Here is a 180962-nt window from a genome sequence, read left to right on the forward strand (position 1 = left end):
AAGGCCCGGTTGCCCAGATGCCATTCAGTGAACGCCCCTTGTATGCCTGTAGGGACGAGTAGGGGTTCATCGTGGTATCCGGGATGTAATTTCCATGCTTGTTTGAATCCTTGATCTCATTGCCAAACAAAGCTTGGATAATATTGTGCAACCACTCAGACCAGCGGCGTATAAAGCCCTTGTCAGCATCTGGTGTGGTCACTACGCCCATCGTTGCCTTTGTCAGCAGGGCAGCGATGGGGGCTTTTTTATCCAGCAAGACATCACCCACACCCGCACCCACATATTGATTGCGCAAGATGCCTGAATAACCTTCATATTTGATACTGTTGTCGGCCATGGTGGGATCGGTGCCCACTTCTTCTAGCTTGGACATATGTGCCACCACGCGCCGTTGTGGCGAACTGCGGTCTATCTCTGCATGGCAACTGACGCAATAATTGGCAAACAGTTTTTCACCACGCTTGATGCGGGTCTGGTCCAGCTTGCCCAAAATCTCTTGCGGCCATTTAGGTGACTGCAATTCAGTCAACTGGTTTTCTATGCGGCGCAAGTTCTGGGTATTGATGGAGCTGTCATATTCAACCACCTTCTTGGTCCAGCCCTGGCCAGAAATCAATGAAGTAATAGAGAAGCGCTTGCCTTCATGCCAGTCCAGAGAGCCAAACACACCTATCACTTCGCCCGTATTGCGCCCCAGCGGCCCCAGTCCACCATTGCCACCCAGACCATTCCACTGCACATAGTCATGCTGCGCGATATCCCACAAGAATGGGTAACTGACAGGTGCATCTGCCTTGATGAATAATTCCTGCCTGAGTTTGACGATGTTCTTGGCCGAAGTCGCCACTCTTTCTACGATCTTGTCGCGGTCGGCAGAACTGATTTCTGGCCCTATACCCGCCAGCGCCGTCCGCACTTCTTCTTCAGTCAGCACCTTGCCCAGCACTTCTTCTATCTGCTGGCGATTCAGCAAATGTTCCAGCGTGCGGTTATATATACGGCCAAAGGCATCCAGCCTGGCATAGCCATAATCGACAGGGCTGTGATTGATGATGTTATAGCTGGTCAGGCGCAGGGTGTAAGTCTTAATATCGGCAATCACATCCGCTTCACTGCTATATGCACCCAACCTCAAAACAGCCTGGACAAAACGTTTTTGTACATCCGGCTTGTCCCGGACAGCCACCATCGCCTGGGTCAGGCCTTTCAGGAAGCCCGCCATGTCCGCACTGGCCGGCCCACCATCAATACGCATGCCCGTACCCTTGAAATTGACTTGCGCAGTATGGCAAGCAGCACAGGTAAAACCCATGTAATCCTTGCTCAGATAATTGTCTTTGACAAAGCCCACGGGTAAGGCATCTGGGTTGCTGGAGGTTTTTTTCTGCGGCAGATAGCGATAGCGGTTGATGTTCTCATCACTGCGGAACAACTCTGGCTTGTCGTCCTGTTCCAGCACCAGGAAGAAATCATAAGGCAGCAAGTTGGAACCCTGCGTCGTGGTGTAGAACCACAAGCTTTGCTCGGGTTTCCAGTTCTGGTCCAGATAAACAATCTTGCCTGCATTGTCACCAAACACATCCTGCTTGACAGTCATCGCACCGCGATCAGGATCACTGTCAGACACTTCCCATCTCTGCGACAAGGTAATGATCAAAGGTGGAATGATGAACAGCAAAGCCAGCAACAAGAAGCCATGCCATATTTTGAGCTTTATTTTTGGAATTTTCATGACTGCTCCCTGAGTGGAAAGACCTGAGAAATCGGGTGAAATGGAGGAGGTTTATGATTGTATTTTTATCATGCCTATATTCTAAGTCTTTTTTGTGAGGCGCAGTTGTCGTTGAGGCGGATGTGCGTATTTAGCAACAATTTTTTCAAGCAGCCCAGTTTGTTTCTGCTGACCGGCATATGCCAAGAATTGCCAGCAAGTAGTCAGGCGCATTGTTGCCATCATTGCTTTGCTTGAATACTGCTTGACTCTGTAGTAACTACGGGGTTTTAAATGGATGCTGTATTCATCCTTAACGCTGAAAGGCAGGCAATCATGACTGATATGACAATAGAAGGTACGATTAAAGGCGCACAAGCTGGCGGTTTGGAGAGCGCCAATGTGTTGTTGCATCCCAGTGCTTTGCTGGACTACCAGCACCCATCCATACAAGCATTGATTGCCGGGCGTGGGTGGCGTAATCTGGATGAATTTGAACGCATAGGTGCGGCTTATAATTATGTGCGCGATGAAGTAGCCTTTGGCTATAACACGTCAGATGATCTGCCTGCCTCTCAAGTGCTGGCGGACGGTATAGGGCAGTGCAATACCAAGGGTACTTTATTGATGGCATTGTTGCGTGCGCTGGACGTACCTTGCCGTTTCCACGGTTTCACCATAGACAAGGCTTTGCAAAAGGGTGCTATCACTGGCCTCGCTTATGTCCTCGCACCTCGCAGCATTATCCATAGCTGGGTTGAGGTCTGGTTTGGCGGGCGCTGGCTTAATCTGGAAGGTTTTATCCTCGATAAAAAATACCTGTGCCAATTACAGCAAAGATTTTCAAGTCAGCAGGGAGCGTTTTGTGGCTATGGTGCAGCAACGCCAGATTTACACAACCCGCAAATTGACTGGAAGGGAAGTGACACCTATATACAAAAAGATGGCATCAACGCTGACTTTGGCGTATTCGAGACGCCTGATGCTTTCTATATGAAGCATGGCGCAAACTTGTCCGGGATCAAACGATGGATGTTTTTACGTTTTATCAGGCAATGGATGAATCAAAATGTGACGAATATCCGCGGATAGGAGAAAGCAGATCACTATACATGCTGTCCAGATCAACTCAAGTGCGAGCTTGTTGGAATTGATAATGATACTCATTTGTGTTAAATTTTGGTCTTCTTATCGCTATTAGGTGCCACAAGTGAAAAATCTGAAATCGGTGATTGCTGCATCCCTTGCTTTGTTGTCCTGCTCCACAGCTGCCTGGTCTGAAGAAGTGGTTGTCTACTCGGCCCGCAACGAACAATTGATCAAACCCCTGTTTGACGCTTACACCAAGCAAACAGGTGTCAATGTCAAGTTCGTCACCGACAAGGAAGGGCCGCTGATGGAGCGGCTCAAAGCTGAAGGTGCAAATACTTCTGCCGACGTATTCATTACTGTTGATGCAGGTAATTTGTGGCAGGCAGCCAATCAGGGTTTGTTGCAAGCAGTTAATTCCCCGATACTCAATGCCAACATCCCGGCGCACTTGCGTGATCCTAAAAATATGTGGGTAGGTTTGTCGGTGCGTGCCCGTACGATTTTCTACAACACACAAAAAGTCAAACCAGAAGACCTCTCAAGCTATGAAGATCTGGCCGATGCAAAATGGAAGGGGCGCCTGTGCCTGCGCACTTCCAAGAAGGTGTACAACCAGTCCCTGACCGCAATGATGATAGAAGAACATGGTGAGCCCAAGACAGAACAAATTATCAAGGGATGGGTAGGCAATCTGGCAACAGATGTTTTCCCGGACGATACCAAGATGCTCGAAGCCGTGGGCGCAGGTCAATGTGATGTTGGTATTGCCAACACGTACTATTATGGCCGTTTGATGGACAAAAATCCCAAATTGCCGATTGCTGTGTATTGGGCTAACCAAAAGACCAAGGGCGTTCACGTCAATGTGTCGGGTGCGGGCATCACCCGTCACGCAAAAAATCCGGCAGGCGCACAGAAATTGATAGAATGGCTGTCTTCGGATAAAGCACAAAATCTATTTACCGATCTGGACATGGAGTACCCTGCCAATCCAGCGATCAAGCCGCATGCAAAACTGCTGGCCTGGGGAACATTCAAGCAAAACTTGATCAATGTCACCAAGGCGGGCGAATTGCAAGCAAATGCAGTCAAGCTGATGGACCGGGCGGGTTATAAGTAAAGCTGTTCATTGATAGTCGATGCTTGCTCTTGAAAGAGGGCAGGCTTACAAAAAAGCGAGCAATCCAGTGCTCGCTTTTTCCATTTTTTGAATTGTCGTTTTTAAGTATATTTTGATACCTATATACCAATACTGCTTGGCTGCAAAAAGGTGGTTGACAGGGTGGCGTTTGGCCGCCGGTCTGGTTTCTATGCTTACCTTGATACCCCTGGTCGTGGTGTTGGCTTCGTTTTTGACGCCGCAGCCAGAAATTTGGAAGCATCTGGCTCAGTATGTTTTGCCAGATTTGTTCTTGAACACACTCTGGCTGCTACTGGGCGTAGCGGCGGGTACAGGTTTGCTGGGCGTCAGCTTGGCATGGCTGACGGCCGTGTGCGAGTTTCCAGGGCGACGGTTCTTCTCCTGGGCACTGGTATTGCCACTGGCCATCCCGGCCTATGTGACAGCCTTCGTCAGCATAGGTTTGCTGGACTTTACCGGGCCGTTGCAGACCTTGTTGCGCGACTGGTTTGGCAGCAGTGCCTGGTTCCCACGCATACGATCTACTGGTGGCGTCATACTGGTGATGTCCATGGCACTGTTCCCCTATGTCTATTTACTGGCGCGTAATGCTTTTTTGACGCAGGGCAAACGTTCGCTCGAAGTCGGCCAGTCGCTGGGCCTGTCGCGTTGGCAAGGCTTCTACAAAATCGCTTTACCCATGGCGCGCCCCTGGATAGCGGGTGGCATCTTGTTGGCCCTGATGGAAGCAATGGCAGATTTTGGCACAGTGTCAGTCTTCAATTATGATGCCTTCACCACCGCAATCTACAAAGCCTGGTTTGGTTTGTTTTCCCTGTCGGCAGCTTCTCAGCTAGCTTCGATTCTGGTGCTACTGGTATTGATGCTGGCGCTGGGCGAGCATTTTTTGCGCGGTGATAAGCGCTATAACGTTATTGGCAAATCCAATCAATCCAAAATTCATCTGGGCCGACGTTCGCGCTGGCTGGCTTGTTGTTATGCCAGTGCCGTGCTGGCAGTCGCATTTGTGATACCAGTGGCGCAGTTATTGGTGTGGAGTGTGCAGGTATTTGCAACTGATTTCGATGCCCGTTACCCTGCATTTGTCTGGCATTCGATTTTATTGTCCGGCATGGCGGCTGTTTTGGTCGTGGCTGCAGCACTGGTACTGGCTTATGCATTGCGTCTGTACAAAGACTGGCCGACTTTGTTCTTTGCGCGCCTGTCTACCCTGGGTTATGCCATCCCCGGCACCGTGCTGGCGGTCGGCATTTTTATTCCGGTGGCCTGGCTGGATAATCAGATGCTGGCATTCCTCAAGCCCTGGCTGGATATCAAGGACAGCAGCATCCTGCGTGGGACGCTGGTCGTGATGTTGCTGGCGTATGCCGCACGCTTTCTGGCACCTGGCTTTAACGCCATAGACAGCGCAATGCAGCGCATTACCCGCAACCAGGAAGACGCAGCGCGCAGCATGGGTGTCACCGGCCCAGCACTATTCCGGCAAGTGTATTTCCCCTTGCTGCGTGGAGGTATCGTCAGTGCAGGCTTGCTGGTATTTGTCGATGTCATGAAAGAGATGCCGATTACCTTGATGACCAGGCCATTTGGCTGGGATACCTTATCTGTACGCATCTTTGAAATGACCTCAGAAGGACAATGGGATCGCGCCGCCTTGCCCGCCATGGCTCTGGTGCTGGCTGGTTTGATACCGGTGATCCTGTTGACTCGCCAATCAGAACACTAAAGCAAAAATATGAGTGCATCAGCTACACCAGAAAAGCGCGCCAATCCGGTACTGACATTGAGTGGAATTGCCCATGCCTATCAAGACAGGAACACCTTCTCAGGACTGGGATTCTCTCTGGAGAAAGGGCAGATAGCATGCTTGCTGGGGCCATCAGGATGTGGCAAGACAACAGTCTTGCGATGTATCGCAGGTTTTGAAACCATAGGCCAGGGCAGCATACATGTGAATGGCCAGCTGGTCAGTACCGCACAATTTTCCTTGCCTGCGCATCAGCGCCATATTGGCATGGTGTTCCAGGATTATGCCTTGTTCCCGCATCTTGATGTGCAGAGCAATATCGCATTTGGCCTGCATGCCATGGGCAAGGCAGAGCGTGGCTTGCGCGTGGCAGAGTTGCTTGACATCGTAGGTCTGAATGAAGTCCGCCATGCTTATCCGCATGCGCTGTCTGGCGGCCAGCAGCAACGTGTTGCCCTGGCCCGTGCACTGGCGCCCAAGCCAGACTTGCTATTGCTGGATGAGCCATTTTCCAATCTTGATACAGAATTGCGTGAACGCCTGGGCCTGGAAGTCAGAGCCATACTGAAACAGCAAAACACCACAGCGATACTGGTTACGCATGACCAGAATGAAGCATTTGCCATTGCGGATGAAATCGGCGTCTTGCATCAGGGCCAGATGCAGCAATGGGATACGCCTTACAATTTATATCATCAACCGGACAATCGTTTCGTCGCCGACTTCATTGGTGAAGGGGTCTTCATCTCCGGCACCGTACTTGCACCAGATAAAATAGAAATCGAATTGGGTATCGTACCCGCCAGAATGCCAGAAGACTGCTGCCTGGGTTGCATGGTAGATGTGCTCGTCAGGCCCGACGACATCATTCACGATGACCTCAGCCCCGTACATGCAACCGTTGTGTCCAAGGCATTCCGGGGAGCAGAATTTTTGTACACACTGGAATTAAGCAGTGGCAGCCGCGTACTGTCCCTGGTGCCCAGTCACCATAACCATGCGCTGGGTGAGCAGATAGGGATACGGCTGGAAATCGACCATGTGATCGCGTTTCATACCCGCGGCGATGGCAGCTGAGCAGGAGCGCAAGGGGATGCCGTAGCGTCAATCAATTCAGCCAGCTTGTGGATGACCAGAGTATAGGAAATGCGCTCCTGCTCCATTCTTAAATTAGGGCTGATGCGTTGGTGGTACCGTGCGGGTTATATTGATTCAATCATGATCAATGCTTGAATTTCTTTGACTTCGTAAAGTCTTTTTGCATTAGGAATGAGTATGAAATTTAACTTCATCTTGGTCGGTTTGACGATTGGATTTTCAGCGGTTACCCATGCTCAGATGCAAAGCGCCGCCAACAAAAATCAAGCGGCGGCGGTTGCTGCAAACACTCCTGTCAAAACAAGCTCAATGACCATATCACTGACTGCAAAAGGAGCTTATACAATAGGCTCAGATCGGGATAAGAGCCCAAAAAAAACAGGTGTATTGGTTGGCGCTACGCATGTGGCTGCATTGAATAAAGAATTGCTGGAAGTGAAAAATGGTGCAAGTGATGTTGCGATCACCATCAAAGCGGAGCGCGCTACCAAATTCCAATACCTTGTTAGTGTCATGTCCACAGTGGCTTTGCAAACTACCAGGAAATTTATACTGGCGACAGAAACGAGTCAATGTACTGTGCATGTGCCGTTAGATGGCTTACCCAAGAATGTTGCATATCTCACTGTCCAGATTTCTGCGGGTGGCGACTATGCCCTGCAACTGAATGACAAAGATGGAAAATCCAAGGGATCGATTGTAGCCTACAAGCACGACAAGATCGCGAACCTGAATGATGCCTTAGTCCAAGCCAAAAATACGCATGCAGCTAGTTACGCTCTCATCAACGCCGACAAAGACGCCCCCATTCAAGCTTACGTTGATTTAATCAATATGCTGAACTCAGCGTCTATTGATAGACACATGATTGTTGCCCAGAGTGGCAGCGGACCGACACAAAATGCGCCTGAAAAAAATCAACCCAAAACACAGCAACTTCGCATAGACGAGCTGGGCGAGCAGCAGAAGCAATTGCTGGAGGAGTTGAAGAAGATGAAATAGTCAATTACCTTATGGTTTTATTCACGGCCGACTTTCAAGCAATTCTAAACCGACCAATTTACTTGTACTGATGTCGCTTAATCCCGAGCTAGGACGGTATCGTCCTCTATCTTGATATGATTTTATCAAAGTCTTTAAATCTTCAAGTTCTTGAATCCGCCATCCCAATTAGTGGCTTCACTTTAGCAAAATATGTTTTGGATGTTGATCTCACGAATATTTCAAATGCACCGTAGGCACGACTTGAAAATATTAATGTTTCTGGAAACCAGCTACAAGTTGATTTTGTTGTTTGCATTTCAGATCGAAGAAATGCGACGAAGTCTGCTTGCATCAAATAGCGAAATTCTAGCCCAGAACTTTTTGAACGTTCTAGTAGTAGATCTGCCCGAATGCTTAATCTTTTAAGATCCAGTCGCTTTTTTCTATGTTCCATAGTACCTAATGGCCACCAGAATATTTCATGATTTACTAGTGAAAATTGCCCAACATTTTCGTCTGCTTGAGCATAATACTTTGGCCCTAGAAGGGCTTCGGCATATTCAAATTTTTCAAATTTCAAGAAAACTGCAAGCGCATATAAAAATAGCTCATGAACTATGAATTTAAAATTGTCGGCCTCCCAGGTCCAGTAGGTGTTTCTGTCTCTTGGGGCGTTTGTATAGGTGAGGAGTCTTTCAAGAAAGCGTTGAACTTTTTGAGCAAAATCGGAAGTTGAGGTGTAACTAGCTATCGCTGTAAATAATTCTATAGCCTCGTTGCGAAATGGAAGTAAATCATGAATGCTATCGACAATTTTTTCATCATAATCATTAGCTCCATTGCCTTCTATGCGAAATCGTTCCAAATTCTCAAAAAATAAAGTGAAATATTCATCAACTGCACCCGAGGCAGTTGGTTTATTGTTCTTGATCGCGTCGATACATCGTTTCAACGTTGCTGTGGTTCCAAGTGTCAATGTTGGAGCATCGCTCAAAAAAGCGGGCCGCTGCCCAAGAGGTGGCGCTACGTGTAGCGGTTTGTCATAAATCCATCGCAGGAGTTGTTCAAAACTTTCTTCAAAACGTTCTGAATCGCACATGTCTATGTACACCCGCGATTTATAGTAGGTCGGTAGACATACTTTTCCGTCCGCATCCTTTTCAACAATTACCGCCACAAATTTTTCTTGTTTTTCATTTTCATAGACATTTTTTGAAATAATCTGAGTTTCTGTTCCAACACCTCCAGAACGATCATCAGCTTTGGCTGAATAAACGGCGTCCGAAATTATCGCAACTTTCAAAATGGTCTTATCAGTGACCATTTGCTCCATAAATGTAAACATGTCCTGGCCTACTTTCAGGTGCCATTTGTCCAAGATCACATCAACACCTGACTCTCTTAAGCGTGTGGCGAGTTCCAATACCCACTGCTCATGATCAACACTAGACCAACTATATGAAATAAAAAGTTTTGGGGCGTCCATGCTTATTGCTCACAGTCTTATATGGGAGGTGGAAAACTATTATTGAAAATATATCTTACCAGGACTGTATCGCCAAGAACTTCTATTGTCCACCCCTGGCGCGCAGACATCCCCCCACCACGCCTGCCCGCAAGAGCTGACGCAATTTGACGCAAATTTCTCGGCAAATTCAACGAAGTGGGGGAGGGCGGGGAAATGTTGATTTTAGGTTTGAGCTAGGGGAAACCCTAACATCACTAACCCTATTGAAAAACGAGTGTTTTTCCCTGCTAAGTCTTTGATTTTTAAGAAATTGCAATATTAGGGTTAAAACCTAACCTCAACTAACCCAAAACCTAACACTCTTCTAAGTGCTTGATATTAAAGGAAGTCTCTTTTTAGAGAAGTTAGAATTTAAAAGCTAACCTGATTAGGGTAAGGTTAGTAAATCAGTTAGGGTTTTCCCGAGGGGTACCTTTTTTAGAACGGGCGCACTTTTCTGCCTTTTTTGCCAAAATTTGAGCAACAAAAAAACCATTCTATGATTCATGGCCAGATATCTACATCTATGCAAATCAAGGCCGTATATGACGTCTGATTTAGGCAACAAAAAAGGCAACCGAAGTCGCCTTTTGATGCTGTCATTATGTTGTCATTCCGGTGCTAAAACAGCCCCAAAACACTCAATTTTAATGACATTGAAAATATCTAATTCTTTGATTTTAAACAAAATATTGGTGGAGTCGGCGGGAATCGAACCCGCGTCCAGAAGCACTCTACAGACAGTTCTACATACTTAGTGCTGCCATTTGATTTAATCCTGACGACGCGGACGCACACGCTGCGGCAGGACGAGTTACCTATTATTTAATCGAGAGTCAAGTAACCCGGCTCAAGACGATTCCATATGAATGTCCTTACTGCTGTTGCCAGCCCACCCTATGGACGAAGTGGTGTAAGGTTAGCCGGTATTAAGCGGCTAATGCGTACGAGTTATCGTTTGCAGTTATATAGTTCAGATTGTATTTACGAGGTAGTCTGGCCTCGGTATGCCCTGCGCTGCTTTGCAACCCCTGTCGAAACCTGGTCGACCCCTAAGCATTGCTAGTATATCCCATATATAGGCTGGTACGGAAGATTCAAGAGCCCACGGACTGTAAATGTTTGGCGCGTACCAGTTCCAGTAGTTCCAGCGGGCTGTCGATGATGGCGTCGGCTTTCCAGTGCTTGGGTTCGGTGGCTCCGCAGTAACCCCAGGCGGCGGCGACGCTGGTCATGCCTGCGGCTTCTGCCGCTTGTATGTCGCGCAGGTCGTCACCGACGTACCAGCAGTTTTCTGAACGTATGCCGAGCTGCCTCGCTGCTTCCAGTAAGGGGGCAGGGTGGGGTTTGGCATGAGGAGTGGTGTCACCGGAGATGACGCAGCGTGCTTCCTGCAAATCCAGCAATGGCATCAGCGGGCGCGTGAAGCGCATGGCTTTGTTGGTGACTATACCCCAGGCTACGCCCATGACATCGAGGCCGCGCAGCAGGTCAGGCACTTGCTTGAACAGTTTGCTATGGACGGCGATGGCGGATTCATATTGATTTAAAAATTCAATGCGCATGGCTTCGTAGTCGGGGTGTTCTGGCGTGATGCCAAAGCCAGCGCCCAGTAAACCGCGGGCACCGGCCGATGCATGGGGACGCAAGCTCTGGTAATGGACGGGTGCCAGTTGGCGGTTTTCCCGCATGACATTGACGGCTGCGGCCAGGTCGGGGGCTGTGTCGGCCAGTGTACCGTCCAGGTCAAACAGGATTGCTTGTGGAGTTTGCATAATAAAAAATTAAAAGCACGCCTTCATGATTGATGAAGGCGATTTGTTAAGTTCACAGCGGGCGCGTACAGGCAACCATGTAGTTGACGCTGGTATCAGCATTCAGTGAATAGATTTGGGTGAGGGGGTTGTAACTCAAGCCCTTCATCGCATGTAATTCGAGACCGGCATTGCGGATGTCTTGTGACAATTCTGCGGGAGTGATGAACTTGGCATAGTCATGCGTACCTTTGGGCAGCATTTGCAGCAGGTATTCTGCACCGATGACTGCGAACAAATAGGCCTTGGCATTGCGGTTCAGGGTCGAAAAGAATAAATGGCCACCGGGTTTGACCATTTTGGCGCAGGCTTTGATGATGGATGCGGGGTCAGGCACGTGTTCCAGCATTTCCATGCAGGTGACGATGTCGAATTGGCCAGCCTCAGCTTCTGCCATGTCTTCAGCGGCGATTTTTTTATAGCGCACACTCACACCAGATTCCAGGCCATGCAGGTCTGCCACTTTGAGCGCCTTGTCAGAAAGGTCTATGCCGGTGACTATGGCGCCTTTTTTTGCCATGGATTCTGCCAGGATGCCGCCACCGCAACCAACGTCGATGACTTGCTTGCCCGCTAGCGGTGCGCGCTGGTTGATCCATTCCAGTCGCAGGGGGTTGATTTCATGCAGTGGTTTGAATTCGGAAGTGGGGTCCCACCAACGATGGGCAAGTTCACTAAATTTCTGGATTTCTGCGGGATCAGCGTTCAAGGTCGACATGATGTGGTCTGAAGTGCCGGGTCAGGGCATGAGCTGCGAAACCGCTATTGTAGGCGATTCAGACAGGTACTGCATTGGTGAAAAACAAACATCGGATGGAAATGATCCGTATCTGTTTTTGTGCAAACTACAAAGTAAAAAACCCGCCGAAGCGGGTTTTTTACAGAAGCCAGGCTTCGATTACTTAACGTTGCGTGTACCAACAACTTCGATTTCAACGCGACGGTTTTTAGCGCGACCATCAGCTGTTTTATTGTCAGCTACTGGTTGTTTTTCGCCTTTGCCTTCGGTGTAAACACGGTTAGCTTCGATACCTTTGCTTACCAAGTAAGCTTTGACTGCTTCAGCGCGACGGATAGACAATTTTTGGTTGTATTCGTCAGAGCCTACAGAGTCAGTGTGACCAACAGCAATCACAACTTCCAGATTGATGGATTTCAATTTGGATGCCATGTCGTCGAGTTTGACTTTAGCTTCTGGTTTCAGAACAGCTTTGTCAAAATCAAAGAATGCATCAGCTGCGAACGTTACTTTTTCAGAAGTAGGTGCAGGTGGAGCAACTGGTTTTGGAGGCACAACTGGTGTTACTGCCGGTGCTGGTGTTACTGCGGCTGGTGCAGCTGGTTTTACCAGTGGTGCATCGCAACCTGGAACTGCGTCAGCAGGTGTCCAGTAGCCTGTGCGCCAGCACAGACCAAATGGGTCACGTGCAATTACACCGCGACCATCTTGTACATAGGCGCTGTGTGGCTTGTTAGCCATGATGTCTTGTTGTGCGGAAGCAGAAAAGGATGCTACTGCGGACGCTGCGATAACGAGCTTGACTAAATTTTTCATATTTCTCCTCTCGGGTGAGATTATTACCGCAGATGAACTGCGCGAAATTACTGCATAAAACCACATATTAACACGGCGATGATGACATTACTATTTCGTCAAACATCATCAAGCCATTTATCAACATTCGTTCTATTTTGCCATATTCAGCAAGTTTAAGACGAAAATTGTTAAATCGGCAAAGTTACACTTAGTCAAATATGTCGCATATTTACAACTTAATATGCACTTTGGCAAGTTAATACCAGTTTCAAAAGGGGAAATTGTTTATTTAAGGCCAAGCTTTGGTGACTTTTCCCCGTTGAGTTTACTTGGCCAGGCCACGCCCCTCTATGACAATGCGGCGGTTTGGTGCCATGCATTCCATCAATTTGGCTTTGGGCTGTTTGTCGTCGCAAGCCTTGATTTGTTGGGTTTTGCCCATGCCCATGGTCTCCATGGAAGTATTCAGACCCTTGCTGCCGAGGTAGGCAACCACGGCATCGGCATTTTTTTCCGATGATTTTTGGGTTTGCGCATGGCTACCGTTCAAGTCAGTATGGCCACTGACGACGATCAGGTCGACTTTGGCGCAGTTGGCTAGTTTGGCCATGACTTCATTGTCGATGCGTTCCTTGCCTTTGCTGTTAAGTGTAGATTTATTGCGCTCGAAAATTTCATCACTAGGCAGGGTGAGGGCAAAGTCGCAGCGTTTGGGTGGGGCAGGTGGTGCTGGCGGGGCGACTGGTGCTGGAGGTGTAGCTGGTGCGGCGGCCGAGGCGGGGGCTTCTGGGCTTTGTGCTGCTGACGCAGGTGCTGCTGGATTGGATTGGGCAAATACAGTTGCTATAGGGAGGGTGAATGCGGCAAGCGCGCAAAGTGCTGTCAAATTCTTTAACATGGTTGTCTCCGTGGGGGGTGTTGATTATTTTGAGGGGTGTTTTTTATTATGCTTTTGATTAAATCATATAAATTTGCGCTCAGGCTGTCATTTGAACGACAGTGTTGCAAACCCTTGCTTGGCAATTTTGCTGGCTACAGGCAGAGTTTGGCTGACTTAATTGCTATAAATGGAATTCAGGGTGGGAGGCATGTTAGAATCAAGAGTTAAACGTCAGTCTTTAATAGTCTTAATAAGATGTCATTGAGGACGTAGTCGAAGACGTTATTAATTAACCAAGCTCTAATTCGCCGGCCGCCAATGGATCAATTCGCAAAAGAAACACTCCCGATTTCCCTTGAAGAAGAAATGCGCAAAAGCTATCTCGATTACGCGATGAGCGTTATCGTAGGTCGCGCTTTGCCGGATGTGCGTGATGGCTTAAAGCCTGTGCATCGTCGCGTATTGTTCGCGATGCACGAAATGAACAATGTCTATAACCGCCCATTCGTCAAATGTGCGCGTGTGGTGGGTGAAGTCATGGGTAAGTACCATCCCCACGGCGATGCCTCCATTTACGACACGCTGGTGCGTATGGCGCAGGATTTTTCCCTGCGGTATACCCTGGTCGATGGTCAGGGTAACTTCGGCTCCATCGATGGCGATAATGCTGCGGCGATGCGTTATACCGAGTGCCGTCTGGACAAGATCGCCAATGAAATCCTGGCTGATATCGAAAAAGAAACAGTCGACTTCGTCCCCAACTATGACGGTAAGGAAAGAGAGCCGTCAGTTCTGCCTACCCGCATCCCGAATCTGCTGATCAACGGTGCATCCGGTATTGCGGTGGGTATGGCGACGAATATCCCGCCACATAATATTACCGAGATCATCAACGGTGCCCTGCATGTCTTGCGCAATAGCGATTGCACGATCGATGAACTGATCGAGATCATCCCTGCGCCAGATTTTCCTACTGGTGGCATTATTTATGGTGTGTCTGGTGTGCGCGACGGTTACCGCACTGGTCGTGGCCGTGTGGTCATGCGCGCCAAGACCCACTTTGAAGAATTTGGCAAAGAAAATCGCACGGCACTGATCGTTGATGAGCTGCCTTACCAGGTCAATAAAAAATCCCTGCTGGAACGTATCGCTGAACTGGTACGTGACAAAAAGCTCGATGGTATTTCTGACATCCGCGATGAATCCGATAAATCGGGCATGCGCGTGGTTATCGAACTCAAGCGTGGCGAAGTACCTGATGTGGTACTGAACAATTTGTACAAGCAAACGCAGTTGCAAGACACCTTCGGCATGAACATGGTGGCGCTGGTGAATGGCCAGCCCAAGCTGCTGAACTTGAAGGAAATGCTGTCCTGCTTCTTGTCACATCGCCGTGAAGTTGTGACACGCCGCACTCTGTTTGAGCTGCGCAAGGCGCGTGAACGTGGTCATGTGCTGGAAGGCCTTGCAGTTGCGCTGGCGAATATCGATGACTTTATCGCCATCATCCGCGCAGCACCGACGCCACCGATCGCGAAACAGGAATTGATGACCCGTGCCTGGGATAGTTCCATGGTGCGCGAGATGCTGACACGTACTGCGGCTGACAATTTAGCTGGCATTGATGCTTTCCGCCCTGAGAATTTGCCCAAGCATTACGGCATACAGCCTGATGGCCTGTATAAATTGTCTGATGACCAGGCGCAAGAAATCCTGCAAATGCGTTTGCAACGCCTGACTGGTCTGGAACAAGACAAGATCGTCAATGAATACAAAGACGTCATGGCAGAAATCGCCGATTTGCTGGACATCTTGTCCAAGCCAGAACGCGTCACCGTCATCATCACTGATGAGCTGACCCTGGCTCGCAATGAATACGGCGAAGGCAACAAAGACGTACGCCGTTCAGAAATCACCCATAACGCTACTGACCTGGGCACAGAAGACCTGATCACGCCGCAAGACATGGTCGTGACCTTGTCGCACACTGGTTATATGAAGTCGCAACCTTTGTCTGAATACCGTGCGCAAAAACGCGGTGGTCGTGGCAAGCAGGCGACTGCAACCAAGGATGATGACTGGATTGAGCAACTCTTCGTGGCCAATACCCATGATTACATCCTGTGCTTCAGTAACCGTGGCCGCATGTACTGGTTGAAGGTATGGGAAGTGCCACAAGGCTCGCGTACTTCGCGCGGCAAGCCGATTGTGAACATGTTCCCATTGCAGGAAGGTGAAAAAATCACCGTCATCCTGCCTTTGTCTGGCGTTAACCGCACTTTCCCTGAAGACCATTATGTCTTCATGTCCACCAGCCTGGGCACGGTCAAGAAAACACCTCTGACTGACTTTAGTAATCCACGTAAAGCCGGCATTATTGCGGTTGATCTGGATGAAGGCGATTTCCTCATCGGCGCGGCACTGACCGATGGCAAGCATGATGTCATGTTGTTCTCTGATTCTGGCAAGGCTGTACGCTTTGATGAAAACGACGTACGTCCTATGGGCCGTACCGCCCGTGGTGTACGTGGTATGAATCTGGATGAAGGTCAGCAAGTCATTGCATTGCTGGTAGCTGAAAATGAACAGCAATCTGTGTTGACAGCGACTGAAAACGGCTTCGGTAAGCGTACACCTATCACTGAATACACGCGACACGGCCGTGGTACCAAGGGCATGATCGCGATTCAGACTTCCGAGCGTAACGGCAAGGTTGTGGCAGCTACTCTGGTTGAAACAACGGATGAAATCATGTTGATCACTACTGGTGGCATCCTGATACGTACCCGTGTTTCCGAGATCCGCGAAATGGGTCGCGCAACTCAGGGTGTGACCTTGATTGCTGTGGAAGATGGCACCAAGCTGTCTGGCCTGCAACGTATTGTTGAAACAGATGCGGATGTAGATACAGGCGATAACGGTGCTGGCGAAGCGGAAGGCAGCGCACCAGAAGCTGACACAGCGGAGTAAAACATCATGACGACGATCTACAATTTCTCTGCAGGCCCGGCAGTATTGCCGAAAGAGGTATTGCAGCAAGCCGCTGCCGAAATGCTGGACTGGCATGGCAGTGGCATGTCCGTCATGGAAATGAGCCACCGTGGGCCAGAGTTCATGTCCATCATCGCTGCTGCGCAAAGTGATTTGCGCGAGCTGCTGGCGGTGCCGGACAATTATAAAATCCTGTTCCTGCAAGGTGGTGGCCTGGGTGAAAACGCCATCGTCCCCATGAATTTGATGGGGCGCAAGCCACAGCCCGCAACGGCAGATTTTGTGCATACCGGATCCTGGACAGGCAAGTCCATCAAGGAAGCAAAAAAATACGGCAATGTGAATATTGCAGCTTCCGGCGAGGCTAGCGGATTCACTACTGTGCCGCCGCGCGATAGTTGGAAATTGACGCCAGGTGCAGCTTACGTGCATCTGTGCACCAACGAAACCATCGATGGTGTCGAGTATCAGTTCGCGCCAGATGTAGCGCTTGAAACAGGTGATGCCCCCATCGTGGCGGACATGTCTTCGCACATCTTGTCGCGTGTGATTGATGTCTCCAAATACGGCGTTATCTTTGGCGGGGCGCAAAAAAATATCGGCCCGGCTGGTTTGACCATCGTCATCGTGCGGGAAGATTTGCTTGGCCATGCCTTGCCTATTTGCCCTTCTGCCTTTGACTGGAAAATCGTTGCCGACAATGATTCCATGTACAACACCCCGCCAACCTATGCGATTTATATCGCAGGCCTGGTGTTCCAGTGGCTCAAGCAACAGGGTGGCGTGGCGGCGATGGAGCAAAAGAATATCGCCAAGTCCGGCTTACTGTATGACTACCTTGATTCCACAGATTTTTATGAAAACCGGGTAGAGAAAGGTAGCCGTTCGCGTATGAATGTACCTTTCTACCTGAAAGATGAAAGCCTGAATGCGGCATTTCTGGCAGAAGCCAAGACAAATGGCTTGTTGCAATTGAAAGGCCATAAATCCGTAGGTGGCATGCGTGCCTCTATTTATAACGCCATGCCTATAGACGGCGTGCAGGCTTTGGTCAGCTTTATGCAAGAATTTGCCCGCAAACATTCCTGAGCAAGTTTGCATTAAAATCACTTATTCAATATATATACTCCAGTCAGCCCTTTCTGAGCATGGCACAACACCATCACCTGGAAACCGTGGCGCTGACAAGCCGGATCAAAAGCCTGGCGAGTAGCAAAGTATGATCTGGCATGGCGCAGTTAAACACTGCTGACCATGCCCACACCTTATCAAACACGGTTTTTAGGTACAGTATGAGCGACAATAAATTACTCCCCCTGCGCATCAAGATTGATGCCATCGATGCACAAATCCTGGATTTGCTGAACCAGCGCGCCCGCGTGGCCGAAGAAGTAGGTCATGTCAAGGCAGAAACCAATGCCCCGGTGTTTCGCCCGGAACGCGAAGCACAAGTCTTGCGCGGCGTGGCGGAGCGCAATCCGGGTCCGTTGCTCAGTGACGATATACAACTGATCTTCCGCGAAATCATGTCGGCTTGCCGTGCACTGGAGCGCCGCGTGGTGGTGGCTTTCCTTGGCCCTGTCGGCACCTTCAGTGAGCAGGCCGTCTACAAGCAATTTGGTCATGCTATCCAGCCTTTGCCTTGCGTATCCATTGATGAAGTTTTTCGTGCTACAGAAGCTGGTACGGCAGATTTTGGTGTCGTGCCTATCGAGAATTCATCAGAAGGCGCGATCAACCGCACGCTCGACCTGCTCTTGCAAACCAGCCTCGCCATCAGTGGTGAGCTGGCGATAGCTGTGCAGCATAGCCTGATGAGCAGGTCTGGCAATATGGAGGGCATCAGCCGCATCTGCGCCCACTCACAAGCTCTGGCGCAATGCCAGGCCTGGCTGAATCAGCATTATCCACATGTGGAAAGACATGCAGTGGCATCGAATGCAGAGGCAGCACGCATGGCCAGTGGTGACTATACGGTGGCGGCGATTGCCAGTGAAATTGCCGGTCATCAGTACAACCTGGGCATAGTCTCTGCACATATCCAGGACGACCCGCATAACCGTACCCGTTTTGCGGTCATTGGCCGTCTGCGTACCACGCCTAGCGGCAAAGACCAGACTTCCATCGTGCTGGCGACGCCCAACAAGGCGGGCGCTGTCTACAACCTGCTGGCCCCACTGGAAAAGCATGGCGTATCGATGACGCGTTTTGAGTCACGCCCAGCACGCACCGGCAATTGGGAATATTATTTCTATGTCGATGTGGAAGGCCATGTGATGGACGCCAAGGTAGAAGCTGCCATGTCCGAGTTGAATGACAAGGCAGCCTTCTTCAAGGTGCTGGGCTCTTACCCTTGTACAGTGTGAGTGCCTGATGCAAAAAGCTTTTCAACGTATAGCGATTTTTGGCGTAGGTTTGATTGGTGGCTCGTTTGCCCTGGCTTTAAAAAAGGCTGGTGCAGTTGAGCAGATAGTCGGAGTAGGGCGCAGTCAAGCTTCGCTGGAAAAAGCGCAGCAACTGGGTATCATCGATGAAATAGCCTTGAATGCCGAGCAGGCATTACGCAACTGTGATCTGGTGCTGATTGCCGCGCCCGTCGCACAAACCGGCGCGATATTGAAGGCGATTTATCCGCATCTGCAAGCTGGTACGATAGTCACGGATGCGGGCAGTACCAAGGCCGATGTGGTGGCAGCAGCACGCGCCAGCCTCGGTGAAAAGATTGCGCAATTTTTACCGGCGCATCCGATAGCCGGACGTGAGCTAAATGGGCCTGAGGCAGCACTGGTGGATTTGTATGTTGGCAAAAAAGCGGTCATCACCCGCCTGCCAGAAAATACTGATGCTGATGTGGCCAGGGTGGCCTGGGCCTGGCAGCAATGCGGTGCCATCATTCATCATCTGGAGCCTGCGGCACATGACGGCGTATTTGCCGCAGTCAGCCATTTGCCGCATTTGCTGGCTTATGCCCTGGTCGATGATATTGCCCGCAAGCCGCATGCGGATACCTTGTTCCAATATGCAGCAAGTGGCTTCCGCGACTTTACCCGCATTGCCGGTTCATCACCAGAAATGTGGCGCGACATCAGCCTGGCGAACCGTATCGCGATGTTGCAGGAGCTGGATTCTTACACCGCCCGCCTGTCCATTTTGCGCCAGCATTTGGTGGATGCCAACAGTGACGGCATAGAAGGTATTTACGCAAATGCCCAGCGCGCGCGCCATAACTGGATTAGCGCCATTGAGGCAGCCGAGAAACAGCAGCGTGAAGGTGGGGATTGATAACGCTTATGCGTTTCTCTCGTCTTCAAACTCAGATCAGAATTGAATAAGACCATGACACAAGCAAGCAAACATTATCCGCATTACCTCGATCTGCAACCTGTCATGCAGGTGCAGGGCACTGTCAAATTACCGGGTTCAAAAAGCATTTCCAATCGTACACTTTTGCTGGGAGCGCTGGCGGAAGGTAAGACCCAGATCATGGATTTGCTGGCATCCGATGACACCCTGGTCATGCTGAACGCTTTGACGCAATTAGGCGTGCACTGGGAGCAGGATGGTGATAGCCAGAATTACACGGTAGATGGCGTCAAAGGCCATTTCCCCAAACACCAGGCTGATCTGTTCATGGGTAACGCCGGTACTGCGATACGCCCATTGGTTGGTGCATTGGCCGTGTTGGGTGGGGACTACACCATCCACGGCGTGCACCGCATGCATGAACGTCCTATCGGTGACCTGGTTGATGCACTCAACGAAGCAGGTGCGCAAATTGAATATACCGGCAACCCTGGCTACCCTCCTTTGCATATACGCCGTGGCCATATCCATGCCCAGCGTTTGCAAGTCAAAGGCAATGTTTCCAGCCAGTTTCTGACGGCCTTGCTGATGGCCGCGCCATTGATGGCACGTGAGCATGATGTAACAATAGAAGTGATAGGCGAGCTGATATCCAAGCCCTATATAGAAATCACCCTGAACCTCATGCAAAAATTTGGCGTGACGGTAGCGCGTGATGGCTGGCAGGCATTTACAGTCACAAAAGGCCAGCATTATGTGTCGCCTGGTGTTATCCATGTCGAAGGCGATGCTTCTTCTGCTTCTTATTTCCTGGCGGCAGGTGCCATTGCTGGCGGGCCTATCCGGGTTGAAGGTGTAGGCAAGGCTAGCATCCAAGGCGATGTACGCTTTGCAGAAGCGCTGGAAAAGATGGGGGCAACGATTACCCGTGGCGATAACTGGATAGAAGCCAGCTCGAACGGTGTCTTGCAAGCCATAGACATGGACTTCAACCATATTCCCGATGCTGCCATGACGATTGCGGTAGCTGCCCTGTATGCCAATGGCACCACTACGCTGCGCAATATTGCCAGCTGGCGCGTCAAGGAAACCGATCGCTTGTCTGCCATGGCGACAGAATTGCGCAAACTGGGTGCGATAGTGGAAGAGGGTGCCGACTATATGACGGTGACGCCGCCTGAGCATATATTGCCAGCTACCATCGATACCTATGATGATCACCGGATGGCTATGTGTTTCTCTTTGGCCAGTCTCGATGGACGTGCCCGCAGAGGTGCTACTATGCGCATCAACGATCCAAAATGCGTGGCCAAGACTTTTCCTGATTATTTTGAAGTCTTTGCCAAGATTAATCACAAAGATTTGTTTTAAAGGTTTTTATTGTTATCTATGACCGCACGTAGTCCTGTTATCACCATAGACGGCCCTACCGCATCCGGCAAGGGCACGGTGGCACACAGGGTAGCCAAGCATCTGGGTTTTCATTACCTGGATTCTGGAGCCTTGTACCGCCTCACTGCCCTAATGGCTACCCGCCATGGCATCGCACTGGAAGATGAAGCTGCCATTGCTACGATGGCAAGAACCCTGCCTTGTCGTTTTGTTCACGGACATGTTTTTCTTGAAGAAGCTGATGTTACCGACGCTGTGCGGGCAGAAGAAGTTGGCGTGGCTGCCTCGCGCATTGCTGTTTTGCCAGCAGTGCGTCAGGCGCTGGTCGATTTGCAGGTAGCTTTTCGCTATACGCCCGGTCTGGTGGCTGACGGGCGTGATATGGGAACTGTCATCTTCCCAGATGCCAGCTTAAAAGTTTTCTTGACAGCAAGTGCTGAGGCGCGCGCAAGCCGTCGATATAAGCAATTGATTGAAAAGGGAATTTCTGCTAATATGGAAAACTTGGTAAAAGATTTGATGGAACGTGATGCGAGAGATAGTGCTCGCACCACAGCGCCGCTCAAGCCTGCGCCAGACGCGATCATCCTGGATACCTCTGAATTAACTGCTGAAGAAGCGGTCAGTAAAGTCCTGGTCTGGTATGCGCAAACACAGACAAACAACGCCGTATAGGTAGCTTAGGTAATAAGTAGCTGGTGAAGTCTGCATGTGTCGTTTCAAGTGCCTTTATTGACGCAAGGTTAATAAGGGGATGTTCAACCTAACCCGGTAAACAGTGCCTTTGTGCTATTCCGGCTAACTTGTAAATACTATGTCTACTGTTTTTATGTCCCAAGATTTCGCAACCGGTGCAGATAGCTTCGCAGCTTTGTTCGAAGAATCCCTGTCACGTCAGGATATGCGTTCCGGTGAAGTGATTTCTGCTGAAGTCGTCCGTATCGACCACAACTTCGTGATCGTTAACGCTGGCTTGAAGTCTGAAGCCTTTATCCCTGTTGAAGAATTCAAAAACGACCAGGGCGACCTGGAAGTTAATATCGGCGATTTCGTTTCCGTAGCGATTGATTCGCTGGAAAACGGTTTCGGCGACACAATTTTGTCCCGTGACAAAGCTAAACGTCTGGCCTCCTGGCTCGCGCTGGAAAAAGCGCTGGAGTCTGGCGAGATTGTTACTGGTACAGTAAATGGCAAAGTCAAAGGTGGTCTGACTGTTCTGACGAACGGCATCCGCGCTTTCTTGCCAGGTTCTTTGGTTGATACACGCCCAGTTAAGGATACAACTCCTTACGAAGGCAAAACCATGGAATTCAAAGTTATCAAGCTCGACCGCAAACGTAACAACGTTGTGCTGTCCCGCCGCGCTGTTGTTGAAGCGTCCATGGGCGAAGAGCGTCAAAAACTGATGGAAACCCTGAAAGAAGGCACAGTGGTTACTGGTATTGTTAAAAATATCACTGACTACGGCGCGTTCGTTGATCTGGGCGGCATCGATGGCTTGTTGCACATCACTGATCTGGCATGGCGTCGTGTACGTCACCCTTCCGAGGTGTTGACAGTTGGTCAGGAAATCACTGCAAAAGTATTGAAATTCGACCAAGAGAAAAACCGTGTTTCCCTGGGCGTAAAACAATTGGGCGACGACCCATGGACAGGTTTGTCCCGTCGTTACCCAGCGAACACACGTCTGTTCGGTAAAGTAACGAATCTGACCGACTACGGCGCGTTTGTTGAAGTCGAGCAAGGTATCGAAGGTCTGGTTCACGTTTCCGAAATGGACTGGACTAACAAAAACGTTGCACCAAACAAAGTTGTTCAATTGGGCGACGAAGTTGAAGTCATGGTTCTGGAAATCGACGAAGAGCGTCGTCGTATCAGCCTGGGCATGAAACAGTGCAAAGCCAATCCTTGGGATGATTTCGCGATCAACCACAAGAAAGGTGACAAAGTTCGCGGCGCGATCAAGTCCATCACTGACTTCGGCGTATTTATCGGTTTGTCTGGCAACATCGACGGTCTGGTACATTTGTCTGATCTGTCCTGGAACGAAACAGGCGAAGAAGCAGTACGTCGCTTCAAGAAAGGTGACGAACTGGAAGCGATCGTTCTGGCTATCGATGTTGAGCGTGAGCGTGTTTCCCTGGGCGTTAAACAGCTGGAAGGCGACCCATTCAACAACTACTGCGCAATGAATGACAAAGGTGCAGTTGTCGTTGGTACAGTTAAATCTGTTGAAGCCAAAGGCGCAGTTATCCAGTTGGCAGACGACGTTGAAGGCTACCTGCGTGCATCCGAAATCTCCCGCGACCGCGTGGAAGATGCTGGTACACACCTGAAAGTCGGCGACAGCGTTGAAGCCCTGGTATTGAACATCGATCGCAAAGCTCGTGGCATCCAATTGTCTATCAAAGCTAAAGATAGCGTTGAAACACAAGAAGCAATGCAAAAAATGTCCGTTACTGATTCCAACGCAGCATCCGGCACAACCAGCCTGGGCGCTTTGTTGAAAGCCAAGCTCGACAATAAAAACTAAGCTTACGTCATAAGATTTATTACTATGACTAAGTCGGAGCTGATAGCTCGTCTGGCAGAGCGATATCCGCAACTGGTAGCTAAAGATGTGGATATTGCTGTTAAAACTATACTGGATGCAATGTCGGATGCCCTGGCAACAGGGCAACGCATAGAAATCCGTGGGTTTGGCAGCTTCGCACTGAACAGTCGTCCACCACGGATAGGTCGTAATCCTAAGTCCGGTGACAAGGTGATGGTCCCTGAAAAACGGGTGCCGCACTTCAAGCCAGGTAAGGAATTGCGCGAACGTGTTGATGCCATGGTGGGGCAACCGATACACGATGACTAAGTCAGGCTGACTGGTTGTTGAGCTCGGAATTTTGAGCTAATTAGATGACGCAAAGATAAAAACGGCATATCGGTTTTCCGATATGCCGTTTTTTTTCAGTACAATGCTCTTTTCGGGATTAATTGCTTAATTGACGATTTTTCCGCTTATCCTCAAGGAAGCATACATGAAATATATTTCAAGATTGTTCGCCATTGTCCTGTTTATCCTGTTCTTTGGCTTTGCCTTGAAAAACGACCAGATAGTGACGCTGCAATATTTCTTTGGCTATCAACAGTCTGCGCCGCTGGTCATCATGCTGCTGGCTTTTTTTGCTGGCGGTGCTACGCTGGGCGCGCTGGCCATGGTGCCTATGGTGTTTCGCCACAGACGCGACCTGCACAAGCATAAAAAGACCCTGGCAGAAATTGAAAAAGAACGTGAAGCAGTGCAAAGGGCAAGCACACAAGCCCCGCAGCCTGATAGCATTCGCAATACCTGAAAACACAATAAGAAAAAACGCACATGGAATTTGAAATCTGGTGGTTACTTGGTATCCCCTTATTCTTCACCCTTGGCTGGACTGCTGCCCGTATCGATATACGTCAGTTGATCTCGGAATCCCGCAGCCTGCCGCGTGGCTATTTCAAGGGTTTGAATTTCCTGCTGAATGACGAGCCGGACAAGGCCATTGATGCCTTCATCGACATCGTCAGGCTCGATCCTGAGGCAGTAGACTTGCATTTTGCCCTCGGTAACCTGTTCCGCCGCCGTGGCGAGACTGAACGCGCTATCCGCGTCCATCAAAACCTGCTGGCCAGGCCAGACTTGCCTACTGAGCAAAAAACCCAGGCCATGTATGAGCTGGGCCAGGATTACCTGAAAGCCGGTTTGCTCGACCGTGCCGAAGAAACCTATAACCTGCTCGTCAATAGCCCGTTTGAAGCTCAGGCTCGACGCGCCTTGCTGGAAATCTACCAGCGTGAGAAAGAATGGGCGCGCGCCATAGAAGCAGCGAATGCCTTGCAGGAATGCGGTGCTGGTGGCCGCCAAAAGGAAATTGCCCAGTTCTACTGTGAAATTGCCCAGGATGAACTGGTGCATACCAATACCGATGCTGCACTGGCCAATCTGGAAAAAGCACTGGCAGCAGACCGTAATAATGTACGCGCCATCATTCTCATGGGGGATGTGTATATGGCCAATGGTGACGCTGAAATAGCCTTGTCCACCTGGCGCAGGGTAGAGCAGCAAAGCGTGCCGCATGTGGCGCTGGTGGCTCAGCGCCTTATGGACGCTTACCGCAAGCTCGATAAGGCGCAAGAAGGCTTGAATTTGCTGAAGAATTATCTGGCTGACGCGCCATCGATCGACTTGCTGGAAGTGGCTTTCAAGGCCACGCTGGAGCTGGAAGGTATAGAAGCCGTCAACAGCCTGGTCAGTGAAGAATTACGCAGGACGCCGACGCTGCTGGGCCTGGATAAATTGCTGGATGGCCGCATCATGGTTGTGCCACCTGAAGTCAGGCCAGAATTGGCCATCATCAAGAATCTGGTCCACGGTTACGCACAAAAGCTGGCTCGCTATCAGTGCTCGCATTGCGGGTTCAAGGCTAGGCAATTTTACTGGCATTGCCCGGGTTGTAGTAAATGGGAAACTTACCCACCGCGCCGTACTGAAGAACTCAATGTAATGAATTAATAGGCTCGGTCCAGATAAGGAAAGAGCATTCCCTGAATACTCATTGAGCTTTAAAGAATCTTGAATAAGGTCCGTGATCCGAAACTCTATGTTGATGACTAGATGTCTGGATGCACGGAATGACTTATTTTTATATGGTGATCAAAAAATGAAAATCACAATTATTGGTACAGGTTATGTTGGTCTGGTCACAGGCGCCTGCCTGGCTGAATTGGGAAATGATGTGTTTTGCCTGGATGTTGACCAGCGCAAAATTGATATTCTCAATAACGGCGGCATCCCTATCCATGAGCCTGGCCTGGAAGAAATCGTCGCGCGCAACCGAGCTGCGGGCCGCATACAGTTTTCTACCGATATCGAAGCCAGCGTCAAGCACGGTGATGTGCAGTTCATCGCTGTCGGCACACCGCCAGATGAAGATGGTTCTGCTGACTTGCAATATGTCGTTGCTGCGGCAAAAAACATCGGCAAGTACATGACCAATTTCAAGGTCGTCGTTGATAAATCTACCGTGCCTGTCGGCACGGCTGACCGCGTCAGTGCCGCCATTTCTGCGGAGCTAGGGGCACGTTCTGTGACGGCAGAATTTTCGGTGGTATCCAATCCAGAATTTTTGAAAGAAGGCGCGGCAGTAGAAGACTTCATGCGTCCTGACCGCATCGTCATCGGTTGCGACCAGACACCGCAGGGAGAGAAAGCCCGTAGCCAGATGAAGAAACTGTATGCGCCTTTCAATCGCAATCATGAACGCACTTACTGGATGGATGTGCGCTCGGCAGAGTTCACCAAATATGCCGCGAACGCCATGCTGGCGACCCGCATCTCGTTCATGAACGAACTGGCGAATCTGGCTGACCATGTCGGTGCCGATATTGAAGCAGTACGTCACGGCATCGGCTCTGATCCTCGCATAGGCCACAGTTTTTTGTATGCCGGTTGCGGCTATGGCGGCTCTTGCTTCCCCAAAGACGTGCAGGCGCTGGAACGCACAGCACAGGACTATGGTCTGAATCTTCTGATACTGCAGGCGGTGGAAGCAGTCAATGCACGTCAAAAGCAGGTACTTGGCGACAAGATGCAGCAGCGCTTTGGTGAAAACCTCAGTGGCCGCCATTTCGCCATCTGGGGCCTGGCATTCAAACCGAATACCGATGATATGCGTGCGGCGTCTTCGCGTGTTTTGCTCGGTGAATTGTTGCGCGCAGGTGCGACGGTGGCAGTTTATGACCCGGTCTCCATGCAGGAAGCCAAGCGCGTGCTGGAACTGGATTTCTATGATGCGCCAGAATTGCTGGCTTCCATACGATATGCCGCCAACCCCATGGATGCGCTGGTGGACGCTGACGCCTTGGCCATTGTTACTGAATGGAAGGCCTTTCGCAGCCCGGACTTTGACGAAGTCAAGGCACGACTGAAACAGCCTGTGGTGTTTGATGGCCGCAATCTGTTCGAGCCTACAGTCATGACCGAGCTGGGCATTGAATACCACGGCATAGGCCGCTCTGTACTGACGAACAAATAATGCAAAATATGGATGCAAAGATGAAGCGTATTCTGGTCGCTGGCGATGTCATGCTGGACAGATACTGGTTTGGCGAAGTTAACCGCATATCACCCGAAGCCCCGGTGCCTATCGTGCGCGTGGAAAAAAGTGAAGAACGCCTCGGTGGTGCAGCCAATGTGGCACGCAATGCCGTCGCCCTGGGTGTGCAGGCTGCCTTGATGGGAGTCATTGGTGACGATGATGCTGGCAATAGCATGGAGCGCCTGCTGAAGACTTCAGGCATAGAAGCTTATCTCAGCCGTGATCAGCAAATTTCTACCATCATCAAGCTGCGCGTCATCGGCAGGCAACAGCAATTGTTGCGTATCGATTTTGAAGAACGTCCGACTGAGCATGTCCTGCGTGACAAACTCAATCGCTTCAATTCCTTGTTGACTGGCTATGATGTCGTGGTTTTATCCGACTATGCCAAGGGCAGCCTGGTGAATGTCAGCGCGATGATTGCTGCAGCAAAGGCCGCAGGCAAGATCGTGCTGGTCGACCCCAAAGGCAGTGACTTCAAACGCTATGCCGGTGCCAGCTTGCTGACTCCGAACAAGTCGGAGCTGAAGCAAATCATTGGAGACTGGCCAAATGAAGAAGAACTGACAGCCAGGGCGCAGCAACTGCGCGCAGAGCTGCACATCGACGCCTTGCTGCTGACCCGTTCTGAAGAAGGCATGACCTTATTCACAGCTGATGGTGTGACCCATGTGCCAGCAATGGCGCGTGAAGTATTTGATGTTTCTGGTGCCGGTGATACCGTCATCGCTACCATGGCTGTCATGCTGGCGCAAGGAAAGTCCATGCAAGAGGCGGTAGTGATTGCCAACCGTGCGGGCGGTATAGTCGTTGGCAAGCTGGGTACGGCGACTGTGACGCGAGAAGAACTCTTTCCTGAGTCTGCACATTAAATTGATAACTGTACTGGCTTGAAGTATTCAAGCCAGCATTCTCAATACAGGTTTATCAGGCAATCGTCCCAAAGCGGAAGCTCGATGCCACCACACCGCCAAAGATGTTTTCTTCATGATAAACACAACTGGCAACTTCATCCTCTGCCGCACCCACGGCCACCATCAGTGGCAGTAAATGCTCTTCCCTTGGATGGGCTACCCTTGCTGCCGGCGCATCTTCCCAATGGATCAGGCGGGCGACTCTTTCTGTGGTGCTGCTGGCGATCAGGCTATCCTGCAACCAGTCATCAAAACTCGATGATGGTTCTTTTGCCAGCGGACCAAAGCGGCGCAGGTTATGGTAGCTGAGCCCGCTGCCTATGATCAGCACTCCCTCGGCCCGCAAGGGGGCCAGGGCACGTCCCAAAGCCAGATGCTCGGCCGGGTCCAGACCTGTGCGCAGTGATAATTGCACGACAGGCATATCCGCTTCAGGGTACATGACGGCCAGTGGTGCAAATGCGCCATGATCAAAGCCACGTTGTCCATCAGCTTGCGTGGGCAGTCCTGCTGCCCTGATCAGGCCAATTACACGGTCAGCCAGCTCTGGCGAGCCTGGGGCAGGGTAGCGCACATGATAGGTATGCTCGGGAAAGCCACCATAGTCATACACCATGCCCGGCCTGGGATTACTCATGAGCGTAAAAGAACTCTCTTCCCAGTGCGCCGAGATCATCAGTATGGCCTTGGGCTTGTGTGGCAATTGTTGTGGTATATCGACCAACGACGTTTCCAGCACATGCATGGCTTTGCGCATATCTTCGATGTATGGCCAGGGGCCGCCGCCATGCGAGATAAAGTAGGTAGGCAGGTTCATATGAATATCCTTGAGTAGTCATTCAGCACGGAGGCTCATTTTCTTGATGATGGAGCGCGATGTAATCCATCATAATGTTTCTCATTGTGGAAATCGATGGTGGTAAAGTAATTGTAATGTTTCCATAAATGGAAACATTGAACTAGTGAAGGCAGGTCATGGACGAACTTGATATCAATGGCATCAGGGTGTTTCGCGAAATCGTCGAGTCAGGCAGCTTTACTGCTGCGGCAGATCGCCTGGGCATGGCTGCATCCATGGTCAGTAAACATATCTCCAGATTGGAGCGCAAGCTCGGGGCGCGGCTATTGAACCGTAGCAGCCGCAGCATGAGTCTGACTGAGGCGGGTAAGGATTTTTTTGCGCAGGGCAGGCAGGCGCTGGATATTCTTGATGCTGCAGTCGCCTCGGTCGCGCAAACCAGCGGGCCACCACGTGGTGAATTGAAAATAAGTGCGCCGGTATGGTGTGCCAACCCTGGCTTTGCCAGGTTGCTGGCAGATTTCCGGCAAGACTATCCTGAAGTCCGGCTGGATCTGCATCTGGATAATCATATGGTGGATCTGGTGGCGGATGGCTTTGACCTGGCCTTGCGGGCCACCGATGAGCCTTCTTCTGCCCTGATCGCGAGGCGCTTGTGCAAGGTGGAATTCCATCTGGTAGCGACGCCAGCCTATTTGCTTGAGAGAGCTGAGAAAGCAGCCGAGGAGGCTGCCATGGCTGTCATCTTGCCCAATTATGTCCAGTTGGAACGGTTTCGTTTGCCAATACAAACAGAAATGCCACCATTGAAGCTAGATGCCATCATGAAATGTAGCGACACCACACTCAGCTATCATTGCGTACTGTCAGACATGGGCGCTGCATTTTTGCCCGCCTGGTTAGTGGATGATGATCTTGCCTCCGGCCGTTTGCAACTGGTCGGCGGTAATGAGCCGGGTTTTGCCGCCAATCTGTATGCCATCTATGCAAGTCGCCGCCAGATGCCACCCAAGCTGCGTTGTTTTATTGATTTTTTGATAGACAGGCTGGGCGATTGAATAAAGTTGACATATGTATACAGTGATTTTGTGGAATACTTGTCAACGGAATGTAGTTGATTCCGTTGATATCCATATAGACAGTGATAAAAACTGAACTATACCGCTTAAATAAATGTTCAATTATTGAGGGAGTATTCGCATGTTGAAGAAATTAGTGTTTGGCTTGATGGCTTTGTTGGCAGCTACCGGATTTGCATTTGCTGATGTTGATGTCAATAAAGGTGACCAGGCTGCATTGGATGGTATCAAGGGTATAGGTCCGACCAAATCCAAGGCCATCATAGAAGAGCGTACCAAGAATGGTGCCTTCAAGGACTGGGCAGATTTTGAAAGCCGCGTCAAAGGCATAGGCGAAAAGAGTTCGGCTAAGTTGTCTGCTGCCGGTTTGACGGTCAATGGCCAGGCAAAACCTGGTGCTGCAGCAAAACCTGTGGCCAGTGCAGCGTCTGCCAAGGCTGATAAGGCAGAAAAAGCGGCAGATAAAGCTGCAGATAAGGCTGCAGCTCCAGCGGCGGCATCAGCACCTGCTGCTACTGCTAAACCCGCATCTGCCCCGGCAGCTGCCAAGGCTCCCGTTGCCGCTTCTGCAGCCGCGGCAGCTTCCAAGGCCAGCGCTAAATAAAGCCAAATCCAGCATATTGCTGTTTGCTGTATGTGCAAAATAAAAAACCTCAGGGGTGACCCTGAGGTTTTTTATTAGCTTATTTAAAATCTGTATAAGCATATCTGATACCTCAAATGACAAGGTGAAACTCTTGATCTGTATGGGGAGTAATGCATTTCTGCTTGAAGAAGACAGGTTTCACCAGCCAACCAACTAGCTTATGCTGCAAGCGTCTAATGGGAACTGCGATTAGAATGAGGCTTTGTAATTTTAAGCATGCTGACCATGACCTATCTGACCATTGAAGATACCATAGGCAATACCCCACTCGTAAGATTGCAACGTATACCAGGTGCTGACAATCAGCGACGTAATAATGTCATTCTGGGCAAGCTGGAAGGAAACAATCCTGCTGGCTCAGTCAAGGACAGACCGGCCTTGTCCATGATCAAAAGGGCAGAAGAGCGCGGTCAGATCAAGCCCGGCGATACCCTGATTGAAGCTACCAGTGGCAACACCGGCATTGCTCTGGCCATGGCTGCGGCCATGCGTGGTTACAAGATGATTTTGCTGATGCCAGAAAACCTGAGCATAGAGCGGCGCCAAAGCATGGCCGCTTATGGCGCACAAATCATGTTGACGCCCAAGACGGGGGGGATGGAGTATGCCCGTGATCTGGCAACACAAATGCAGGCAGAAGGGCGGGGGGTGATACTCGATCAGTTCGCCAACCCTGATAATCCTTTGGCTCACTATGAAGCTACGGGACCAGAAATCTGGCGTGATACCAAGGGGCAGGTCACTCACTTCGTCAGTGCCATGGGCACGACTGGCACCATCATGGGTGTATCCGCTTACTTGAAGGAACAAAATCCGCAGATCCACATCATTGGCGCGCAACCAGAAGAAGGTTCACAGATACCTGGCATACGCAAATGGCCGGAAGCATATTTACCCAAAATCTATGACAAGGCCAGGGTGGATCAGGTGGAGTCTGTGACGCAGGCCGATGCCGAACACATGGCGCGCAGGATGGCAGTGGAGGAGGGGATATTCTGTGGTATTTCTGCCGCAGGAGCATGCGAAATTGCTTTACGTGTAGCACAGACTGTAGAAAATGCCACCATCGTCTTCATCGTTTGCGACCGTGGTGACCGCTATTTGTCTACTGGCGTATTTCCTGCCTGATAGACTTAGCCTGGTGGGTGCTGGCATTGCGCTCACCCTGTATTTACTCTGCAAGCCCGACTCTGTCAGCTCTTTACATCACGCTGTCACAAATCCTCAGCATAATTAAAAAAGCCAAAAAAATACCGAAATCACGCTTTTGGCGCATTTTCGGTATTTTTCAATAAAGCAGTTTTCCTGGAAATCCGAAGACTTATCAGGCAGCAACCACCGATCAAATAAAAGACTTATGCTGCGTCTTTTGGTTTGAATTGTTTGTCGCTGATACGGAACTTCGCACGACGGTCGCCCATCAATTCGCGCAGTTCTTTGATGCTGACATCGCTGATTTCATGCATGCGTATCAGTAATGATGCGCCTACAGGCAGGCGACGATGCCTGATTTTACTAATTACTGGTGGTGCCACTTCCAATGCTCTGGAGAGTGCTGCATCATTTTTCAAATGCAATTGCTTGATCAGAGTATCCAACAGATTGTTTGGATCATAGTCGATTTCATCGGATTCAAGCTGGGTCAGGTTTGCCATAATTACCTCGCTGTTTAGTTTATTGATGCTAAATTTAGTTGCTTCAATAAAAAATTAATCAAACGGTAATATTGTATCTTTAAAATATAATTTGCTTGTCAGAAAAATAGCAAACCATTGTTAAATCTCTTGACACATTGCTTAGTTCATACATAAATGTGTCAACTAGATAACAACACTTTAGTTTAGAAAATACTGAATGGCAATGTTTATTCCAGTAATTAGTTACTAGAATAACATAAATTAACAATTTTATTCGGGCAGGAAAAATCTGTTAAATTGTTATTATCCCCTTCCAATGTACCTCAACCTGCTTCTATGCTCATTATTTATGTCTGGCAGCTGCGATCATACGGCCCAAGTCAAACACTGACATGGCATAAAAATAACTCCGATTGTATAGCGTAATGGCAAAAAAATTGTCTGTTGCAAACCAGTACTCTGTTGCGTCATTGCCATTTTGCAGATCAACGAGTCCATAGGAAATATTTGTTGGCGCTTCGCTACTTGCTGTTGTCGCCATGGCTTTTAAATCCTGCAACTGATAGCTGGCCAGTAAACCTTTCCCCAGAGCAGTATTGAGTTGCTCGCTCTTTTCAGGGACGACCAGGGTCGCTGGAAAAGCAATCGGTAAGTTGCGTTTCCAGCCATGAACCGCCAGATAGTGGGCGACGCTGCCGATGGCATCGACTGGTGAGTCAGTCAAATTGATCTTGCCATCACCATCAAAGTCAACGGCATATTTCCTGATACTGCCAGGCATGAATTGTGGCCAGCCTATAGCTCCTGCATAAGAACCCTTGAAAACAAATGGGTCGAGCGAAGATTCTTTGGCCATCAGCAACATGTTTTCCAGTTCACCACGGAAAAACTGCATGCGCGCATCGCGGGTCGGCGTGTCTGGGTAATCAAATGCCAATGTAGTCAACACATCCATGACGCGAAAGCCACCAGTCTGTTTGCCGAAGATGGTTTCCACGCCTATCAAGCCAACGATAATCTCAGGCGGGACACCATATTCTTGCTCAGCTTTTGTCAGTGCATCAGCATATTTGTCCCAGAAGGCAGCGCCGGCTTCAATGCGATAAGGTTCGACAAATCGCGCGCGGTAGGCTTTCCAGTTCTTGGGCTTTCCCGGTGGGGCAGGGCGCATCAATTGCCTGGCGGATTCGATGTGTTTGACCTGCTTGAAAGTGGCTTTCAATTCAGTTTCAGTAAAGCCATGCTTGCTGATCATGCTGGCGATAAATCCTGAGACTTCTTTCCATTGCTCAAAATGGCTTTCACTTGCAGTAGCAGCGGCAGCCGCTTTTTTTACTTGCTTTTTCGTTGCAGCATTTGCTTCACCCGTCATGATAAGTGCCGTCGCAATGATGAGGGAATAGATGCAGTTTTGCAAAGTGCCAGGCTTGCTTGTTACCGGTGTTATGGGAGAAATCAAAATGCGTCAATAAAAAATTAGCGGCATGCTGCCAGCAAGGTTTTTAAACGCCGGATCAATACGTTGTCCGGGCCTGGGTTTTTGCCGTAGCGGGCGCTGGCATACAGTTTCAGAAAACGCTCGGCATTTTCAAAATCGGCTGCGGGCAGGCTGGTGCGCAATTTTTCCAGATAGGCGGAAGGGCCTTCATGCAAGGCACGCGCTGCGGTCTTTTTTTCCATCTTGCGACAGAAAGAAAAGTATACCTTATCAAGAGCACTTAGACGTGGTCGGTTGCGTATCAAAGGCAAGGCCATCAAACCCAGTACCAGGCTGGTGAGAATGAAAAACAGCAAGGTAATCTGAGCCCAGTCGATTTTTTTGAAGCCCAGTGAGTTTAGCAGGCTGATTTGTTTGCTCTGATTGTAGTTCAGGACCCACTGGTTCCAGGAGTTATTGACAGCACTCCATTGCATGCGCATCTGATTGAAAAAAGAGATTCCGTCAGGGCTGAGGTTCATGAGCCCGGCCAAACCCTGGCGTGGCACGGCGTAATTGAGAGAACGTTCTACCCTCTCAGGAGCAACCGCGGCAGTGGGGTCTACCCTGATCCAGCCCTTGCCCTCCAGCCAGACTTCTGCCCAGGCATGGGCATTGGATTGTCGTATTTCCAGAAAGCCGTCGATGGAGTTCAGTTCGCCACCCTGATAACCTGCAACTACGCGCGCCGGTATATTCGCCGCACGCATCAGCAAGACAAAGGCACTGGCATAGTGTTCACAAAATCCAGCCTTGGTATCGAACAAAAATTCATCGGCACTATTTGTGCCCAGCAGTGGTGGATCGAGCGTGTACGAATAGGCTTCGCGGCGGAAATAATCGAGTACCGCCCGAACCAGTTGTAAGTCATCCTGATATTGCTGCCGCAGGCTGGCTGCAAAGGCGGTAGTCCGCGGGTTATAACCCGCCGGTAGATGCAGAGAGTGTGCTTGCATTTCACGGCTGCTATTGGCTTCCAGGCTATAGCCAGGATAAGACGCTATCTGGTACTTGATTCTTTCCTGGGTGCTCTGTTCGCGCCGGGTTTCCATTTGCTGGTTAATGACGATGCTGCTTGCCGAGCTGCCTTCAATTTCGGGCTTGCTGGCGGGCATGTCGAGGGCGAACAACCAGTTTTGACCATTGGCTTCCAGCGTGATTTCCTGGTGTACTGGTTGACCGGTATAGCTGATCCAATCTCTTTCTTCTGCATTTCTGTAAAGAGATCTCCTGTCTTCATGCGACCAACTGCGGCCATCAAATTTATCCATGACGATACCGCGCCAGTACAGCAAGGGCTTGGCAGGGATTTCTTGTGTAAACTTGACACGAAAGGCAATCTCTTCGGATTGCGCCAAGTCACTGATATTGCCAGGCGACATGGAGCTGGACAAACCGCTGCGTGCCGAATGGGCGTCACCCGGCAAACCCCAGAGTGGCCCCTGTATGCGTGGAAACAACACAAAGGCGATAATCGTAAGCGGGATTGCCAAACCCAATATAGTGGCGCCGAACTTGAGTCTTTGCCTTAGTGGCGGTACCACGCCAGTATAGTGAAACGATAATTGTGCAGTCAGTAGCAGGCACAAACCTGTCAGGGTTAGCACGGCGGCGAGAATGGTTTGCTGATAAAAGAAGCTGGTCAGCAAGATAAAGAAACCAAGAAAGATAACGACGAATAAATCGCGTTTGGCATGCATCTCCAGCAGTTTGCAAGTCAATAGCAAGACCAGCATGGTGACGCCAGCTTCCCGGCCAAAAAAAGTTCTGTGCGTCAGGAAAACGCATGCCATCATCAGGATGGCGACTGGTAGCAGCAACATGGCATGCGGCAGGCGGCGGCCACTCAAGGTCAGCCAGCCACGCCATGTCAATAACAAGGCGCAGGATGCATTCACCCACCACATCACATGATCGGCATGTGGCAAGAGTACAAAGGCACAGGCAAAGATCAAGAGCAGGGTGTCGGCTTTGTCACGTGACAGGATGGTGCGGAATAAGGGCGTTTTCATGATGCTCACATATCGTAAAGCGCCAGCGCACGCAAGCAGGCATCTCGATGCTCTGGTCCGCTTGCTGCTGCATATTTTATTTGCCCCAGGCGGAAGCCATACGTCAGCCCACGCTGGTCTGCCTCCAAAATCCAACTGGACATGCGTGATAACTTGAGTTCGACGTCCATGTTGCCGGGCAGGGCAGAAAAATCGAGCATGACATCACTACCAGAACCGCCGGCAAACTGCTTGGTCACCAATTGACCACCGAGTGCGGTATCGACTTTGGCAATCTGTTTCCAGGCCAGATGCTTCATGGGGTCCCCTGGCTGATAGGCGCGTACTCCGGCAAAGTCTTCATCACCGGCGTGACCCGGCACCTCGGTTTTTTTACCTTGGCCGGACATGGGTAAAGGCGGGGCATTGACTTCAGGCTGCGGGTAGACCAGGGCATGGGCATCAGCCAGCCAGGTGCTCCAGGCGCGCAACAAGCCTAGCGGATAATAGGTTTGCAAGCGTATTCTGGGGATAGCCTGCAAGCCCCTGCTGATGGTGGGATAGCTGAGTTGTACTGCAATCCGGCTGTCTGCAGCAATATCGACAAACTTCTCCGGGTGGCCCTTGTCGGCAAATCCCACGCTGATGGCGTAACGTGCATGGGCACGGCGGTTGATCAGGTAAACTGTAAATTCAGTTTCTTCTCCGGCAAAAACAGACCTGGCTGAACCTGGCAACAAATGCAGATAGGCCAGATTACGGAAGGCATAAAAGACATTGATCAGGGCGACACCACCCAAGACATATGTCAGGCCAAAGCCAAGATTAAGGCTGTAGTTGGTCGCCGCTAAAAACATCAGCAGCAGCAAGACAACAAATACCAGTCCGGGTTTGCTGGGCACGGTAAATACTCGTCGTTGGCTCAGGAAGACTTCACCGCTTTCTGGCTTGCTCTCCAGGAAAACGATTTTGCGCAGCTTTTTTTTAATCGATGTGAACATGCAGTTGGCTATTTTTTGCTGGCAAGATCAGACGCTGACACGTTTCATCAATTGCGCCAGCAATTCGCTGCTGGCGCTGACTTTGCCTGTCATTGACTTTAGTGGGCGCAGTCTGTGCGCAATCACAGGGATCAGGATAGCTTGCACATCCTCTGGCAAGACGTGGTCGCGACCTTCCATGGCAGCCCAGGCGCGTGCGGCTTGCAACAGCGCGATAGAGGCGCGTGGACTCATGCCCTCGGCAAACAAATCGCCTTGACGCGTGGCATGGGCCAGTGATTGTACATAGTCGATCAGCGGCGCAGATGTATGGATTTTTTTCAGCTGCTGCTGGGCTTCCATCAATTCTTCGGCCTGCATGACGGCTGGTAGTTGGGCCAGCAGGCTGCGTCTGTCTTCACCCAACAACAGTGCACGTTCTGCTGCAGCATCAGGATAACCCAGCGACAGACACATCAAAAAACGGTCCAGCTGCGATTCAGGTAAGGCAAAAGTGCCGACCTGGTGCGCCGGGTTTTGGGTGGCGATGACAAAGAAAGGTTTCGGCAGGTTGCGGGTTTGTCCCTCGACCGAAACTTGTCTTTCTTCCATGGCCTCAAGCAAAGACGACTGGGTCTTGGGCGTGGCACGGTTGATTTCATCGGCAAGCAGGACCTGGGCAAAGATGGGGCCTGGGTGGAAAACAAATTGTGACTTTTCCCTGTCAAAAATCGATATCCCCACCACATCAGCTGGCAGCAGATCACTGGTGAATTGCAGGCGGTTGAATTTCAGACCCAGGGAAATCGCCAGGGCATGCGCCAGCGTCGTCTTGCCCACGCCCGGCAGATCTTCTATCAATAGATGGCCACCTGCCAGCAAACAAACCAGAGCCTGTCTGATTTGCTGCTCCTTGCCTATGATGACGTTATTAACCTGTTTGGCAACTTTATGTACTTTGGAAAACATGTTTTTCCTTATTTTTCAGTGTTAATGCTGGGCTGACATTCTTCAGGTTCATTGCCGAACCAAATCGACATCACTCAAGAATTGTCAAATTTCTGTGATGACAGTGTAAACCGAAATGTCAAAGACTGTTGCTCCCGGTGAAAAGATTCAGACAAACGGATTTGCAAAATCAGACAAATAAGGTGAAACTGATGTTAAGACAGATAAGATAAGCAGAACAAATATCACATTTTTATGCGCTGGCAGTTTGTGCCAGGCAGGATTTGTGGCAGTTCTGGCACAGAGACATGACAACTGCGTATTACACCCATGCTGACTGCAAGCGCCATGAAATGGGCTCCTGGCACCCGGAATCGCCGGATCGCTTGCAAGCCATCGACGATCAATTGATCGCCAGCCGTATCAGCACTTTGCTAGATCACCGCGATGCACCGCAAGCCTCAGAGGCAGACTTGGCGCGTGTGCACACTGCCGACGCTATTTACCGGATACGGGAAAACTGTCCTTCCGAAAAATCAGAATATAGCCATTTTCCGCTTGATGCTGATACCTCATTGAATGCTTATACCTGGCGAGCCTCGTTGCGAGCAGCAGGTGCGGCAGTTGCTGCGACCGACGCCGTGCTCGATGGCGAAGTGGAAAATGCCTTTTGTGCCATACGTCCGCCCGGTCACCATGCCACGCCCAGCGAAGCCATGGGGTTTTGCATGTTCAATAATGTCGCCGTGGCTGCCAAGCATGCGCTGGAAGTGCGCGGTTTGCAGCGCATCGCTATCGTCGACTTTGATGTCCATCATGGCAATGGCACAGAAGAAGCATTCCGCAATGATAAGCGGGTGCTCATGGTGAGTTTTTTCCAGCACCCCTATTATCCCTACACCGGTACGGAGCATCCCGCCAGCAATATGGTGAACATTCCCGTACCGGCGCATAGCTATGGTGACGCCGTGCGCCTGTTGATTACCGAGCAGTGGTTGCCAGCCCTGCGCAAGTTTGCGCCAGAAATGATCTTCATCTCTGCCGGTTTTGATGCTCACCGTGAAGATGATATGGGGCAAATGGGCCTGGTCGAAGCTGACTATGCCTGGATCACCAAAGAAATCATGAAGATTGCTCAGGAGTTTTCCAACAAACGTATCGTCAGTTGCCTGGAAGGTGGCTATAACCTGTCAGCACTGGGGCGCAGTGTGGTGGCTCATCTCAAAGTCCTGGCTGATCTGGATTGAGTCATGATTAATTTCAGTAGCCTGAGCCCGCTGAAGACGGAGCGCCTGTTATTGCGCAAGCTGGAGCGCAGTGACATAGACAGTGCGGCCATCATCCATGGTGACCCTGCCACCAATATCCATAACCCTACCGGCCCAAGATCACGCGAAACCACCAGGGTTTTGCTGGATGACTGGGTAAGCGCGTGGGAACGCCAGCATTTTGGTTACTGGACGGTCTGCTCTATAGACGTACCAGAGCGGGTACTGGGTTTTGGTGGCGTCATGCGCAAGCAGATAGGTGACTTCAGTGGTCTGAATATCTATTTTCGTTTTGCTGCTGATACCTGGGGCAAGGGCTATGCCACGGAAATGGCAAAGGCTGCCTTGCATGCTGCCTTTGTGGTGCTGGCAGAGGATGCCGTGTATGGCCTGGTCAGGCCCGCTAATACGCCCTCGCGCCGCACCCTGGAAAAAATCGGCATGCAGCTATACGCAGAAGTAGAGGATGTGCCAGGCGAAGCCGCCAGTCTGATTTACCGTATAACGCGCACAGATTATTTGGCCGCGCAGTCCTGATCCTCCCCCTCTTTAAATGTTGATGCTAAAGTCATGAAGCGCGAATCCTTGCGTCAACCAGTTGACGGTCGACAGAAAGTTTGCAAGTTTCGTCAAACAAGACTTATCAATTGCTTCGCGAATTCGATACCTATCGCCTTCTTGGACCGATGCAGGTGTCTTTACTTCAGCCGCAAACCTTGACATCAAATTTACGAAACGAAAGAATTTATTTTCCAAACAAGTGCAGAATTTGTTCATTACTCAGCATGAAAAAATAAGTTATTATTTGTTCGAAACTCGCTCACTTCAGTGGTGTGGATTCCACAATCCATGTCATCAGCGAGCGCGAATATGAAGTAGGCGATTTTGAATACAGCGCAAGCGAGCAGATCCTGTTCTGTGCTGAAATGCGAGTGCCACACTATGTGCTGCTTGCGCCACCCTAATCGTCAGAACCCTAATTTCTGCGCTTCAAGCTTACTCGTGTCTCTATGCCCTACCTGGAAGAGTCATACGGTTCTTGTTGGCGACATGTAGCCAGGAAAAATCCCAGGTGCAGAAGAGTTGAATGCGATGAACGCATTTTTTTGAGGAAATATATATGAATCTTGATTCTCCAGAAGTATCAATGAATACATCAGGCGGTTTTGCAGGTGGTACGCTAATTCATACCAAAGATGGTCTGCGGCGTATAGATACGATCAAGGTCGGCGATTTGATTCTGGTTCCCAATGGACCGAACGGGGAAAGCACTTATAAGCCAGTTGCCAGGATCAGCAAATCTGATCATGCAGTGATGGTAGCTGCTGATATTGGGTTTTGTGAGCATGAGTATCCAGGCTTTAAGCTGGTATTTTCAGGTCTTCCTGCATTCCTGGTTTTTGGGATCGTGCCAGACTATCCAGAAGACGAAGCGGAAGAGTATCGGTCTTCGTTCGGCTGGATGAGCGTGGATTCGATTCATGTCTTATATTTGCTTGCCAGTTCACCAGGCAAGCACGCCACATTTGGCAGTAAAGCACCGCTATGGAAGACGAATGATGCAAACGTTGCTTTTGAGCTGTTTGGTTACGATTCGGAAATTGGTTACCAGCTAACATTTAAAAACGGTGAAATCGTCGATAAAAAGACTGCAGATTGCGATCTATTTCACGATGATGACTTTAGCTCTAAGGATGACTCACCAGAGGATGCAGAACAATGCGCTTATAAAGACACTGCGTTTAGCATAGAAACTGCAGATGTAGACCCGTTTTTTGTTGGCGAAGGGGGATTACTCGTGTATGCCGGAAGGGGGAGTGCGGAATATAAAGTATGGGCATATGGCAGAATTTGGGAATAATCCCCTACCGGCCCATTCATCTTTTGGATACGTGGTTTTTGCTACAAGAGAATTTCAGCAAATCCACGATAAGCTGCAGATTAAATTTATCCTGGCGCGCAGAGATGAATTGCGCGCATCTCTGGATTGCTAATGAGATAGATTTATAAGTGCTTGCTGGAGTTTTGGGGAGAAACTGGATTCACCCCAGGTTGTCATTTCCATGATGCTATGCGTTTCGGCTATTTTGCTGACAGCACGGAGGCCAAGGCAATAACCACGTCGTTTGATATTCTGGCTGCTGATGACTCTGAACCAGTCGGCATACTGCTTGCCTTGCGGTTTCAACATCATGATAGTGGAGTAATCTTTTGCCCACGTCTTGATATTGTTTTCAATGCAGGCTTCCGCCAAGTCTTCCTGCATTAATTGCTGTGACAACGTGGACTCAGGATTCAGCATTTTGCTGACATATGTTGCCAGCCCCTCATGCCACAAAGGTGAGGCCATGGAAGAACCGGACTTCAGATGAGAAGTTTTTTGGGACAGATACAAATGAAAGAATTCATGTGAAAATAATACGTCGAGAGACTCCCCGGTTTCGGCGATACGATCAACACCAATAATAAGCACCCATGCATCCTTGGACTTCAGGTATCTTTGTGCGCCATTGATCCCCAGTGTAGGCAAGAAAATAATCTGCATGCCATCCTGCATATCAGGAAATTGACGTTTGAACCGCTCACCTTGTGATGCTGTGAGTTTTTCTGCATTAGCGTAGAGCTGGAATATAGTTTTTTCGGTTGCTGGCAAGGTTCGAAGCAGGTGTTGTATCTTCTTTTTGTATAGTGTGTGGCCGTCTGGAGTTGTTAAATCTGGCAGCAATTGTTCGTAGACATCTGCGTACTTGCGTTCAAACTGTAACCATAATTCTTCTTGCTCTGCCAGATCCTTGCCGTTTGCTTGCGCCCAAAATTGCTGAAAATCTGCTCCTGTTGATGTGATGGCCAGTTTTTGTGCGTGAGCAGGAAATGCAAAGCAAAAAAAAGCAAGCAAACTATTTAGCAAGTACTTCATTCGCCCCATTCTCCATTGAATATTGACATAAAGCTGTTTATTTTAACATTTCGGATACAGGGCGACGTCAATGGCTTTCATGAGGTTTTTCAAAGGAGATATCATGCTGATAAAAATTTTAAAAGTCATTACTTTGAGCTCTGCAATGAGCTTCATTATGCTTCCAGCAAATGCATTTGCGACTGAAGACATGACCGTACTTGCAGAGAAAGTGACCCATTTTATCGATGAATGGCATGACGATGCCGCGCACGCACGTCTGCAGTATTTTGACAAGATTGCAAAAGACGGTATCTACATAGGCACGGACAAGACCGAACGCTGGACACGGGATGAATTCAAGGTATGGGCCAAGCTTTTTTTCGAGCGCCCGTCCGCCTGGGCTTTCAAATCCTTTAACCGCCATATCAGTATGTCGGAAGACCGCAAGATTATCTGGTTTGATGAGCAACTGCAAACCCAGATGGGCATCTGCCAGGCGACGGGCGTGATAGCGCAAACAGCAAAAGGATTCGAGATCAGGCACTACCAGTTGTCGCGGACCGTGCCGAATGAATTGACTGATTACCTGGCAGCAGGTGTCAAAAAGCTGGATGAAAAAAACGCGGGGCAAGTGCAAAAGAAATAAGCTTGGATTCCTGCCTTTAATCAAGTACGGTTCAAGTACGGTTCAGGGTGATTCCAGTGCCAGTTCAACGTTGACGTAAAACCAGTCTATTTTTGCCCAATCTTTCCGGTGACTGATCAAATTTTCATTGGTTCCCATGCTGACCCTGTAATTGAATTCAGTATGACTGCCTAGTTGGCCACTACCGCTGCCATGCTCTGGGCTATTGCGGTTTTCCCAGATGCAGCAGACACGGTGCAGCGGCAGCATTCTGGTGTGCCGTATCAGATAGCGCTCTATTTGTGCTGCCTCACTCCCCTTGGTTTTGTAACTTGCCAGCAGGGTGTGTATTTGTGCATCCATGGCGGGCTTGCATCCCAAAAAAATCAGTGCAGCAGGTTTTTTGCCCAGTTTTTGCAAAAAGTCGGCACATTGCGGCGTACTGCTGTTGACACGGGGTGCAACGTCGCTAGCCCAGACTTCGCTTGCAAACAGCACAGTCAAGATACTCAGCAAGAATCGTTTGTACAAAATTTTCGTCCTATGTAACGTCAGCAAGCCTGCATACATAGTAACCCGGAGAATGCCATTCAATTATCTCTGATGATTAAAATCCTGACTGCCTTGCTGCATCTAGGATGTCAATTTGACAAAATTGATGCCTAAATGGGGTGGTTTTCCGATGTAGGAAGCAAAATCCGGCGCAAGCAGGGCAGAGTTCCGTACAATATCGCTTTGTTTTTGCTAAAAAGAAGAATAAGCATGTCCATACAATGGTTCCCCGGCCACATGAACGCCGCCCGCAAGAAGGCGGCGGAAACCATGGAAAACACCGACCTGGTGATAGAAGTGCAGGATGCCCGCATTCCTCAAGCCTCTTGCAACCCCATGGTTGAGTCGCTGCGCAACTTTCGCCAGCGCCCTTGCCTGAAGATTTTGAACAAGTCTGACCTGGCTGACCCGAATGCCACCAAGGCATGGCTGGATTTCTACAATGCCCAAAAAGGTGTGTTCGCCGTTGCCCTGAGCTGCAAAAAGCCGTCTGATGTTGCCAAAGTGCCAGGTCTGGCACTGAAGCTGGCACCGCATCGCGGCGTACCTACCAAGCCGCTGCGCATGATGATCATGGGCATACCCAACGTTGGTAAATCGACCTTGATGAATGCCCTGCTCAAAAAGCGTGTTGCCAATGTCGGTGATGAACCTGCCGTGACCAAGACCCAGCAGCGCCTTTACCTGGGCAAGAACATGATCTTGACAGACACTCCCGGTATGCTTTGGCCCAAGATAGAACATCCTACGGATGGGCTGATGCTGGCTGCCAGTCATGCAGTCGGTGTTAATGCCCTTATAGAAGAAGAAATTGCGACCTTTTTGGCTGAGCAATTGCTGATTCATTATCCACAATTCATCACTGCTCGCTATGGCTTTCCGGTTGACGGCATAGATGCGGTCTCTGTCATAGAAGGCGTGGCCAAAAAACGTGGCTATAAGCTCAAAGGTGGTGATTGGGATTATGAGAAGGCTTCCCACACACTGTTGCTTGATTACCGCAGTGGTGCGTTAGGGCGTGTGAGCCTGGAAACCCCGGCCAGCCGCGAGCATTTGCTGGCGACTTATGTTCCTCCGATTTTGCTGGGACAGGGCAAGAGTGTGCAAACTGGCATGGAGCCAGAACAGGAAGACGCAGAATGAGTCTACAGGCAGACACGCCTTTTGTATTGCGTAGCGACGCAGGTGGAGTCACTACGCTGACATTGAACCGTAGCGAACGCTTCAACCCTCTGTCGGAAGAAATGCTGGCTGCCCTGCAGACTGAATTTAAGGCCATTGCTACCGACGAAAGCGTGCGGGTAGTTGTGCTGGCTGCTGCTGGCAAGGCATTTTGCGCAGGCCATGACCTGAAGCAAATGCAGGCTAATTCCTCGGAAGCGTATTACAAGAGTCTGTTCCAGCAATGCAGCAAGCTTATGCTGGCTATCCAGAAATTACCCCAACCAGTCATCGCCCGTGTGCATGGCTTGGCGACAGCAGCAGGTTGTCAGTTGGTCGGCATGTGTGACCTGGCTGTTGCCAGCGACAATGCCAGCTTTGCCGTGTCTGGCGTCAATGTTGGCCTGTTTTGCTCTACACCGGCAGTTGCCTTGTCGCGCAATGTCTCTCGCAAGCAAGCCATGGAAATGTTGCTGACTGGTGACTTCATTGATGCCCAGACAGCAATGCAGCGCGGTCTCATCAATCGTGTCACCAGCCCTGAACAACTCGATGCCTGCGTAGCAGAACTGGCCGCCAGCATTGTAGCCAAGCCTGCGCTCGCCATCAGCATGGGCAAACAGTTATTCTATAAACAGCTAGAAATGGGTGTGGAAGCAGCTTATCAACTGGCCGGGCAAACCATGGCTTGCAATATGCTGGATGCTTCCGCGCAAGAGGGTGTGCAGGCTTTCCTGGCAAAACGCCGGCCTGACTGGTCTTGATTTACTTCTTTTCTTGCTTGTGGGTTCTGAGATGGTCGGCAATGACTGCACCAAGCGAGCACCAGACTCCCGCAACAAAGCAGGTATACAAAACGGTATATGAAGTGGGGAGTTGGGCAGGGGTGTCGCTATAGGCAAAGCTGGCATAGGTATATACCAGCGCTGTTGTCGCTATTCCCAACAGATACCCATGCATCATCGGCGATTTCTCAGCCAGATATCCCACTAGCAATCCCGGTACTACATATTGTGCAAAACCAAAGATGGTCATGAACAATTGGTTGCCCCATAAACCGGTATCTGTATTCACCAGTGTTGCTGGTGCCATGGATGCTTTTAGCATCGCGATGAACACGAAATACAGCAGGCCGTACGCAACAGTCGACAGGGCGATTGCTTGGGTATTCGGTTTGGAAATAAAGGGGTGGAATGCCATAGGGGCAAGATTATACTCTTAGCTGCTGAAGAATTGGGCACAATTGAGAGTGTTTTGTGGCATTCTTTAAGGTGATGCTTCATCACTCTATGACTGGAGTTTGAGTTCTAATCTGAGTAACGTCATTCCAGCGTGTTTTTGGCTGGAATCCACTAGGCTGTTGCTCCAGCAGAGTTCGTGGCATGCTGGCAAGCACATTAATTTTAGATTCGTAGTGTTTTGCGTAACTGATTTTCAAATACATTCGTAATTAATCTGCGATTGCAGGCCGGTGGTAGACCGGCGGCTACACACCTTTTTGCTTCGCCAAAAAGGTGTGCCAAAAAGGCGGCCCAGGCGTCATCGCCCCTGCGGGGTTCCCGTTTGTGCGGTACAAAAAATGGGAAATGCCCGAAACTCGCTACGCTCAAACACGGGCATTTCTTAATCCATTTTCCGTACCGCACAAACGGCGTCGACACATGGGAACTGCGGAAATTCAAAACCAACCCCGACTTCAACAGCAACTCCAACGTCAAAAGCAACTCCAACGTCAAAAGCAACTCCAACGTCAAAAGCAACTCCAACGTCAAAAGCAACCCCAACGTCAAAAGCAACGTCACTGCGACCTTGGTTCATATTCTTTTGGTTACGGTGTGGCGTTTCTACCTCACCTAAATAATAAGCCTACCCAATTACCTTACGCGCAAACGACTCCAGGTAATCCATCAGGCCATCCGCGGCCTTGGCTGCCTGTTCTTCATTGCCTTTGGCAATCGCCTTGGCGACCAGCATGTGGCAGCGGGCACCTTCTTCTATGTCGCCTTCGTGCTGGAAAGCGTACCAGAAGCGGCGGCATTTGATGATGAGGGGGATGACTGCGGCGACGGCTGATGGGTTACGGCAGGCTTCGTGGACAACGTGGTCGAGGGCCTGGTCGGCGGCCATGTAGTCGTTGAGGTCATTGCGCTTGGCGGCGACCAGCATTTTGTCGGCGCATTCTATGATGTCTTTGCGGTGCTGCGGTGTAGCGCGGCGGGCGGCGCTGGCACCGATCAGGCGTTCGATGACGCGGCGAGTTTCTATCAGCGTCATGTGCTCGGCGGCTTCGATGTCGCTGATGATCAGGCCACGTCTGGGCATTTGCTGTATCAGGCCATTCGAGGACATGCGCATCAACGCTTCCCGCAGCGGGGTGCGGCCCAGGCCGGTCCTTTCTACCAGTTCAGACTCGACTACGGGAGAGCCGGGTTTTAACTGCAGTGTGACGATCATGCTTTCTATGGCGTCATAGGCAACGTCGGCTGCACGCAGCTTGGGAGGGAATGTCAGTATTTTTTCAGGGGTAGCGAGCATCAGATATCCATGTTCTGTATTTTGTATGGATTTTACCTATTAATATACGAATATTACCTTGTAAAAAGCTGGAATCATCAAATTCTACGTGTTTTTCGATAACTTTCGCAGTTTTTTGATGTGTAGAAATATATTCCTGCCTCCAATTTTGCCATGGACTGTCCTTGTTTGCTGAGGATTTACGCAGAATTCGGCATAGGTGTAGATTTTAGACTGGATTTTGAGATAAGCTACGCATTATAAATATAATTTAAATATATTTATAAATTACTTTAATCGCAATAAGATTGATGCTGATTACCCTTTGTATATGGAGTTGACCAATTGACGCTACCAGCCACCACTTTTCCTGCTCAGGAAAAACGCCAGCAAATGGCCAGCCAGATGGCGAATGTGTTTTTTTCAGAAAGTCTGTTCGATGCCATGTCGGACATCGTGTTTTTCGTCAAGGATAATGAGGGTCGTTATCTGGTGGTGAATCACACGCTGGTCAGGCGTTGCGGGGGCCGGGATAAGGATGCCCTGATAGGCAAAAAAGCCGAGGAATTGTTTCCGGCCACGCTGGCCGCCAGTTATGCTGCGCAAGACGCGCTGGTCTTGAGTGGCAAGAAAGAAATCCATGATCAGCTGGAATTACATCTTTATCCCAACCGCTCGCCAGGCTGGTGTCTGACGCAAAAAATCCCATTACGTGATACCCGTCATCAAATCATAGGCATGACCGGCATTTCACGTGACCTGGCCATGCCGGATCAACGTCATCCTGTGTATGCCAAGATTGCCGCTGCTGTAAAACATCTGCATCAGCACTATACGCAAACCATCGCGATGGCTGACCTGGTCAAGCTGACAGGTTTGTCGGTGGCGCAACTGGAACGTAATTTTCACAAGATATTCTCCCTGACCCCGAGACAGATGATGGTCAAGATTCGACTGGACGCAGCCTCCTCACTATTGGCCGAATCGCAATTAAGCATCACTGATATTGCGGTGGCCTGTGGTTATCAAGACCATAGCGCATTTTCCCGCATTTTCAAGGCGACAGTCGGGATGACACCCAGTGAGTACCGCGACGTTGTGGTGCGCACCTGAGAGAATTGAAATATTTCTTTTTGCTAACAAGATAGTCATTCAAATGACAATCTTTAACAAAAATGTGTTCTATTCTTTACGCAGTGTCTCGGGTGCTACCCCTGAGACATAAAATCAAAACACCTCCTGGCATCTTGCACGGGAGGAAAAAAACTGGAGACAACATGTTTTTAAAATTGAATCGCTGCAAAGCGATGGCTAGGCTTTTGCTTGTGAATTTGATGCTGTGCTGCAGCGTCAGCGCCCATGCTGACGCGAATGACATCGTAATCGGCCAATCCACTGCGTTGACTGGCATCCTGGCTGAACTTGGCGTTGCCCATTCCACTGGTGCCAAAGCTTATTTTGACTATGTCAATTCTCAGGGCGGCGTGAATGGTCGCAAGATACGCCTGATCACTCTGGATGATGCTTATGACGCCACTAAATCCATCGCCAATGCGAAGCAATTAATAGAAAAAGAAAAAGCCGTCGCCTTGTTTGGCATGTTGGGCACGCCAGCCAATACAGCCTTGATCCCTTTACTGGACGAAGCAAACATACTGAGTTTTGCCCCGGTCACTGGTGCTGAAGTGGTGCGCAAGCCTTTTAATCGCCGCATTTTTAATATCCGCGCTGGTTATGTTACCGAGACTGAAAAAATCATCGACCACCTTAGTGTGCGTGGCATTAAGAAAGTTGGTGTGGTGTTCCAGAACAATGCCTTTGGCAAGGAAGGCTTGGCGGGCATTGAGCAGGCGGCAGGCAAGCGCCAACTGAAGCTGGCTTCTACCGTCAGCATCAATAGTGACTCATCTGATCTGGAAAAAGCCGTCAGCACAATGGAAGCCGCCGATGTGCAATCCATCATCATGATCACGGCGGGCAAGCCTTCGAGTGATTTTATCCAGGCTTATAACAAAAAGGTCAAGGGCATGCAGTATTTTGCCTTGTCGGTACTGGCCTCGCAGGCAGGTATCAATGCCCTTGGCAAGGATGGTGTCGGCGTCATCATTTCACAAGTATTACCTTTCCCGTTTTCTGCGACTACCACGCTGGTCCGGGAGTACCAGAAAGTCATGAGCAAGATGGGCGTGAAAGAATACTCTTATCTGGGTATAGAAGGTTTTCTCGATGCTAAGGTGTTTGTTGAAGCCATTAAACGCGCAGGCAAGGATGTCAGCAGCGAACGCCTGATTACTGCACTTGAAGGCATGGGGCGAACTGACTTCGATGGCTTTATCGTTACCTTTGGCAAGAATAATCACCAGGGTTCTGATTATGCCGAGCTGACTGTAGTGTCAAAAGACGGGCGCTTTTTGCGTTGATTCTGGAAATGCCGCTTGATCGACTGTATCAAGCGGCAAGCAGACTAGCGTATGCCCCAGACAAAGGGGTCGCGTTCATCCAGCATTAACTGTGCTTCCGCATTGACAAAGGCGCTGCCCCGCAGGCTGGGCAGGACCTTGCCATCTTCTGCATAGCGATAGCTGGCTTCGAAGACGCTGCCGAGTATGCTTTCCTGCCGCCAGACCTGACCTTCTTCCAGCTTCTTATCCGCTGCCAGACAAGCCAGTTTGGCACTGGTGCCGGTGCCGCAGGGGGACCTGTCATAGGCTTTGCCGGGGCACAGCACAAAGTTCTGGCTGTGGTTGTCGGCTGATATCGGTGGACCAAATAATTCTACATGGTCGATCAATGCGCCGTTCTCGCCAGTGATGCCTTGGGCTTCCAGTGCTTTTCGGACTCGCCAGCTAAAGTCTGTCAATTGATCCACATTCGACAAGCGCAATTCTTGTCCGTGCTGGTTGATCAAAAAGAACCAGTTGCCGCCCCAGGCAATATCTCCACTCACTTGTCCATGCCCCGCGACATCGATTTGCACTGCCTGCCGATAACGGTAAGCCGGTACATTGTGTACCGTCACCGTGTTATCGGCATGCAGTTCGGCCTCTACGATGCCCACCGGGGTTTCTATCTTGTGCTTGCCTGCCGTGATATTGCCCTGATAAGCGAGGGTGACGATAAAACCTATCATGCCGTGGCCGCACATACCCAGGTAGCCAACATTATTGAAAAAAATTACGCCAGCGTTACAGGATGGGTCATGTGGAGCGCAAGCCAGTGCGCCAACGACGACATCTGAACCACGCGGTTCGCAAACAGTGGCCGAACGATAATGATCATATTTGTCACGGAATACTTGCAGACGCGTAGCCAGGTCGCTAGTACCCAGATCAGGGCCGCCATCGACAATACTGCGCGTAGGTTCTCCACCAGTGTGTGAATCGATGACCGAGATTTTTTTCATGTTTTTGCCATTATGAAGGGGTTTGCCAAATAAGGGGTTTGCCAAATCAGGCAAGCCTGCATGCAGGGCGGCCGATTTATGATAAATGCGAAAATGGCATCAGCTTAGGCAAAGTGGCTATATTTGTCTTGACACAAATTTGGCAGACGCACGACGAAATCAGCATAGTCATGCTGATAATGGAAGACTCATTCCAGAGGGCAGATTTGCTACTCAGTCGACCTTGCCGGTATTCGCCAGATTCTTGTAGCGTGTGATTTGCTCACCCAGCATGCCGTTTACCATCGGTGCCATTTTGTCAAAACTGCCCGTCATATACCCGCCAACGCTATAAGTTAATACCAGTTTGCTCAATGCCTGGTTGTTGTCTGCCGGTTTTTGCGCAATAAAATCCCAGCTCATGCTACCTGCCAAGCCATGCGCCTGCATGGGCCCAAGTGCCCCTGTCATGCGCAAGGCTTTGCCCGGCGCAGCATGGACGACACTCATATGCTGGACACCGCCACCATTGGGGTACTTTTCACAAAAGCAGCCACCTGGTCTGGCATCGATGTTCAGGTTCTTGATGTTCAAAGTATACGTATGCGAGGGATTCCACCAACTGCCGACATTCACCAGCAATTCATAAGCCTCTTCAGGCGGTATATTCAATTGCACTTCATGGCGAACCAGGAAACCATTGCTGCTGATATTGACAACTTCTGCCATGCTGGGTGCGCCAAGGACTGACAGACCGAGCAGGGCAGTGGCGACACAAATACGTAGTGAAGAGTTCATTTGCAGCTCCTTTTTGATTATCCAGCAAGTTTAGGCGATGAATTTATGATGCTGAAGCACTTTTTTGATCCATACAGATGGTAAAGTACGTTTCGCATTTTGGCCATGCGATAATCTTTGCCATAAGCCTGTGCAAAACCTGAGGAATTGATTAAACCTGCTGCATGAATCTGTATCCAGACCAAACTGAACATACGATACCCAAAGAGATCAAGCAACGCCTGACTGGCGGTTTGCTCATCTCTATCGCAGTGCATGCATTTATCCTGTCCTTGCAGTTTGGCTTGCCTGGCTTGGGTATGCCCGGCCTGGAAGCACCCTGGGCCAAGCGCAGGGCCGAGTCGCCACAAATCAACATACAGATTGCCAATTCAGCACCAGCCGGCAAGCCTGATGCAGCGGCGCCTGCCAGTGTTGCGGCAAGTAGCGAACCCCCCACACCCGTCAAGCCTTTGCCACCCCTTCCATCCACCAGGGAAGTGACGCCCAAGCCTGATCCAGCTAGTGCCAGCAGTGCCATTGCACCGCTGGCTGCGGCAAGTGACAAGACAGAAAGTAAAGCCGCCCTGGCTGGCATACGTTTGATAGCGCCGCAAAAGGCAGCCCCTGTACCGGCTCCGGCACAAAGCAAGCCTGCTGCTAAACCTAGTACCGCACGCAAGGCCAAAATCAATACCACGCCACCTGCTGCGCAACAGCGCAAAGTACAAGCCCCAGATGTGGCAAGGGTGATTACCCAGGATATACAGCGCGATGACAGCTTCGCCATGGCTGTCCCCAATCCTGACGACTTTCCTAGGAAAGCGGATACAGAAACTGATCCCAGAAAGCAGTATGACTCTGTCACGCAAGAAGGTGTGGAGCAAGAAACACCACAAGAGCTGGAAGCAAAAGCCCGCGAAAAAGAGCAAAAACGCAAAAAACGTGAAGAACTGATGCGCAAGCAAGCCGAAGACCTGGCACGGCAAGTGGCGACGGATGGCAAGGCAGAACTTCAGCAAATAAGCAAGGAACTCAACGAAGAAAGCCGTAAAGTCGCCGATGAAGCCAACCGCAAGCAGGCGGCTGCATTAGCCTTGCAAAAGCAACTGGAAGCAGAAGAACAAAACCGACGCGCCCAACGTGAAGCTGCACAGGCTGAAGAAATAAAACTGGCCGAACAAAAAAGCCAGGAAGATAGCAAGCGCCAGGAAGAAGAAAAACAACGCACGCAGCAATTGGCCCAGGCACAGCAGCAAGCAAAAGAACAACAAGCAAAAGAACAACAAGTAAAAGAGCAGCAAGCGAAAGAGCTACAAGTCGCGCTTGAGGCAGAAAAACGCAAGCAGGAAGAGCAGCGCCAGCAAGCTGCTGTCCGCAAAAAGCAACAGGATGAACTGCTTGCCAAACAAAAATCTGAAGAACAGCTGGCAAAGCAAAAATCAGATGATCTGGTAGCAAGGCAAAAAGCGGACGAACAAGCGGCTCGCCAGCGGGCGGAGCAAGTCGCCGCAGAACAGCGTGCGCAGGCACAAGCTCAAGCTGCAGCTCAGGCCGCAGCCAATAATCAAACTGCCAGCACGGGCATTAGTCCTGGCCAGAGTACAGGTCAAAGCGCAGGCCAGCAAAATAATGCGGGTGCTACTACCCCAGGCAATGGTACCGCTCAGGGTAACAAGTCTGACCCGTTTAGTTTGCCTAAGAATATACTGGGCAGTGACCTAGCCAACAAGGCCAGGGACCAGGCCCGTGGTATTGATCTATTGCGTGGTGCACCACCCGTAGTAAGCAGGGATGCAGAAGACAAGCCACGCCGCCGCAGCTTGTTTGGCAGTCAGGACAAAGACGTGCCTCTGCGTCTTTACATCGATAGCTGGAAACAAAAAATAGAGCGTAACGGTAGCCTGAATTATTCACAGCTTGCCAAAGACCGTGCGCGTGGCGACCCTGTCGTTGTGGTTTCCATCCGTAGCGATGGCAGCGTGGAAGACATCAGCATCGTTCGTTCAAGCGGCCGAGCCGACATCGACGAAGCGGTGCGCCGTATCGTGCGCCTCAACGCCAAATACGCAGCCTTCCCACCTAATATCGCTGCGCAATACGATGTCATCGAAATACGCCGCATCTGGAATTTTGAAGATAATCTGCGCCTGGTAGAAGAGTTGCGCTAATAACCAAGGTTCTTTCGCAAGGATGAGCACACCCAAAACATGGACGAATGGCTGATTTTTCTGATTGTCAATGACGCAAGCTAAAAACTATTCGATAGTATCCATCGCACTGATTGCAATGAGTGCTCTTGTCGCGCTGTTGTCAAGTTTTGGTACCTTGGCTGAAAGTTTACGTATCCTGTTCATCTCCGACCCTGATCAGTCCGGGTTTGCCAGTGTTTTTTCTGGCCAGATCTGGCGCTTGCTGACCCCGGCATTCATTCATTTCGGCCCCATGCATCTGATCTTCAATTTGCTGTGGGTGTGGGATCTGGGTATGGTGATTGAAAACAGAAAAGGGCCAGGGTTTTATCTGAGTTTTTTCGTCGTTGCAGCAGTCATTTCAAATGTTGCGCAATATTTGCTGACTAGTAACCCGTTCTTTGGGGGTATGTCAGGCGTCGTTTACGGGCTGTTTTCTTATGTCTGGATGCGCGGTCGTTATGATCCCGCATTCAATGGCATCATGCGCAAGGCAACCGTCAACATGATGCTGGCATGGTTTGTATTGTGCTGGACAGGGTTGCTCGGCCCAATTGCCAACTGGGCGCATACCATGGGACTGGTCGTTGGGGCTGTCTGGGCTTATCTGGAGTGCAAGAGCCTGCGACTAGGCCAGACCTCCGCTTCGCTGCCTGCAAACAAAGTCCAGAGTCTGGAGTATTTTTCCACTGCCGACATACTGAAAGCCGAGGCTCTGAGGAGTTGGGTCAAAGACCAGTATCTGCCAGAGGCAAGACAACAGTTTGACACGATAGACGGCAAGTTGAAAATCATCACCGCGATAATTCAGCAAAAAGGTATTGAGACACTTCCGCCGCATGAAACTCAAGCACTGGAGATCGTATTTGCTGATGCCCTGGTACAAGAAACAGGCTTGAACTGGGCGGTGATTGATGATGATCATCAACGAACATTTATCTTGCTCAAGTCAGGCACACCACCGCTTAGTTTTAGCCTTGTACCTGCCACCAGGATCGCGGAAGCCGTGAAGGATGGCAAGCTCAATGAACTATTCCAAACCAGTGTGCAAACCATACGCAACAGTCAGTTGCCGCAAACCTGATTTGATGCATCAATACATCACTCCGGGATAAAGATCATGAGTATGCAAAAAACAGTCCGTGCCATCGCTATTTTGATTTGCCAGGCTTTGATGCATGGCCTATTCCTTGAGAACAGAATATAAAACTGTATCGCAGACTCGCTATTGTGATCCGTAGTCTCTGGTGGAAGGCCGTGGCAATACCATCGATAGAGTGCCAGAGGGTAAGAAGAAAAAAACACATACCACTGGTAGAGATCAACTGAAAAATGCCAGCCTATGTCAGCAAGGCTGGCATATCCAGTATCAGGGCAAGGCTGCAGGTTTTGCCAGATAACTTGTGGAATAAGTCTTGAACTGCCCGCCGTCAGTATTGATAGAAGTCTGGTTCACTTCACCTGTGCTGAACACGGCACCCAGGCCACCAACCGCCACCATTTCTGATGCATGCGTGAGGAAATACCGTACCTTATTGTCGCGGTATTTGCCTGACGAGCCACCTATTTGAGTCGATGGCACGCCCAGCGGGGTTTGCCACCATAGGACGGGTAATTGCAAGCCCTGATAATAAGTCTTGGCCAGTGCGAAATGTTCCTTGAAATTGGGGGAAGTCAGGTTGGACTCATCCCAGTACCAGCCTGTGCCAGCGCGCGTACAGTAAGACACTTGCGGTACAGTTTCAAAACAACCGCCATCTCTGTCCAGGGTTTGCATGACGATGAAATCTGCCTTGTCTGCACCCAGTTTCAACATGTAAGACATGGCTGTTGAATGCAAATCGCCAAACAGGGCAGGGGGGAAGCCGATATAGGCGTTTGGTGCAATCGCTCTAGCCATTTGCATCAGGCATTGACTAAGACCGGCGACACTATTTGGCTGGTTGCTGCAATCTGGATTGTTGCTGACTTGTGCTGATACTGTAGCCGGGTCGGCATTATTGGATATCCTCTGCGTATAACCCCAAAAGTCAGGCTCAAAATTGACCAGGGCAGGTTTGCCGTAAGCCTTGATTTGCTGGAACATCAGACGTACATTGTCCCAGTAATTTTTCATAAAAGTCGTATTGGTCAAACCACTCAAATTGCCATCACCATTGCTGGCCATCTGGTACAAAGTGAACATTGGGATTGCGCCCAGTTTGTCTGCATTTTGCGCGACGACTTGTACATAAGCGCCAGACGGGCTGTTCCAGGTCGGCCATGAGCCAGCACCTACGCCAACCAGATATTGATCATAGATATCCGGGGTGATACCCTGCTTTTGTATATCCGCCAGATCAGCACTGCCGAGGCCGACCAGGAAGCGGCTGGACTTGCCCAGCTTGGCAACTAGCGCAGCAGCTTTTTTCTCCAGTGTGACGACTGTGGTGCCTGTACCTGTTCCGGTCGTGGTACCTGTGCCAGTGCTTGTACCCGTAGTGGTTCCGGTGCTTGTACCTGTCGTGGTACCTGTTGTCGTTCCAGTAGTAGTGCCTGTAGTAGTGCCTGTAGTAGTACCAGTTGTTGTACCTGCGGTAGTGGTGCCGGTAGTTGTCGCTGCGGTAGAGCCACCGCCACCACCGCAGGCGCTGGTGGCAATTAGCAGGCTTGCTGCGAGGATAGTTGGGAGTTTCATAAGACTGTGGATAAAGTGGCAGAGGTTCTCTTTATGATAGACGATGCCTTTACGACTTTGCCTGAAACGATTTGAAGCTTGCCGCTTAAATAACAATCCTTCACAATGTTGGCATGTCAGAACCCACGCCGAAAAGAAAATCCTGTCCAAGATGCTTGCGACCATCTGCAGCCTGCATCTGCCACTGGATTTGTGAGGTCAACAATGCTCCTGAAGTATTGCTGTTGCAACATCCGCTGGAAGTCAACAACGCCAAGGGCAGCGCACGCCTGCTTGATTTATGCCTGAAAGATTCATGCATAGTGGAAGGTGAACAGTTTGATCAACAATTGCTAATTAGCTTGCTGCAAGCTGGTGGCAAGCAGGCGGTATTGCTTTATCCAGAAACCACACAAAATGGTGCGCAGGACTTGCAGTACGAAGCTCCAGAATTTGTTGCACACGACTTTGCATTGGCGAATATACGCCTTGTTGTCATAGACGCGACCTGGCGTAAAAGCCGCAAGATGCTGTACCTAAACCCCAGCCTGCAACAACTACCGCGCCTGAGCCTGCAAGACATGCCAGCTTCGCACTACCGCATACGCAAAGCCCACGCGCTTGATCAGTTATCAACACTGGAGGCAGCTTGTTATGCGCTGGTGCAGCTTGAGCAGGATGAGGAGAAATATCAACCGCTATTGCAAGCCTTTGATGGGTTTGTAGGGCAGCAGATGGAGTTTAAAAGTAAAAAACTTTCATGACTGACTAGCTGCTCTTCTTTGGTTTGCTATACCAAAGCGCATTCACAATAATCCAGCGGTCTTCAAATCTGCCCATGTGGAAATAATCGACAAACCACGGGGTTTCCAGGCGCACTGAGGCGGCTTTGTCTGTCACGTCGAGGACGGTACAGGTGCGGCTCCATTCTGCCTTTGGCGTTTTAAGTGCGCCTGCTTTGGTCAGGTTGACCAGTTCTTCTTTGGACATGCGTCGCAGACCCAGGCGTTCGTCTGGCGTGTCGCCGATCACGGCACGCTTCGCCAGGTCTGGATGTAGCGACCGGGCTACCCGTTTGGGATCTGCTTCCAGTTGGCCATCGATATAGTCGTAGCAAGTGGCTTCGATTGCTGCAATGGTGGCAGCATCTGCGGTGGATGGGGTTTGATTGGTGCCAAGGCTGGCGTAAAAGGTAGCTGCGACGAAAAGGCTCACAAGGGACATGGTTTTTGGCTCCTGATTAGGTGCAGCTTTTATAGTATTAATTAAGGGACGAAATAAAGAATGACATGTTTGATGACACTTTAGCAGTATTCAACTTGCCTGGCCCTTGCTTAAGCAAGCGCATCCATTTACCTTGACCCTGAATATTCATGTTGGTTCCTGGAAGTTGTTCGCATTGCTATCGTCAGGAAAAATCTTCACAGCCATAAAAAAGCCCCGCGAGAAGCGGGGCCAGTAGTATCAATTCAAGATCACATCAGCACATTGATGATCGCATTACCGATACCAATCAATGCTGCACCAGAGATCAGGCCAGCGCAGATAGGTTCACAGCCTTCTACCCAGAAGTCATGACCTTTGCTGCCAGGTGTGCTGTTCTTGCGACCCATCCACCAGAATATGGCTGCGCCTATCCACATCGCCAGGCAAGACTCTGGTGGCAGGATGACGCCCAGGCCGATGGAAACAGCGGACAACGGGAAGCGGCCCTTGGTAAAGATGCGGGCAAGTTCGATGATGGTGGCGGCGACTGCTGCCACGATGATGCCGGTGATAGCAGAGGCTGGCAGGCTGCTGAAGCCTTTGGCGATCAGTTCGGCCACGCCTTTCCATTGCATCGCACCCGGGAATGCGAACTTGTCGGAGACGATAGTGGCGGTGGAACGTATGCCATCTGCATCAGGCGGCAGGAACAGCAGGAAGTACAAGGGGACACAAGCCAGCGCGCCAGAGAAGATGCCGATGATATGGCCTATCGCTTGCTGCCTTGGTTTCGCACCCAGCATATAGCCAGGTTTGATGTCGGACAGCAGGTTGGAAGCATTCGATGCCACTTCTGCCGTCATGCCGGCAGGTATCAGGTTGTTGGCTGGGTTTGTGCTGTCGATGGCACCCATGCTGAACTGGGTGATCTTTGACAGTGTGCCTGTCGGTGTCCAGGATGTCAGTGCCATTGCATTGGCGCAGATAATGGTCAGGATGAATACCAGCGGCAGGGTGATGATGGACATCAGCCACGGCACACCAAAGAATTCATGGGTGGTCCAGGCAGCCAGGATACTGAAGATGGGTATACCTATGTAAGAGACAATCAGTGGTACTTCAATATGATCGAGAATGGTGCTGGTCTGGTCAGGCACTTTCTTTTGTTCGGATTTTTTGAACAGGCTGGTGAACAGTTCAGGCTTGGCGGCCAGGCTGATGAAAGAAGCGACCACCATCATGGAAACCGCCCACCATAAGCCCCATTGATTGACGATCTCGGTACGCGAGATTGGCACCAGTTTGCCGCTAGGAGCTATACGCTCGACGATGTCGCCGCGCTGTATCATCCACGGTGCGAGGAAAACGAAATTGATGATGGTGCCCAGCAAAACGCTGCTGGCAACACGGATACCCATCAGGCCACCGACGCCCAGCATGGCAGCATCCAGGGTAAAGCGCAGACCAAGGGCACGGAAATCCGTGCCCAGGATTTTTGGGATCAGCATGTCATATTTGACGGCTGCAGTGTAATAGTAGTAATCGACACGTTCCTGAAAGTGCCAGGCTTCTGTCATGCCCGCCCATTTATCCATACGCAGGATTTTGAACTGGATGAACTTCATCCAGCCATCGCTGGTAATCATCTGGTAAATTGCTGTCCACATGGCTGTGAAAGCCATCAGGCGCGCCTTGTACATGCCGCTGGCAGCTTCGCCGGTATATACCGCATCCAGCACCACGCCACAGGCTCGGCCTTCAGGGAAAGGTAGTTGGTCTTCATTGATGAAGCGACGCTTCATCGGGAAGGCCACCAGTACACCCAGGATGGAGCAGATACTCATCCATACCACCAGGTGCCACCAGCTGACTACTGTACCGCTAATCAGCATATAGGCTGACAGCACGGTATTGAGTGGCATGGTCATGTAACCGGCAGCTGTCGCGATGGATTGCGTGCAGTTGTTTTCAAGGATGGTGAAATCCTTGGCGAGACCCAGGTTGGCGAGGATTTTGAAAATCGCAAAGGCCAGGATGACCGAGGTCAGGCCGACGCCAATGGTGATACCGGTCTTGGCACCAATGTATAAAGCGGTTGCCGACAATATGCCGCCAAGCAAAAAGCCTGTGAATGCCGAGCGTATGGTCAACTGTGCCATGTCTCCACGATAGATATTGGCAAACCACCACTCGTCCTTTTGGGCGCGGGTCCAGGTTCGTATTTGCTCTTCGCTTAATTGTTGCAGCGCCATATTTTCTCCAAAGCGGGTTGTCGTGCTTGAAATGATGCCCAGCCCCTTGATGCATATGCAAGCTTATTGCAAATATGAAACTCAGAGCCGGAAATATGAAAATTTTCTTTCAGGTGCGGCAGTATCCAAGCGACAGATGTTTTCTGTCAAGCACGGGAAAGAAAAAGTTTATATATTTGTTGCTGCTTGGGTAGAGAGCGAAGATTTGAAGCTTCTTTTGCTTGAGTCTGCGGGAAATTATTGGCCATTTAATCCGCTTTGCTGCAGTTCATATATTGATTGATACAAGCAACAAAAAACCCCGCAACTTGCGTTGCGGGGTTTTGAGCAATGTGACTCTCGGTTAGATCACTGAGAGTAGCACGCAGCTATTACATCATGCCGCCCATACCACCCATACCGCCCATGCCACCCATATCACCACCCATGCCGCCACCTGCTTTGTCGTCAGGCAATTCAGCAACCAGAGCATCAGTAGTCAGGATCAGGCCAGCAACAGACGCTGCATTTTGCAATGCAGAGCGCGTTACTTTAGCTGGATCGAGAATACCCATTTCTATCATATCGCCGTATGTGTCATTGGCAGCATTGAAGCCGTAGTTGCCTTTGCCATTAATGATGGCGTTAACAACAACACTAGGTTCGCCACCGGCGTTAGCAACGATTTCACGCAAAGGTGCTTCGATTGCTTTCAGAACCAGTTTGATACCTGCTTCTTGATCTGGATTGTCGCCTTTGATTTCGCCAGCAGCTTGACGTGCGCGCAGCAGGGCAACGCCACCGCCAGGAACAACGCCTTCTTCTACGGCAGCGCGAGTTGCATGCAGAGCATCTTCAACGCGGGCTTTTTTCTCTTTCATTTCAACTTCAGTTGCAGCACCAACCTTGATCACAGCAACGCCGCCTGCCAGTTTGGCAACGCGTTCTTGCAGTTTTTCACGGTCGTAGTCAGAAGTTGCTTCTTCGATTTGCGCACGGATTTGTTTAACGCGTGCTTCGATACCTACAGCCTGGCCAGCGCCATCGATAACGGTGGTGTTTTCTTTACCGATTTCGATACGCTTAGCTTGACCCAGATCAGCCAGAGTCGCTTTTTCCAGTGTCAGGCCAACTTCTTCAGCAATCACTTGACCACCGGTCAGGATAGCGATGTCTTCCAGCATGGCTTTGCGACGGTCGCCGAAGCCTGGAGCCTTAACAGCTGCAGTTTTCAGGATGCCACGGATGTTGTTCACAACCAGAGTTGCCAGCGCTTCGCCGTCTACATCTTCAGCGATGATCAGCAGTGGGCGGCCGGATTTTGCAACTTGTTCCAATACTGGCAGCAGGTCACGGATGTTCGAGATTTTTTTGTCGAACAACAGGATGAACGGGTTTTCCAGGATAACGGATTGTTTTTCTGGATTGTTGATGAAGTATGGTGACAGGTAGCCACGGTCAAACTGCATACCTTCAACGATGTCGAGTTCGTTGTCCAGGGATTTGCCGTCTTCAACAGTGATCACGCCTTCTTTGCCGACTTTGTCCATTGCTTTTGCAATGATGTCGCCGATGTTTGCATCGGAGTTGGCAGAGATGGAACCAACTTGAGCGATTTCTTTGTTGGTTGTTGTTGGCTTGGACAGAGTTTTGATTTCAGCAACGATGGCTGTAACCGCTTTGTCGATACCGCGTTTCAAGTCAGTTGGGTTGAAACCAGCTGCTACATATTTGAAACCTTCGCGAACGATGGCTTGAGCCAGAACTGTCGCAGTCGTTGTACCGTCACCAGCGTTGTCAGAAGTGCGGGAAGCCACTTCTTTCACCAGTTGTGCACCCATGTTTTCCAGCTTGTCTTTCAGTTCGATTTCTTTAGCAACCGAGACACCGTCTTTGGTTACTGTAGGCGCGCCGAAAGAGCGTTCCAGAACTACGTTACGGCCTTTAGGGCCCAGGGTGACTTTAACTGCGTTCGCCAGGATGTTGACGCCATTGACGATTTTCGCACGTGCGTCATCACCAAAAATTACTTGTTTAGCTGCCATATTAATTCTCCGAATTCTTTAATTGATATCGTGGATGCCGATTACTTCTGTACGACCGCGAAGATATCTTCTTCACGCATCACCAGAACTTCGTTGCCGTCAACTTTGACAGCCTGGCCAGAATATTTACCGAACAAAACGCGGTCGCCGACTTTAACGTCCAGGGCGCGCACAGTACCGTTGTCCAGCAATTTGCCAGGACCAACAGCCAGCACTTCACCTTGATCTGGCTTTTCAGCAGCAGCGTCAGGCAGAACGATACCGGATGCGGTTTTTGTTTCTTGATCCAGGCGTTTCACGATCAGGCGATCATGCAGGGGACGAAGGTTCATACTAGCTCCTTTAAATTTGCGAGTAATTACTATTGGAATTCAATTAAGCTGGGGAAAGACTTTGTTAGCACTCTCTCCCAACGAGTGCTAAGTATATGGGCGAGGCATGGGCTTTTCAAGAGCTAAAAAAGAGCTAAATCAATATTTCTTTAATAATCAGTAGCTTAAGCATAATTTGCATGCGTGTTTTACGCGTTCTTTTCGACGGTTCAATAGATTTATTGACCTTTACAGGGGCGGGTAGTTTTGGGGGGGATGTTAAAGAGATAATTTCACTAATGAGCTTTGTCAAACTAAATTCATGGTCTTTTTATTATTAACTGGTTTCGTGCTTGCAAAGAAAAACTTATTTGGCAGGTACGGCATCTTTAAGCCAGGCAATTTTTGATTTACCTGGCTTTTAGAACGCAATACGAGTTAGACAATAGTCAATCCCAGTGGGCTTGTCAGAGATACATATGCATCGTTGTACAAAAGCCAGACTGCATAATTTCCTGCTGCCAGGTTTGCGGTATTAAGTGTCAGGCTACCCTGAGCATTGCCTGCATATTGCCAGGTCAGTGAATTCACCTTGCCTGGCACTGCTGCGGCAGGGTACACACCTATCCAGTTTTTGGTGCTGACCTGGGTTTGCGGCACTGTATATGAGACGACAAAATTACTGCCGCTTGTTATGCGTGGGGTTGTCGTGCTCAGGCGTGCTTCCTTGTGCTTGCCGCCTATCATCGGATCAGTTCGGTTATTGTTGCTATTGCCGCTTACCGCTTCCACATGGCCTGCAATCCTGCGCAAAAATTGAGTATCGGTATTGCTGGTGATGCTGAAATCGTACCAGCCAAAGCTATTGATTAATGGATATTCCAGGCGCAAGCTTTGCCCACCCGCCAGTGAGTAGTTGCTTGGCAGGCTTCCATAGGCATTGTCACTGATGTTGAAAGTGCAGGGTTGTACATTATCGACATTGGATAAAGTCAGCACCAGCTTGCCGCTGTTGCTATCGTGCACAGCCTGGATTTCTGGCTTGACGAGAGAGCTAGTGCTGCCAGCCCATTCCCGCATGAAGCCATTGGGACCATACGCGTTGAGATGATAGTTAGCGGTGCTCCAGTTCCAGATTTCTTTTTGTATTTGCTTACCTGCCTCGACGGTGTAATACCAGGGGCCATCTGCCCGCACTTTTGAATACACAATGAACGCTGCGCCAGCCGTGCCTGCATTGCTTAATCCTACTTCCAGTTGCTTGCTGGAATTGAACTTGGCTTGCGCTGTCAGCAGGTAGGGCAGGCGACATGCAGGGCGTGGCCCTTGTGAGGCGGCATATGCTTCCTGCCGTGGTTGTACCTGGTTTGCGGGTGGCACGGGGTAGGGTTTGCCATTGACAGGTACGTAGGCCGCTGTTTTTGGTACTGTTGCTGGCCAGTTCTGGTCTGGTGATTTGAAATCAAATGCGGAAGTCAAATCGCCACAGACAGTACGCCGCCATGGTGATATCAGCTTGCAGGTGACAGCTGCCCTGTCCTTGCCCAAGCCATGCACCAGCCACTCTTCGAGAAAGCGCAACTTGGATGTGTGATCAAATACCTGGGAACACACCTTGCCGCCCTTGCTCCAGGGGGAAATCACCAGCATGGGGACGCGCGGCCCCAGTCCGACGGGTTCAGTGCCGTATTTTTCATACGCACCATTGTCGGCCAGAGTTGATCGCCCCATGGCTGCGGTAATGGGTGGGATATGAGGGGGAACATGGTCGAAGAAACCATCGTTCTCATCATACATCAACAAAAACACGGTCTTGGCCCACACTTCTGGTTCTGCCACCAGGGCAGCAAGCAATCTTGCCGTCAGGTTTTCACCTGCATTGGGGGAGTTGGGCGAATGCTCGGTGTAATCATTCGGCGCACATATCCAGGATACTTGCGGCAAGCGCTTGTTGCGCACATCACTGGCGAAGGCACTGACCAGGCCATCACCCTTGCTTCCACCCACACTGGCACCGGGTGCCATGCTGCGGGCTTTCTGGTACAGCGGCGAACTGCTGCTTAATTTGCTGCCGTCTGCATTCACCCGGAAGTTCTTGAAATAGGCAAGGTAGTTGTCGCCGTAGTTATCCCATTCCTGGTACACCTTCCAGCTCACCTGATTGGCTTCCAGTACTTCGGCATAGGTTTGCCAGTTTGGCGCGCTGGCTGTGACAGCGGCAGAGACATTGTCATTGGCCGGGTCGGCATTGTAATAGCCCTTGGCATCAATGTTATACAGGCTGCCCATGGCACCTATCCAGCCCTGGCTTGTGCCCGTTAGCGAGTACATGCGATTGGGATCAGTCGCGCCAAAGATGGAGCAATGATAGGCGTCGCAAATCGTGAAAGCGTCAGCCAGTGCGTAATAAAACGGCAGGTCGCCCCTGTCAAAATAACCCATGGTTTGCACGGTCTTTTTGCTGACCCAGGCATCCCAGGCTTGCCAGGCTTGCTGCGAACCTTTCCATGAATGATTCGTGCCCACAGACAGGGCGCTGGTATTCTTGGCATCGAAATGAAAAGGCAAGATACTGCCGCCTGCCGGATTGGGTTGCTGCCAGACTGGCGCACCATTTGGCAGGCTGATCGCACGTGGGTCTTCAAAGCCGCGAACGCCGGCGAGCGTTCCAAAATAATGATCAAAGGAGCGATTTTCCTGCATGAAAATCACTACATGACCAACATCTGCCAGGGTGCCAGTAGCATTGTTTGCCGGGACAGCAAGAGCTTGCTGTATCACACCAGGCAGCATGCTCGCTCCCGCACTTGCGGCTGAAAATTGCAGAAACTTTCTCCGGCTATCAGAAATCATTGCTCTTCCTTTTTAATCAAGTAAAACGCTATGGCAGGGTAGATGCAGCGGCATAATATATTTGTAATATGTCGGAGATATGACAGCGCAAGCTTTAAAGCAGAAATCAGTCTTACTGTGAAGCGCCTTGGTTTTTCGTCCTATTAATTTGGCTGAACAACCAAAATAAGTTTGTCATTTATATGAAGATGCGCTAATCTCTTAATATTGGTTGAATAACCAGTATTGGGGGTGATATGCATGATGTTATTAATCCAGTTACTGACAAAGCCAGACAAGCTCGTTTGGTGTTAATGGCTGGTGGCATGGGCTGCGGCAAATCCAGTGCTGCGGCTGCTTTTTTCAAGCTGGGCGTGCCTGTGATTGATGCGGACCTGGTGGCGCGCGCAATACACCAGGATAGCCAGCACCCGGTAATGTCCGAAATCGCAATGATATTGCCGCACTTATTGACAGAAGCTGGCCGTCTGCGACGCGGCATTTTGCGTACTGTTCTGGTCAGTGATGCCCATGCGAACCGCTGTTTGCGGAATTTGCTGCAGCCATATGTATTGCAGGCCATGTGGCAATGGACTTTGCAGCAAACAGCCACCTATGTCATTTGGGAATCGGCATTGCTGCCTGATGAAGTTGATGGCTTCGTGTACGATAGCGTCTTGCTACTGCAGGCAGATGAAGAAGCACGCCTGCAGCGCGTGCGTCATCGTAATCCTGACTGGACTGAAGCGGAAATCAAGCAAGTTTTCAGTATGCAGGCAAAGGAATATGCTGTGCGGAGACAAGCCTGTGACCAGATAGTCAATCAGGGTAGCATCGCAGAGCTGGAGCAAGAAGTCTTGCAGCAACACCTCACTTATATGTCGTACTGGAACTTACAATGAAAAAAATCGCTTTCTCTGGCACTCTTGATCCCATCACCAATGGTCATCTGTGGGTTATACAGGAAGCCAGAGCATTGGCTGATGAAGTCGTCGTGTTCATTTCTGAAAACCCTGTTAAGAAGCCACAGTTTTCTGCTCTGGAGCGCAAGGACATCATTGAGCGTAGTGTGGCTGAGTGTGGCTGGGACAATGTCAGCGTCGTCATTGTCAAAGGTGATTACACTGCACGTGCTGCCAAGCGCCACGGCATTGAGTATCTGGTGCGCGGCATACGCAATACCTCTGATTTCGATTATGAAAACCTGATACAGCAAACCAATGTCGATGTGCTTGACGGTGCCAAGACTATCTTCGTCATGCCGCCACGTGACCTTGGGTCGGTCAGTTCCAGTTTCGTACGTGCCTTGCAAGGGCCAGTAGGCTGGCACTGGACAGTAAAAAAATTCATGCCCATGCCAGCCTATATCGCCTGGATCAAGAGCTGGTTGCGCACTGACTGGCAAAAACTATGGGAAACTGAAACTGACATTGACAGCAGCAAACTTGTCCACTGGTTTGATTATCTGACAGGTGAAGAGGCCTATGGTGCGGCGCGTCGGCCTTATCATAATCTTGATCACCTGGTGCATGGCCTCAGTGAAATTTCTGCCTGGGCAAGCAATACAGGAGCCAGCAATTCGGATGTGGCGATACTGAAAAAAGCTTTTTGGTTCCATGATGCCGTGTATGGTGGTAAGTCTGCAGATCTGTCGAATGAAGAGCAGAGTGCGCGCATGTGGCTGGAGGCTGGTTTGGGGTCACAACATCAGCAGGAAGTGGCTGACCTGATCCGGGTGACTGATCACTTCCAGAGCGCCATGCTGGTGCATCCACTGAAGGATGCAATGCTCAGTGTAGATCTGGCTATCCTGGGGCAGGCGGTCGATACCTACGAGGCTTACGCAGCCGCAGTGAGAATAGAATATAACGAAGTTGATGATGCAGCTTATCGTGCAGGGCGGGGCAGGGTCCTGGATTATTTTCAGGGACTTGCAGAGAGTGGTCACTTGTTCGCAGATCCATGGTTTGCTGATTTGTATACCAGCCAGGCTCTCATCAATATCAAACGTGAAAAAGCGCAATCGCAAGTGTTGACTGGAAAGTAATTCATCTTGCTAAAGTCCTGACTTCGCTCATCAGCATAAATGTGAGTTTTTGTGAATGAGCAACTTTTTTCCCTGAAAACCGCCAAAATAGAGCCTGAATAAAAACCTGCGCTGCTTGCAAATCTTTGGATTTTAAAGCGGGCGTGGACTTGTGCGATCTGCGTTGTTCACTACGGCATGATCGAATGCCCGGAGGCGGATATGTGGATTTGTCGTGTGATATTAAGCTTGCTGGCAGGCTGTTTCCTGCTCGTGCCTGCAACTGTGATGGCCATGGCTGTTACCTTTCTCAACCCGGGGAAGTCGGACGAAATTTATTGGGCCACCGCCAGTAATTGCATGATGACTGCGGCGCGGAATTTGGGCGTGCAACTGGAAATCATCTATGTCGAGCGCGATCACTTAAAAACCCTGGAACTGGCAAGACAAATTGCAGCGCGCCCTCTGCACAGTAGACCAGACTATGTGATTCTTTCGAATGACTATGCCGTAGGTGCCGAAGCCATGCGGATACTTGATGGTGCCCATATCAAAACCTTTTTTGCCTATAGCGGCTTTAGTGATGCTGGCGAGCGTGAAAAAGTCGGTATCCCCAGACAAATCTACAAAGGCTGGCTCGGCGGGCTGGAGCCGCATGCCGAAGACGCAGGATATTTGACCGCACGTGCCCTGATACAGCGCGGCAGGGCCGAAAAACTAATGCATAGTGACGGAAAATTGCATATGCTGGCGATAGCGGGCGACAGATCCACTACCACTTCTTATAAACGTAATGAGGGCATGCGCCGCGCGGTCGCTGAGGCAAAAAATGTAGTGATTGATCAGGTCATTTATGGCGACTGGAATCGAGCCAAGGCACAAGAGCAAAGTGTCTGGCTGTATCAGCGCTATCCACATACCCGGCTGGTCTGGGCAGGAAATGACTTGATGGCCTTTGGTGCCATGGAAAGCTGGCGCGCCCGTGGTGGCAAGCCAGGGCGCGATGCGTACTTCAGTGGTATCAATACTTCATCCGAAGCTTTTACGGCACTGGAGTCAGGCAGCCTGAGTGCGCTGGCGGGCGGTCATTTCATTACCGGCGCATTCAGCCTGGTGATGCTTTATGACTATCATCACGGCAGGGATTTTGCTGACGAAGGCCTGGAGCTGGACAGGTCCATGTTCATCTTGTTCACGCCAGAAGAAACCCGACGCTTCCAGCATTTATTTGGTGCGCAGAATTTTGACAGGCTTGATTTCAGGAAATTCAGTAAAGTCCTCAATCCTGCCATCAAAAAATATGATTTCAGCTTCCGTCAAATATTGAACCAGGCAGACTTGCGCAAATGAGCCATCCACCTTTGCAACCTATTGCCAGTTTATTGATACGCCGTGTCTTCAAATGGGTCATTTTGTGCGTGGTTTGCATTAGCAGCTTGCAAGCATGGCTGAACTACCGTGCCATAGAAACAAACTTCAATATGGCAGTCGCTGATGTCGCCCGTGCTAACCTGCCATTGCTGTCGGTCGCGATCTGGGACATAGAGCCGCAAACCATACAAAAGCAAATTGCCCAGATCTTGAAAAACCCCAGCATTGCCTATGTCGCCATCACGGCCAGTACCGGGCAACAGTTTACCGGGGGTGATATCAATCGTGTCGCCAGTGGGCAGCATATGGTGTTTGAGATACCTGCACCGGCAGATGCCAGCACCTCTGTTGGTAAAGTTGAATTTGTGGTGGACCAGACGGTCTTGCGCAAAGAGTTGTTGCGCAGCTTTATCATCATCATCATTGAAGTTGTGATTTTGTCTGTATTCATCTTTGTGGCCGTAGTAGCGATCTTGCGACGCGACCTGGAAAAGCCCATGCGCCAACTGGCCGATTTTGTCAAAAACCTGCAAGCCAATCAACTGTCGACCAAGCTGGAATTGAAACGCATACCAGAAAACGGTTATAACGAAATTGACCTGGTTGTCGACGGGTTTCGTACCATGCAAGACAGTTTGCAAAAGCATATCGCCAACCAGGATGCCCTGGTGGCAGAAAGAACCAGCCAGCTTGAAGCAGCCATGAAAAGCCTGAAGCAATTATCCATCACCGATGGTTTGACCAGTTGTTATAACCGTCTGTTATTCAATGAGCGCATGCCGGCAGAAATACAAAGAGCTGTGCGCTACCAACGCCAATTGTCACTGGTGTTTTGCGATATTGATTTTTTCAAGCGAATCAATGATGAACACGGCCATGCCGCAGGTGACCAAGTATTGCTGACTTTTGCTCAAAGTCTGGCAAAAGAACTGCGTGTCGATGTGGACTGGGTGGTTCGTTATGGCGGTGAGGAGTTCATCATGGTGTTGCCCGAGACGAAACTGATCGCCGCGCTGGAGGTCGCAGAGAGAATACGTCGGCAAGTAGAGCGGCATTTGTTTATTCGCATGCCTGATGGGAAGGTATTGCGCGTCACCGCCAGTTTTGGTGTTTCCGAATTGCTGGCAACTGATACGGTGGAAAGCCTGGTTCACCGTGCTGACAAATGGCTGTATTTTGCCAAGTCGAATGGTCGCAATCAGGTGCAGCCGATTGATCATTTAATTAGCGCGCCAGCGGAATAAATTGTAGCAAACTGCTTCTTGCTTGCCTGACCAGGGTATTTGTCAGGCGTGCCAGCCTGGGTGTTTGCACTTTCCAGTGGTGCCAGTAAAGTGCCACATCTACAGGGTGATCTGGCATCAGCCTGACAAGCTTATCCTGCTCCAGATTTTTCAGCATCACATCTGGGATGACACCCCAGCCCAAACCTAGCAGAATGGCGCGGTTATACGGCGTCGTCGCGGGCACATAATGGGTGGGGTAGGCGTTTTCCTGCAGACCAAAATGCTCCAGCAGAATCTGGGCCTGTAGTTTGTCTTTGCGATTGAAGGTCAGCACCGGTGCAAGCCGTGCTGCTTCGCGTGTCATGCCTTGCGGGAACCAGCGCTGGCAATAAGCGTCGCTGGCAACCAGGTGGTAACGCATGATGCCCAATGGTACAGCCTGGCAACCGCGCATGGCTTGCGATTCTGCCGATATGCAACCCAATACCATGCCACTTTCCAGCAAGTCATGGGTATGGTCCTGATCATCGATAGCGACATCCAACAAAATGTTTTCTGCGATGAGGAACTCAGCCAGGGCAGGTAGTAGCCAGCTATCCAGACTATCGGCATTGACGCCAAGCGCAATGCTGATAGCTGCACTTTGCTGGCCAGCAAATTCACTTTGTAAATCCTGTTCCAGTTCTGCGACGCGGCGCAAGTGCTGAACGAGCTTTTGCCCTGCAGCGGTGGCGCGGCAGGGGCGGCTGCGTATCAGCAGGGTATTGCCCAATTCCATTTCCAGGGCCTTGATGCGCTGGGAAATCGCAGAGCTGGTCAGGTTCAGGGCTTGCGCAGCTTGTTCCAGACTGCCATGATCAATGACACTGAGAAAGGCTTCGCACTGGCGGCTGTCTAGTCTTGTTTGCATGCTTTATTCGAAGACATTGGTGATTTTTGCTTACGACCCCTCAACACAGGGGCACAGAGTAATCCAAAGAATTAATTCTAAAATTAAGAAAATTTAATGAAATCGTAAATATTTTAAATTTGCTTCATATTAAACCTTTTCTTGCCCAAACTACCTACATCAACAAACGGGAGACAGATGATGTTGGCTTTTATACTCAAGGGAATGGGCATGAGTGCGGGTTTGATCATGGCGATTGGTTCGCAAAATGCGCATGTCTTGCGCATGGGTTTGCGTAAGCAGCACGTGGGCTTGACGGTAATGATTTGTATCGTTTGTGAAGCACTGTTGATCTCAGCGGGGGTGGCGGGTATAGGTGGCTTGATCAATAGCCAGCCGGTCTTGTTGGCTTTGGCACGCTGGGGAGGGGCGGCGTTCTTGATCTGGTATGGCGTGAGGTCCTTGCGGGCAGCTTCCAGCCAGCAAAGTTTGGTTGCTGAAGGCGGGGAGTTGAGCATGACGGCAGGTAAAGCGGCTTTGGCAGTGCTGGGCGTGACTTTGCTTAATCCTCATGTGTATCTCGACACCGTGGTCTTGCTTGGCGCTATCGGTGGCCAGCAGCCGGATGATGGCAAATACTGGTTTGCCGTCGGTGCTGTCCTGAATGCCATCATCTGGTATCTGGCACTGGGCTTTGGTGCGCGCTTGCTGGCCCCGGTGTTTGCCAAACCTGTGGCATGGCGGGTGCTGGACAGCCTGATAGGTGTAGTGATGCTAATACTGGCACTGAATTTACTGCTGGGCTAATCTTGTTTGACCTGCTCGTTTGTTGAAATCCTTGTTTTGTGATAACGTCGGCGCATGAAAAAATCCTGGCGTCTTTTTATTGCTTGCCTGTTACTGGTACTGCTGCCCCTGCAGGGCTTTGCTGTCGCCAGTAAATTGGCATGCGCCATGGATATACCTGTTCAGCCTGGTATGTCAGTTGCCAGCGACAATGAGCATTGCCAGCCAGCCGCCAAAGCTGGTGGTGCTGGCACCGAAGCCGAAAAAGGCAAGGTTGGCGATCATTGTAAATCTTCTTCCCCCTGTTGTATGGGCACGGCCCTGATGCCTGCTATCCAGATTTCTGCCTTTGTTCCCGTGCACGATGATGCCCAGGTGCTGCCAGTCCTTCTGCCAGCATCGGTGCCTGTGCGCATGCTGGAACGTCCCCCCAAAGCTGCTATCGCCTGAATCGGCTTAGGTTTGTAGGTCGGGCTTTGTCCGGCCTACGACAATTGTACGCCCCTCCAATTTTGCGGAAACACACAACTCATCGCGAGGACTCATGTCGCACATACACTACCGATATCTGGCACCAGCATTGCTGGTACTGGCTGGCTGTGCCAGTTTTGATATTGACCAAAGTACCCAAAAAATCAATCAGCAATACCCCGCCTATACTCAGGGGAAACTTGCCCTGGCCAGCAAGCCAGCCCAGCAAAAAGACATGCGAGACCAAGCTGCAGTCTTGTTGAAAGCACCGTTGACGCAAGATGTCGCAGTGCAAATTGCCTTGCTGAATAGTTCGGCCCTGCAAGCTATGCTGGCGCAACACCAGGCAGCAGGCGCAATGGCGGCCCAGAGTGGCCGTATCGCCAATCCGCTCTTTAGCTTTGAACGCAATCGTCAATCCGGTGAACTGGAAATTGGCCGTTTGCTCAGTGTTGGCCTGCTTGATTTATTGAGCCTGCCACAAAGGCAAAGCATGGCACAGCACAGTCTGGCACAGGCACAAACACAGCTGAGCCTGGATGTCATTGACCGTGTCAGCGAGGTGCGCGTAGCTTGGGTTAAGGCAGTTGCGGCGCAACAGAGCCTGGAATACGCCAGACAAGTTGGCGAAGCCGCCGATGCCAGTGCCATTTTGGCAGAGCGTATGCTCAAGGCGGGTAACTTCAATAACTTGCAGGCTGCACGCCAGCAAGCGTTTAAGGCCGATGCAGTGGCCCAGCTCAGCTTTGCCCTTCATAACAGACTGTCTACACGTGAAGAGCTGGTGCGTTTGCTGGGCTTGGATGACGAGCAGGAAAAAGCCCTCAAGTTACCTGAGCACCTGCCTGATTTGCCCACCACTCCGGTCGCAGCAGATGCGATAGGTCCGCATGCCACAAAAAACCGTCTCGACATACAACTGGCAAAGCAGGAGCTGGATACTGTAGCTGCACGTCAGGGTTTGAGTTTGTTTAGTAGCTTTACAGACATCGAGCTAGGTATCCGGCGCGATACCAACTTTGATGCGGCAGGACACAGCGACATCAAGCGCGGTGTCGAAGTCAGCCTCAGATTACCCTTGTTTGATTGGGGTGATGCACAAAGAACAGCCATGAACGCAAATACTCTGGCAGCAAGTTATCGTCTGCAAACTACGATGAATAATGCTGGCTCGCATTTGCGCGTCAGTTATTCTGCCTATCGCAGCATGTACGACATCGCCAGACAATACCGCGACGAGATCCTGCCACTGCGCAAACGCATCTCTGTAGAAAACCAGTTGCGCTACAACGGCATGTTTATCAGCGTGTTTGAATTGCTGGCTGACAGCCGTGAACAAATCAATAGCGTGTTGGCAGCCATCAGTGCAGAACAACAATTCTGGATGGCAGATGCGGCCTTGCAGGCTGAGCTGCTGGGACGTCCATCAGCAAGTAATCTGAATCCCGTCAAATCCACTGCTCCGGCAGAAGCAGCGCATTGATCACAGATCAGCGAAGGAAATATCATGAGTACAAGAAGAGATTTTTTTAAATTGGCAGGTATCGCTGGCGGTGCCCTGGCAGCCAGCAGTGTCAGTAAAGTCGCCATGGCAGCCTTGCCTGAAACTGTGACACAAACCAGTCCTGACACCATGCCGCCGTTGCAACCAAAAACGGGCCGGCCGTATAATCCAGTCGTTACATTGAATGGCTGGACCCTGCCATGGCGCATGAATAATGGCGTCAAGGAATTTCACCTGGTGGCAGAACCTGTGGTGCGTGAAATGGCACTCGGCATGAAGGCACATCTGTGGGGATATAACGGACAAAGTCCTGGCCCTACGATCGAGGTGGTGGAGGGCGACCGAGTGCGTATCTTTGTCACCAACCGCTTGCCAGAACATACCAGCGTGCACTGGCATGGCCAGCGACTCCCAAATGGCATGGATGGCGTTTCCGGCCTCACACAGCCATCAATACAACCAGGCAAGACCTTTGTTTATGAATTTGTGGCACGTCGCCCCGGTACCTTCATGTATCACCCGCATGCCGACGAAATGACACAAATGGCCATGGGCATGATGGGTTCCTGGATTACCCATCCAAAAAATAGACCCCCTCAAATTGATGAAGTGGATCGGGACTTTATCTTTTTGCTCAATGCCTATGACATAGAACCTGGTGCCTTCAAGCCGAACATCATGACCATGACAGATTTCAACCTGTGGTCATGGAATAGCCGTATCTTCCCCGGCATCGATACGCTGAATGTGCGCAAGAATGACCGGGTCAGGATACGCATAGGCAATCTGACGATGACCAATCACCCCATCCACATTCACGGTCATGAATTCACAGTGACAGGCACAGATGGCGGGCCAGTTCCAAGGACTGCACGCTGGCCGGAAGTGACTACGGATGTGGCAGTGGGGCAGATGCGGCAAATAGAATTTGTGGCAGATGAAGAAGGGGACTGGGCCTTCCATTGCCACAAGAGCCATCACACCATGAATGCCATGGGTCATAATGTGCCGTCGATGATAGGTGTCGATCACAAGGATGTCGCAGACAAGATCAACAAACTGATTCCTTCCTACATGACCATGGGAGACAAGGGTATGGCGGACATGGGTGCAATGGAAATGCCGCTGCCGGACAACACCATTCCCATGATGACAGGTGAGGGACCATTTGGCGGGCTGGAGATGGGCGGTATGTTCAGCGTGGTCAAAGTGCGCAAGGGCCAGAAGCCGGGGGACTATAAAGACCCTGGCTGGTACAAGCACCCCAAGGGCACGGTGGCCTACGAATATGGTGGCCCTGTTGCAGCTGCCCCGCGTCAGCCAGGCGATGCCCATGCAGGGATGAAGCATGGTAGTCATGGCAAGCCGGAAGTCGAAGTGCAAGTCAGGAAGCCGCAAGGCCACAGCGGGCATTAAAGCGCAGCAATCAAGAAGAAAGGCAGGTTTAATGAGACCCTGCCTTTTTTACTTATTTTGCCGCGATGTTAATCAGCATTCTCGCCACAGCAGTTCTGCCCGCATTGTCATTGGCCGTGATTTTCATCGTAAAGCTGCCAGCTACAGGTTTGGCCCAACTGCTCGTGATATTCAAGCCACTCATGGAGAAACTTAAACCCAAGGGGGCGCCCGCGATAGACACGGAAACTGAGCTTGCGCCTGGTGCTGTGATACTGATGTTGCCAGTCATGGACTTGCCAGCCACGCCAACCATAGGCGGGGCGTTGATGCTCATGCCTGCAGCTGTGACTGTGAGGCTGATGACGGCCTGGCTGCTCAAGCCTGTCTTGCTGTCTTTGGCATTGACGGTGATGAGGTACTTGCCAGCGAGTGGCTTGGCCCAGTTTATCGTGCCAGCAGAATTGATGTTCATGCCAGTGGGTGCACCGGCCAGGCTATAGCTTGCTGAATTGCTGGTGATGGCAAACACCTGGTAAGACAGTGCTGTACCAGCCAAACCATTGATGCTGGCTGCCGTAACAACAGGAGGCACCGCAGTCGTGATGATGATGGTGTACACGGCCTTGCCACTCAGGCCAGTTTTTGCATCCAGTGCCGTCACGGTCACGGCGTAAGTGCCTGCCAGCGGCGTCGTCCAGGTAACTATCCCTGCGTTGCTGATGTTCATACCGGCAGGATTGCCGCTGAGGGTATAAGCAAGCGGGTTGCTGGCAGTTGCCGATACGGTAAAGCTCAGGACTGTGCCAACTTCTGCATTGATACTGGCAGGGCTTACCACTGGCGCTGTGTTAGTGGAAGTGTTGGCGGGAATGCCACTTGATGCACTGAGTGCACTGAGCAAATTGCTGACATTCGGGGTGCCAAGGCCGGTGAGCAGATCATGTCCGGTAGTGGCGCTGCAACTGGTGCAAGCGCCATTGCTGCCTTTGGCAATGTCGACAAAGGCACTGGCATATGTACCCGGCACACTGGCAATTTTGTTGTACAGCACGGCATGCGGTGCCCCCATTACTGGTTTGCCCGCCTGCACCAAAGTCGCATTGGCGATGGCGATAATGCCAGCCCATTGTGGTGTGGCCAGGCTGGTGCCACCTGCACTGACCCAGCTCACCGTGCTGCTGCCTGGCGTGATGATGGCTACATACTGACCGGTATTCGGATCAGCATTCATGGACACATCAGCCACGGCTCTGCGCACCGGCGTGCCCAGGCCCGGTATGTCATTGGTCTGGTAAGCGGGTGTTGCCGTATAGGCGCTGACACCACCACCGGTATTGGACCAGGCAACTTCTGTTCTGGCTGATCCTGCATATGTCAGGCTGGTGCCACCTACCGCCACCACATTCGGTGAAACAGCGGGCCATTCAACAGCAGGACCATTGTCACCGGATGCGGCCAGATAAGTCATTTTCGCTGTCGTGAAGGTGTTTTCCACACTGGCTGTCCAGCTACCTTCACTGGCACCAAAACTCATGGACACCACACCAGGCCCCATGGCGTTTGCCAGTCTTATACCGCCTACCATATTACTCATGGAGGCATCTGCGGCTTCGATCAGGATAATGCGTGCCAAGGGCGCAGTGGCATGAGCCCATTGCACATCAAGCGCAATTTCTGTAGCCCAGCCTGCATCATATGCAGGTACTGTGCTGCTCATGCCGCCAGCGCTGGTACTGTACACCACAGAGAATTCACAGGCACTGGCAGACGCTGCTGGCAAGGGCAGTGATGTCGTGACCGGAATATTTTTCACGCTACATGCAGGCAGGCCGAATTTCTGATTGAAGGCATTCAGTTCGGCAAGAATATTGGGATCATGCCTGGCATTGACGATGTAGATAGTCTGGCCTGCACCAAACTGCGCGGCCTGAGTTGCAGACAGCTTGCTCATGCCGTCTGGCAGTGCTGGCAAACCATAAGCCGCCCTGATCTGCGCAGGTGTATAGGTCAACACTTGCGCAGTTCCCGCCATCGGCAACACGGTATCAGTTGCAGGTACTGGCGCAAATTGTTGGCGTGGCAGAGATCGTATTGCAGATACTGTCAATCCGCGACCAAGCACACCATGTACTCTCTGTACATCATGCGGTACGGCTTGCACGGCAACTAGCATGCGGGCCGACTGGCTGGCATCCATCATATCCATGTCTGCTGGGGGATCAAGTAATACCGGGGCCAGATGAAACGTGGGTTGCGCGTCTGGCATGGCGATATCAGTTGGCAGGACTGCTAATGTCGCAGCCAGTGTGCTGATGCCAGTTGCGATCTCTGCTGGCGGCGATGCTATATTTGATTTGCTGATTTGAGAACTGTCACCACCACATGCACTAAGGACGCCGGTGATAAAGATGAAACCCAGCCAGGCACGTGGCATGAGTAAATTGAACTGTATTTTTCTTATGATGATCACGTATGCACTCCGATATCAGCAGAGGGCGGTGATTCGGCAGTTAATGAGATGCCTTGGCAATAACACGCCACAGCAATAACATCACCGGTAACCCCGCTACCATGGCGCATATGCACTTTAGGCCGGTGGCTTTGCGTCGCCGTTTTTCAACGGGTTTGCCCTCAAGTTCTGGAAACTAAAAATTGCAGTTTCAGAGTACGAATATTCACTCCCAAAAGGAAGCTAAAAAATGTCAAGGATTGTTGAAATCATGTAGCTAAAACAAGCTTCGATTTCGCTTTGATAATAGAAGTTTTAGATTGTTGTTTTGCAGTCTTTTGAATAAGACAAAAGTGTTAATTTGTAAAATAATTTCTCATGTCTTTTTCGCTCTGGCAGCATAGCCACACTTGAGCTGTACTTCAGCTTCTAATTCGAATTGAAAATGGCAAATCACCTATGAAAATTTTTCCTGAAATCCCACACCTTGGTTTCCTGATTTGCCTGGCATTGACTTGTGCAAGTTCACAAGCTGCAAAAATCAGTCTCGACGATTGCGACTTGATTACGGCCAAACCTTTGCGCGCTGATTTTCAAACCTGGTTGAACAAGAACCGCAAACTGGCGGTTGAAGGTAATGTTGAAGCATTGACCATGCTTGCAGCCGAAGCCAACAACCGCCTGGCCTGTATGGAAGAAAAAATCACTGAAAAATCTGGTTGGAGCATGACCATGAGCAGCGGTGACGGAAGCAGTGAAACTACCTCCAATGCCGGCATCCCCAACATCAAAAAACATGCAGATGCCTATGCTGCATTGAAGGATGCTGTCAAGTATGCCCATCAGGCAGGGGCGAGTGATCCGGCTTATCGTGGCATATCAGCACAACTGGTCTTGCGTTATCACTCGGTCTTGCCTGAAGCACTGGAAACAGCTTACGAAGATGTGGCTGGTGCCAATCAACTGGAATGTGTGCTCAAGCGCAAATTTGGCAAGCGCGATGCCCAATATGCCTGTGCATCACACCGGACCACGTTGGCTCAATTGACAACCAAAATCCCGGCAGAGCGCAGGGTGGCGCTGGATCAAAAGGCGCAGCAATGGGCGGCAGAATTTCCTGTTAAATGAGTTGTTGCATGGCATTTTTTCGTTTTTTTCCATGCTTGATTTGTGTTGCCTACCGTACGGACCAGGTGTGAATTTCATGGCATATTCATTTTGAAGTCAACAGATATGCTGGCCCAACGTTATAGTGGTGTAGGCATAGAGTTGCTTCGGTTGGTTAACGTTATAGAAATGGAATGAGTAATGAATACCATGACATCAAAAAGAATCTTGCTGGCTGGTGCTGCCTGTGTTGCATTATTCATGACAGCACAAGCTCAGGCGCAAAATGTGGGTGTATCCGTGCAATTTGGGCAACCGGGGTTTTATGGCCATGTTGACATTGGCAACTTTCCCCAGCCGCAGGTAATTTATCGTGAACCGCGCATAGTACAAAGAGTGAATGTTGTTCAAGAACCCATGTATCTGGTAGTGCCACCAGGCCACAGAAATAAATGGAATAAGCATTGCTATCGCTACCATGCCTGTGACCGCCAAGTGTATTTTGTGCAAGAAAACTGGTACAACACCCAGGTAGTGCCACATTACCGTGATGGTCACTACCGCGACCGTCGCGATGACAGACATGATGGTGACCGTGGTCGTGGACGCCATCATGGCAATGGTCATGGCAATGGCCACGGGAATGGACATGGGCGCGGCAGGGATTAATGCTTGCCTGATTGATGAGACCATTTTATAAATGGTCTCGTATCCAGTCTCCACCGACCAGGCGCTGCTGCTTGCTATCTAGACGCCACGCGCCTTTTTTCAGGATGGCGATGTAGTTGAATTCGCGATCCATGTTGCGTGTTCGTAGTTCTTTTTTCTGCTTGCTGATGTCCGTGACGATCATCAGGCTTTCTGTCGGCTGATAGCTGGGTGATACGCTGAAACTGCCACCATTCCTGCCATAGGGGCGTTCTTTCAATGTGCAGTAACGCTCAAATATAATATCCATCTCTGCCCGCATGGCCGGCCAGTCGTGCTCTTTACTGCCATTGATCAGCGCGACATGCTTGCTTGCAGCGTCTTTCTCCCATTGATGCATGGCCAGTATAAAATGATGCAGGACAGCTGTAGCATCGCTGCTGACTGCATGATCACCTGTGCTGGCGGGCCAGGGCAGATATGCCGGTGTCGGTAGCGGTGCAGGTTCACTTGCACCTGCATGTGCCAGTAAGTCGATAATATGCTGATGCCGGTTTTTTAATGCCACACCGTAAGCATTGCGACCGTCGCTGCTCAGTGCGCCAATATCGATCCCCAAGCCCAGGAGAAATCGCAAGACTTCTGCGTGGCCATTTGAGGCGGCCAACATGACGGCAGTCCAGCCATGCGGTTTGCTGGAAAATTTGACATTGGCTCCATGTACTGCCAACACCCGAGCAACTGGTAAATGTCCTTGCGCACAGGCCCATAAGAATGGCGTATGTCCTACGGCCTTGTCAGGCTCATCGAATTTTGCACCCAGCTTCAACAAGTGGCTGAGGATTTCTACATGGCCGTTCAGGGCGCCTTCTGCCAGTGCCGTCCTGCCTGTGCCTTTATGGATGCTTTCCATCTCGTCGCCTTGCTCCAGTCGGGCGATAAGCTTATCGAATTTGCCTTCGCTGGCAGCTTTGATCAGGTGGTGTGACATGCTGATGGGTTTATTTTTCCGTGTAGTCCAGTTTGTTTTTCCAGGCCAGAGTCGCCTTGTTCCAAAACTCTTCTTGGCTGCCAATGCTTTCGGCCAGTTGCAAACCTAAAAATCTTGCCGCCGGTATCAGGGCATCGTGCAATATATCATTGTCACCTTGATCAAATGCCAGTGCACCGGTTTGCTTGGACAGCTTCTCGCCATCTGCATTGGTGACGACTGGCACATGCAAATAGGAAGGCGTAGGCAAACCCAGCAATTCTTGCAGATAGATTTGGCGTGCAGTGGAGTCAATCAAATCAGCGCCACGCACTACATGCGTGATACCTTGCGCCGCGTCATCAACAACTACTGCCAACTGATACGCCCAAAAACCATCTGCACGCTTTAATACAAAGTCCCCCACCTCGGTCGCCAGGTTTTGTTGCTGCGTGCCAGCCAGTCTGTCTTCAAAGGTATAGTTTTGATCTGGCACGCGTAAGCGCCAGGCTCGGGCAATTTTGCCTGCTGTCAAGCCATGACGGCAAGTGCCAGGATAAATCTGGCTGGATGCTTCGCCCAGTCGCAAGCGTGAATCAGCAATTTCCTTGCGTGAACATGCGCAGGGGTAGAGATGCTCGCCCAACTCTTGCATGGCAGCTTCGTACAGATGCTGACGCTGGCTTTGCCAGGTGATGTCGCGATCCCATACCATGCCGCAACGTTGCAGCGAGTGGATGATATGCTGGCCTGCACCTTTGACATTGCGGTCAAAATCCAGGTCTTCCATGCGTAGCAGCCATAGCCCGTCATGGGCTTTTGCATCGAGATAGCTGGCCATGGCAGCGACCAGTGAGCCCATGTGCAAGGGGCCGGTTGGTGAAGGGGCGAAACGTCCTGTATATGTTTGCGTCATCTTTTCTGTTGGCATGGACATTCTTCAATTTCCTATCAACATGCGTTGTACGACAGGGTCTTGCAATTTTTGTAAAAACCACAGCAATGCCTTGCCCTTGTTGGCATTGCGCCAGACCAGGCGGTTGTCTTCTGGCGGGCGGCTGGCACTGGTCTTCTTTTCTATCAGCGCGCCGCTGCGCAGGTGTGGCAAAGCCAGGCGACGTGGCAAATGGCCGCATCCCAGGCCCGCCAGTTGCGCTGCCAGCTTGGCATGCATGGTAGGGACGGTCAGGGTGTCTTGCCCGCTTAGCAAGCCTGCCGTCATTGAGGGCAGCGTCAGGCCAGTATCACCGATAGCGATCGCCCTGTACGCTTGCAAAATCGCCGGTGTCAGCGGTTCTTCAGCTTGTGCCAGTGGATGTTGCGGTGCCACCGCAAACACCCATTCCACGCTGCCCAGCAAACGGGTCTGGAACTCGCCCTGCATGCGTATCGCATCTGGTCCGTAATAGGCGGCACCTATAGCCAGGTCGGCACGGCCAGATACCATGGTTTCCCAGACCCCAGACAAAATCTCCTGGCTGATACGGATACGCGTACCACAAGCCTGTTGTTCAAATTCCTTGATCAAGGGGATGATGTCCTCGAATTGTATGATGCCATCAATGACGATGCGCAGCTCCGCTTCCCAGCCGCTGGCGGCGCGTTTTACGCGGTTTTCCAGTTCTTGAGCCGCGTTCAGCAAGTGCCTGCCCTGCATCAGTAGCTCTTCCCCTGCGATCGTTAGCTTGGCTCTATGGCCACGCCTGTCATATAGCAGCACGTCCAGGTCTTCTTCCAGCTTGCGTATGCTGTAAGTGATGGCCGAGGGCACTTTATCCAGGGCCGCCGCAGCCGCCGCAAAGCTGCCCTTGCGGTCTATCGCATCGAGGATTTGCAGTGCTTCCAGAGTCAGGTTCATGCTTGTTCAAATAATTTGAATGAGTTGTATGAAATTCTACCCTTATGTCAAAAAACTTGCACGTATATAGTGTGTACATCGCCTGAACACATTCTTCAGGAAACTTGAAAGGGACTTATATGATTACGCTCAGACCATCACAAGAACGCGGCCACGCCGAGCACGGCTGGCTGAAATCACATCACAGTTTTTCATTTGCAGAATATTACGATCCACAGCACATGGGCTTTGGCCCCTTGCGTGTGATTAATGATGACTGGATCGCTCCTGCCATGGGGTTTGGTACACATCCGCACCAGAACATGGAGATTATTACTTATGTGCTCGAAGGTGCGATTGCGCACAAAGACAGCATGGGTAATGGCAGTACGATACGTCCAGGTAATGTGCAGTACATGAGTGCAGGCACTGGTGTGCGCCATTCGGAGTTTAATCCGGCCAATAACGAGCACACACGTTTGCTGCAAATCTGGATACAGCCAGACCAGTTGGGTGGTGAACCTCTGTACGGTGAAAAAGAATTCAGCCGTGAAGAAAAACAGGGGCGCTTGCGTCTGGTAGTTTCTGGCGATGGTGCCGATGGCTCCATCAAGATCCGCCAGAACGCACGTCTGCAAATTGGCTTGTTTGATGCAGACGAAAGGCAGGAAGTAGCTCTGGCAACAGATCGCCTGACCTATGTCCACGTAGCACGTGGTGAATTGCAGGTAAATGGCATATCCCTCAGAGAGGGCGATGCCGTGATGATGTCAGCCGAAGAAAAACTCGTGCTGGAGCAGGGCAAGCAGGCAGAAGTGCTGGTGTTTGATCTGCCTCATTAAGTTGAAACACTAAGCAGGATAGACAGGCAATGCGCTGGCATGAAAATGAGTTAGTGCATTGTCTTTTTTTGCAGCAATCTCAAAAAAATTTGGAGTAAAACATGTCTAAAGTCGCGATAATTTATCATTCAGGTTATGGCCACACCACCAAGGCCGCAGAAGCAGTACACGCAGGTGCCGCTGCTGCTGGTGCCGATGCTGAACTCATCAAGATTGATGCCGAAGGCAATATCACCGACGCCCAATGGGAAACCCTGGCCGCAGCCGACGCTATCGTCTTTGGTTCACCAACCTATATGGGCACAGTATCCTGGCAATTCAAGAAATTCGCCGATGCTTCTTCCAAGCCCTGGTATAGCCAGGTCTGGAAAGACAAGATCGCCGCAGGCTTCACCAATTCTGCCACGATGAACGGCGATAAGCTGTCCACTCTGCATTATTTGTTCACCCTGTCCCAGCAGCACTCCATGATCTGGGTAGGTACAGGTCTGATGCCAGCCAACAGCAAAGCGGCCACACGCAACGACATCAACTACGTCGGCAGCTTCAGCGGCCTGATGACGCAATCCCCATCCGATTCTTCACCAGAAGAAGGCCCGTTGCCAGGTGACTTGGAAACGGCGAAATTGTTTGGTAAGCGGATTGCGGAAGTGGCTAAGAAGTTTGAGTGAGTTGAATTAGTGCAGAAGTAAAAAGACCCGCCATATTGATTGGCGGGTTTTTCTATGGAGATCCAGAACGTTGAATCACCACTAGCTTGAGAAATATGTAAATACGTCGTGTTGACGTTGCTTTTGACTTTTGTCGTTCCCATGTGTCGATGCCTTTGCTGCGAGGCTGAAAATGGAAAAAGAAGGATCGATGTTTGAGCGCAGCGAGTTTTCGAGCCTTCCCATTTTTTGCCTCGTAGCAAAGGGAACCCCCTTCAGGGGGCAGCGACGCCTGGGTCGCCTTCTTTGGCATACCTTTCTTGGCGACGCAAGAAAGGTATGTAGCTGTCGGGCTACCCCCGACCTGCAATCGTAAATGACGCTTGCAGGTGATTAATAAAAGATGCGTAAAACACGAATAAATCTGAAATTAATTTTTTAAATAGCTTGCTACGAACGTCGCTGGAGCGGCAGCTCGGTGGATTCCAGCTTTAAGCACGCTGGAGCGCCAGCCCGGTGGAATGACGACTTCGAGGGGGCGGCAGTTCAATCAATATCCCGTTGCATAAGCAACGCAAATATCTGAACATCTACTACAGTGCTGCAGGAATAAATCCCCTACAGTTTCTCCTTTAAAAACTGCAATAATCGCGGTGCCAAATACCCAGAATCAGTCCCCGGTACCTTGATAGGCTCAGAAGCCCAATAATGCCCCGCATTTTTCAACACGACAGAACTCACAGAAAACCCCGCCTGCTTCAAGGCATGCATGAAAGTCATCGACTGTTCTTCAGGATCAACAAATTTATCCTTCGCCCCCCAGCTCAACAAGAACTGCGTGTGATTATTATCACGCGTCACATACGACAACGGTGATGCTTCAAAATAGATTTTTCGATTATCGATCAGACTGCTACCGAGGAAGCCCTGGGCAATATTATTATCAGGGTAGTAGCGGTTCGAATGCTCCCATTTCGCAGTCAAATCATAACTGCCATAAATACCTATGCACACCTTGACCTTTGTCGTGGGATTCATGCCATCCGAGAACGGTGGCTGATCACCAGCCAGCGCGACGAGAGTCGCAAGCTGCGCCCCTGCAGAATCACCCATCAATCCTATGCGATCAGGATCAAGCTGGTAAGTCGCAGCTTGCTGACGCAAGAATTGCACGGCAGCTCGTACATCATGGACTGCCGTCGGGTAGAGATTAGTCTTGTCTTTCACAAGACGATAATTGACCGCAAATACGGCATAGCCATTCTTTGCCAAATACGGTCCCCAGTGCTTATACAGGCTGGCATCGGCAAAACGCCAGTCACCGCCGTGCACTGCAATCAGCACAGGATGTTTCCCGTTTCCCTTGGGACGGTATAAATCCCCCGTCAACACCTCATCACCAGTACGGTGATAGATGATACCTGGTTGAATGTCATGGCCAGCACCTGGCATTGCCGCACGCGTAGAAGCTGCCGCCAACAGACTAAAGATGAAGCAGTTAATCAAACGATACAAAAAGGAGGTGAACTTGCATAGATTGTTGGCCTGGCTAAAAATTTTCATTTAATATTTCCCGCGACATGAGGAGTTATACATAGAGATATTCAAGTATGCCGCGTCAGAAAAGGGAGGTGACAGACAATGTGACCAAGCTTGAGTTTGCCGTGACGAATTGCATGAAAGCGATAGTAATACCCATAAAAAAACCGCCTGAAGAACAAGCGGTTTGGTGGGGCAGCTCCAGCTTGCGCAGATTTATTTACAATCGCCTTCGGCTACCATGTGCACGAATTCCCAGCCATGACCGTCAATGTCGTGGAAACCATGCACATACATGAAACCATGGTCTACGGGTTCCTTGGGTACTGTGGCACCCGCCGCTTTTGCCTTGGACACCAGGCTGTCGACGTGTTCGCGGCTGTCGCAGGATAGGCAGTTCAATACTTCAGTTCGTTCACGTGCATCGCTAATGGGTTTGTTGGTAAAGCCGGCAAAAAATTCTTCTATCAGCAACATGACGAACAGGTTTTCTCCAAGCACCATGCAGGCACCCTGGTCATTGGTGAATTTTGCTTCAAAACTATAACCCAGGTTGCTCCAGAATTCCTTGGAACGGGGCAGGTCTTTGACAGACAGGTTTACAAAAATTTGCTTATGCATTTTGTCTTCCTTTAATTTGTAGTAGTGTTACTGAGCGGTACGGGCAGGCTCAGCGAGTCATGTCGATTTATTTGCATTCAGCTTCAGTTGACCATGCACAGCAATTCCAGCCATGACCGTCAAGATCATAAAAACCCTGTGCATACATGAAGCCATCATCATCTGCTTCATCGGGGATGGTGGCACCGGCTGCCCTGGCTTTTGCGATGAGAGTATCGACATGTTCTCGGTTATCGCAAGTCAGAGCATGCAAGACTTCCACCCGCTCATGCGCATCGCAAACGGGTTTGTGGGCGAAACTGGCAAAGAGATCTTCTACCAGTAGCATGACCAGAATGCTTTCACCCAAGATGATGCAGGCGGATTTTTCACCGGCGAATTTGGCGTCAAAGCTGTAACCCAGGCTGCTCCAGAATTCTTTGGCGCGGGCCAGGTCCTTCACAGGCAGGTTGACAAAGATTTGCGTGTGCATGTCGTTCTCCTTTAATTTGCTATTGCTGCTGGCAAGTCCAGTGCGCGTACCGGGCGTATTTCTATACTGCCATGCTGGGCTGGCGGGATTTTTGAAGCCAGGTGTATGGCTTCATTCAAATCCTTGGCATCAATGAGATAAAAACCGGCGAGCATTTCCTTGGTTTCTGCAAATGGGCCATCGGTGACTGACAATTGCCCGTTCCTTACCCTGACGGTCGTTGCAGTGTGTACGGGATGCAGAGGCTCGGCTGCAAGCATATGACCACTGTCGAGCAAGCCCTGGGCATACACGGCACATTTTTCGTCAGGACAGGCATTCCAGTGTTCATTGTCGAGATAAACCAGGCATAGGTATTTCATAGCTGCTCCAGCAAGGATGGATTAACGTTGATCAGGTTACAGTGGCAGTTGCTCGCCATTGATGATCCATGGCGTGCCGTATTTGTCGATCAGCATACCCCAGGATTTTGCCCAGAATGCAGGTTGTACCGGCATGGTGATCTGGCCGCCTTCTGCCAGTGCGTTGAAGATCCTGGCGGCTTCTTCTGTGGTATCGTAATTCAGCGTAAATGAGACGCCCTTGATACCGTCATAGGGCATTTGCTGTGGGCAGTCACCCGCATAGAGCAAGCCACCATCTGCCAGTTCCAGGCGTGCATGCAGGATGCGGTGGGCAGACTCCGCCGGGATCATGGCTGCCATGGGAGAATCGGCACCACTCATCATGACGGTAATTTTTCCGCCCAGGACTTGTTCATAAAAATACATGGCTTCCTTGCAGTTGCCATTGAAAGACAGGTAAGCGACAGGATGTGGCATGGATATTTCCTTTATAAAATTGTTGGACTATCGTGTGAAAGTATCTCCACATCTGATAGTCGAATGGCTGGACAGTAAATCGACACTAAACCAAAAATATTTTTTTATTTTCTTAGACAGACATGAAATTGCCAATGGGCATTAATTGCTCAGCGGGCGAACACGCTCATTAAGCAACTTCAATTGTGCCTCTATAAACGGTAAATTTGGATCATGTCCCACTCGTGGCACGAGGATATATTCTTTTTGCGGCGCAGTAATGCTATCCACATACTGGCGGGTAATCTCCGGCATGGTCAGCAAATCTTCCGCACCCTGGACGAAAAAGACCGGGAGTGCAAATCTGCTGGCGGTAGAAGCAAAGTCTACTTTGCTGAACATACCATCACCCTTGTAGCCGACGAACTTCAGGAAAGAGTAATCTTCACCGCCTTCATAATCAGCCTGGGCCGCTGGTGTGGCGTAGGCTGGTTCTGGTGCCCACCATGTTGCTGGTGCAGGGTCTGTGCGCTGCGCTTCATATTTTCTGATTACCTTGCGCAAGATGCCGAAATTGCGTGGATTACTCCACGGTGGCGGGCCAAGTGCACGCACTTTTGCAACGGTCTCCTGATCGCCCACAGCCTGTGCCAGAGCAATTACCTTGTTATAGCTGGCGGTCTGGTTCTCTTTGTAGCTGATGATTTGCGAAGTACCTACATAAGCATAAAATAATTCAGGTTTCGATAAACTCATTTGCACGCCGAGTATCGAACCCCAGGAGCTACCAGTCAGAATGATTTTTTTCTTGTCCAGATGTTGGGTCAGATAAGTAGCCAGTGCGACGCCATCTTCAGCCATTTGTGCAACTGTCAAAGACGTCTCTTCTGTTGGTTTATTCTTGCCATAGGTCTTGCCCGCGCCGCGCTGGTCCCATTGCACCAGGGTGTAGTCTTTTTCCCAGGCACCATAAATGGCGCTGGCATAGGGGCTCATGGTATTGCCGGGGCCGCCATGCAAGACCAGGATGACGGGGTTGCCGCAATGCTTGCCTTTGATGGTGATCCATTGCGGTATGCCGCCTATGTCTACAAAACCTTCTTCATTGATTGCTTGCTTCTCAGACTTGCAGGCAAGGCCAGGCGAAATGGGTGTCGCTTCAGCCATGCATAGTGCAGGAAGCAGACTGATTAACAAAGCGGGAAGGACGTGATGCAGTTCTGGCATATATCTCCTTGGTAAATAATGAGGTTTCTTTTGTTGCATGGGTAAAGATGGCATGTGTCAGATAGCCTTTTAATTTGTTAATGCCTGCAAGCGGCGTTCAATAAAGCGCTTTTCGGGTCCCTGTTTGCAGAGTGTCAGTGCCTGTTCATAGGACAGCCTTGCCTGCGCCAGATCACTATTGCGGTGACACAGTTCAGCTCTGGCTGCATGGGCCAGATGGTAGTTACGCATCTCGTCTTTTTCCAGCAAGGCTTCCACCAACTGCAAGCCTGTCTTCAATCCACCAGCACACATGGCAAGAGCGATGGCCCGGTTCAATTCTATGATGGAGCTGGCTTCGACGCGCAAGAGTGCATCATACAAGCCAACGATCTGCGGCCAGTCGGTATCGGCGTATGCACTTGCCTCTGAGTGGACGGCAGAAATTGCCGCCTGCAAGGTATATGCTCCAAAACGGCCGGAGCGCAAGGAATGCTCCACCAATGTTGACCCTTCCTGTATCAGTGTTTGATCCCATAATTGCCGGTCTTGCTCATCAAGGGAGACCAATTCTCCCAATGTATCGGTGCGGGCAGGGCGGCGTGATTCATGCAGTAACATCAGTGCCAGCAAGCCACTGACTTCTGGCTCTGGCAATAACTCTTGCAGCAGGCGTGTCAGCCGTATGGCTTCTTCTGCCAGGTCAAGGCGCAATGCAGATTCACCGGCTGAGCTGGAATAGCCTTCATTAAAAACCAGATAAATCACTCTCAGTACACTATGCAGGCGGGCTGGCAGTTCTTCTTGCCCAGGAACTTGATAAGGAATTTTTGCATCTCGGATTTTTGCCTTGGCACGCACGATGCGCTGTGCCAGGGTAGGTGCCGGAGTCAGGAAGGCATGAGCGACTTCTTCCGTTGTCAGGCCACAGACTTCACGCAGCGTCAGCGCGATTTGGGCATCTGCGGCCAGTGCCGGGTGGCAGCAAGTGAAGATCAGACGTAGCCTGTCGTCTTCCGTCAGCGATGATGCGGCTGCAGGCTCACCTGGTTGTGCGCTTTCATCCACCAGTGCTTCCACGGTTTCCATGTGCTGGTCCAGCGGATCAAAGCGTTTTTGCCTGCGTATGCTATCTATCGCCTTATAACGTCCTGCCGACACCAGCCAGGCGTAGGGATATTCGGGCATGCCTTTCTCTGGCCATTGTTCCAGCGCTGCCTTGAAGGCCTCATGCAGGGCTTCTTCTGCCAGATCAAAATCGCCGAGCAAATGCACCAGGGTCGCAAATACTCGTCGAGATTCCTGCTGATAAATGCGGTCTATGTCCTGATGAAGGGATTTGTCAGCCGGATTCATGCATCCCCCTTGCAAGTGGTGACACCTGTTCTCTGCCCGTATAACAACGCCAGGCATCTGATATTTAGCATTTTATGTACCAGAAAAATAGATGGATGATTCTATCGTAATCTTTGTGGGACATGCTTAATTGATATTAATATAAAACAAATCTTCGGGCCATCTTGGTCCGTCCCCCCTCGTTGTCTGGATCGTTATTGTGAGTATGTGCCTGCCATTTCATGGCCTGGGTTTAGGTATTTTCACACTTTGATTTTGTACTCAGGCCAAGCTTTCGTATCACCGGGCAATGTTTTTATTCAGGAAACAGAAATAAGATGAATCCGCAGTTGAATACAGTTTCTTCCTCTGATTATGCGCAGTACTGCCAGCCCAGATTAAGTGAAATGTTGAACATCGCAGGTCTGGACAAGCATTATTTCAAGGGCGAAGGCAGTCGCCTCTGGTATCACGAAGACGATGGCAATGAAAAAGAAGTCATCGACTTCCTCGGTGGCTACGGGTCCACGCTGCTGGGGCACAATCATCCACAACTGGTGGCACATGCAGTTGCCATGCTACAGGGCGGCATGGTGCATCACGGCCAGTTGGGCATGCGCAAACATGCAGGTGAATTGGGACGGCGGCTGGCGGAACACATGCAAGCCACCACCGGCAGGCCGCATATGGTCTTGCAGGCCAACTCCGGTGCTGAAGCAGTCGAGCTGGCGCTGAAGTTGGCTGAATTTGGCAAGCGCGCCCGCATAGACCGCCTCCAAAAACGTATAGACGGCGATTTGTATGAAGCTGCCAGAGCAGCAAGCGAAGGCCTGAATATGCGGGCTGCTGACTTGAGCACCTTGAACGGCTTATTGGGTGAGGCTGCCAGCACTTTGCCACTTTCTGAGCAATTTGCCTTGCTGGCGGAATTCAATCACAAGGCCGCATCGGCCCGCCCGGTCTTATTGGGCCTGGAGAGAGCATTCCATGGCAAGACTACAGGGGCTTTGCAACTGACGAACAACAGCAGCTACCGGCAACCCTTTGAACGTCTTGGCGCACCTGTTCATTTTCTTGCACCAGGCAAGCTTGATGCGGTGCAGGACGTGATTGCCAGCAGCAGGGTGTATTTGCATACCGTGCAGGAGAACGATGGCGAGCTGATTCTGCAAAGGCAGGAATTTAGTAATGTATCTGCATTTTTTGTGGAACCCATACAAGGAGAGGGCGGTGTCCATCCTCTTGATATCGGTTATCTGCGGGGTTTGCGCGCATGTGCCGATGCCCATGATTTCCCGCTGGTGCTGGATGAAATACAAACCGGCATGGGGCGCACAGGCAGCCTGCTGTATGCAGAGCAAATGGGGATACGCGGCGATATCTGCCTGCTGGGAAAAAGCCTGGGCGGTGCACTGGCAAAAATCAGCGCGATACTGGTGGATCAAGAGTGGTATGAACCAGAATTTGGCCTCTTGCACAGTTCCACTTTTGCTGAGGATGATTATTCTTCCAGCCTGGCTTGCCGGGTACTGGATGTGATTGAGCAAGAAGGCCTGCTCGAGCAATGTGCCAGCAAGGGACGCAAACTGGCAGAAGCGCTGAATGGTTTGCAAAAGGCTTACCCTGAAGTCATACGTGAAGTGCGTGGAGCAGGTCTCTTGCTAGGGTTGGAGTTCATGCCACGTGAGCATGGCAGCACGACCTTGCGCGATATCTTCATGGAAGGGCGACTCGGCTATGTGATAGCCGGGTATCTGTTGAACAAGCATGGCATACGGGTGGCACCTACCTTGTCCAGTCCGGCTACCATCAGGCTGGAACCTGCGGCGCTGATCACGGATGAAGAATGCCAGAAACTGATGGCAGCACTGACCCATGTCTGTGAAATCCTGCGCCGGCAAAATGCCTATGAGATGAGTAATTACATCATCGGTAACCGGCATGTGCCTGCTCTGGATGAGATGGATGATTACCGCGCCATGTTCCCACACGCCACAAGCGCACCAGATGTAGATGCACAAGCAGGTGCAGAAGTAAATGTGCAAAAGAAGGTGGCTTTTCTCGGCCACTTATCCATCATTTCCAATTTACGTCACTGGGACCCTTCGCTGGTCAACTTCAGCGATGCAGAAGCATCTGCCTGGTTGCGCAAACTCAGTCCCATGGTGGGGCCACTGGTGCATAAGTCAGAAGTCATCGAGTCCATCACTGGTGAACGCGTGCTGCTGGAATTCATCACGCTTTATTTTGATTCAGAAATGATTGTCGAACAAGTCAAGGCGGGCAAGCAACATGAAATACGGGATTGTGTGCAAAGGGCAGTTGACTATGCCGTCGAACGCGGCTGCGAAGCCATAGGTTTTGGTGGCTATAGTTCTGTCGTGACAGGCAACTGCAAGCGTGTCCAGTTGCGCCAGGATGTGGCGCTGACCAGTGGCAATTCGCTGACCGTGGCCATGGGCATACAAGCCTTGCTGGATACCGCTGCCGAACAAGGTATTGAACTGGAACAAAGCTGTTTCGCTGCGGTGGGTGCGGCTGGCAATATCGCCAGCATTTATTCCGAGCTTATGGCCAGCCACGTGCCACGCTTGCTGCTGATAGGTACGACAGCTTCTGTCAAGCGCATGCAGCAGCTCGCAAAAAATATTTACGATGAAGCGTTTGAAGACTTGCTGGTGAAACTGGGTACTGGAGAAAAGTTAAACGGTGTGCCACAAGCCCTGGCAGCGTTTGTCTGCGTCAAAAAACTGTTGGCCATGCCTGCTGCTGCGCGTCCTGGCGATATTGGTGCTTATCTGTATCAGGCTTTGCAGGAAGAAACGACCCATGCCCCTATACGTATCAGTGAAAACCTGGACGATCTGACAGAAGCCAACCTGATACTCAGCGCCAGCACCACACCTGCTGCCCTGATTTATCCGCAGCACATAGCGGAGGGGCCGGTAGTTATTTGTGATATTGCCGTGCCGCTGGATGTGGATGCCTCGGTGCGTGAGCAATGCAGCAATGTCGTGGTGATACAGGGCGGCATGGTCAGGCTGCCGCTGGATTCTGCCTACACCATACCCGGCATACCACTGGAACCGGGTCTGGCTTTTGCCTGCAATGCAGAAACCATCATCATGGGTTTTGCCAATCTGAAATCCCACTATAGCTATGGCAAGATCACCAAGGACCAGGTGCAAGAGATATCCCGGCTCGCCAAATTGCATGGATTGACTTTGGCGCGCCCGCGCCTGGAAGCGAGTTACTGATGTCTCAAATGAAAAACCTCTATACCTTCTCTGAACTGCAGGAGCAGGAAGATGCGCTGGCCATCGTTGGCAGCAAGGCAGCTTCGCTGCTGGCTTTGTTGAAAATAGGTGTGCAAGTACCAGATGGCCTGGTACTGAGCACTCAGGCTTTTCGGGATTTCATTCTACATAACCAGCTCTCAGCAATGCAGGAATCAGTGCTGGAACAGTTGCGCACACCGGATGCGGCTGGTGTCAATGATGCCGTCACTACTTTCCGGCAATGCCTGCTGACAGGCAGCATGCCGCCTGATATCAGCCTTGCCTTGCGCCAGTTGAGTGAGACTCAGCAAGACGCGGCCTGGGCTGTGCGCAGCAGTTGCACGCAAGAAGATCTGGCAGGTGCTTCTTTTGCCGGTATCTATGAAACAGTATTGAATGTGCGCGGTGAACTGGCCTTGCAGGATGCCATCAGGCAGTGCTGGGCTTCGCTGTTTGGCGACAGTGTGGTGCGCTACTGCGCGCATAACCGCATTGCACTTGAACAGGGGAGCATGGCCGTCATACTCCAGCGCATGGTGATAGCCGATGCCAGCGGCGTGGCATTCTCTGTCAATCCGCAAAGCGGGCATGATACCGAGATGGTGATTGAAGCCTGCTTTGGTCTGGGCGAGGCCCTGGTGGCCGGGCAGATGACGCCTGACCAGTACCGCTATGACTGGTATCGCGAGCAATTGACAGGCAGGGATATCCATCACAAGGCCCTGCGCATCCTTGCGCAGGCGGATGGCAGCAATGAAACCGAGATGCTGGATGATCAGCAAGCTTCGCGTCCTGTCCTCGATGAAGCACAGGTATTGTCACTGGCACAGGAATGCTTGCGCATACAAAAATCCTATGGCTTTCCGGTAGACATAGAATGGACCATGCAGGACGGCCAGTTTTACTTCGTGCAAGCCAGGCCGATTACCGCCATTCACTATGCTGGCGTTAATATGGAGTGGAGTAATGCCGACTTCAAGGATGGCGGTGTCTCTTCTTCCGTATGTTCGACCTATATGTGGTCGCTCTACGACTATATCTGGGAAGCGATTTGTCCAAACTACACCAGCAGTATACGGATCCATCCTGAATTCAAGGTAGATGCCTGGGGGCGCATGTTCTTTGCCCGCCCTTACTGGAACCTGAGCGCCATCAAGGCCGGGGTGAAAACCCTGCCTGGTTTCGTCGAGCGTGAGTTCGATGAAAGCGTGGGCGTCAAGGTCAACTATGAAGGTAATGGCCATGTAACGCCCATGACGGCAAAGATACTGGCGCGTGGCGTGAATGTGCTGATCCGGCTGAAATGGATCATCTGGCGCAGCAAGTCACGCCTCGCTGGCTTCAAGCAGGAACAAATGGCCAGGCTGGAAGCCTTGCCAGAGGTACTGGCAAATTTGTCGGATAAAGACTTGCCTGCTTTCTATACCCGCTTTGTCAACGAAGAGTATTACCGCAGCGAGTACACGTATTTCCATCACATTTTCAGTACCAATAATGTGATGACCCTGTTCCGTGATGATTTCAAGAAATTGAAATCCAGCTACACGGTACTGGATTTTATTTCTGGCCTGGCTGGCTTGTCCCACCTGCACCTGAATATAGATTTATGGGATTGCGCGCAAGACTTGCGCAAGAATGAGATTGCAGCAGCCTACTGGACGGATACACCCATGGCGCAACTCATCGCTGACTGGAAGCAGGGTTCACCATTCATGGGTATGGACAAGGTGGCCGCTGTGGTGGAACGCCACAAGTATCGCTCCACCCGCGAACTTGATATCACCGTAGAGCGCTTCGGTGAAAACCCGCAATTCATTTTCGAGAACCTCAAGCAATGCCTGGCGCTGGGGGCGGGTAGCAACCCACATGAAGGTGTGCATGAACAGGCAGAAAAGCATGCAGAAAAAATGCGGCAATTCGCTGCCAGCCTGCCTTTCCACAAACGTGCTGGCATGCTGAAGAAGATAGAAGAATTGCGCTACTACCTGTGGTGGCGTGAAGAATTACGTGACCTGTCAACGGCTTATTATTACTGGGTAAGGCAACTTACATTGCGAGTGGGCAAGCACTTGCAGAGTGCAGGCATACTCGACCAGGTCGAGGATATTTTCCATCTCAGTAAAGATGAAGTCGTTGCCGTACTGGATGGCAGTCTGGATGCGACCAGTGCCAGCCAGAGTTGGCGCAAGAACCGTGATTATTACCAGTCTTTCCGTCACTTCACACCGCCCGACGAGATAGGGGCAGGTTTCTTGCAAACGGCAGAATTGTCGGATGCCAGCGTAGCAGCCACCAGTTTCAAAGGGATACCTTGTAGCCAGGGCATAGTCGAAGGCAGGGTCAAGGTAATAGCCAACATCCAGGACGCAGAAAGACTGGAGAAGGGCGATATTCTTATCACCCGTTTTACCGATCCCGGCTGGACCGCAAAATTCCCCTTGCTGGCGGCAGTGGCCACGGAGACTGGCGGATTGCTGTCCCACGCTGCAGTGATTTCACGTGAATATGGCATACCAGCCGTGCTGGCTGTCAAAAACCTGACAGGCTTGCTGGTGGATGGCCAATTGGTGCGCATAGATGGCGGGCGTGGCCTGGTTGAGGTCATCCATGAATGAGGTGGCATTGTGGACGCAGGTGATTGCACCTGTGCTGCTGGGTGGTGTCAGCAATATGGTGTTTGTCAAATCAAAATGGCTCGATAGCTGGAAACATCCCATGGATGCGGGCCGCCTTGCCAGAGATGGCCGCCGCCTGTTTGGCGCCAACAAAACCTGGAAGGGTTTTTGGGGCATGGTGATAGGCACTGCCTGCTGGTCCATCCTGATTTTCTTGCTCCTCAATTTGGCGGGAGCTATCAGCCTTGAAGGCTTGTTCAGAGCCGCACTGATAGGTGCCCTGCTGGGCCTGGCCTATGTGCTGGCAGAGCTGCCTAACAGCTATGTCAAGCGTCGACTGGACATCGCACCCGGCCAGAATAGCCGCGGCTGGAAGGGCAGGTTATTCATCGTCATTGACCAGATTGATTCTGTCCTTGGCTGTTTATTGCTGGCGATGCTGTTGATGCCCTTGCAATGGATAGATGCCGTCAAGATCGTCATTATCTGCGGTGGTTTGCATCTGATGGTGAACTGGCTGCTGTTCCAGTTGAAATTGAAAAATCAAAAATTCTGAATGCACCATGCTGATACTCGCTTATCTTAATCTTCCCAATCTCATTACGCTGGCAGGCATGCTGTGCGGCCTGTCTAGCATGATACTGTCATTGCATGCTTATCCTGGGTTTGCGCTACTGGCGCTGGGGTGTGCAGGCATTTGCGATTTGCTGGATGGCCATGTGGCACGCCGCATGTCAGCCCATGGCAAGCGTAGTGATGCACAAAGCCAGTTTGGCCAGACGCTTGACAGCCTGGTTGATGTCATCAATTTTGGCATGGCACCCATGGTTTTCATCTATGCCTTACAGCCATCACCATCTGTCAGCTTTTATTTGTGTGCAGGATTTTATGTGGCCTGCGCCGTATTGCGGCTTGCTTATTTTACTGTGCATGGTTTGCTGGAAGACAGCCGCGGCAAGTATTACAGTGGCTTGCCCGTGACATATGCTGCCTTGCTTTTGCCTGTGACCATGCTGCCGGGTTTGCTGTCTTGGCCTCTGTCGTGGTTATTGTGGCTGTTGCATGTGTGGCCGCTGCTGATTGGCAGCCTGTTCATTTCACGTCTGCGCTTTCGCAAACCGGGTAGTGCCAGAACTGTGAGCGCCGGTGCATGAGTGCTGTTTCTGAAATCACGCTGTATGACAGGAAGCAGGCACGCCTGGTCAGCGAGCAAGTGTTTGAAAAAAGCTTCATGCAGTTTTTTTACGGTCACCCTCTTGGCCTGGCGCTGGCGGATATCTTCATCAAGAGAGCCTGGTTTTCAAGACTGTATGGCTGGTTGAAGTCGCGCAAGTCTTCTGCCAGTCAAATCCAGGCATTTGTCGAGCAGTACGACATCAATGTTGCCGAGGTCGAACTGCCCTTGCATGCCTATCCCTGTTTCAGCGCTTTTTTCACGCGTAAGCTGAAAGCGGGTTCCCGTCCTGTACCCGATGATCAGCGTATCCTGTTTTCTCCAGCTGATGCCCGTCTGTCGGTGTGGAAGATACAAGCCGACCAAGTCTTGCCAGTCAAGGGGCGGCATTTCAGCCTGGTGCAACTGCTGCGCGATGAGGCACTGGCAGTTGGATATCGCGATGGCGATTGCCTGGTATTCAGGCTGGCCCCGGCTGATTATCACCGCTACATCCATATCGACCATGGCAGGCAGGGGCCGGTCAGGCGCATCAATGGTTACCTGCATTCCGTCAGCCCGCTGGCCTTGCAAAACATGCTGGCAGTGTTCACTGAAAACCAGCGCGAATTTTGCAATATACAAACCCGCAACTTTGGCGAGGTCATACAAGTTGATGTGGGTGCCCTGGTCGTTGGCCGCATCAACCAGCACAAGGCTGGCGGTGGCCTGGTCGAACGCGGCGAAGAAAAAGGCTATTTCGATTTTGGTGGCTCTACCATCATTTTACTTTTCAAGGCAGGGGTAATCAGCATCGATGCCGATATCCGGCAGCACAGCGCCCAGGGTATAGAAACCCTGGTCAAGCAAGGGGAAGGCATCGCTTACTCTTTGCTCCCGCCATCCAGTATCCAGGAAATACATGCAAACTGAAATTATCTCATCGTCTTCGACGCAGACGGATGCCAGTGTCACTCAATTGGGTGGCAAGGGTAAAAATTTATTGACTTTGAGCCGCACGGGTTTCCAGGTTCCTTATTTCATTGTATTGCCAGTTGCCTTCTTTGAAGAATTGATGGGTACTGATTTGCCCGTGCTTGACAGGCTTTGCCTCACCGCGTCCAATAGTGTTGGAGCAGAACGTGACGCCGCCATGGCAGCAGCACGCCAACTGATATTGGACAAGAAACTCGATACCATCACCGAGCAAGAAATCTTGCGGTTGCTGGTGGGGCAGGGTGAGTATTTTGCTGTGCGCTCATCAGCAGTTGATGAAGATGCTAGCACCCATTCTTTTGCCGGTCAGCTAGACAGTTTCTTGTTCGTCCCTGCTGATGAAATTATCTTCAGCAAGATATTGGCATGTTATGCCTCGGCCTATAATGACCGCAGCTTTGCCTATCGATCTGAGCATGCCTTGACGCGTGATTGCATAAGGCCTGCCGTGGTCGTGCAGACCATGGTGTTTGCCGACGTATCCGGTCTGGTGTTTACCGGCAACCCCATGAATTGCAACCCAGATGAAATGGTCATCAGCGCCAGCTTTGGTGCTGGTGAAGGCGTGGTTTCTGGCGAGATGGATTGCGATACCTGGTATATCGATGAGTCTGGAATAGTAGCAAGGAAGGTCATCGTCGAAAAAGCAGCAGGCTTGTTCTTTGATGAAGAGCAAGGCCATGGCCTGAAACGTAAAAGCGTGGATGCCACAACTGCACTCAGTGAATGCCTGACAGAAGCACAAGTACAGCAACTGGCGCAGGTCGCTCACAACATAGAACTGGCTTACGGTGGCATACCCCAAGACATAGAGTGGGGATATATAAAAGATCAGTTGTACATACTGCAGGCCAGGCCAGTTTCCAATCTCTCGCATATCTGCAAGTTATCGCCTAGAACCATACTGGACAATTCCAATATTGTAGAAAGTTTTTCTGGCGTAACTTCACCACTGACGTTTTCTTTTGCCAGCAGGGTATATGAGAAAGTCTATGAACAATTCTATGGCATGTTTGGCGTGCCTGCATCAGAAATACAAAGCCTGAAGCCGGTTTTTCGCAATATGCTCGCCTATTATCAAGGGCATGTTTACTACAACTTGAATAGCTGGTACCGCAGCCTGTCATTGCTGCCATTTTTTGATACCAATAAAGAGAATTTCGATGCTTCCATCGGTGTGCAGGCGAGGTCAAGTACGACGGGGCTTGGTCATTCCGTTCAGCGCGGTCGCCTGGTTTCTGGCTGGCGTGCCCTGACTGCGGGTGTGCGCATGACTTATTTCTATCTGCGTCGTCACAGCATATGCCGCCGCTTTGCCCGTGATTTTGATGTATTCATGCAACCCTATATGCATCTGGATATGTCAGGTTTGAACAATGTCGAATTACTGGCCACCTATGACAGGGTGGAACAGCGTCTCCTGAACGACTGGCGCGCGCCCATCATCAATGATTTTTTTGCCGAGACCTTCCATGGCTTGTTACGCCTCTTCCTGAAACGCTACGTCTGCAAGGATGAGCAAAAAGTGTCGTTACTGCACAATGACCTGCTGTGCGGTCAGGGTGGTATGGCCAGCGTTGCTCCCACCAATATGCTAATGGACATCGCAGCCTGGATCAGGCAGGTGCCGGATCTGACTTTTGCCATGCGCAACTATGGCGTGCGTGAATTGCAGCAAATGATAGAGGCAGCTCATGGGCCAGACTGGCAAGCGCTGAAGCAGCGCATGGATGCCTATCGCCATGAATTTGGATTTCGCTGCATCAATGAATTGAAGCTGGAAGAAATCAGTATCAAGGATGACCCTGCCTTTATCATACAGGCGCTTAAAAATTACCTCATGCCCGATGATGCCATTCGCCAAGATGCCGATGGTGAACACACCCAGGTTGCAAAAACTGCTGAGCAAAAGGTAATGCAAGGCTGTGGCAATAATATTTTTTTACGCTTGCTAGCTTCGTGGCTGATAAAAAATGCCCGCCTTTGCGTGAAAGAAAGGGAAGATCTGCGCTTCTACAGGACCAAGGTGTTTGGTTTTGTCCGTTACCTGACAAGGGCGATGGGTGCCAACTTTGTCAGGAATGGCCAGTTGCTGAAGGTGGAGGATATCTATCTGCTGAGCATAGACGAGGTATTTGGCCTGATAGAACAGCGCGCTGTCAGTCAGGATGTGGCAAGCGGGATTATTCCCTTAAGACAGCGTGAGCAAGCCGTATTTCACTTGCTGGATGAAGTGCCACCCCGCTTGCATTTCTACGGTGAACTGCGGCCAGAACGCATGGTGGTAGTCAGTGCCGATGACAGCGTCTCCGCAGGCTTGATTGATGATGTCGCGGGGCGTTACCAGGGCATACCTTGCAGCTCTGGCCTGGTACAAGGCCGGGTCAAGGTGGTTCACGATACCAGCGATGTGCAGTTGAATGGAGAAATCCTGGTGACACGCCGCACTGATCCGGGGTGGGTGCCATTCTTCCCCTGCATATCGGGTTTGATTGTCGAGCGCGGCAGTGTGCTTTCACATTCAGCCGTGGTGGCACGTGAAATGGGCATCCCAGCCGTGGTGGGTTTGCGTGGCATCAGTGCCTTGCTGAAAGATGGCGACGAGGTGCAACTGGATGGGGCTGCTGGCCTGGTGTGCCGCAGGTGAAAACTGCATTGCGCTGGCTGTCCTGGGGCCGGCAGGCATTTTCATGGCAGGACTGGTTGTTGTTTTCTAGTGTTTTTCTGGCAACAATCGCATTGTCTGCGCAATCACTTACTACCTGGCTGGCCATCGCGAGCTGGAGTGTGGCGCTGAGTTTTTTTTTGCTGTTGAAACTGCTCGACGAGCTACTGGATTTTGACGTGGACCAGCGGGCCGGGCGGGATTCATGCCTGCTGCGCGGGGAGGTCAGTCAGTATGAATTATGGCTACTGGTATTATTGATCTTGGCAGGGCAATTATACTATTTGCTTTCCTTGCGGCGCAGTCAGGCACTGGTTGCATGGTCGGTCTTGACGGTCAGCGCTGTCCTGCTGGCACATCCCCGGCTGGCTGGCAGGCCGGTACTATATTCCTTTTTGCATTATTTGTTACTGCCAGGTTTTGCTGCCTGGCAATTCTCTCTCAACACCGCCTGGGTTGACTTCCAGGCTCAGCATGCTTTGCTCATGCTGATGTTGTATGCCGGTGCCTTGCAATATGAGCTGAGTCGCAAACTTGATCTGCGTAGCGGTTATGCGGGTGTCTTGTCGCTGCTCCAGGCTTGCCTGGGCATAGGGTTCATGAACTTGCTGGCCTGCATGAGTTGTGCTATTTTGATAATGATTTCTGGTAGCAAGTTGCTGTCAACGGAAATAATAATGTGTGTCTTTTTTGCCACTATCTATGCACTGGTCTGCTTGCTCATCAAGCCTGTGCCATCCACAAGAATTCTGCTGAGAAATATCAGCGGATTCTCTCTCCTGTGTCTCAATCTGGTTATTTTTGCATCCTTGTCTTGAAGTTTTTTGGGCACTTGCGATCAAGTTCTGTGCCAGAAACTTAGATGAAAAATTCTATCGATTTTGATGGACGTCAATGTTGGACTTTTATTAATGTGGTTAAAGCGATATCTCAAAATGGCAATATAAAAATTAACTGATTAATAAAAGTGTTGGAGACAGGAAACGATGAGCATTACACAGACCATGTACACCGACAGGATAGCCAGGCTGGTTCAGCTATCCCGTGAGCGGCACGTATTCAGCTTCACCCGTTTTGACTGGGTTGATGACATCAGCGAAGCCGACTGGTGGGTAAGCCCAGAATTATTGACGACTTATGGCACGCCTTATTATGAGCAGGCGACTGAAGCGCAACGCAAGTTGCTCAGCAAATGGGAGTGCATCAATCTCTTTAGCCTGAATGTGACGGGTGAGCAAGAGTTGATCGCAGGCGTGGCAGAACTCTTACACACCCCCATGCTGAAAGAAGCGAATGACTACCTGCATCATTTCATTGACGAGGAAAACCAGCACATGTGGTATTTCGCGAAATTCTGTGAAAACTATGCAGGCAAGATTTACGGCAATAAAAAAATACAGCTCACTGAATTGAATCTGGATCCACGTCTTTCCGTGCTGGTACGTTTTGCCCAGATATTCATCTTTGAAGAAGTCGGTCATTACTACAATCTGAAGATCGCACTGGATGACAGGGTCCACCCCTTCATACGTGAAATCAATGAATCGCACCGCAATGACGAGTCGCGCCACATCACTTTTGGCCGTATCTTGCTGGCCAGGCTGGCCGATGGCATTGCTGAGGACTACGCGCCTGAAGTATTGCAAAAAGTTTCCAATCACTTACGCAAGTATGTGCAAGTCACGATCGAGTCTTTATACAACCCAACCATGTATCGCGATGCCGGTTTTGCCAGTGGCATTGCAGTGCGCAGCGCATTGCTGAGCCATCCAGTGCGGCAAGAATTTCATGCCCGTGAATTGCTCAAGAAAGTCCTGGCTTTGCTGGGAGATACCAATTTAATCGAGAAGGAGACAAGTTTTGAACCAGATTATCAATCTTGACAAGATCAATGAAGTCAGACAGTGGCTGTTGTCGAAGAAAAAGTATCTATCCGATATTCCATTCGACCTTGATTTGATAGAAAACGATGTAGTCGATTCCCTCAGCTTTGTGGAATATGTACTCGTCATAGAAGAAATCAGTGGCAAGGAAGTCGTCGTCGACGACACCGTGCTCGACAAAGTCAGAACGCTGGACAGGGTACAACTGCATTACATGGAATAACACCGGTAATGACACATTTACCTGCACAATAATTACAAGGACAAACAAGATGGAACACCAATTAACTGATTATCGCTACGGTGACTTGCTGGAACTGACGAACCGCCACCGCAATACGACAAAAAATATTATCCTGACCGGCGCTACTGGTTTCCTCGGTAGTAATTTCCTGTTCTGGCGTTTGCGCCAGAGTGGCAAGATCTATGTCCTGGTCAGGGGCGAATCCCAGGAACACGCGAGACAGCGTGTGTATGATGCACTTGCAGTCTGTGCCTCGGCCTACAACCAGCCCATTCCCAAGGCCGACATAGACAGTAAGCTGGAATACATACTGGGCGACATGACAGAGACTATGTGTGCAATCAGCAAGGCTGACCTGGAAAAACTCGCGGCTGGCAACATCTCCGAGTTCTGGCATTGCGCTGCCAGTCTGAAATTTGAAGACCGCCACAAAGAAGAAATTTATCATCACAATATCAATGGCACCCAGAATGTGATGGACCTAGCGCGCCGCGTCAATTGCCAGCATTATTTGCATATCTCTACTGCCTATACCTCCGGCCGTATGGCGGGAGAAATACCGGAAAGCCTGCATCCTGTCGATATCGCCTATAACAATTTTTACGAAAGCAGTAAAAATGAAGGTGAGCACGAAGTCGCCAGATTCTGTGATGCCAATGGGCTGGATTACCGCATCCTGCGTCCCGCCATCATCATGGGGCCGCTGGCTTCGCGCCGCAGTGGCGGTACACGTTTTGGCATCTATGGCTTGACGCAGGAAATGTACCGCCTGCGTGAAACGCTGAGCAAGTTGCAGACACCATTACGCCTGATCGGTGACCTGGCGGCGGCGGGTAATCTGGTGCCGGTGGATCAATGCGTGTTCGATATGATCTATCTCAGCAATATCGGCTTTGGCGATCAAAAGGTGTATCACCTGACCAATTCCAGTGACTTGAACGTCAAGACCATGCTGGAAAAAATCGATGTGGCATTGGGCATGAAGAGCATCAACTTCGTCCCTGAACGTGATACGCCGGCAACGGCGATAGAAGAATTGTTTGACAAGCGCACGGTGTTTTATGGCGGCTACTATCGCACCATCAAGAATTTTGCCCGCAGCCTGCCCAAACATGCAGGCTTGAGCTGGGCCGATTATGGTACTTATCTGACTGCCTTCATCAAGGAACTGGATGAACAGCAAAGTGGTACCACCTTTAACCGCGTGCAGGTGACGGCACCAGATGGCATAGAGCTGTGCGTGCTGACCCTGGGGGATAACAGCAAGCCACCACTGGTGTTGGCGAATGCCTATGGCATGCCGTCTGACTTCATGTTCCCGCTGGCCAAACGCCTGTCTGACCAGTTCCAGGTCATTACCTGGGAGAGCCGCTGGGTGCCTGCAATCACGCATGAATTTGACCTGGAAAAATGCCATTCCCTGACCCATGCCAGGGATATGATTTCGATACTTGACCATTTTGGCATTGCCAAAAGCGCGGTCGCTGGCTGGAGTAGTGGTGCCCAGGTGTGCCTGCGTACCATGGCAGAATTTCCTGATCGTATTTCATCGGCAGTGCTGCTCAATGGCGGCGTTTCATTGCCTGCATCGAATGAAATCAAGATCACGGAATTTGAAAAAAATATCCGTACGCTTTTCCCGAAAATCGCAGCCAATTATCGCTTTGCGCAAAAGTACTGTGACCTGATTTATGGCGCACATGCGACTTCGGACGATGGTGAAGACAGGAAAATGATTTCCACCATTTTGACCAGTACCGACCCCTTCCTGTTGTATATGACCAGTGTCCCTTTCCGTACGCCGGAATCCCTGTTCAGGTATGCCAACATGATGAACGGCTTGTTCAATGAGCGTGCCGATGCATGGACTGCTGATGTGCCGCATCCTGTGCTGGTACATGTAGGCGGCAATGATCTGGTGACACATGCTGATGTAGGCCGCTTCCTGGTGGCGGGGCTGGAAAATGGCGTGTTGTCCTTCGATGAAAATGGCGATCACTTCTCTCATTTCTATGATGAAGACCTGGCAACGATGATCAAGCAATTTGTTACTCAGCATCAGGATCAGACCCAGGATGCGCTGAGCATGACCTGATGCCTGATTTGAACTGAAGCAATGCCCTCTGGCCAAGTTGGCTGAGGGCACTGTTCAATTGACTTATCGTTTTTCGATCATGACCGCTGCGGCGGTCAGGGAGAGGTATTGCCATGAAAAAAACAGCAAATTTATTGATTTCAGGCTTTCTCAATGCCGCCAGAAATTACCCCAATAGCAATGCTTTGTGGGTGGACGAACAAGTCTATACCTATGCCGAACTGTTGCTGCGGGTAGCCAGAATCTCGCGTACCCTGGACAGGGAAATCAAGCATGCACATCAACAACGTTGTGCAGTGCTGGTTGACCGCAGCATTACTGCCTATGCTTCGGTGTTGGGCAGTTTGCTGGCGGGGATGAGTTACGTGCCCTTGAATGCGAAGTTCCCGGCACAACGCAATTTACGTATGCTGGAACTGTCATCATCCACGTCCATCGTGGTTGATGAACGTTCCTTGGATGCCGCCAAAGAGATATTGCAGGCCTATCCCGATCCATTGATGGTGCTGATGCCCGAGACCGATAGCCTGCCCACCTGGGCCGCCAGCGCCAGCCAACATACTTACATCCTGAAGCGCCAGATGGCAGAAGCCGATACAGCCAACCTTGCCCTGCCACAGAAAGTCAATCCTGTCGCCTATGTGCTCTTCACTTCGGGCAGCACGGGTTTGCCCAAGGGTGTGGCCGTCACCAATGACAATGCCAGTACCTATGTCGCCAATATCATTGAGCGTTATCAGCCAGGCCCAGGTGACCGCTTTACCCAGTTCTTTGATTTTACTTTTGACTTGTCAGTGCACGACATCTTTGTCAGCCTGAGTTCCGGAGCGTGTCTGTACAGTGTGCCTGGGCGTGTCATGATGATGCCATTGAAGTTTGTCCAGCAACATGAGCTGACACACTGGTTTTCCGTGCCTTCACTGGCGGCTTGCCTGAAACGCTATAACGCGCTGCGCCCTGACATTTTGCCCAGCCTCAAATACAGCCTGTTTTGCGGCGAAGCCTTGCCCACCAGCCTGGCGCAAGACTGGCAACCGGCTGCACCCAATTCCATCATAGAGAACTTGTATGGACCGACCGAAGCGACGATTGCCTTTACCGTTTATCCTTATCAGGCAGATGACCCGCGCATTGCGGCCTTGCCTGTAGTGCCCATAGGCTGGCCTTTGCCGGGGCAGGAAGTCGTGATACTGGACGAACATTTTTCACCCGTAGCCGAAGGTGAGACTGGCGAGTTGTACCTGGGTGGATCTCAACTGGCCCAGGGCTATTGGGAAAACACCGAACTGACACGCCAGCGTTTCCTGAGCATGCACTTCGAGGGCAAACAGGCGAGTCGCTGGTATCGTACCGGTGACCTGGCCAGCTTTGATGCACAAGCAGGTTTATTGTACGGAGGTCGTATCGATAATCAGGTAAAAATACGTGGCTATCGTGTCGAGGTACAAGAAGTGGAGGCGGTAATCCGGCGACTGGGTGGATCTGACCTGGTAGCCGTCGTGCCCTGGCCTTTGGCCGCAGATGGCAGTGTGCAAGGCTTGCTTGCGTACGGCTGTGGCTTTACCGTATCATCAATGGACATCCTCAAGGCATGCACTCTGCAATTGCCTGCCTATATGGTTCCACAGGATTTGATAGAGCTGCGCAAGATGCCATTCAATTCAAATGGCAAGATTGATTATCCGGCGCTGCAAAAAATGGCAGGTGATGGTGACAAATTGAAAAGAGAAGCAGTGGTGCAGGGACCATAAGGAGATTTAAGAATGACGAGGCCAGCCCGCCAAACTCTGGCGGGTTTTTTATTGATTCAGCTTTATTGATCCAATTGTATGAGGAAGAATTGATGGCAAGCACACACAGATGCATTTTTTGCGACATCCTGAATGGACAGAGTGAAGCTGCAGTGGTTTACCGGGACCAGCATTGCATCGCCATACTTGATGCGTTTCCATTGACGCGAGGACATCTGCTGGTGATTCCACATCAGCATCAGCAGCATATAGAAGAATTACCGGAAGAAACCGTCGCTTACCTGTTTGCACTGGCGAGCCGCTTTTCATCAGCTTTGCGCCTGGGCGGGGAAAGTGAAGCGACTGCCGTGGTCCTGAACAATGGCAAGGCAGCCAACCAGCATGTGGCACATGTACACTTGCATGTGATACCCCGCAGGCAGGGTGATACCGCGCTGGTGGTATGGCGCTATGTGACGCGCTTTATCAACCCCTGGTCGTATATAGGCCGCAGCAAACGGCTGGGGCTACAGGCCTCGCGCTGGCAGAGTTTGTTACAAAAAGCTGGAACAGCTTCCTGATACAAAAAAACGCCTGACTTGTCAGGCGTTTTTTTGTTTTCTGTTTGCAGGGAAATGCATAGTGCATTCCCTTCAAATTATTTACGCAACTTTTTTCTCGTCACGCAATTCGCGCCGCAAAATCTTGCCCACATTCGATTTCGGCAATTCAGTGCGGAACTCTATATATTTGGGTTTCTTGTAGGAAGTCAGTTGTTCCTTGCAATAAGTCATCAACTGTTCATCCGTCAACTGAGCATCTTTCTTGACGACATACAATTTCACGGCTTCTCCAGAATTGGCATCTGGCACACCTATGCAGGCGCATTCCAGTACGCCAGGATGGCCAGCGACCACGCCTTCAATTTCATTCGGGTAGACATTGAAACCAGACACCAGGATCATGTCTTTCTTGCGATCGACTACGCGGATAAAACCATTGGCTTCCATGATGCCGACGTCACCTGATTTGAAGAAGCCATCGGCTGTCATTACCTTCTCGGTTTCATCGGGGCGGTTCCAATAACCCACCATGGTTTGCGGGCCGCGTATGGCAATTTCACCTGGCTCTCCCAATGGCACACGGTTGCCTGCATCATCGAGGATGGCAATTTCTGTCGAGGGCAGGGGCAAGCCTATGGTGCCACTGAATGTGACTGAGTCAGTCGGGTTGCAAGTGGCGACTGGAGATGTCTCGGACAGGCCATAGCCTTCGACGATGGGGCAGCCAGTCACAGCTTGCCAACGTTCTGCCACTGATTTTTGGACGGCTGTGCCACCGCCATTGCAGGCTTTCAATAAAGAGAAATCCAGTTTGGCAAAATCCGGATTATTCAACAAGCCGTTATACAGGGTGTTGACGGCAGGCAGCATGCTGATCTGGTGACTGGACAAGGTTTTCACCAGGCCAGGAATATCGCGAGGATTGGGAATCAGGATATTCAATCCACCCAGGCGCGTACCCATCAGGCAGCAACTGGTCAGCGCAAAGATATGGTACAGAGGCAAGGCACAGACGATGGTCATGGACTCTACTTTGGGTGCCTTGCTAAGTGCAGGTTGTGCCCAGGCTTCATTTTGCAAGACATTCGCGGTGACATTACGATGCGACAAGGTGGCACCCTTGGAGACACCAGTAGTACCGCCGGTATATTGCAGGAAAGCGATATCATCGTGCGTGATGGTGACAGGCTTGAGTTGCAAGGCTGCACCATCTGCCAGCACTTTCTTGAAGCTGATGGCAGTTGGCAGAGAAAATTCCGGCACCATTTTTTTGATATGGCGTACCGCAAAATTAACGACCATGCCTTTGAGGCCACCCATCAAATCACCCATGCTGGTGACGACCACATGCTTGATTTTTGTTTTACTTAGTACCTGTTGCAAAGTCGTGGCAAAATTTTCCAGGATAATGATGGCTTCAGAACCTGAGTCATTCAACTGATGCTCAAGCTCACGCGGCGTGTATAAAGGGTTGACGTTGACGGCGGTGTAGCCTGCACGCAAGACTGCGGCGATGACGACAGGGTATTGCAAGACATTTGGCATCATGATGGCTACCCGCGCACCTTTTTCCAGCCCCTTGTTTTGCAGCCAGGCGGCAAACTTCTTCGACAGATCATCCACCTCACCATAGGTCAGATATTTGTCCATGCAAACATAGGCCTTGCGCTGCGCATATTTCTGGAAAGACTCTTCCAGCATATGCACCAGCGAAGTGTATTGTTGATAGTTGATTTCTGCGGGTACGCCCTTGGGGTAGGATTGCAGCCAAAATTTATCCATGTTTTTACCTCTTGTCTCTGGTTGTTATAGAAATCTGGCAACGCAGGGCCGACTGTATCAGCCGCCTGCATCTTGATATTGGCAAACTCATTATTGTTCTAAATGCATGCTAGCGGGAAGCAGGGAGGGCGGGCAAGGATTATTCTTGGTATTTGAATAAAACTTCTAATCGGTGCGGGTGTGGTTTTTTGTGGGTTTGCTGGCAGGCGCGGTCAAACCAGGTCAATCTAGAACAGTCAGGGCCTGCATATGAAGTGTGGCCCTGACTGGTAACGCTGGCTGCTGTTATTTCAGGACCAATTTCTCGGCCTTGCTGTCGCGTGACATCATGAAGTGTACGATGGATTCGACGGTGACCGTATCAATTTGCCCTGCCATGCGGCGGTCGAACGGGTGGTCATCGAATGCCACGTTGGCGCGGAACATGCGTGCACCCAGGCGTGTCAGAGAGGGTATCTGGAGAGTGTCTGGTTTATAGGATGCCGATTTAAGCCAGGCTTGCGCTTGCGTACGGTTTTCTATGCGCACATCATTGGCCTGCGCTGCTGCGATGACTTCCAGTGCCCACTGATTCGAGTTTTGATAAGTGGTGGAATAGGCATAGGCCAGCATGTTATATCGTGCAGCATGCAGGTTCCTGGCGCGGCCATCAGTCATTACTTGTTGTATTTTCAGCTGCAATTCCGGGTTGGGGATGAGGATCAGGGTTTCAAAAGCGAACATGTCATCCATGAAAAAATTACCCAGGCCTTCCCTGAATAATTCTGAGCTGGCAGTGCCGCACTGGTTCAGTTCATGCATGACTGACCAGGTACCATCAGGCAGGCGTTCTATCAGGCCCAGATGGGAATAGCGTAAATTGTATTTGGACAAATCCTGACCTACACGGGCAATGATGGCAACATTGGCCTTGCTTTCATCCAGTTTGATTTGAGCCTTGTGCGCAAACTCCAGCGCCTGCATGACTTTCTTGGGGTCGTAATTACTTTCTTCGCAGGCGCGCCCTGCAAATGCCGGAGCCGCGCAAGCCAGTGTGAAGATGATGAGTAAGCGCCGGACCAAGCTCAGCGCAGCGTGGGAAGTCAGTGAGTTTTTGCGCATATGAGTTGATCAGACCTTGTTGTGATGCATCAAGGCAGTACCTATTTCATTCGGGATAAATGCGATTACCTTGCCTGCACTGACCAGCAGATACCCGGTTGTGGTGGCACTGACTTCGACAACAGCACCGCTGACCAGTCCAACTTTTTCTATGCCCTTGCCAGATAATCTGACCGTGGTACTGACAGCCTGGGTTGAGCCTTTCAACACGACGGTGACGCCATCGGCACCCGCCTTAACTGTGTCAACGATCATCTCACCTGATCCGGCCACCATGGAAAATCCACCGAGCATGATGATGCCTACACCCATAGACAAGGATTCAGAGCCACCGGAAGGACCACAAGAAATGCAACCGCGTCCAGCGTGTGCTGAAAGGGGTAACAGGCTGCTTGCACAAAAAGTGGCAATCAGGGCGAATTGACGAATTGATGCTGACATGAGGTCTCCATTAATGTAGAAATAATATCCACAATAATATAAGACCATAAAATCACAAGCTATTTGTCGTCAGTAGCAAATAGTTACAGAAGAGGTAGTGGAATCTGATACCTAGCCGCATTCCATCTCAGCTGGTAAAAGAGTGGCAAATCCTGTTCTCATTGGGAAAATGGATACTTTCCATGCTACCTGCCTTCGCTTTTGGAAGGGCAGGTAGCAGGATGCTGCTGATTACCAGATGCTGACGCGTTTTTCTGGCGTCAAATACATCTTGTCGCCAGGTTTGACATCAAAGGAAGAGTAAAAATCAGGATGGTTGACCAGGCTGCCATTGACGCGAAATTCACCAGGGGAATGCGGGTCTACCTTGATCAGGGTGATGGCACGTTGCTCGCGTGACTTGCCGCGTCTGGCTTGAGCCAGGCCCATGAACAGGCGTTGCTCGGCAGTCCATCCATCGATCACAGGGGCAGGTTTGCCTTGCAGTGACAGCTTGTAGGCACGCAATGCCATGACGATACCGGCATTGTCGGCAATGTTTTCACCCAGCGTCAGCTCGCCATTGAGGAAATGGCCAGCCACCGGGCTGTAAGCATTGTATTGCTCAACCAGGGTCTTGGTCTTTGCCTTGAATTTTTCCTGGTCTTCAGCAGTCCACCAGTTGCGCAAATTGCCATCGCCATCATACTGCGAACCCTGGTCATCAAAGGCATGGCTGATTTCATGGCCGATGGAAATGCCCAGTGAACCGTAGTTGAAAGCGTCTTCTGCGTTCACATCGAACAGCGGTGACTGCAGGCGCGCCGCCGGGAAGACGATTTCATTCATCTCCGGGCTGTAATAGGCATTCACCGTCTGGGGAGTCATATGCCATTCTTCACGGTCTATGGGCTTGCCCAACTTGGCGATTTCTCTATCATGATTTGCCTTGCGTACGCGCATGAGATTACCCGCCAGGTCATCGCTCTTTATTGTCAGGCTGGAATAATCACGCCATTGTTTTGGATAGCCTATCTTGACACTGATTTTGGAGAGTTTGATCTGCGCCTGTTTCTTGGTTTCAGGGCTCATCCAGTCCAGGGTATCTATGCTCTGCCTGAAGGCTTCGAGGAAATAGCCCACCATTTTTTCTGTGCGCTGTTTGACTTCAGGCGAGAAATGTTTTTCTACATAAATCTTGCCCACCGCCTCACCCAGCATCTGATCTACCAGGGCGACTCCACGTTTGTCACGGCTGCGGTTTTCCTTGATGCCGGCAATCGCCGCACCCTTGAAGGCGAAGTCTTCATTGATAAATTCTGACGACAGGTACGGGCTGTAAGCACTGATCAAATGCCAGTTGAAATAGGACTTCCAATTTTCCAGCGGAATGGCATGCAGATTATCGCCAAAGCCCTTGACGAAGCTGGGCTGTTGCACGATCAGATCGCTCACTTTTTGACGCATGTGCGCAGCCTTCAAATAAGCTGCCCAATCGAAGGCTGGCGTCATCTTGTTTAATTCACCGACAGACAATTTATTGTAGGTCTTGACCGGGTTGCGGTTTTCTACCGCCGTCCATTGCACCTTGGCCAGCTCGGTTTCCAGTGCGATGATATTGTCTGCTTGTGTAGCTACATTTTTCTCTCCAGCCAGCGTCAGCATTTTTTCTATATGCACCTTGTACCTTGCACGGATGTCGGCCATTTTCTGATCATCCTGCTTCAGATAATAATCACGGTTAGGCAAGCCCAGGCCACCCTGGGAGACATCAACGGCATACTGGCTGGAATTCTTGCTGTCCTGGCCGACACCTACACGTAAGGGAGTGTTCACGCCAATCTCATGAAAGCGTGCAATCAAGGCAGGAATGGCTTTTTTATTCTGTATTGCCGCGATTTGTGTCAGTTCATTTTTCAATGCAGCGATGCCCTGCGCATTGAGTTTTTTCTCATCCATAAAGCTATTGTAGAGATCACCGATTTTTTGCAAATCTGAACCTGCCAGCTGCTTGCTATCTTTGGCTGCGCCCTCAACAATGCTGCGTAACTGTTGTTGCACATCCTCACGCGCTTTCATGAAAGTGCCCCAGTCTGACTTGTCAGCCGGAATTTCATTGGCAGACAACCAGGCACCCTGGGCATGGCGGTAAAAATTATCCTGGGCGCGTACAGTCTTGTCGAAGTTTTCTGACTGTATGCCAGAGCCAAGGGAGGTCGCTCTGGCGACTGTTGTCGCCGGGCTGGTTTCTGCTGCCTGGGCGGCATTGGCCAGCAAGCTGAAGGCGAGAGTGCTGAGTAATATGCGTTTCATGTGGTGTCCCTGGGAGGATGTTTTTTGTCTGAGCAGGTGCTCTTGATTATAGGGCGAGTAGATGGATAGACTGGTTGAACTTGATGAAGTTCATTGCGGAAAACAAAAAAAGCATTACCGATAAATTCAGTAATGCTTTTTCTGAAAGTCTATTTCAGCAGTTTTGACTATTGAGCAACTGTGGCTTCAGTTTCTGCTACCCCTGTCGATTCTTTCTTGCAATGTGGGCAAGATTTTCCTGAGATATACCAGGGGGACAATTGCTCACGCGGGGTGACTACTGCACGGCAGGCAAAGCACTGTTTGGTATCTGTGGCTTCCAGTTGTGGATTCAGTGCTGTGCGATAGTCAAACACAAAGCAGTCACCATGATAATGATCGCCACCGACTTCTTCAAAATACTTGAGGATGCCACCTTCGAGCTGGTAGACGCTGTCAAAACCGACATTTTGCATGTGGATAGCAGCTTTCTCGCAGCGGATGCCACCAGTGCAGAAAGTCACCACCGTCTTATCGTTGAGGGCATCGCGATTGGCTTCGATGACAGCCGGAAATTCAGTGAACTTGGCAATGCGGTAATCAATGGTATTGTCAAAACTGCCAACATCGACTTCAAAATCATTGCGGGTATCGACCATGACCACGGCTTTGCCATTGTCGTCATGACCCTGGTCCAGCCAGCGCTTGAGCGTATGGGCATCAACGGCAGGGGCGCGGCCTTCTTCAGGCTTGATCAGCGGCATGCGCATGGTAATGATTTCTGCCTTCAGCTTGACCAATATCTTGGTGAAGGGCTGGTGATCAGAAAAACTTTCTTTGGCGACGACGTCTGCAAAACGCGGGTCCTGGTGCAGCCAGTCCATATAGGCATCAATCTCATGGCGCAAACCGGCCAGGAACATGTTGATGCCTTCTGGCGTCAGCAATACCGTGCCTTTCAGATTCAGCTCTTTGCATTTATCCAGAAATACCTGGCGTTTTTCAGCAGTGTCATCAAAGGTGATGAACTTGTAGGCAGAAATATTGACGTAGGGTTTATCGGGTGTTTGTATTACAGCGGGCATGATGAAATTCAGTAAGTCATTGATTTGGCAGCATTATAAGCGATTTAATCAGGCTTTTGCGACCAACAGCATCTCGAGATGGGGAATATCATCTTCCAGATAGATGTCAGAAACCGTCTCAAAACCAAAGCTGCCATAGAATTTTTCCAGGTAAGCCTGTGCGCCGATGCGGATGGTTGCGGCTGGGTAGAGCGCATGCAAAGCCTTGATGCCATTTGCAATCAATGCTTTGCCAACGCCGGTGCCACGCCAGTCCTGGGTACTGATGACACGACCCAGCGAGGCTTCAGCAAAACTGATGCCGGCGGGAACGATGCGCAGGTAAGCCGCGACTTCGCCTTCAGGTGTCCAGGCTATCAGATGATGTGAAACCGGGTCTTTGCCATCTACATCCTGATAGGCGCAATTTTGTTCAAGGATAAACACGGCAGCCCGCGCCTGGTATATCGCATGCAATTGCAAATTGCTTAATTCGGCAAAAGTGGCACATTGCCATTGCAAATCGCTTAAGTTTTTAGTTGTACTCATCTGTATTTCGTCAGGTTTTGTTGGATCAGGATAGCTTACATCTGTCTGAACAGATGCGCATAGACTCTGCTGACTTGTAGCTTGTCTTCACTACCTTTCAGCTTCAGGCTGATCTTGCCAGTGTCATCCTTGTTGGCAATTTGTATATGCAGGGTATTGACCACGGTGCTGCGATGGATTTGCCAAAAGATACTACTATCCAGTTGTGGCAATAATTCACGCAAGCTGCTGCGTATCAGGGATGAATGTTCTCTGGTGACGACATTAATGTATTTGTCGGTGGCTTCAAAATACAACACGTCATCGACATTGATCATGCGTATCTGGTTGCCAACTGCGGCGCGGATAATGCGCAGGCGTTCTGGTGTTGCCTGGTTGCCGGTGCTATTGCCTCCTGGTAAAGCCTGGCAGGGCACCAGGTGGCGTAATTGTTCGAGCACGCGATCCAGTTCATTTGACCTTTGCACGCCATCAGCCAGCCTGGCTTGCAGTCTTTGCACAGTCTTGCCAAGACGTTCTTCGCTGACTGGCTTCAAGACATAATCAGATGCAGAATGTTCAAAGGCTTCTATCGCATATTCATCATAGGCCGTGACATAGACGATGAGCGGGAAGGCTTTATCATCTGGCCATTCTTCGGCCAGTTCCTGTGCTACTTCGAGGCCAGTTTTTCCTGGCATTTTAATGTCGAGAAACAGGATGTCGGGTTGCTTGTCCAGTGCTTCTTGGACCGCATGCACACCGTTTTCAACCACGGCACAGAGTTGCAGCTCTGGCCAGAGTTTTTCCAGCATTTTTTGCAAGGTCAGTGCGAGTATGGGTTCGTCTTCTGCAATCAGGGCACGTTTGGCTGTCATGGTCATCTGGATTATTTAATTAATAGGGATGCTGAGGTGGGCAATCGCACCTTCAGGCTGATTGGCTTGCAGACTCAGGCTGGCCTGTGTCCCATATAAGGCTTGCAAGCGCTCACGAATATTGGCGTTACCTATATTATTCGCCGCGCTACTGACATTTTTGCTGTCGTCATAATTGAAGGGCAGGCCCAGGCCAGTGTCAATGACTTTCAGGTGTAGTTGTGAGCCTTGTTTTTCTGCGACGACATGGATGCTGCCACCTTCCATTTTCGGTTCCAGCCCGTGCTTGATGGCGTTTTCCACCAATGGTTGCAAGAGCATGGGGGCGATAGGGGTTTGCTGCAAATCTTCTGGTAAATCCAGTGTGTATTGCAAGCGTTTTCCCATGCGTATCGCCAGCAATTCCAGATAGGCTTGCATGAGGGTGAATTCCTGTTTCAGCGTGGTTTGCTCTGAGCGGGAAGAGCTCAGGGTATTTCGCAGATAGACGATCAGTTGCGCCAACATGTGTTGTGCGCGTGGTGGGTCTATCGCAATCAGGCCTTGCAGATTGGCGAGAGTATTGAATAGCATGTGCGGCTCAATCTGTGCCTGGAGCATTTGCAGTTGAGCTTGCATGGCTTGCTTTTCTATGCCGGCGTTCTTGGCTTTCTCGGTTTCAGCGGCGGCTTGCAGCTCAGCCATACGGCTGCGGCTCCAGAATGACCAGGCAGCGATCAGGCTGACTATGCAAGTCATTATGATAACACTGCCTAGGTAGGACCACCTGAATTTGCTAATGTTGGGAATGGGATAATTGAAGACAAAGTAGGCGATGGCCATGCCTATGAATAAGGCAAGTGGGGCAACCATCAAACACATGACATAAAAACCAAGAGTGTGTGGCTTGCCTGCACCCCAGAACAGACGTTTGAACAGCTTGATCAGTGTGTAAGCTGAAGTGCCTATGAACATGGAAAACACGATGTTTTGAAACAAACTACCACCCGCATGCAAGACATAGGTGACGGCAAAACCGCAAGCCAGGTTGATGACTAACAGACGCGGCAGGTCCGCCACGATCGTCATTAGGATGTGGTAGGTATCGGGCTTGACGTTTGCCTGTAAATAAACTTGAAACTGTTGCAAGGATTTAATATTCATTTCATCATACGCAGATGGCTAGGTGTGCTGTCAGCTTATCCTGCCAGTTGTCAGTTCCGTAGCCGGATAAGACAAAGGCAGTGTTTTTTGTCGTAAAGCCCGTCGAAGCTGGCGCGAGTTTTTGCGCCAGAGCTTGGGCAGCCTATCTTTTAAATGATATTTTTGGTTTTCAATGCCTGTAATTGGTGGGCGTCATAACCCAGTACATCAGTTAGCACCGTCTGGGTATGCTGCCCCAGCAATGGTGGCGCAGAGGAATAGGTAACCGGTGTTGCCGACAACTTCATCGGGCTGGCAACCAGCTTGACCTGACCGGCGGTAGGGTGGGGCAGCTTGATCTGCATCTGGCGTGCCAGCACTTGCGGATCTTCAAACACTTCATTGAGTTTATTGATGGGGCCGCAAGGTACACCAGCTTCTTCCAGCATGCTGATCCATTCCTGCTTGCTCTTGAGCCTGACCATGTTGGCCAGGATAGGCACCAATACATCCCTGTGCTCTACGCGCTGCGGGTTGGTGCTGAAACGCGGGTCATCTGCCAGTTCAGGCAAGCCACCTATTTGTACAAATTTTTTATACTGACCATCATTACCCGCTGCCACGATGATATGGCCGTCTGAGGTAGCAAAGGTTTGGTAGGGCACGATATTTTGGTGCGCATTGCCCCAGCGTTTGGGCGCATTGCCGCTGGCCAGATAGTTCATGTTCATATTGGCCAGCATGGCTACCTGTACGTCCAGCAAGGCCATGTCTATGTATTGGCCTTCACCTGTTCTGTCTCTGTGTGTCAGAGCAGCCATGACGGCGATTGTGGAATACATGCCCGTCATCAGGTCGGCAATCGCCACCCCGGCTTTTTGTGGGCCGCCACCTGGCAAGTCATCACGTTCACCTGTCAGTGACATGAAGCCGCCCATGCCTTGCACGATAAAGTCATAACCGGCGCGATGCGCGTACGGGCCGTCCTGGCCAAAGCCGGTGATGGAGCAATACACCAGGTCAGGCTTGACCAGTTTCAATGATTCATAATCGAGGCCATATTTTTTTAACTGACCAACCTTGTAGTTTTCCAGCACCACATCGGACTTGGCCGCCAGTTCGCGAATAATTTGCTGGCCCTCAGGCGTGGCTATGTCTACAGTAATGGCTTGCTTGCCACGGTTCGCGGCCAGGTAATAGGCTGCCTCTGTGGTGTTATTGCCTTCTGCATCGCGCAAGTAAGGTGGCCCCCAGGTGCGAGTATCGTCGCCACTACCCGGCCTTTCGACCTTGATGACTTCTGCCCCCAGGTCGGCCAGGTTTTGTGCGCACCAGGGACCAGCAAGCACCCGCGTCAAGTCAAGAACGCGGATATGGCCAAGTGCGGTTTTTTGTAGCGACGATGTCGACATCTTAGATTATCCTATTAATATTATTTATCTTCTTTTACGGAGAGCAAAATGTGGCCCTATCCTAAAGTCATCGCCCACCGTGGTGGTGGAACTCTTGCGCCAGAAAATACCCTGGCAGCGATGCGTTGCGGATGGGAGCACGGTTTTGCCGCCGTGGAATTTGATGTCATGTTATCAAAGGATGGCGTCCCTGTGCTCATGCATGATCCTGAATTTGGCAGAACAGTGGCGGGTAATGGGCGCGTGGCAGACACTTTGGCAGCAGATTTGCAGAAGATGGATGTTGGCAAATGGTTTGCTGACAGTTTCAAAGCTGAGCCAGTACCTCTGTATGCGGAAGTAGTACGCTTTTGCCGCCAGCATGGCATCTGGATGAATGTGGAGGTCAAGCCTTCACCAGGAGCGGAAGAAGAAACGGGGCGTATCGTTGCAGAACAGACGCAAGCCCTGTTTGCTGATGTCGCGGTGGTTGATGCTCTGCATCTGCCGCTGTTCTCTTCCTTTTCATTTGCTGCCCTGATGGCAGCCAAGCATGCTGCACCCACCATTCCGCGCGGTTTTTTGATGGATAAAATCACCGATGACTGGAAGGCGCGCCTGCAGGAGCTGGCAGCACGGGCTTTGCACACCAACCACAAATACCTGACACAAGAGCAGGTGAGGGAAGTCAAAGATGCAGGCTACGGCGTGTTTTGTTATACCGTTAACACGCCAGAGCGGGCATCAGAAATGCTGCAATGGGGTGTCGATGCTTTTTGTACCGACAGGATAGATTTGATACCGGCAGATTTTTAAAATTCTTTGAGGAAAGAATATAGTTACGAGTGCTTACACCGATTACATTTTCTTTGTCATCGGAATAAATCCGGATTTCGTTATTGCCGCATGGGCAGTGTGCTCATGCTACACAATCATTTAGCTCAGATCATTCTTTAGAGGAACAACCATGAAATCCATCAAATTTACTGCTGCCCTAATCGCTACACTCATCGCTGGTTCCGTTTTCGCGCAAACCAACACCCCGAATATTGATAAACGCCAGGAAGTGCAGCAAAAGCGTATTGCCAAAGGTATGGAAAGTGGTGCTTTGACTGCGCAAGAAGCCGCCAATCTGGAAAAACGTGAAGCCAAGATTGAAGCCGACAAGCAAGCAGCCAAAGCGGACGGTGTCGTCACCAAGGCTGAGCGTGCCAAGCTGCAACATGAAGAAAACCGGGCCAGCAAAAAGATACGGAATAAAAAACACAATGCCAATGTTGCTGGTTAAGCTGAAACATCTTTAAAATTAAGTCGCCAGTTGCGCTGGCGACTTTGTTTTTGTAAAAAGACAATCATATTCTTTGCGTATCGCTGCGGCAATCACTCCTGGTGATAACGATAAAACAACAATAGAATCACAAAAATATAAACTGGCTTTCTCCTGATTTTCTCTGTGTCTCTGTGCCTCTGTGTTGAGAGGTCTTCTATTTTTAAGCAAATTTTTTAATAAACTTGCTTGTCTGCTACCAGTCAGCATAGATATCGAGCTGAATTTATACCGTATAATCAGAAGCTACACCCATTTTTCAGCTTAGAACCATCATTTATGAACTCGTCAGAAATCCGCGATAAATTCCTCAGCTTTTTCGAATCCAAGGGCCATACCCGTGTGCGCTCTTCCAGCCTGATACCCGGCAATGATCCTACTTTGTTGTTCACCAACTCCGGTATGGTGCAGTTCAAGGATGTGTTTCTCGGGCAGGACAAACGTGCCTACACCCGTGCCACGACAGCGCAACGCAGTGTACGTGCCGGCGGTAAACATAATGATCTGGAAAATGTGGGTTACACCGCGCGTCACCACACTTTCTTTGAAATGCTGGGCAATTTCTCTTTCGGCGATTATTTCAAGAAAGATGCGATTCACTACGCCTGGGAATTGCTGACCTCAGTCTATGGCTTGCCAAAAGACAAGCTGACTGTCACCGTCTATCAGGAAGATGATGAAGCCTACGATATCTGGAAAAACGAAATTGGCGTACCGGTAGAACGCATTATCCGCATCGGTGACAACAAAGGTGCACGTTATGCATCCGACAATTTCTGGCAAATGGCTGACACTGGCCCTTGCGGCCCTTGTACCGAAATTTTCTACGACCACGGCCCGGAAATCTGGGGCGGCCCTCCAGGCTCACCAGATGAGGACGGCGACCGTTTTATTGAAATCTGGAACCTGGTATTCATGCAGTTCAACAAGGATGAAGCAGGTGTCCTGAATCCTTTGCCTAAACCATGCGTGGATACCGGCATGGGTCTGGAACGTCTGTCTGCGGTCTTGCAGCATGTACATTCCAACTATGAAATCGATACTTTCCAGAACCTGATCAAGGCAGCTGCGCGTGAAACTGGCTGTACGGATCTGGAAAACAATTCCCTGCGCGTGATTGCTGATCATATCCGCTGCGCTTGTTTCTTGATCGTTGATGGCATCATCCCGGGCAATGAAGGCCGTGGTTATGTGCTGCGCCGCATTACCCGCCGCGCCTTGCGTCATGGTCACAAGCTGGGTCAAAGCCAGCCTTTCTTCTACAAGCTGGTACCTGATCTGGTCAAGGAAATGGGTGTTGCCTATCCTGAGCTGGCTGAAGCGGGTGAGCGTGTTGCTCAAGTATTGAAGCAGGAAGAAGAGCGTTTTGGAGAAACGCTGGAACACGGCATGAAGATTTTGGAAGCCGCTCTTGCCAAAGACAGCAAAAATCTGGATGGCAGGACAGCTTTCACTTTGTATGATACCTATGGCTTCCCGCTGGACCTGACAGCAGATATCTGCCGTGAGCGCGAGGTTGTACTGGATGAAGCTGGTTTTAACGTAGCGATGGAAGAGCAGCGCACGAATTCACGCGAAGGCGGCAAATTCAAGATGGCTGCTGCAATGGAATACAGCGGCGACAAAACCAAATTCGTCGGCTACGATCAATTGCAACATGAAGCCAAGGTTGTAGCCTTGTATGTCGATGGCAGCGCCGTCAACGAAATCAAGGCTGGCCAGCAAGCTGTCGTCGTGCTCGATACTACACCTTTCTATGCTGAATCAGGTGGTCAGGCTGGCGATTCCGGTGTACTGGTGACAGCAGATGGTACGGTGTTTGAAGTCAGTGACACGCTGAAAGTACAAGCCGATGTATTCGGCCACCATGGTGTTTTGAAATCAGGCAGTCTCAACCTGGCACAAGGCCTCAAAGCTGAAGTGAATGCAGAAATCCGCGCACAAACCATGCGCAATCACTCTGCCACGCATCTGATGCACAAGGCCTTGCGTGAAGTATTGGGCAGCCATGTTGCACAAAAAGGTTCGCTGGTGGATGTGGAAAAAACCCGTTTCGATTTTAGCCACAATGGCCCTATGACTGCCGATGAAATCCGTCAGGTAGAAACCATCGTCAACCGTGAAATTCTGGCGAACGCCGCAACTCAGGCGCAAGTCATGGGATATGACGACGCGGTCAAGCATGGTGCGATGGCATTGTTTGGCGAAAAATATGGCGATGAAGTGCGCGTACTCGACATCGGTACTTCGCGTGAGCTGTGCGGTGGTACTCACGTATCCCGTACTGGTGATATCGGCCTGTTCAAGATCGTTGCTGAAGGTGGCGTGGCTGCCGGTATCCGTCGTGTAGAAGCCGTGACTGGTGAAGTTGCATTGGCACTGGTACAAAATCTGAACAGCCGTATCAATGAAGCTGCAGCGGCCCTGAAAACCCAGCCAGAAGAACTGACGCTGCGCATCGGCCAGGTGCAGGATCATGTCAAGGCTTTGGAAAAAGAGCTGGCAACACTGAAATCCAAAATGGCTTCCAGCCAGGGCGATGATCTGGTGAACCAGGCAGTGGATGTCAAAGGCATCAAGGTGCTGGCAGCAACGCTGGAAGGCGCTGATGTGACAGCCCTGCGCGAAACCATGGACAAGCTCAAGGACAAGCTGAAAACAGCCGCTATCGTGCTGGCAGCGGTCAATGACGGCAAGGTCAGCCTGATTGCCGGTGTGACTGCGGACAGCACATCCAAAGTCAAGGCGGGTGATCTGGTCAATTTCGTGGCGCAGCAAGTTGGCGGCAAAGGTGGTGGCCGTCCTGACATGGCGCAAGCGGGTGGTACTGATGCCAGTGGCCTGGCAAAAGCCTTGGAGGGTGTGACTGAATGGGTAACTTCACGTCTATGATACACATACGTCGCGCTGAAATTTCAGATGCGGCCCAGTTGCAAAGGGTGTTCGCCAGTGGCGGCACCTATGCAGGTACTTTGCAATTGCCACATCCCTCTCTGGAGATGTGGCAGGAACGGCTGGAAAAGACCGATCCCAAGGACACCAGGCTGGTCGCCATCTATGATGGCGTGGTGGTTGGTTCAGCCAGCCTGCATCTGGAAAAGCCGCAAAGGCGGCAGCATGTCGCCAGCCTCGGCATGGGGGTGGCCGACTCTTTTACTGGCCGCGGAATAGGCACTGCGCTGCTGACAGAGTTGCTGAATTTGTCAGATAACTGGCTCAATATCCTGCGTCTGGAGTTGACCGTGTTTTGTGATAATACTGCCGCCATCCATCTGTATAAAAAATTTGGTTTCGAAAAAGAAGGCATGATGCGCGCGCATGCTTTTCGTAATGGTCAGTATGTCGATAGTTATGCCATGGCGCGCCTGCATCCCAAACAGGCGATGATACCGCTGAGGGAAACCTGAGGTCAGCATGGAAATAAAGTTTTGCCCGGTTTGCGCAACATCATTGATAGAACGTGCAGATGAACAAGAAGCAGGCAAGCTCAGACTGGCTTGCCCTGAAGGCCACTGGACCCATTGGGACAACCCCTTGCCTGTGCTGGCTGCCCTGGTCGAATTTGAAGGCAAAATACTGCTGGCCCGCAATGCAGCGTGGCCAGAAAATACCTTTGCCCTCATCACAGGATTCATGGAACGCGGTGAAACCCCCGAGCAGGGCGTGGCGCGCGAGCTCAAGGAAGAAACCAATCTCGATGCAGATGAAGTGACACTGATCGGCGTCTATGAATTCATTCGCAAGAATGAGCTCATCATTGCTTATCACGTCAAGGCATCGGGCACGGTCAGCCTGTCACCGGAATTGCTGGAATACCGCCTCATAGAACCGGAAAAACTCCGTCCCTGGAATGCTGGTACCGGTCACGCCATGGCAGACTGGATGCGCCAGCGTGGCCTGGAGCCAGTTTATCGTGAATGGGAAAGTAAATAAGTTTTTTTTGCAATGCAAACAAGGCTTGTAGTTTGGAATAAGAATTGGTGGCTAATTCATGCTGCAATGCAATTAAAAGGCAGTTTTACAATTGTTTTGATGAAATATCTGGATTTAGTAAGTCAACAGTAAGTTTAGTGACTAAGATGAGAGCAGTCGATATAAAAGAATAATTCTTTGTTCCGCACTATTTCAGTGCAGAAACTTTCTAAAATAATTGCTCTTTTGTTGTTAGTCTGTTGCGACGCACCATACGAATGAAAATTCCGGTAGAATTGGTGCATTAATTGTAGAGCGTATGTGCTTACTCAATTTGTATTACTGGGAAAATCATGCAATTCAATAAAGAACTGGATGCACGCGGACTGAACTGTCCTCTTCCAATTTTAAAAACCAAGAAGGCGCTGGCCGAAATGCTCACTGGTGAAGTGTTGCATGTGCTGGCGACTGATCCTGGTTCGGTAAGGGACTTCAAGGCCTTTTCCAAGCAAACCGGCAATGAGCTGTTGTCGCATCAGGAAAACAGCAAAGAGTTTGAGTACTTCATCAAACGCAAATAAGCCAAATAGTTTGTTCAGCTTGCTTACCCGCCGGCAAAGCAGCGCAAGAAAACCCGCACTCTGTTGCGGGTTTTTTCGTTTCTATATTTTAGTTTCTCTATAATTTCCCTGTTATTTGTCATTTATCTCCCATTTAAATATGACTTGAATTGGCCTTATAGGCTTTCTTCGGCGTATTGGATTAGGCATTCTGCTCTAGTGGTAAAGTGGATTAAAAAGAACGCTCGTGCTAAATTGTGCAAAATCTTGATGTTTTCGTTTTATAATCAATAGAATTTACGTATACGTCAATTTGCAGGTGCGAAAGCGCAGTAATATGAGAGACTTGATTGAGTAACAGACCTGTAAGGTCATACTCAATGTAGAAGCTCTGCACGTTTTCTTTCTTGCAACCAAAATGATGGAACGTCAGGCAGCAAATTTTTTAGTATCAAGCTTTAACATTCGTATCAATTCGGTATTCCCCAATTAGCTCATAAAGGCAGAACTATGAAAGTCCTGGTACCAGTCAAACGCGTCGTCGATTACAACGTCAAAGTACGTGTTAAATCTGATGGCTCTGGCGTTGATATCGCCAACGTTAAAATGTCCATGAACCCATTTGATGAAATCGCTGTTGAAGAGGCGACTCGTTTGAAAGAAGCGGGCGTAGTGACAGAAGTTATCGCTGTTTCTTGTGGCGTGGCGCAATGCCAGGAAACCCTGCGTACTGCCATGGCGATTGGTGCTGACCGTGGCATCCTGGTCGAAAGCGATGCAGAACTGCAACCGCTGGCCGTCGCCAAATTGCTCAAGGCACTGGCTGATAAAGAGCAACCACAACTGATCATACTCGGCAAACAGGCAATTGATGATGACAGTAACCAGACTGGTCAGATGCTGGCAGCCCTGCTGGGTTGGCCACAGGCGACTTTCGCATCTAAAGTCACGGTTGCAGATGGTAAAGCCACAGTGACTCGTGAAGTAGACGGCGGCCTGGAAACACTGTCACTGACACTGCCAGCCATCATCACTACAGACTTGCGCTTGAATGAGCCACGTTATGTGACTTTGCCCAACATCATGAAGGCCAAGAAAAAACAATTGGACAACGTCAAGCCAGCAGACCTGGGTGTAGACGTTGCTTCCCGCGTCAAGACTCTGAAAGTCACTGAGCCGGCAAAACGCAGCGCCGGTATCAAAGTACCTGACGTGGCGACTCTGGTTGCCAAGTTGCGCAATGAAGCCAAGGTAATTGGCTGATAGTTTTCAGTTTTCATAAAGACAGAATTTAAGAATAATTTTTGTTGCTGGGATATTGACCCTGACAACACATCAAGTGGAAGACATCATGACTACACTCGTCATCGCTGAACACGACAACGCTAGCCTCAAAGGCAGCACATTGAATACCGTAACTGCAGCTGCACAATGCGGCGCAGATGTGCACGTACTGGTTGCTGGCCACAACGCTGGCGCAGCAGCGCAAGCCGCAGCACAAATCGCTGGCGTCAGCAAAGTATTACATGCAGATGCAGCGCATTTTGCTGATGGCCTGGCGGAAAACATTGCTGAGCAGGTATTGGCAATCGCCTCTGGCTATAGCCATATCCTGGCACCGGCAACTGCCTATGGCAAAAACATTTTGCCACGCGTTGCTGCCAAGCTCGACGTATCGCAAATTTCTGAAATCACCAAGGTAGATAGCCCTGACACTTTCGAGCGTCCTATCTATGCTGGCAATGCCATCGCCACTGTGCAATCGACGGACGCGATCAAGGTCATCACTGTACGTACGACAGGTTTTGATGCTGCTGCCAATGGTGGTTCTGCTGCTGTGGAAACTGTTGCTGCTGTTGCTGACTCTGGCAAATCTGCTTTCGTTTCGCGCGAAGTGGCCAAGTCTGACCGTCCTGAGCTGACCGCTGCGAAAGTCATCGTTTCCGGAGGCCGTGGCATGGGTTCTGGCGACAACTTCAAGATTCTGGAACCGCTGGCTGACAAGCTGGGTGCAGCCATGGGTGCATCCCGCGCTGCGGTGGATGCCGGTTTTGTACCGAATGACTGGCAAGTTGGCCAAACAGGCAAAATCGTTGCTCCTACGCTGTATATCGCCGTGGGTATCTCTGGCGCGATCCAGCATCTGGCTGGTATGAAAGATTCCAAAACCATCGTGGCTATCAACAAAGATCCGGAAGCACCGATCTTCTCAGTTGCGGATTACGGCATTGTTGGCGATCTGTTTGATATCGTTCCACAATTGGTAGCTGAATTAGGTTAATAATCTATTGTAATTTGTTGGTCGCCACGGCGGCCTGATGGGGGCAGGTAAGCGGTTTATCGCATCATTCTGGCGATCTTCCTGACCTGCCCTTTTTCTTTTTTTTGGATACAAAAATGAGCTATGTAGCCCCTGTCAAGGATATGCTGTTCCTCATCAATGAACTGGCTGGTCTGGCGGAAGTCAATGCCTTGCCTGGCTGTGAAGATGCAACCGCAGAAACCGTAGAAGCAGTGCTGGAAGAAAACGCCAAGTTTGCTGGTGAAGTGGTTGCGCCATTGAACTGGCCAGGCGATCAGGCACCAAGTTATTGGAAAGAGGGTGAAGTCTTCACCACCAAGGGCTTTAAAGAAGCCTTCAAGATGTTTGGTGAGGCAGGCTGGCAGGGTGTGCAGCATCCACAAGAATTTGGCGGCCAGGGCTTGCCCAAGCTGGTGGCAACACCATGTATAGAAATGCTTAATGCGGCCAGCATCTCGTTTGCCCTTTGCCCGCTGCTGACTGATGGCGCGATTGAAGCCTTGCTGACGGCAGGTAGCGACGAGCAAAAAGCTATTTACCTGGAAAACCTGATTTCTGGTAAATGGACAGGCACCATGAACTTGACCGAACCGCAAGCTGGTTCCGATCTGGCAATGGTACGCACCCGTGCCGTACCGCAGGGCGATGGCACGTATAAAGTATTCGGCACCAAGATTTTCATCACCTATGGTGAACACGATATGGCGGAAAATATCGTCCACCTGGTGCTGGCACGCACGCCTGATGCGCCAGAGGGCGTGAAAGGTATTTCCCTGTTCATCGTCCCTAAATTCCTGGTGAATGCTGATGGCAGCCTGGGTGCACGTAATGATGCGCATTGCGTATCGATAGAACACAAGCTCGGCATCAAGGCCAGTCCGACTGCGGTATTGCAATTCGGCGACAATGGTGGCGCGATAGGCACACTGGTTGGTGAAGAAAACCGTGGCCTCGAATACATGTTCATCATGATGAATGCAGCCCGCTTTGGCGTTGGCCTGCAAGGCATAGGCGTGGCAGAACGCGCTTACCAAAAGGCAGTGCAATACGCCAAAGACCGTGTGCAATCGCGTGACTTGGCAGGCTCCGCTGGCCCGGTTGCCATCATCAACCACCCTGATGTGCGCCGTATGCTGATGTCTATGCGTGCACAGACCGAAGGTGCCCGTGCACTGGCCTATGTGGCCGCTGGTATTAGCGACTTTGCACATCATCATGCAGATGCCGCAGTGCGCAAGGCCAACCAGGCCAAATATGAATACCTGGTGCCTATCGTCAAAGGCTGGTCGACAGAAATGTCGCTGGATGTCACCTCTACTGGCGTGCAAGTGCATGGCGGCATGGGCTTCATCGAAGAAACCGGTGCTGCGCAACACTACCGTGATGCCAAGATTCTGACGATCTACGAAGGCACGACAGCTATTCAGGCAAATGACCTGGTAGGCCGCAAGACTTCACGCGATGGTGGTGCAACTGCCAAAGCCTTCATCGCTGACATGCGCGCGACAGAAGCACAATTGACGACTATCGGTTCTGTAGATGCTCTGGCGATACAGCGACAACTGGCAGCAGGCACTGCAGCGCTGGAAGATGTGGTTGATTATGTTGTCACGAACTTCAAACTAGACATCAAAGGCGTGTTTGCAGGTAGCGTTTTGTATTTGAAACTGGCAGGTATCGTTTTCGGTGGCTGGCAAATGGCACGTGCTGCCATGATTGCTCAGCAAAAACTGGATGCAGGCGAGGGTGATGCCGCCTTCCTGAAAGCCAAGATAGCGACTGCACGTTACTTTGCTGACCATATCCTTTCAGCTGCGCAAGGCTTGCGTTCTGCCATCGTTGAAGGCAGTGCTGGTGTCATGGCCTTGCCTGAAGACCAGTTCTGATCTGCCAAAAGAATCTGCAACTCAGGAACTAGCTTGTATATGGAATGAAAAATACCTCCTGTTTATTCAGGAGGTATTTTTTTATCTCAATGATTGTGGGCGGCGCAAGCACAGTTGGTCCCACAAGCTTTTCGGCACCGATGCTTGGTTGACAATGCCCAGCTCTGTCTGGCGGATGTCCTCTTGCGGCAAATGGCGGGTGCCAAACAAAATGTCCCAGAAAATCATCGTAGCAGCATAGTTGGCGTTGGCCAGGCGCATATCACGGGCATGATGCCAGCGATGCAATTCTGCCATGCTGAATATCCAATTCAAGGGCCCCAGCCGGAAATCGAAATTGGTGTGGGATAACATGGAGTGGGTTTTGCCTATTATCGCTACCATGAATATCACAGGCCCAGGCACGCCAAGTGCGACCAGCGGTAGCAACATCAAAAAACTGCTGACAAAGCTGTTGATGGGATGAAAACGAACAAAATTGAGCGAGTACATTCTGGTAGGCGCATGATGGATGGCGTGTATGTGCCATAGCCACCCACTGCTTTGATGGCTTAGGCGGTGATACCAGTATGGCAAAAAATCATGCACCAGCAAGGCCAGTATCACTTGTAATGCGATGTGAGCGCTTGTAGGCCAGAGAGTATGCGCGAACGACGAACTCAAATGCGTAGCAAGGCTCACACCCAACGACAGCGCCAGCGCCTCGGCAATGGCCAATACAGGTTGTGCAATCAAAAAGAAAATGCCGTCCTGACGGTTTGCCCGCCAATTGCCATTCCAGGCTGGCATGAAAGGGTAGGCGCGTTCCAATGCAAATGCGATGCCGAAGACAGCGAAGAAAATCAGAGGTGTGAGTAATTGTTCCTTGCTAGGTGCATAACTGAAGTATGAGGTAGCCAGGACGAAGATGACAATTGCTGGGAAGGCCAGATAGCGCAGTATGCCACCACTTGATCGCATCTCTATTGAATTGACTCTCGGGTGATTTTCCAGTTCCATGTAAGTTCCTTTGATAATTAATTGATGCATATGTGCACACTAATGCATGTAATTGGCTAAAAAAATACTCCAATAATTCAGGCGCGGCTACCTAACAGGCGCAACAATTGACGACACTTCTGACTTGCTGGCTCAGGTTGTCCAGCATCGTCAATATGCTTTTTCCATTCACTTCGTAATAGCGATGTCTGCCTTCCCGCGTGCTACTTACTATGCAACTCTCTTCCAGTAAGGAGAGGTGGCGGGAAATTACCGAGCGGTCCTGGCTGAAATGTTCTGCCAGTGTACTGATATCGGCGGGCCCCAGTTCAATGAGTTTGGACAGGATTTGTATGCGTACAGGTTCGCACAAGGCATTGAAAAAAGCCGTGTCTATCAGTTCAGCGAATTGTTGCGCTGCCTGCTGGCGTATCGAGAATGTTGAGGACATGAATGAATTATATGTGCATGTTAATGCACGTGTAAAGGATTTTGAGCATAGTTATGATTGTCGAATACGTTTAAAGGGCGATTGAATCAGACCTTGGCGTCAACATTGTCTGTAGCGCCTATATTTTTGCCAGCTTGCCCCAGGCCTTTTGCTTGGCGATATGCCAAGTCAGCTTCTGCATCATGCTGGCGGTGATTTGTTTGGTCATGTAAATCCAGTTCTACCGGCTCTACTGCTGCAACAGCTTCTGGCGGTGTTACAGCATCAGCCTGTGCTTGCCGTGGTTTTTCTGCGGGTGTTTGTGGCAGGCTATCACGTAGGCGATAGGCAGCCACGGCGGCAGATATCAGGGGATTGACATTTGCCTGCGCATTTGTCGCCGGGACAGGGGCATTGTTGACCCTGACTTCGTTTTCCAGGACAACAGGCCTGGGTTGCGCCACCGGATTATTTGTCGTTACCCTTTGAGTCGCCTCCGGTGAGCCTGTAGTCGCAAGAGGATTGTTGATGAGAATGCCGTTGGTGTTGTTGACAATTGCAGAAGGCGCAGGTTGGTTTTGTGTATTTGTTGCTTCTGTGGGCTTATTGCTGTTATTGAGTGCGGCCTGGGTTTTGGTCAATGCTGCCTCTGAAGTAGTGCTGCGATTGGTGTTGGCGGTGCTGCTCTGATTTAGTGTAGCTGCTTTACTCAATTGTGCATTCGATGGCGTCAATTGATTAGCTGAATTTGCTATCTGCACTTGCGCAGTTGTATCTGACTCATTGGCAGGTAAGGAGCTGCCTGCTACAACATTGGTATTCAAAGTCGGATTAGTCTGGTTTTGCGTGAACACATTTTCCTGCACACTGCTTGCGGTATTGGGTTCACCTGCGATTGTAGCCTGGGTATTGAGCAGGGATGCTGGTGTGCTAATATTATTGAGCAAATTATCGGCCAGCGTTGTATCAGCATTGAGGAGGCTCTCAGATGTATTGACCTGCGTATTTGTCGCTGTGACCGTAGCCGCAGGCTCATCATTTGCTGTAGCGCTATTGGTAGCTCCAGCCTGAGTGCTTGTGGCCGTTTCTGTTTGGACTGCAGGACTTGCCTTAGCCGCCTGGATAGCGTTATTGGTGATATTAGCAGTGCTGCTGATCGCTGATTGTAAAGCTTCATTTGTCAGCATTTGCTGGAGCTGTACATCAGCATCGGCAGGCACTTGGTCATCTACTTCTACTGGTAGTACAGAATTATTGTTGACATTTGCGGGGTTTTCAGAAGTTGTAGTCTCCGAGGTGCGTGTAACATTCGAGTTGACTGAAGCAGGTGCGATAGTATCCGTTGCCTGATCCGCGCTTAAACTGGCTGCAATATTGCCTGAAGCCAAGTCTTGATTTTGTGCAAGAACATCGTTTTCAGCATTACCCAAAGCCTGTAACGCTTGCGTCAGCAAAGTCAGGGTTTCGCCAGGATTTTGTGCAAGTGCGCTTTGAAATTCAATGACGTCCAGCGTCAATGAACTGTCACTTCCAGGTGTGGGCGCTCTCTGTAAATTAATCCCTATTTTTGATAATTGCGCGAACAGGCTAGCTTCCGCTGCATTTGGTCTGGCGGCATTGAGCGCCTGTAGCAGGCTGTCATTGCTCGTGGGAATGAGCGGGTTCTCGGTGAGATTGGAATTGCTTTCCTGTAGCTGGTTAAAAGTATCAACAAATAGCGTGGCAATGGCGGTGATTTGCTCAATGTCAGCAGCGGTTTGGCTGACATCTGCTTTAGCTGTGATGTTTGTAGCGTTTGTTGTCTGAGCAGCAGATGCAGTCTGGGCGGCTTGCCTGCTTTGTAGTCGCGCCGTGCTATCCAGTAACTGGCCTAGTGTAGAAACATCGACAAGCACGCTGGTGCCACGAATCTCTTCCAGTTCACTTAGTTTGTTGCTGCTGATGGGTAAGACTGCATCATTGCTGACGTGATTAACTGCCAGCGTACTTTGCACTGATGTTGTTGTAACGGGTGTTGCAACAGCGCTGATAGGAGCGATAATCATGTGGACCTGCTTTCTGTACGCCAGACTGTCCGGCCAGTATGTGCTGATATTTGCCTGCACTCTGTGCGCTGGATCACGGATTGCATCATTATGCTCTATGGCAAAAAAATCCCCATAGTGTTTGGCTATGGGGATTTTCTGGAACCTGAAAACAAATTATTTCAATGGTGGAATTACTTGCGGCACCATGGGTTTAACTGGTTGCTCTTTGAGCTTTTTCTCCAGCAATTGTAAGGCTGCTTCCAGTTGCTGGTCTTTGCCATTGAAGGTGGCGTGCGGCAGATTGTCGACTTCAACATCGGGTGATACACCCACGCCTTCGACCAGCCAGCGACCATCCATGCCAAACTGGGCATTTTCTGCGGCTCTGACCATACCATTGTCGGACAAAGAGTTACCGTCAGACAGCCAGACACCGGCACCCGCCGTACGCTTGCCGACCAGCGGCCCCAGCTTCAGCGCCTTGACACCTGCAGCAAAAGTTTCGCCGTCGGAATATGTCAATTCATCGACCAGTACCACCAGGTGGCCGCGGAAGGTCTGCTGCATATTGGTGTACGGTGCAGAAGTCGGTGTCGCCCAGAAAGCCCAAGCTTTGCGCAAGAGTTTTTCTATGATCCAGCTATCGATATTGCCGCCACGATTGCGGCGTACATCAATGATCAGACCATCACGTTCTATATTGCTGTAGAACTCGCGTGCAAAACTATTGATGTCTTGGGCCCCCATGGCTCGCAAGTGCAGATAACCGATGCGGCCTTGCGAAACCTTGTTGACTTGTTCGCTGCGGCTTTGCTCCCAGTCGCCATAGCGCAGATTGGCATGCTTCATCATGCTGACAGGGGTGACGATGACGGCGCGGGCAGGCTGCTCACCACGTTTGACATGCATCAATACCTGCTTGTCGGCCTGATTGGTCAACAGGTCAGATATGTCGCGCGCCTCCAGTGCAGACTGACCATTGATGGCTGTGATGATATCGCCTTCTTTGATGTTCAGATCAGGTTGTGACAATGGCGTGCGTTCTGAAGGCAGTTCTGCTTCGGTCCGATAGATATGGTCGATGCGATAGCCAGCCGTTGTGCGGCTCAATACCGCTCCCAGTGAAGCAGCCTGGCCTTCTGGCGGAGCACGGCGGATGTCTCCAGGGCGGGTTTGCGAATGCAGGGTGCTGACCTCACTGGCCATCAAGCCCAGTACGTCATTCAATTCTGTCCTGTCAGTAATGCGCTCAACCAGCGGGGCATATTTATTACGTACCTTGTTCCAGTCTACGCCGCGCATTTTGTCATCAAACAAATAATCCCTGTGCATGCGCCAGGCATCGGCATACATTTGCTGCCATTCCTGTTTGGGGCTGAGGAAAAAACTCCAGTCGCTAATATTGACCTTAGCCTTGCTGATGTCGCCTGGTTGTTTTGCTCCAGCATCGACGATGTAGAAATCGCCTGGCCCTGTCAGATTGTGCGTTTGGTAAAACACATGTTTCATGTTTGCAGACAAATCGAACTGGCGTATATTGCTGGCAAAGGTTTCTGGCTGCGGTGATGTCTTGCTGATCGCCAGCGTCTTCAAGGTGGATTTACCATCTGTGCCATCTTGTTCAGTGAAGTAGATGCGTTTGTCATCCAGCGCCAGGCTACGGTAATTGCCGTAGGCCAGTGGCACCTGATAGAGCCTGTCGGCGAGACCGGCATACTGTATGACAGGCAGCGCTGGCTTGGACGGTTTTTTGCTTTCTTCGGCCTTGTCCGCTGTTTTGTCTGTCGCTTTGTCAGCCGACTTATCTGCCAACTTATCTGCTGGTTTTTCTGCTGCCTTGTCATTCGCTGCTGCTTTGCTCAACTCGTCATCCGCCTTGAAGGGGAAGCGGTTACCGCTCTGCAATGCCAGTGCATACAGGCCTGTGCGTTTTTCGAAATGCGGACCCATATTGCGGTCACCCCAGGGCGCGCGGTTGCTGACCTGGAAATTGCGTTCAGAGTAGAAATACAACCAGCGTCCGTCAGATGAGAATACCGGAGTATGTGAATTATATTTATCACTGGTGACAAACTGCAATTGCTTGCTGTCGAGTGAGTACAAACCTATCTGCGGCCTTTGCAGTTTATTGTTTGCCCTGACGATAACGATGGCCTTGCTGTCGGGAGACCAGACAACTTCTTCCTGTCTTTCAGCGCCCAGTTTGCCTGCATCGTCAATGACCTGGTTGGTTTTGGTCGCCAGATCCAGCAGCCACAGCTTGCCGCGCTTGTCGGTGTGTGCCAGCCATTTTCCGTCAGGGGAGGGGATAACACGGTAGCGGTGTACGTCACCATTGCTGCTCAATACCTCGGGTTTGCCTAGGCCATCTGCCGGGAATCTCCAGATTTCATTTTCGCCCGTGGTATCAACTATTGCATACACGGATTTGCCATCGGGTGAAAACACCGCTTCACGGGCGCGTGCGTTTTCAGGTACAGGCAAGTCTATGCGTCTTTGCGGGCCAGTGCCTGCAATCGTCAAGCGGCCACGTGCCGTGAATAACAAACGTTCTTCCTTGCCGGCAATTTCTACATTACTCAGATAATCCAGCGGGGATTTGATGAGGCGTTTGCGCTGCTGGTCAAAATCAGATACCAGGTCTATATTCAGGGGCTGGTCTTTGGCACTGCTGATATCAAGCACATGCAAGTCTGCGCCGAGCTGGTAGGCGATCTTGCCATCACCCAGGCTGGGGTTACGTACTTCCCATTCCTTGTGCTGGGTCAGGGCGCGGGTATCCGTGCCGTCTGGATTGGCACTCCAGATATTGTAGGCACCATTGCGGTCACTGATGAAATAGAGTTTGCCCTTCCACAGCATGGGGCGGCGGTGATTGCTTTTGTCGTCGGCAAATAACTGCACAGCTTCAGTTTTGCCTTGCACATCATAGCGCCAGACTTGTGCGGTAGCACCACCGCGATATTGCTTGGCATTGTCATTCGTCATGTGCAGGCCAAAGCGGGTGAAATACAGGTATTTGCCACTGTCATCCAGCACGGCTTCGTTGGCGTCAGCCACCGGGAACACCCTGCGCATCAGGGTTTGCGGATTGATCGCGGCCACGATGCGATGGGAGGCCGGGCCAGTGCTGTTCAATGTGCTGACCAGCACTTCACCACTGGCGGTCCAGCCCAGCACACTTACCTGATCATTCTCGAAACTGATGCGCTTGGGTACGCCCCCTGTCATGGGCATGACATAAGCCTCTGCAGCACCTTCGTAGGTGGCAGAAAACGCCAGCCATTTACCGTCTTGCGAGATGGCGGGCAGCACTTCCGATGCCGGATGGCTGGTCAGTCTTTGCGCCTGGCCGCCATTGCTGGCTACTTTCCATAAATCACCCTCTGCAGTAAACACCACTGCATCGCCACGTATGCTGGGAAAACGATAATAAGCAGGTGCAGCAAATGCTGAAGTCATCAGGCTGGTCAGGCTGAGTGCGAGGGTGAGTTTGGACAGTCTCATTTGTGGTCTCGAAATAGGGGGTGGATGTTTTTATGGTGAAGCTGGTTAAAAAATAAACAAATTCTGCATTGCCATTCTGCTCATCAATAAGACAACAATGTCAGACTGGTATTGCCTGAAAACAAAGCTTTATACATGGATTTGCAACAATCTGTAAGTGGCTTTTTTATGATGTGAGGGGAATACGTTTGTATGCGACTTTAAGCTTACATTTGGTAATAGCATGTATCTTGAATTGTTAAAAAATATGACGTAACCTGAGTGCTGTGTTTCCGCATGGAAATTAATGACTTTCGAGCAGACCAGGAGTGCATCATGAGACAAGTCAGCTTGTGCAAAGTTCTTTTAATTTTGGGTATTTCTGCGGAAATTTCGACATCCTCAGCGCAGAATGTCACGTTTTCCATCGATACCCAGGCTGAGCGCAAAACCATCAGCCCGCTGATTTATGGCTATAACGCATACGCCGATGGTACTAACCGTGCCGGCTGGGAAAATCAGGGTGGGCAAGCCAGTTTGCAAAGTCTGAACTTGCGCTCACGTCGCCTGGGTGGCAACAACATGACCAGTTATAACTGGGAAAATGGTGTCAGTAATTCAGGTAATGACTGGTGTCATTCCTCCAATGCGGGTGTCAGTGCCACTGCTGGGGCGGGTAATCCCAATTCAAACAATGGCCTGGCGTATTACGCACCCGGTGCCGCATTGCAGAGTTTCCAGGATCAGTCGCTGGTGTTGGGTACGTATTCTCTGTTGCAATTGCCAGCGGCTGGCAAATTACCCAAAGATATCGTCAATCTTTATCCTCCCTCAGGCTGTATGGGTTATCAACTGTGGCAGAGTACGGCTGGGCCATCCAATGTTGATGCCGCGCGCTGGGTGAATATCGTTAATGACAAACCCGCGTCGGCTGGTGGTTTGAGCCTGGCTCCTGGCCTGAATGATGGTGTGGTCTATATAGACGAAGAGATCAATTTCCTGGTGCAAAAGTATGGAGTGGCTTCTTCTGCGCAAGGCGTGAAAGGCTATGAAATCGATAATGAGCCTGATCTCTGGCATCACTGGACGACGCCCAGCGGTGAAAGTGGCACACATGCCAATCTGTATCCTGTTGTGACGACCGTGACTGATGTATTGCAAAAGAATATCAGTTTGGCGAAGACCATCAAGCGCATGGATGCCAGTGCCGAGACTTTTGGCCCGGCCATGAGCGGTTATCTGGGTTTGTTCAGCCTGTGGGCAGTGTGGGATGGATCCGCCTCGCATCAACCGACAGACTGGGCGCAATACAATGTCGAGCCTTATTACAGCAATAATACTGGTGACCGTTATCGCTATAACGGCATGGGCATGGCAAATGCCTATCTGGCGAAAATGAATCAGGCGTCGCAAAGTGCTGGTCGCCGTTTGCTGGATGTGTTTTCTTTTCATTACTATCCGCAAGCTGCATACAATGCGACTGACCGGGTACAGGCTGCCCGCAGCCTGTGGGATGCCAGTTATGTAGAGCCAAGCTGGATCACCCAGACCGGCAACGGTTTTACCGATGGCCGTGCCTTGCAAATGCTGCCCAAGTTGCAGCGCTCCATCAATGATTTTTATCCCGGCACCAAGTTGGCGGTGACTGAATATGATTTTGGTGGCAAGGGCGATATCACCGGTGCCATCGCCCAGGCAGATGCCTTGGGTGCATTTGGTAAGCAGGGTGTTTATCTGGCGACTTATTTTGGTGATGCAGAGCAGTTCATCGCTGCCGGATTTAAAATCTATAGAAACTACGACGGCAATAAATCTGTATTTCCTGCCACTTCAGTCAAGGCTGTTTCCAGCAATAACACAAGCGCTGCTGTGTATGCAGCGGTCGATGTCAATGACCCCAATGTCATCCATGTTATTGCCATTAATCGACAGGCCAGCAATGTGTCCAGCAGCTTTCAGCTTAGCCATCCAGTGAACATGAAGTATGCCCAAGTCTGGGGTGTCAGTGGTAGCAGCAATGCCATTACCGTCAGAAGTGGTCTCAGTAATATTTCAAAAAATAAATTCAGCTATACCTTGCCAGCACGTTCTGTCCTGCATTTCGTATTGAAGCCCTGAGTCGTAAAGTAGCCACCAGCAGCCTGGTGGCTAGATCTAGTGCAGCTTATGCCTGTGTGACTTTCAGGATCAGCTTGCCATTGTTTTCGCCAGTAAACAGTTTCTGGAAAGTCGCAGGGAAATTTTCCAGTCCATCAACGATATCTTCACGGCTTTTCAGTTTGCCAGACATGATCCAGCCACCCATGACCATAGCGGCTTCCATGGCGCGTGGATAAAAGTCAGACACCATGATGCCCTTCATCGTTGCACGTTTCACCATCAGGTTCAGGTAATTGGAAGGTCCCTTGATCGCCGTTGTATTGTTATACTGGGATATCGCACCGCAGATGACGACGCGGGCACCAAAGGCCAGTTGCGCCAGGGCCGCATCCAGAATGTCGCCACCGACATTATCGAAATACACATCAATACCTTTAGGGCAATGCTGCTTCAGGGCAGCGCTGACATCTTCACTCTTGTAGTCGATGGCGGCATCAAAACCCAGTTCTTCTACCAGGTAACGGACTTTATCTGCACCGCCGGCGATACCGACGACACGCGCACCCTTGATCTTGGCGATCTGGCCGACGATGGCGCCCACCGCACCTGCTGCACCGGATATCACAACCGTATCACCTTCCTTGGGTTGGCCGACTTCCAGCAAGCCAAAGTAGGCGGTCATGCCTGGCATGCCCAGGGTACTCAAATACAGTGGCAGCGGCGCAAGTTTAGGATCAACCTTATGGATGCCATTACCGTCGGAATAGGCGTATTCCTGCATGCCCAATATGCCGCTGACATGCTCACCGACAGCGAATTTAGGATTGTTTGATTCAACTACCTGGCCAACAGCCAGAGCGCGCATGACTTCGCCTATCGCCACTGGTGGCATGTAGGAATTTTTGCTCTCATTCATCCAGCCGCGCATGGCCGGGTCGAGCGAGATATACAGGTTTTTGATCAGTACTTCACCTGCTTGCAGATCACGCAATGGCTCCGTAACATGATTGAAATCGCTGGCTTTGATGCTTCCTTGTGGACGGGCTGCAAGTTTGAATTGGGAGTTGATTGCGTTCATGTTTTTTCCTTGTCGGCTTTAGTCGTTGCTTGTTGAGTCAGCAAAGCGCTGACCATGGAGAGCAGTATAGGCTGGATATTGTTGCCTGATAAGGTGGGAATATTGCATAATATTGTTGCCTAATATAGGATTATAAAGTAAGGAATTCCGTGATGAATCCACAACATCTGGCCGCATTTGCCACCATAATCCGCGCTGGCAGCATCAGCAAGGCGGCTATACAACTGGGTTGCGGCAAGTCTTTGCTGTCGCGGCAACTGGCAAAACTGGAAGAGGATCTGGGCGCGCGCCTGATACAACGCTCGACCCGCAGGCTGACCTTGACCGAGATTGGTGAGCAAGTCTTGCATGAAGCACAGCGCATCGATACTGCTCTTGCGAATATAGAACAAATGGCAGGTCAGCATCAGCAAGAAGTCAAAGGGCGCTTGCGCGTTACTTGCCCCATGCCAGCCGTCGCCAGGCTGGTGCCAGTCATGACGGAATTTTGTCAGCGCTATCCGCAAATTGATTTTGCCCTGCAGGTTGAAGACCGACTAGTGGACTTGATCGCCGATCAAATTGATGTAGCGATCCGCGTTGCCCATCTGGACGACTCCAACCTGATCGCCCGCAAACTGGTGGATAGCCAGCGCATACTGTGTGCTTCACCTGGCTATCTGGCAAAGGCAGGTAATCCAGTCGTCGCAGAAGATCTGGCCCAACATGCCTGCTTGTTGTATATCAACGCTGGCAGGGTCAATGATGAATGGACTTTGCTGCAGAGCGGTGAAATGAAAAAAGTAAGGGTAAGCAGCCATTTTCAATCGAATAATGGTATTGCCCTGGTGACTGCTGCCTGTTCGGGTGCTGGTATCTTGTTGATCGACAGGTTGATTGTCAGCAAGCATCTGAAGAGTGGGGAATTGGTACCTGTGCTGGACAATTATCAATTGCCCAGCGGTTCACCTGTGTATGCAGTTTATCCAGCACGTGACTGGCTGGCGTTAAAGACGGCCACTTTCGTGGCCTTCCTGCAGGAGAGATTATTTACTGGCGTCTGATGCTGCCAGCGGCTGGCCTTTACCGATATTCTGCTCGAGGAATTTTTCTACTCGGCCCCAGAAATCGATATTGTTTTTGAGCAGGTAGAAACTATGGCCTTCTTCAGCGTATTCCACCCATTCGACGTTGGCATTTTTTTCCTTGACTGCCTTATAGAACTTTGTTCCATGTTCCAAGGGGACACGATTGTCGTGCTTGCCGTGAGCCATCAGTAAGGGGCGGGTTAGCTTGCCAGCATTTTCCAAAGGTGATGTGGCTTTCAATTGTGCGGCGTCCTTGACTTGATCACCTATCAATACTGGCATGCCAAACCACTTGAACTGATCACTCACTTCAATCAGGTGAGTGTCATACAGCAGATTAATATCTGTAATGCCAGCCCATACTATACCGCAACGAAAAATGTCCGGGTCTTTGATCAGGCCCATCAGGCTTGCATAGCCGCCATAGTCGGCGCCGGCAATACACACACGTTTGGGATCGACATAACCTTTGCTTGCTGCCCATTTGGCGGCATCGGCGATATCGTCCTGCATGGAAAGTCCCCATTGCTTGAGACCGGCTTGAAAATGCTTCAAGCCATATCCCAAACTACCTCGATAATCTGGCTCTATCACTGCGTAGCCGCGTGAAGCCAAAAACTGGACTTGTGCGTTGAAACCCCAATGATTGCCACGGGCATATGGGCCGCCATGTATCAAAACCACTGCGGGCAGGTTTTTGCCCGTACTGTTTTTTGGCAAAGTCAAATTGACCGGTATTTGCATGCCGTCGCGGGCGGTATAGGATAGCATTTCTTTCTCAGCCATTTGCTCTGGCTTGATCTCAGGCTTGCTGGTACCCAGGCGTACTAATTTCCCTGTGCTGAAATTAAACAACTGCCAACTACCAGGCGCAACGTCAGAATAAGAGTAAACCAGTGCGATATTGGTTTTCAGATCAGAGGGGAAATGCAATGCATTAAAGGTATCTGGCATAAGAGCATCGACCTGCTTTTGTTTGGCGGCGATGGATTCGTCAAACCAGATTGTCGCCGGCCTGCTCATTTCATAGCGCATGCCAAGGACTTTTTTTTCTGACTGGTTATAAATCAGTTGTCCCTCAAAGTCATAGCCTTTCAGTGAAATGACTGGTTCAGCGTCCAGTTGATTTTTTTCCAGATCAAAGCGATACAAAGAGCTGAGGTCTTTCCCATTGTTGGCGCGTACGTATAGATCACCTTCAGGGCTGAAAAACACAGGAGTAATCCTGTCATAAGATGCCCATTCAGACGTAGCCAGTGTGCGCCAGGCATCTTTTTTTGGGTCTTTATAGTAAATGACAGATTTTTCTTCAGCAGTCGTGACAGCTATACGTGGCATACCGTTCTTGTCTATCAACCACCTGCTAACTTTGCCTGGACGGGGAGTGACTTCTGTATTACCCGTCATGGTATTGAGGCGATAGAGGTCACGTGCACCTGCTCCTGCTGATTGCGTAACGAATATGTCTGGTGAAGCAGAACCATGTGCAATGTCGAGAAAGTGAGTGTCCCACGGTAATTCATTGCCGACGACCTTGGTACGGGCGCCAGTGTACTGGTGCGTGACCAGACGCAAGCGCTTGCTACGGTCTTTGTTAACTGCATACAGGCCCGGGCCGAAAAAACGTTGAACATCCTTGTATTGCAGGTCGGTCAGGTCATACACCAGGCGGTCGTTATTAATCCAGTGGAAGGATCGCACATCCTTGTCTTCGTAGTTGGCGATAATTTCCGGACGCAGTTGACCAACTTCCAGTACTGCCAGCACCATACGGTCATTGGCACCCTTCATGATCATGGCGATGTTTTTGCCATCAGGTGACAGGCGGGCATCATGGAATTGCGATTCTTTGAAAAAACTAGCAATAGGAATAGGTTCAGCCACGGCATGCGAAACTGGAGCCTGAAGCAAGAGCAGGCTGCCGAGAACACCAAAGGCGATTTTGAGGGCGAGAGGCTTGTAAAAGTGATGCATGCGCGCTTTCATTGCTGGAATGGAATTGTGCATTATATACAAGATGAAATCAGATTAAATACAGATTGATAAATGTCAAACATGCTTTAGAGGCAATGCTCTTGGTGCAAGAAAGGCCTGTATTGCTTTCACAATACATGCCTTTTTCTTTATCTTGAAGCTCAGGCTGCGTTTTTGACTTGCTGTATTACGATACGCAACATGCTAATCAGCTCATCAATTTCTTCCTTTGTCACATTCAGGGCCGGCATGAAGCGCAGCAGGTCAGGACGAGGTGAATTGATCAGCAAACCTACTGGTTCCATATCACGGGCAACTTCTACCAGCTTGCCACCGATATTCTCACCCAGTTTCAAGGCGCGCAGCAAACCAAAGCCACGCTCGCCTTGCATGCCAAATTCTTCAGACAGTTTTTCCAGTTGCTGACTCAGGTATTCTGCTTTTTCCTTAACCGATGCCAGGAAGCCTGGCTTGGTCAGTTCCTTGAATACGGCAATGCCGACAGCCGCCATCAAAGGAGCACCGTTGTAAGTGCCGCCCTGGTCGCCAGGGACAAAGCAGGCCACTTCTTCACGGCACAGCAGGGCACCCAGAGGTACACCGCCACCTATGCCCTTGGCCAGTGTCATGATGTCGGGCTCTATGTTGGACAATTGATATCCAAACAATTCACCTGTACGGCCCATACCGGTCTGTACTTCATCAACGATGAGCAACAGGCCATGCTTCTTAGTCAACTCACGCAGGGCTTGCATGAACTCAGGGCTGGCAGGAATCACGCCGCCTTCGCCTTGCACGGGCTCCAGCATGACACCGACGGTTTTGTCGGTGATCAGTTTTTCTACCGATGCGATATCGTTCAAATCTGCCTTGGGGAAGCCGCTGACTTGTGGGGCAAAAATCGTGTCCCAGCCTGGTTTTCCGGAGGCAGACATCATCGCCAGGGTACGGCCATGGAAGCCATGGTCAAAGGTAATGATTTCAAAGGCACCGTTCTTGTTCAACTGGCCCCATTTGCGCGCCAGTTTGACTGCGCCTTCATTGGCTTCAGCACCACTGTTGGTGAAAAACACGCGGTCAAAGCAAGAGTTTTTGGTCAGCAGATCAGCAAACTCCACCATGGGTGCGTTGTAGAAAGCTGGGGATGGATTCAGCAATTTTTTTGATTGCGTGACCAGCGCATCATGAATCACTTCAGGACAATGGCCCAGGCAGTTGACCGCCCAGCCTTGCAGATAATCAAGATATCGCTTGCCCTTGTGATCAGTCAAGTACATGCCCTTGCCTTCAACGAACACAAGTTCAGGGCGCGGGGTGATGTACATCAGGGAATTTACGTTGTACTGACTGAATTCCATTTCAAGACTCCTAAGGTCGTTACAGTGGGTGGGGAAGATAAAAATTCAAGGTAAAAAAAAGCCACAGGGATAAACCTGTGGCTGGATATTCGTGGTGCAGCTTTTTACGCGCACGCTCACTCCTACATCGGCCCAGGCTCGCTAAGCGAGTCGCGACGTCGTGCAATATTTGGTGAGGACATGTCAGTAAAAATTTTCATAAAACGGATAGTAGGACTTTTTGCGCACTGCGTCAAAATAATTTTGCGGTTTATCCATTAAGCGACTTGTTTCAATTGGTTCGTCAATGTCAATACTGGGTGAGGCTCAGATTAGTCATAAGAGAATCGTCATATCCAAGCGATCCCAGGCATTCGCCTAAAAAGAGAGTAAAAAATAGATCTATTCAAATTTGAATAATAGACATGTAGGTATGTTCATTGTAAATGTATTTCAAGTGATTGAAGATAGCGTTCATCAATTATTTGATCCTTCTTTTAACTATTCTAATCACTTTGATATTTGGAAAGACAATGAGGCAGAACAGTATTTTGTTTTCATCGGCAAGTGAACTAGCCGAAAATATAAGATCAGGAAAACTGAGTTCTTATGAGGTAGTCAATGTTTTTTTTGAGCATATTGAGAAGTACGATCACACCTACAATGCTGTGGTGACGCGCAATAAAACGGAAGCATTAAAAAGAGCCAAAGAAGCTGATATTGCAATATCAAAAGGTGAAATCTGGGGGCAACTTCATGGCGTTCCGATCACAATCAAAGACAATTATCAGACAAAAGGACTGCGGACAACTGCCGGACATCGACCGCTCCAGGATAACGTACCTGATCATGACGCGGAAATTGTCAAATTGCTGAAAGCATCAGGTGCAATCATTATCGGTAAGACGAACCTGTCGGTTCTGGCAATGGATATGCAATCTGATAATCCTATTTTTGGAAAAACAAATAACCCATGGGATACCACCAAAACCAGCGGAGGAAGTAGCGGAGGCTGTGCAACTGCGTTAGCTACTGGGATGACACCTTTGAGTTTTGGTAACGATTTGGCAGGTTCAATTCGACTTCCAGCATCGTACTGCGGCGTATACGGGTTCAAGCCATCTTTTGGAACGGTTTCTCTCAAGGGAATACAAATGGATCCTGAAGAAAAAGTAGATGGATTAAAATCCCTTGCAGTTGCTGGCCCACTTGCAAGAAATATTGACGACCTTGAGTTGGCAATGAACATTATTGCTCAGACGACATCTGAGGATAGAAGGCTCACCCCATTAAGCAAGAACACTGTTAACACTGATATAAAAAATTTAAGAATTGCCTGGACTGATGAATTTGGTGGCGTGGGTGTTGATCATGAGATCAAACTGAAAATACAGGAATATGTTTCTAAACTGCAGAAGGCTGGAGCCACCGTTGTAAAAGCATGCCCTGAAATAGATTTCTATTTGGCATGGAAAACATGGGGCAGTTTTGTCGGCATGCAAGGTGGATATAACAAGTCAAATTTTATCAAATGGCTGGGTTTGCCATTCACAAAAGGTGTACTCAAGAATGTTCCCATGCACCAAAATATTGTTCAGCCAACTTCAGTTGAAAAATACATGGTGGCCATTAATATCCAGGAAAAGCTGATCAATATGATGGAAAACTTCTTGAGTACCTATGATGTTTTCATTTGTCCCGTGAGCGCAGGGACCGCCTTTGATCATCATGCTCCAAGCAAATCCTATGGAAATTTCAGCATCTATAACAAGCCTATAAAAGTAAATGGACTAGATATTCACTATTACATGGCAACACAGGCTTATACGACACCTTTTACACTAACGGAAAACCCCGTTTTGGCGATGCCGTTAGGATTGAGTGGCCAACAGTTGCCCATCGGCATTCAGCTGGTTGGAAAAAAGTACGAGGACTTTAAATTGCTACAAATTGGGAAAAGTCTAGACAAGTACCTAGATAGACTTGAATACCCATTAGACAAGAATTGTAGCAGGGAGAAAAACAACCCTGGGCCTTAAAGTATGCAGAGATTGGGCCGGACTACCTCGATCTTGTCAGCTGACACGTTATACAGGATGAGCAAAGGGTAAAATGAGGTGGAATGAACACATCATGATATTAATGCGGAGTAAGAATTCATGAAGGGATTTTTAATAGTTATTGCGAGCATTTTCGGCTGGTTTGGTTTAGCCGTTTTATTGGTTATTGGCATCAAAAATTTGGTTACCTTGCAGATGAAGTCTTACGTCTTTGGTGTGCCGATGCTTGCCATTTGTGTGCTGGCTTTTTGGTCGTTTTATAGTGCATACAAGAAAAGTCGCGAAGCTGGCGCGTCATCTATATCCCAGTTGTATGACGTTCTCGCTTTTCGCTTTTGCATGACACCTTTGATGGTTTATGCTTGCCTCATGGTTCCCATGTTTTTCATCTAGGCCACCTCTGATCAAGTCTAAAATCGTAAAATTAATTCTTGAAAAATCAATGACTTACGAATGGCGAACCGGACTTAATCAGAGGTTCCCTAGATATTGATCGGCGGATATGATTGCCTGAAGTCTGCGCTTATCCACACGCTGACGCATCACCCAACGAGTCCCTCGTTCACAGCGATACTCTCCACTTCGTCATTCCCGCGACTTTCAATCGAAATTCGCTGATCAACCTCATGCTTTGTACTTTGTGAATGTGGCCTATCAAGCTCTGCATGGATACCCACTTGCGTGGGTATGACGACTTTAAGGGTACAGAGGCTTGATGGGCACGGCGGTTACTAGGCAGATGAGGTTTTACCGTGAAAGAGAAGATTGCAAATACTTCCTTGGTTTTAAGTGATAGCAAGGTCCGCTGCCGAGGTAAACGAATCTGCATAAAATTCGTCTGCTGGTAACAGACACAGTCCCGTAAAATCACGCTTGGCCGAATCTACAACGATAGGGGCGCCGCAGGCATAGACTTGATAGCCAGACAAATCTGAATGATCAGCTATCACTGCTTGATGCACAAAACCGCTACGACCATTCCATTCATCTTCAGGCAATGCATCAGACACCACAGGAATATAGTTAAAGCCCGGTATCTGCTTCTCCCATTCCTTGCACAAAGCATGCATATACAAGTCAGCAGGGCGGCGGCCACCCCAGTACAGGCTGACGGGGCGCTTGGATTCTAAATGGATCAAATGCTCAACCAGCGCCTTGATAGGGGCAAAGCCAGTGCCGGAAGCCAACAGGATGATGGGCTTCTCACTATCTTCACGTAGGAAGAAAGTGCCTTGCGGACCTTCAAAGCGCAGGATGTCACGTTCCTTCAAAGTGGAAAACACCTGGTCGGTGAACAGGCCACCCGCCATATGGCGAACATGTAAAGTAATGTGTTCATCCAGATGGGGGGCATTTGCCATGCTATAGCTGCGGCGCTTGCCGTCCCTGAGAAGGAATTCTATATATTGGCCAGCGCGGTATTGCAGGCGTTCATTGGCAGGCAATTGCAGGGCGATGAGCATAACATCGTGCGACAGTTTTTCCAGTTTTGCAATGCGGCTAGGCATTTTCTTGACCGGGTAATCGCCATCTGCGACGATTTCGCGGGCTTCTATGGTCAGGTCTGATTGTGGTTTGGCACAGCAAAACAGGGACATGCCCTGAGTTTCTTCCAACTCGGTCAGGGCGCGTTGCTGGTGCGGACCATGTTGCACAGTTCCACTTGCTATCTTGCCTTTGCAAGAACCACATGCACCATTTTTGCAACCATATGGCAAGATGACGCCTGCGCGCAGAGCTGCCGACAATACGGTTTCATCTTCTTCACAGCTAAATTGACGGCCACTGGGAGTGACGCTTACTTGAAAAGTCATACTATCCTGAATATGAAAAAACAGTTTAAACAAATTGGCAAGCCACGCTTGCTTATCATAGGTTGTGGCGATGTAGGCATGCGCCTGCTACCCTTGTTGCGCCAGCATTTTCGCATCTTTGCACTGACCAGCCAGGCTGGGCGATGCGCAGAGTTACGTGCTGCCGGTGCCATTCCACTATTGGGAAACCTGGACCAGCCACATACCCTGGCCCGCCTCAAAGGTTTGGTCGACAGTGTTGTTCATCTGGCACCGCCGCCATCGGAAGGCAAAACCGACAAGCGCACACTAAATTTGACGGCCATTTTACCTGACAAGAGCCGTCTTGTTTATATCAGTACGACAGGCGTTTATGGCGATTGTGCTGGCGCATCGTTTGACGAGACCAGAACAGTAAAGCCACTAAATGCCCGCGCCCAGCGCCGCGTGGCCGCGGAAAACTGTCTGCGTTCTTGGGCCAGGCGAAGTCATTCATGCCTGTCCATCCTGCGTGTGCCAGGTATTTATGCCGCTGATCGTTTGCCGATCGAACGTCTCCAAAAGGGTACGCCTGCGCTCATAGAGGCTGATGATGTGTACACCAATCACATCCATGCAGATGACCTTGCTCAATTGATCAAGCTTGCTCTGTTCAGGGCCTTGCCCAATCGGGTTTATCATGCCGTTGATGATAGCAACATGAAAATGGCTGCATATTTTGATCTGGTGGCCGATACCTTTGCCTTGCCTCGACCACCGCGTTTGCCGCGCGCCGACCTGGCGCAGCAGGTCAGTCCGGTATTGCTGTCTTTCATGTCGGAATCAAGACGCATGCAAAACCAGCGTATCAAGCTGGAGCTGGGAATGCGGCTGCGTTACGCCTCGGTCAGCGATGGGGTAAGGGCTGCTACGATGGGCAGAGTGATATAGAAACATGAGCCCAGATTCTCGGTGCTGATAAAACCGATTTGTCCGCCCATTTTTTCTATCATGGTTTTACTTAGGCTGAGTCCAAGGCCAGTACCAGCATATTTGCGAGCGGCCTTGGCATCTTCTTGAGTGAATTTCTGGAAGATGCTGCTCTTGAATTCTTCCGAGATACCGATGCCATAGTCTTGCACTTCCACTCTGACTTGGTCGTCAATGACACTGACACGCACATCGACCTGTCCATGTGGGCGTGAGAACTTGATGGCATTTGACAGCAAGTTGGACAGGACTTGTACAAAGCGCTGCGCATCGACTCTGACGTGGATGACCTGATCGGTTTGTGATTCATGACAAAGTGCTATGTCAAAACTTTGCGCATATCCCTGGTTTGATTGCAGGGTGCTGTCGATCAACTCGTACAGTGGCAGGGTATCAAAATGGAATTGCATACTGCCGTATTCGAGTTTTTCAAAATCCAGCAAATCATTGATCAGTGTCGTCAGGCGTTTGGCATTGTCATTTGCCATGACCAGCATGGAATGCGCTTTTTCCGGCACTTCGCCAGCCACGCCACCGACCAGTAAGCCCAGCACGCCACGTATCGAAGTCAAAGGCGTACGTAATTCATGCGAGACCGCAGAGACAAATTCGGTCTTGAGTTTTTCTACCCGTTTTTTCTCTGACAAATCATGCAGGATGATGACATACAAAACTTGCGTACCCATGCGCACGCGGGTGATGGCCAGTTCTATTGGCACTTCATACTCATCTTTTTGTTTTACCAATAACTCCTGACGCTCACTTTTACTCGCTACTTCATATTGCGTTTCGCGATGGTTATTGCGTAAATGGCGTGATAAAAATTGCCCGGAGGCTGGATCAGGAAAAAGGCTAAGCATATCTTTGCCACACAGGCTGCCATGCTCATACTTCAGCAATACTTCAGCAGAGCGATTGGCCGATTCTATAATGCCATTTTCATTGGTGGTGAGTATGCCTTCAGCAGCATTGTCGAGTACCGTGCGCAAGCGTTCTTCACTATCATGCAATTGGGCGGTGCGCTGTGCCACCAGGCTTTCTATGCCAAAGGTATGGGCTGTCGCCACCAGCAGATAGGCGCCCAGCAAGCCTGTGAATAACAGACCGCCTATCATGGTGATCCAGGTGATCCAGGCGATGTTGGTGCGCCAGTATTCTGAAGATGGCTGGGCCTGCAGGGCATACTGGCGGCCACCAAAATTGATGGTGGTCTGAAACAGATAGGCTTGATCCAGGCCGCTGATTTCATCAATAAATATTTCTTTTTTACCTGGATAGGAGAGGTCGTAAAACTTGATGCGCACGCTTCGCATGTCTTCATTGGAGAGAATTTCCCTGGCCACGTCGGCCATCCTGAGCATGCTGACAGCAACGCCAGAAAATGCAGCCTTTCTCTGCTCCATGTTTTCTCGCGGCTTGCCGTTTTCATAGACAGGCGCGAACAGCAGGACATGCAATTGCTCCCTGCCATCGGTGTCGTTGGTAATCAGCGGGTCAGTCACAGTCAGGTGACCGCTGTCACGCGCATCTTCTATGGCAATCCGGCGTATGGTCGTTGAGCCTATGTCATAGCCAAACATTTGATGATTATCAAAGAATGGCTCGATAAACCGTATGGGAAAATAGTCATCCCTGGCACGCACCTCTGCCAGATTGTGCAGTTCGTCGACTTCAAGTATCTGGAAATTGGCAAATCCCTCGCGCAGGACTGAAACTTCGAAGCTTGCACGCTGCTGATGTTCTACCCTGGGGGCCCAAGACAGGAAGGTAATGGCTTTCTGATGTTGTAGCGTGTGGCTGACGAAGGTGGCAAAATCGCTGCGGCTGACTTGCATGGAACTGGCATACAGGCGCTCAATATTGTGCAAAATCTCAGCATGGCTATCGAGCTTGTTTTGCAGGTTCTGGCCCACCCGCTCCGCCTTCAGGCGAAATTCGAGTTGTTGCTTTTGCTCTTCGCGGTAGCGGGTAAAGGTGAATGCTGTGATCACCAGCATCAGGCAAATCAACAAAGGTACCAGGACACTCCATCGTCTGGCATGCCAGATTTCGCGTGGCTTGCCATAAATTACCATGACGATAGGGGCGATAGTCAGTACCCCGAAGGTGTCACCTATCCACCATCCTATCCAGTTATTGAAGAAGTCCTGCTTGGGAATGATGCCAAGCGCGACCAGGCCAGCCACGCTGATAGTGGCATTGATCAGGCAGGCAATTGCGCCTCCGTAGATAAAAAACTGGAAAATCGCCTTGTCAGAGCCCAGTGCCAGGTTGTCCTGCAATTTTCTCAGTATCAGCTGGGCACCTGCAAAAGCCTGTAGCGCCGCACCAGCAGCAACAATGGTCGATGCAATCAGGGCGTTGGCATTGATGCTGCCAAAAATGCTCAGGTTGATGAGGAGATTGGCGCTAAAAGCACCAGCGACGACACCAGGCAAGAGGCGGTAACCGCCAGTCAGCACCATGCCCAACGCTATTCCCGCAGGGGGATAAATCGCGATAGAGTACCCTGGAGGGATGGCCAGTAGCAGAGAAAGGCGTCCTAACACTGCATACATGACAGCAAGCAGCAGTATCTGCCCTATGATTTGTCGCGTATCACTTGCCTGTGTTGGACGCATCCCTGACTATCCTGAAGACTGTGCTAGATCAGTGATGAAGTCACTTTCAAAACCTCATCTGCCGTAGTAACACCTTCGATGATCTTATAAGCACCAGCAATGCGCAAGGGTTTCATGTCATCCTTGATGCTTTGCTGCCTCAAGGCGTGGATATCAGCATTTTCTGTAATCAGTTTGCTGAAAGGAAGGGTAACCGTTAGTAACTCATATAAACCGGTACGTCCCATGAAGCCAGTCTGGCGACATTCCGGGCAGCCGACTGGTTTATAGATTTTCTCGGGTTTGCTGATGCCCCATCCTTCAGTCAGGGTTTCCCAGACCGCATCCACCAATTCGCCTTCTGGTGATTTGCAATGTATGCACAGGGTTCTGACCAGACGCTGGGCCAGGATACCAATGATGGTTGCTTCCAGTAAATAATAGGGAACGCCCAGCTCCAGCAGACGCATGATGGCTGACGGCGCATCATTGGTATGCAGGGTCGATAAGACCAAGTGACCCGTCAGCGCGGCTTGTATGGCCATTTCTGCGGTCGGCAAATCGCGTATCTCACCCACCATGATGATGTCAGGATCCTGACGCATGAGGGCGCGTATTCCATCGGCAAAACTCAGATCGATGGAGGACTGCACCTGCATCTGGTTGAACGAACCTTCTACCATTTCAATAGGGTCTTCGACGGTACAGACATTAACGTCTGGTGTCGCGAGGGCTTTCAGGGTGGTGTACAAGGTCGTGGTTTTACCTGATCCGGTAGGTCCTGTCACCAGGATAATACCGTGCGGTTTGCTGGTTAGATGATCCCATCGTTTGGCATCATTCAGTGGAAAGCCCAGCTCAGGCAAAGTCTTGACCACGACTTCGGGGTCAAAAATACGCATAACCATTTTTTCACCGAAGACTGTGGGCAAAGTGGAAAGACGTAATTCCACTTCCTGGCCTTCGCTGGTACGGGTCTTGATACGGCCATCCTGTGGTCGGCGTTTTTCGATCACGTCCATGCGACCCAGCAACTTGATACGGGCCGTCATGGCAATCATAATAGTGGCAGGTACCTGGTATACCTGGTGCAAGACGCCGTCAATCCGGAAGCGGATGACAGAAACGTCGCGTTTGGGTTCCAGATGGATATCCGAGGCACGTTGGTCGAAGGCAAATTGCCACAGCCAGTCTACGATATTGACAATGTGCTGGTCATTCGCATCAACTTGTTTATTGGTCTTGCCAATTTCTATCAGTTGTTCAAAGTTCTGGCGCAAATTGGTGTCGTTTTTATTTGACTTGCGCGCATCCTTGATGGATTTTGCCAAAGAGAAAAACTGGACGATATACTGCGAGATTTCCAGTGGGTTCGCCAGCACCAGGCGAATTTCCTTGCGGCTGAATTTCAGGATCTCATCCTGCCATTCAGTATTGAATGGTTCGGTGGTGGCGACCACGACAGTGGTGTTGGTCGATTCAACTGGCAAAATGTTGAAGCGTGTGGCATAGGATGAAGACATAACGTCCGACACACTGGTGAAATCAATCTTCAGGGGGTCGATCCGATAGAAAGGTATATTGACTTTGCCAGCGGCCCATTCTGTCAGCCAGTCCAGTGTCAGCAAGATATGCGGCGAGATGGCAGAGTGTAATTTGGCTTGCGCTACTGCAGTCAGCGGGTGCATGCTGGCCGGGCCGTTCTTGAGCAAACCCTGGGTAGCATGAAACTGGGTCTTGGCATCTTCTTTGAGGATAATGCCGTCGGCCATCAGCCATGTAAAAATTTGTTGCAGGTTCAGACTGCGATGTGTGGTTTTATTCATGCTGTATGGCCGTTTTAAATTATTTATTTCGGATCGCAGGCGTACTTGAGCCTGCTTTTAGTCCATTCACCCAGGATTTTGCGGGCAGTTTGGTATTTGCCTTGATCTGGTCAGCCTTTTCATACAGGGCTGGAAAATCCAGTTCAGGTTTTCGCTTGAAAGCCAGGGCGACGACATTACCGTCATGGACTTCGGGCAGGCATAGCACGGTATCAAAGGCAAAGCGCATGGCTTTCAGGTTGCGTGCGTAGCTGGGGTGGTCGCCAAACAGATTGACGGTGAGAATGCCATCATCCTTGAGGCAGTTTGCACAGGCTTGATAAAATTCGGCGCTGTCGAGTACAGGTCCTCGAGCAGTTGCATCATACAAGTCTACCTGCATGGCATCGACATGGCCGTGATTATTATCATCAAGGACAAAGTCCATGGCATCCATTTCCAGCACATGCAGTCGTTCGTCATTGGCAGGCAGCTTGAACATGCTTTCGCAAATGGCGATGACCGAAGGATTCAGTTCCACCGCAGTCACTTGTGCATCTGCAAACTGACGATAGCAAAACTTGCTGAGCGCACCGGTACCCAGGCCCAGTTGCACAATGTGCTGTGGCGCATCGATGAACAACATCCAGGACATCATTTGCTGTGCATATTCGAGTTCTATTGCATCGGGTTTGCGCAGGCGCATCGCACCCTGTACCCATTCAGTACCGAAATGCAAAAAGCGCACACCATCCAGTTCGGACAGGGTTACGGGAGCAAATTTGGGTTTGCGGTTAGGCTTTTTAAGTGCCGCGGCTTTGGGGCCAGAGCGGTAGTTCGCTTCGGCTTCTATGGATTTACGTTTAATTAGCATATGCTTATTTTAACCTTCATGGCGTACATGGAAAGCAAATTTACATTTTTCATGCAAGTTGTAATAAATTTTGCCTGAAAATCTTGCAAGAAAGTGACGATGCATGTTTGTCTTGCTACCTGTATTGCGCTGTCCAGGCCCAGCATTTTCCTTCCAAATAAGAATGGGGCGGGTGAATGAGAGTAGAATGCCGCGCTGCTGACATTCCACTTATCCAAACTCGCAATGAAATTTAAAAAAAACGCCATTTTTTTGGCCTTGTTCCTGACTTTGCTTGGCCTTACTGCCTATGTCTTGTTTGGCCGTTCGCCGGTAGACCCCGCCAGGCCTGAAGTATTCAATGCCAACACGGCCATGCTGGCCATTTTTGGAACATATAACGACAAACAGCAGGGCGTCCTGCTGCCAGAGAAAAACACGGCGCAATGGAATGTGAAAGAGGCCGACACTCTGGCGACAGCCTTGCTGGTGGCAACTTATACAGAAGCAGGAAAGCACAAGGGGGTGTTGGCCATCCAGCGCCAGCAAATCCTCGATGGCGTAGTGGAGCAGAGTCATGCTACCAGTGCGATGATTTCCGTCTATGTATTTGCCTACAACGGCAAGCAATGGATATTTGAAAAAGGTAAAAAGGAAGTGGTGGAATCCGGCGCGTACGGCGAAGCACCAGGGGGTAGTCTGATGCGGCTGGGAAAGGATAAATATGGCTTATTGTTCAAGGGTGGCGATGTGCATCAGGGTTATACCAATGATTATGCCTTCCTGATCTCATTAAGCGAGGTCAAGCCCATCAAGATGCTGGATCTGGATATGGGTGAAAGCAATAGTGGTACTTGCAGCGACGATGAAGAAGAGCAGGAAGGGATGATGCAGGCATGTTGGGAAAGTACCGGAAAACTCAGCTTTTTACAGAATGCCACAGATGACTACTATGTTCTGAAATTAAGTACTACCAGCAATAAACAGCAAGCTGAGGGCAACAAATCGATCGTAAAAACGCAGGAAGAATTTTTTGTGCATGCTGCAACTGGCTATAAGGCAAGCAAGGCGCAGGGCTTGAAAGCGGCCACAGTGGTGCCAGATGATCTGGTCTTTAATGTCGGCGAAACACAAAAGCTGAGCAGTTCCCTGGCTACAGTACCAAGAAGTGAGCTGAAGTAAAACGCCTGCCTGATTTGTCTAAACAATGTTTCAGAGGGAAATGGCCGGGCGCAATTCGCTCCGCCAGACTTGCAGTTTTTCTTCAAAACTGCGTATGGCATAAGCGGGCGAGGACGAGGGCAGTATCGCCGTGACATAGCCACGCTCGCTGAAATAAGCCGCCATTTTTCCTGCCGTCTGGCCATTGAAGTACAGCTTGCGCAACGTGGGATGGCTGGCTTGCAGCATGCTGAAATCATTCAGTTTGCCATTTCTTATTGCCGAATCCAGGCTACCTGTGCGTGCACAGGAATGAAAAACGTCCCATAGACCGATGCCATGCGCCAGCAAAACTTGCAGACGCTGTTCATAGTCCAGTTCGACCAGATCTGATCCCAGAGACGCGGATACCAGGCGCCAGAACTGGTTTTGCTTATGGGCATAATATTGGGTCGCGTCAAGTGATGCGACACCAGGAAAACTGCCTAGTATCAGCGTATGTGTATCTGCATTTACTACAGGTGGAAAACCTTGTAGTAAAGTAGAGTTGGACTTGGTGGATGAAGGCTGGGCTATCATGCGGTATATATTTGGCTGGATAGTGGGATTGCAAGCGTGGGTAATGCTGCTTAACATCAATCTGGCCTGATAAACTTCGTGACAAAATTCACCACGGCTTGCGAGTTGCATGTCTGGCTGTTTTTGCTTACATGGACTATTCTGGAATTAGGCGCATATTTGCTATAGTAGAATGAATCTGGAGGTGAAAAAATGAATTTGATGATGAGCACGATGCTTCTGGCTACCTTGATGGCTGGTCAGGCACAGGCCGGAGAAGTGAAGGTTACCTGGCAAGAGCCAGAGAAATTCTCCGATATTCGCTCCGGCAATGAATTCAGGTCTGATTTTCAGGGACGTTTGATCAAGGAATTTGACAGTATCTTTGCAGATATGGCGAAAAAACTTCCAGATGGCTATCAATGGGATGTGACGGTTACTGACGTCGATCTGGCTGGTGATGTCAGACCTTTTTTTCGCACTACCATGAATGAGATTCGCGTCATCAAGGATTTATACTGGCCGCGCATGACTTTCAGTTTTGACTTGAAAGACGGAGAGGGGAAAAGTGTTGCGTCCGGAACGGAAAATCTCAGGGACATGAATTTTCTCATGCACTCCAATCTTGCTGGCAGCAACAATAGTTTCCGCTATGAAGAACAAATGTTGCGTGACTGGTTCAAGAGGAAGCAGCGGGATAAAGTCTTTCCAGTACGCCAATAGCTTCAAGCATAAAAAAACGGACTCACTGCTGAGTCCGTTTTCATTTGGCAAAATTTACTTGCTTAATAACATCTCATTGAGACGTTTAACAAAGGCGCTAGGATCAGTCAGGTTGCCGCCCTCGGCCAGCAAAGCTTGGTCAAACAGGATGTGTGACCAGTCATCGAACTTGTTGACTTCATATTTGAGCTTCTGTACCAAAGGATGGTCAGGGTTGACTTCCAGAATTGGTTTGGATTCCGGCGCACTTTGACCTGCGGCCTTCAGCATGCGCGCCAGGTTGCCAGACAAGTCATGCTCATCTGCCACCAGGCAAGCTGGTGAATCAGTCAGACGGAAGGTCACGCGGACGTCCTTGGCTTTGTCGGCCAGGGCGGTTTTCATTTTCTCGACCAGGTCCTTGAACTCGGTCTGGGTTTCTTCATGTTGTTTCTTTTCTGCTTCATCTTCCAGTTGACCCAGGTCCAGGCCACCTTTGGCGACGGAGGCCAGTTCTTTACCTTCAAAATCATTCAGGAAAGACAGCATCCATTCATCGACGCGGTCGGTCAGGAGCAGGACTTCCACACCTTTTTTGCGGAAAATTTCCAGATGCGGGCTGTTTTTTGCTGTCGCATAGCTTTCGGCTGTCACATAGTAAATCTTGTCCTGGCCTTCTTTGGCACGGCTCAGATAATCTGCCAGTGAAACAGTTTGTGCATCGCTGTCATTGTGGGTAGAGGCAAAGCGCAATAGCTTGGCGATACGCTCTTTGTTGGCACTGTCTTCACCGACACCTTCTTTCAAGACCTGGCCAAATTCTTGCCAGAAAGTGGTGTACTTGTCTTGCTTCTCTTTTGCGTCGTCACCGTCAGCATTTGCCAAATCTTCCAGCATGCCCAGCACGCGTTTGGTAGAGCCTTCGCGGATGGCCTTGATGTCGCGGCTTTCCTGCAAAATTTCACGCGAGACATTCAACGGCAGGTCGTTTGAATCAATGACACCTTTGACGAAGCGCAGGTAGACTGGCATCAATTGTTCTGCATCATCCATGATGAAGACACGTTTGACGTAGAGCTTGATGCCACCACGTTTGTTGCGGTCCCACATGTCAAACGGTGCGCGTGCCGGGATATATAGCAATTGCGTGTATTCGCTGCGACCTTCAACGCGGTTATGCGTGTGGGTCAGTGGTGCGCTGTAGTCGTGCGAGACGTGTTTGTAGAACTCATCATATTGCTCAGGCGTGATTTCAGACTTGCTGCGCGCCCACAAGGCACTGGCCTGGTTGATGGTTTCGAGCTCGTCTTTCAAGACTTGTTCTTTTTTCTCTTCATCCCATTCTTCTTTCTGCATTTTGATAGGCAGGGAGATATGGTCGGAATAAGTACGAATGACGGATTTGAGCTTCCATCCAGACAGGAACTCATCTTCGCCTTCACGCAGGTGCAAGGTAATGCTGGTGCCACGGCTTTCTTTGACGATATCTTCGACGCTAAAGTCGCCAGCACCTTCGGATTCCCAGCGTACAGCCTGGTCTGCAGGCAGACCGGCGCGACGGGTTTCTACGGTAATGCGGTCAGCAACAATAAAGCCTGAATAAAAACCGACACCAAACTGGCCTATCATGGCCGCGTCTTTTTGCTGGTCACCCGACAATTTGCCAAAGAATTCCTTGGTGCCGGATTTGGCGATTGTGCCCAGGTGTTCTATCGTATCAGCCTTGCTCATGCCTATGCCATTGTCGGCAATAGTGATGGTGCGGGCTTCTTTATTGAAGCTGACCTGGATTTGCAACTCAGGATCGCTTTCAAATAGGCTGGCATCGTTGATCGCTTCAAAGCGCAGTTTGTCTGATGCATCAGAAGCATTCGAGATCAGTTCGCGCAGAAAGATTTCCTTGTTTGAATACAAGGAGTGGATCATCAGTTGCAGGAGTTGTTTGACTTCGGCCTGAAAGCCCAGGGTTTGCTTTTCTGACATGATTTTCCTCAAAGATTTTTTAGTAGTAGTGGTAATTACTTACCTGCTGCTTTTATATGCAACATTGCTAGAGCAGATGAAAGGTGAGGCCGCTTTCATGGATTTCAAGATGATTGCTTAAACAGCATGGAAATTTAAGTTTTTAATTATTGCGATACACAAATACTTGTGTTTTTATAAAATTTTACTAAAATTGCCTATAATGTAATGCTTGTTGCCATAGTTTCTTGAGGCTCACGGAGTGAGTTTATGTTGCTTAAAGTATTGAGTTTGCTGATTTTTTGCCTGTTGTGCGGGTTTGCACCTTTACTCAGTGCGGCTAACCTTTATTTGACAGAAGTGGCACCTTTTGCTTTTGTCAAAGAGAGTAAGGAAGGCAAGGGCGCCTATGATGGCATCAATGTGCGCATAGCAAATGAATTGCGCAAGCGTTCCGGCGTGCCTTTGCAGCTATTGATCGTCCCCAGTGCTCGTCATGTCGTGATGTTTCCGGCAGATAAAGAAGCTTATAGCATTTCCCAGGCAGAAAATTTTAGTGAGCAGGAAGGCCTGATTCTGTCCGAAGTCACGCAATTCCCCATCCTGGTTGTGGCGCAGCGTGGTGCCATCATGAAGAATTATGATGACTTGATTACCCTTTCTGCGGACAGAGGCATAGGCATGATGCGCCGGCTGAGCTACGGTACTTTTGGTCAGGATGAGCGCGTCAGAAAGGTGGAAATCAATACCCTGGAAAATGGTATGCGCATGCTGGAAGCCGGGCGCATTTCAGGCATAGTGGGTAGTCAACCCGCCATACTGGCGGCTGCAGAAAGAAATTCATCCAGCCACTTATTGGGCCCTAGCCTGGTGATTTCGTATGGTTCTCATGTCATGCGTGTCAGGCCAGAGTTTGCTGCCAGTGCGCATTCCAAAATCTTGAGTTCGACTTTGCTGGCCATGAAAAATGACGGCAGCATAGCGCGCATACTTGATGATTTTCTGAAAGACCCTAGGACAGGATTGCTGCCTGCAAAATAATCTGCCAGCGGCAATGAGTTCGCTGTCACCTCATTTCGGGCTTTTATCACATGGCTATTCAGCTATAGTCGTGCCCACTTCATAATTGATCCCCTTGTCTGTATCTGTTTGCCATATCTTCCTCGCATATGGCGCTTCATCATTTTCTTCTCCTCACTAATTTATTTTCATGCCCACACTGGTTTCAAGTAATAAATTTCGTCTCTCGTATTTGTCCGTCCAAACATTTCTGAAACTGGGAGTGAGTGGTTTGGGGAGTTCGATTTTGCTCTGGACTACTCACCTTCATGCAGCGGATCTGCCTGCGAAAGAAACTTCCACGGTACAAACCGTGGAAGTTTCCGGGCCGGGCGCGACAGCGCAGCGGAAAAATGACACTGCCGCAAAAATCATCGTCAATGCAGCTGAACTTATGCAGTATGGAGATACACAATTATCTTCTGTATTAAAGCGCCAGCCTGGTGTGTCTGTCGTGGGCAATGAATTGCGCATGCGTGGTTTGGGATCTGGTTATACCCAGATTTTATTGAATGGCGATACGGTAGCGCCTGGGTTTTCCATAGACAGTATCGCACCTGAGTTGATAGAGCGAGTGGAAATCCTGCGGACCACGACGGCAGAATTCAGTGCACAGGCGGTGGCTGGTACCATCAATATCATCCTCAAAAAAGGTGTGAACAGTGCCAGGAAAGATTTTAAGATTGGCATTGCGCATGGTGAAAATAACTGGAACCCTTCGCTTGCTTTGGAAGTCGCTGACAAGAATGGAGGTTTTTCCTATTCTGTTACCAGCACCCTGTCGAAAACTGGCTATGAAAGCCTGCCGCAGGTGATAGAGAGTATTTATGACACAAGCGGCGAACTTAAAACTCTGCGTTTGATGCAACAAAAAAATATTGCAGATGTTTGGCGCTTCGGACTCAGTCCCAGACTGAACTGGAATCTGGAGAATGGCGACACGCTGAGCTGGCAGAGTTTTTTTGATTATTACGGCAATTTGAATGGGGGGAGTGACTATGAAGCGACTGTGAAGGGGGATGCGACACAATACCCGGATAATAATTATCTGGCCTCCATGCACACAGCAATCTTGCGCACAGACCTGAACTGGGCACACAGGCTCGATGCTGACAGCAAGCTCAATGCAAAGCTGGGCCTGAATTACAATCACCGCGAAGTAGACTACAATTTCTTTGGTTATCCTTCTCCGCGAGACCAGGCTTTCAACCGTCATGTCATATCGAACGCAGCGGAAAGCAGCGTCAGTAGCAGCGGAAAATACCTGAGCCGCTTTCGTGACGATCACAGCCTTGCACTGGGATGGGATGCTGCCCTGACGCGACGCACAGAAGCGCGCTTGCAATTTGATAGGGCTGCCAATTCCAATGCCGTGGGTGAGCCGCTAGTGGAAGACTACCGAGCTAATGTGCGGCGCATTGCCATGTTCGCCCAGGACGAGTGGGATGTGACGAGCCGCCTGCAAGCATACCTGGGCATGCGCTGGGAAGGGCTGAATACAGAAACTACAGGCCGGTCAATGGTACCCGTGCAGACCCGGTCCAGCGTCTGGAGCCCGGTCATGCAATTATTGTGGAAACTGCCTGAGCAAGAAAAAGACCAACTGCGCTTTGTTTTGTCCCGTACCTATAAGGCGCCCACACCGCGCAGCCTGGTGCCAAGGCGCTACACGGCAAATGATGACAATGGTCCGACTAACCCGGATTATCAGGGCAACCCACAACTCTTGCCTGAACTAGCCTGGGGTGCTGATCTGGCTTATGAATCTTATTTCGCCAAAAACAGCATGTTCAGCGTTTCAGCCTATGTGAAGCGAGTGCAGTATGTAACTGTGCAAAACCTGTACGAGCAAAAAATGGTTGAAAAAAATCTGGATGAGCAAAAAAGTGTGTGGATTACCTCGCCATATAACCATGGCAACGCCAAAGTGATGGGGATAGAGATGGATGCAAAGTTCGCTTTGCAGAATTTTCTTCCTGCTGCACCACCATTGGAAGTACGGCTGAATGCAGCACGTAATTGGTCGAAACTGGATGCCATACCAGGGGCAGATAATCGTCTGGCCGACCAAGTGCCGTTTACTGCCAATCTGGGCATGGATTACAAGCGCAGTGAACGGCAATCATTTGGTGTTAACTTTAATTTGCAGACAGGCGGCAATGTGCAAGCCACTTCAGACTTGCGCACCTACACGGGTGTCAGTCGTAATCTTGATGTGTATGGTCTATGGAAGCTGGAAAATAAAACGCAGTTGCGCCTGTCGATAAACAATCTCCTGCATCAGGACGTATTGCAGGCTACAGAATATAACGGTCCGGACAAACACACTATGCGCGCCACAAGGACACCGGCAAGTGCAACGATACGCTTGCAGTTTGAGAAGAGTTTGTAGGTAATGGGGGGCTCCCCCCATTACCTATTTGGCACCCACGCCTTTGAATTTTTCTGGATCAAAATCGGCGATGTCGATTTTGCCGAAATGTTTAGGAGGCGTGTAAATTTTTTCTTTAACTTTGTCCGGGTCACTGGCGTGAAAGGATAGTTCCGTAACCTTGACCAACTGCCAGGTATCATCCTTGCGTGAATAATTGAATTGATAGTTGTTTGCCCAGCGCCAGCCACTGCCACCAAAATGAGACACAGTGAAGCCTTTTTTGTCCGTCGTCAGATCAGCAAATGGATCACCCCACACTCCGCCACAAGCAGAGCAGAAGACGATTCTTTCATTCGTCTTGACCAGTTTTAACTTGCCGTCTGCCTGACGTATCGCGATCTTCAGTGGGCGTTGTCCCTCGTCGATGGAGCTCTCATCGGGCTGTTTTTTTTGCTTTTCCAGGATGAAAACATAGTCGGGTTTGCCGTCCGCATTTAAGTCGGCCATTTCATAGGCCAGCAATTTTGTGTTTGGTAAGACGAAAGGACGTAACTCTGCGGATATGTCTTTCCTTTCCACATAATCTGTGGCCAGGCTGAGTGCTGGTATTAGGGTCAGGCCTAAGAGCGTTGTGAATTTTCCAGGCAGTAAATTCATTTTTTTAAACATATTATTTTCCTTGGTCTTCGCCCAAAAAAACAGGGGAAACACTAGTTTCCCCTGATTGGATTTCATGGCTAATTATTATAGTGCCTTGATTTGCATGCCATCGGCCTTGTCCTCGACTTCATAACCCAGTGCATGCAACTCGCCACGCAAACGGTCTGCCTCAGCCCAGTTCTTGGCCTTGCGTGCAGCCTGACGCTGTTCGGCCAGACTTTGCACTTCTGCCGGAATTGCCAGCACGGCCGGTTGCCATTGTGCGAGACCCAGACCAAACACCTTGTCGAACTCTGTCAGTGTGGCTTTTTTGTCGGCATCGGACAAATCGGCTTTCAACATTTCCCAGACCAGTGCCAGGCCACGCGGTACGTTCAGGTCCTCATTGATGAAGGAGGTGAATTTCTCGCGGTATTCTGCATTGATATTGCCACCTGTTGGCCAGGCATGATAAGTCTCGCGCAGGCGTTGCAAGGCAGTTTGGGCTGACAGCAGCGCTTCAAAGCTAAACTGCATCTGGCTGCGGTAATGTGCCGTCAGGCACAGGTAGCGATAAGCCAGCGGATCGATATTCTGATCAAGCAAAGTTTGCAAGCGCAAGAATTCACCTGTCGATTTGGACATCTTGCCAGAATCGATTTGCAGGAAATAACCATGCATCCAGAAGTTGGCAAGGCGGGTGCCATGGCAAGCCTGGTTTTGCGCTATCTCATTGCTATGGTGAATGGCGATATGGTCTTCACCACCGCAATGGATATCAAACCAGGGCGTCAGGTATTTGGCCGACATGGCAGAGCATTCTATATGCCAGCCAGGGAAGCCTCGGCCCCAAGGGCTGTCCCATTCCATTTGGCGATGTTCATCTGGCGGACTGAACTTCCACAGCGCGAAGTCAGTTGCGTGCAGTTTCTCACCAAGTTCAACGCGGCTGCCCGCTTTGATGGCATCACGCTTGATGCGTGCCAGGAAACCATAGTCGTCCTGCTTGCTGGTGTCAAAATAAATACCATCGCTGGTGCGATAGGTGTAGCCATTTTTCTCTATGGCAGCGATGAAATCGATTTGCTCAACAATATGGTCAGTGGCCTTGCACCAGATGGCAGGTTCAAGAATGTGCAATTTTTGCAGATCATCCTTGAAGGCAGTCGTGAAACGGTCAGCAATTTGCCAGGCCGATTCACCGGCTTTGCGGCTGCCTTTTTCCATTTTGTCTTCACCGTCATCACCATCAGACACCAGATGGCCGACGTCGGTAATGTTGATGACATGGCGTACGGTATAACCATTCCATTCCAGGGCGCGGCGTAGCAAATCTTCAAACAGATAGGTGCGCAGGTTGCCGATATGGGCATAGTCATATACGGTAGGTCCGCAGCAGTACAGGCCCACCCAGTCTTTGTTCAGGGGGCTGAAAGGGCGCAAGCGGCGTTCCCAGTTATCGTAGAGAAGTATGTCCATTTGTTGTGAAAATAGCGAAATGTAAATTGGGTCGATGAAGGTGTCAGGGTGTTACTTGAGACTGGCAGGCAGGGACTGTCCCGCTGCATACGGATCTACAAACTCAACAACAACGGGTCGAGTTGAAATCTAGTACTTGCGCACACGCATACATGCCATACACAGGCGTGTCGCCTATGCAATCTTTAACATGTTGCTTGTCGAAGTGAGGCATATAATTAAATCTGAGCAGTTCTGTTGTCTTTGATGGCTGAAACAATGCAGCCTAGAGTGAGAATGTAGCATAGATATGCACTCTTGATCAAAATTGTACAGACTGATAAGAGCCGAGCTGGAGACGCCACAGGCTGAAAAAAATAAAACGGTGCAAAAATGCAAACGAATTATAAAGATGTCAGCGAAGAGAATTATCGTTCTCACTACACCAAACAAGACAGGGCGCAAGTACGCCGGGTAGTGCGTATCATGTTGTGGGCATTCTTGCCGCTGACACTGGTGGATGTGCTATTCCATGAGCCAGCCACACCTCTGGCAGTCTTGCTGCTGATGCGCTTGTCTGTCTTTGTCTATTCTGTGTGGCTGGTCAGACGCTACGAAACGGAAGAAAATGTCCCGAAACTGGACCGCTATGCGATGTACTGGATAGTTGCAGTCTTGCTGACGCAGTTCATCAGCAATGCCTGTTTGCCACGAGATTATCTGGGGCATTATATGGTCGATGCATGGCTGGTGTTGATGGCTTTTATTTCTTTGCCCCTGGCTTTGAATATCTTGCGCAAGCCCCTGTTCTTGTTTGTCGCAGCATCTTGTTTGCTGCTTTTGTATAAACAATCAGGCACGTTTTCCCAAGCGGCCAGCGTCTTGCTGATTTTGCCTGCAGTTGCCATCACCGGTCATGCCATCGCTGTCTATGTACACAGGTATAGACGCAAGCTTTTGAGTGCAGAGCAGGAACTGGAAAGACAGGAAAATATAGACCCGGTTACTGGTGTCGCCAACTGGAAGGAATTCATGCGAATCTCTGACGCTGAGCTGCAGCGCCATCTGCGTCTGGGTAAACAATTATCCATGCTGGTGCTGGACCTGGATGATTTTAAGCTTATCAACGACACGCATGGTCCACAGGTTGGTGATGTGATCCTGGTCGAGGTCAGCCGCCGCGTGAAACGTGCCATGCGCTCCTACGATTGCATCGCCCGTTTTAGCGGCGAAGAGTTTTGTGTGCTCTTGCCAGAAGCATCAGCGGAAGACGCCTGTAAAATTGCCGACCGTACCCGCGCCACGGTGATTGCCATGCCTATATCTGTGTCAGGTAAGGAAATGAAAGTCAGCGCCACGGTGCGCACTGCTACTTTGCGTGAAGGAGATACCGCATTGAGCCTGTTGCGCAGGGCAGGTGAGGGCTCTGCCAGGCGTCAGCAAGAAATGCAGCAAGATGTTAATCTCATGCCTATGCCCGTTTGATGTGCAAAACAAGCAGCAATGGATGGCGGGCTCCGGCAGGGATCAATCAGTCAGATGTGAGGGTAGGGAAATGAGTTTTTATGGTGTAACCGATTTGTGGACTTATGTACTGGGTGCCTTGGGCATCATCTTGTTGCCAGGACCGAATTCCCTGTATGTATTGGCCGTTGCTACCGCACGCGGTGTACGTGAAGGCTACAAAGGTGCAGCCGGAATATTTGTCGGGGATAGTATTTTGCTCATGTTGACCGCTCTTGGTGCTGCGGGTATCTTGCGTACTTACCCGGCTTTATTCATGGTTGTTAAGTATGCTGGTGCAGCTTACCTGGCCTGGGTAGGTGTCAATCTGATCTGGGCTGCTATACAAAAATGGCGCAACAAGACAGCGACTGTGGCAGAAACGCAGGCGACCGCGATTAACATGCAAAACCCTTTCAAGCGCGCACTGGTCATCAGCCTCTTGAATCCGAAAGCGATCCTGTTCTTGCTGTCTTTCTTTGTGCAATTCATCGACCCTTCCTATCCTACGCCGGCAGTACCTTTTTTGATACTGAGTGCGGTGGTGATGGTATTCAGCACGACTTATCTTTCTGTACTGATTTTCCTGGGTTCCCGTCTGGCACGCAGCTTTAGTCAGCGCCGTCGCCTGTCAGCCAGTTTGTCCAGTGGCGTGGGCAGTATGTTTGTCTGGTTCGGTGTCAAGCTGGCCAATGCCAGCTTGCATTGAAAACTTAATAAGCATGTAACCAACTAATTTATTTCACGTTTCAAAAATTCCCAGACACCAGGGTCAGACATTGCGGCAATATTGATGCGCATCTTGGTGGACGGGAGCTGGCTGGGCGAGAACAAGCTGCCAGGTGCCAGCAGATAGCCTTGCTCCATGGCTTTCTCAGTCAGCTTATTGGTATCGCAGCCAGTCTCTGTCCACAAAAACATTCCTGCCGGTGTTCGGTAATCAACCTTCATCCCCTGTTGTTCCAGCCGCTTGGTAATGTCATCGCGCACCCCATCAAGCTTCACACGTATGCGGTCTACATGTTTGCGGTAGTGTCCTTCCGACAGGATTTTGTATACCACGCGTTCACCGATTTCTGTGGTCGTCAGGGTAGACAACATCTTTCTGTCCGCCAGGCGTATTGCCAGTTCTGGTGAGGTAGCGATAAACCCCACACGCAGATTTGCCGCCAGTGTCTTGGAAAATCCACCCAGATAAATCACCCGGTTCAACTGATCCAGCGCAGCAATGCGAGTGGCGGCCTGTACCGCTGGCCCAGGGTGCATATCGCAATACACATCATCTTCAACGATCATGAAATCATGTTCCTCCGCCGCTTTTAAGACCTGGAACGCCTTGGCGGCGGACAGCGAAGTCGAAGTTGGATTATGCAAGACTGAATTGATGATATACAGCTTGGGTTTATGCAGGGCAGCCAGTTCCGCCAACTTGGCGACATCCGGGCCATCATGCAGGCGTGGTATGCCTATCACCTTGGTGCCGAGGATGGCGAAAGAACCAAACATCAAAAACCAGGCCGGGTCGTCAACAAATATTGTGTCGCCAGGCTGCGTAAATTCACGCGCCACCAGATCAAGTGCTTGTGTGACGCCACTGGTCATGACGATTTGTTCAGGCGATGCGGCGATTTCCAACTCTGCCATTTTCAATTGTAATTGCTGTCGCAAGGGCAAAAAGCCCTGCTGGGTACCATAATGCAGCAATAGGTTCTGGTTCAGCCTGCTGATGGAGCGCAAGCCATTCGCTACCAGTTCCCCGTCCAGCCAGTCATGCGGCAATACGCCAGAGCCTGGCATTTTTTGCGGTGGCAATTGCCGGAACATATTGCGCACCAGCCACACCACATCGAGTTGTTGGGCGACTGGGGCAATTTGTGCAGTGTTTGGTACGTTATTCAACATGGAAGCCCGTTCTCGCACAAAAAAACCGGCACCCCTGCGCGACTCCAGATAGCCTTTGGCAACGAGCCTGTCATAGGCTTCCACGACGGTAAAGCGCGACACTGCCTGTTCATCGGCAAACTGGCGTATAGAAGGCATGCGCGCACCGGTGCGCAGCAATTTATCGTCGATGCGGTTGGCCACGGCATTAACGATTTGCTCAACCAGTGAGCCACCGGAATCGCGTGAGATAAAAAAAGTCGGTGTCAGCATTGCATGTCTCCAGGCGGGTCTTCTGTAATGGATAGTTGACCATTACAGTATGAATATTATCGCTTATAGTGTATTGGTACTGTATCGGTTTTTGCGTTTAGGATAGCACAACACTAAAGCAAAAACGGGAGAAACAGCATGGACGGACGACAGAATTCTGATCATTGTCAGCGAGGGGTTGAGTATGGCAATTGATACACTCATGGCCTTTGCTCTGTTTGCGCTGGTGTCCTCCATTACACCAGGCCCGAATAACCTCATGCTGCTTGCATCAGGCGTGAATTTTGGTTTTCGCGCTACCTTGCCCCACATGCTGGGTATCAGTATAGGTTTCATGTTGCTGGTACTGGCTGTTGGCGTCGGTCTGGCTGGCCTTTTCATAAGCTTTCCTTGGCTATATGTTGTGCTGAAATGGGCTGGTGCTGCGTATCTGCTTTACCTGGCCTGGAACATCGCCAATGCCGGGCCTTTGGAAGAAAATGCGCCAGAAAACGCGCAAAGATCTGGCCCCATGAGTTTCTTGAGTGCGGCAGCTTTTCAATGGATTAATCCCAAGGCCTGGGTCATGGCACTGGGTGCTTTCAGTACCTATATACCCGCAACTGGTGGATTCTGGATCGTTGCCCTGGCCGCAGGTGTGTTTGCGGTCATCAATTTACCCAGTGTAAGCCTGTGGGCCTTGTTCGGTGCCAGGGTCAGACATTTGTTGAGGGTGGAGCGCAATTTGCGGATATTCAACTACGGCATGGCCTTGCTGCTGGTATTGTCGCTCTATCCCATGCTGGCGAGTTAACAGTGAGATCGACAAAACTATCATGCTGATACAAGAAAACAAGGGCATGGCCCTGGGCCTGGTTGGCGTCATGATTTTTAGTCTGACCTTGCCATTTACCCGCATGGCTGTGGCAGAACTCAATCCCGTCTTCGTCGCACTGGGGCGTGCCGTGGTAGCCGCCTTCTGTTCTGGCCTGCTGTTGTGGATACAGCGGGCGAAATTGCCACAACGTGCGGAATTTAAACCATTGCTGATCACCTCCCTGGGCGTGGTGGTTGGTTTCCCCTTGTTCAGTTCTGTCGCCATGGCTTATGTGCCAGCTTCCCATGGGGCTATCGTGCTAGGCATCTTGCCGCTGGCGACCGCCCTGTTTGCTGCTTTGCGCTTTAATGAAAAGCCATCGACTGGCTTTTGGGTGATGGCGGTACTGGGCAGTGGTCTGGTGATAGTCTTTGCTCTGATGCAGGGTGGTGGCTCGTTCCAGTTTGCTGACCTGGCCTTGTTCATTGCGGTGATCGCTGCTGCCATGGGCTATGCCGAAGGTGGGCGGCTGTCGCAAAGCATGGGCGGGCAGCAGGTGATTTCCTGGGCTTTGCTGCTTGCTTTACCGGTTTTATTGCCGGTGACAATCTGGCTAGGTTGGCATTATGGCGTACAGGCTTCTGGTCGTGCCTGGGCTGGTTTCGCCTATGTTTCATTATTCTCCATGTTCATAGGATTTTTCTTTTGGTACAAGGCCCTGGCGATCGGTGGTATTGCCCGCGTTGGTCAGGTGCAATTGCTGCAACCATTTTTGAGTTTGCTGGGTGCTGCCTTGATACTGGGTGAAGTCTTGACTGGTCGTGAAATCTTTTTTGCGCTGGCAGTCATCATTGTCGTTGCAATGGGGCGACGCATGAATATTCAACGGTGATTTTCTTGCAAAGCACATTCCGACCAAATTTAATCTGCCATTCGCCATGTACTAGGGGGTGTTAATCACAACGGTGCGGGCTTACAATAGAGGACTGGTATTTGCGCTCTAATTTGGATCTTATCTAGACAGCATGTACCGGAAGAAAGGTTTTGAATTCTGCAAACTCTTAAAGTTTGCAGAAAATAATAATAAAAATTTAATTATCTCTAGTGCATCAGTGAGGGCTGCTGCGCATTTTTCTGGAAAATAGACATGTCATTTTACGAAAAACTTCAAGCACTAAATATTGAGTTGCCTGCTGTTGCGACACCTGCTGCTGCCTACGTCATGTATGCACAAACTGGTAACACAGTATTCCTGTCCGGCCATATCGCCAAAAAAGATGGCGCGCCATGGGTGGGGCAACTCGGTAAAAATATCTCTACAGAAGAAGGCAAGCTGGCAGCACGCGCAGTCGCGATTGATCTGATCGCCACCTTGCAGGCAGCCTGTGGTGGTGATTTGAACCGCGTCAAGCGCATCGTCAAGCTCATGAGCCTGGTTAATTCCACACCTGATTTTACCGAGCAGCATCTGGTGACGAACGGCGCCTCTGAACTCATCGGCGAAATCTTTGGTGAGCAAGGCAAGCATGCACGTTCAGCCTTTGGCGTGGCTCAGATACCTCTGGGTGCTTGCGTAGAAATTGAAATGATCGTCGAGATCGCCTGAATTTTATAAAACAAAAAGCTTGCCCGAGATGGCAATCTTAACAGTGAGATAGTGAGACCAGCATGAAACTTGAGAATCCCAGCCCCATAGAGTGGAAATTTTCTGATCGCGCAGAGCAGTTGCAAAGCTCAGCCATCAGGGAAATTTTAAAAGTAACCATGCGTCCTGAAGTGATTTCTTTCGCTGGTGGATTGCCATCTCCAGAAACTTTCCCGGTAGAGCGCATGCGCGCTGCCTTTGACAAGGTGCTGACGCAACAAGGCAAGTCAGCATTGCAATACGGCCCTACCGATGGTTATGCCCCCTTGCGCGAATTTTTGGCTGACTCGTTGTCTACCAATGATTCAAAAATCCTGCCTGATCAAATCATGATGGTGTCTGGCTCGCAGCAAGGCCTGGATTTGCTCGGCAAAGTGCTGGTGGATGAAGGCAGCAAGGTATTGGTAGAAACACCGAGCTATCTGGGTGCCTTGCAGGCTTTTTCCCTGTATCGCCCTCAATTTGAATCGGTTGATACCGATGATCATGGTTTGATACCAGCCTCGGTCGCTGCCAAAGGTGCGGGTGCACGTCTGATGTATGCCTTGCCTAACTTCCAGAACCCAACCGGACGCACGCTGTCAGTTGAGCGCCGCTATGAATTGGTGGAAACCTGCGCCCGCATGGGTATCCCGCTGGTCGAAGATAACCCCTATGGTGATCTGTGCTATAGCGGAGAACCTTTGCCCAAGATGTTGAATATGAATCCAGGTGGCGTGATTTACATGGGTTCTTTCTCCAAGGTGCTGACACCTGGAATACGCCTGGGTTATGTGGTTGGCCCTACACCGCTGATACGCAAACTCGAACAAGCCAAGCAGGCAGCCGACTTGCACACTGCACAGTTGACACAAATGGTAGTGTATGAAGTTATCAAGGATGGTTTCCTGAGTGAGCATATCCCTACTATCCGTACCCTGTATGCCAAGCAATGCAATGCCATGCTAGAGGCCATGAGCAAGCATTTCCCTGAAAGCGTGCGCTGGACCAAGCCTGAAGGCGGTATGTTCATCTGGGTAACCCTGCCAGAACACATGGACAGCAAGCAATTGCTGGATGAAGCCATACAACAGAATGTTGCCTTTGTTCCTGGCGGCCCTTTCTATGCAAACAACCCTGAAAAAAATACCCTGCGCCTGTCCTTTGTGACGGTGTCGCCAGAGCGTATCAACGAAGGTATAGAAAAACTGGGCAAGCTCATCAAGGCAAAAATCTGATCAGCGCTTGAGCACTTACATGGAAAACCCGTCATATGACGGGTTTTTTTATGCTCTGCAGACATGTTATGCATCCCGGCCTAATGTGTAACTGTCAACCATTGTGATTTCAGTCATCATTTTTTGATCTCGACCGTTAATTGCTTTAAGTTTCGCATGGCGATACTATATTTTGATTAATTGAGGAGCTTTATATGAATAAGAAATTGCTGGTGGCCAGCTTGATGTTGACAGCGGTGACAGGTGCTTTTGCGCAAAATATGACTGCCAAACAGCAGTATGCAGCGGATACCAAACGCGCTACTCAACGCTACAATGACGATAAAAAGCTGTGTGCTGAAGCAGGTGGATCAGCGGCCAGAATGCAATGTCTGCGCGATGCCAAGGCAGACTACAATAATTCCCTGGCTGTGGCCAAGCAAAATATGAGCAGGCCAGTGGCAGCACCAGCACAAGCCAGAGGGGAGCCAGCTTGCCCTGACTGTGGCAAAGTCGTCGCAATTGAAGTCAAAGACAAAGAGGGTGAAGGTGGTGCCCTTGGGGTAATCGCTGGTGGCGTCGCTGGTGCTCTGCTAGGCAATCAGGTGGGTGGTGGCACAGGGCGTGATCTAGCTACTATCGCAGGGGCAGCAGGTGGTGCTCTGGCTGGACATAAGATAGAGCAAAAAGTCAAGACCACCAAGGTTTGGAATGTGACTGTGGCCTTTGAAAATGGTAACAGACAAACTTATGTCTTCGACCACGATCCAGGCTTGATGTCTGGAGACGCAGTGCGGGGCAATGGTAGTTCTATTGTTAGACGTTAATATAATTAGCATATGCTGAAAAAGGGTTGCAAGTGTAATTCTTTTGGGGCATGTGTCAACGTGGTAGAAATCTTGCATTTTTAGTCAAAATTTGGAGGAATTATTTTCTTTTTGGAAAGCGTTCCTCCTTCACAACTACTTCCTTGCCAAGCCTAATTCCAGCAGTTAGACTTAAGTGTCCATCCTCCCGTTTAATGCTGAGAAGGTCGTGCTATGAAGCTTGAATCTTGCAAAGCTATTCATTCAAACAAAACCTTGCTACAGTTGCTTTGCTGGGTAAGCTTGTTGCTTGCAATGGCATTTAGTTCAAACGTACATGCCAATGAAACTTGCAAGACATTGTTGGCGACGGGTAATCCTGAATATCCTCCTTATCTATGGCGTGATCCTGACGATGAAAATCGCTTGATCGGTGCGAATGCCGAGTGGATGCAATTATTGTCGAAAGAAATTGGTATCCCCATTGATATCAAATATATCGGCCCTTGGGGACGAGTGCAGGAAGAGGCAAAATTGGGGCGCGTGGATTTGTTGGCGGGTGCTTTTTTCACTCAGCCCAGACTGGAATACATGGATTATTTCTATCCGGCTTTTCGTGAAACAAGGACAGTGATCTGGACCCGCAGTAATTTCACTCTACCTTATAAAAAATGGTCAGACCTTGTTGGCAAGCAGGGGGTGACTGTCATCAATAACAGTTTTGGTGAAGAATTTGATCGTTATGCCAAGGAGTCATTGAAAATATCCATGGTTCCCAGCCTTGAGCAGGCTTTGAAGATGCTGAGTCTGTCGCGTGCAGATTATTTGATTTATGAAGAAGACCCCGGCTTGGCCTATGTCGCCAAGATGAATATTTCAGGCTTGAAAACCGTCGCGCCACCGATTACCAATGAAAATTTATATTTGACTTTATCTCATAAGTCTGCATGCAATACACCGGAAATGCGCGGGCGCATTGCCAAGGCTGTTTATAAATTGGATAAACAAAACGTGATGAGTAAATTGATCACAGCAAATATACAATTGTGGCGCAAGCAACAGTCGAAATAGTCGCCGCAAACAACAGGTAAACCATTGCGTACACTCTCTCTCCGACAGATTCTTATTTTCGGCGTTGTGGTTGGCATCGTATTGCCTGCGATAGTTCTGGGACGTTTCCTGGTACAGGACAGATACGAGCGTGAATTGCAATTGCGGGTACGCAATCCCATGTCGCAGTACGCTGATATGCTGGCGCGTGGCATGGCGGTGCCCGTCTGGACGCTGGACAAGGCTGTCGCCAATCAATTCATACAGGCCGTCATGCGCAATCCTGAAGTGGTTAGCGTTGAAGTGCTGGATGAATCCAAATCCATTTTTGCTCACAGCAGCAAGTTCAAAACAGCCGATGCCAAGGTCTTGCGCGAAGAGCGCCCGATTTTGCTGGAAACGAAGGTCATCGGCAGCGTCAAGTTGGAACTGACTACTGAGCATATAGAAAAAGAGCTATGGACTGATTTTCTCAAGTTGGGCATGGCTTTGCTGGTGCAGGTAGTGTTTTCATTTATTCTGATCTGGTTATTGTTCGAGCGCCGCATCGTCAGACCCATCATGGAATTGCAACTGGCAACGGGCCGACTTGCGCGCGGTAAGCTGGATCAGCCGCTGGAATGGGGGCGGCAAGATGAAATCGGCAATCTGGCGCAGGGACTGGACAAAATGCGCCTCAATCTCGGTAGGCTGATCACCGAGCGGGAAGCGCAAAACATCACCTTGCAGCAAGAACTCAATGAACGTCTTCGTGCAGAGCAAGCCTTGAAGGTGACAGAAGAAAAATTCATTGGCATCTTTCAGGCATCTCCTGTCGCCATGACGGTACTGCGTAAAGCCCAGCATTACAGCATGATCGACGTAAATGATGCCTGGGTCAGGCAATTCTATTGGTCACATGATGAAATTCTCGGTGATAGAGAAACCCAGAAGGCACTCTGGCGTAATGAAGACGATTTTCACGAAATCCTGCGTATCGTTGAACGCGATGGTGAAATTCATGACTATGAAGCCTGGTTGACTTGTGGTCAGCAAGAAAAAATCATTCTCTGCCAGGTGTCGGGACGTATGATACGTCTTGGCAACGAGCCTTTGATTATCCTTGTTCAGGAGGATATTACTGAAAAACGCCAGAACGAGCAGGAAATTCGCAATATGAATACCACGCTGGAGAGAAGGGTGTCCGAACGTACCCAGGCACTGGAAGCTGCCAATAGCGAATTGACCATTGTCCTGGAAAACCTCCAGCGCGCTCAGCGGGAATTGCTCAGGACAGAAAAAATGGCAGCGTTGGGCTCTCTGGTCGCCGGGGTTGCTCATGAGCTTAATACGCCTATCGGTACCAGCGTCACTGTTGCCAGCACCCTGGCCCAGCATACGAATGATGTGATGGTCGAGTTTGAAAAAGGCATGCGCCGTTCTGTACTCGAAGAATACCTGAGAAACGCCAAGACGGGAGCTGATTTGCTCTTACGTAACCTGAGCAAGGCGTCAGAGCTGGTGATCAGCTTCAAACAAGTTGCAGTGGACCGTACCAGTGCCAATCGCCGTGTCTTCGCACTTGATGAGATGTTGTCTGAGCTCATCGTCACGATGGGACCGACCATACGCAAAACACGTCATGACATTACCCATTACGTACCGCCCAAGCTGATGATGGACAGTTATCCCGGCCCACTCGGTCAGGTCATGACCAATTTGATCAATAATGCATTTATCCACGGTTTTGAAGGCGATTTTCGCGGCACAGTTACCATTTCTGCACGTGCTCTGGATGACGATTTTGTGGAAATCACCGTACGTGATAATGGTAGCGGCATACCAAACGTCAACCTGGGCCGCATTTTTGATCCTTTTTTTACGACCAGACTGGGGCAAGGCGGAAGTGGCCTGGGTTTGAATATTGTGTATAACCTGGTAACCGGTGTGCTGGGTGGCAATATTGTGGTCGAAAGTGAACTCGGCAAGGGGACTTGTTTCAAAATGAATTTGCCGCTGCAACCCAAAATGACGGACGATGAAACGGCTGTGCTTGAATGAAAGCAGGTGGTGTGACTAGTTGACTGTAGCAGTGAAAAGCGAATTGTCTGCCATGCGCGCGCCGACCATGACGGCGTTGCAAACGCTCGCAATAGTCCCGGTATCGCTGTGTATAGTTTGAAGTTCGGCCTTGCCCTGACTCGCCGGGCTCATGTCCTTCACGTCCACTTTCACTGTTACAGCCCACTAGCCGCAGCAGGCATACATCTGATAAAGTCGCGTCATGACAAAACTAAGCTTAGATAAGATCCTGCAGTCGCAAGGATTTGGAACCCGAAAATATTGCCGCGATCTGGTGGAAGATGGCGAAGTCTCCATCAATGGCGAAGTTATACGCAGCGTCAAGACCAGTTATGAGACCCAGGGTTTGCAGTTTCATATTTTTGAAGAAGACTGGGAATTTCGTGAACGTGTCTACATCGTCCTCAATAAACCTGCCAATTTTGAGTGCTCTCGCAAGCCTAGTCATCACCCTGGCGTACTGACACTGTTACCCGAGCAATTCAGCTGGCGCGATGTGCAACCGGTAGGGCGACTGGATCATGATACAACTGGTATGTTGCTGATGTCTGATGACGGCCCATTTATCCATGCGCAATCATCACCCAAGCGCCATGTCCCCAAGGTCTACCAGGCGACGACTGCTGAGCCAGTGACGGAAGAATTGGTGAATCTATTATTGCAAGGCGTCAAACTGCATGATGAGCCAGCAGCTTTGGCCGCAGTGCATTGCCAAAAGCTGGATGATAATCTGCTGGAAATCGTGCTGGAGCAGGGTAAGTATCACCAGGTCAAGCGCATGCTGGCGGCAGCGGGCAATCATTGTGCTGCCTTGCAGCGCACCGCCATCGGAAAATTGACCTTGGAGTCGCTGGGACTGGAAGAAGGAGAGTGGTGTTATCTGACACCTGAACAGTTGGCTTTATTGGTCCCTGCTTGAGCTTGCTTTGCTGTTTTTTCGTTTTTATAGATGAAATCTTGCTATCTTCTGCTTAGTATGGATAATCTGAGCAGTTGCTATGGTTCTTAAACTGTAAAAAGGAGTGGACATGCCTGTCATCGCAATCGTCAATCCCAAGGGTGGGGTAGGAAAAAGCACAGTGGCCACCAACCTGGCTGGGTATTTTGCCTCCAGCGGGCATAAGGTCATGCTGGGGGACACCGATGTACAGCAATCTTCACGCACCTGGTTGTCCTTGCGGCCCGAGAACCTGCCACAGATCCAGCCTTGGGATATTGCTGACCGCAATGTTTTGAAGCCCCCAAAAGGTACTACCCATGTGGTATTGGATACCCCGGCTGGCCTGACAGGCAGCAAGCTTGACGCTGTGCTCAAGTCAGCAGATAAGATCATCGTCCCTTTGCAAGCTTCTATTTTTGATATTTTGGCAACGGAAGAATTCCTCAAAAATCTGTCCCAGCACAAGAAGAATGGCTATCAGGTTGGGATATTGGGCATGCGTGTGAACACCCGCAGCAAGGCGGCCGAGCAGCTTGAGCATTATGTTGACCAGCTAGGTTTGCCAGTCCTCGGTTTCTTGCGGGATACCCAAAACTATATACAACTGGCTGCCCATGGGGCCACCTTATGGGATGTCGCTCCCTCCAGGGTGGAAAAAGATTTGCCACAATGGCAAGGCATACTGAGCTGGGTAAAGACTTGATCTCCCTTGCTTGGGTATTGTTTGATATTGCTTTTATATTGCTTTGATAAGTGCTTTCGTTAATTTATCTTAAAAAAGCTGATATCTAGTTCCCATAGTTGCTACTGCTCACTATAATGCCGCTTGCTTGAAGAGAAGGCAGAATTCTCTTTTCTTATCAAAGACTTACGGCATGCATCTTACCATTTTTGAAACTCCCATCATTAATACCATCATGCGCTGGCTATCTGTGTTGTGCCTGAAGCTGGCTGGCTGGAAGGTGGAGGGCATCGTTCCTGCCGAGCAAAAATATGTCTTGATTGCAGCGCCCCACACCAGTAACTGGGATTTTCCCATTACGCTGATGGTTTGTTTTGCCCTGCGCTTGCGGGTTTACTGGATGGGCAAATCCAGCCTGTTTCCGCCCGTTGTGGGCCACGTCATGCGCTGGCTCGGTGGTATTCCGGTAGACAGGGCCAAGTCCGGTAATCTGGTGCAAGGCACGGTCGATGCTTTTCATGCCAATCAAAGACTGACTGTTATCGTGCCGCCAGAGGGAACCCGCGGCAAAGTCACACACTGGAAGACAGGTTTTTATTATATTGCTCAGGGGGCAGGCGTACCAATTGCACTTGGCTATCTGGATTTCAAACGCAAGGCTGGCGGCATCGGCAAAATGTTTGCCTTAAGCGGTGACATTACTGCTGATATGGAAAAGATACGCGAGTTTTATTGTGGAATTTCAGGCAAGCACCCGCAGCAATTTGATGAAGGTAAAATACAAGCCAGAATTGATAAGTAGGACACCGATCAGGAAGTTTTTCTACAATATTTCTTAGAATCTGTTTAGGATCTGTAGCGATCGTCAGCGGGGTCAGGGCAACATTCAGGGCAACTTAAGCGCAGCGAAAAAAGCGGAAAGCACTCTAGTACATGAGCATTTTGAGCCGCACTGAACCCCGATCACGCACGCACAGTAAGATCGCAAACAGGGTTCTTAAGGTTCCTGATGCACAGTCTTGTCCTGTGCTTCTGGTGCCACGTCAGCAATGGTCGCAGGCTGAGGTATCAATAACCAGTTCAAGGGGTTCAGGATAAAGCGTTTGGTCAGCATTTCGGCTTTCTCATGGGCGCATACCCAGGTGATCAGCATCGAGAGCAAGACCGATATTGCCAGTGCAATCGTATTTTCATATTTGAAAATGGCACGCAATACACCCGTCTCTTGCAGAATAATCAACGCCATGCCATGCCACACCAGCACATAGATAGAGCGCTTGCCTATGTTCGCCAGTCCCAGTTCTTTTTGTGCCAGCAAATACAGGACAGATAATCCTATCACCGTGGACGTTGCATATTGCAATAACTGATACATGCTGCCAGTCAGATTCGCCATTTCCAGCCTGTGCAGGGAATAACTGCCATAGAACCAGCGATAGTCGAAATCGCTCTTCAGGAGGAATGCACCGACGAAGGCAGTGATCACAACGGCGGCACTGAGCCACAGTTTTTCATTATTCTTCGCATTGAACACGTCTTGTCCAAGTTTCCATCCCAGTAAGAAGTAAGGGAAGAAAATCAGGGTGCGTGATATGCCCAGGAAATAACCAGCATGCTCAGAGTAGCTGGCAGCCAGCGAGAGTGCCAATGCCAGCATGACGCCAAATTGCATACGCGAAAACAAGGGCAGCAACAGGCGCCAGCATAACAAGCTCAACAAATACCACAACATCCAGTAAGGCGCGACCAGGCCGGCATAGACGCTGGCATTGCCTCTCAATAGAAATTCGGTCGTTTCATAAATAATCTCAAAACCTATCAGGGGCACCAGGACGGTAGATATGAGTTGCGTGGTATTTTTATCATCCCACTGCGCCTTGGAAAACATGCCAGACATCAAGGCGAACATGGGCATGTGGAAGGAATACACAAAAATCCAGACGGAACGCAATATATGATCTTCACCCACGTAGATTTCTATCAGATGACCAAAGACAACCAGAAAAATCAAGACGGCCTTGATATTGTCTATGCTCAGGTTTCTGACTTTGGGGATGGCGGGTGTGGTCATGCGTGTAATGACTTGCGGGGAATGCCGACATGATAGCGAAATCAGCAGTTGTTTTACACCCCTAGTTTGTAACGAAGCGTTCAATAGATTTTAGGAAATGCATAAAAATAATGACAAAGTAGAAAACATTTCAGGGAATAGGTCTACATCAGCGGGAAATGAAGATGTATTCATTGACGCTTTATGAAATTGAGTAAAATAGCGTTATGCTAGGCCAGCTTTAAAAATTCCCCGTTAGCAATATAATCACTAGGTCGGCGCTGTGGCCTTTGGCCATATGCCAGCTCTATGAGGTAGTCATGTCTAAAGATAGGTCCAGGGCCAGTTTGCTCATTGAACAACTTGATTTTGAGGCTATAGATGGCAGCGAACCCAAGAAACCTGATCCTGCATTGGACTTTGATTTCGATGGAGATGCGGCTGAGGTAGTTGCTGCGCCGCTGGTTAAGCCCAATGCACCTGCAGGTCCCGCACGCAGTACTCCACCTGCTCCGAATCGAAAGACTGCAGCGCTGGAAAAAAAATCTGGAAAAAAAAGCGCCACATCGGATCGGTTTGGGGTTTATGCTGCATTGATTGTCATGCTTGGCTTTGCCATTTTGCTGGCGATATTCTTTTACATGCGCAGTGTGACTGCGAATGCTGCCGGGCTAAGTTATTTTGAATTGCCGCAGCAAGTGGCAAATCTGAATGGCCAGGTAGTACGCATGCAGGTAACCATACAAGTCCGCACTGAGGACAAGGAATGGTTGTTTGAAAACAGAAAAGTATTATCCAATGTATTTCAAATCGAATTCGCCAAAATTGACCCTGACGATTTACATAGCGAAGAAGGCTTCGATGCTGTCAGGGCACAGCTAAAATCAGGTCTCAATCAAGCCTTGAAATCTGACAAGATAGAATCGGTACTGATTAATGAGTTATTGATGCAAAACCGGGAATAACAAAGCGGCCGCATTGTAAATTCAAGACGTGCAATGGGCATACTGCATGTCTGCTTGTCTATCGGCGACTCAAAGTTCCCTGATGTATCTCAAAAGCTTGGTCAGAGCATGAGCAACGGTTTGCTCCCGCACAGCTTTTCTGTCTCCCGCAAATACCAGCCTTTCGGTATGTGTGACGCCACCAACGACCCAGCCAAAGCAAATTGTGCCTACGGGTTTGCCGGGCACTGCCCCAGTCGGACCAGCAATCCCAGTGGTTGATAGTGATAGATGGGCTTCTGAATTGGCCAGGGCCCCCTGTGCCATTGCTGCTGCTATTTCTTCGCTGACAGCACCATGCTGTGCGATCAATGCGGCTGGTATATCCAATAATTCAGTCTTGGAGGAGTTGGAATAGGTGACAAAGCCACAATCAAACCATTCTGAAGATCCGGCAATTTCTGTGATGGCGTGGGAAACACCACCGCCAGTGCATGATTCTGCGATGCTGAGAATAAGTTTCTTGGATTTGAGTTCTTCACCAACTTGTGTTGCGAGTTCTAAGGCATTTTGCATGATGTGTCTCCTGTCTGCTTGCACTGGCTTAAACTTATTCATGAGGCTAAAACTACTTTACCACCATGTCCACCAGAAAGTGAAGTAAAGAAATAAGACAAAAAGCCTGCTGACAGGAAACTAACAATTCCTGTTTGTTCCAGCAAAAGCAGCGCAGGTAAACGTAAGGGGAAACGCAATCGTGATATTGCCCACGACATGCAAAGCAACGCAAGCAGCAAAAAAGCATTTCTGAAAAACCAATATCAGAGTATGATTTTTGATAGCAATGTGCATTCTTCCCCACGCCAAGGGAAGTTTGTTGAAGGTGTATCAATTTCCGGAAATAATGAGAGGCTAAGACCTCTTGTATCTACATCCCCAAAGGAGATGCCCTATGAAAATCGAGACTCTGTTTCAGCAGCAAAATGCTTTGCCTTCGATCCCCAAAGTCGTCCAGGAAGTCATAGACAGTTTTAATAATGATGATGTCTCCATAGACGAAATTGCCCGCAAGCTGTCTGCAGATCAGGTCCTGAGTGCAAAATTGCTGCGGCTGGCAAACTCCTCTTATTATCATGCCTCCAGAACGGTAGGCTCGGTTGACGATGCAGTGTTGATGCTGGGCTTCATGACCGTGCGTACACTGGTGGTCAGTAGTGGCCTGACTAGCGGTTTCAAGTCCATGCCTGGGGTGGATCTGAAGCAATTCTGGCGCTATAGCTTGCATACTGCCGTCGTCTCAAAATGGCTGGCAAAAAAAGCCCATTGCAATTCAGATTTTGCTTTCACCGTAGGTTTAATGCATGCCATAGGCCAATTGGTCATGCATGCGGGCATGCCTGAGCAAATGCTGCAAGTCGATAAAACTGCCGGGCCGCTGGATGCACGCAGACCAGATGTAGAGCACACCTCTTTTGGCTTTAACTTTTTTGATGTCGGTGCTGAGTTGGCTAAACGCTGGCGCTTTCCTGACAGTTTTGCAACGGCCATCAAAGCCTGCGCAGAACCATTGCAACAATCAGAGTTTGATCAGATAGGCGCTGTCGTACATCTGGCTTCCTGGTGCGCACGTGGAGAAGAAAGTCATTACTCAAAAGAAGAGCGCGAAGCGACCTTTCCAACGGATGTGGCAAAAAAACTAGGAATAAAACCAGAACTCATACTGGAGGAAATGCCGCCGCTCAATGAGTTGGCTGCAGGGCTGGAAGATTTACTAGGGTAAGGCGCAGATGAAAAAATGGCAAAAACCTGACAGGTTTTTGCCATTTTCATTCTCTCTACCTGATATTGTCGTTTATGATTGCGCCTGTATATCCAGGGCAACCGCCTCGGCGACCCTGATACCATCGACTGCGGCAGACAAGATGCCGCCTGCATAGCCAGCACCTTCGCCTGCAGGAAACAGACCGCGGGTATTCAAACTTTGTAGATCATCGTCATTGCGCTTAATACGTATGGGCGAAGATGTGCGTGTTTCCACGCCAGTCAGAATCGCATCCTTCATGGCAAATCCTTTGATTTTTTTGTCAAACTCAGGCAGGGCTTCGCGTATTGCCGTAATGGCAAATTCAGGCAAAATTGTGGCAAGATCGCACAAGGTAATGCCGGGCTTGTAAGATGGCTCCACTGTCCCTAGTACTGTAGACGGGCGGGCAGCCAAAAAGTCACCCACCAGTTGGCCGGGGGCATTGTAATTTTGTCCGCCTGCTTCATACGCCTTCTCTTCTAGCGCCCTCTGCAAATCTATACCCGCCAACGGGTCTCCAGGATAATCAGCCGGGGTAATGCCCACCACGATGGCCGAGTTTGCATTGCGTTCATTGCGCGAATACTGACTCATGCCATTTGTCACAACACGGCCAGGTTCAGACGTTGCTGCCACCACCGTACCACCAGGACACATGCAAAAGCTATATACCGAACGACCATTTTTGGCATGGTGCACCAACTTATAATCTGCCGCACCCAGTATCTTGTTGCCTGCATTGGGACCAAAGCGCGCCTTGTCGATAACAGACTGCGGGTGTTCTACCCTGAAGCCTATCGAAAATGGTTTGGCTTCCACATATATGCCACGATCAGCGATCATCTTGAATGTGTCGCGAGCACTATGGCCGATCGCCAGCACCACATGTGCCGTTTCTATGTATTCATCGTCATTTAACTGCACCCCCTGAACCCGGCCATCGACGATATCAATATCCGTCACTCTTTGCTCAAACCGGATTTCACCACCCAGAGCTTCTATATTATGGCGCATCTCTTCTATCATCTTCACCAGACGAAAGGTGCCTATATGCGGCTTACTGACATACATGATTTCTTCAGGCGCACCAGCCTTGACGAACTCCGTCAGTACCTTGCGGCCATAATGCTTGGGGTCTTTGATCTGGCTATATAATTTACCGTCAGAAAAAGTACCTGCTCCACCTTCGCCAAACTGCACATTCGATTCTGGCTTCAACTCACGTTTGCGCCACAGGCCCCAGGTATCCTTGGTGCGTTCGCGTACAGTCTTGCCGCGCTCAAGCACGATAGGGCGAAATCCCATTTCAGCCAGCAGCAGTGCTACAAACAGGCCACAAGGCCCAAAGCCTATGACAACAGGGCGCTTAAAAGGCTTATTGTTTGCGCGAGTCACAAATTTATAAGTGGTATCCGGCGTCGCCGACAATTTTGTGCGGTTCCTGTGGCTTGCTAGCAGAGCATCTTCATTTGTTGTTTCCACATCTATCGTGTAGATCAGTATGATCGCCGTCTTCTTGCGTGCATCGTAGCTGCGACGAAATACAGTAAAGTTAATCAGCTCGTTTTCAGTAATACCCAATTCCCGCAGCACGGCTGCTTTCAGCTCGTCCTCGGCATGGTCTAGTGGAAGTTGTAAATCGGTAATGCGCAACATAAATTCGGTCCAGATAGCACTAATGATAAAAATGACTCTCTTATATCTATATATATAAGAGAGCCCTTGCTTAGTGGTTTGATGAATCCGGTATTTTAACCGCATGTGCTTTCATATAAAGATTTCCTTGCATGGAAATTGATGCCGACTTAGCCGGTAGCGCTGTGCGTACCATCACTACAGAGAGTCGGGAGAAGCAAGTAAATAATTACCGCAAAGTGCTTGCACTGCAATCAGTAAGTTTGCTATAGTTCGCCTCCCGCTGAAGAGCGGGGATGAAGAGAGTGAAGTAATTCTTGGTTTGAGCGAAAGAAATGACGCGGAAAGCCTGGTCTGTAAATAGCCTGAAGTAGTTGGGATTAAATCTAAAAGATTTAAACTGAACGAAATAAAAACAGGGTGTTGACAGCGACAAAGAAGTGCTTCATAATCTCGTTTCTCTGCTGCTAACGCACACAACGCTGCGCCGCAAAACTGGATGAATAAGTAGTCCGGTGAGGTAGAAAAGAATACGGTTCTTTAACAATTAACAGTCAATAAATGTGGGCACTTGGTGAAGCGCACCAAGCAACTTAGGTTGCTTGGAAATGCTTAAATAATATAGCAAGTGTTCACAAGAAGTATAAAGCAAGACGGTGATTTAGAAATAAGTCACTGAACTGTCAGTATTTTGAGTGAGCGATGTGTCATGCGAATGACACAGACAGAAATGTCACAAAACAGAGATTAAACTGAAGAGTTTGATCCTGGCTCAGATTGAACGCTGGCGGCATGCCTTACACATGCAAGTCGAACGGCAGCGCGGGGCAACCTGGCGGCGA

At 50.1% G+C, this 180962-nt stretch carries 154 protein-coding genes, 1 rRNA gene, 1 other RNA gene, 2 pseudogenes and 1 riboswitch (1 of these 159 only partly in view); of the genes and pseudogenes, 89 read left to right on the forward strand and 69 right to left on the reverse strand.

Annotated elements, in window-relative coordinates; translation table 11 throughout:
- On the reverse strand, positions 1-1735 hold the 5' portion of the coding sequence (locus H8L47_RS30045; protein WP_186952897.1) for a di-heme-cytochrome C peroxidase. The gene continues 302 nt to the left of window position 1, outside the view; 1735 of the gene's 2037 nt are visible here — the first part of the coding sequence; it begins with the start codon at positions 1733-1735; its stop codon lies beyond the left edge, outside the window.
- Between the two features lie 315 nt (positions 1736-2050).
- Here H8L47_RS30045 and H8L47_RS07425 point away from each other — a divergent pair, with 315 nt between their 5' ends.
- From H8L47_RS07425 to H8L47_RS07445, 5 genes are all read left to right on the forward strand, one after another.
- Positions 2051-2806: a transglutaminase-like domain-containing protein gene (locus tag H8L47_RS07425; RefSeq protein WP_230413634.1), complete on the forward strand. Its 756-nt coding sequence runs from the start codon at positions 2051-2053 to the stop codon at positions 2804-2806.
- 118 nt (positions 2807-2924) lie between these two features.
- Positions 2925-3926: an extracellular solute-binding protein gene (locus tag H8L47_RS07430; RefSeq protein WP_186952899.1), complete on the forward strand. Its 1002-nt coding sequence runs from the start codon at positions 2925-2927 to the stop codon at positions 3924-3926.
- A 190-nt stretch (positions 3927-4116) separates the two neighbouring features.
- On the forward strand, positions 4117-5673 hold the full coding sequence (locus H8L47_RS07435) for an ABC transporter permease (protein ID WP_186952900.1): 1557 nt from the start codon (positions 4117-4119) through the stop codon (positions 5671-5673).
- A gap of 9 nt (positions 5674-5682) precedes the next feature.
- Entirely contained in the window at positions 5683-6771 is a 1089-nt protein-coding gene (locus tag H8L47_RS07440; RefSeq protein ID WP_186952902.1) for an ABC transporter ATP-binding protein, read from the forward strand.
- 198 nt (positions 6772-6969) lie between these two features.
- Positions 6970-7794 (forward strand): ExbD/TolR family protein, encoded by an 825-nt coding sequence (locus H8L47_RS07445; protein WP_186952903.1) that lies wholly within the window; start codon positions 6970-6972, stop codon positions 7792-7794.
- A 142-nt stretch (positions 7795-7936) separates the two neighbouring features.
- Here the strand turns inward: H8L47_RS07445 and H8L47_RS07450 are convergent, their stop codons facing one another.
- The 6 genes from H8L47_RS07450 to H8L47_RS07475 all read right to left on the reverse strand — a co-directional run bounded on the left by H8L47_RS07450 (position 7937) and on the right by H8L47_RS07475 (position 13532).
- Positions 7937-9262, reverse strand: coding sequence for a toll/interleukin-1 receptor domain-containing protein (locus H8L47_RS07450; protein WP_186952905.1), 1326 nt, complete (start codon positions 9260-9262; stop codon positions 7937-7939).
- 714 nt (positions 9263-9976) lie between these two features.
- Positions 9977-10336: a transfer-messenger RNA gene (gene ssrA / locus H8L47_RS07455) on the reverse strand.
- Positions 10337-10380: 44 nt separating this feature from the next.
- Positions 10381-11058, reverse strand: a complete 678-nt coding sequence (locus tag H8L47_RS07460) for an HAD family hydrolase (protein ID WP_186952907.1) — start codon at positions 11056-11058, stop codon at positions 10381-10383.
- Positions 11059-11110: 52 nt separating this feature from the next.
- Positions 11111-11815 (reverse strand): bifunctional 2-polyprenyl-6-hydroxyphenol methylase/3-demethylubiquinol 3-O-methyltransferase UbiG, encoded by a 705-nt coding sequence (gene ubiG / locus H8L47_RS07465; RefSeq protein ID WP_186952909.1) that lies wholly within the window; start codon positions 11813-11815, stop codon positions 11111-11113.
- 180 nt (positions 11816-11995) lie between these two features.
- Entirely contained in the window at positions 11996-12652 is a 657-nt protein-coding gene (gene ompA / locus H8L47_RS07470; RefSeq protein ID WP_186952911.1) for an outer membrane protein OmpA, read from the reverse strand.
- A gap of 307 nt (positions 12653-12959) precedes the next feature.
- Positions 12960-13532 carry an OmpA family protein gene (locus H8L47_RS07475; protein WP_186952913.1) on the reverse strand — a complete coding sequence of 191 codons (573 nt, stop codon included), beginning with the start codon at positions 13530-13532 and terminating at the stop codon, positions 12960-12962.
- A 300-nt stretch (positions 13533-13832) separates the two neighbouring features.
- Between H8L47_RS07475 and gyrA the strand changes: the two genes are divergently transcribed.
- The 12 genes from gyrA (at position 13833) to rfaE1 (ending at position 28200) form a co-directional block, all read left to right on the forward strand.
- Positions 13833-16484: a DNA gyrase subunit A gene (gyrA, locus tag H8L47_RS07480; RefSeq protein ID WP_186952914.1), complete on the forward strand. Its 2652-nt coding sequence runs from the start codon at positions 13833-13835 to the stop codon at positions 16482-16484.
- A 6-nt stretch (positions 16485-16490) separates the two neighbouring features.
- Positions 16491-17594: a 3-phosphoserine/phosphohydroxythreonine transaminase gene (gene serC, locus H8L47_RS07485; protein ID WP_186952916.1), complete on the forward strand. Its 1104-nt coding sequence runs from the start codon at positions 16491-16493 to the stop codon at positions 17592-17594.
- A gap of 203 nt (positions 17595-17797) precedes the next feature.
- Positions 17798-18871: a prephenate dehydratase gene (gene pheA, locus H8L47_RS07490; RefSeq protein ID WP_186952918.1), complete on the forward strand. Its 1074-nt coding sequence runs from the start codon at positions 17798-17800 to the stop codon at positions 18869-18871.
- Positions 18872-18878: 7 nt separating this feature from the next.
- On the forward strand, positions 18879-19787 hold the full coding sequence (locus tag H8L47_RS07495; protein ID WP_186952920.1) for a prephenate dehydrogenase: 909 nt from the start codon (positions 18879-18881) through the stop codon (positions 19785-19787).
- A gap of 54 nt (positions 19788-19841) precedes the next feature.
- Complete coding sequence (gene aroA, locus H8L47_RS07500) at positions 19842-21179, forward strand: 3-phosphoshikimate 1-carboxyvinyltransferase (protein ID WP_186952922.1); 1338 nt, start codon at positions 19842-19844, stop codon at positions 21177-21179.
- 18 nt (positions 21180-21197) lie between these two features.
- Positions 21198-21875 carry a (d)CMP kinase gene (gene cmk, locus H8L47_RS07505; protein WP_186952924.1) on the forward strand — a complete coding sequence of 226 codons (678 nt, stop codon included), beginning with the start codon at positions 21198-21200 and terminating at the stop codon, positions 21873-21875.
- A 154-nt stretch (positions 21876-22029) separates the two neighbouring features.
- Complete coding sequence (rpsA, locus tag H8L47_RS07510) at positions 22030-23733, forward strand: 30S ribosomal protein S1 (RefSeq protein WP_186952926.1); 1704 nt, start codon at positions 22030-22032, stop codon at positions 23731-23733.
- 24 nt (positions 23734-23757) lie between these two features.
- Entirely contained in the window at positions 23758-24063 is a 306-nt protein-coding gene (locus H8L47_RS07515; RefSeq protein WP_110256992.1) for an integration host factor subunit beta, read from the forward strand.
- Positions 24064-24229: 166 nt separating this feature from the next.
- Entirely contained in the window at positions 24230-24544 is a 315-nt protein-coding gene (locus H8L47_RS07520) for a LapA family protein (RefSeq protein ID WP_186952928.1), read from the forward strand.
- 23 nt (positions 24545-24567) lie between these two features.
- Complete coding sequence (gene lapB / locus H8L47_RS07525; RefSeq protein WP_186952930.1) at positions 24568-25743, forward strand: lipopolysaccharide assembly protein LapB; 1176 nt, start codon at positions 24568-24570, stop codon at positions 25741-25743.
- A gap of 148 nt (positions 25744-25891) precedes the next feature.
- On the forward strand, positions 25892-27265 hold the full coding sequence (locus H8L47_RS07530) for a UDP-glucose dehydrogenase family protein (RefSeq protein ID WP_186952932.1): 1374 nt from the start codon (positions 25892-25894) through the stop codon (positions 27263-27265).
- Positions 27266-27285: 20 nt separating this feature from the next.
- Positions 27286-28200: a D-glycero-beta-D-manno-heptose-7-phosphate kinase gene (gene rfaE1 / locus H8L47_RS07535; RefSeq protein WP_230413635.1), complete on the forward strand. Its 915-nt coding sequence runs from the start codon at positions 27286-27288 to the stop codon at positions 28198-28200.
- A gap of 55 nt (positions 28201-28255) precedes the next feature.
- Here rfaE1 and H8L47_RS07540 read toward each other — a convergent pair whose 3' ends face one another.
- Positions 28256-29059: a DODA-type extradiol aromatic ring-opening family dioxygenase gene (locus H8L47_RS07540; protein ID WP_186952936.1), complete on the reverse strand. Its 804-nt coding sequence runs from the start codon at positions 29057-29059 to the stop codon at positions 28256-28258.
- A 158-nt stretch (positions 29060-29217) separates the two neighbouring features.
- On the opposite strand from H8L47_RS07540, the gene H8L47_RS07545 reads away from it, so the two are divergent.
- The 3 genes from H8L47_RS07545 to cysM all read left to right on the forward strand — a co-directional run bounded on the left by H8L47_RS07545 (position 29218) and on the right by cysM (position 31894).
- Complete coding sequence (locus tag H8L47_RS07545) at positions 29218-30099, forward strand: LysR family transcriptional regulator (protein WP_186952937.1); 882 nt, start codon at positions 29218-29220, stop codon at positions 30097-30099.
- Between the two features lie 142 nt (positions 30100-30241).
- On the forward strand, positions 30242-30724 hold the full coding sequence (locus H8L47_RS07550) for a ComEA family DNA-binding protein (protein ID WP_186952938.1): 483 nt from the start codon (positions 30242-30244) through the stop codon (positions 30722-30724).
- Between the two features lie 267 nt (positions 30725-30991).
- Positions 30992-31894: a cysteine synthase CysM gene (gene cysM / locus H8L47_RS07555; protein ID WP_186952940.1), complete on the forward strand. Its 903-nt coding sequence runs from the start codon at positions 30992-30994 to the stop codon at positions 31892-31894.
- 227 nt (positions 31895-32121) lie between these two features.
- Here cysM and H8L47_RS07560 read toward each other — a convergent pair whose 3' ends face one another.
- The 5 genes from H8L47_RS07560 to H8L47_RS07580 form a co-directional block, all read right to left on the reverse strand.
- The gene (locus H8L47_RS07560) at positions 32122-32421 is read right to left on the reverse strand and encodes a hypothetical protein (protein WP_110257001.1); all 300 of its coding nucleotides are present in this window, start codon (positions 32419-32421) and stop codon (positions 32122-32124) included.
- A 325-nt stretch (positions 32422-32746) separates the two neighbouring features.
- Entirely contained in the window at positions 32747-33862 is a 1116-nt protein-coding gene (gene mltB / locus H8L47_RS07565) for a lytic murein transglycosylase B (protein WP_230413636.1), read from the reverse strand.
- A 17-nt stretch (positions 33863-33879) separates the two neighbouring features.
- Complete coding sequence (locus tag H8L47_RS07570; protein WP_186952942.1) at positions 33880-35892, reverse strand: transglutaminase family protein; 2013 nt, start codon at positions 35890-35892, stop codon at positions 33880-33882.
- A gap of 5 nt (positions 35893-35897) precedes the next feature.
- Complete coding sequence (locus H8L47_RS07575) at positions 35898-36872, reverse strand: DUF58 domain-containing protein (RefSeq protein WP_186952944.1); 975 nt, start codon at positions 36870-36872, stop codon at positions 35898-35900.
- A gap of 27 nt (positions 36873-36899) precedes the next feature.
- Positions 36900-37820: an AAA family ATPase gene (locus H8L47_RS07580; RefSeq protein WP_186952946.1), complete on the reverse strand. Its 921-nt coding sequence runs from the start codon at positions 37818-37820 to the stop codon at positions 36900-36902.
- A 287-nt stretch (positions 37821-38107) separates the two neighbouring features.
- Here H8L47_RS07580 and H8L47_RS07585 point away from each other — a divergent pair, with 287 nt between their 5' ends.
- The 3 genes from H8L47_RS07585 to H8L47_RS07595 all read left to right on the forward strand — a co-directional run bounded on the left by H8L47_RS07585 (position 38108) and on the right by H8L47_RS07595 (position 40928).
- Complete coding sequence (locus tag H8L47_RS07585) at positions 38108-39046, forward strand: histone deacetylase family protein (protein WP_186952948.1); 939 nt, start codon at positions 38108-38110, stop codon at positions 39044-39046.
- A gap of 3 nt (positions 39047-39049) precedes the next feature.
- A complete protein-coding gene (locus H8L47_RS07590) occupies positions 39050-39604 on the forward strand; it encodes a GNAT family N-acetyltransferase (RefSeq protein ID WP_186952950.1) in 555 nt (184 codons plus the stop codon).
- Between the two features lie 583 nt (positions 39605-40187).
- Positions 40188-40928 (forward strand): Hint domain-containing protein, encoded by a 741-nt coding sequence (locus H8L47_RS07595; protein ID WP_186952952.1) that lies wholly within the window; start codon positions 40188-40190, stop codon positions 40926-40928.
- 129 nt (positions 40929-41057) lie between these two features.
- Here the strand turns inward: H8L47_RS07595 and H8L47_RS07600 are convergent, their stop codons facing one another.
- On the reverse strand, positions 41058-41984 hold the full coding sequence (locus H8L47_RS07600) for a hypothetical protein (protein ID WP_186952954.1): 927 nt from the start codon (positions 41982-41984) through the stop codon (positions 41058-41060).
- Positions 41985-42087: 103 nt separating this feature from the next.
- On the opposite strand from H8L47_RS07600, the gene H8L47_RS07605 reads away from it, so the two are divergent.
- A complete protein-coding gene (locus H8L47_RS07605) occupies positions 42088-42612 on the forward strand; it encodes a nuclear transport factor 2 family protein (RefSeq protein ID WP_230413637.1) in 525 nt (174 codons plus the stop codon).
- A gap of 42 nt (positions 42613-42654) precedes the next feature.
- Here H8L47_RS07605 and H8L47_RS07610 read toward each other — a convergent pair whose 3' ends face one another.
- Positions 42655-43122, reverse strand: coding sequence for a DUF4952 domain-containing protein (locus tag H8L47_RS07610; RefSeq protein ID WP_186952956.1), 468 nt, complete (start codon positions 43120-43122; stop codon positions 42655-42657).
- A 231-nt stretch (positions 43123-43353) separates the two neighbouring features.
- Here H8L47_RS07610 and ylqF point away from each other — a divergent pair, with 231 nt between their 5' ends.
- Both ylqF and H8L47_RS07620 read left to right on the forward strand, forming a co-directional pair.
- Positions 43354-44286 (forward strand): ribosome biogenesis GTPase YlqF, encoded by a 933-nt coding sequence (gene ylqF, locus H8L47_RS07615; RefSeq protein ID WP_186952957.1) that lies wholly within the window; start codon positions 43354-43356, stop codon positions 44284-44286.
- Positions 44283-45068 (forward strand): enoyl-CoA hydratase, encoded by a 786-nt coding sequence (locus H8L47_RS07620; RefSeq protein ID WP_186952959.1) that lies wholly within the window; start codon positions 44283-44285, stop codon positions 45066-45068. The genes ylqF and H8L47_RS07620 overlap by 4 nt, the downstream gene beginning before the upstream one ends.
- Position 45069: 1 nt before the next feature.
- Here H8L47_RS07620 and H8L47_RS07625 read toward each other — a convergent pair whose 3' ends face one another.
- The 3 genes from H8L47_RS07625 to H8L47_RS07635 all read right to left on the reverse strand — a co-directional run bounded on the left by H8L47_RS07625 (position 45070) and on the right by H8L47_RS07635 (position 46839).
- Positions 45070-45504 (reverse strand): hypothetical protein, encoded by a 435-nt coding sequence (locus H8L47_RS07625; protein WP_186952961.1) that lies wholly within the window; start codon positions 45502-45504, stop codon positions 45070-45072.
- A 423-nt stretch (positions 45505-45927) separates the two neighbouring features.
- Positions 45928-46122: a hypothetical protein gene (locus tag H8L47_RS07630; RefSeq protein ID WP_186952962.1), complete on the reverse strand. Its 195-nt coding sequence runs from the start codon at positions 46120-46122 to the stop codon at positions 45928-45930.
- Positions 46123-46170: 48 nt separating this feature from the next.
- Complete coding sequence (locus tag H8L47_RS07635; protein ID WP_186952963.1) at positions 46171-46839, reverse strand: GntR family transcriptional regulator; 669 nt, start codon at positions 46837-46839, stop codon at positions 46171-46173.
- A gap of 324 nt (positions 46840-47163) precedes the next feature.
- On the opposite strand from H8L47_RS07635, the gene H8L47_RS07640 reads away from it, so the two are divergent.
- Both H8L47_RS07640 and H8L47_RS07645 read left to right on the forward strand, forming a co-directional pair.
- Entirely contained in the window at positions 47164-47931 is a 768-nt protein-coding gene (locus H8L47_RS07640; protein ID WP_230413638.1) for an AraC family transcriptional regulator, read from the forward strand.
- A 164-nt stretch (positions 47932-48095) separates the two neighbouring features.
- Positions 48096-49238, forward strand: coding sequence for an ABC transporter substrate-binding protein (locus H8L47_RS07645; RefSeq protein WP_186952964.1), 1143 nt, complete (start codon positions 48096-48098; stop codon positions 49236-49238).
- A gap of 44 nt (positions 49239-49282) precedes the next feature.
- On the opposite strand, the gene H8L47_RS07650 is transcribed toward H8L47_RS07645, so the two are convergent.
- Together H8L47_RS07650 and H8L47_RS07655 are read right to left on the reverse strand one after the other, a co-directional pair.
- A complete protein-coding gene (locus H8L47_RS07650) occupies positions 49283-50221 on the reverse strand; it encodes a 4-hydroxyproline epimerase (protein WP_222616433.1) in 939 nt (312 codons plus the stop codon).
- Positions 50222-50434: 213 nt separating this feature from the next.
- The gene (locus tag H8L47_RS07655) at positions 50435-50998 is read right to left on the reverse strand and encodes an SRPBCC family protein (protein WP_222616434.1); all 564 of its coding nucleotides are present in this window, start codon (positions 50996-50998) and stop codon (positions 50435-50437) included.
- Between the two features lie 164 nt (positions 50999-51162).
- Between H8L47_RS07655 and H8L47_RS07660 the strand changes: the two genes are divergently transcribed.
- Together H8L47_RS07660 and H8L47_RS07665 are read left to right on the forward strand one after the other, a co-directional pair.
- Positions 51163-53148 carry an energy transducer TonB gene (locus tag H8L47_RS07660; RefSeq protein WP_186952965.1) on the forward strand — a complete coding sequence of 662 codons (1986 nt, stop codon included), beginning with the start codon at positions 51163-51165 and terminating at the stop codon, positions 53146-53148.
- A 70-nt stretch (positions 53149-53218) separates the two neighbouring features.
- Complete coding sequence (locus H8L47_RS07665) at positions 53219-54253, forward strand: rhomboid family intramembrane serine protease (protein ID WP_186952966.1); 1035 nt, start codon at positions 53219-53221, stop codon at positions 54251-54253.
- 285 nt (positions 54254-54538) lie between these two features.
- Here the strand turns inward: H8L47_RS07665 and H8L47_RS07670 are convergent, their stop codons facing one another.
- Positions 54539-55846 carry a hypothetical protein gene (locus tag H8L47_RS07670; RefSeq protein ID WP_230413639.1) on the reverse strand — a complete coding sequence of 436 codons (1308 nt, stop codon included), beginning with the start codon at positions 55844-55846 and terminating at the stop codon, positions 54539-54541.
- Positions 55847-55959: 113 nt separating this feature from the next.
- On the opposite strand from H8L47_RS07670, the gene H8L47_RS07675 reads away from it, so the two are divergent.
- Positions 55960-56589, forward strand: coding sequence for a tRNA-uridine aminocarboxypropyltransferase (locus H8L47_RS07675; RefSeq protein ID WP_186952967.1), 630 nt, complete (start codon positions 55960-55962; stop codon positions 56587-56589).
- Positions 56590-56593: 4 nt separating this feature from the next.
- Here H8L47_RS07675 and H8L47_RS07680 read toward each other — a convergent pair whose 3' ends face one another.
- Both H8L47_RS07680 and H8L47_RS07685 read right to left on the reverse strand, forming a co-directional pair.
- Positions 56594-57049, reverse strand: a complete 456-nt coding sequence (locus H8L47_RS07680; protein ID WP_186952968.1) for a nuclear transport factor 2 family protein — start codon at positions 57047-57049, stop codon at positions 56594-56596.
- Between the two features lie 251 nt (positions 57050-57300).
- Positions 57301-59283, reverse strand: coding sequence for an OPT family oligopeptide transporter (locus H8L47_RS07685; RefSeq protein WP_186952969.1), 1983 nt, complete (start codon positions 59281-59283; stop codon positions 57301-57303).
- A gap of 22 nt (positions 59284-59305) precedes the next feature.
- Here H8L47_RS07685 and H8L47_RS07690 point away from each other — a divergent pair, with 22 nt between their 5' ends.
- The gene (locus H8L47_RS07690) at positions 59306-59566 is read left to right on the forward strand and encodes a hypothetical protein (protein WP_186952970.1); all 261 of its coding nucleotides are present in this window, start codon (positions 59306-59308) and stop codon (positions 59564-59566) included.
- An 88-nt stretch (positions 59567-59654) separates the two neighbouring features.
- On the opposite strand, the gene groL is transcribed toward H8L47_RS07690, so the two are convergent.
- From groL to H8L47_RS07705, 3 genes are all read right to left on the reverse strand, one after another.
- Positions 59655-61307, reverse strand: coding sequence for a chaperonin GroEL (gene groL, locus H8L47_RS07695; protein WP_186952971.1), 1653 nt, complete (start codon positions 61305-61307; stop codon positions 59655-59657).
- Positions 61308-61348: 41 nt separating this feature from the next.
- On the reverse strand, positions 61349-61639 hold the full coding sequence (groES, locus tag H8L47_RS07700) for a co-chaperone GroES (protein ID WP_110257032.1): 291 nt from the start codon (positions 61637-61639) through the stop codon (positions 61349-61351).
- A 417-nt stretch (positions 61640-62056) separates the two neighbouring features.
- Positions 62057-64471 (reverse strand): phosphocholine-specific phospholipase C, encoded by a 2415-nt coding sequence (locus H8L47_RS07705; protein ID WP_222616435.1) that lies wholly within the window; start codon positions 64469-64471, stop codon positions 62057-62059.
- A gap of 236 nt (positions 64472-64707) precedes the next feature.
- Between H8L47_RS07705 and coaE the strand changes: the two genes are divergently transcribed.
- From coaE to H8L47_RS07725, 4 genes are all read left to right on the forward strand, one after another.
- Positions 64708-65352: a dephospho-CoA kinase gene (gene coaE, locus H8L47_RS07710; protein ID WP_186952972.1), complete on the forward strand. Its 645-nt coding sequence runs from the start codon at positions 64708-64710 to the stop codon at positions 65350-65352.
- Positions 65349-66497, forward strand: a complete 1149-nt coding sequence (gene coaD / locus H8L47_RS07715) for a pantetheine-phosphate adenylyltransferase (protein ID WP_186952973.1) — start codon at positions 65349-65351, stop codon at positions 66495-66497. The genes coaE and coaD overlap by 4 nt, the downstream gene beginning before the upstream one ends.
- A 201-nt stretch (positions 66498-66698) precedes the next feature.
- Positions 66699-67826 (forward strand): ABC transporter substrate-binding protein, encoded by a 1128-nt coding sequence (locus H8L47_RS07720; protein WP_186952974.1) that lies wholly within the window; start codon positions 66699-66701, stop codon positions 67824-67826.
- On the forward strand, positions 67823-69091 hold the full coding sequence (locus H8L47_RS07725) for a sensor domain-containing diguanylate cyclase (protein WP_186952975.1): 1269 nt from the start codon (positions 67823-67825) through the stop codon (positions 69089-69091). Before H8L47_RS07720 ends, H8L47_RS07725 begins: the two co-directional genes overlap by 4 nt.
- Here H8L47_RS07725 and argP read toward each other — a convergent pair.
- Positions 69072-69983, reverse strand: coding sequence for an HTH-type transcriptional regulator ArgP (gene argP, locus H8L47_RS07730; RefSeq protein WP_186952976.1), 912 nt, complete (start codon positions 69981-69983; stop codon positions 69072-69074). The genes H8L47_RS07725 and argP overlap by 20 nt on opposite strands.
- A 180-nt stretch (positions 69984-70163) precedes the next feature.
- On the opposite strand from argP, the gene H8L47_RS07735 reads away from it, so the two are divergent.
- The 4 genes from H8L47_RS07735 (at position 70164) to H8L47_RS07750 (ending at position 74139) form a co-directional block, all read left to right on the forward strand.
- Positions 70164-70769, forward strand: coding sequence for a LysE/ArgO family amino acid transporter (locus H8L47_RS07735; RefSeq protein WP_456243383.1), 606 nt, complete (start codon positions 70164-70166; stop codon positions 70767-70769).
- Between the two features lie 54 nt (positions 70770-70823).
- On the forward strand, positions 70824-71198 hold the full coding sequence (locus tag H8L47_RS07740; RefSeq protein ID WP_186952978.1) for a hypothetical protein: 375 nt from the start codon (positions 70824-70826) through the stop codon (positions 71196-71198).
- 94 nt (positions 71199-71292) lie between these two features.
- Positions 71293-72702 carry a TolC family protein gene (locus tag H8L47_RS07745; protein WP_186952979.1) on the forward strand — a complete coding sequence of 470 codons (1410 nt, stop codon included), beginning with the start codon at positions 71293-71295 and terminating at the stop codon, positions 72700-72702.
- 24 nt (positions 72703-72726) lie between these two features.
- Positions 72727-74139: a multicopper oxidase family protein gene (locus tag H8L47_RS07750; protein WP_186952980.1), complete on the forward strand. Its 1413-nt coding sequence runs from the start codon at positions 72727-72729 to the stop codon at positions 74137-74139.
- 52 nt (positions 74140-74191) lie between these two features.
- Here H8L47_RS07750 and H8L47_RS07755 read toward each other — a convergent pair whose 3' ends face one another.
- On the reverse strand, positions 74192-76591 hold the full coding sequence (locus H8L47_RS07755) for a S53 family peptidase (RefSeq protein WP_186952981.1): 2400 nt from the start codon (positions 76589-76591) through the stop codon (positions 74192-74194).
- Between the two features lie 83 nt (positions 76592-76674).
- Positions 76675-76761: riboswitch (cyclic di-GMP riboswitch) on the reverse strand.
- A gap of 268 nt (positions 76762-77029) precedes the next feature.
- Between H8L47_RS07755 and H8L47_RS07760 the strand changes: the two genes are divergently transcribed.
- Both H8L47_RS07760 and H8L47_RS07765 read left to right on the forward strand, forming a co-directional pair.
- A complete protein-coding gene (locus tag H8L47_RS07760; RefSeq protein ID WP_186952982.1) occupies positions 77030-77698 on the forward strand; it encodes a hypothetical protein in 669 nt (222 codons plus the stop codon).
- A gap of 189 nt (positions 77699-77887) precedes the next feature.
- A complete protein-coding gene (locus H8L47_RS07765) occupies positions 77888-78346 on the forward strand; it encodes a hypothetical protein (protein ID WP_230413640.1) in 459 nt (152 codons plus the stop codon).
- Positions 78347-78371: 25 nt separating this feature from the next.
- Here H8L47_RS07765 and H8L47_RS07770 read toward each other — a convergent pair whose 3' ends face one another.
- From H8L47_RS07770 to H8L47_RS07780, 3 genes are read right to left on the reverse strand one after another with little or no spacing between them, the layout of a single operon-like run.
- Entirely contained in the window at positions 78372-79316 is a 945-nt protein-coding gene (locus H8L47_RS07770) for an ankyrin repeat domain-containing protein (protein ID WP_186952983.1), read from the reverse strand.
- 10 nt (positions 79317-79326) lie between these two features.
- On the reverse strand, positions 79327-80226 hold the full coding sequence (gene gluQRS, locus H8L47_RS07775) for a tRNA glutamyl-Q(34) synthetase GluQRS (protein WP_230413641.1): 900 nt from the start codon (positions 80224-80226) through the stop codon (positions 79327-79329).
- Positions 80227-80235: 9 nt separating this feature from the next.
- Positions 80236-81153, reverse strand: coding sequence for a LysR family transcriptional regulator (locus H8L47_RS07780; RefSeq protein ID WP_186952984.1), 918 nt, complete (start codon positions 81151-81153; stop codon positions 80236-80238).
- A 119-nt stretch (positions 81154-81272) separates the two neighbouring features.
- Here H8L47_RS07780 and H8L47_RS07785 point away from each other — a divergent pair, with 119 nt between their 5' ends.
- Positions 81273-81974: a pirin family protein gene (locus H8L47_RS07785; RefSeq protein WP_186952985.1), complete on the forward strand. Its 702-nt coding sequence runs from the start codon at positions 81273-81275 to the stop codon at positions 81972-81974.
- A 101-nt stretch (positions 81975-82075) separates the two neighbouring features.
- Positions 82076-82645 carry a flavodoxin family protein gene (locus H8L47_RS07790; protein WP_186952986.1) on the forward strand — a complete coding sequence of 190 codons (570 nt, stop codon included), beginning with the start codon at positions 82076-82078 and terminating at the stop codon, positions 82643-82645.
- 597 nt (positions 82646-83242) lie between these two features.
- On the opposite strand, the gene H8L47_RS07795 is transcribed toward H8L47_RS07790, so the two are convergent.
- The 7 genes from H8L47_RS07795 to H8L47_RS07825 all read right to left on the reverse strand — a co-directional run bounded on the left by H8L47_RS07795 (position 83243) and on the right by H8L47_RS07825 (position 88618).
- Entirely contained in the window at positions 83243-84187 is a 945-nt protein-coding gene (locus H8L47_RS07795; protein WP_186952987.1) for an alpha/beta hydrolase, read from the reverse strand.
- 192 nt (positions 84188-84379) lie between these two features.
- On the reverse strand, positions 84380-84784 hold the full coding sequence (locus H8L47_RS07800) for a VOC family protein (protein WP_186952988.1): 405 nt from the start codon (positions 84782-84784) through the stop codon (positions 84380-84382).
- 67 nt (positions 84785-84851) lie between these two features.
- Positions 84852-85256 carry a VOC family protein gene (locus H8L47_RS07805; RefSeq protein WP_186952989.1) on the reverse strand — a complete coding sequence of 135 codons (405 nt, stop codon included), beginning with the start codon at positions 85254-85256 and terminating at the stop codon, positions 84852-84854.
- A gap of 11 nt (positions 85257-85267) precedes the next feature.
- A complete protein-coding gene (locus H8L47_RS07810) occupies positions 85268-85618 on the reverse strand; it encodes a YciI family protein (RefSeq protein ID WP_186952990.1) in 351 nt (116 codons plus the stop codon).
- A gap of 36 nt (positions 85619-85654) precedes the next feature.
- Positions 85655-86077 carry a VOC family protein gene (locus H8L47_RS07815; protein ID WP_186952991.1) on the reverse strand — a complete coding sequence of 141 codons (423 nt, stop codon included), beginning with the start codon at positions 86075-86077 and terminating at the stop codon, positions 85655-85657.
- A 141-nt stretch (positions 86078-86218) separates the two neighbouring features.
- Positions 86219-87283 (reverse strand): alpha/beta fold hydrolase, encoded by a 1065-nt coding sequence (locus H8L47_RS07820; RefSeq protein WP_186952992.1) that lies wholly within the window; start codon positions 87281-87283, stop codon positions 86219-86221.
- Positions 87284-87352: 69 nt separating this feature from the next.
- Positions 87353-88618: an RNA polymerase sigma factor gene (locus tag H8L47_RS07825; RefSeq protein WP_186952993.1), complete on the reverse strand. Its 1266-nt coding sequence runs from the start codon at positions 88616-88618 to the stop codon at positions 87353-87355.
- A 386-nt stretch (positions 88619-89004) separates the two neighbouring features.
- Here H8L47_RS07825 and H8L47_RS07830 point away from each other — a divergent pair, with 386 nt between their 5' ends.
- The 12 genes from H8L47_RS07830 to H8L47_RS07885 all read left to right on the forward strand — a co-directional run bounded on the left by H8L47_RS07830 (position 89005) and on the right by H8L47_RS07885 (position 105837).
- The gene (locus tag H8L47_RS07830) at positions 89005-91854 is read left to right on the forward strand and encodes an aminotransferase class III-fold pyridoxal phosphate-dependent enzyme (RefSeq protein ID WP_186952994.1); all 2850 of its coding nucleotides are present in this window, start codon (positions 89005-89007) and stop codon (positions 91852-91854) included.
- Positions 91854-94490: a PEP/pyruvate-binding domain-containing protein gene (locus H8L47_RS07835; RefSeq protein ID WP_186952995.1), complete on the forward strand. Its 2637-nt coding sequence runs from the start codon at positions 91854-91856 to the stop codon at positions 94488-94490. The genes H8L47_RS07830 and H8L47_RS07835 overlap by 1 nt, the downstream gene beginning before the upstream one ends.
- Positions 94483-95046: a CDP-archaeol synthase gene (locus tag H8L47_RS07840; protein ID WP_186952996.1), complete on the forward strand. Its 564-nt coding sequence runs from the start codon at positions 94483-94485 to the stop codon at positions 95044-95046. Before H8L47_RS07835 ends, H8L47_RS07840 begins: the two co-directional genes overlap by 8 nt.
- A gap of 7 nt (positions 95047-95053) precedes the next feature.
- A complete protein-coding gene (locus tag H8L47_RS07845) occupies positions 95054-95644 on the forward strand; it encodes a CDP-alcohol phosphatidyltransferase family protein (protein ID WP_186952997.1) in 591 nt (196 codons plus the stop codon).
- Entirely contained in the window at positions 95641-96576 is a 936-nt protein-coding gene (locus H8L47_RS07850) for a phosphatidylserine decarboxylase (RefSeq protein WP_186952998.1), read from the forward strand. Before H8L47_RS07845 ends, H8L47_RS07850 begins: the two co-directional genes overlap by 4 nt.
- Positions 96566-99286 (forward strand): PEP/pyruvate-binding domain-containing protein, encoded by a 2721-nt coding sequence (locus H8L47_RS07855; RefSeq protein ID WP_186952999.1) that lies wholly within the window; start codon positions 96566-96568, stop codon positions 99284-99286. Before H8L47_RS07850 ends, H8L47_RS07855 begins: the two co-directional genes overlap by 11 nt.
- On the forward strand, positions 99283-100122 hold the full coding sequence (locus H8L47_RS07860) for a hypothetical protein (RefSeq protein WP_186953000.1): 840 nt from the start codon (positions 99283-99285) through the stop codon (positions 100120-100122). The genes H8L47_RS07855 and H8L47_RS07860 overlap by 4 nt, the downstream gene beginning before the upstream one ends.
- A gap of 168 nt (positions 100123-100290) precedes the next feature.
- The gene (locus H8L47_RS07865; protein ID WP_222616436.1) at positions 100291-101187 is read left to right on the forward strand and encodes a diiron oxygenase; all 897 of its coding nucleotides are present in this window, start codon (positions 100291-100293) and stop codon (positions 101185-101187) included.
- On the forward strand, positions 101165-101410 hold the full coding sequence (locus tag H8L47_RS07870) for an acyl carrier protein (protein ID WP_186953001.1): 246 nt from the start codon (positions 101165-101167) through the stop codon (positions 101408-101410). Before H8L47_RS07865 ends, H8L47_RS07870 begins: the two co-directional genes overlap by 23 nt.
- Before the next feature lie 49 nt (positions 101411-101459).
- A complete protein-coding gene (locus H8L47_RS07875; RefSeq protein WP_186953002.1) occupies positions 101460-103526 on the forward strand; it encodes an alpha/beta fold hydrolase in 2067 nt (688 codons plus the stop codon).
- Between the two features lie 113 nt (positions 103527-103639).
- A complete protein-coding gene (locus H8L47_RS07880) occupies positions 103640-105277 on the forward strand; it encodes an amino acid adenylation domain-containing protein (protein WP_186953003.1) in 1638 nt (545 codons plus the stop codon).
- 92 nt (positions 105278-105369) lie between these two features.
- Positions 105370-105837, forward strand: coding sequence for an HIT family protein (locus tag H8L47_RS07885; protein WP_186953004.1), 468 nt, complete (start codon positions 105370-105372; stop codon positions 105835-105837).
- A gap of 81 nt (positions 105838-105918) precedes the next feature.
- Here H8L47_RS07885 and H8L47_RS07890 read toward each other — a convergent pair whose 3' ends face one another.
- From H8L47_RS07890 to H8L47_RS07930, 9 genes are all read right to left on the reverse strand, one after another.
- Positions 105919-107601: a long-chain-fatty-acid--CoA ligase gene (locus H8L47_RS07890; RefSeq protein WP_186953005.1), complete on the reverse strand. Its 1683-nt coding sequence runs from the start codon at positions 107599-107601 to the stop codon at positions 105919-105921.
- Between the two features lie 285 nt (positions 107602-107886).
- The gene (locus H8L47_RS07895) at positions 107887-108702 is read right to left on the reverse strand and encodes a DUF2145 domain-containing protein (protein ID WP_186953006.1); all 816 of its coding nucleotides are present in this window, start codon (positions 108700-108702) and stop codon (positions 107887-107889) included.
- Between the two features lie 9 nt (positions 108703-108711).
- On the reverse strand, positions 108712-109143 hold the full coding sequence (locus H8L47_RS07900; protein WP_186953007.1) for a hypothetical protein: 432 nt from the start codon (positions 109141-109143) through the stop codon (positions 108712-108714).
- Positions 109144-109374: 231 nt separating this feature from the next.
- Positions 109375-111435, reverse strand: a complete 2061-nt coding sequence (locus H8L47_RS07905) for a M13 family metallopeptidase (protein ID WP_186953008.1) — start codon at positions 111433-111435, stop codon at positions 109375-109377.
- A 167-nt stretch (positions 111436-111602) separates the two neighbouring features.
- Complete coding sequence (locus tag H8L47_RS07910; protein WP_186953009.1) at positions 111603-112499, reverse strand: sulfurtransferase; 897 nt, start codon at positions 112497-112499, stop codon at positions 111603-111605.
- Positions 112500-112547: 48 nt separating this feature from the next.
- Positions 112548-113027: a GNAT family N-acetyltransferase gene (locus tag H8L47_RS07915; RefSeq protein ID WP_186953010.1), complete on the reverse strand. Its 480-nt coding sequence runs from the start codon at positions 113025-113027 to the stop codon at positions 112548-112550.
- Positions 113028-113062: 35 nt separating this feature from the next.
- Entirely contained in the window at positions 113063-113884 is an 822-nt protein-coding gene (locus H8L47_RS07920; protein ID WP_186953011.1) for a LytR/AlgR family response regulator transcription factor, read from the reverse strand.
- A 15-nt stretch (positions 113885-113899) separates the two neighbouring features.
- Complete coding sequence (locus tag H8L47_RS07925) at positions 113900-115027, reverse strand: sensor histidine kinase (RefSeq protein ID WP_186953012.1); 1128 nt, start codon at positions 115025-115027, stop codon at positions 113900-113902.
- Between the two features lie 149 nt (positions 115028-115176).
- Positions 115177-116418 carry a CaiB/BaiF CoA transferase family protein gene (locus H8L47_RS07930; RefSeq protein ID WP_186953013.1) on the reverse strand — a complete coding sequence of 414 codons (1242 nt, stop codon included), beginning with the start codon at positions 116416-116418 and terminating at the stop codon, positions 115177-115179.
- Positions 116419-116466: 48 nt separating this feature from the next.
- On the opposite strand from H8L47_RS07930, the gene ugpQ reads away from it, so the two are divergent.
- Positions 116467-117213: a glycerophosphodiester phosphodiesterase gene (ugpQ, locus tag H8L47_RS07935; RefSeq protein ID WP_186953014.1), complete on the forward strand. Its 747-nt coding sequence runs from the start codon at positions 116467-116469 to the stop codon at positions 117211-117213.
- Positions 117214-117364: 151 nt separating this feature from the next.
- Positions 117365-117685, forward strand: a complete 321-nt coding sequence (locus tag H8L47_RS07940; RefSeq protein ID WP_222616437.1) for a hypothetical protein — start codon at positions 117365-117367, stop codon at positions 117683-117685.
- Between the two features lie 18 nt (positions 117686-117703).
- On the opposite strand, the gene H8L47_RS07945 is transcribed toward H8L47_RS07940, so the two are convergent.
- A complete protein-coding gene (locus H8L47_RS07945; RefSeq protein ID WP_186953015.1) occupies positions 117704-117934 on the reverse strand; it encodes a hypothetical protein in 231 nt (76 codons plus the stop codon).
- A 69-nt stretch (positions 117935-118003) separates the two neighbouring features.
- Between H8L47_RS07945 and alaS the strand changes: the two genes are divergently transcribed.
- The 7 genes from alaS to H8L47_RS07980 all read left to right on the forward strand — a co-directional run bounded on the left by alaS (position 118004) and on the right by H8L47_RS07980 (position 126384).
- Positions 118004-120616: an alanine--tRNA ligase gene (gene alaS, locus H8L47_RS07950; protein ID WP_186953016.1), complete on the forward strand. Its 2613-nt coding sequence runs from the start codon at positions 118004-118006 to the stop codon at positions 120614-120616.
- A complete protein-coding gene (locus H8L47_RS07955) occupies positions 120613-121131 on the forward strand; it encodes a GNAT family N-acetyltransferase (protein WP_186953017.1) in 519 nt (172 codons plus the stop codon). Before alaS ends, H8L47_RS07955 begins: the two co-directional genes overlap by 4 nt.
- A gap of 7 nt (positions 121132-121138) precedes the next feature.
- A complete protein-coding gene (locus H8L47_RS07960) occupies positions 121139-121657 on the forward strand; it encodes an NUDIX domain-containing protein (protein WP_186953018.1) in 519 nt (172 codons plus the stop codon).
- A 332-nt stretch (positions 121658-121989) separates the two neighbouring features.
- A complete protein-coding gene (locus tag H8L47_RS07965; protein ID WP_110257077.1) occupies positions 121990-122217 on the forward strand; it encodes a sulfurtransferase TusA family protein in 228 nt (75 codons plus the stop codon).
- Positions 122218-122706: 489 nt separating this feature from the next.
- Positions 122707-123459, forward strand: a complete 753-nt coding sequence (locus H8L47_RS07970; protein ID WP_186953019.1) for an electron transfer flavoprotein subunit beta/FixA family protein — start codon at positions 122707-122709, stop codon at positions 123457-123459.
- Positions 123460-123547: 88 nt separating this feature from the next.
- Positions 123548-124477 (forward strand): electron transfer flavoprotein subunit alpha/FixB family protein, encoded by a 930-nt coding sequence (locus tag H8L47_RS07975; RefSeq protein WP_186953020.1) that lies wholly within the window; start codon positions 123548-123550, stop codon positions 124475-124477.
- Positions 124478-124593: 116 nt separating this feature from the next.
- Positions 124594-126384: an acyl-CoA dehydrogenase gene (locus H8L47_RS07980; RefSeq protein WP_186953021.1), complete on the forward strand. Its 1791-nt coding sequence runs from the start codon at positions 124594-124596 to the stop codon at positions 126382-126384.
- Between the two features lie 81 nt (positions 126385-126465).
- Here H8L47_RS07980 and H8L47_RS07985 read toward each other — a convergent pair whose 3' ends face one another.
- From H8L47_RS07985 to H8L47_RS08000, 4 genes are all read right to left on the reverse strand, one after another.
- A complete protein-coding gene (locus H8L47_RS07985; protein WP_186953022.1) occupies positions 126466-127383 on the reverse strand; it encodes a sterol desaturase family protein in 918 nt (305 codons plus the stop codon).
- 91 nt (positions 127384-127474) lie between these two features.
- The gene (locus H8L47_RS07990; protein ID WP_186953023.1) at positions 127475-127813 is read right to left on the reverse strand and encodes an ArsR/SmtB family transcription factor; all 339 of its coding nucleotides are present in this window, start codon (positions 127811-127813) and stop codon (positions 127475-127477) included.
- An 86-nt stretch (positions 127814-127899) separates the two neighbouring features.
- Complete coding sequence (locus H8L47_RS07995; RefSeq protein WP_186953024.1) at positions 127900-129837, reverse strand: hypothetical protein; 1938 nt, start codon at positions 129835-129837, stop codon at positions 127900-127902.
- Positions 129838-129993: 156 nt separating this feature from the next.
- Positions 129994-133326 (reverse strand): S41 family peptidase, encoded by a 3333-nt coding sequence (locus H8L47_RS08000; protein WP_186953025.1) that lies wholly within the window; start codon positions 133324-133326, stop codon positions 129994-129996.
- Positions 133327-133641: 315 nt separating this feature from the next.
- Between H8L47_RS08000 and H8L47_RS08005 the strand changes: the two genes are divergently transcribed.
- Positions 133642-135423 (forward strand): glycoside hydrolase family 44 protein, encoded by a 1782-nt coding sequence (locus H8L47_RS08005; protein ID WP_186953026.1) that lies wholly within the window; start codon positions 133642-133644, stop codon positions 135421-135423.
- A gap of 46 nt (positions 135424-135469) precedes the next feature.
- Here the strand turns inward: H8L47_RS08005 and H8L47_RS08010 are convergent, their stop codons facing one another.
- A complete protein-coding gene (locus H8L47_RS08010; RefSeq protein ID WP_186953027.1) occupies positions 135470-136483 on the reverse strand; it encodes an NADP-dependent oxidoreductase in 1014 nt (337 codons plus the stop codon).
- A 152-nt stretch (positions 136484-136635) separates the two neighbouring features.
- Between H8L47_RS08010 and H8L47_RS08015 the strand changes: the two genes are divergently transcribed.
- The gene (locus H8L47_RS08015) at positions 136636-137526 is read left to right on the forward strand and encodes a LysR family transcriptional regulator (protein WP_222616438.1); all 891 of its coding nucleotides are present in this window, start codon (positions 136636-136638) and stop codon (positions 137524-137526) included.
- Here the strand turns inward: H8L47_RS08015 and H8L47_RS08020 are convergent.
- On the reverse strand, positions 137509-139524 hold the full coding sequence (locus tag H8L47_RS08020) for an alpha/beta hydrolase family protein (RefSeq protein WP_186953029.1): 2016 nt from the start codon (positions 139522-139524) through the stop codon (positions 137509-137511). The genes H8L47_RS08015 and H8L47_RS08020 overlap by 18 nt on opposite strands.
- 161 nt (positions 139525-139685) lie before the next feature.
- Positions 139686-140882 (reverse strand): acetylornithine transaminase, encoded by a 1197-nt coding sequence (locus H8L47_RS08025; RefSeq protein WP_186953030.1) that lies wholly within the window; start codon positions 140880-140882, stop codon positions 139686-139688.
- 512 nt (positions 140883-141394) lie between these two features.
- Between H8L47_RS08025 and H8L47_RS08030 the strand changes: the two genes are divergently transcribed.
- The gene (locus H8L47_RS08030) at positions 141395-142900 is read left to right on the forward strand and encodes an amidase (protein WP_186953031.1); all 1506 of its coding nucleotides are present in this window, start codon (positions 141395-141397) and stop codon (positions 142898-142900) included.
- A 120-nt stretch (positions 142901-143020) separates the two neighbouring features.
- Complete coding sequence (locus H8L47_RS08035; RefSeq protein ID WP_186953032.1) at positions 143021-143314, forward strand: hypothetical protein; 294 nt, start codon at positions 143021-143023, stop codon at positions 143312-143314.
- Positions 143315-143706: 392 nt separating this feature from the next.
- Here H8L47_RS08035 and H8L47_RS08040 read toward each other — a convergent pair whose 3' ends face one another.
- Positions 143707-144735 carry a CDP-6-deoxy-delta-3,4-glucoseen reductase gene (locus tag H8L47_RS08040; protein WP_186953033.1) on the reverse strand — a complete coding sequence of 343 codons (1029 nt, stop codon included), beginning with the start codon at positions 144733-144735 and terminating at the stop codon, positions 143707-143709.
- Between the two features lie 12 nt (positions 144736-144747).
- On the opposite strand from H8L47_RS08040, the gene H8L47_RS08045 reads away from it, so the two are divergent.
- Complete coding sequence (locus tag H8L47_RS08045; RefSeq protein WP_186953034.1) at positions 144748-145644, forward strand: SDR family oxidoreductase; 897 nt, start codon at positions 144748-144750, stop codon at positions 145642-145644.
- Here H8L47_RS08045 and H8L47_RS30430 read toward each other — a convergent pair.
- From H8L47_RS30430 to H8L47_RS08060, 5 genes and pseudogenes are all read right to left on the reverse strand, one after another.
- A complete protein-coding gene (locus H8L47_RS30430; protein WP_408057690.1) occupies positions 145590-146093 on the reverse strand; it encodes a sensor histidine kinase in 504 nt (167 codons plus the stop codon). The two genes, H8L47_RS08045 and H8L47_RS30430, sit on opposite strands and share 55 nt — an antisense overlap.
- 15 nt (positions 146094-146108) lie before the next feature.
- Positions 146109-146798: pseudogene (locus H8L47_RS30435) on the reverse strand (histidine kinase dimerization/phospho-acceptor domain-containing protein); the annotation flags it as partial.
- Positions 146799-146951: 153 nt separating this feature from the next.
- Positions 146952-148304 (reverse strand): annotated as a pseudogene (locus H8L47_RS30440) (CHASE domain-containing protein); the annotation flags it as partial.
- 23 nt (positions 148305-148327) lie between these two features.
- Positions 148328-150109 carry a GspE/PulE family protein gene (locus H8L47_RS08055; RefSeq protein WP_186953036.1) on the reverse strand — a complete coding sequence of 594 codons (1782 nt, stop codon included), beginning with the start codon at positions 150107-150109 and terminating at the stop codon, positions 148328-148330.
- Between the two features lie 19 nt (positions 150110-150128).
- Positions 150129-150962, reverse strand: coding sequence for a spermine/spermidine synthase domain-containing protein (locus H8L47_RS08060; RefSeq protein WP_186953037.1), 834 nt, complete (start codon positions 150960-150962; stop codon positions 150129-150131).
- Between the two features lie 225 nt (positions 150963-151187).
- Here H8L47_RS08060 and H8L47_RS08065 point away from each other — a divergent pair, with 225 nt between their 5' ends.
- Positions 151188-152123 carry a hypothetical protein gene (locus H8L47_RS08065; RefSeq protein WP_186953038.1) on the forward strand — a complete coding sequence of 312 codons (936 nt, stop codon included), beginning with the start codon at positions 151188-151190 and terminating at the stop codon, positions 152121-152123.
- A gap of 30 nt (positions 152124-152153) precedes the next feature.
- Here the strand turns inward: H8L47_RS08065 and H8L47_RS08070 are convergent, their stop codons facing one another.
- Complete coding sequence (locus H8L47_RS08070; protein ID WP_186953122.1) at positions 152154-152681, reverse strand: DNA-deoxyinosine glycosylase; 528 nt, start codon at positions 152679-152681, stop codon at positions 152154-152156.
- A 204-nt stretch (positions 152682-152885) separates the two neighbouring features.
- Here H8L47_RS08070 and H8L47_RS08075 point away from each other — a divergent pair, with 204 nt between their 5' ends.
- Complete coding sequence (locus H8L47_RS08075) at positions 152886-153383, forward strand: DUF3016 domain-containing protein (RefSeq protein WP_222616439.1); 498 nt, start codon at positions 152886-152888, stop codon at positions 153381-153383.
- A 54-nt stretch (positions 153384-153437) separates the two neighbouring features.
- Here the strand turns inward: H8L47_RS08075 and htpG are convergent, their stop codons facing one another.
- Positions 153438-155345: a molecular chaperone HtpG gene (gene htpG / locus H8L47_RS08080; RefSeq protein WP_186953040.1), complete on the reverse strand. Its 1908-nt coding sequence runs from the start codon at positions 155343-155345 to the stop codon at positions 153438-153440.
- 249 nt (positions 155346-155594) lie between these two features.
- Here htpG and H8L47_RS08085 point away from each other — a divergent pair, with 249 nt between their 5' ends.
- Together H8L47_RS08085 and H8L47_RS08090 are read left to right on the forward strand one after the other, a co-directional pair.
- A complete protein-coding gene (locus H8L47_RS08085) occupies positions 155595-156365 on the forward strand; it encodes a type 2 periplasmic-binding domain-containing protein (protein WP_186953041.1) in 771 nt (256 codons plus the stop codon).
- A gap of 169 nt (positions 156366-156534) precedes the next feature.
- Positions 156535-158775, forward strand: coding sequence for a TonB-dependent receptor plug domain-containing protein (locus tag H8L47_RS08090; protein ID WP_186953042.1), 2241 nt, complete (start codon positions 156535-156537; stop codon positions 158773-158775).
- A gap of 24 nt (positions 158776-158799) precedes the next feature.
- Here the strand turns inward: H8L47_RS08090 and H8L47_RS08095 are convergent, their stop codons facing one another.
- The gene (locus H8L47_RS08095) at positions 158800-159426 is read right to left on the reverse strand and encodes a hypothetical protein (RefSeq protein WP_222616440.1); all 627 of its coding nucleotides are present in this window, start codon (positions 159424-159426) and stop codon (positions 158800-158802) included.
- Positions 159427-159501: 75 nt separating this feature from the next.
- On the reverse strand, positions 159502-160875 hold the full coding sequence (gene cysS, locus H8L47_RS08100; RefSeq protein WP_186953043.1) for a cysteine--tRNA ligase: 1374 nt from the start codon (positions 160873-160875) through the stop codon (positions 159502-159504).
- Positions 160876-161247: 372 nt separating this feature from the next.
- Between cysS and H8L47_RS08105 the strand changes: the two genes are divergently transcribed.
- Together H8L47_RS08105 and leuE are read left to right on the forward strand one after the other, a co-directional pair.
- The gene (locus H8L47_RS08105) at positions 161248-162339 is read left to right on the forward strand and encodes a GGDEF domain-containing protein (RefSeq protein ID WP_186953044.1); all 1092 of its coding nucleotides are present in this window, start codon (positions 161248-161250) and stop codon (positions 162337-162339) included.
- Positions 162340-162409: 70 nt separating this feature from the next.
- Positions 162410-163066, forward strand: a complete 657-nt coding sequence (gene leuE / locus H8L47_RS08110) for a leucine efflux protein LeuE (protein ID WP_186953045.1) — start codon at positions 162410-162412, stop codon at positions 163064-163066.
- Between the two features lie 23 nt (positions 163067-163089).
- On the opposite strand, the gene H8L47_RS08115 is transcribed toward leuE, so the two are convergent.
- Positions 163090-164511, reverse strand: coding sequence for an aminotransferase-like domain-containing protein (locus tag H8L47_RS08115; RefSeq protein ID WP_186953046.1), 1422 nt, complete (start codon positions 164509-164511; stop codon positions 163090-163092).
- 184 nt (positions 164512-164695) lie between these two features.
- On the opposite strand from H8L47_RS08115, the gene H8L47_RS08120 reads away from it, so the two are divergent.
- From H8L47_RS08120 to H8L47_RS08165, 10 genes are all read left to right on the forward strand, one after another.
- Complete coding sequence (locus tag H8L47_RS08120; RefSeq protein ID WP_230413642.1) at positions 164696-165304, forward strand: LysE family translocator; 609 nt, start codon at positions 164696-164698, stop codon at positions 165302-165304.
- A gap of 22 nt (positions 165305-165326) precedes the next feature.
- The gene (locus tag H8L47_RS08125) at positions 165327-166199 is read left to right on the forward strand and encodes a DMT family transporter (RefSeq protein ID WP_230413643.1); all 873 of its coding nucleotides are present in this window, start codon (positions 165327-165329) and stop codon (positions 166197-166199) included.
- Positions 166200-166454: 255 nt separating this feature from the next.
- Positions 166455-166913: a RidA family protein gene (locus tag H8L47_RS08130; RefSeq protein WP_110257101.1), complete on the forward strand. Its 459-nt coding sequence runs from the start codon at positions 166455-166457 to the stop codon at positions 166911-166913.
- Positions 166914-166975: 62 nt separating this feature from the next.
- Positions 166976-168169: an aminotransferase-like domain-containing protein gene (locus H8L47_RS08135; protein ID WP_186953048.1), complete on the forward strand. Its 1194-nt coding sequence runs from the start codon at positions 166976-166978 to the stop codon at positions 168167-168169.
- Positions 168170-168363: 194 nt separating this feature from the next.
- Positions 168364-168975: an outer membrane lipoprotein gene (locus H8L47_RS08140; RefSeq protein WP_186953049.1), complete on the forward strand. Its 612-nt coding sequence runs from the start codon at positions 168364-168366 to the stop codon at positions 168973-168975.
- Positions 168976-169269: 294 nt separating this feature from the next.
- Positions 169270-170025: a substrate-binding periplasmic protein gene (locus H8L47_RS08145; RefSeq protein WP_186953050.1), complete on the forward strand. Its 756-nt coding sequence runs from the start codon at positions 169270-169272 to the stop codon at positions 170023-170025.
- Positions 170026-170049: 24 nt separating this feature from the next.
- The gene (locus H8L47_RS08150) at positions 170050-172044 is read left to right on the forward strand and encodes an ATP-binding protein (RefSeq protein ID WP_186953051.1); all 1995 of its coding nucleotides are present in this window, start codon (positions 170050-170052) and stop codon (positions 172042-172044) included.
- 223 nt (positions 172045-172267) lie between these two features.
- Positions 172268-172984, forward strand: coding sequence for a pseudouridine synthase (locus tag H8L47_RS08155; RefSeq protein ID WP_186953052.1), 717 nt, complete (start codon positions 172268-172270; stop codon positions 172982-172984).
- Positions 172985-173093: 109 nt separating this feature from the next.
- Entirely contained in the window at positions 173094-173708 is a 615-nt protein-coding gene (locus tag H8L47_RS08160; RefSeq protein ID WP_186953053.1) for a ParA family protein, read from the forward strand.
- 172 nt (positions 173709-173880) lie between these two features.
- Positions 173881-174489, forward strand: a complete 609-nt coding sequence (locus tag H8L47_RS08165; RefSeq protein WP_186953054.1) for a lysophospholipid acyltransferase family protein — start codon at positions 173881-173883, stop codon at positions 174487-174489.
- A 195-nt stretch (positions 174490-174684) separates the two neighbouring features.
- On the opposite strand, the gene H8L47_RS08170 is transcribed toward H8L47_RS08165, so the two are convergent.
- Positions 174685-175758 (reverse strand): acyltransferase family protein, encoded by a 1074-nt coding sequence (locus H8L47_RS08170; RefSeq protein WP_186953055.1) that lies wholly within the window; start codon positions 175756-175758, stop codon positions 174685-174687.
- Positions 175759-176057: 299 nt separating this feature from the next.
- On the opposite strand from H8L47_RS08170, the gene H8L47_RS08175 reads away from it, so the two are divergent.
- The gene (locus H8L47_RS08175) at positions 176058-176702 is read left to right on the forward strand and encodes a flagellar basal body-associated FliL family protein (RefSeq protein ID WP_186953056.1); all 645 of its coding nucleotides are present in this window, start codon (positions 176058-176060) and stop codon (positions 176700-176702) included.
- A 69-nt stretch (positions 176703-176771) separates the two neighbouring features.
- Here the strand turns inward: H8L47_RS08175 and H8L47_RS08180 are convergent, their stop codons facing one another.
- Positions 176772-177257, reverse strand: a complete 486-nt coding sequence (locus tag H8L47_RS08180; RefSeq protein ID WP_186953057.1) for a CinA family protein — start codon at positions 177255-177257, stop codon at positions 176772-176774.
- A gap of 376 nt (positions 177258-177633) precedes the next feature.
- Between H8L47_RS08180 and H8L47_RS08185 the strand changes: the two genes are divergently transcribed.
- Positions 177634-178461: an HDOD domain-containing protein gene (locus H8L47_RS08185; protein WP_186953058.1), complete on the forward strand. Its 828-nt coding sequence runs from the start codon at positions 177634-177636 to the stop codon at positions 178459-178461.
- 72 nt (positions 178462-178533) lie between these two features.
- Here H8L47_RS08185 and H8L47_RS08190 read toward each other — a convergent pair whose 3' ends face one another.
- Positions 178534-180141 carry an NAD(P)/FAD-dependent oxidoreductase gene (locus tag H8L47_RS08190; RefSeq protein WP_186953059.1) on the reverse strand — a complete coding sequence of 536 codons (1608 nt, stop codon included), beginning with the start codon at positions 180139-180141 and terminating at the stop codon, positions 178534-178536.
- Between the two features lie 728 nt (positions 180142-180869).
- Here H8L47_RS08190 and H8L47_RS08195 point away from each other — a divergent pair.
- Positions 180870-180962: ribosomal RNA gene (locus H8L47_RS08195) — 16S ribosomal RNA — on the forward strand; the annotation flags it as partial.

It is taken from the genome of Undibacterium umbellatum (genome assembly GCF_014284125.1).
GTDB lineage: Bacteria > Pseudomonadota > Gammaproteobacteria > Burkholderiales > Burkholderiaceae_D > Undibacterium > Undibacterium umbellatum.

Coding starts and splice junctions, on each gene's coding strand:
- htpG (WP_186953040.1), bottom strand. CDS start 155,345: ATGTCAGAAAAGCAAACCCTGGGCTTTCAGGCCGAAGTCAAACAACTC.
- H8L47_RS08020 (WP_186953029.1), bottom strand. CDS start 139,524: ATGCATCACTTTTACAAGCCTCTCGCCCTCAAAATCGCCTTTGGTGTT.
- H8L47_RS08145 (WP_186953050.1), top strand. CDS start 169,270: ATGGCATTTAGTTCAAACGTACATGCCAATGAAACTTGCAAGACATTG.
- H8L47_RS07425 (WP_230413634.1), top strand. CDS start 2,051: ATGACTGATATGACAATAGAAGGTACGATTAAAGGCGCACAAGCTGGC.
- aroA (WP_186952922.1), top strand. CDS start 19,842: ATGACACAAGCAAGCAAACATTATCCGCATTACCTCGATCTGCAACCT.
- H8L47_RS07965 (WP_110257077.1), top strand. CDS start 121,990: ATGCAATTCAATAAAGAACTGGATGCACGCGGACTGAACTGTCCTCTT.
- H8L47_RS07795 (WP_186952987.1), bottom strand. CDS start 84,187: ATGAAAATTTTTAGCCAGGCCAACAATCTATGCAAGTTCACCTCCTTT.
- H8L47_RS08155 (WP_186953052.1), top strand. CDS start 172,268: ATGACAAAACTAAGCTTAGATAAGATCCTGCAGTCGCAAGGATTTGGA.
- H8L47_RS07450 (WP_186952905.1), bottom strand. CDS start 9,262: ATGGACGCCCCAAAACTTTTTATTTCATATAGTTGGTCTAGTGTTGAT.
- H8L47_RS07680 (WP_186952968.1), bottom strand. CDS start 57,049: ATGTCCCTTGTGAGCCTTTTCGTCGCAGCTACCTTTTACGCCAGCCTT.
- H8L47_RS07980 (WP_186953021.1), top strand. CDS start 124,594: ATGAGCTATGTAGCCCCTGTCAAGGATATGCTGTTCCTCATCAATGAA.
- H8L47_RS07820 (WP_186952992.1), bottom strand. CDS start 87,283: ATGCCAGAACTGCATCACGTCCTTCCCGCTTTGTTAATCAGTCTGCTT.
- H8L47_RS07685 (WP_186952969.1), bottom strand. CDS start 59,283: ATGGCGCTGCAACAATTAAGCGAAGAGCAAATACGAACCTGGACCCGC.
- gyrA (WP_186952914.1), top strand. CDS start 13,833: ATGGATCAATTCGCAAAAGAAACACTCCCGATTTCCCTTGAAGAAGAA.
- H8L47_RS30430 (WP_408057690.1), bottom strand. CDS start 146,093: ATGCAATTCCATTTTGATACCCTGCCACTGTACGAGTTGATCGACAGC.
- H8L47_RS07930 (WP_186953013.1), bottom strand. CDS start 116,418: ATGTCGACATCGTCGCTACAAAAAACCGCACTTGGCCATATCCGCGTT.
- H8L47_RS08095 (WP_222616440.1), bottom strand. CDS start 159,426: ATGTTTAAAAAAATGAATTTACTGCCTGGAAAATTCACAACGCTCTTA.
- H8L47_RS08185 (WP_186953058.1), top strand. CDS start 177,634: ATGAAAATCGAGACTCTGTTTCAGCAGCAAAATGCTTTGCCTTCGATC.
- H8L47_RS07620 (WP_186952959.1), top strand. CDS start 44,283: ATGAGTCTACAGGCAGACACGCCTTTTGTATTGCGTAGCGACGCAGGT.
- H8L47_RS07900 (WP_186953007.1), bottom strand. CDS start 109,143: ATGTCAGCATCAATTCGTCAATTCGCCCTGATTGCCACTTTTTGTGCA.
- H8L47_RS07605 (WP_230413637.1), top strand. CDS start 42,088: ATGCTGATAAAAATTTTAAAAGTCATTACTTTGAGCTCTGCAATGAGC.
- H8L47_RS07735 (WP_456243383.1), top strand. CDS start 70,164: ATGTTGGCTTTTATACTCAAGGGAATGGGCATGAGTGCGGGTTTGATC.
- H8L47_RS08180 (WP_186953057.1), bottom strand. CDS start 177,257: ATGCAAAATGCCTTAGAACTCGCAACACAAGTTGGTGAAGAACTCAAA.
- H8L47_RS07905 (WP_186953008.1), bottom strand. CDS start 111,435: ATGAAACGCATATTACTCAGCACTCTCGCCTTCAGCTTGCTGGCCAAT.
- H8L47_RS08135 (WP_186953048.1), top strand. CDS start 166,976: ATGAAACTTGAGAATCCCAGCCCCATAGAGTGGAAATTTTCTGATCGC.
- H8L47_RS08065 (WP_186953038.1), top strand. CDS start 151,188: ATGAAATTTAAAAAAAACGCCATTTTTTTGGCCTTGTTCCTGACTTTG.
- H8L47_RS07890 (WP_186953005.1), bottom strand. CDS start 107,601: ATGGATAAATTTTGGCTGCAATCCTACCCCAAGGGCGTACCCGCAGAA.
- H8L47_RS07995 (WP_186953024.1), bottom strand. CDS start 129,837: ATGATTATCGCTCCTATCAGCGCTGTTGCAACACCCGTTACAACAACA.
- H8L47_RS07540 (WP_186952936.1), bottom strand. CDS start 29,059: ATGAACCTGCCTACCTACTTTATCTCGCATGGCGGCGGCCCCTGGCCA.
- cmk (WP_186952924.1), top strand. CDS start 21,198: ATGACCGCACGTAGTCCTGTTATCACCATAGACGGCCCTACCGCATCC.
- H8L47_RS08090 (WP_186953042.1), top strand. CDS start 156,535: ATGCCCACACTGGTTTCAAGTAATAAATTTCGTCTCTCGTATTTGTCC.
- H8L47_RS07705 (WP_222616435.1), bottom strand. CDS start 64,471: ATGATTTCTGATAGCCGGAGAAAGTTTCTGCAATTTTCAGCCGCAAGT.
- H8L47_RS07655 (WP_222616434.1), bottom strand. CDS start 50,998: ATGAACTCTTCACTACGTATTTGTGTCGCCACTGCCCTGCTCGGTCTG.
- H8L47_RS07785 (WP_186952985.1), top strand. CDS start 81,273: ATGATTACGCTCAGACCATCACAAGAACGCGGCCACGCCGAGCACGGC.
- H8L47_RS07885 (WP_186953004.1), top strand. CDS start 105,370: ATGGCAAGCACACACAGATGCATTTTTTGCGACATCCTGAATGGACAG.
- H8L47_RS07745 (WP_186952979.1), top strand. CDS start 71,293: ATGTCGCACATACACTACCGATATCTGGCACCAGCATTGCTGGTACTG.
- H8L47_RS07720 (WP_186952974.1), top strand. CDS start 66,699: ATGTGGATTTGTCGTGTGATATTAAGCTTGCTGGCAGGCTGTTTCCTG.
- H8L47_RS07840 (WP_186952996.1), top strand. CDS start 94,483: ATGAATGAGGTGGCATTGTGGACGCAGGTGATTGCACCTGTGCTGCTG.
- gluQRS (WP_230413641.1), bottom strand. CDS start 80,226: ATGCCAACAGAAAAGATGACGCAAACATATACAGGACGTTTCGCCCCT.
- H8L47_RS07815 (WP_186952991.1), bottom strand. CDS start 86,077: ATGCCACATCCTGTCGCTTACCTGTCTTTCAATGGCAACTGCAAGGAA.
- H8L47_RS07630 (WP_186952962.1), bottom strand. CDS start 46,122: ATGAACCAAGGTCGCAGTGACGTTGCTTTTGACGTTGGGGTTGCTTTT.
- H8L47_RS07985 (WP_186953022.1), bottom strand. CDS start 127,383: ATGGAACTGGAAAATCACCCGAGAGTCAATTCAATAGAGATGCGATCA.
- H8L47_RS07550 (WP_186952938.1), top strand. CDS start 30,242: ATGTTGAAGAAATTAGTGTTTGGCTTGATGGCTTTGTTGGCAGCTACC.
- groES (WP_110257032.1), bottom strand. CDS start 61,639: ATGAACCTTCGTCCCCTGCATGATCGCCTGATCGTGAAACGCCTGGAT.
- H8L47_RS08130 (WP_110257101.1), top strand. CDS start 166,455: ATGTCATTTTACGAAAAACTTCAAGCACTAAATATTGAGTTGCCTGCT.
- leuE (WP_186953045.1), top strand. CDS start 162,410: ATGAGTTTTTATGGTGTAACCGATTTGTGGACTTATGTACTGGGTGCC.
- H8L47_RS07960 (WP_186953018.1), top strand. CDS start 121,139: ATGGAAATAAAGTTTTGCCCGGTTTGCGCAACATCATTGATAGAACGT.
- rfaE1 (WP_230413635.1), top strand. CDS start 27,286: ATGAAGCGTATTCTGGTCGCTGGCGATGTCATGCTGGACAGATACTGG.
- ompA (WP_186952911.1), bottom strand. CDS start 12,652: ATGAAAAATTTAGTCAAGCTCGTTATCGCAGCGTCCGCAGTAGCATCC.
- H8L47_RS07460 (WP_186952907.1), bottom strand. CDS start 11,058: ATGCAAACTCCACAAGCAATCCTGTTTGACCTGGACGGTACACTGGCC.
- H8L47_RS07530 (WP_186952932.1), top strand. CDS start 25,892: ATGAAAATCACAATTATTGGTACAGGTTATGTTGGTCTGGTCACAGGC.
- H8L47_RS07770 (WP_186952983.1), bottom strand. CDS start 79,316: ATGTCACACCACCTGATCAAAGCTGCCAGCGAAGGCAAATTCGATAAG.
- groL (WP_186952971.1), bottom strand. CDS start 61,307: ATGGCAGCTAAACAAGTAATTTTTGGTGATGACGCACGTGCGAAAATC.
- H8L47_RS07970 (WP_186953019.1), top strand. CDS start 122,707: ATGAAAGTCCTGGTACCAGTCAAACGCGTCGTCGATTACAACGTCAAA.
- H8L47_RS07790 (WP_186952986.1), top strand. CDS start 82,076: ATGTCTAAAGTCGCGATAATTTATCATTCAGGTTATGGCCACACCACC.
- H8L47_RS07645 (WP_186952964.1), top strand. CDS start 48,096: ATGTTTTTAAAATTGAATCGCTGCAAAGCGATGGCTAGGCTTTTGCTT.
- H8L47_RS07845 (WP_186952997.1), top strand. CDS start 95,054: ATGCTGATACTCGCTTATCTTAATCTTCCCAATCTCATTACGCTGGCA.
- H8L47_RS08070 (WP_186953122.1), bottom strand. CDS start 152,681: ATGATAGCCCAGCCTTCATCCACCAAGTCCAACTCTACTTTACTACAA.
- H8L47_RS07765 (WP_230413640.1), top strand. CDS start 77,888: ATGACATCAAAAAGAATCTTGCTGGCTGGTGCTGCCTGTGTTGCATTA.
- H8L47_RS08165 (WP_186953054.1), top strand. CDS start 173,881: ATGCATCTTACCATTTTTGAAACTCCCATCATTAATACCATCATGCGC.
- H8L47_RS08190 (WP_186953059.1), bottom strand. CDS start 180,141: ATGTTGCGCATTACCGATTTACAACTTCCACTAGACCATGCCGAGGAC.
- H8L47_RS08115 (WP_186953046.1), bottom strand. CDS start 164,511: ATGCTGACACCGACTTTTTTTATCTCACGCGATTCCGGTGGCTCACTG.
- H8L47_RS07805 (WP_186952989.1), bottom strand. CDS start 85,256: ATGCACACGCAAATCTTTGTCAACCTGCCTGTGAAGGACCTGGCCCGC.
- H8L47_RS07760 (WP_186952982.1), top strand. CDS start 77,030: ATGAAAATTTTTCCTGAAATCCCACACCTTGGTTTCCTGATTTGCCTG.
- H8L47_RS07520 (WP_186952928.1), top strand. CDS start 24,230: ATGAAATATATTTCAAGATTGTTCGCCATTGTCCTGTTTATCCTGTTC.
- H8L47_RS07990 (WP_186953023.1), bottom strand. CDS start 127,813: ATGTCCTCAACATTCTCGATACGCCAGCAGGCAGCGCAACAATTCGCT.
- coaD (WP_186952973.1), top strand. CDS start 65,349: ATGAAAAAAATCGCTTTCTCTGGCACTCTTGATCCCATCACCAATGGT.
- H8L47_RS07850 (WP_186952998.1), top strand. CDS start 95,641: ATGAGTGCTGTTTCTGAAATCACGCTGTATGACAGGAAGCAGGCACGC.
- H8L47_RS07740 (WP_186952978.1), top strand. CDS start 70,824: ATGAAAAAATCCTGGCGTCTTTTTATTGCTTGCCTGTTACTGGTACTG.
- H8L47_RS08045 (WP_186953034.1), top strand. CDS start 144,748: ATGAAAAAACAGTTTAAACAAATTGGCAAGCCACGCTTGCTTATCATA.
- H8L47_RS07940 (WP_222616437.1), top strand. CDS start 117,365: ATGAAATCCATCAAATTTACTGCTGCCCTAATCGCTACACTCATCGCT.
- H8L47_RS07910 (WP_186953009.1), bottom strand. CDS start 112,499: ATGCCCGCTGTAATACAAACACCCGATAAACCCTACGTCAATATTTCT.
- rpsA (WP_186952926.1), top strand. CDS start 22,030: ATGTCCCAAGATTTCGCAACCGGTGCAGATAGCTTCGCAGCTTTGTTC.
- H8L47_RS08170 (WP_186953055.1), bottom strand. CDS start 175,758: ATGACCACACCCGCCATCCCCAAAGTCAGAAACCTGAGCATAGACAAT.
- H8L47_RS07475 (WP_186952913.1), bottom strand. CDS start 13,532: ATGTTAAAGAATTTGACAGCACTTTGCGCGCTTGCCGCATTCACCCTC.
- H8L47_RS08120 (WP_230413642.1), top strand. CDS start 164,696: ATGGCAATTGATACACTCATGGCCTTTGCTCTGTTTGCGCTGGTGTCC.
- pheA (WP_186952918.1), top strand. CDS start 17,798: ATGAGCGACAATAAATTACTCCCCCTGCGCATCAAGATTGATGCCATC.
- ylqF (WP_186952957.1), top strand. CDS start 43,354: ATGTCCATACAATGGTTCCCCGGCCACATGAACGCCGCCCGCAAGAAG.
- alaS (WP_186953016.1), top strand. CDS start 118,004: ATGAACTCGTCAGAAATCCGCGATAAATTCCTCAGCTTTTTCGAATCC.
- H8L47_RS08140 (WP_186953049.1), top strand. CDS start 168,364: ATGAATAAGAAATTGCTGGTGGCCAGCTTGATGTTGACAGCGGTGACA.
- H8L47_RS07835 (WP_186952995.1), top strand. CDS start 91,854: ATGTCTCAAATGAAAAACCTCTATACCTTCTCTGAACTGCAGGAGCAG.
- H8L47_RS08055 (WP_186953036.1), bottom strand. CDS start 150,109: ATGAATAAAACCACACATCGCAGTCTGAACCTGCAACAAATTTTTACA.
- H8L47_RS08010 (WP_186953027.1), bottom strand. CDS start 136,483: ATGAACGCAATCAACTCCCAATTCAAACTTGCAGCCCGTCCACAAGGA.
- H8L47_RS07875 (WP_186953002.1), top strand. CDS start 101,460: ATGGAACACCAATTAACTGATTATCGCTACGGTGACTTGCTGGAACTG.
- H8L47_RS08025 (WP_186953030.1), bottom strand. CDS start 140,882: ATGGAATTCAGTCAGTACAACGTAAATTCCCTGATGTACATCACCCCG.
- H8L47_RS07435 (WP_186952900.1), top strand. CDS start 4,117: ATGCTTACCTTGATACCCCTGGTCGTGGTGTTGGCTTCGTTTTTGACG.
- H8L47_RS07670 (WP_230413639.1), bottom strand. CDS start 55,846: ATGAAACTCCCAACTATCCTCGCAGCAAGCCTGCTAATTGCCACCAGC.
- H8L47_RS08175 (WP_186953056.1), top strand. CDS start 176,058: ATGTCTAAAGATAGGTCCAGGGCCAGTTTGCTCATTGAACAACTTGAT.
- H8L47_RS07625 (WP_186952961.1), bottom strand. CDS start 45,504: ATGGCATTCCACCCCTTTATTTCCAAACCGAATACCCAAGCAATCGCC.
- H8L47_RS07445 (WP_186952903.1), top strand. CDS start 6,970: ATGAAATTTAACTTCATCTTGGTCGGTTTGACGATTGGATTTTCAGCG.
- H8L47_RS07595 (WP_186952952.1), top strand. CDS start 40,188: ATGAATCTTGATTCTCCAGAAGTATCAATGAATACATCAGGCGGTTTT.
- H8L47_RS07945 (WP_186953015.1), bottom strand. CDS start 117,934: ATGCTGACTGGTAGCAGACAAGCAAGTTTATTAAAAAATTTGCTTAAA.
- H8L47_RS07895 (WP_186953006.1), bottom strand. CDS start 108,702: ATGCGCAAAAACTCACTGACTTCCCACGCTGCGCTGAGCTTGGTCCGG.
- H8L47_RS08125 (WP_230413643.1), top strand. CDS start 165,327: ATGCTGATACAAGAAAACAAGGGCATGGCCCTGGGCCTGGTTGGCGTC.
- lapB (WP_186952930.1), top strand. CDS start 24,568: ATGGAATTTGAAATCTGGTGGTTACTTGGTATCCCCTTATTCTTCACC.
- H8L47_RS08075 (WP_222616439.1), top strand. CDS start 152,886: ATGAGCACGATGCTTCTGGCTACCTTGATGGCTGGTCAGGCACAGGCC.
- H8L47_RS07880 (WP_186953003.1), top strand. CDS start 103,640: ATGAAAAAAACAGCAAATTTATTGATTTCAGGCTTTCTCAATGCCGCC.
- H8L47_RS07515 (WP_110256992.1), top strand. CDS start 23,758: ATGACTAAGTCGGAGCTGATAGCTCGTCTGGCAGAGCGATATCCGCAA.
- H8L47_RS07810 (WP_186952990.1), bottom strand. CDS start 85,618: ATGAAATACCTATGCCTGGTTTATCTCGACAATGAACACTGGAATGCC.
- H8L47_RS07635 (WP_186952963.1), bottom strand. CDS start 46,839: ATGCTCGCTACCCCTGAAAAAATACTGACATTCCCTCCCAAGCTGCGT.
- H8L47_RS08035 (WP_186953032.1), top strand. CDS start 143,021: ATGAAGGGATTTTTAATAGTTATTGCGAGCATTTTCGGCTGGTTTGGT.
- H8L47_RS08005 (WP_186953026.1), top strand. CDS start 133,642: ATGAGACAAGTCAGCTTGTGCAAAGTTCTTTTAATTTTGGGTATTTCT.
- H8L47_RS07575 (WP_186952944.1), bottom strand. CDS start 36,872: ATGTTCACATCGATTAAAAAAAAGCTGCGCAAAATCGTTTTCCTGGAG.
- H8L47_RS07560 (WP_110257001.1), bottom strand. CDS start 32,421: ATGGCAAACCTGACCCAGCTTGAATCCGATGAAATCGACTATGATCCA.
- H8L47_RS07750 (WP_186952980.1), top strand. CDS start 72,727: ATGAGTACAAGAAGAGATTTTTTTAAATTGGCAGGTATCGCTGGCGGT.
- H8L47_RS07855 (WP_186952999.1), top strand. CDS start 96,566: ATGCAAACTGAAATTATCTCATCGTCTTCGACGCAGACGGATGCCAGT.
- H8L47_RS07600 (WP_186952954.1), bottom strand. CDS start 41,984: ATGAAGTACTTGCTAAATAGTTTGCTTGCTTTTTTTTGCTTTGCATTT.
- H8L47_RS07590 (WP_186952950.1), top strand. CDS start 39,050: ATGATTAATTTCAGTAGCCTGAGCCCGCTGAAGACGGAGCGCCTGTTA.
- coaE (WP_186952972.1), top strand. CDS start 64,708: ATGCATGATGTTATTAATCCAGTTACTGACAAAGCCAGACAAGCTCGT.
- H8L47_RS07780 (WP_186952984.1), bottom strand. CDS start 81,153: ATGAACCTGACTCTGGAAGCACTGCAAATCCTCGATGCGATAGACCGC.
- H8L47_RS08160 (WP_186953053.1), top strand. CDS start 173,094: ATGCCTGTCATCGCAATCGTCAATCCCAAGGGTGGGGTAGGAAAAAGC.
- ubiG (WP_186952909.1), bottom strand. CDS start 11,815: ATGTCGACCTTGAACGCTGATCCCGCAGAAATCCAGAAATTTAGTGAA.
- H8L47_RS07915 (WP_186953010.1), bottom strand. CDS start 113,027: ATGAGTACAACTAAAAACTTAAGCGATTTGCAATGGCAATGTGCCACT.
- H8L47_RS07725 (WP_186952975.1), top strand. CDS start 67,823: ATGAGCCATCCACCTTTGCAACCTATTGCCAGTTTATTGATACGCCGT.
- H8L47_RS07830 (WP_186952994.1), top strand. CDS start 89,005: ATGTTGAACATCGCAGGTCTGGACAAGCATTATTTCAAGGGCGAAGGC.
- H8L47_RS08000 (WP_186953025.1), bottom strand. CDS start 133,326: ATGAGACTGTCCAAACTCACCCTCGCACTCAGCCTGACCAGCCTGATG.
- H8L47_RS07865 (WP_222616436.1), top strand. CDS start 100,291: ATGAGCATTACACAGACCATGTACACCGACAGGATAGCCAGGCTGGTT.
- serC (WP_186952916.1), top strand. CDS start 16,491: ATGACGACGATCTACAATTTCTCTGCAGGCCCGGCAGTATTGCCGAAA.
- H8L47_RS07920 (WP_186953011.1), bottom strand. CDS start 113,884: ATGACAGCCAAACGTGCCCTGATTGCAGAAGACGAACCCATACTCGCA.
- H8L47_RS07545 (WP_186952937.1), top strand. CDS start 29,218: ATGGACGAACTTGATATCAATGGCATCAGGGTGTTTCGCGAAATCGTC.
- H8L47_RS08040 (WP_186953033.1), bottom strand. CDS start 144,735: ATGACTTTTCAAGTAAGCGTCACTCCCAGTGGCCGTCAATTTAGCTGT.
- ugpQ (WP_186953014.1), top strand. CDS start 116,467: ATGTGGCCCTATCCTAAAGTCATCGCCCACCGTGGTGGTGGAACTCTT.
- H8L47_RS07665 (WP_186952966.1), top strand. CDS start 53,219: ATGACGCAAGCTAAAAACTATTCGATAGTATCCATCGCACTGATTGCA.
- H8L47_RS07825 (WP_186952993.1), bottom strand. CDS start 88,618: ATGAATCCGGCTGACAAATCCCTTCATCAGGACATAGACCGCATTTAT.
- H8L47_RS07440 (WP_186952902.1), top strand. CDS start 5,683: ATGAGTGCATCAGCTACACCAGAAAAGCGCGCCAATCCGGTACTGACA.
- cysM (WP_186952940.1), top strand. CDS start 30,992: ATGACCTATCTGACCATTGAAGATACCATAGGCAATACCCCACTCGTA.
- H8L47_RS07650 (WP_222616433.1), bottom strand. CDS start 50,221: ATGAAAAAAATCTCGGTCATCGATTCACACACTGGTGGAGAACCTACG.
- argP (WP_186952976.1), bottom strand. CDS start 69,983: ATGCAAACAAGACTAGACAGCCGCCAGTGCGAAGCCTTTCTCAGTGTC.
- H8L47_RS07660 (WP_186952965.1), top strand. CDS start 51,163: ATGAATCTGTATCCAGACCAAACTGAACATACGATACCCAAAGAGATC.
- H8L47_RS08015 (WP_222616438.1), top strand. CDS start 136,636: ATGAATCCACAACATCTGGCCGCATTTGCCACCATAATCCGCGCTGGC.
- H8L47_RS08105 (WP_186953044.1), top strand. CDS start 161,248: ATGCAAACGAATTATAAAGATGTCAGCGAAGAGAATTATCGTTCTCAC.
- H8L47_RS08060 (WP_186953037.1), bottom strand. CDS start 150,962: ATGCTAATTAAACGTAAATCCATAGAAGCCGAAGCGAACTACCGCTCT.
- H8L47_RS07675 (WP_186952967.1), top strand. CDS start 55,960: ATGTCAGAACCCACGCCGAAAAGAAAATCCTGTCCAAGATGCTTGCGA.
- H8L47_RS07800 (WP_186952988.1), bottom strand. CDS start 84,784: ATGCATAAGCAAATTTTTGTAAACCTGTCTGTCAAAGACCTGCCCCGT.
- cysS (WP_186953043.1), bottom strand. CDS start 160,875: ATGGACATACTTCTCTACGATAACTGGGAACGCCGCTTGCGCCCTTTC.
- H8L47_RS07955 (WP_186953017.1), top strand. CDS start 120,613: ATGATACACATACGTCGCGCTGAAATTTCAGATGCGGCCCAGTTGCAA.
- H8L47_RS07570 (WP_186952942.1), bottom strand. CDS start 35,892: ATGAAAACGCCCTTATTCCGCACCATCCTGTCACGTGACAAAGCCGAC.
- H8L47_RS07975 (WP_186953020.1), top strand. CDS start 123,548: ATGACTACACTCGTCATCGCTGAACACGACAACGCTAGCCTCAAAGGC.
- H8L47_RS08030 (WP_186953031.1), top strand. CDS start 141,395: ATGAGGCAGAACAGTATTTTGTTTTCATCGGCAAGTGAACTAGCCGAA.
- H8L47_RS07925 (WP_186953012.1), bottom strand. CDS start 115,027: ATGAATATTAAATCCTTGCAACAGTTTCAAGTTTATTTACAGGCAAAC.
- H8L47_RS07580 (WP_186952946.1), bottom strand. CDS start 37,820: ATGTTTTCCAAAGTACATAAAGTTGCCAAACAGGTTAATAACGTCATC.
- H8L47_RS07495 (WP_186952920.1), top strand. CDS start 18,879: ATGCAAAAAGCTTTTCAACGTATAGCGATTTTTGGCGTAGGTTTGATT.
- H8L47_RS08085 (WP_186953041.1), top strand. CDS start 155,595: ATGTTGCTTAAAGTATTGAGTTTGCTGATTTTTTGCCTGTTGTGCGGG.
- H8L47_RS07585 (WP_186952948.1), top strand. CDS start 38,108: ATGACAACTGCGTATTACACCCATGCTGACTGCAAGCGCCATGAAATG.